Origin of the sequence: Sphingomonas desiccabilis (genome assembly GCF_004135605.1) — a bacterium.
Classification (GTDB): Bacteria; Pseudomonadota; Alphaproteobacteria; order Sphingomonadales; family Sphingomonadaceae; genus Sphingomonas; species Sphingomonas desiccabilis.
The window spans coordinates 338,576-514,163 of sequence record NZ_SDPT01000003.1; the positions used below are offsets into that span (position 1 = coordinate 338,576).

General features: G+C 68.5%; 148 protein-coding genes, 4 tRNA genes and 1 pseudogene (1 of these 153 only partly in view). 74 read left to right on the forward strand and 79 right to left on the reverse strand.

Annotated elements, in window-relative coordinates; all coding sequences use genetic code 11:
• Window positions 1-1,093 carry the 5' portion of a dipeptidase gene (locus EO081_RS15160; protein WP_129343069.1) on the reverse strand. The gene continues 137 nt to the left of window position 1, outside the view, so only the first 1,093 of its 1,230 coding nucleotides appear in the window; its start codon is at window positions 1,091-1,093; the stop codon falls past the left edge of the window.
• Entirely contained in the window at window positions 1,090-1,797 is a 708-nt protein-coding gene (locus tag EO081_RS15165; protein WP_129343071.1) for a helix-turn-helix domain-containing protein, read from the reverse strand. Before EO081_RS15165 ends, EO081_RS15160 begins: the two co-directional genes overlap by 4 nt.
• A gap of 116 nt (window positions 1,798-1,913) precedes the next feature.
• On the opposite strand from EO081_RS15165, the gene EO081_RS15170 reads away from it, so the two are divergent.
• The 8 genes from EO081_RS15170 to EO081_RS15205 all read left to right on the forward strand — a co-directional run bounded on the left by EO081_RS15170 (window position 1,914) and on the right by EO081_RS15205 (window position 14,266).
• Complete coding sequence (locus EO081_RS15170) at window positions 1,914-3,926, forward strand: serine hydrolase domain-containing protein (RefSeq protein WP_129343073.1); 2,013 nt, start codon at window positions 1,914-1,916, stop codon at window positions 3,924-3,926.
• The gene (locus EO081_RS15175) at window positions 3,926-4,939 is read left to right on the forward strand and encodes a dipeptide epimerase (protein ID WP_129343075.1); all 1,014 of its coding nucleotides are present in this window, start codon (window positions 3,926-3,928) and stop codon (window positions 4,937-4,939) included. The genes EO081_RS15170 and EO081_RS15175 overlap by 1 nt, the downstream gene beginning before the upstream one ends.
• The gene (locus tag EO081_RS15180) at window positions 4,936-6,186 is read left to right on the forward strand and encodes a peptide MFS transporter (protein WP_129343077.1); all 1,251 of its coding nucleotides are present in this window, start codon (window positions 4,936-4,938) and stop codon (window positions 6,184-6,186) included. Before EO081_RS15175 ends, EO081_RS15180 begins: the two co-directional genes overlap by 4 nt.
• 84 nt (window positions 6,187-6,270) lie before the next feature.
• Window positions 6,271-8,544 (forward strand): TonB-dependent receptor, encoded by a 2,274-nt coding sequence (locus tag EO081_RS15185; RefSeq protein ID WP_129343078.1) that lies wholly within the window; start codon window positions 6,271-6,273, stop codon window positions 8,542-8,544.
• A gap of 4 nt (window positions 8,545-8,548) precedes the next feature.
• Window positions 8,549-9,601: an N-acetyltransferase DgcN family protein gene (locus tag EO081_RS15190; RefSeq protein ID WP_183947987.1), complete on the forward strand. Its 1,053-nt coding sequence runs from the start codon at window positions 8,549-8,551 to the stop codon at window positions 9,599-9,601.
• Window positions 9,589-10,713, forward strand: coding sequence for a YkvI family membrane protein (locus EO081_RS15195; RefSeq protein WP_129343080.1), 1,125 nt, complete (start codon window positions 9,589-9,591; stop codon window positions 10,711-10,713). The genes EO081_RS15190 and EO081_RS15195 overlap by 13 nt, the downstream gene beginning before the upstream one ends.
• A complete protein-coding gene (locus EO081_RS15200; protein WP_311721261.1) occupies window positions 10,710-12,287 on the forward strand; it encodes a serine hydrolase in 1,578 nt (525 codons plus the stop codon). Before EO081_RS15195 ends, EO081_RS15200 begins: the two co-directional genes overlap by 4 nt.
• Window positions 12,284-14,266, forward strand: a complete 1,983-nt coding sequence (locus tag EO081_RS15205; protein ID WP_129343084.1) for a serine hydrolase domain-containing protein — start codon at window positions 12,284-12,286, stop codon at window positions 14,264-14,266. Before EO081_RS15200 ends, EO081_RS15205 begins: the two co-directional genes overlap by 4 nt.
• Window positions 14,267-14,270: 4 nt before the next feature.
• Here the strand turns inward: EO081_RS15205 and EO081_RS15210 are convergent, their stop codons facing one another.
• Entirely contained in the window at window positions 14,271-14,759 is a 489-nt protein-coding gene (locus tag EO081_RS15210; protein ID WP_240697710.1) for an Lrp/AsnC family transcriptional regulator, read from the reverse strand.
• 103 nt (window positions 14,760-14,862) lie between these two features.
• Here EO081_RS15210 and EO081_RS15215 point away from each other — a divergent pair, with 103 nt between their 5' ends.
• The 4 genes from EO081_RS15215 (at window position 14,863) to EO081_RS15230 (ending at window position 19,564) form a co-directional block, all read left to right on the forward strand.
• Window positions 14,863-15,918 (forward strand): Glu/Leu/Phe/Val family dehydrogenase, encoded by a 1,056-nt coding sequence (locus EO081_RS15215; RefSeq protein ID WP_129343088.1) that lies wholly within the window; start codon window positions 14,863-14,865, stop codon window positions 15,916-15,918.
• Between the two features lie 12 nt (window positions 15,919-15,930).
• Complete coding sequence (locus EO081_RS15220) at window positions 15,931-16,164, forward strand: hypothetical protein (protein WP_129343090.1); 234 nt, start codon at window positions 15,931-15,933, stop codon at window positions 16,162-16,164.
• Between the two features lie 464 nt (window positions 16,165-16,628).
• Window positions 16,629-18,902, forward strand: a complete 2,274-nt coding sequence (locus EO081_RS15225; protein WP_129343092.1) for a TonB-dependent siderophore receptor — start codon at window positions 16,629-16,631, stop codon at window positions 18,900-18,902.
• A 32-nt stretch (window positions 18,903-18,934) separates the two neighbouring features.
• Entirely contained in the window at window positions 18,935-19,564 is a 630-nt protein-coding gene (locus tag EO081_RS15230; RefSeq protein WP_129343094.1) for a DUF4198 domain-containing protein, read from the forward strand.
• Window positions 19,565-19,643: 79 nt separating this feature from the next.
• On the opposite strand, the gene EO081_RS15235 is transcribed toward EO081_RS15230, so the two are convergent.
• Both EO081_RS15235 and EO081_RS15240 read right to left on the reverse strand, forming a co-directional pair.
• The gene (locus EO081_RS15235; RefSeq protein ID WP_375781671.1) at window positions 19,644-22,667 is read right to left on the reverse strand and encodes a TonB-dependent receptor plug domain-containing protein; all 3,024 of its coding nucleotides are present in this window, start codon (window positions 22,665-22,667) and stop codon (window positions 19,644-19,646) included.
• A gap of 119 nt (window positions 22,668-22,786) precedes the next feature.
• Window positions 22,787-25,825: a glycosyl hydrolase family 28-related protein gene (locus EO081_RS15240; RefSeq protein WP_129343096.1), complete on the reverse strand. Its 3,039-nt coding sequence runs from the start codon at window positions 25,823-25,825 to the stop codon at window positions 22,787-22,789.
• Between the two features lie 158 nt (window positions 25,826-25,983).
• Between EO081_RS15240 and EO081_RS15245 the strand changes: the two genes are divergently transcribed.
• Window positions 25,984-26,529, forward strand: a complete 546-nt coding sequence (locus EO081_RS15245; RefSeq protein WP_375781672.1) for a gluconokinase — start codon at window positions 25,984-25,986, stop codon at window positions 26,527-26,529.
• 13 nt (window positions 26,530-26,542) lie between these two features.
• On the opposite strand, the gene EO081_RS15250 is transcribed toward EO081_RS15245, so the two are convergent.
• Together EO081_RS15250 and EO081_RS15255 are read right to left on the reverse strand one after the other, a co-directional pair.
• On the reverse strand, window positions 26,543-27,220 hold the full coding sequence (locus EO081_RS15250; protein WP_129343098.1) for a FadR/GntR family transcriptional regulator: 678 nt from the start codon (window positions 27,218-27,220) through the stop codon (window positions 26,543-26,545).
• A gap of 39 nt (window positions 27,221-27,259) precedes the next feature.
• Complete coding sequence (locus EO081_RS15255; RefSeq protein ID WP_129343100.1) at window positions 27,260-28,606, reverse strand: GntT/GntP/DsdX family permease; 1,347 nt, start codon at window positions 28,604-28,606, stop codon at window positions 27,260-27,262.
• Between the two features lie 273 nt (window positions 28,607-28,879).
• On the opposite strand from EO081_RS15255, the gene EO081_RS15260 reads away from it, so the two are divergent.
• Entirely contained in the window at window positions 28,880-29,146 is a 267-nt protein-coding gene (locus tag EO081_RS15260; RefSeq protein ID WP_240697711.1) for a helix-turn-helix domain-containing protein, read from the forward strand.
• Window positions 29,147-29,238: 92 nt separating this feature from the next.
• Window positions 29,239-32,238, forward strand: a complete 3,000-nt coding sequence (locus EO081_RS15265) for a glycosyl hydrolase family 28-related protein (protein ID WP_129343102.1) — start codon at window positions 29,239-29,241, stop codon at window positions 32,236-32,238.
• 20 nt (window positions 32,239-32,258) lie between these two features.
• Here the strand turns inward: EO081_RS15265 and EO081_RS15270 are convergent, their stop codons facing one another.
• Complete coding sequence (locus EO081_RS15270) at window positions 32,259-33,161, reverse strand: LysR family transcriptional regulator (protein WP_129343104.1); 903 nt, start codon at window positions 33,159-33,161, stop codon at window positions 32,259-32,261.
• A 92-nt stretch (window positions 33,162-33,253) separates the two neighbouring features.
• On the opposite strand from EO081_RS15270, the gene EO081_RS15275 reads away from it, so the two are divergent.
• Complete coding sequence (locus tag EO081_RS15275) at window positions 33,254-34,201, forward strand: NAD(P)H-binding protein (protein WP_129343106.1); 948 nt, start codon at window positions 33,254-33,256, stop codon at window positions 34,199-34,201.
• A gap of 10 nt (window positions 34,202-34,211) precedes the next feature.
• Here EO081_RS15275 and EO081_RS15280 read toward each other — a convergent pair whose 3' ends face one another.
• Window positions 34,212-35,858 carry an alkaline phosphatase D family protein gene (locus EO081_RS15280; RefSeq protein ID WP_129343107.1) on the reverse strand — a complete coding sequence of 549 codons (1,647 nt, stop codon included), beginning with the start codon at window positions 35,856-35,858 and terminating at the stop codon, window positions 34,212-34,214.
• 171 nt (window positions 35,859-36,029) lie between these two features.
• Between EO081_RS15280 and EO081_RS15285 the strand changes: the two genes are divergently transcribed.
• Window positions 36,030-38,423 (forward strand): TonB-dependent receptor, encoded by a 2,394-nt coding sequence (locus tag EO081_RS15285; RefSeq protein WP_129343109.1) that lies wholly within the window; start codon window positions 36,030-36,032, stop codon window positions 38,421-38,423.
• 36 nt (window positions 38,424-38,459) lie between these two features.
• On the opposite strand, the gene EO081_RS15290 is transcribed toward EO081_RS15285, so the two are convergent.
• Window positions 38,460-40,025, reverse strand: coding sequence for a rhamnogalacturonidase (locus tag EO081_RS15290; RefSeq protein ID WP_129343111.1), 1,566 nt, complete (start codon window positions 40,023-40,025; stop codon window positions 38,460-38,462).
• 51 nt (window positions 40,026-40,076) lie between these two features.
• A complete protein-coding gene (locus EO081_RS15295; protein ID WP_129343113.1) occupies window positions 40,077-43,226 on the reverse strand; it encodes a TonB-dependent receptor plug domain-containing protein in 3,150 nt (1,049 codons plus the stop codon).
• A gap of 255 nt (window positions 43,227-43,481) precedes the next feature.
• Between EO081_RS15295 and EO081_RS15300 the strand changes: the two genes are divergently transcribed.
• Genes EO081_RS15300 through EO081_RS15310 form a run of 3 tightly spaced genes read left to right on the forward strand, consistent with a single transcriptional unit; the run spans window position 43,482 to window position 47,850 of the window.
• A complete protein-coding gene (locus tag EO081_RS15300) occupies window positions 43,482-45,119 on the forward strand; it encodes a glycoside hydrolase family 43 protein (protein ID WP_240697712.1) in 1,638 nt (545 codons plus the stop codon).
• 56 nt (window positions 45,120-45,175) lie between these two features.
• Complete coding sequence (locus EO081_RS15305; RefSeq protein ID WP_206364395.1) at window positions 45,176-46,708, forward strand: MGH1-like glycoside hydrolase domain-containing protein; 1,533 nt, start codon at window positions 45,176-45,178, stop codon at window positions 46,706-46,708.
• A gap of 23 nt (window positions 46,709-46,731) precedes the next feature.
• Complete coding sequence (locus EO081_RS15310; RefSeq protein WP_129343115.1) at window positions 46,732-47,850, forward strand: endo-1,4-beta-xylanase; 1,119 nt, start codon at window positions 46,732-46,734, stop codon at window positions 47,848-47,850.
• Here EO081_RS15310 and EO081_RS15315 read toward each other — a convergent pair.
• Entirely contained in the window at window positions 47,847-50,177 is a 2,331-nt protein-coding gene (locus tag EO081_RS15315) for a TonB-dependent receptor (RefSeq protein WP_129343117.1), read from the reverse strand. The two genes, EO081_RS15310 and EO081_RS15315, sit on opposite strands and share 4 nt — an antisense overlap.
• Window positions 50,178-50,443: 266 nt before the next feature.
• On the opposite strand from EO081_RS15315, the gene EO081_RS15320 reads away from it, so the two are divergent.
• Window positions 50,444-52,624: a putative bifunctional diguanylate cyclase/phosphodiesterase gene (locus tag EO081_RS15320; RefSeq protein ID WP_240697713.1), complete on the forward strand. Its 2,181-nt coding sequence runs from the start codon at window positions 50,444-50,446 to the stop codon at window positions 52,622-52,624.
• 57 nt (window positions 52,625-52,681) lie between these two features.
• Here EO081_RS15320 and EO081_RS15325 read toward each other — a convergent pair whose 3' ends face one another.
• Both EO081_RS15325 and EO081_RS15330 read right to left on the reverse strand, forming a co-directional pair.
• Window positions 52,682-53,662, reverse strand: coding sequence for a L,D-transpeptidase (locus tag EO081_RS15325; protein ID WP_240697714.1), 981 nt, complete (start codon window positions 53,660-53,662; stop codon window positions 52,682-52,684).
• Between the two features lie 9 nt (window positions 53,663-53,671).
• Complete coding sequence (locus EO081_RS15330) at window positions 53,672-55,330, reverse strand: ArnT family glycosyltransferase (RefSeq protein ID WP_165284656.1); 1,659 nt, start codon at window positions 55,328-55,330, stop codon at window positions 53,672-53,674.
• A 47-nt stretch (window positions 55,331-55,377) separates the two neighbouring features.
• Here EO081_RS15330 and rfbF point away from each other — a divergent pair, with 47 nt between their 5' ends.
• Together rfbF and rfbG are read left to right on the forward strand one after the other, a co-directional pair.
• Window positions 55,378-56,154 (forward strand): glucose-1-phosphate cytidylyltransferase, encoded by a 777-nt coding sequence (rfbF, locus tag EO081_RS15335; RefSeq protein ID WP_129343123.1) that lies wholly within the window; start codon window positions 55,378-55,380, stop codon window positions 56,152-56,154.
• Entirely contained in the window at window positions 56,139-57,233 is a 1,095-nt protein-coding gene (rfbG, locus tag EO081_RS15340) for a CDP-glucose 4,6-dehydratase (RefSeq protein ID WP_240697715.1), read from the forward strand. The genes rfbF and rfbG overlap by 16 nt, the downstream gene beginning before the upstream one ends.
• 61 nt (window positions 57,234-57,294) lie before the next feature.
• On the opposite strand, the gene EO081_RS15345 is transcribed toward rfbG, so the two are convergent.
• Genes EO081_RS15345 through EO081_RS15385 form a run of 9 tightly spaced genes read right to left on the reverse strand, consistent with a single transcriptional unit; the run spans window position 57,295 to window position 67,344 of the window.
• Complete coding sequence (locus EO081_RS15345) at window positions 57,295-57,708, reverse strand: GtrA family protein (RefSeq protein WP_129343125.1); 414 nt, start codon at window positions 57,706-57,708, stop codon at window positions 57,295-57,297.
• Window positions 57,705-59,525, reverse strand: a complete 1,821-nt coding sequence (locus EO081_RS15350) for a thiamine pyrophosphate-binding protein (protein ID WP_240697716.1) — start codon at window positions 59,523-59,525, stop codon at window positions 57,705-57,707. The genes EO081_RS15345 and EO081_RS15350 overlap by 4 nt, the downstream gene beginning before the upstream one ends.
• Entirely contained in the window at window positions 59,513-60,532 is a 1,020-nt protein-coding gene (locus EO081_RS15355; RefSeq protein ID WP_129343129.1) for an NAD-dependent epimerase/dehydratase family protein, read from the reverse strand. Before EO081_RS15355 ends, EO081_RS15350 begins: the two co-directional genes overlap by 13 nt.
• Entirely contained in the window at window positions 60,529-61,821 is a 1,293-nt protein-coding gene (locus tag EO081_RS15360; RefSeq protein WP_240697717.1) for a hypothetical protein, read from the reverse strand. The genes EO081_RS15355 and EO081_RS15360 overlap by 4 nt, the downstream gene beginning before the upstream one ends.
• Complete coding sequence (locus EO081_RS15365; RefSeq protein ID WP_129343131.1) at window positions 61,818-62,753, reverse strand: glycosyltransferase family 2 protein; 936 nt, start codon at window positions 62,751-62,753, stop codon at window positions 61,818-61,820. Before EO081_RS15365 ends, EO081_RS15360 begins: the two co-directional genes overlap by 4 nt.
• Window positions 62,750-63,841, reverse strand: a complete 1,092-nt coding sequence (locus EO081_RS15370; protein WP_129343133.1) for a capsule biosynthesis protein — start codon at window positions 63,839-63,841, stop codon at window positions 62,750-62,752. The genes EO081_RS15365 and EO081_RS15370 overlap by 4 nt, the downstream gene beginning before the upstream one ends.
• Window positions 63,841-65,706: an SLBB domain-containing protein gene (locus EO081_RS15375; RefSeq protein ID WP_129343135.1), complete on the reverse strand. Its 1,866-nt coding sequence runs from the start codon at window positions 65,704-65,706 to the stop codon at window positions 63,841-63,843. Before EO081_RS15375 ends, EO081_RS15370 begins: the two co-directional genes overlap by 1 nt.
• A complete protein-coding gene (locus EO081_RS15380; protein ID WP_129343137.1) occupies window positions 65,703-66,533 on the reverse strand; it encodes an inositol monophosphatase family protein in 831 nt (276 codons plus the stop codon). Before EO081_RS15380 ends, EO081_RS15375 begins: the two co-directional genes overlap by 4 nt.
• Window positions 66,534-66,537: 4 nt before the next feature.
• Window positions 66,538-67,344, reverse strand: coding sequence for an aldolase/citrate lyase family protein (locus tag EO081_RS15385; RefSeq protein WP_240697718.1), 807 nt, complete (start codon window positions 67,342-67,344; stop codon window positions 66,538-66,540).
• 107 nt (window positions 67,345-67,451) lie between these two features.
• Here EO081_RS15385 and EO081_RS15390 point away from each other — a divergent pair, with 107 nt between their 5' ends.
• From EO081_RS15390 to EO081_RS15425, 8 genes and pseudogenes are all read left to right on the forward strand, one after another.
• On the forward strand, window positions 67,452-68,039 hold the full coding sequence (locus EO081_RS15390) for a M23 family metallopeptidase (protein WP_129343139.1): 588 nt from the start codon (window positions 67,452-67,454) through the stop codon (window positions 68,037-68,039).
• Between the two features lie 104 nt (window positions 68,040-68,143).
• Window positions 68,144-68,659 carry an RNA polymerase sigma factor gene (locus EO081_RS15395; protein WP_129343141.1) on the forward strand — a complete coding sequence of 172 codons (516 nt, stop codon included), beginning with the start codon at window positions 68,144-68,146 and terminating at the stop codon, window positions 68,657-68,659.
• Window positions 68,660-68,692: 33 nt separating this feature from the next.
• Window positions 68,693-69,667, forward strand: a complete 975-nt coding sequence (locus EO081_RS15400; protein WP_129343143.1) for a FecR family protein — start codon at window positions 68,693-68,695, stop codon at window positions 69,665-69,667.
• Window positions 69,651-72,050, forward strand: a complete 2,400-nt coding sequence (locus EO081_RS15405) for a TonB-dependent receptor (protein ID WP_129343145.1) — start codon at window positions 69,651-69,653, stop codon at window positions 72,048-72,050. The genes EO081_RS15400 and EO081_RS15405 overlap by 17 nt, the downstream gene beginning before the upstream one ends.
• A gap of 196 nt (window positions 72,051-72,246) precedes the next feature.
• Window positions 72,247-73,956, forward strand: a complete 1,710-nt coding sequence (locus EO081_RS15410) for a catalase (RefSeq protein WP_375781673.1) — start codon at window positions 72,247-72,249, stop codon at window positions 73,954-73,956.
• A gap of 72 nt (window positions 73,957-74,028) precedes the next feature.
• The gene (locus EO081_RS15415; RefSeq protein WP_129343147.1) at window positions 74,029-74,601 is read left to right on the forward strand and encodes an ankyrin repeat domain-containing protein; all 573 of its coding nucleotides are present in this window, start codon (window positions 74,029-74,031) and stop codon (window positions 74,599-74,601) included.
• 146 nt (window positions 74,602-74,747) lie between these two features.
• Window positions 74,748-75,071, forward strand: a pseudogene (locus tag EO081_RS17340) (ferrochelatase); the annotation flags it as partial.
• A gap of 105 nt (window positions 75,072-75,176) precedes the next feature.
• Window positions 75,177-77,312 (forward strand): TonB-dependent siderophore receptor, encoded by a 2,136-nt coding sequence (locus tag EO081_RS15425; RefSeq protein WP_129343149.1) that lies wholly within the window; start codon window positions 75,177-75,179, stop codon window positions 77,310-77,312.
• Between the two features lie 40 nt (window positions 77,313-77,352).
• Here EO081_RS15425 and EO081_RS15430 read toward each other — a convergent pair whose 3' ends face one another.
• Window positions 77,353-78,732 carry a cryptochrome/photolyase family protein gene (locus EO081_RS15430; protein WP_129343151.1) on the reverse strand — a complete coding sequence of 460 codons (1,380 nt, stop codon included), beginning with the start codon at window positions 78,730-78,732 and terminating at the stop codon, window positions 77,353-77,355.
• Window positions 78,733-78,793: 61 nt separating this feature from the next.
• Window positions 78,794-79,528 carry a TetR/AcrR family transcriptional regulator gene (locus EO081_RS15435; protein ID WP_311721262.1) on the reverse strand — a complete coding sequence of 245 codons (735 nt, stop codon included), beginning with the start codon at window positions 79,526-79,528 and terminating at the stop codon, window positions 78,794-78,796.
• Here EO081_RS15435 and EO081_RS15440 point away from each other — a divergent pair.
• The 3 genes from EO081_RS15440 to EO081_RS15450 are packed head-to-tail and all read left to right on the forward strand — an operon-like array spanning window position 79,527 to window position 83,671.
• On the forward strand, window positions 79,527-80,996 hold the full coding sequence (locus tag EO081_RS15440) for an efflux transporter outer membrane subunit (protein ID WP_129343153.1): 1,470 nt from the start codon (window positions 79,527-79,529) through the stop codon (window positions 80,994-80,996). The two genes, EO081_RS15435 and EO081_RS15440, sit on opposite strands and share 2 nt — an antisense overlap.
• Complete coding sequence (locus EO081_RS15445; RefSeq protein ID WP_129343155.1) at window positions 80,989-82,131, forward strand: HlyD family secretion protein; 1,143 nt, start codon at window positions 80,989-80,991, stop codon at window positions 82,129-82,131. Before EO081_RS15440 ends, EO081_RS15445 begins: the two co-directional genes overlap by 8 nt.
• 10 nt (window positions 82,132-82,141) lie before the next feature.
• The gene (locus EO081_RS15450) at window positions 82,142-83,671 is read left to right on the forward strand and encodes a DHA2 family efflux MFS transporter permease subunit (RefSeq protein ID WP_129343157.1); all 1,530 of its coding nucleotides are present in this window, start codon (window positions 82,142-82,144) and stop codon (window positions 83,669-83,671) included.
• 143 nt (window positions 83,672-83,814) lie between these two features.
• Here EO081_RS15450 and EO081_RS15455 read toward each other — a convergent pair.
• Window positions 83,815-83,889 (reverse strand) — tRNA-Thr (locus EO081_RS15455).
• Between the two features lie 88 nt (window positions 83,890-83,977).
• Here EO081_RS15455 and EO081_RS16920 point away from each other — a divergent pair.
• Window positions 83,978-84,133: a hypothetical protein gene (locus EO081_RS16920; protein WP_165284657.1), complete on the forward strand. Its 156-nt coding sequence runs from the start codon at window positions 83,978-83,980 to the stop codon at window positions 84,131-84,133.
• Window positions 84,134-84,196: 63 nt separating this feature from the next.
• Here the strand turns inward: EO081_RS16920 and EO081_RS15460 are convergent, their stop codons facing one another.
• Window positions 84,197-85,993, reverse strand: coding sequence for an aminopeptidase P family protein (locus EO081_RS15460; protein ID WP_129343159.1), 1,797 nt, complete (start codon window positions 85,991-85,993; stop codon window positions 84,197-84,199).
• 200 nt (window positions 85,994-86,193) lie between these two features.
• On the opposite strand from EO081_RS15460, the gene EO081_RS15465 reads away from it, so the two are divergent.
• Together EO081_RS15465 and EO081_RS15470 are read left to right on the forward strand one after the other, a co-directional pair.
• Window positions 86,194-86,751: a septal ring lytic transglycosylase RlpA family protein gene (locus EO081_RS15465; RefSeq protein WP_129343373.1), complete on the forward strand. Its 558-nt coding sequence runs from the start codon at window positions 86,194-86,196 to the stop codon at window positions 86,749-86,751.
• A gap of 242 nt (window positions 86,752-86,993) precedes the next feature.
• Entirely contained in the window at window positions 86,994-89,051 is a 2,058-nt protein-coding gene (locus EO081_RS15470; RefSeq protein ID WP_129343161.1) for a S9 family peptidase, read from the forward strand.
• A gap of 63 nt (window positions 89,052-89,114) precedes the next feature.
• On the opposite strand, the gene EO081_RS17205 is transcribed toward EO081_RS15470, so the two are convergent.
• The 6 genes from EO081_RS17205 to EO081_RS15495 form a co-directional block, all read right to left on the reverse strand.
• Window positions 89,115-89,243, reverse strand: a complete 129-nt coding sequence (locus EO081_RS17205; protein WP_260154151.1) for a hypothetical protein — start codon at window positions 89,241-89,243, stop codon at window positions 89,115-89,117.
• Window positions 89,244-89,492: 249 nt separating this feature from the next.
• Window positions 89,493-90,560: a 5-(carboxyamino)imidazole ribonucleotide synthase gene (locus EO081_RS15475; protein WP_129343163.1), complete on the reverse strand. Its 1,068-nt coding sequence runs from the start codon at window positions 90,558-90,560 to the stop codon at window positions 89,493-89,495.
• The gene (gene purE, locus EO081_RS15480) at window positions 90,557-91,042 is read right to left on the reverse strand and encodes a 5-(carboxyamino)imidazole ribonucleotide mutase (protein WP_129343165.1); all 486 of its coding nucleotides are present in this window, start codon (window positions 91,040-91,042) and stop codon (window positions 90,557-90,559) included. Before purE ends, EO081_RS15475 begins: the two co-directional genes overlap by 4 nt.
• 97 nt (window positions 91,043-91,139) lie before the next feature.
• A complete protein-coding gene (gene gpmA / locus EO081_RS15485; RefSeq protein ID WP_129343167.1) occupies window positions 91,140-91,826 on the reverse strand; it encodes a 2,3-diphosphoglycerate-dependent phosphoglycerate mutase in 687 nt (228 codons plus the stop codon).
• Window positions 91,827-91,866: 40 nt separating this feature from the next.
• Entirely contained in the window at window positions 91,867-92,988 is a 1,122-nt protein-coding gene (locus tag EO081_RS15490; RefSeq protein WP_129343169.1) for a M14 family metallopeptidase, read from the reverse strand.
• Window positions 92,985-93,602: a DUF4136 domain-containing protein gene (locus EO081_RS15495; RefSeq protein WP_129343171.1), complete on the reverse strand. Its 618-nt coding sequence runs from the start codon at window positions 93,600-93,602 to the stop codon at window positions 92,985-92,987. The genes EO081_RS15490 and EO081_RS15495 overlap by 4 nt, the downstream gene beginning before the upstream one ends.
• Window positions 93,603-93,756: 154 nt before the next feature.
• Here EO081_RS15495 and ykgO point away from each other — a divergent pair, with 154 nt between their 5' ends.
• Complete coding sequence (gene ykgO / locus EO081_RS15500) at window positions 93,757-93,882, forward strand: type B 50S ribosomal protein L36 (protein ID WP_055755695.1); 126 nt, start codon at window positions 93,757-93,759, stop codon at window positions 93,880-93,882.
• Between the two features lie 25 nt (window positions 93,883-93,907).
• Window positions 93,908-94,531, forward strand: coding sequence for an HAD-IA family hydrolase (locus EO081_RS15505; protein ID WP_183947989.1), 624 nt, complete (start codon window positions 93,908-93,910; stop codon window positions 94,529-94,531).
• Between the two features lie 92 nt (window positions 94,532-94,623).
• On the opposite strand, the gene pyk is transcribed toward EO081_RS15505, so the two are convergent.
• Complete coding sequence (gene pyk / locus EO081_RS15510) at window positions 94,624-96,090, reverse strand: pyruvate kinase (RefSeq protein ID WP_129343175.1); 1,467 nt, start codon at window positions 96,088-96,090, stop codon at window positions 94,624-94,626.
• 71 nt (window positions 96,091-96,161) lie between these two features.
• Here pyk and EO081_RS15515 point away from each other — a divergent pair, with 71 nt between their 5' ends.
• From EO081_RS15515 to ruvA, 5 genes are all read left to right on the forward strand, one after another.
• A complete protein-coding gene (locus EO081_RS15515) occupies window positions 96,162-96,542 on the forward strand; it encodes a DUF1244 domain-containing protein (protein WP_129343177.1) in 381 nt (126 codons plus the stop codon).
• Between the two features lie 103 nt (window positions 96,543-96,645).
• Window positions 96,646-96,882, forward strand: coding sequence for a DUF2312 domain-containing protein (locus tag EO081_RS15520; RefSeq protein WP_129343179.1), 237 nt, complete (start codon window positions 96,646-96,648; stop codon window positions 96,880-96,882).
• Window positions 96,883-97,034: 152 nt separating this feature from the next.
• Window positions 97,035-97,778, forward strand: a complete 744-nt coding sequence (locus tag EO081_RS15525; RefSeq protein ID WP_125959345.1) for a YebC/PmpR family DNA-binding transcriptional regulator — start codon at window positions 97,035-97,037, stop codon at window positions 97,776-97,778.
• Window positions 97,775-98,281, forward strand: a complete 507-nt coding sequence (ruvC, locus tag EO081_RS15530) for a crossover junction endodeoxyribonuclease RuvC (protein WP_129343375.1) — start codon at window positions 97,775-97,777, stop codon at window positions 98,279-98,281. Before EO081_RS15525 ends, ruvC begins: the two co-directional genes overlap by 4 nt.
• Complete coding sequence (ruvA, locus tag EO081_RS15535) at window positions 98,278-98,880, forward strand: Holliday junction branch migration protein RuvA (RefSeq protein ID WP_129343181.1); 603 nt, start codon at window positions 98,278-98,280, stop codon at window positions 98,878-98,880. The genes ruvC and ruvA overlap by 4 nt, the downstream gene beginning before the upstream one ends.
• Window positions 98,881-99,047: 167 nt before the next feature.
• Here the strand turns inward: ruvA and EO081_RS15540 are convergent, their stop codons facing one another.
• On the reverse strand, window positions 99,048-101,114 hold the full coding sequence (locus EO081_RS15540; RefSeq protein WP_240697720.1) for an MGH1-like glycoside hydrolase domain-containing protein: 2,067 nt from the start codon (window positions 101,112-101,114) through the stop codon (window positions 99,048-99,050).
• A gap of 48 nt (window positions 101,115-101,162) precedes the next feature.
• Window positions 101,163-102,065 carry a 2-hydroxyacid dehydrogenase gene (locus tag EO081_RS15545; protein WP_129343183.1) on the reverse strand — a complete coding sequence of 301 codons (903 nt, stop codon included), beginning with the start codon at window positions 102,063-102,065 and terminating at the stop codon, window positions 101,163-101,165.
• 122 nt (window positions 102,066-102,187) lie between these two features.
• On the opposite strand from EO081_RS15545, the gene ruvB reads away from it, so the two are divergent.
• The 3 genes from ruvB to EO081_RS15560 all read left to right on the forward strand — a co-directional run bounded on the left by ruvB (window position 102,188) and on the right by EO081_RS15560 (window position 107,156).
• Window positions 102,188-103,210: a Holliday junction branch migration DNA helicase RuvB gene (ruvB, locus tag EO081_RS15550; protein ID WP_129343185.1), complete on the forward strand. Its 1,023-nt coding sequence runs from the start codon at window positions 102,188-102,190 to the stop codon at window positions 103,208-103,210.
• Window positions 103,211-103,328: 118 nt separating this feature from the next.
• Window positions 103,329-103,916, forward strand: a complete 588-nt coding sequence (locus EO081_RS15555) for a cysteine hydrolase family protein (RefSeq protein ID WP_129343187.1) — start codon at window positions 103,329-103,331, stop codon at window positions 103,914-103,916.
• Window positions 103,917-104,021: 105 nt separating this feature from the next.
• Complete coding sequence (locus tag EO081_RS15560) at window positions 104,022-107,156, forward strand: helicase-related protein (RefSeq protein WP_240697721.1); 3,135 nt, start codon at window positions 104,022-104,024, stop codon at window positions 107,154-107,156.
• A gap of 135 nt (window positions 107,157-107,291) precedes the next feature.
• Here EO081_RS15560 and EO081_RS15565 read toward each other — a convergent pair whose 3' ends face one another.
• Genes EO081_RS15565 through EO081_RS15575 form a run of 3 tightly spaced genes read right to left on the reverse strand, consistent with a single transcriptional unit; the run spans window position 107,292 to window position 109,249 of the window.
• Window positions 107,292-107,732, reverse strand: coding sequence for a DUF4126 domain-containing protein (locus EO081_RS15565; protein WP_129343189.1), 441 nt, complete (start codon window positions 107,730-107,732; stop codon window positions 107,292-107,294).
• A gap of 60 nt (window positions 107,733-107,792) precedes the next feature.
• Window positions 107,793-108,926 carry a UV DNA damage repair endonuclease UvsE gene (gene uvsE / locus EO081_RS15570; protein WP_240697722.1) on the reverse strand — a complete coding sequence of 378 codons (1,134 nt, stop codon included), beginning with the start codon at window positions 108,924-108,926 and terminating at the stop codon, window positions 107,793-107,795.
• 35 nt (window positions 108,927-108,961) lie between these two features.
• The gene (locus tag EO081_RS15575; RefSeq protein WP_125959337.1) at window positions 108,962-109,249 is read right to left on the reverse strand and encodes a 4a-hydroxytetrahydrobiopterin dehydratase; all 288 of its coding nucleotides are present in this window, start codon (window positions 109,247-109,249) and stop codon (window positions 108,962-108,964) included.
• Between the two features lie 47 nt (window positions 109,250-109,296).
• Here EO081_RS15575 and EO081_RS15580 point away from each other — a divergent pair, with 47 nt between their 5' ends.
• From EO081_RS15580 to EO081_RS15590, 3 genes are read left to right on the forward strand one after another with little or no spacing between them, the layout of a single operon-like run.
• Window positions 109,297-109,707, forward strand: a complete 411-nt coding sequence (locus tag EO081_RS15580; RefSeq protein ID WP_129343191.1) for a metallopeptidase family protein — start codon at window positions 109,297-109,299, stop codon at window positions 109,705-109,707.
• Entirely contained in the window at window positions 109,704-110,288 is a 585-nt protein-coding gene (ccmA, locus tag EO081_RS15585; protein ID WP_129343192.1) for a heme ABC exporter ATP-binding protein CcmA, read from the forward strand. The genes EO081_RS15580 and ccmA overlap by 4 nt, the downstream gene beginning before the upstream one ends.
• Complete coding sequence (locus EO081_RS15590) at window positions 110,285-110,920, forward strand: heme exporter protein CcmB (protein WP_129343194.1); 636 nt, start codon at window positions 110,285-110,287, stop codon at window positions 110,918-110,920. Before ccmA ends, EO081_RS15590 begins: the two co-directional genes overlap by 4 nt.
• A 3-nt stretch (window positions 110,921-110,923) precedes the next feature.
• On the opposite strand, the gene EO081_RS15595 is transcribed toward EO081_RS15590, so the two are convergent.
• Genes EO081_RS15595 through EO081_RS15630 form a run of 9 tightly spaced genes read right to left on the reverse strand, consistent with a single transcriptional unit; the run spans window position 110,924 to window position 118,226 of the window.
• Window positions 110,924-112,363 carry an ArnT family glycosyltransferase gene (locus tag EO081_RS15595; RefSeq protein ID WP_165284658.1) on the reverse strand — a complete coding sequence of 480 codons (1,440 nt, stop codon included), beginning with the start codon at window positions 112,361-112,363 and terminating at the stop codon, window positions 110,924-110,926.
• Window positions 112,364-112,409: 46 nt separating this feature from the next.
• A complete protein-coding gene (locus EO081_RS15600; RefSeq protein ID WP_129343198.1) occupies window positions 112,410-113,279 on the reverse strand; it encodes a class I SAM-dependent methyltransferase in 870 nt (289 codons plus the stop codon).
• A complete protein-coding gene (gene thrC / locus EO081_RS15605) occupies window positions 113,276-114,679 on the reverse strand; it encodes a threonine synthase (RefSeq protein WP_129343200.1) in 1,404 nt (467 codons plus the stop codon). The genes EO081_RS15600 and thrC overlap by 4 nt, the downstream gene beginning before the upstream one ends.
• Window positions 114,680-114,719: 40 nt before the next feature.
• Window positions 114,720-115,334, reverse strand: a complete 615-nt coding sequence (locus EO081_RS15610) for an SURF1 family protein (RefSeq protein ID WP_129343202.1) — start codon at window positions 115,332-115,334, stop codon at window positions 114,720-114,722.
• The gene (locus EO081_RS15615; RefSeq protein WP_129343204.1) at window positions 115,331-115,714 is read right to left on the reverse strand and encodes a DUF983 domain-containing protein; all 384 of its coding nucleotides are present in this window, start codon (window positions 115,712-115,714) and stop codon (window positions 115,331-115,333) included. The genes EO081_RS15610 and EO081_RS15615 overlap by 4 nt, the downstream gene beginning before the upstream one ends.
• Before the next feature lies 1 nt (window position 115,715).
• The gene (locus EO081_RS15620; protein WP_129343206.1) at window positions 115,716-116,627 is read right to left on the reverse strand and encodes a cytochrome c oxidase subunit 3; all 912 of its coding nucleotides are present in this window, start codon (window positions 116,625-116,627) and stop codon (window positions 115,716-115,718) included.
• A gap of 32 nt (window positions 116,628-116,659) precedes the next feature.
• Window positions 116,660-117,193 (reverse strand): cytochrome c oxidase assembly protein, encoded by a 534-nt coding sequence (locus EO081_RS15625; protein WP_129343208.1) that lies wholly within the window; start codon window positions 117,191-117,193, stop codon window positions 116,660-116,662.
• Window positions 117,190-117,324 (reverse strand): hypothetical protein, encoded by a 135-nt coding sequence (locus EO081_RS17210; protein WP_260154170.1) that lies wholly within the window; start codon window positions 117,322-117,324, stop codon window positions 117,190-117,192. Before EO081_RS17210 ends, EO081_RS15625 begins: the two co-directional genes overlap by 4 nt.
• Complete coding sequence (locus tag EO081_RS15630) at window positions 117,321-118,226, reverse strand: heme o synthase (protein ID WP_129343210.1); 906 nt, start codon at window positions 118,224-118,226, stop codon at window positions 117,321-117,323. Before EO081_RS15630 ends, EO081_RS17210 begins: the two co-directional genes overlap by 4 nt.
• 79 nt (window positions 118,227-118,305) lie before the next feature.
• Here EO081_RS15630 and EO081_RS15635 point away from each other — a divergent pair, with 79 nt between their 5' ends.
• Window positions 118,306-118,989: a DUF2490 domain-containing protein gene (locus tag EO081_RS15635; protein ID WP_129343212.1), complete on the forward strand. Its 684-nt coding sequence runs from the start codon at window positions 118,306-118,308 to the stop codon at window positions 118,987-118,989.
• A 77-nt stretch (window positions 118,990-119,066) separates the two neighbouring features.
• On the opposite strand, the gene ctaD is transcribed toward EO081_RS15635, so the two are convergent.
• Both ctaD and coxB read right to left on the reverse strand, forming a co-directional pair.
• The gene (ctaD, locus tag EO081_RS15640; RefSeq protein ID WP_129343214.1) at window positions 119,067-120,731 is read right to left on the reverse strand and encodes a cytochrome c oxidase subunit I; all 1,665 of its coding nucleotides are present in this window, start codon (window positions 120,729-120,731) and stop codon (window positions 119,067-119,069) included.
• 3 nt (window positions 120,732-120,734) lie between these two features.
• Window positions 120,735-121,937, reverse strand: coding sequence for a cytochrome c oxidase subunit II (gene coxB, locus EO081_RS15645; protein ID WP_129343216.1), 1,203 nt, complete (start codon window positions 121,935-121,937; stop codon window positions 120,735-120,737).
• A 171-nt stretch (window positions 121,938-122,108) separates the two neighbouring features.
• On the opposite strand from coxB, the gene pyrE reads away from it, so the two are divergent.
• The 5 genes from pyrE to EO081_RS15670 are packed head-to-tail and all read left to right on the forward strand — an operon-like array spanning window position 122,109 to window position 125,800.
• A complete protein-coding gene (gene pyrE, locus EO081_RS15650) occupies window positions 122,109-122,693 on the forward strand; it encodes an orotate phosphoribosyltransferase (RefSeq protein WP_129343218.1) in 585 nt (194 codons plus the stop codon).
• Entirely contained in the window at window positions 122,690-123,418 is a 729-nt protein-coding gene (locus EO081_RS15655) for a pyridoxine 5'-phosphate synthase (protein ID WP_129343220.1), read from the forward strand. Before pyrE ends, EO081_RS15655 begins: the two co-directional genes overlap by 4 nt.
• Window positions 123,415-123,834, forward strand: coding sequence for a holo-ACP synthase (gene acpS, locus EO081_RS15660; protein ID WP_129343222.1), 420 nt, complete (start codon window positions 123,415-123,417; stop codon window positions 123,832-123,834). Before EO081_RS15655 ends, acpS begins: the two co-directional genes overlap by 4 nt.
• Entirely contained in the window at window positions 123,831-124,700 is an 870-nt protein-coding gene (lepB, locus tag EO081_RS15665; RefSeq protein ID WP_129343228.1) for a signal peptidase I, read from the forward strand. Before acpS ends, lepB begins: the two co-directional genes overlap by 4 nt.
• The gene (locus tag EO081_RS15670; RefSeq protein ID WP_129343230.1) at window positions 124,697-125,800 is read left to right on the forward strand and encodes an AI-2E family transporter; all 1,104 of its coding nucleotides are present in this window, start codon (window positions 124,697-124,699) and stop codon (window positions 125,798-125,800) included. The genes lepB and EO081_RS15670 overlap by 4 nt, the downstream gene beginning before the upstream one ends.
• A 41-nt stretch (window positions 125,801-125,841) precedes the next feature.
• Here EO081_RS15670 and EO081_RS15675 read toward each other — a convergent pair whose 3' ends face one another.
• Both EO081_RS15675 and pepN read right to left on the reverse strand, forming a co-directional pair.
• Window positions 125,842-127,533, reverse strand: coding sequence for a dipeptidyl-peptidase 3 family protein (locus tag EO081_RS15675; protein WP_129343232.1), 1,692 nt, complete (start codon window positions 127,531-127,533; stop codon window positions 125,842-125,844).
• Between the two features lie 32 nt (window positions 127,534-127,565).
• Window positions 127,566-130,172: an aminopeptidase N gene (pepN, locus tag EO081_RS15680; RefSeq protein ID WP_129343234.1), complete on the reverse strand. Its 2,607-nt coding sequence runs from the start codon at window positions 130,170-130,172 to the stop codon at window positions 127,566-127,568.
• A 105-nt stretch (window positions 130,173-130,277) separates the two neighbouring features.
• On the opposite strand from pepN, the gene EO081_RS15685 reads away from it, so the two are divergent.
• The 5 genes from EO081_RS15685 to EO081_RS15705 all read left to right on the forward strand — a co-directional run bounded on the left by EO081_RS15685 (window position 130,278) and on the right by EO081_RS15705 (window position 138,509).
• Window positions 130,278-132,032, forward strand: coding sequence for a M28 family metallopeptidase (locus EO081_RS15685; protein ID WP_129343236.1), 1,755 nt, complete (start codon window positions 130,278-130,280; stop codon window positions 132,030-132,032).
• A gap of 189 nt (window positions 132,033-132,221) precedes the next feature.
• The gene (locus tag EO081_RS15690) at window positions 132,222-133,448 is read left to right on the forward strand and encodes an efflux RND transporter periplasmic adaptor subunit (RefSeq protein WP_129343238.1); all 1,227 of its coding nucleotides are present in this window, start codon (window positions 132,222-132,224) and stop codon (window positions 133,446-133,448) included.
• Window positions 133,449-133,454: 6 nt separating this feature from the next.
• Window positions 133,455-136,676: an efflux RND transporter permease subunit gene (locus EO081_RS15695; RefSeq protein WP_129343240.1), complete on the forward strand. Its 3,222-nt coding sequence runs from the start codon at window positions 133,455-133,457 to the stop codon at window positions 136,674-136,676.
• Window positions 136,673-138,175, forward strand: coding sequence for an efflux transporter outer membrane subunit (locus EO081_RS15700; RefSeq protein WP_129343242.1), 1,503 nt, complete (start codon window positions 136,673-136,675; stop codon window positions 138,173-138,175). The genes EO081_RS15695 and EO081_RS15700 overlap by 4 nt, the downstream gene beginning before the upstream one ends.
• Window positions 138,176-138,233: 58 nt before the next feature.
• Entirely contained in the window at window positions 138,234-138,509 is a 276-nt protein-coding gene (locus EO081_RS15705) for a hypothetical protein (protein ID WP_240697723.1), read from the forward strand.
• A gap of 176 nt (window positions 138,510-138,685) precedes the next feature.
• Here EO081_RS15705 and EO081_RS15710 read toward each other — a convergent pair whose 3' ends face one another.
• The 3 genes from EO081_RS15710 to EO081_RS17115 are packed head-to-tail and all read right to left on the reverse strand — an operon-like array spanning window position 138,686 to window position 140,021.
• Window positions 138,686-138,913 carry a hypothetical protein gene (locus EO081_RS15710; protein WP_129343244.1) on the reverse strand — a complete coding sequence of 76 codons (228 nt, stop codon included), beginning with the start codon at window positions 138,911-138,913 and terminating at the stop codon, window positions 138,686-138,688.
• Window positions 138,910-139,602, reverse strand: a complete 693-nt coding sequence (trmB, locus tag EO081_RS15715) for a tRNA (guanosine(46)-N7)-methyltransferase TrmB (RefSeq protein ID WP_129343246.1) — start codon at window positions 139,600-139,602, stop codon at window positions 138,910-138,912. Before trmB ends, EO081_RS15710 begins: the two co-directional genes overlap by 4 nt.
• Window positions 139,599-140,021, reverse strand: coding sequence for a hypothetical protein (locus tag EO081_RS17115; RefSeq protein WP_240697724.1), 423 nt, complete (start codon window positions 140,019-140,021; stop codon window positions 139,599-139,601). The genes trmB and EO081_RS17115 overlap by 4 nt, the downstream gene beginning before the upstream one ends.
• On the opposite strand from EO081_RS17115, the gene EO081_RS17300 reads away from it, so the two are divergent.
• Window positions 139,923-140,363, forward strand: coding sequence for a phosphatase PAP2 family protein (locus tag EO081_RS17300; RefSeq protein ID WP_375781674.1), 441 nt, complete (start codon window positions 139,923-139,925; stop codon window positions 140,361-140,363). The two genes, EO081_RS17115 and EO081_RS17300, sit on opposite strands and share 99 nt — an antisense overlap.
• Here EO081_RS17300 and EO081_RS15725 read toward each other — a convergent pair.
• The 4 genes from EO081_RS15725 to lnt all read right to left on the reverse strand — a co-directional run bounded on the left by EO081_RS15725 (window position 140,319) and on the right by lnt (window position 144,627).
• Window positions 140,319-140,395, reverse strand: a tRNA-Arg gene (locus EO081_RS15725). The genes EO081_RS17300 and EO081_RS15725 overlap by 45 nt on opposite strands.
• Window positions 140,396-140,626: 231 nt before the next feature.
• Complete coding sequence (locus tag EO081_RS15730) at window positions 140,627-141,733, reverse strand: hypothetical protein (protein WP_129343248.1); 1,107 nt, start codon at window positions 141,731-141,733, stop codon at window positions 140,627-140,629.
• Between the two features lie 99 nt (window positions 141,734-141,832).
• Complete coding sequence (metK, locus tag EO081_RS15735) at window positions 141,833-143,017, reverse strand: methionine adenosyltransferase (protein ID WP_129343250.1); 1,185 nt, start codon at window positions 143,015-143,017, stop codon at window positions 141,833-141,835.
• Window positions 143,018-143,088: 71 nt separating this feature from the next.
• On the reverse strand, window positions 143,089-144,627 hold the full coding sequence (lnt, locus tag EO081_RS15740; protein ID WP_129343252.1) for an apolipoprotein N-acyltransferase: 1,539 nt from the start codon (window positions 144,625-144,627) through the stop codon (window positions 143,089-143,091).
• Window positions 144,628-144,708: 81 nt separating this feature from the next.
• Here lnt and EO081_RS15745 point away from each other — a divergent pair, with 81 nt between their 5' ends.
• The 3 genes from EO081_RS15745 (at window position 144,709) to EO081_RS15755 (ending at window position 145,966) form a co-directional block, all read left to right on the forward strand.
• Window positions 144,709-145,131: a VOC family protein gene (locus EO081_RS15745; protein ID WP_129343254.1), complete on the forward strand. Its 423-nt coding sequence runs from the start codon at window positions 144,709-144,711 to the stop codon at window positions 145,129-145,131.
• A gap of 12 nt (window positions 145,132-145,143) precedes the next feature.
• Complete coding sequence (locus EO081_RS15750) at window positions 145,144-145,446, forward strand: polyhydroxyalkanoic acid system family protein (RefSeq protein ID WP_129343256.1); 303 nt, start codon at window positions 145,144-145,146, stop codon at window positions 145,444-145,446.
• 64 nt (window positions 145,447-145,510) lie between these two features.
• Window positions 145,511-145,966, forward strand: a complete 456-nt coding sequence (locus tag EO081_RS15755) for a hypothetical protein (protein ID WP_129343258.1) — start codon at window positions 145,511-145,513, stop codon at window positions 145,964-145,966.
• A gap of 32 nt (window positions 145,967-145,998) precedes the next feature.
• Here the strand turns inward: EO081_RS15755 and EO081_RS15760 are convergent, their stop codons facing one another.
• The 14 genes from EO081_RS15760 to EO081_RS15825 all read right to left on the reverse strand — a co-directional run bounded on the left by EO081_RS15760 (window position 145,999) and on the right by EO081_RS15825 (window position 158,275).
• Window positions 145,999-147,333 (reverse strand): PQQ-dependent sugar dehydrogenase, encoded by a 1,335-nt coding sequence (locus tag EO081_RS15760; RefSeq protein ID WP_129343260.1) that lies wholly within the window; start codon window positions 147,331-147,333, stop codon window positions 145,999-146,001.
• Between the two features lie 169 nt (window positions 147,334-147,502).
• Window positions 147,503-149,035 carry a catalase gene (locus EO081_RS15765; protein ID WP_129343262.1) on the reverse strand — a complete coding sequence of 511 codons (1,533 nt, stop codon included), beginning with the start codon at window positions 149,033-149,035 and terminating at the stop codon, window positions 147,503-147,505.
• 201 nt (window positions 149,036-149,236) lie between these two features.
• Window positions 149,237-150,160, reverse strand: coding sequence for a hemolysin family protein (locus EO081_RS15770; protein ID WP_129343264.1), 924 nt, complete (start codon window positions 150,158-150,160; stop codon window positions 149,237-149,239).
• A gap of 10 nt (window positions 150,161-150,170) precedes the next feature.
• Window positions 150,171-150,683, reverse strand: a complete 513-nt coding sequence (gene ybeY / locus EO081_RS15775; RefSeq protein WP_129343266.1) for an rRNA maturation RNase YbeY — start codon at window positions 150,681-150,683, stop codon at window positions 150,171-150,173.
• 54 nt (window positions 150,684-150,737) lie between these two features.
• On the reverse strand, window positions 150,738-151,739 hold the full coding sequence (locus tag EO081_RS15780) for a PhoH family protein (protein ID WP_129343268.1): 1,002 nt from the start codon (window positions 151,737-151,739) through the stop codon (window positions 150,738-150,740).
• A 253-nt stretch (window positions 151,740-151,992) separates the two neighbouring features.
• Complete coding sequence (miaB, locus tag EO081_RS15785; RefSeq protein WP_129343270.1) at window positions 151,993-153,318, reverse strand: tRNA (N6-isopentenyl adenosine(37)-C2)-methylthiotransferase MiaB; 1,326 nt, start codon at window positions 153,316-153,318, stop codon at window positions 151,993-151,995.
• Between the two features lie 10 nt (window positions 153,319-153,328).
• Window positions 153,329-154,078 carry a lysophospholipid acyltransferase family protein gene (locus EO081_RS15790; protein WP_240697725.1) on the reverse strand — a complete coding sequence of 250 codons (750 nt, stop codon included), beginning with the start codon at window positions 154,076-154,078 and terminating at the stop codon, window positions 153,329-153,331.
• 4 nt (window positions 154,079-154,082) lie between these two features.
• Window positions 154,083-154,505, reverse strand: a complete 423-nt coding sequence (locus EO081_RS15795; RefSeq protein ID WP_129343272.1) for a Fur family transcriptional regulator — start codon at window positions 154,503-154,505, stop codon at window positions 154,083-154,085.
• A gap of 124 nt (window positions 154,506-154,629) precedes the next feature.
• Window positions 154,630-155,040: a Ros/MucR family transcriptional regulator gene (locus tag EO081_RS15800; protein ID WP_125959299.1), complete on the reverse strand. Its 411-nt coding sequence runs from the start codon at window positions 155,038-155,040 to the stop codon at window positions 154,630-154,632.
• Window positions 155,041-155,164: 124 nt separating this feature from the next.
• Entirely contained in the window at window positions 155,165-155,641 is a 477-nt protein-coding gene (gene rimI / locus EO081_RS15805) for a ribosomal protein S18-alanine N-acetyltransferase (protein ID WP_240697726.1), read from the reverse strand.
• Entirely contained in the window at window positions 155,638-156,258 is a 621-nt protein-coding gene (gene tsaB, locus EO081_RS15810; protein ID WP_129343274.1) for a tRNA (adenosine(37)-N6)-threonylcarbamoyltransferase complex dimerization subunit type 1 TsaB, read from the reverse strand. The genes rimI and tsaB overlap by 4 nt, the downstream gene beginning before the upstream one ends.
• A 4-nt stretch (window positions 156,259-156,262) precedes the next feature.
• Entirely contained in the window at window positions 156,263-156,853 is a 591-nt protein-coding gene (locus tag EO081_RS15815; protein ID WP_183947995.1) for a malonic semialdehyde reductase, read from the reverse strand.
• Complete coding sequence (locus EO081_RS15820) at window positions 156,853-157,425, reverse strand: NifU family protein (RefSeq protein WP_129343387.1); 573 nt, start codon at window positions 157,423-157,425, stop codon at window positions 156,853-156,855. Before EO081_RS15820 ends, EO081_RS15815 begins: the two co-directional genes overlap by 1 nt.
• 31 nt (window positions 157,426-157,456) lie before the next feature.
• On the reverse strand, window positions 157,457-158,275 hold the full coding sequence (locus EO081_RS15825) for an aspartyl/asparaginyl beta-hydroxylase domain-containing protein (protein WP_129343276.1): 819 nt from the start codon (window positions 158,273-158,275) through the stop codon (window positions 157,457-157,459).
• Between the two features lie 151 nt (window positions 158,276-158,426).
• Between EO081_RS15825 and EO081_RS15830 the strand changes: the two genes are divergently transcribed.
• Window positions 158,427-161,333, forward strand: coding sequence for a M16 family metallopeptidase (locus tag EO081_RS15830; RefSeq protein ID WP_129343278.1), 2,907 nt, complete (start codon window positions 158,427-158,429; stop codon window positions 161,331-161,333).
• A 222-nt stretch (window positions 161,334-161,555) separates the two neighbouring features.
• On the opposite strand, the gene EO081_RS15835 is transcribed toward EO081_RS15830, so the two are convergent.
• The 4 genes from EO081_RS15835 to EO081_RS15850 form a co-directional block, all read right to left on the reverse strand.
• Window positions 161,556-163,346 carry an AMP-dependent synthetase/ligase gene (locus tag EO081_RS15835; RefSeq protein ID WP_129343280.1) on the reverse strand — a complete coding sequence of 597 codons (1,791 nt, stop codon included), beginning with the start codon at window positions 163,344-163,346 and terminating at the stop codon, window positions 161,556-161,558.
• Between the two features lie 49 nt (window positions 163,347-163,395).
• On the reverse strand, window positions 163,396-165,156 hold the full coding sequence (gene ggt, locus EO081_RS15840) for a gamma-glutamyltransferase (RefSeq protein ID WP_129343282.1): 1,761 nt from the start codon (window positions 165,154-165,156) through the stop codon (window positions 163,396-163,398).
• Window positions 165,157-165,228: 72 nt separating this feature from the next.
• A complete protein-coding gene (gene rlmB / locus EO081_RS15845) occupies window positions 165,229-165,978 on the reverse strand; it encodes a 23S rRNA (guanosine(2251)-2'-O)-methyltransferase RlmB (RefSeq protein WP_129343284.1) in 750 nt (249 codons plus the stop codon).
• A gap of 2 nt (window positions 165,979-165,980) precedes the next feature.
• A complete protein-coding gene (locus EO081_RS15850; RefSeq protein WP_129343286.1) occupies window positions 165,981-167,600 on the reverse strand; it encodes a M20/M25/M40 family metallo-hydrolase in 1,620 nt (539 codons plus the stop codon).
• A 133-nt stretch (window positions 167,601-167,733) separates the two neighbouring features.
• Between EO081_RS15850 and EO081_RS15855 the strand changes: the two genes are divergently transcribed.
• From EO081_RS15855 to EO081_RS15885, 7 genes are all read left to right on the forward strand, one after another.
• Window positions 167,734-167,819 (forward strand) — tRNA-Tyr (locus EO081_RS15855).
• Between the two features lie 50 nt (window positions 167,820-167,869).
• On the forward strand, window positions 167,870-168,190 hold the full coding sequence (locus EO081_RS15860) for a YnfA family protein (protein WP_129343389.1): 321 nt from the start codon (window positions 167,870-167,872) through the stop codon (window positions 168,188-168,190).
• A gap of 282 nt (window positions 168,191-168,472) precedes the next feature.
• Window positions 168,473-168,546, forward strand: a tRNA-Gly gene (locus tag EO081_RS15865).
• Window positions 168,547-168,626: 80 nt separating this feature from the next.
• Window positions 168,627-169,850, forward strand: coding sequence for a histidine--tRNA ligase (gene hisS, locus EO081_RS15870; protein ID WP_129343288.1), 1,224 nt, complete (start codon window positions 168,627-168,629; stop codon window positions 169,848-169,850).
• Window positions 169,847-170,923 (forward strand): peptide chain release factor 1, encoded by a 1,077-nt coding sequence (gene prfA / locus EO081_RS15875; RefSeq protein ID WP_129343290.1) that lies wholly within the window; start codon window positions 169,847-169,849, stop codon window positions 170,921-170,923. Before hisS ends, prfA begins: the two co-directional genes overlap by 4 nt.
• Window positions 170,924-170,945: 22 nt before the next feature.
• Window positions 170,946-171,764 (forward strand): peptide chain release factor N(5)-glutamine methyltransferase, encoded by an 819-nt coding sequence (gene prmC, locus EO081_RS15880; protein ID WP_129343292.1) that lies wholly within the window; start codon window positions 170,946-170,948, stop codon window positions 171,762-171,764.
• A 244-nt stretch (window positions 171,765-172,008) separates the two neighbouring features.
• Entirely contained in the window at window positions 172,009-172,779 is a 771-nt protein-coding gene (locus EO081_RS15885) for a DUF4167 domain-containing protein (protein ID WP_129343294.1), read from the forward strand.
• A gap of 60 nt (window positions 172,780-172,839) precedes the next feature.
• Here the strand turns inward: EO081_RS15885 and EO081_RS15890 are convergent, their stop codons facing one another.
• Complete coding sequence (locus EO081_RS15890) at window positions 172,840-173,160, reverse strand: hypothetical protein (RefSeq protein WP_129343296.1); 321 nt, start codon at window positions 173,158-173,160, stop codon at window positions 172,840-172,842.
• 71 nt (window positions 173,161-173,231) lie between these two features.
• On the opposite strand from EO081_RS15890, the gene EO081_RS15895 reads away from it, so the two are divergent.
• Window positions 173,232-173,657 (forward strand): CBS domain-containing protein, encoded by a 426-nt coding sequence (locus EO081_RS15895; RefSeq protein WP_129343298.1) that lies wholly within the window; start codon window positions 173,232-173,234, stop codon window positions 173,655-173,657.
• Window positions 173,658-173,666: 9 nt separating this feature from the next.
• Here EO081_RS15895 and EO081_RS15900 read toward each other — a convergent pair whose 3' ends face one another.
• Complete coding sequence (locus EO081_RS15900) at window positions 173,667-175,142, reverse strand: lipopolysaccharide biosynthesis protein (RefSeq protein ID WP_129343300.1); 1,476 nt, start codon at window positions 175,140-175,142, stop codon at window positions 173,667-173,669.
• Between the last annotated feature and the right edge of the window lie 446 nt (window positions 175,143-175,588).

Here is a 175,588-nt window from a genome sequence, read left to right on the forward strand (position 1 = left end):
CGTCTTCCAGTCCATCGGGCAGCGTGTCGCCGACCCCGTCGAAGTCGGAGCCGAGGCCGACATGGTCCGTCCCGGCCACGCGCGCGACATGCTCGATATGATCGGCGACCTGCGCCAGCGTGACGCGGGGAGCGGGGTGGGCGGCAAGCCATGCCGCATATGCCGCGGCAGCTTTCTCCGGCTGCCCGATCGCAAGCCCGCCGTAGGGCGGTGCGTTGAGCCGCGTCTTCTCGGCTGCCGCGTCCGCCGACCAGCGGCGGTAGGCATCCGAGACATAGGGTGGCGCATAGTCCACCATGACGACGCCGCCGTTGGCGCGAACCAGCGCGAGCACCGCGTCGGAGACGTTGCGCGGATGGTCGTTGAGCGCCCGCGCGCCGGAGTGGGAGAAGATCACCGGGGCCTTGGTGACGGCCAGCGCGTCCCGCATCGTGCCCTCGCTGACGTGGCTGAGATCGACCAGCATGCCCAGCCGATTGAGCTCGGCCACGATCCGCCGGCCGAAGTCCGTGAGCCCGTCGTGGCTGGGATTGTCGGTCGCGGAGTCCGCCCATTCGATCGTCCGCGAATGGGTGAGGGTGAGGTATCCCGCTCCCAGTTCGGCATAGCTGCGCAGGACCGACAGGCTGCCGTCGATCTGGCCACCGCCCTCGACTCCGATCAGGCAGCCGATCCGGCCCGCGCGGTGGGCGCGGCGCACCTCCTCGGCCGTGCGCACCATGGCGAAGGTCTGCGGATAGCGGGTGCAGATCGACTTCACGAGATCGATCTGCTCCAGGGTCTGTTCCACCTGCTCCTTGCCGGACAGGTCGGGCGACACCCAGACGGACCAGAACTGCGCGCCCACCTTGCCGCGGCGCAGCCGGGCGATATCGGTGTTGTAGCGTTCTGGGCGGCTCGAAAGGTCGTTGAGGTCCATCGTCCAGCGCGCTTCGCCCTCGCGTTCCCGCAGCGCCTCCGGCCAGTCGTTGTGGCCGTCGATCAGGGGCGTCGACTTCAGCACCCGCGCGACACGCGCATCATAATCCTGTGCGTGCGCGGCCGAGAGCGGCATCGCTAGCATCGCAGCAAGCAGCGGGAGCGCGCGCTTCATCGGCCGGCCTTGCCGCGGCGGGGCTTGGCGTCCGCAGGGCCGTTCTCGTTCACCGCGCCCGTGCCCAGGCGCTGTTCCTCGTGAATGGACAGAAGCGACTGCATCAATTCCTCCTCCGCACTCGACATGACGGCCAGTACCTCCGCTTTCTCGCAATCCCCGGCGGCAAGGTAGGCGTGGCCCATGCTCGAATCGATGTAGAGCGCCTGCCCGGGCTCGAGCGTGACCGGATCGTAGAATTCGGTGTGCACCACCACCCTGCCACTCAGGACGTAGAGGAACTCCTCTCCGCTGTGGCGCACCAGTTCGCCGAATTGTTCGGAGGAATGCGCGCGGATGGTGGTGAGGACGGGCACCATCCGCTTCCGGCGGAGCTCCGTGCAGAGATAGTGGTAGTCGTAATTGGGCGTCTCGACCCGCACGGAACGGGTTATATCGCCCAGGCTGCGCCGCGCCGTGACCGGCTGGGCGGTGTCCTCCTCCCCTTCGGCGAACAGCTCCGACATGCGCATGCCCAGCCGCTGGCCCAGCTGCTGGAGCTTGTCATAGGTGAGCGTCAGCCGGTCGTGCTCGATCTTGGAAAGGGTGGAGACCGGGATGCCGATCCTCGCGCTCATCTCCTTCAACGTCCAGCCTTCGCGGGAGCGAAGCCCGCGCAGCAGGGCGCCGAGCGTGGGTGGGGATTGGGCGGGCGGTACCGACACGCATTTCTCCTGGGGTGCAAACCCATTGACAATTCTCCGATCAGGACATCACTATCCTGAACCGACATGCCGGCAGCTTATCGGCACCGGCGGGGCGCGGCAACGGGGAGGCGGCGATGCGCATCAACAGACTGGTGGCGATGGTTGCGGCGGTGGCCGCGCTGGTCGGAGGTGTTTCGCTTGCCCAGGCGCCGGATGCGCCGCCGCTCACCCCCGCGCCGGCGATCGCCGCGCCCGAATTGCCGACCCTGGCGCCCGGAAGCATCGGAGCCCGTGCGTTGACCGCCGCCGACCTCGACGGCTGGCTCGACGGCTACCTGCCCTACGCCCTGCACAGCGGCGATATCGCCGGCGCGGTGGTGACGGTGGTCAAGGACGGGCAGGTGATCGCGGCGCGGGGCTATGGCTATGCCGATATCGCGAAGCGCCAGCCGGTGGACCCCGCGCGCACGCTGTTCCGTCCGGGATCGGTGTCGAAGCTGGTGACCTGGACGGCGGTGATGCAGCAGGTGGAGGCGGGCAGGCTCGACCTCGACCGGGACGTCAACGCCTATCTCGATTTCCGCATCCCGCCTCGTCGCGGCCAGCCGGTGACGCTGCGCCAGATCATGACCCACACCGCCGGCTTCGAAGAGGCGATGAAGGACCTGATCCTCGACGATCCCCAGGACGTGCAGCCGCTGGGCGGTTATCTCAAGCGTTGGACGCCGCGCCGCATCTTCGACGCGGGTACGACGCCTGCCTATTCCAACTGGGCGACGGCGCTGGCCGGCTACATCGTCGAGCGGGTGTCGGGCGTGCCGTTCGACACCTATGTCGAGGAGCGTATCTTCGCGCCGCTCGACATGCGCACCGCGACCTTTCGCCAGCCGCTCCCGGGCCGGCTCGCGCCGCTGATGGCCGTCGGCTATCCGCGCGCGTCGGAGCCTGCACAGCCGTTCGAGATCGTGGTGCCGGGCCCTGCGGGATCGCTGTCCGCTTCCGGCCTGGACATGGCCAAGTTCATGATCGCCCATCTGGAAAGCGGGCGCGGTATCCTGAGCCCCGCAACCGCGGCGACGATGCACGACAGTCCGCTCGACCACGTGGATCCGGCCTCGCTGATCCCGCCGCTCAACCGCATGGAGCTCGGTTTCTTCGAGACCAACATCAACGGGCGCGACGTGATCGCGCACCTTGGCGACACCAACAACTTCCACACGTCGCTGCACCTGTTCCGGGCGGAGCATGTCGGCTTCTACGTCTCGTTCAACAGCGCCGGACGCGAGGGAGCCGCGCACGTCCTTCGCGGGCAGTTGTTCCAGGATTTCGCCGACCGCTACTTCCCGGCGACCGGCCGCGACGGGCGGGTGGATGCCCGGACTGCGGCCGAGCATGCGCGGATGATGGTCGGCCATTGGCAGAACAGCCGCCATTCGGAGTCCGCTTTCCCCGCGATCCTGAACCTGTTCGGCCAGAGCGAGGTGACCGTCGACGGTGAGGGGCGGCTGGTGGTTCCTGCCCTCACCGGGCCCGGCGGCGCGGTGCAGCGCTGGGAGGAGATCGCATCCTTCGTCTGGCGCGACGTCAACGGGCATGACCGGCTCGCCGCCAAGGTGGTGGACGGCAAGGTCGTGCGGTGGAGCTTCGACCTCGTCGCGCCCTTCATGGTGTTCGACCGTGTGCCGGCGTCGCTGTCGGCGGCGTGGCTGAAGCCGGCGCTCTATGCGAGCCTCGTCATCCTGCTGCTGACCGCGCTCTACTGGCCGGCGGGCTGGCTCCTGCGGCGCCGCTACAAGACGCCGATCGGGGTGCATGGCGCGGCGCTCAGGGCCTATCGCGCGACCCGGATCATGGCGCTGGCCGAGCTGCTGGTCCTTGCTGGCTGGGCGATCTTCGTGATCCAGGCGTTCAGCAGCATCTCGCTTCTCTCCGACCGCACGAACGGCGTGCTGTGGCTGCTGCAGATCGCCGGTGCGATCGTGTTCGTCGGCGCCGTCGGCATTGCCGGCTGGAATGCCTGGCTCACCTGGCGTGACGGGCGCGGCTGGACACGCAAGCTCTGGAGCCTGCTGGTGCTGCTCGCGACCGTCGTGGTGCTCTATGTCGCCTGGGCGTTCGGGCTGCTGGCGATGACGGTGAACTACTGATGGGCGCGCTCCGCCTCTCGGTGGTGACCGACACGCTGCGGCTGGCCCGGCCCTTCCGGATCGCCGGCTATGTGTTCGACACCGCCGACGTGCTGGTGGTGATGCTCGACGACGGTATCCACCAGGGGCGCGGAGAGGCAGCGGGCGTCTACTACCTCGGCGACGACCTCGCGCACATGCGCGCGGCGATCGAGGAAGCACGCACGGCAATCGAGGCGGGGCCGACGCGCGAGGAACTGCGCGCGATCCTGCCGCCGGGGGGCGCGCGCAATGCGATTGACGCGGCCCTTTGGGAGCTGGAGGCGCAGCGCACCGGCCGGCCGGTATGGGCGCTCGCGGGGCTCGAGTCGGAGCCCAGGCCGATCGTCACCACCTTTACGGTCAGTGCCGACACGCCCGAGACGATGGCAGCGGTCGCGCGCGGCTATGCCGAGGCCGTTTCGATCAAGGTCAAGCTGACGGGCGACCTCGACCTCGACCTCACCCGCGTCGCGGCCGTCCGGGCGGCGCGACCGGACGTGTGGCTGGGCGTGGACGGCAACCAGGGGTTCGTCGCGGCCGATCTCGAAGCGCTGGTCGCGGGTCTGGGCGCCTACCGCGTCTCGCTGCTCGAACAGCCGCTCGCGCGGGGGCGGGAGGCAGAGCTGGAGGGGTTTCGCTCGCCGATCCCGATCGCGGGCGACGAGAGCCTGTTGTCGCTTGCCGACGTGGCGCCGGCCAAGGGCCGGTTCGACGTGGTCAACATCAAGCTCGACAAATGCGGGGGCCTTACCGAGGGGCTGCTGATGGCGGCCGAGGCACGCCGGCTGGGGCTGGGCGTGATGGTGGGCACCATGATCGGCACCAGCCTGGCGACGGCGCCGGGCTTCGTGCTGGGGCAGATTGCGGACCTGGTCGACCTGGATGGCCCCACTTTCCTGGCGGCGGATCGCACGCCGGCGGTCACCTACCGCGACGGCACCCTCCATGCAGGGCCCGAGGTTTGGGGCGCCCCCCGGAAGGCAGGGGCATGAGCGAGCCCCGCGCCTGGTTCGGCCAGCCGCGCGGGCTGACGATCCTGTTCCTGACGAACATGTGGGAGCAATTTTCCTACTACGGCATGCGCGCGCTGCTCGTCTATTACATGACCAAGCAGCTGATGATGGCGCAGGGAACCGCGTCGATCGTCTACGGCACCTACACCGCCTGCGCCTATTTCACGCCGATCTTGGGCGGGGTGATCGCCGACCGGCTGCTGGGCAAGCGGCGGGCGATCATCCTGGGCGGCTCGATCATGGCCGCCGGGCACTTCATGATGGCATTCGAGTCGCTGTTCTACCCGGCGCTCGCCACCATCGCGATCGGCAACGGGCTGTTCCTGCCGAGCCTGCCGAGCCAGATCGACGACCTGTATGCGCCCGGCGATCCGCGCGTCGGCTGGGCGTACAACGTCTACTACGTGGGGGTGAACATCGGCGGCTTCCTGGCGCCGCTGGTCTGCGGGACGCTGGGCGAGCTCTACGGATGGCACTGGGGGTTCGGTGCGGCCGGGATCGGCATGGTAGGAGGCCTCGCCATCTATTTGTGGGGCCAACGCTATCTGCGGGAGCAGGCGCGCCGTCCCGTTGTCGAGCGGGGCGCGGCCCCGCAGGTACGATTCCCGCGGGAGACTGCGGTGCTGCTGCTGGCGATCGGCCTGTCGGTGACGGTGTTCCGCAGCGCCTATGAGCAGGTCGGCAACACCGTCGCGCTATGGGCCGACGTGGGCGTGGATCGCCGTGCAGGCGGCAGCGTCATCCCGATGACCTGGTTCCAGGCGCTCAACCCGCTGCTGGTGATGGTGATGACGCCGCCGCTGCTCGTCTTCTGGCGGCACCGTGCAGAACGCGGCCGCGTGGCGCGGCCGGCGCACAAGATGGCGGCCGGGGCACTGGTGGTGGGCGGCGCCTATCTGCTGCTCGCCGCACTGGAGGGGATCGGCGGACCAAGCCATTGGGCTTGGCTGGTGCTGTTCTTCGTCCTGCTGACGCTCGGCGAACTCTACATCCTGCCGACCGGCCTCGGGCTGTTCGCGCGGCTGGCACCGGCCGGCCTCGGCGCGACGACGGTGGCGGCCTGGTACCTGGCCACCTTCGCGGGAAGCCTCACGGCCGGCCTGGTGGGTACGCTGTGGAGCCGGACCGGCCACGCCACCTTCTTCCTCATGCTGGCAGGGCTCGCCGTGCTCGCGGCGGTGATGCTGCGCGCGCTCGATCCCGTGGAGCAGCGGCTCGAGCGTTAAGAGGAACACATATAATCAGGTTGACTATTCTCCGATTAGGACAATAGTTTCTGAAAAAGCACTTGATGCTTCGCGGGGGTGGCGATGAAGAAGACGGTCCTGGCCTGCTCGATCTCCGGCGCATTGGCCGCGCTGTTCCTCGCAGGCGGCGCATCGGCCCAGTCGATGGCGCCCAGTCCGGACTCTACGGCGGCGGAGCAATCCGGCGCCGCCTCCCGCGCCCAGGACACTGTCCCCACCGAGGATGTCGTCGTGACTGCGCAGAAGCGCCGGCAGGTGCTGATCGACGTACCGCAGTCGGTGTCGGTGGTCGGCGGTGAGGCGCTGGAGCGGCAGCAGGCGTTTAGCTTCCAAGACTATGCGAAGCTGGTGGCGGGCCTGCAACTCGCTCAGAGCAACCCCGGCGAGGCGCGGATCGTGCTGCGCGGCATCAACACCGGCGGCGTCGCCGCGACGGTCGCCACCTATGTCGACGAAACGCCGTTCGGATCGTCGAGCGGCCAGGTCAACGCCGCCATCCTGGCGGGTGAGTTCGACACCTTTGACGTCGAACGGGTGGAGGTGCTGCGGGGACCGCAGGGAACGCTGTACGGGGCGAGCTCGCTGGGCGGCGTTCTGAAGTTCGTCACCACCCCGCCGCACCTGGATGCCGTGGAAGCGCGGGGCCGCGCTTCCGTCGAGACGGTGGAGGGCGGCGATCTCTCCTACATGGGATCCGCGGTGGTCAACGTGCCGCTTTCGGACAAGATGGCGGTGCGCGCCTCCGGCTTCTACCGGGACTATGGCGGCTATGTGGATTCGATCGGTACCGGCGGGTCCGACGTCCAGAAGAACATCAATGATTCCAAAAGCTACGGCGGGCGCGTGTCCGCGCTGTTCAAGCCGAGCGAGAGCTTCCAGATCCGCCTGACCGCGATCCTCCAGAACCTGAACACCGATGCCGGCAATCTGGTGGAGAGCGATCCGGCGACCCTCCGCACCCTCTATGGCCGCCAGAGCCAGTCGCAATATGTGCCGGAGTACACCGACATCGCCTACCGGCTCTACAATGGCGCCTTCGATGTCGACCTGGGCTTCGCAACGCTCACATCGTCCACCAGCTACAGCACGCTCAAGCAGTCGCTGCGCGACGACCTCACCGTCTCCTACGGCAGCCAACTGGGCCTGTACGACGATGCCACGGGGCCGCTCGCGGACATCGGCCTGGTTCAGCAGACGAACACCGAACGCTTCACCCAGGAAGTGCGCTTGTCCTCGCCCGCGAGCGACACCTTCGAATGGCTGGTCGGCGGGTACTACAACCACGAAAAGGGCGAGATCCTGCAACGGATCGACGTGTACGAGCCCGGCACCTTCACGATCTTCGACGGCGTGCCGCAGCTGTTCGATGGCGGGACCCGGTCGCGCTATGAGGAGTTCGCCGGCTTTGCGAACGGCACGATCCATTTCGGGCCCCGTTTCGACCTGACGCTGGGCGGCCGGTACAGCCACAACGACCAGGACGCGGACCAGGGCGGGACCGGGCAGCTCGCGCCGCCGGCCCTGGAATCGGCGTCGAAGGAGGACGTGTTCACCTGGTCGGTCGCACCCAAGTTCAAGCTCGGTCAGAGCGTCGCGCTCTACGCTCGGGCGGCCAAGGGATTCCGGCCGGGCGGCCCGAACATCGTACCGCCCAACGCGCCGACCGGAATCTCCACCTATGATTCCGATTCGCTCATCAGCTACGAGATCGGGTTCAAGGCGGAGACGGCCGACCGCAGCTTCAGCATCGATGTCGCGGCATTCCACATCGATTGGAAGGACATCCAGCTGTTTGCGCAGGTGGAGGACTTCGGCATCAACGCCAACGGCGGCAAGGCCAAGAGCGAGGGGGTCGAGTTCACCGCGATCCTGCGTCCGACCCGCGGCTTCGTGGTATCGCTGAACGGCGCCTACACCGATGCCAAGCTGCGGGAGGACACGGATCTCGCGATCGTGGGCGGGCGCAAGGGCGACCAACTGCCCTACACGCCGAAGGTCGCGGTATCCGCCAACGCCGATTACGACTGGGACATGGGGAACGGCACCAAGCCGTACGTCGGCGCTTCGCTGCGCTTCCTGGGCGACCAGTCCGGCCCCTACAGCCCCGCGTTCGTGGCGGCCACCGGCCGGCAGTTCCGCATCCCGTCCTATGCCGTCGTCGACCTGCGCGCCGGCATCGAGTTCGACCGGTTCTCGATCGAGGCCTATGCGAAGAACCTGACCAACTCGGAGGGCAAGACCAGCGTGGTCGGGGAGGGCAACTATCCCTTCGGCGCGGTGGGTACCGGCGTAATCCGGCCTCGAAGCGTGGGCGTGACGCTCGGCGCGGGGTTCTGAGGTCGTGACCGGCCTCGGCCTTGCCGCTTCCGCAGCCCTCGGCGGGGTGCATGCGCTGCCCGCGCCCTATCTGCTGTTCCTGGGGGATGTCACCGAGCCGGGCTTTGCCAAGACCGCCTTCGGCCTGCGGGACTGGGCGGGCGACCGCTGCATCGGCGAGCATGCGCTGCCGAATGCCAGCGTCACGACCGGGCTGGAGCGGCTGACGCCGGCGGAGGCGGCCGCACGCGGTGCCCGGGCGATGGTGATCGGCGTCGCCAACCAGGGCGGGGTGATCCCGCCCGGCTGGATGCCAGAGCTGCTCGCCGCGATCGAGGCCGGGCTCGACCTGGTGGCCGGCATGCACCGCCGGCTGGGCGAGATCGATGCCTTGCGCGAAGCGGCCGCCAGGCACGGCGTGCGCCTGCATGACCTGCGCGTGCCACCGGCCGACCTGCCGATCGCGACCGGGCGCAAGCGTTCGGGGCGGCGGCTGCTGACGGTCGGCACCGACTGCGCGCTGGGCAAGAAATACACCGCGCTGGCGATCGCGCGCGGCCTCGCGGCGCGCGGCGTGGATGCCATGTTTCGCGCGAGCGGCCAGACCGGGATCATGATCGCGGGGCAGGGGATCGCCATCGACGCGGTGATCGCCGACTTCGCCGCAGGGGCTGCCGAGTTGCTGAGTCCCGATGCCGCACCCGAGCATCTCGACGTGATCGAGGGGCAGGGATCGCTGTTCCATCCGGCCTATGCGGCGGTGTCGCTGGCGCTGCTCCACGGAAGCCAGCCCGATGCGTTCGTGGTCTGCCATCAGCCCGGCCGGCAGGGAATCCTGGGGACGCCGGGCTATCCGGTGCCGCCGATCGAGGCGGTGATCGAACAGACGGTGCTGGTGGGGCGGCTGACCAACCCCGCGATCCGCTGCGTGGGGATCAGCCTCAACACCGGCGGCATGACCGAGCAGGAGGCCGCTCGGGTCATCGCCGATACCGGCGCGCAGCTGGGCCTGCCCGCCGCCGACCCGATCCGGGGCGGCGAAGCCTTCGAACGGCTGCTCGACGCATGCCAGGGCTGAGCCCGGTCGCGGCCGACCGGTTTCGCCGGTTCGTGCTGCCGGGGCTCGCGTTCAAGGCGGTGGTGATCGGCGGCGGCTATGCGACCGGCCGCGAGATCGCCGAGTTCTTCCTGCCCGCGGGCCCCTGGGGCGGGCTCGCGGCGATGCTGCTGGCGACGCTGATCTGGGCGGTCGTGGCGGCCGCGACCTTTCACCTCGCTCACAGGATCGGCGCCCGCGACTATCGGACCTTCTTCAAGGCGCTGCTCGGGCGGGCATGGGTAGCGTTCGAGGCGGCGTACCTAGTGTTCATCGTCCTGATCCTGGCCGTGTTCGGAGCGGCCGCCGGCGCCATTGCGCAGGCAACGCTGGGCGTGCCGGCAGCGGTGGGAACGGTCGCGCTGATGGTCGGGATCATCGCCTGCGTCGCCTGGGGCAATGCCGGAGTCGAGCGGGTGTTCGTCTGGGTCTCGGTGCTGCTCTATGCGACCTATGCAGCCTTTCTGTTGCTGGCGCTGACCGGGGTCGGCGATCGCATCGCCGCGGCCTTCGCGAGCGCATCCCCGCCATCGGGCGACTGGGCGCTCGGGGGCATCACCTATGCCGGCTATAATGTCGTCGGTGCGGTGATCGTACTGCCGGTGACGCGACATTTTCGGTCGGGCCGCGACGCGGTGGTCGCCGGGATGGTCGCGGCACCGCTGGCGATGGTTCCCGCGCTGCTGTTCTTCGTCAGCATGACCGCGTTCCTGCCGGAAATCGCGACCGCGGTCCTGCCGTCGGACCATATCCTCGTCCGGCTCGGGCACCCCGGCTTTCACCTCCTCTTCCAGGCGATGATCTTCGCGGCGCTGCTGGAGAGCGGCAGCGGCGCGGTGCACGCGGTCAACGAGCGGATCGCCCATGCAAGCGCGGGGCGGATCGTGCTGCGGCCGGTATCGCGCGCGCTCGCCGCCCTGGCGTTGCTGGTGCCGTGCATGCTGATCGCCGAGCGCATCGGGCTGGTGGCGCTGATCGCCTCTGGGTATCGCGCGCTCGCCTGGATCCTGATCCTCCTCTACGTCCTGCCGCTGCTCGGGATGGTGGCGCTCCGCCGCATCGCAGCCCCGGCGATCCAGCCGGAGACGCCATGATGAAGCGCTGCCTCTTCGCCCTGCCGCTGCTGCTGGCCGGAGGGCCCGCGTTGGCCGATCCGCCCGCCGGGTTCGACGCACGGGTGGAGTCGATCCGCACTGCCACCGAGACGCCGGGCATGTCGATCGCCATCGTCGAGGACGGCAAGGTGGTGCTCGCCAAGGGGTATGGCGTGCGCAGGCAAGGGGCGGCGGCAAAGGTCGACGCCGACACGCTGTTCATGATCGGATCGACCGGCAAGGCGTTTACGGTCGCCGCGCTCGCGACCCTGGTCGATGCCGGCAAGATCGGTTGGGACGACAAGGTCATCGACCACCTGCCCGGCTTCCAGATGTACGATCCCTGGGTCACGCGCGAAATGACGGTGCGCGACCTGCTGGTCCATCGCAGCGGCCTGGGCCTCGGCGCGGGCGACCTGTTGCTGGTCCCGCGGGGCAAGCTGTCGCGGGCCGAGGTGGTGCGGCGGCTGCGCTACCTGAAGCCGGCGACCAGTTTCCGCTCCGGCTACGCCTATGACAACATCCTCTACATCGTCGCGGGTGCGGTGATCGAGGCGGTCAGCGGGCAGAGCTGGGAGGAATACATGCGCGACCATGTGTTCCAGCCCGGCGGCTTTCCCAACGCCACCGCCGAGATGGCGCGGCAACTGTCCGTGCCCGACCGGGCGCAGCCGCATGCGCGCTATGGGGGACCCGTGCGCGGCGTCGGACCCGTCCGGGTCCTCGACGAGCGCGACCGGCTGGGACAGGCAGGCGCGCCTGCCGGGCTGATGGCGGCGAGCGCCAACGACATGGCGCGCTGGCTGCAGATCCAGGTGGCGGGCGGCGCGCTGCCCGGGGGCAACGGGCGGCTGTTCAGCGAGTCGGCGGCCAAGGAGATGTGGACGCCCGTCACGCCGATGCCGATCGAGCCCTATCCGGAGCCGGTCGCCGGCATCACCCCCAGCTACCAATCCTATGCGCTGGGATGGGACGTTCGCGACTACCATGGCGCCAAGGTGATCTGGCACGCGGGCGGCCTCTTCGGCTTCACGACGGTGGTCGTCTTGATCCCGGAGAAGAAGGTCGGCTTCGCCATCGCCATCAACAGCGAGGAAATCGAGCCGCGCTATGGCCTCATGTACGAGCTGCTCGACCATTATCTGGGGCTGCCGAAGCAGGATTGGCCCGCCCGGTTCGCGGCGTTCAAGCGCAACCGGATCGCAGGGGCCGAGGCGGCGGTGCGCCAGCAGGCGGCGATGCCCGCCAAGGTCGGCCCGTCGCTGCCGGTGGCGCGCTATGCCGGGCGCTATGTCGATCCCTGGTATGGGGCGCTGGCGGTCGGATCGGACGCAAAGGGGCTGACGGTCGACTTCACGACCACGCCGGGAATGGCGGGTCGGCTGGAGCATTACCAGTATGACAGCTTCGTCGCGCGTTTCGACGATCCGGCGATCGAGCCGGCCTACCTGACCTTTGCACTCGACGCGGACGGCAAGGTCGCGCGCGTGACCGCGAAGCCCGTGTCGCCGATCGCCGACTTCAGCTTCGACTACAAGGACCTGGACTTCGTGCCCGAGGGAGAGCGGCCATGATGCGACGTTGGTTGGCGGGCCTTGCCTGCGTGCTTGCCGCAACCGCGGCGGTTGCCCAGAACGAACTGGCCGTCACGCCGCAGCCGGCGGCGCCGGTGGCCCCGGCCGCCGCATCCGCCCCGGGCCAGCCGGACGCCGCCGCTGCCACGCCGGCGCTGACCGCGACCGACGTTGGCACATGGCTGGACGGCTTCATGCCCACCACGCTGGAGGGGGGCAAGATCGCCGGCGCGCAGGTGGTGGTGGTCAAGGATGGCCAGGTGCTCTTCAAGAAGGGCTACGGCTATGCCGACGTGGCGGCGAAGAAGCCGATGGACGTCGACCGCACGCTGATGCGGATCGGCTCCACCTCCAAACTGTTCACCTGGACCGCGGTGATGCAGCTGGTGGAGGCGGGCAAGCTCGACCTTGATGCCGACGTCAACCGCTACCTGGATTTCCGGATCGAGCCTAAGGGCGGCCGGGCGATCACCCTCGACGACCTGATGCGCCACCGCGGCGGGTTCGAGGAGGGGTTGAAAGACCTGATGGCGACCGATCCCGTCAAGTGGAAGACGACGGAGCGCTACCTGAAGGAAAACCTGCGCCCGCAGCTGTTCGTCGCGGGCGAGGCACCGGCCTATTCCAACTATGGCACCGCGCTTGCCGGCTACATCGTCCAGCGCGTGTCGGGCCAATCCTATGACACCTATATCGAGCAGCACATCCTGGCGCCGCTGCGCATGGGCCACACGACCTTCCGCCAGCCGCTGCCGCCCGCGTTCGCGCCGCTGCTGTCCAAGGGCTATCCTCAAAGCGACATGCCGCCGGTGCCGTTCGAGCTGGTCGGAACCGCGCCGGCGGGTGCCGCCAGCACCACGGGCGGGGACATGGCCAACTTCATGATCGCGCATCTGCAAGGCGGGCGCTTCGGCGGCACCCGGATCCTGCGGCCGGAGACGGCCCGGCTGATGCACACGCCAGCGGTTCCCCCGCAGCCCGGCTTCGACACGCTGGCGCATGGCTTCTTCTGGGGGCACCGCAACGGGCGCCAGGTGATCGGGCACGCGGGGGATACCATCGTGTTCCACACCGATATGAACCTGCTCCCGCAGGAAGGCGTCGGCTTCTACGCCAGCTTCAACAGCCGTGGCGAAAACGACGCGACCTATGGCGCGCGGGAGCGCCTGTTCCAGCTGTTCCTGGACCGCTATTTCCCGGCGCCCCCCGTCACCAATCCTCCGGCCATCGCTGGCGCGGCCGCCGATGCGGCGGCGCTTGCGGGCTATTACGAAGGCTCACGACGGGTCGAGAGCGGCTTCATCGGCCTGTTCTACCTGATCCAGCAGACCCAGGTGATCCCCAACGGCGACGGCACGATCAGCCTGGCGTCCGCGCCGGAGCAGAAGTTCCGGGAAATCGCGAAGGGCCTGTGGCGGGAGGTGGACGGCACCCGCATGCTGCAAGTGTCGGAGGTGAACGGGCGTCGCGCGATCCTCGACAGCCGCAACCCGGTCGAGATCTCGCAGGCGACCCCGCTTTCTCGCAACCCGGTGTTCAACATGGTGATCGCGGCGTTCGCGCTGCTAGTGCTGCTGGCGACGGTGGTCTCCTGGCCGGCAACGGCCTGGATCCGTCGCCGCTATGGTGCCTCGAACCCGCTGACGGGCCGGGCGAAGCTCGCCCACCGGCTGGTGCAGTTCGCGGCGCTGGCCGACCTCGTCTATCTGGTCGGCTGGTACATGGCGCTCGCGCCGATCCTGAAGTTGCAGGTCGAGGTCTACAACAACGGCATGGACGCGACCATTCGGGCGCTCCAGATCGCCGGGATCGTCCCCGTGCTGGGGGCCGTGCTGGGCGTGTGGAACGCGGTCGTGGCCTGGCAGCCGGGACGTGGCTGGGGCGAGCGGCTGCGCGCGATCCTGATCGCCGCTGCTCTGATCGGCGTGCTGTGGCTCGCCAGGGTGGGCAAGCTGATGAGCTACAACCTGAACTATTGAGCCATCAAACCGGCAGGACGGTCGTCGACTTGATCTCCGACAGGGCGACGGTGGAGACGACCTCCTGCACGCCGGGCACGCGCGACAGCTTGTCGAAGAAGAAGCGCTCATACGCCTCGATGTCCTCGGCGACGACGCGCATCAGGAAGTCGACCGGCCCCATCAGCACGTAGCATTCCAGCACCTCCGGAAAGGCGCGGATCGCCTCGGAGAACTCGTCCAGGTGGGCGCGGCCATGAGCGTTGAGCTTCACCTGCGCAAAGACATGCGCGTTGAGCCCGATGGCGCGCCGGTCGAGCAGCGCCACGCGCTTGCGGATGACGCCATCCCGCTCCAGCCGGTCGATCCGCCGCCAGCATGGGGAGGGGGAGAGACCCACACGTTCGGCAATGGCAGCGGTGGGCAGGCTCGCGTCCTCCTGAAGGACACGGAGGATGCGGCGTTCGGCGTCATCGAGCGGCTGGGTCAATCCATCCTCCAAACCTAGAAACACCGGTCAGTCCTTGTGAGTACAGCAAAGACCGCGGTCAACAAAGGTCAGTTCGCCCCAGCGGCCGAGGCTATTGCTTTGCTGCATTGAAGATGAGGATTCCGCCATGAACGAATTGCTGCCCCCCGAAGCCGTTGTCCGGCTTGACGATCCGCAGACGGGCTTGCGGGGCTTCATCGTTCTGCATTCCACCGTGCTGGGGCCTGCGGCGGGCGGCTGCCGGTTGTGGCACTATGCCGACGAGGCCGCCGCGAGCGAGGATGCACTGCGACTGGCCGCCGGCATGACGATGAAGAACGCGCTGGCCGGGTTGCCGCTGGGAGGCGGCAAGGCCGTGCTGATGCTCCCCGATGCGCCGTTCAGCCGCTCGCAGCTGTTCGAGGCGTTCGGGCGCGCGGTCGCAACGCTCGACGGGCGCTACGTGACGGCCGAGGATGCAGGCACCAGCGTCGAAGACATGGCGGTGGTGGCAGGGCGGACGCCCCATGTCGCCGGCCTTCCGCGGCAGGACGAGCGGCCCGGCGGCGATCCCTCCCCCTGGACCGCACGGGGCGTGTTCCGGGCGATGGAGGTGGCGGTCGCACGGCGGCTGGGCAAGTCGCTGGCGGAGGTGACCGTGGCGGTGCAGGGCGTCGGCCACGTAGGCATGGCGTTGTGCGAACTGCTCCATGCCGCCGGTGCGCGGCTGGTGATCGCGGAATCGCGATCGGAGTTGGCGGCGCGGGCGGCGACGCGCTTCGGAGCGGTCCTGGTATCCTCCCGCGCGATCGCGGGCGTTCGGGCGGATGTCTTCGCGCCCTGTGCCCTGGGCGGCGTGCTGAATGTGGCGAACGCCACCAGCCTGCAGGCGAAGGTCGTGTGCGGTGCTGCCAACAACCAGCTGGCGTCGGCGGAGGTGGGGGGGCTGCTGGCGAAGCGCGGCGTGCTCTACGCACCCGACTATGTCGTCAACGCCGGCGGCATCATCAACGTGGCTGCCGAATATCTCGGCTGGGGCGAAGAGGTGGTGCCATCCCGCGTCGACGGCGTCGCCGCCCGGCTGGGCGAGGTGCTGGACCTGGCGGAGGCGGAGGGGGTCTCCCCCGCGCGTGCGGCCGCATTGCTCGCGCGCGAGGTGATCGTCCAGGGGCGACCCTGCGACAAGGCGATGCTCGCGGCCTGAGGGGGGAGAGCGATGCGCGTGACGGTCACCGGCGCCGCCTCCACCTCGCTGCTGCTGCGCGTCGTCAATCTCGTCGCGCTGCATGAACTGGCGTTCGCGACCCTTGCAGCGGAGTTGGCGGACGGCGGCATGGTGATCCGTCTTGACCTGGCAGACGGGGCGCCGCCCGCAGAGGCGAGCCTGGAGAAGCTGCGCGCGCTCGTCGAGGTCGCCACGGTCGAGCTGACCGCTCAGACCGGTCGCTGACCCGCAAAGGCGCATCGCCTGCGAAGCCGTAGCCGAGCATGTTGGCCGAACAACAGGGGGCGACATGCGGGCAATCGGGACGCTGGCTTTGATGACGGCGCCGACGGCAGCGGACGGGATCCCGACCTGGTCGCCGACGGTGCCTGCGGGTGGGCAGGCGGAACTCCGCTACCGCTATTGACCAACGCACGCGACGCACGGCCACGTGGGGCTTTGGCGAACGTGCGGAAGGGACGGGCACCACGGGAGGGTGGATGAACGGGGATTTGAAGATCACGACGGCGGTGGCCGCAGCGCTGCTTGCGGGAGGCTGCGGGCGGCGCGAACCGAATGAACCGCCGATCGCAACACGGCCCGGTTCGTGCCGCATGGGGTGGAGAGATAGCGCCGCGTTCTGTTGATATTGCTAGTGACTCGCAACTTTGCTTCGGCTAGAGGGCCCCGCAACATCAAAGGGGGACCGAATGCGTTTGCCGATCAGCCTGTTGTCGAGTGTCGCTGCTGTCTGTCTGGGCGCCGTCGCCGCGCATGCCGCGCCAGGCGCCGAGGGCGAGCAGGTACGGTCGGAGGGCGATGGCGGCGACGAGGTGGTCGTGGTCGGCAAGAGCTACGGTCGCGAAGTAGGCAAGACGGTCACCCCGCTGAAGGACATGCCCAACACGGTCACGCTGATCGACCGTGCGCAGATCGAGGCGCAAAACCTGTTCACGCTGGAGGACGCGATGACCGCGACCAACGGCATCACCGTCACCGGCATCGGCAGCGAGGATCCGTCCTTCCTGTCGCGCGGCTTTGCGATCACCAACTATCTGGTGGACGGCGTACCGACGCTCTCGTTCGGCTTCCCGGGGGTCGTGCCCGACCTGTTCGCCTACGACCGGCTGGAAGTGCTGCGCGGCCCTGCCGGCCTGTTCAGCGGATCGGGCAATCCGGCGGGCAGCATCAACCTGGTGCGCAAGCGGCCGCTCGAGGCCTTCAAGGCCCAGGCGTCGGCGGGCTATGGCAGCTACGATAACCTGCGGCTGGAACTCGACGTTTCCGCCCCGGTCGGCGATCGCGCAGGGGTGCGCGTGGGCGGCATGCTGCAGGACCAGGATCAGTTCTTTGACGTCGCCCATCGCAACCGCCTCGGCTTCTATGGCGTCACCGCGATCGAGATCGGTGATCGCACGACCCTGACGGTCGGGGGCAGCTACGACCGGTTCAAGCCCGCGATCCAGTCCGGGCTTCCCGGCTATGCCGGTGGTGCCGACGGCAGCGAGGGTAGCCTGCTCGACGTCGACCGCTCGACCTATCTGGGTGCCGACTGGAACCGCTTCCGCTCGGAGACCTGGACCGCCTTCGCCGAACTGACGCACCGGGTGAGCGACCGCTGGACGCTGCGCGCGACGGGCCTGATGACCGATGTCGACCGGATCGACGTCTACAGTTACATCGGCAACCAGGCAGTGACGCCCGCGAACGGCGGCAACACCAGCCACATCGCCTATCGCGGCGACAATTTCGCCAAGACGCGGTCGTTCGACATGAACGGCGTCGGTAGTTTCCCCCTGTTCGGGCGCGAGCAGACGCTGATCCTGGGCGCCGACTATCAGGCGCAGGATTACGACAGCTATTTCACGCGGCTCTCGAACTACGCGCGCATCAACGTGTTCGATCCAGTGTCGCCGACCGAACCGCCGCTGAACCCCTATGGCCCGCTGCCCTATTATCCGGTGCAGGGCACCAATGCGACCTGCCCGGACACCAGCACGCCGATCACGCCCGCGCCGGTCAACTGCGTCCTGCAGTCCTATGGCGGCACCAATACGCTCGTCGAGCAGTACGGCCTCTACGGCCAGATGCGGTTGCAGCCGGTCCCGGGGCTGACGCTGGTCGGTGGCGGCCGCCTCACCTGGTGGGAGCAGACGACCGAGACCCTGCTGCCCACTCCGGCCGCGCCGCGCTCCACCGGCGTGGATGCGCAGCTCACGCCCTATGCGGGCATCGTGTGGGACCTCACCCCGAACCTCAACGTCTACGGCAGCTATGCGGACAGCTTTACGCCGCAGTCGGCACCGGCCGGCCGCACGCGTCCGGATCGCGAACGCGTCAAGCCGCTGATCGGCGACCAGTATGAGCTCGGCACCAAGCTGGCGCTGATGGACAATCGGCTGCTGCTTTCGGCGGCCGTTTATCAGCTCACGCAAAGCAACCGGCTGTTCAACCCGGCCGACGAGCCGACCATCGTGCTGCAGGTCGGAAAGGTGCGTGCACGCGGCATCGAGGCCGAGGCGACCGGCGAGATCCTGCCCGGCTGGCGGATCAACGGCGGTTACACCTATACCAAGACCGAGTATCTGGAGGACACCCAGCCGCAGTTCGAGGGGCTGTCGCTGACGCCGATCATCCCGAAGCACATGGCCAAACTGTTCACCAACTATGCTCCCCAGGACGGGGCGCTGGCGGGTGCAAGCCTGGGCGGTGGCCTGACGTGGTTCAGCGAAACTTCCGGCGGCACGCCGTCGATCATCGGCGCGAACGGCCAGCCGACGATCTCCACCGTCGTGCGTCAGGGCAGCTATGCGGTGCTCGACCTGCGCGCCGGCTACAAGGTCAACGACCGGCTGTCCTTCTCGGTCAATGCGAACAATGTGCTCGACCGCAGCTATTATTCGCGCATCTCCTCGACCGGGCGCGGCAACTACTACGGCAGCCCGCGCACGGTGTTCGCGACCATCCGGCTCACCTACCCGTGAGCGCCCTCGCTTTCTCAAAAGGACCCTCTGCCATGAAGAAGATGCTGTTCGCCGCCCTGCTGCTGGGCCTCTCGACGGCGGCTCGGGCGCATGAAGTCTGGATCGAGCGCGACGGCAACGGCCCGGCGCGCATCTACCTGGGAGAGCCCGCCGAGGCGATGCCCGAGGGCGGGGATCCCGAATTCGCCAAGCTCAAGGCGCCCAAGCTGCTGAAGGCGCCGAACGCCCGGCTGGAGCGCAAGGCCGGCTATCTGGAAGCCGCCCTTCCGGCAGGGGATGTGCGCGCCTGGGACGACACGGTATTTGCTCCCTGGGGCGAGCCCGGCAAGCAGGAGTCGGTGGTCTACTACGCCCGTGCGGGGCGGAGCGAAGCACGCGCGGCCCTTCCGTTCGAGTTCGTCCCTGCCAAGGCGGGCGCCGACCGCTTCCGCCTGGTGCGGGACGGCAAGCCCGTTGCCGGAACCGAAGTCACGCTGATCGCACCGGACAAGTCGACGCAGAAGCTGGTCACCGACGCCAACGGCGAAGTGACGGCGCCGGCGGGCGCGAAAGGCCGCTACCTGCTGACGGCGGCACTGAAGGACGAAGGGGCTCACACCACCCCGGCAGGCCCGGTCGCCGTGCTGCACCGGATCACCACGATCACCTATCTGGCGAACTGACAAAAACGGCAGCTTCAAGGGCCGAAGCGCTTGAGGCTGCCGTCTGCAGTGGCGGGGTCGGGGGAACCCCGGGGAAGGATTAGAAGCGCATCCGGACGCCCAGACGATAGATGCGGCCAAGCGTATCGTAGAGCGCGGGATTGACGTCGAGGCCGGTGTTGGTCTGCGGCGACGGCGCGGGATCATGGTCGAACACATTGTCGACCTTGAAGAAGGTCGTGACTTCCTTGGTCACGTTGTACGAGCCGCCGATATCCAGGTAGAAGGCGCCCTTCATCCGGTTGTAGTCGATGGTCGGGTTGTTTCCGGTCGAAATCGGGCAGCCCGTGGAGCACACGACATACTGGTTCCCGAACACGCCGTCGGAAAACCAGCGCTCCTGCAGCGTGAGGCTGAAGCGGTCATTCTCGTAGGTCTGAACCGCGAGCCATTTCCAGTCCGGCGTGGCACCGGTATTCGCGCCGGCCTGGTCGACCGTCGCGACCCCCGCAATGCCTGCGTTGACCAGGAACTCGCGCACATGGGTGCCCAGCGCCCGGACGGTAAAGCTGCCGGGCAGGCCCAGGGGCTGGGTCCATTGATAGCTCGCCTCGATGTCGAAGCCGCTCGTCTTCCAGGAGGCGAGATTGAACGGCTGGACGTTGACGAAGTTGCCGCCCTGAACGGGGCTGTTCAGTTCGAAGCCGCCGCAAAAGGCCTGGTTGCCTTCGAAACAGAAGCGGACGATCTGGTCCGGGCTGAGGGTCGAGACGACCCCGTCGAGCTTGATGTTGTAATAGTCGAAAGAGAGGCTGAGGCCCGGCAGCCACGAGGGGCGCGAGAGCACGATGCCCACTTCGGTGTTGCGGGCGATCTCCGGCTTCAGGTCCGGGTTGCCGATGGTGTTCTGGAACACCTGGACCGCGCGATTGCGAAACGGATCGTTGAAGTTCGGCAGCGTGGTGACCGTTGGTGCGGCGAACAGCTCCGAGAGGTTAGGGGCGCGAACGTCGCGCGACGTGACGGCGCGGAGCCGCACGCCTTCCAGCGGCGTGTCCCAGGTCCCGCCGACCTTCCACGCCCAGACGGTGCCGGACGTGCTGTAATGGGTGCCGCGGCCGGCGGCATTCAGGTTCGCACGCCCGATCGAGGGGCTGTCGAACAGGGGTAGGTTGACCTCCAGGAAGCCTTCATAGACGTCGTACTTGCCGCTGCCGTTCTTGTAGTTGCCGGCGGCCCAGTTGCTTCCCTGTTCCGCATTGAGCAGCGGGTCCGCGGGATATTCGGGGCTGTTCGGGCTCACGTCCATGACGCCGGCGCCATAGGGGTCGGCACGCACGCGATAATATTCGCGCCGGTACTCGGCGCCGAACGCCACCGACAGAGGGCCCGCCCAAAGCTCGACGGGCGCGCCGGAGAAGTTGAGGCTGGCTACGTCCTGGGTCAGCTTGGTGTGCTGGAACGGGCCGTTTTCCGGCGTGATATAGGCAAGCGCTGCATCGGACGGAGCGAAGCCGCCGAAGACGTTGATCGGCTGGCACCCGGCGGCCCGCGCCGCAGGGTTCGCGCAGACGATCGCGCCGTTCAGCGTGATGGCATTGGACGCAGCGACATAGCGGTTCTGCAGCACGATGTCGTCGACATCGATGTCCGACATGGTGATGCCGTGCTCGTAATAGGCGTCATAGGTCCAGTCGCTGCCGCCGATGTCGAACTTGCCCTTCAGGCCGCCGACGAAGCGGTACTGCCGACGATCCGTGCTGACCCGGGGATCGGGGAAGCTGCCGTTGCTGGTACCGAAGTTGAACTCGGTGATCCCGGCGGCCGCGCACCGGTCGCGCACCAGCTGCGGCAGGAATGCGTTGGCACACTGCACGGTCAGGTTCGGGCGGTTATAGCCGGGGCTCGGCTGGTTGGAGGTCTTTACCTGCGCAACGTTGACGGTGAGGTAGACCTCATTGTCCTCGGCGAAGTCGAAGCCGATCCGGCCGAAGCCGTTCAGGCGTTCGAGCTCTGACTTCAGCGACGCGCCCGAACCCGGTGCGCCGGAGAGATCCCCGCCGACGCAGAAGCTGTTGCCCGGATAGCAGTTGGTGACGCGGCCGGTACCCGTCGGGCTGCCGCCCGATCCGTAGTTGAAGTTGTAGGGGGTGCCGCTCTGGTCGAACGCGATCCCCTGCAGTGGCCCGTTGTTGATCAGGCCGTAGAGCGCATACTGATAAGGCTGCGCATAATCGCGATAGTTGAACTGCGGGAGCCCGTTGTCGGTCACGCCGGTGTTGAGCAGCGTGGTGGCTCGGTACCAGTTGCGTCCCCCCGCCAGGTCCGTGCCGAAGTTGCCGGCGCCGACTCCGCCCTCATGATCGAACTCGCCGCTGACGATCAGGTGCAGGCGGTCGTCGAGCAAGGCGGTGCCATAGGCGCCCTGCACGAGCACCTGTTCGTCATCGCCGTAGTTGGTGATGCCGCCCTGGACGTTCGCCTTGAACCCCTGGAAGCGCGTATCGGTGATGAAGTTGACCACGCCGCCGACCGCGTCCGAGCCGTAGGAGGCGGAGGCGCCGCCGGTCACGACATCCACCCGCTTCACCAGCAGCTGCGGGAACATGCTGATGTCGGGAACCCCCGTCACGTTGGCGCCGACGACCCGCTGCCCGTCGAGCAGGGTCAGCGTACGGATCGGGCCGAGCCCTCGCAGCGAGAAGGAGCTGAGGCCCTGGGTGCCGCTCGAGGTGCTGAACGTGCCCGTGGCGGCGCCGGTCGACCCCTGCAGCGACGGCAGCTGCGCGATCGCATTGAAGATGTTGGGCTGGGCGTTCTTCTGGAGCTGGTCCTCCCCGATCACCGTCGTCGGAGTCGGCGCGTTGAAGCCGGTCGTGATGCGGGTGCCGGTTACAACGACCTCCGACGGCGACGCATCCGGCTGGGCCGCGGTCGAGCCGGCGATGCCGGGTTCGGCCGGAGTCGCGGTGGTGTCGGTCTGGTCCTGTGGCTCGTTGGGAGGCGTCTGCTGCTGTGCCAGGGCAGGCGCGGACGCGAGCAACACCGCAAGCGCAGCGAGACTGGTAACGTTATCAAAAGTGCGCGTCTTCCATCGACGATCACGAAGGACCTTGCCCATCATCCATCCCCTCCTTGGTGCCGGCGCGTGCCGGTCGTCCGGCGTGGCGTCGTGTCAGTGTGCGCGCATTCTATCGGATGCCGGCGGGCGCAGCATCTACGACCAAAGTCGAGGGGGACCGGTCAGGGCCGCGCGGCAAACAGCGCATGATGGGTGAGGATGAACAGCGTGCCGCCATCCGGGCCGCCGAACAGCAGCTGGAGCGGGCGTTGCGGTACGTCGATGCGACCCTGCTCGCGTCCGTCGGCGTCGTAGACGAAGATCTCGCCGTTCGCGACATAGACGCGCCCATCCGGGCCGACGGCCACGCTTTCCCCGCCGCGCGGCGCAAAGGGCTTGAGGTCGGTCACCGCGCCGCCCGCGCCCAGGAGGCCGCTGTAGGTACGATCCTCAGAGCCGTTCGCGACATAGATGCGGGAGCCCACGGTGCCCTGGACGAATCCATAGGTGTCCAGCGTGTCGGAGAACCGCCAGCCGAGATGATCCGCCGGACCCTGTTGCCAGACGCGGTAGGCGGGAAGCGCGATGCTCCCGTCAGGGGAGCGATATTCCAGAGACTTCGGCAGCGCCATGTCACGCGCGAACATCTCTGCCAGCGTCGTGAAGCGATCGGTCGCGGGATCATATTGGTCGCGGAACTCGCCGTTGTTCCAGAAGCTCGCAGGCAGGGCGACCCGCGCGCCGGTTCCGGCGGAGGCGGGAGTCGGCGCGATGATCCGCGGCGCCTGAGGCGCCGCGGGATCGATGCTGTACACCGTCGCGGCCGCGCCGGCGGACGAAAGCACCATCAGCTTGCCCGAGCGGTCGACCGCGAGGTTGACGGAATCGAGCGGCGCGTCGGCGACGGTCGAGAGTCCCTCCTTCTCGGACCAGCCATGAATGCGCTGGAACTGCCGGTCGACGAAATAGAGCTTGCCGGCCGCGTCCACGGCGCCACCGCCCAGCGAGTAGAAGCCCTCGGCCAGCATACGGACCGGCGCGAGGGAGGGGTTGGCTGCCGGCGCCGGCGCGTCCGTCACATCGAGTACCGCGAACTCGCGCTCGCGCACCGCGGCGCGCCGGGTCACGTCGACGATCGCATTCTCGTACGGATATTTGCTGGCGCGCAGGTAGGTGCCGCACCCGTTGCCGTCGCAGGTGGCAAAGCCGCTCTCGGCATTCACGTGCACGTTGCGGAAGCGGATGCCGCTCGAGCCCTCCAGCGTCACGGCCGCGGGCGCGGGCTGGAGCGAGCGGGTGACGCGATAGGCGTGGAGGTTGGCGAAGAGGATGTCGCGCGAGTTGCGGACCTCCAGCGACACCGCGTCCCGGCTCTCGCCCGCCTCCTCTTCCGTCTGCGGCGCGAGGAACTGCCAGTTGCGAACGCGGTCGAGCACGATCTCGGCGCGGCGGTGGTGCTCGGCCGACATCTGGTAGACAATGCCCGGCGTGCTGGTGTCCGAGACGTAGAGGCCCGCCTGGGCATAGGTGTTGGGCGTCCACAGCCCGTTGAAGGTGCCGCCGCCGCCGTCGGTGACCCAAAGGCTGGCATATTGGCCGTCCCAGCGCTTCTTGGGGTCCGGGTCGGCCGTGTGGTTGGCGTTGTACGGATCGAAGCGGCTGCCGTCGGCAAGGAAGGTGCCGTGACCGCCCTGGAACTTGACGTCGTCCACCAGCGATCGTTCGCCCGCACGCCATAGCAGCGCCGTCGCGCGCGGATTGGTGCCGCCCGTGAACAGGCCGAGGCCGGAGACGATCGCGTCCCCGCCCTTCGCGCTTTCGATCAGCGCGCGCGGGCTGCCGACGCCGCGGAAGGGCGCGCTGTCCTCGGCAAGGACGATCTGCGTCAGGCTAGGGTGGAGACCGATCAGCACGCTGTCGGGGCGCAGCTTCAGCGTGTCGGAGACCCGATAGAATCCTGCGGGGAAATAGAGCACCCGGCGGCTGTCGATCGCGCGCTGGATCGCGGCCGTGTCGTCGGTCGCATTGTCCCCGCGCACGCCCAGATCCCGCACGTTCACCCAGGCGGAGACCGGCGGCAGCGGGCGGATCGCGCGATCACGGCGCCGCGGGGTTCCCGAGAGCGGCGCGGCATCCATGCGCGTGGCGTAGCTGCCGGTGGCGCCCAGCGCCGGTACGGTCAGCCCATGGGTGAACTCGCGGACGCGGTAGCGGCTTCCCGTGCCGCCTACCGTCTGGCCGCTGTCGCGCAAGCGCGCGAAGATGGGCGTGCCCGTCGCTACCGCATTGTCGAAGCCGACCTGCGTGTACGCATTGCCTTCGTTGCTGATGATGACGCCGGCTTGCGAGACATTCTCGAACCGGACGTCCTTGCCCCACAGCCAGTCGCCGTAGCCGCGGTCGATCTCGATCCCCACGGGCACGTTGCGGAAGCTGGTGTTGACAAGGGTGAGGCCCGCCTCGTGCTCGCGGATCGCGGCGTCCCGCTGTCCCTCGAAGGTCGAGTCCAGCAACGTGTACTGCCAGGCCGGCGACGGCTTTTCGGTGAGGATGCCGTAGCGGCCGCCGAAGAAGCGCAGGTTCTGGCCGAGATTTCCGACCTGATAGATGCCGGCGAGGGCGGAGCCGAGATGGAAGTCGATGTGGCTGAGATAGGCGTGCTGGGCGGTGTGGAAACGGACCGCGGTTGCCGCCGTATTGCCGCTGCCGATCTCGAAGTCGACGTTAGCCATGGCCGAGTAAAAGGTCCCGGAATTGGCGTCGGCGATGCCCGGATTGAACGGAACGCTGGTGGGCGGCGGCACGGGTACGCGCGGGCCCGCCCCGTCCGGCGCAGGACGGTTCCCGGTGAAGAAGATCATGTTGGCGACGCCGCTCTGGAAGCCGGGAGTGTTGGCAGCCAGCACGAAGACCGGGCGCTTCTTCCCGACGCCGAACAGGCGCACGCCCGGCCATACATACAGTGTGCGGGTGATCCGGTACCGGCCGGATGGAAGAAAGACGAGACCGCCGCCGCCCTGGCCCGCGGCCGCATCGATCGCCTGCTGGATCGCCGCGGTATCATCGGTGGTGCCGTCGCCCTGCGCCGACACGGTGACGGCGCGTGGGTCGTTCGGCGCGGTGGCGTAGACCGAAGTCGAGCCGGGCGCCGCCAGTGCCGGCAGGGCGGTGCCGGCGAGCAGCAGCGCCGGGAGCAGACGGAGGGCGGTGCGGGCTGTCATGGCGATGCGTCCCTTGATCGCTGCGCGAGTGTGCCCGCCTGGATAGTTCGGCCTCCCAGGGGTGGCGACCTCGACCAAGGTCGCAATGGCCAAGCAGCTCGCCAGACCCAATACCGCCCAGGCAACACGGCCGGCCGGCCAAAGCTGAGGGCACAGGCGTGCAGGCACAACGGCAAGGGATCGACCGACCGCGCGCGATCGTCGTGATGGGGGTAAGCGGAACGGGCAAGACGACGCTGTCCGTCCGGCTTGGGGCCGAGCTCGGCTGCCCCGTCCTGGAGGGGGATGCCTTTCATTCGATCGCCAGCGTCGCCAAGATGCGGGCCGGCCAACCTCTAGCGGATGCGGATCGCTGGCCCTGGCTCGACCGGCTGGGGGCCGCGATCGGCGAGGCAAGCTCGACGCAGGGCACCGCCGTCGCGGCCTGCTCCGCCCTCAAACGTGCCTATCGCGAGAGGCTGGCCGCTGCATCGGCCGTGCCGATGTACTTCGTTCTGCTCGACACTGCGCGCGAGGAGATCGCGCGGCGCATGGCGAGCCGGGACGGCCATTACATGCCGCCCAGCCTCCTCGACAGCCAGTTGGCGACGCTGGAGCGTCCCATGCCGGATGAGCGCGCCTTGGCACTGGATGCGGCGCGGACGCCCGAACGGCTGTGCGCCGAGGTCTGTGCCTGGCTCGATCTGGTGCCCGCGCCCCGCTGAGCGGGAGCGGCGATCACGGCATCAGTCGCTTGCGGCCCTGCGACAGATGCCAGCGCATCGCCAGCGCCGCACCATCGGCATCGCGGGCGCGGATCGCGTCGACGATCGCGTCATGTTCGTCCATCATCGCGCCGATCACCTCGGGCGGGCGCGCGCGCGAGATCTCGACGCCTGCGCGCAGGATCTGCATCACCGCGTCCTGGAGATGATCGAAGACCGGCAGGAACGCCGCGTTGCCGGTGGCCTCGGCGATGCTGCGGTGGAGGATCCAGTCCTCGTCATGCGCGGGCGCGTTCGAGAGGAGCGCGGCGCGCAGCGCGCTGAGCGCCCGCTCGATCTCCTCCAGTTGCTGATGCGAACGTCGCTGCGCCGCCAGCCGCGCCGCCTCCGCCTCCAGCACGAAGCGCACCTCGTAGGTGCCCAGCGTCGTCGCCAGCGCGTCCATCGGCATGTGCGACCCGAGCCGCTCCGACGGGCGCCGCTTCACGTAGGAGCCGGCGCCCCGGCGTGCCTCGGTGATGCCGTCGGAGGCGAGACGGGCGAGCGCCTCGCGCACGATGGTGCGTGACATGCCGAACCGGTCGGCCAGCCGGGCTTCGGAGGGAAGGCGATCCCCGCTCGCCATCCCCTGATCGTTGATGATCCGGACGATCTCCGTATAGGCGCGATCCGCCAGGCGTCCTTCACTCACGGGAAATCTCCCCGGTGCGCAGCCCGGCATCGCCGGCGATCAGACGACATAGCTCAGCGCCAGGACCAGCAGGAGGCCGACGACCGAGATCGCCGTTTCCAGCAACGACCAGGTGCGGAATGTGTCGGCGGTGCTGGTGCCGACATAGCTTTTGACCAGCCAGAAGCCCGGATCGTTCACATGGCTGAAGAACACCGATCCGGCGCCCACCGCCAGCACGACGAGCTCGGGGGAGACGCCCGATCCCGCCACCACCCCCGGCATGATGCCGACGGCCGTGATCGTCGCCACCGTCGCGGAGCCGGCGGCGAGCCGGATGCCGACCGCGACCAGCCACCCGAGCAGCAGCGGCGAGATGGCGTACATCAGCACGATCCGCGCGAGCAGGTCCGAGAGACCGGCGGTCACCAGCACCTGCTTGAGCGCACCACCCGCACCAATCGCGAGCAGGATCGCACCGGCAGCACCCATGGTCTCGTACCACACCGCGTCCTGGATCGCCGCCTCGCGCAGGCGCCGTCCGAACAGCAGCGGCAGCGCGAGCAGGTTGGCGATGAGCAATGCCACGACCGGGTTGCTCGCGGCGGCAAGCGCCGTGTTGCCGCGCAGCCCCGGCAGCATCTGCCCGATCTCGCCCGCGGCGATCAGAAGGACGGGAAGGAGCACGATGAGCAGCGCGCTTCCGCGGCCGGGTGTCGCGATGTCCAGCTTGTGATCGGTGAGGACCGGCGCCTCCAGCCGCACGCCGCGTGCGGTGACCTTCGCCAGCAGCGGTCCTGCCACGATCGCGGTGGGGATCGCGATCAGGATGCCGTAGAGCATCGTGCGGCCGAGATCGGCGCCCAGCGCCTCGACGGCCAGCAGCGGACCGGGATGCGGGGGCACCAGCGCGTGCACGACGCCCAGGCCCGCGAGTGCCGGCATGATCAGGCGCAGCTTGGCCGTATCCCGTTCGGCAGGATCGTCACCCGCCATCGATTCGGCTGCCGCGACGACGATCGGCAGCAACAGAACGAGACCCGTCTCGAAGAACAACGGCAGGCCGATGACGATCGCGATGCCCAGAGTAGCCCAGGGTGCGGCCCGCGCCCCGGTCAGCTGTAGCGCGCCTTTCGCGAGCGTGGCAGCGCCGCCCGACAGGTGCAGCATCGCGCCCAGCGACAGGCCGAGTGCCACGACCAGGCCGGTGCCGCCGATGATGTCGCCAACGCCCTTCTGCACTGCCTTGGCGGTCTCCGGCAGGGGGAGGCCTGCGAGCAGTCCGACGGCGAATGCGCCGCAGAGCAGGCCGATGAAGGGATGGAGGCGCCCGCGGACGATCATCAGCACCGCGAGCAGGATCCCGCCGAGCGCCGCGCCGATCAGACGAAGGTCTTCGCCTGTCATTCTGCGAGCCCGCGGACATACGCGCGGGAAACCAGCGCCTGGATCATCGACATCCCTCCCAAGGGTCCGGCGGCATTTTGCCTTCCACCTGCAGCTGTAGGACAGGTTTTTGAGGATCAGCAATGAAAAAGGCTTGATCGGCCCCAAATTGCGGGATCATACTCGAAACCTGTCCAACCGAATCCACAAGGGTGGAGCGCTGCGACAAGAGGTCGCCTGGAGCGAACGTCCAGGCGGACGAGGCCGAAGAAGCCAACCAGGAGGAGGATGTCGATGGGAGGGACCGCCCAACAGACTCGCCGATCCGAACCGCTCGCGATCCACGCGGGCGAGACGGGTCTGGCGCAATTGACGCCCACGCAGATCAAGGTCTTGCGCGGCGTGCACTCAGGACTGCTCAACAAGCAGATCGCCTTTGATCTCGGCATCGCCGAGGCGACCGTGAAGGCGCACATGACCGCGCTCATGCGCAAGCTGAACGTGCGCAACCGTACACAGGTGGCGATCGCCGCACAGGCGCTGACCCACCACCTTTCCTGACACCGCCGGCTGCAACAGGCCCGAACACGGCTGGAACTGCCGCTTCATCCGTGCATAAATGGTAACGATACCAAAACAGAGGGAGATGATGGATGAAGGCGACCTGGCTGCTTGGCGCGGCTGCATTGATGCTGCCCGTCCCGGTTGTGGCGAAGTCCTCGTCGGTCTACCTCCAGGCTCCCGAAGACCCGCGCGCGATCACCGTGAGGGGCGTGGGCGACGGACGTGCGGACGATAGCGCCGCGATCCAGCAGGCGATCGATGCTGCGGCCGAAAGCCGCCATGGGGGCGTGGTGTTCCTGCCCTCCGGTCGATACCGGATCAGCCGCACCATCTTCGTGAAGTCCGCCGTGCGGGTGTTCGGCGTCGGCCCCACCCGTCCGGAGATCATCCTGGGCGACAATACCGCCGGCTTCGGCTCGGGCGTCGCGGCGATGGTGGCCTTCACGGGGGAGGATCAATATCGTGTCGGCAAGGCGCCGGTGCCGCCGCGCACCAGCGTTCCGTTCGATCCCAGCATCTTCGACGCGACGTCCAGCACCTTCTACTCGGCGCTTTCCAACGTCGATTTCCGGATCGGCGCGGGCAACGCAGGCGCGGTCGCCGTGCGCTTCCGCGTCGCGCAGCACGGCTATCTGCGCCACGTCGACTTCCACATCGGCTCCGGGCTCGCGGGCGTGTACCAGGCGGGCAACGAGTTCGAGAACCTCCGCTTCTATGGCGGCCGCTATGGCATCATGTCGGAGAAGACCTCGCCTGCCTGGCAGTTCACGCTGATCGACTCCGAGTTCCAGGGCCAGCGCGATGCCGCGATCCGCGAGCACGAGGTCGACCTGACGCTGGTGAACGTCGCCATCCGCGACACGCCCGTCGGCATCGAGATCGACCGCGGCTATTCGGATTCGCTGTTCGGCAAGCAGGTGCGGTTCGAGAATGTCTCGAATGCGGGCGTGCTGATCTCCGAAGAGAACAACGTCTTCACCCAGGTAGGCTTCGCCGATGCGGTGGCGGTCAACACCCCCACGTTCGCCCGCTTCCGCGACAGCGGGAAGACGGTGGCCGGGTCGGGGGCCCGCTACCAGGTCAAGGACTTCTCCTACGGGCTCAAGCTCTTCGGGCTGGGCACGATCGGCGACTATGCGACCGACGTCGAGATGGCGCCGCTCAGCCGCACGCCGGCGCGGCCGGCGGCGAAGATCCGCGCGCTGCCACCCGTGTCGCAATGGACCAACGTCCGCGATCTCGGCGTGAAGGGCGACGACACGACCGACGATACGGCGGCGCTGCAGCGCGCCATCGACACCCACCGCGTGCTCTACCTGCCGCTGGGACGGTACCGCGTCACCGACACGCTCAAGCTGCGTCCGGACACCGTGCTGATCGCGCTCCACCCCAGCCTCACCCACCTCTATCTGCCGGACCAGACTCCGGCGTTCATGGGCGTCGGCGGGCCCAAGGCACTGATCCAGAGCGCGAAGGGGGGCAATGCCATCGTCCACGGCCTGGGACTGTGGACCGGTGGCGTCAATCCGCGTGCGACGGCGCTGCTGTGGCGCGCGGGCGAAACGTCGGAGGTCAACGATGTCAAGATCCAGGGCGGCGGCGGCACCGTGCTGACCAAGGGCAGCCCGATCGGCTTCGGCGATCCGCGCGCGCGCTTCGACGGGCAGTATCCGAGCATCTGGGTGACCGACGGGGGCGGCGGAACCTTTGCCGCGCTGTGGTCGCCCAACACGCTTGCATCCGCCGGCTTCTACGTCTCCGACACCAAGACGCCGGGTCATGTGTACCAGCTGTCGGCCGAGCATCATTACCGTGCCGAGATCGTGCTCAAGAACGTCGAGAACTGGGAATTCCTCGCGCCCCAGACCGAGCAGGAGGTGCAGGACGGCGTTAACGCGGTCTCGACCGAATTCCACAACTCGCGCAACATCCTGTTCGCCAACTATCACGGCTACCGCGTGACGCGGTCGATCAAGCCGATGGATGCGGCGGTGAAGCTCTACAACTCGGGCGACATCCGCTTCCGCAACGTCCATGTGAACGCCGAGAGCGGCTTTGCGAGCTGCGACGCGAAGGGCTGCGGCACCTTCACCCGCGCGAGCAAATTCCCGTTCGAAAACGCGATCAAGGACATGACCCGGCAACAGGAGGTCCGCGAGCGGGAGTTCGCGCGCCTCGACCTGCCCTCCGCGCCCACCGCCGCCGCAACCCAGTCCGGGGTGCCCGTCTCGCCGGGGGTGGAGAAGCTCGCGGACGGCTTCTACTCGATCGCCGGCGGCGCGGTGGATGCCAACGGCAAGCTCTTCTTCATCGACCGCTTTTTTCAGCGCATCCACGGCTGGTCCAAGCCCGAGGGGCTGACGATCGTCGCCGACGCGCCGCTCGACGCCGTCAATCTGGCGGTCGACCGTTCCGGCGACCTGCTGGTGCTCTCCTCGGCAGGTCGGGACGGCACGGTGTTCAGCATCGATCCGGAAAAGCCGGCCGATGTCCGCGTGATCGCCCCCACGCCGGTTCGCGCGCACAACGGTGCCTCGACCCTGCTTCCGGTCAACGTCTGGGCGAATGGCGAGTTCGCCGACCGCATCGATCCCGCGACCTACACCTATCCGCCGCTGTCCCATTTCTTCACCGACAAGATGGGGGAGGCGAAGGCGCAGGAATATGTCTCGCCGGACGGATCGCTGGTGCTGCCGGCCTTCCGCGTGTGGAATCAGGGGCCGGACGATCATCGCGGGTGGCGCTGGTCGGACACCCTCGACGCCTATGGGCTGGTCGCGGCCGATGCCGAGGGCCGGGTCGTCGTCACCAACGCATCGGAGAACCGGACCTACAGCGGCCGGGTGGCCGAGGGCGGCCGGGTGACCGACCTCAAGATCGTGGCGGATCGCGGCGGCGAGAGCGTGGCGCGGGATGCTGCCGGCAACCTCTATGTCGCGAACGGGCAGGTGTTCGTCTACGGCCCGGACTCGCGCCTGCAGCGGCGGATCGACGTGCCGGAGCGGCCGCTGCAGCTGCTGCTGGGCGGACCCGACCGGCGGACGCTCTACATCCTGACCCATCACAGCCTGTACGCGACCGGCATCTGATCGCGGCGTGCCGGCGGCGGCTAGCCCCCGCCGCCGGCACGCACATGCGCCGTCATGCCCGCCACCAGGGCGTCGAAGGCGATGCGCATGCGCCGGGTGCTGCGCAGGTCCTCGTGCATGACGATCCAGACGTCGAGATGGGCGACAAAGGCATCGCGGAGCACCGGCACCAGCGCCGGGTCGCGCCGGGCGATCGGATCCTGGACGATCCCCACCCCGAAGCCGGCACGCACCGCCGCCACCTGCGCCAGCTGGTTGTCGGTGCGCAGCGTGAAATCCGGAAGCGCCGCCAGTTCGGCATGGATCGAGCGAAGCGCCGCCGCGTCCCGATCGAAGCCGATCAGCGCGTGGCCGGCGAGATCCTCCATGGTCTCGAGCGGGCCTGAGCGCGCCAGATAATCGCCATGCGCATAGAGGCCGAGCCGGATGCGCCCGACCGCCTTCGCCAACAGCGCCTGTTGTCGCGGCGGGGTCATCCGCACCGCGAGATCCGCATCGCGACGGAGCAGGTCGGACGACGCGTTGGTGAGGAGCAGCTCGAAGGTGAGGCGCGGATGCTCCGCGTTCAGCCTGGCGAGGATCGGCGGCAGCACCTCGGCGCCGACCACTTCACTGGCGCTGATGCGGACGACGCCCGCCTCGGCCCCGCTGGGAGCGGAGGCGGTGCGCACCAGCGCGGCGGCGGCGAGCGCCATCGCGCGGGCATGGGGAGCGAGGGCGTGGGCTTCCTCCGTCGGCTGGAGCCCGCGGCCCGAGCGCGTGAACAGCGCCCCTGCACCGAGCGCGGCCTGAAGCTCTGCGATGTGGCGGCCTGCGGTCGGCTGGGTGAGGCCAAGCGTGCGGGCAGCACCGGACAGCGTTCCCTCCCGCATCACGGCGTCGAAGGTGCGCCAAAGCTCCCAGCCAGGCTGCGGATGATCCATGCATTTCTGCATAGCAGAGCTGCGAGCTTCGGCAATTTCCGTTCGCACGCGACCGGGCGATGTCTGCGGCGACAGGCAAGGAGGCGGACAGGATGGAGCAGAAGAAGACGGCGCTGGTGATCGGGGCCACAGGCGGGATTGGCGGCGAGGTCGCACGGGCGCTGCAGGCGGGCGGCTGGGCAGTGCGGGCGCTGCATCGGGAGCCGGGGCGAGCGCGGGCAAGCAACCCGGCACTGGAGTGGGTGGCCGGCGACGCCCTGGATGCCGCCTCGGTCGTACGCGCGGCAGCCGGGGTGGAGGTCGTGGTGCACGGCGCCAATCCGCCCGGCTATCGCAACTGGAAGGGGCTTGCCCTGCCGATGCTGGAGAGCAGCATCGCGGCGGCTGCGGCCGGGGGCGCAAGGCTGCTGCTTCCCGGCACCGTCTATAACTACGGACCCGACGTGGGGGCGGTGGTGGACGAGGCGGCTCCGCAGCGACCGACCACGCGCAAGGGCGCGATCCGGGTCGCCATGGAAGACCGGTTGCGCGAGGCCGGCGTGAAGACCCTGATCGTGCGGGCCGGGGACTTCTTCGGGCCGCGCACGGGCAACAGCTGGCTGGCGCAGGGAATGCTGCCTACGCCCGGTCCCGTGAAGCGGGTGTTCAATCCCGCGCGGGCGGGGGTCGGCCATGCATGGGCCTATCTTCCCGATCTGGCCGCCACCATGGTGCGCCTGCTCGCCCGCGAAGGCGCGCTGGACAGAGTCGAGGTCTTTCACTTCGGCGGCCACTGGGTGGACGACAACCGCGCGTTCGCAGAGGCAATCCGCCGGGCGGCGGGGCGGCCGCGCGCGCCCATCTACCCGTTCCCCTGGCCGGTCGTGCACGCGCTGGCGCCGTTCAACGAGACGCTGCGCGAGATGCGGGAGATGATCTATCTGTGGCGACGCCCGCTGCGCCTGGCGGATACCAAGCTGCGCGGGTTCCTCGGCACCGTGCCCGAGACACCGCTCGACCAAGCCCTCCGCGCAACCCTGGAGGGACTTGGTCGCCGGTGAGCCTTCCCGCTCAGGCCAGACGCTGGAGCGGCCCGCTGGAGGTCGCTCGGAAGCGGGCGGCCACCGCGGTCGTATAGGGCTTGGCGACGATAGTGGAGACGGTCGCGAACTCCGCGACCGCCGCCTCGCGGGTGAGCGTCAGGCGAAGGAACCCCTTGTTGTCCTGATCGCAGAACTGCACTTCCTCGTTCGTGTCCGCGATCAGCCGGCCGATGCCCGGCAGCAGCGAGCCGTAGGAAGGGCTGCTGATCGCCGTCGTGCCGAACTCGACCGCGGCAAGCGTGCCCTTCTGGTCGTGGAGGTCGTTGGCCCAGGCAGCGTGGCTGTCGCCCGACAGCACGATCGGCCGCGATCCTGCCCGGCGGAAGCTGGCGTACAGCCGCTCGCGCGCGGCCGGATAGCCGTCCCAGCTGTCGAAGTTGAACGGCAGGCCGGCGCGATAGGAGGCGAGCGCCGCGGCCATCCGCTCGCGATAGGCGGCGGGCATCTTCGCCATCATCGCCGCGTGGCGTTCCGCGCCGAGCTGGCGCTCGACGTCGGGGCCGGCGACGCGCGCCATCACCACCTGATTGCCTAGGACCTGCCACGGCTTGCCCGCCTTCACCGAGGCCGCAAGCGTTCCTTCGAGCCAGCGCTGCTGACGGGGGCCCAGCAGCTCCCGATCGGCGCGCGCACGCTCCGCCATCATCGGCGCATAATCGGCTTGGGTCGGAGCGGCGCCCTTGGCCGCGACCTGGCGCGCGCGGGCGAGAAGGCGGGTCTCGACCATCGCCAGTGTCGCCAGGTCGCCGAATTCGAAGCTGCGGTTGATCGCGTCCCACGGCTGGCCCGGGCGCGGATCGCGGATCGGCATCCACTCGAAATAGGCCTGCATCGCTGCCGCCTTGCGCTTCTCCCAGTCGCCTTCCGTGGCAGCATCGTGGTTCTCGGCGCCGTGCATCCAGCTGTCGTTGGCGACCTCATGATCGTCCCACACGCAGATAAAGGCGGCGCGGGCATGCGCTGCCTGCATGTCGGGATCGCGCTTCACCTGCGCGTGGCGGAGGCGGTAATCGGCGAGCGTCAGGATCTCGTGCCGCGGCTCGGGCAGGCGACCGAGCCTGGCACCCATCTCCGCGCCATATCCTTCCGCACCATATTCGTAGATATAGTCGCCCAGGTGGAGCACTGCGTCGAGCCGGTCGCTGCGCGCGATCGCGTCATAGGCATTGTAGAGCCCGCCCGGGTAGAGTTGGCAGGAGACCACCGCGAACACCAGTTCCGTCGTTGCACCGGTCGGGAGCGTGCGGAATCGGCCGGCCGGCGAGCGCGTGCCGTCCTCGCTCGTGAACCAAAACCAATATTCGGTGCCGGCGGAGAGGCCGCTTGCCGCGACCTTGGCCGTGAAGTCGCGTGCTGCCCGGGCGGCCACTTCACCGGAAGCGATCGGCGGCGCGCCCTCCGCCGGGGCCACGTGCCAGCGCAGCGGAATGTCGGCGGTGGCTCCGGCGGGCGGGGTCGCGCGAGTCCACAGGATCGCACCGTCCGCCGAGGGATCGCCGCTTGCGACACCATGGTCGAAGTGGACCGCGCCCGGTGCCGCGCCGGCGCCTGCGGGCAATGTCAGGGCAAGGCCCGTTCCCAGCAGGGACAAGGCGCCGCGGCGGTTGATCGTCATCGAAAATGCTCCCCAAATCTGCCGCGGCCACTAAGCAGCGCGCGCGACACTTCGGTTGCGGAGGCGTGACATTTTGGGGAAGCGCGCGTCACTGCCGCGTCACGCGGCTGCCGCCGCTTTGTCACCTGTCCTCCCTAGTCGGGCGGCGTCGCCGTTTGGGGGAAACAGAAGATGCGGAAGTTTGGATTGGGGTTCGTTCTGGCGACGCTCGGCGCCGGGGTATCGTCGGGCGCGCTGGCGCAGGCGAGTGCCCAGCCGGAGGGCGAGGGACCGGCCTTCGAAGCGGGCGAGGTCATCGTCACGGCACAGAAGCGCGCGCAGCGGATCGAGGACGTGCCGGTCACGGTCACCGCGCTGTCGGGCGAGCACATGGCCGACATCGGCGTGTCCGAACTCGACGAGGTGGCGGCGTTCATCCCGGGCCTTCAGGTGCAGGAGCAGAGCGCCAACAACCCCGGCTTCGTGATCCGCGGCATCACCTCGGACTCGGGCTCCGCACAGCAGGGCGCGCGCGTCACGCTCTACTATAACGGCGTCGACATCAGCCGTTCGCGTGGCGCCTATCAGGACTTGTACGACCTGGCCCGCATCGAGGTGGTGAAGGGTCCGCAGGCGACGCTGTTCGGCACCGCGGCTGCAGTCGGCGCGATCAGCATCGTGCCCGCCGCACCCGAGCCGGGTTTCTCGGGAGAGGTCGCCGGCTCCTACGGCAACTTCGATCGCACCCAGGTCTCCGGCTTCCTGAACGCGGGGGACGAGGTGCTCGCGGGGCGTATCGCTTTCGCCTACAAATACCGCCGCGGCTATGTCCGCAACATCGCCGGCGATCCCGACGTTCCGAACCAGAACCAGGGCCGGGTCGACCAGGACGACCTCAATGGTCAGGACCAGCGCGGCATCCGCGGATCGCTTCGCTGGCAGCCGAGCGATGCGGTGACCGCGGACCTGGTCCTCACCTATGATGGGCAGCGCAATCCCGGCACCGCGTTCAAGTCGCGCGCGCATGCCCCCACTGGCGGGCAGACCGGCGACTATGGCTATGCCGAGCTGTCGGGCTCTCCCTACAGCGAAGAGGTGCTCGGCGCACGCAAGCTCGGGCTCGACCGCAACGTCTATGACGCCAACCTGACGGTGAACGTCGATCTGGCGGACGGTATCCGCTTCACGACCGTCAACGGCTTCCGCCATTTCGACGCGCTGGAGGTGTTCGACGCCGATGGCGGCCCGGCCTGGTACCTCGAGTTCGCAGAGGATGCGAAGGGGGAGCAGTGGAGTCACGAGGGCCGCTTCTCGTTCGAAGGTGCGGAGTATCGCGCGGCCTTCGGCTGGAACGCCTTTTTCGAAAACGGCTATCAGCGCGTGCCCTTCTCGACGGAGGAGGGGACGTATCTCGCCTGCTCGGTGGCGGCAGCCTATGCGCCGATCCGCGCCCAGCTCCAGGCGGCCGGGATTCCCACCGGAACGGGCTGTGTTCTGCCGAACGGCACCATCCCGGCGACGCAGGTGACGTCGATCGTCACCGGCGGTGCGCTCCGTGAGCTTCCCTACGCGTCGGAGTTCAGCAACTACGGCAACAACGACACCTATTCGGTGTTCGCCGACGCCACCTGGATCCCGACGCCGCGCCTGGAACTGACCGCGGGCGCCCGCGTGCTGATCGAGGACCGCAAGTCCGGCTACAGCTCGATCCAGCCCAACTCCGTGATTCTGGCCGCACTCGGCATTCGCACCAGCCTGATCGGCACCGCGAACACCCAGGGCGCGAAGCTGACGGCGCAGCGCAGCTTTGCGGCGCTGCTGCCGCGGTTCAACGCGCTGTTCCGGCTGAACGACAGCCTCAACCTCTATGGCACCGTCAGCAAGGGCCGGCGCTCGCCGGTCGTGCAGCTGAGCGCCGCCAACAGCGCCGCCGGCGTGGTGCCGAACCTTCAGTTGGTGCCCGAGGAAACGGTCTGGAACTACGAAGGCGGCATCAAGGGGCGGGTCGGCCCGTTCACCGGCGCGGCGTCCGTCTTCTACCAGCGGTACAAGGGGTTCCAGGTCTCCGTCACCGGCGAGGACGGCGTCACCCGCACGCAAAGCGCCGGATCGGCCGACAATCTGGGCGTCGAGCTGGAGGCGAGCCTTGCCATTTCGCCGGTGCTGACCCTGTTCGGCAGCTTCTCTTACCTCGATGGCGGGATCGCGGATGATGCGGCGAACGGCGTCTATGCCGGCAACCGCTTCCGCCTGCAGCCCGACACGACGGCGTCGGGCGGCGCATCGCTGCGCGTGCCGGTCGGCAACTGGACGCTCTATGCGACGCCGACCGTCACCTACCGATCGAAGGTGTACTTCGAGGTGCCGAACAACGAGGCGATCAGCCAGGACGGCTATGCGCTGGTCAACCTTCGCGCCGGAATCGAAACCGCGGACGGCCGCTACCGGATCGGGGGCTTTGCGCGGAACCTGACGGACGAGCAGTATCTGATCGATGCCGGCAACACCGGCGGCGGCTTCGGCATCCCGACCTACATCGCAGGCGAGCCGCGCTTCTATGGCGTGGAACTCGGCGCCCGCTTCTGAACCCTATCGCCGCCGCCCGCATCGGGCGGCGGCGCGCTAGAAGCGGTCGGTGATGCGGCCGTCGACCTGCCGGTCCTTCAGCCAGCGCGCGCCGGTGCTGCGAAATCCGGTGACGTCGGTGAGCGCGAAGGTTTCGCCCCGCGGGGCGCGAAGGTTGGTGATGTCCGCATCGGCCACGTCCTCCAGCCAGATCGCGGGTCGCGGATCGGGCGCCGCGGTCGCGATCTCGACATGGTGCATTTCCAGGTTGCGGAGGTGGCGCGCGAACAGTCCCGTCGCGGGAAGGTCTCCGAACATGGTGGCCTCGGGATAGCCGAGCTCGTTCTCGGGTGGGCGCACCTGCGCCATCGCCGCCCCCCCGACATGGTGGAGGTAGATGTCGGACAGGGACACGTCCTCGATCGGATGCCCGGCAAGTCCGGCGAAGACCGAGGGCAGGGGCGTCGCGTTGCTGCTGGTCACGTTCTGGATCATCACGCGCTTGAGCGTCCCGATCGGCCGTCCGGCGGGACCGCGCATGCGCTTGCCCAGGCGCAGGAACAGCGGCGCGTCGACGATCCCGCGCATGGTGATGTTGCTGATCGCGAAATCCTCGATCACGCCGCCGTCGACCGTCTCGATCGCCAGGCCGCGGCTGTCCTCGAACACGCAGTTGCTGATCGCCACATTGCGGAAGCCGCCGTTGGTCTCGGTCCCGAACTTGATGCGCCCGTGGATCTGCGGGGCGAAGTCGGCCGGCATCTTGCGGAAGCTTCCGTCGATGACGGAGCCGACCTGGTAATTGCCGGTCACGAAGCAGTTGGCGATCGTCAGGTTCTCGGTGATGCGCGGCTCGCCCAGCGCATAGCTCGACTTGGGGCAGATGCCGTCGTCCCAGGGCGAGTTCACCGTGCAGTTGGTGACGCGCACGTTGCGGCAGCAGTCGATGTCGAAGCCGTCGCGGTTGGTGTCGACGACGACATTGTCGATCGTCATGTTGTCGACGCCGGTCGCGAGCAGCGCGAACCAGCCGCCTTCCAGCACCTTGAAGTCGCGCAGCAGGACGTTGCGGCAGTTCTTGAGGGCGATCGCCTTGTTGCCGGTGCCGGGTCCCGAGGGGTCCTTCAGCCAATTGTCCTTGCCGTCGCCGCGGCCGAGCCCCTTGCCCCAGATGAGGCCGGGGCCGAGGATCGCGATGTCGTGCAGTCCCTCGCCCCAGATCAGGCTGTTGCGCCAATGGCTGTGGCCGAAATCCTGGAAGCCGACCGCGCCCGGGTCCTGCGGCTCGGCGACATCATAGCCAGCGCTCGCGGTGGGGGCGGCGGCAAGGATCGTCGCGCCCTGGTCCAGGTAGAGCGACACCCGGCTCTTCAGCCGGATGGTATGGGAAGCATAGGTGCCGGCGGGGAACACGACGGTGCCGCCGCCTCGCGCTGCGGCATGATCGATCGCACGGTTGATCGCGGACGTGTCGAGGGAACGGCCGTCACCCCTCGCCCCGAAGCGGCGGACGCTGACCCAGCCTTCACCGGCGGCCTGTCCGGCGGCCCATGCGGGGGACAGGACCAGGCCGCCGGCGGCAACGGCCCCGCCCAGCAGCGCGGAACGACGATCGATCAACATCCTGTCTCTTTCTCCGCAACCCAAGGGGTGGGGGAGCCCACCCCTCACAGATCAGAACTTCGCGGTGGCGCCCAGGAAGAACTCCGGCCCGAGCACGTCGTAGGTGGCCGAGAAGGTGTTGGCGCTCGGCCCCTGGGTGGTGATCGGGGGCTTGTTGTTGAGCACGTTGTTGACGCCCCCGAAGAACTCGACCTTGTCCGTCACGCCCAGGCTGAACGAGACATCGACATAGTTCTGCGCAGCTAGGCGCGGATAGGCGAAGTTGGTGATCGGCGGAGCGGTCTCAGCATTCTGGCGCAGCGGCACGATGTAGCGATCCGTGGTCACCGGGCCGATGTAGCGATGGCGGACGCTTGCCGAGAACTCGCCCATGTGGAGCGTCGCCCGCGTGGTGCCGCGCCATTCCGGCAGCGGCTGCCCGCAGGTGGGACCGAACGCGCCGACGCACTTGTTCTTGATGTCCGGGAATGCGGCGACCGGCGTCAACGTGAAGTCGAGCAGGTAGGTGAAGGTGGAGCTAAGCTCGACCGAGGTGTCGCCCGATCCGATGTCGAAGCGGTAGCGGCCGGCGAAGTCGATGCCCTCGGTCTGCATCGAGCCGGTGTTCGCGTTCAGGATGCGGGCGACATAGGGATCGTTGAGTTCGCCCGTGCGGGGATCCCGGGTAAGCGCGCGGCAATATTCGCTGCTCGCATCCTGCAACGTCAGGTAGCAGAGGTTGAAAGTGTTCTGCAGCCCGCCGCCGAGCGCGGCAACCGCCCCCTTCAGGTCGATGTTGAAGTAATCGACGCTCAGGTAGAGCCCTGGTGCGAAGCGCGGCGTGAGAACGGCACCCGCGGTATAGGTGTTCGACTTCTCGGCATCGAGGTTGGGGTTGCCGCCGAAGTCCGCCGGGATGATCGAATTGGGCTGCACGTCGGGCGAGAAGACCGCCGCCGCCGGCACGCCCGTCGCGATGCACACCGCGCGCACCGCCTCGGTCTGCTGCGAAGCCGGCGCACGGCCCGAGCAGGGGTCGGTCGCAGCGCCGACGACGCGATTGATGCCGCCGTAGAGCTCCCCGACGTTGGGGGCGCGGATCGCGCGCTGGTACTGGCCGCGCAACGTGAGGTCGCGCGACACGCGCCAGTCGAGGCCGGCCGAATAGGTCCATTGGCCGCCCACGCCATCCAAGCTGTAGTCGGAGAAGCGGAACGCACCGTTGAAGGCGAGGCTTTCGATGAACGGCGTGTTGTGGATCAGCGGGATCCGGACTTCGCCGAACCCTTCCTTCACCGAAACCGAGCCCTGGGTCGGCAGGCCCGGGTTGAAGCCGGCGACGTCGCCCGATGCCAGGAAGGAGTCCGGTGAGAAGGTCGCACTGACCTTGCGCCACTCGAAGCCGCCCGAGAAGCCGAGCGCGCCGGCCGGCAGGTTGACGAGGTTGCCGGTCAGGCTGGCTTGCGCGACCTGTTGCGTGGCGACGGTGGTGTTGGTGGCGTTGATGCGGATTGCGGCTGCGCATTCTGCGCTGACGTTCGCGCCGAAGATGTTGCACAAGGGGGCTGCGCCACCGTTCGAAAGCAGCGATTCCTGAAGTCGGCTGCGCGACAGGGCGTTGCGCAGCTGCAGCGTGTTCTCGCTGCGCGAGTAGGTGTAATAGGCGTCCCACTTCAGGTCGGTCAGAAAGTTCTCGGACGCGCTGCCGAGATCGCCGCGAAGGCCCCAGGCGCCGCGATAGACGTTACGCCGCTCCGTCGCGGCACGCGCGCCCACCTCGACATAGCGGCGGCCGGCGGTGACCAGCGCCAGGCCGTCGCCGGGGTTGTTGATCCGCGTCGCCGTGCCGCTGGTGACGGTCGTCGGCCCCGTCTCGGCAAGATCGAGCTGCCGGAACACCTCCTGCAGTGCGGGCGTTAGATAGGGATTGTTGACGTTGAACAGCGTCGGTGCGCCGACGTTGGTCGGTGCCAGCCGCGCATCCACCTCGTTGTGCGAGTAGTGGAGCTCCATGTAGCCGGTAATCGAGTCGGTGAAGTCGTAATGCGCGAAGCTGTTGATCATCCAGCGCTTTTGCGGCTGGATGAGATAGTTGTCGGGGCCCAGGTTGAAGTCGTCCTGAGGCGTGATCGCGGGGCGTGCGGCGGAGCCCTCGTCGTTGAAGGTGAAGCCGCGACCGCCCAGGCTTCCAAGACCCGCTGCGGCATAGGCTGCGTTCAGCGCGGCGTTCGTGCCGCCGAAGGCGGGGATGCCCGAGAAGCGCCCGTTGGGAATGTCGCCTGAGCCGCTGGCCAGGAAGCCGAGTTCGCCGCCGCCCGCGACGCAGCCCTGGCCTGCCGGCGGGGTGAAGGGGGTGCCGGGGCCGGATGCGCTTCCCGAGCCTGGCACGACGCAGCCGTCGGAGAGAGAAAGATAGGCGAAGCTGCCGCGCTGCCCGCGGGTGATGGAGCCGCGGTCGAGATAGTTCATCGAGACGACGGCGTTGCCGCGCCCGTCGGCGAAATTGCCTCCGACGGTCAGGTCGTAGTTGTAGGTGGGCGTGCTGGTCGGCCCCGCCAGGTTCAGCTGGGCGCGCGCCTCGACGCCCTCGAAATCGGTGCGCATGATGAAGTTGACGACGCCGGTGATCGCGTCCGAGCCATAGACGGCCGAGGAGCCGCCGGTGACGATCTCGGTGCGGGCGATCAGGGTGGAGGGAATGGTGTTGAGGTCGACGACCTGCTCCGGCCCGAAGATCGCGAAGCGACGGCCGTTCACCAGCACCAGGTTGCGGGTCGAGCCGAAGCCGCGGAGGTTCACGTCGGCATAGCCGCCGGGGACGGTGTTGGACGTCGCGCCGCCGAGCTGCGAGGCGACGGTCTGCGGGATCTGTTGCAGCGTGCGTTCGATGTTGAGGTTGCCCGAGAGCTTCACCTCCTGCGCATCCACGACGTTGACGGGGGTCGGCGCGTCGAAGCCGTTGCGGGCGATGCGCGACCCCGTGACGATGACCTCGGCTCCGGGCTGGCCGTCCGCAGTGACCTGGCTGCCGGCCTGGCCGTTCGGATCGTCGACGGTGCTGGTTTGGGCAGTCCCGGTGGGCCCGATGGGCGTGGGTGCCGCCTGCTCGGTCGCCTGGACGGGCACCGCCTGCGCAAAGGCCGGGCCTGTGAGCAGCACGGCTGCCGTCAATATCGCCGAGCCGCCCAGCAGGTGCGCGCGAACTAGAGCCCGAGTCCCCATCAAACATCCTCCCTTTGCTGCCGACCCATTGGTCGGCCTGTCGCCCCGCGGCGCGACGGTTGGTCCGCCTGCTGCCAATTCGTGCGCGATAGCGCTAACGTTCGCGAGACATATTGAAACGTAGTTCCACTTGTTGAACACGTCAATACTGTGGTCTAAGTTGGGGACACCCAAAATCTGCCGTGATTTGAACAACGCAGATGCAACAATTCGAAGCGTGGTAACGCTCTCGCGGTTTGGGATCAGGAGGGGGCGATGGTTCAAGGCTTGGGACAGCGGCGGCCTGTCCGCATCGCGCTGGCAATGCTGGCGCTGACCGTGTGTGGCGGTGCGAAAGCGGTTTGGACGCAACAGCCGTCGCGCCCGCCGGACACGTTCCGCAACCCGATCCTGTTCGCCGACTATTCGGATCCGGACGTCATCCGCGTGGGCAACGCCTATTATATGGTGTCGTCGAGCTTCCACTTCTCGCCCGGCATCCCGGTCCTGCGGTCCTATGATCTGGTGCATTGGACGATCATCGGCAGCGTGTTGCCGCGCCTGCCGTTCGCACCGGAATACGACATGCCGGGCCCGCACACCCTCACCGACAAGATCTCGAAGCCCGTGGGAGGCACGCGCTACGCAGGCGGCGTGTGGGCCCCGTCGATCCGGCATCACAACGGCCGGTTCTACGTCTATTGGGCGACGATCGATGAAGGCGTGTTCATGGCGACCGCGAGCGACCCTGCCGGGCCGTGGAGCAAGCCGGTCAAGGTCATCGACGAGCGGATGCTGGAAGACCCGTGCCCCTTCTGGGACGATGACGGCACCGCCTGGCTGGTCCATTCCCGCCATGGCGCCGGCCCGCTGATCCTCCACCGCATGAGTGCGGACGGGACTCGCGTGCTCGACAAGGGCGAGGTGATCGTCGAGGACAAGGCGAACCTGCCGGTCCTGGAAGGGCCGAAGTTCTACAAGCGCAACGGCTGGTACTATATCTTCGCGCCGATCGGCGGGGTGGAGAAGGGGCAGCAGGTCGCGCTGCGCGCGCGCACCATTCGCGGGCCCTATGAATGGCGGGTCGTGCTGGAACAGGGCTCGACCCGGTTGGAAGGGCCGCATCAGGGCGGCTGGATCGAGACGCCATCGGGCGAGGGATGGTTCGCCCATTTCAACAGCACCGGCGCGTTCGGCCGCATCGTCCACCTCCAGCCCGTGCGCTGGGTAGACGACTGGCCGATCATGGGCCGCCCGCTGCCTGGCAAGACCTCGGGCGAGCCGATCATGACGCCGCCCTGGCCCAAGACCGGCCATGCGCCCACGCGGGATCGGCTGCAGGACTCCGACGAGTTCGGCGCCCCGAAACTGGGCCTGCAATGGGCGTGGAACCACAATCCCGACGACAGGCGCTGGAGCCTGTCGGCGCGCCCGGGCTGGCTGCGGCTGGAGGCAGGCGAGGCGCAGCATCTGGTGACGGCGCGCAACACGCTGACCCAGGTGTTGCAGGGGCCGGAGAGCGGCATCACCGCGCGGATCGACCTGTCCCACATGGCGGATGGCCAGCGTGCCGGCCTCACCCTGTTCGGGGTACGCCCGAGTTGGATCGGCGCGGTGCGCGAGCGGGGTGAGACGCACCTGACCCTGGCCCGCGAAGGCGAGGAACAGGCCGGGCCGCGGCTGACCGCCGACACCATCGAGCTGCGCGCGGAGGTCGGCAGCGATCAGACCGTGCGCTACAGCTACCGCCTCGGCACGGGCGGCTTCACGCCGTTCGGCGATGCCATCCCGCTCGCCCGATTCTCCTGGTGGAAGGGATCGCGCCCGGCGCTGTTCACCTTCAACAAGCGGGGCCCGAGCGGCCATATCGACGTCGACTGGTTCCACGTCGACCATCCGGAGCTCAACCCATGAGGTCGTCCTTGGATCGCAGGTCATTCCTTGCCGCAAGCGCCGCCGCGACGCTGGCCATGCCTATTTTTGCTCGCGCCCAGCAGGGTGGGGCAGCAGGGGTTCCGCACTTCTCGACCACGAACGCGCGCTGGCAGGCGGCCTATGACGCTGCCCTCGACGTGCTCGCCGGCAATGTGAAGGTCATGCCGTACGTCAGCAAGCCGGTGCTGATCGAGGGATCGGTCTACCAGGGCATCTGGCAGGAGTGCGGCCCCCACGAGGCGCTGCTCTATCGCAAGTTCCGCCCGGATGTGGCGCGCAACAGCCACCTGACCTTTTTCGAATTGCAGCGCGCTGACGGACAGCTGCCGGCGAACAACAAGGTCGTCGAGACCGGCTTTGGCCAGATCCAGATGGTGGTGCCGATCGCCGCCACCGCCTGGGACCTAGCACGCGGGACCGGCGACGGCGAACTGCTGGAGGCAGCCTATCGCGGCTGGGGCGCGTGGGACGGCTGGCTGATGCGCCATCGCAATACGCGCGGCACGGGGCTGGTCGAGGGCTTCTGCACCTACGACACCGGCCACGACAATTCGCCGCGATGGAAGGGCATGCCGAACCAGTGTCCGAACAAGGACGCACGTACCCATCACCCGATCGCCTCGCTGCCGCGGCTGTGCCCGGACTTGTCCGCGACGGTCTACGGCGGCCGCCGCGCACTGGCGGCAATGGCCGAGGCGCTCGGCAAGCGGAACGAGGCCGCACGCTGGGCCGAGCAGGCGGAGGCCATCCGGCGGCGGATCCTGGACACGCTCTATGTCGCCGAGGATGCCGCCTTCTACGACCTGGATGCCCAGAACCAGTTCGTTCGCGTGCGCTCCGACATCCTCAGCCGCGTGTGCGGGGAGCATGTCGTCGACCAGAAGCTGTTCGATACCCTGTGGGAACGCCAGCTGGGCAACCGGCAGGCGTTCTGGACGCGCTATCCCATGGCCTCGATCGCGATGGACGATCCCAGCTTCGTGCGCCCGATCCCGGCGAACAGCTGGGGCGGGGCGTCGCAGGCGCTGACCGCCATGCGCGCACCACGCTGGATCGAGCATTATGGCCGCACGGCCGAGTTCACCGAGATGATGAACGCCTGGTGCGAGGCAATCCAGGCGGACCCGAGCTTCCGCCAGCAGATCGATCCCGAGACCGGCACCTTCACCCATGGCGAGGACGAGCCGCACTACTCGCCCTGCGCGCTGGTGATGGTGGACTATAGCTGGCGACTGGTCGGCGTGGTCGAGGAGCCGGACGCACTCCACTGGAACGTGCGCCCCCGGCACCCGGCCGCCGCCGGCGCGCAGCTGTCGCTGCCGACGGACAAGGGGGGCACGGCCGCGATGGTCTATGACGCCAAGGGCGCGACCCTCACCCTGTCGGGCAAGCCGATCGGCCGGGTCGAGGGCGGTGCGGCGCGGCTGATCACGGCGGCCGACGGTACGCCGCAAGCGCTGCTCGGGATCGAGCCCAAGCCGCAGCGGGTCACGCTTCGGCTCGCGGGCCGGTCTCCCCGCACCCTGACGCTCCACCCCAACCGCCGCGAACCCCTCGATCGGGGCTGAGCGGCGACCTTCGGAGAACGCCCATGATCGACCGTCGCCTGTTTCTTGCCGGTGCCGCCGGCGCGCTGGCGCTGCCGCTCGCCGGGCGTGCCGCCCCGCGTGCGGACAGCCTGGGTGCGATCGCGGCCGCCAGCGGCATTCGGTTCGGAAGCACCATCGGCAAGGGCAATTTCGCCGATGCTGCCTATCGCGCACTCAATGCCCGAGAATGTGCGCTGATCGTGCCGGAGAACGAGCTCAAGTGGAGCATCACCCGGCCCAACGCCACGACGTTCGACTTCGGCCCTGCGGACGCGCTGATCGGCTGGGCAACCAGCAACGGCATGGGCGTGCGCGGCCATACGCTGCTGTGGCATTCGGAGCGCTGGACGCCGAAGTGGGTCACCGAGCACGACTATGGCGCCCAGCCGGCACGGGGAGCCGAGCGGCTGCTCCAGGAGCATGTGACCAGGGTCGCCGGGCGCTATGCTCGCGTCATCGACAGCTTCGACGTGGTCAACGAGGCGATCGACTCCGACACCGGCGTGTTGCGCGAAACGGCCTTGTCGAAGGCGATGGGCGGCGCCCAGCCGACCCTCCACCTCGCCTTCCATAGCGCGCGGGCGGCGGCGCCCTCGGCGGAGCTCGTCTACAACGACTATATGGGCTGGCGTGCGGACGAGGCCGTGCACCGGACGGCGGTGCTCAAGCTGCTGGAGGGGTTCCGCAAGCGCAACGTGCCCGTGGACGCGCTCGGCGTGCAGAGCCACCTGGGCAGCAAATATTCCGACTCACCCACGGGCCTGGGCGCGTTGGACGAAACGGCATGGCGCAAGTTCCTCGACGAGGTCACAGCCATGGGCTTCCGGCTGCTGATCACCGAGATGGACGTGCACGACAATCCGCTTCCCAGCGACATCACCAGGCGGGATGTCGAGGTCGCGGCGCATACGCGCGCGTACCTGGACCTCATGCTCTCCTACCCGCAGTGCCGGACGGTCATGTGCTGGGGACTGTCGGACCGCTACAGCTGGCTCAACGACTTCCGTCCGCGTCCCGACAAGCTACCCAAGCGCCCGCTTCCATTCGACGCCGACTTCCGCCCGAAGCCGATGCGCGATGCACTGGCCGCGGCGTTTTCGGCCCATCGCCGGCCGGCCTAGTCGCCGAACCGCCACCGGAGGTTCACACCGACGTTGCGCGGCTGCGCTACGCCCCACACCGTTGCGGGGGTCAGGTCGCCGCCGTTCTCCGCGCCGTGATAGTAGAGCGCGTCGAACAGGTTCTCGACATAGGCGACGGCTTCCCACCCGGCGTCCGAGCGATAGCCGAGGCGGAGATTCACCGTGGTATAGCCGTGGCGGCGGGTGATGCCGCGCCAGTCGAAGCTTTCGCGCCCGCGCCCTTCGTAGACCCATTCGCCCGCGAGATAGGCTTCACCGGAGGCGAGGGGATAATGGAAGGTGCCGACGCCACTCGACGCCCAGGTGGGGTTCGGCAGCCCGCCGCAGTCCTTCAGCGTGCAATCGCGGTCGCCGCGCTTGCGCGTGTGGGTGTAGGTGAGCGTCCCCGTCAGATCGAAGAAGCGGCTGGGGCGCAGGGTCGTCGCGAACTCGGCGCCATATCCCTGCACCCGTCCGACGTTCAGGACCCGCTGCGTGCGTGTCTCTGTGTCGAAATAGACGCTCTGCAGATTGCGATAATTGTAGAGGAAGCCGGTGAGGTCGAAGCGCAGTCGGCCGCCGAGAAGATCGCCCTTCACCCCCAGCTCCTCGCTCCAGATCGTCTCGGGCGCAAAGGCGTCGGGCTTGGTGCCGTCCGGAACCAGGCCAAACTCCTCGATCGGTCCCGGTGCTGCCACCGTGAAGGAGCCGAACCCGCCCGACTTATAGCCCCGCGTGACGCTGGCGTAGACGTTCAAGCGGGGCTGGATCTCATAACGCACGTAGAGCCGCGGCGTCGTACCCTGCCAGGACCTGCCATCGGTCACGAAGCCATCGGTGTAGTAGGCGAACGTCCAGAGGTTGCCGAGCGTAGTGTCGCTCGGGAGGATGTTCAGCCCGAACTTCTTGTGGTCCCAGGTGTAGCGCAGTCCCAGGCCGACGTTCAGCTTGGGGAGGACGCGAAAATTGACGTCGCCATAGGCGGAGAAGCCGGTGTTCACCGTCCGCGCCTCGTTCACGTCGACTAGGATACCGTCCGGCGCGGCAACATAGGGCGTGCCATAGAGGTCCTGGGTCAGTTCCTCGCAACTGGAGTAGCCGTAGCCGGCCAGGCAGACGGCCGTTTCGTCCGCCTGCTCGGTAAAGCGGGCCCGCACCGTTTCGCGATAGCCGGACAGCCCGGTCGACCAGGTGAACCGACCCGTACCTGGGGAAACCAGGCGGACCTCCTGGCTCGCATAGGTGCCGCGCTGGCGCTGGCTGTAGTTGCCGATCCGGAGCGGCGTTCCGTCATAGTCCTCCGAATAGAAGAAGCGGTGGCGGCGATAGGCGGTGATCGAACTCAGCGTGGCGAAGTCCAGATCCAGGTCGGCCTGCAGCGTGCCCCCATAAATTTCACCGTCGTCGCGGGGATCCGTCAGGTCCGTATCCACATCGCGAGGACCACCGCCGACCACGAGATCGATGCCAAGCGCGTCGTCGATCGCGTCCAGCACCTCGCGGTCGTCGTTGGAAGCGCGATAGGGCGTGCCATCCAGCCGCCGCCGCTCATACTCGCCCATGGCGATCACGCGCAGCGGACCCGCCGTATAGAGCAGCGAGGCGCGCGCCGCAGTGCGGTTCTCACCCATCAGCCGATCGTCGCGATCGGGCGTGAACACATTGTCCACCCATCCGTCGGAGGCGGTGTGATATCCGGCCACGCGCAGCGCCCAGTGCTCGCTCAGCGGCAGGTTGAGCGCAGCCTCCGCCTCCACGCGATCCACCTCCCCATAGCCGAGATAGACGTGCCCCCGGACTCGCTCCGTGTCGGGCTTGTTGGTGACGATGTTGATCGCGCCGGAAATGGCGTTGCGCCCGAACAGGAAGCCCTGGGGACCGCGCAGGGCCTCTGCGCGCTCGATATCGAACAGGGAGGTGACCGCGCTTCCGGTCCTCCCCTGATAGACTCCGTCCTTGAAGATGCCGATCGAGGGATCGCCGCCGATGCCATAGTCGTTGGAGACGATGCCGCGAATCGCCAGCGTGTCGATGTAACTGTCTTCGGAGTTCCCGGAGAAGCCGGGCGTGTAGGTCACGATGTCCTTGACGTCGTTGAGCTTGCGCTGGACGATCGCCTGCTCGTCGAACGCGCTGATGGCGACAGGCGTGTTCTGGATGCGCTCGGGACGGCGCTGTGCGGTGACGATGACGTCTTGCGCCTCTAGCTGCGGTTCGGCGGAAGGGCTGGGTTCGTCCCTGGGAGTTGCCGCCGCGGGCACCGCCAGGAAAGCGAGGGCCGAGGCGGTCCAGAGCGCGGATGGCTGGCGGCAAGGGAACGAGATCATGCTCGCGCCTATCCGGCAGATTCATGATTTCAGCGTTAATTTCCGAATGATGCGGATGGCTGTGCACAGCTTCCCGGGTGCCGATCGAGGGACAGGGTGCTAAAAGCGCGCAAGCCCTTGCCAGGCGGATGATTTCTTCGCCGGTTCCCCGACAGAGGCGCCCGTCGGCAGCAACACCTCCTTAACCGGCGCTCCCTACCCCTTGAGCCATGGAGCCGGGACAGCATTCAACCGGGGGCGCCGGCCGCAGGCGGTTCGTCGCTCAAGTGGTCGCACCTGCCCTCGCCACGGTCGCGGCGATGGCAGTGCTGATCGCTGCGCTGGTTCTGTTCTCGGCGCGGCAGGCCGACCGGCTCGCCTTCCAGCGCGAGCATGGCGTGATCTCGACGGTGCTGGCGCAGAGCATCGCGCGGATCGCGCACGACCAGGAGGGCGTGACCGTCTGGGACGACGCGGTTCGGCACGTGCGGGCCTTTGATCAAGATCCGGTGTGGCTGGATACCAATCTCGGCGTGTGGATGCGCACCTACTATGGACATGACGAGGCCTTTCTTCTGAACCCGAAGAACGAGCCGATCTATGCAATGCGGGGGGGGCGCCGCATCTCCGCTTCCGCCTATCAACGCGGTGTCGAGGACATCGCCGCGCCGCTCGTCGCGGAGTTGCGCCGCAAGCTGCGCCACCCCTCACCTGGAGACGTGGGGCCCTCGGCGCTGACACCGGGAACTATCGACCTCGCCATCGTCAGCGGCCATCCAGCCATCGTCAGCGTGAAGCCGATCACCTCCGACACCGGCACCATCCCGCAGGCTGCCGGCACCGAGTTCCTGCACATCGCGGTGCGGTACCTCGACACGGATTTCACGCGGGAGCTCTCCGAACGATACCAGCTGGAAGGCGCAGCGTTTGCGAAGCAACCGCTCGCCGGGCGGACGGAGGGGGCAGTGCCGCTGCTCTCCTCTTCCAAGCAGCTGATCGGCTACGTCGTCTGGCAACCGTTCCAGCCGGGCTCGCTGCTGGTGAAGCGGGTGGCACCGGTGATGGGCGCATCGCTTCTCCTCATCTTCGCGATCGTGACCATTCTGCTGCGCCATGTGCGACAGGGCACGCTGCGGCTGGAGGCGAGCGAGGCGCAGGCGCAGCATCTCGCCTTCCATGATCCTCTGACGGGGCTCGCGAACCGCGCGCTGTTCGACGATCGCCTCGCCCATCAGCTTGCCCATGCGCGCGCCGCCTCCAGCTCGCTCGCGCTCCTGTACCTCGACCTGGACGGGTTCAAGAGCGTCAACGACACGCTTGGGCACCCAGCTGGCGACGAACTCATCCGGCAGGTGGGGACGCGGCTCGCCTCGCTGGTCCGCTCGACGGACCTGGTCGCCCGCGTGGGCGGCGACGAATTCGCCATCATCCAGTGCGACATCGAAGGGCCGGCCGAGGCGGAAATCCTGTGCATGCGGATCGTCGAGGAGATCAGCCGCCCGATCGACATCGCCGGCACCCAGGCACGGGTGGGCGTCAGCATCGGCATCGCCATGGGTCCGGCCGACGCGAGCGAACGGATCGATCTTGCGCGCAAGGCGGACATCGCCCTCTATGAGGCGAAGAGTGCGGGCAAGGGGCGCTACACCTTCTTCGCCGAGGGGATGGACGCCAGTCTGAGGCGGCGCAAGGAGATCGAGACCGCCCTTCGCGCCGCGCTGGAAACCCGTACCGGCCTGGAGGTGTTTTACCAGCCGCTCTATTCGGCTCAGAGCGGGGCCATCACGGGCGCGGAGGCGCTTGTCCGATGGCGCCGCCCGCAACAGGGGTTCATCTCGCCGACCATCTTCGTGCCGATCGCCGAGGAGGCGGGGCTCATCGAGCAGCTCGGAGAATGGGTGCTGGAGCAGGCCTGTCGCGCGGCGGTGAAATGGCCGATCGGGACGATTTCGGTGAACGTGTCGGCCGTCCAGCTGCGCAACGCGCACTTTGCCGAGCGGGTGACGGAGATCCTGAAGCAGTCTGGCCTGGAGCCCGCGCGGCTGGAGGTGGAGATCACCGAGACCAGCTTCATCGAGAACGCGGCCAACTGCCAGCCGAACCTGACCGCACTGCGCGCACGCGGGGTGAAGATCGCCCTCGACGATTTCGGGACGGGATATTCTTCCTTCACGCACCTGCGCAATTTCGACGTCGACCGCATCAAGATCGACCGGTCGTTCGTGAGCGGCATCGGCAGCACCGAGGATGGCAGCCCGATCATCCAGGCGATCATCGACCTGGCCAAGGCGAGCGGCCTGAAGGTGACGGCGGAAGGGGTCGAGACGGCCGAGCAGCGCTTCTTCCTGTCGCAGATCGGCTGCAATTCCCTCCAGGGCTATCTGCTCAGCCGGCCCATGCCCGCGAAAGCCATGGACGCGGTGTTTCGGGTCGGCGGGCATTCGTCCGCGCTCGCGGACACCAATTGAGCGGCGCCCCGTCGCCGATGCCATCCGTGCGCCTGCCCTTGTAGCACCCCGAGGTGGTCAGGGCTCGGCGGTGTCCGTCAGAAGCGTGATCGGTGCGCCCGTGCTGCCGCTGCTGAGGCTGTCGGGCGTGACCACGACGGTGGTGCCCGCGACGAGCAGCGGCAGCAGGCGATCCCGGAAGCCCGGGTCGACCGTGATGCGATCCTTGTCCTCCGCCATGGGAGAGCTCGCGGTCTTGCCGTCCCAGGGGAGTGCGACCTTCGTCCAGTGCGCGCCGGCGCCATCGACGCTGCTGGCGACATAGGCGGCAGGGCGAGGAATGGCGCCGCGCAGCGTGACCGGGGCTGCCCCGATCTCGACGCCGTTGCGCAGCACCACCACGCGACGGTCTGCCGCGCTGACGATGATCGAGACCGGGCCGGAGGGCGCCCGCTCGGGCTGCCAGAAGCCGGAGTCGCCCGCGGGGGAACGAGCGGTCTTGCCCGCCTTCAGCAGCTGCGGGACTGGAGCCACGCGGGGTACCGGCGCATCCTGGGTGATCACCACCGTCATTCCCTTGCTGGTGGCGCCGTAGAGCAGCCGCGCGAAGGCCAGCGGCAGCCGGATGCAGCCGTGCGAGGCTGGGTAGCCGGGCAGGTTTCCGGCGTGCATGGCGATCCCGTCCCAGGTCAGCCGCTGCATGAACGGCATCGGCGCGCCGTTATAGAGGTTCGACTTGTGGTCGACGTCCTTCTGAAGGACGGTGAAGACGCCGGTCGGCGTCTCGTGCCCCTTTGCGCCAGAAGAGATGGTGGAAACCCCGATCATCACCCCGTTGCGATACACATAGGCGCGCTGCAGGCGCAGGCTCACCACGATCATCATCGGCCCGTCGGGCGCGACCTGCGGCGCCCAGAGATAGCCGCCGGGCTTCAGCTTCTGCACCGCCTCGACAACGCTCAAGCTGGGCCGGTCCGCCTGCTGTGCTGCGACCGGGCTATCGGCGAGCACCGCGAACATGCAGAGCAGCGCGGCGGGCGGAGCGAGAAAGCGGTTCATGGCCGTTCCCTATCGCCGAATTGCCGGCGTCGGGCCAGCCGGAGTGACGCGGGCTGCGGCGGGCCGTGGTCGCGGCACGCTTCGGATGCACACCTGGGCACCCCTGTCCGACTGACGCGGGCCGCTGGTGAAGGTCGCGACGCAGCGATGATGGCGCAGCAACCGGTGGTACACGGCCAGCGGGCGAGCGAAGCGGCCCGGTTCCTGCGCGTAGCGGGCGTAGTTCGACAGGATGGCGACGTCCGCGTCGCAGGTCGCAAGCTGCGCCACATCGACGTGGCCGAGATCGACGATCGCGCTGCCCTGCCGAAGACCGTTCACGCGGCGGTAGCTCGGCCGCTTGTTCAGCGCGGTCCGCACATCGACGCAGCCGGCGCTCCCGAGCGGGAAGAGCAGGCGGCCGCGATACGGGAGCAAGTCGAAGGCGGCGTGCTCGACCAGGATGGTGCGGCCGGGCGGCACATGCGCGCGAACCCAGGCGGTGGCGGCCTGGCGCGGATCCTCCGCATGGCGGGCGAGCCGTTCGATCGTGACGCTCGCCATCCAGGTCGCCAGGGCAAGCAGGAGGATGCCGCCACACCAGGTGCGCCACGCACTGGGGAAGACGTCGGCCACCTTGGTGAGGCCGATCGCCGCGAGAATGGCGGCGATCGGCAGCACCGGTACGATCCAGCGCTCCCAGACGAGCGCTTGCGCCGCCAGCGCGATCAGGATCGCGGCGGCGGTAGGAAGCAGCACGATCGCTGCCGCTGGACGCCGGCGAATGCCGAATGCACCGGTGGCGATGAGTGCCAGCCCCGGCCAGCCGAAACTCTGCGCCAGGGGATGGCGGATGTACCAGCCGAGATTCCCGAGAAACCCGTACCCGGTGGCGCCAAGGTGCACCGGCCGTGCTTCTGCGGTGAGGTCGCGCAGCACGGCAGGATAGTCGAGCAGCAGATAGGGCGAAACCAGCAGCAGCGTTCCCAATGCGACCACGGGTGCGACCGGCAGCAAGCGGAGTGCACGGGTGTCACAGCGCGCGCGCCACAGGCCCGCCGCGAGCGGCGCCACCAGAACCAGAACCGCCGGCCATTTGGCAGCACAGGCGAGGCCCGCGGCGATCCCTGCCCAGACGGGGTGGCGGCGTCTCGAATCCTCTGTTGCCGAAAGGGCGTGGAGCATGCTCCAGCACATCAGCAGGGTTGCCAGCATGTCGGTGCGGATCAGCTGCGACAATTCGACATGCACGGTGTTGCACGCCAGCAGCAGCGCCGCGGCCAGCCCGGTGCGGGGGCCTGCCACTCGTCGGCCGAGCCGCCAGGTCAGCCACACGCTGACGACGCCGAACGCCACGCTCAGTCCGCGCATCGGCAGGACGAGGATGCCCGGATCGGCGAACACCGCGGCCACGAAGGCGTCGCTGCCGCTCCAGCGGCCGAGCAGTTCGCCCAGCCCAGCCACGGCGACGATGACCAGCGCCAGCAGGTAGAAGAGCAGCGTCGCCGGATGACCGAACCAGCCGGGGTTGAGGCGTCCTTCCCGCAGCATGTCGAGCGTGGTCATGATGAAGACCGGCTCGTCAGGATCGTTGAGCGCGGGCAGCCCGAAATCGAGGTGCCACAGCCGCAACGCGGCCGCGAGCAACAGGATCGCGACCAGCAACAGCCTTTCGGATTTACGGGCCATGGCGCGCGGTTCCGTCCTCTTCGCAAACGTCATGTGCGGGAGAATCCATGCGAACTGTGATACTGGCAGGCGGCCTCGGCAGCCGCCTGGGCGAAGAGACCGCCGTCCGCCCCAAGCCGATGGTGGAGATCGGCGGGATGCCGATCCTGTGGCACATCATGAAGATCTACGCTTCGGCCGGTTTCAACGACTTCGTGATCTGCCTTGGCTACAAGGGCTATCTGATCAAGGAGTATTTCGCGAACTACTTCCTGCACACCGCCGATGTCACGATCGACCTCAGGGCTGGCAGCAACGGCATGGAAGTGCATCGCGCGCGCAGCGAGCCGTGGCGCATCACCCTGGTCGAGACCGGGGAGACGGCGATGACCGGCGGTCGGCTGGCAGCGATCCGGCCCTATCTCGATCCGGACGAGCCCTTCTGCTTCACCTATGGCGACGGCGTCGCCGACATCGACATCGCCGACCTGGTGCGCTTCCACAAGGCGCATGGTGCCCGCGCGACGATCACCTCGGTCACGCCGCCGGGCCGCTTCGGATCGCTGGAGTTCGACGGCGAGCGCGTCACCGCCTTCCGCGAGAAGCCGGCCGGGGACGGCGGGCAGATCAACGGCGGCTTCTTTGTCGCGCACCCCAGCGTCCTCGATCTGGTCGACGGACCAGACAGCGTCTGGGAATCCGGGCCGCTGGAGCAACTGGCTGCGCAGGGCGAGCTTCGGGGCTACCGGCATGATGGGTTCTGGCACCCGATGGATACGCTTCGCGACAAGAATCACCTGGAAACGCTTTGGCAGAATGGGAGCGCGCCGTGGAAGCGCTGGTAAACCGCAACTGGGCCGGCCGGCGCGTGCTCGTCACCGGCCATACCGGCTTCAAGGGCAGCTGGCTTTCGCTGTGGCTGTCCGCGATGGGAGCGGAAGTGACCGGACTGGCGCTGCCGGCTCCCACCAGCCCGAGCCTGTTCGAGGCCGCGCACCTCGCGCGCGGCGTCCGGCACATCGAGGGCGACATCCGCGACCTGGAGACGGTTCGCGCGGCCGTGGGGCAGGCGCGACCGGACATGATCTTCCACCTCGCCGCTCAGCCGCTGGTGCGCCTGTCGTATCAGGAGCCGGTGGAGACCTATGCCACCAACGTCATGGGCACGATCCATGTGCTGGAGGCGGCCCGGGCGGTCGGCGGGGTGCGCGGGATCGTCTGCGTCACCAGCGACAAATGCTACGCGAACCGCGAGTGGGAATGGCCCTATCGCGAGAGCGATCCGATGGGCGGGCACGATCCCTACAGCAGCTCCAAGGGATGCGCGGAGCTGGTGGCGGCGGCATGGCGTAGCTCGTTCTTCGAGCAGAGCGGGCCCTTGCTGGCGACGGTGCGTGCCGGCAACGTCATCGGCGGCGGCGACTGGGCGCAGGACCGTCTGGTGCCGGACTTGGTCCGCGCGTTTGAGGCCGGCGTGGCCCCCTTGATCCGCGCGCCCGACGCGGTGCGGCCATGGCAGCATGTGCTGGAGGCGCTGGGTGGGTATCTGATGATTGGCGAGCGGCTGCTGGATGGCGAACGGCGCTTCGCCGACGCCTGGAACTTCGGCCCGGGCGACGAGGATGCCCAGCCGGTCCGCTGGATCGTCGATCGCATGCGCGCGGTCTGGCGCGACGATGCCGCAGCGCCAAGTTTCGACACCGGCCCTCGCCCGCACGAAGCGGGGCTGCTGCGCCTCGACAGCTCGCGCGCGCGGACCGCGCTCGGCTGGCGCCCGGCGCTGACGCTGGCCGACGCGATCGACTGGATCGTCGACTGGCACAAGAGCGTGGGCGCCGGTGCGGACGCACGCGCCGTGACGCTGGGACAGATCGCCCATTACGAAGCGCTTTCGGGCAGGGGCCGGGTGCGCGCCGCCGCCTGACCGCACAGGGGATCCGCCGGAGCGCGGATCCCCTGCTCCCGCAAACAGCATTCCGGATCGGTCACGGCTGTTCCGGGCTCCCGCGGAACGTGACCCGGCTGTGCCAGAACCAGCTGCCTGCGATCAGCGCGACGGTGAAGCCCAGCTGCGCGATCACCGGAGGTACCTGCGCGATCTCCACCAGCAGGGGCAGCGCCACCCAGTTGGCGACATAGTTGAACAGGTAGAAGCTCGCGAAGGTCGCGAACTCGCGCAGGATGTTGCCGCGGGTGCGAAACACACCCAGCTTGTACGTTGTGAAGGCAAAGCACAGGCTCACCGCCTGGGCGATGCCGAGCGCCACGAGGTAGTGGGTGCGGAACGCGGGCACGCTCCACAGCAGCGCCGGGTAGATGGCGAGCCCGAACGCCGTGTTGGCAGCGCCCGCCATCAGGAAGCGGAGCGGCCGCCGCCCGGTGACGGCGGCGATGCTCACTGTTCCTCGACCAACGGGATCGCCATGTTGGCGGCGAGCACGTCGCGGGGGAGGAAGGGCGACAGGTCCTCGAGCGGGGGCGAGGTGATGCGTCCGTCGGCGTGGACCTTGGCGCCGAGCTTGGGTGCGAAGGCGACATGTTCGTCGATCATGATCTCGCACAGCGCCGGCCCCGGCGCATCGAGAGTCGTCTGGATCGCGCCGGGCAGGTCGTTGTGGCCGTCGGCGCGCGCATAGGCGAAGCCGAACGCATGGGCGACCTTCTCGAAGCTCGGGAAGGTCACGTTGCTCTTGGGGCCGCCGCCGACCTCGACCCCGTTGAAGAAATTGCGATGGGTCTGGAAGATCGACACATAGCCTGAATTGTTGAGAAGGAAGACCTTCACCGGCAGGTCGTAACCGGCGATCGTCTGCAACTCCTGCAGGTTCATCATGATGCTGCCATCCCCTGCGATGCAGAGGACGCGGCGGGTACCACCGGTCGCCGCGCACACGCCGATCGCGGCGGGCAGGTCATAGCCCATCGTGGCGCAGCCGGAGTTGGTCCACAGCCGCTGCCCTTGTTGCAGCCGCCCCGCCTGGAAGCTCACGACGCAGGCGGAGCCATTCCCGGTCACGACCACGTCGTCGGGGTCGAGGGCCTCGAACAGCGCCTCCATCGCGACATAAGGGTGGTTCATCGGGCCATGGTCGCGATAATCCGGAAGGACCACCGGAAAGGCAGCGACGCGCTGCTTCGACCAGGCGAGCCATTCGCGGTGCGCGGCCGTCGGGCCGGCATAGGGCGCATCCAGCATGGCGGGAAGCAGGTCGGCCAGGTCAGCGACTACCGGCAGGTCCGGCTTTACCGTGGGCTTCTGGAGCTCCAGCGGGTCGATATCGACCCAGATCTTGTAGGCGGCGCGCGCGAAGCTGTCCCAGTTGTAGCTCACCTGGCGGATGTTGAGCCGGCTCCCGAGCACCAGCAGCAGGTCCGCGCTTTGCGTCACCAGGTTGCCGCCGCGGTCGCCCACGGTGCCGGGCCGGCCGGCGTAGAGCGGGTGGTCGTTCCACAGTGTGTCATGCGCGTTCCAACCGGTCACGACCGGCACGCCAAGCCGCTCGATCAGCGCCAGGAACTCGCGGTGCGCACCGCTCAGCCGGACGCCGGCGCCCGCCAGCACGACCGGCCGCTCGGCAGCCGCGATCCGGTCGAGGATGGTACGCGCAGTGGCGGGGAGGTCCGTGTCGCGCCATGGCTCGTCGAGTTCAGCAGGGTCGAAACCGGACAGCATCTGCGGGTCGATCTTGGCTGCCTGCACATCGAGCGGAATGTCGAGCCACACCGGGCCGGGGCGGCCACGTGTCGCCAGGTACAGCGCCTTTTCGGCGTGGTAGCGGATGCTGGCCGGCTCGGTCACCATGGTTGCATATTTGGTGATCGGGCGGACCAGTTCCTCGATGTCGAGCTCCTGGTCGCCGAGCTGGCGCAGCTTGAGCCCGGTGGCGCGCACCGTCGTCTCGCGCTTCACCTGTCCGGAGATCACCAGCATCGGGATCGAGTCGACAAAGGCGCCATAGACGCCAGTGATCGCGTTGGTGCCGCCGGGGCCGGAGGTGACGTTCACCACCGCCGGGCGGTTGGTGAAGCGGGCATAGGCCTCCGCCGCCATCGCCAGCGCCTGCTCATGATGGGTGAAGACCGTCTTCAGCCGGGGATGGGTGCCCATCGAGTGATTGAGGTGCATGGCCCCGCCGCCGGTCAGCATGAACACCTGTTCGATGCCATGGTCGGCGAGCCATTGGGCGAGCCAGTCGGAGAGCTTCATTTCGGGCATTGGGTCCATCCATTGGCGAGCGCGGTGCGCCGGATCGCTTCGTTGAGGTCGATGGTCGGGGCGACGCCGAGGTCGCGGCGGATCGCCTGGGTCGAGGGGACGTAGCGGCCGGGGTTCCAGCCGGGATCGGGCTGCCCCAGGATCTCGACGCCGGGGGCACCCAGCACGTCCGCGGTGCGCCGGGCGAGATCGGCGATCGACACCGCCTCCTCCGAGCCGATGTTGTAGGTCGCACCCGGTGCGGCCGTGAGGTGCAGCATCCACATCCAGACCGCGAGATCGGCGGCGTAGAGATAGGAGCGCACCGCCTGGCCGGAGCCGGTCACGCGGACGGGCTTTCCCGCGATCGCATCGCGGATGAAGTTTCCGGCCGCGAAATGCGTGTCCAGCGAAAGGCCCGGCCCCAGCAGCGCGAAGATGCGCGCCGTGACGGTGTGAAGCCCGAACTGATGGTGGTGGATCGCGGTCAGCGTCTCCGCCGCGCGCTTGCCCTCCGCATAGGAGGACTTCGGGTCGCGCGGGTCGGGACCGCCCATCCAGTTTTCGTCGACGTGGAGCTGGTCCCAGGGCTGGGTGCCATAGACGGCACCGGAACTCATCAGCAGGAAGCGGGCGTCCTGTGCGCGGGCCAAGGCGAGCGCGGCGCGCGTGCCGTCCACGATGGTGTCGAACATGCGCTGCGGGTCGTTCGCCGTGAGCGCCGCGCTGGCGTCCGTGGCACCGTGGATCACGTCGGTGAAGGCGCCCGCCGGCGACTCGAAGCGCAGCACGTCGCCCGCGACCGTTTGAAAACGAGCCGCCAGATGCGGCGCACGGCTGGCGAAGGCGGCCGGGTCGCGGGTGAGCAACGTTACCTCGACGTCGATGGGCGCGCGCGCCAGCGCCTCCAGCATCCATCGGCCGATGAAGCCGGTGCCGCCCGTCATGAAGATGCGGGCGCCGTCCAACCGCGGCCAATAGGGGGCAAGCGCAAGGTCGATCGCGCGCAGATCGTGTTCGGGAATCATGCGGTGGCCAAGCCCAGGGTGGGACGGTGCTCGCGATGGGCGAGCGCCACGCGCACCAGCGCGTCCAGCGACAGCGACCAGACGATCAGGATGACGAGGCCGGGGCGTACGAAATGACCAAGCGTCAGCCCGAACTCCGGCAGTACCGGCCGGCCGCTGAGCCAGCTCTGCGTGTCGAGACGCAGCACGGTCGCGAGCGGGAGGTCGCCCACCAGGCAGAGCAGATAGGCCGAGACAAGAGCGGGCACCGCGCCGCCGCGCCACGGCTCCAGCAGCACCAGGAACAGCAGGAAGACCTGGGTATAGCCGCCGGGCGACTGGGTCACGAGATAGGCGCCCAGCAGGATCGCGGCGACGCGCGCATGGGTGAGCGCACGCGGCTGGAGCCAGGCGGCGGCAAGCGTCGCCAGCGCCAGCAGCTGGGTCGAGCGGATCGCAAGCGGCACCGCCGCCTCGATCGCCTCGATCGTGCGAGAGGGTACGAAGTCGAGCAGCGGCAGCTGGCTCTCGCGCATCAGCAGCAGCGGCGCATAGCTGGTGGAATAATTGACCTCGTTCCAGATCTGCCCGGCGACGAAGCTGACCCAGTTCACCGTGTTGGAGGCGAGTTCCATCGGCGAGCCCGATCCGACCAGCGCGAGCGTGACGAGATAGAGGAGGATGGTGGTGATGCCGGCGAGTTCCAGCGGCCGCCACTCGCGCCGCACCGCGTGGGCAAAGGCAGGCAGCACCAGATAGGGCTTGAAGTTGATCGTAACCGCGGTGCCGACCGCCCGCCAGGCGCGGGATCGGGTGACGGGTCCATGCGCGACTACGAAAGCCGGCAGCGCGACCAGGATGAGGTTGCCCCGCTCCAGCGTGAACAGCAGCGGCAAGCCCAGTGCCATTGCCCCCGTGCGGGGGACCGCCGTGCGCGAATCGGCGCGTCGGAACGCGATCCATAGGATAGCCACATCCGCCACATAGGCCGCCAGGATCGTCGCGCGCGCGAGCCAGTCGCAATCGCGCGCCTGGAACGGCGACCCGACGTAGCAGCCCGGCAGGCTGGTCCAGTCGAGGAACACGAACGACAGCGGCGGATAGATGCTGCGCCACACGTCGTATGCCCCGGGCCGGTTCGCCCAATAGGCGGTGTTGAACCAGTCCATGAAGGTGTCGTTGGTGTCGAACACGAACGGCTGCGGCAGATAACCGTTGATAGAGAACCACCACAGCATGTGCGCAAAGCTCGCGACTACGGCGAGCATCAGCGCCCATTCGACGACCGGCGGGCGCGGCCGCGCGGTCACGGTGCGTCCGGAAAGTTCAGCCGCGCTTCCTCGATCACCAGCGGCACGTTGCGCGTCCGCTCGGCGATCAGCCGCAACTGGTCGCCGATCAGGCCCAGGAAGAGCAGAAGGGTGGCGAACATCGCGGTTCCTGCCGCCCAGCCGAGCCATGCTCCCGCGGGGCCGCCCGCGATCAGCGCGACGACGCCGACGACCGCAAGCAGCAGCGCCAACGATCCCGCCGATACCGCCAGCAGGATCGGCGCACGCAGCAGGGTCTTGGCCGATCCGGCGAGGCCGGACAGCGCGAAGCCCAACAGGCTGGCGAAGCCGTTCTTGGTCTCGCCGCCCGCGCGTTCCGGCCGGTCGAACGGCACCAGCGCGATCGGATAGCCGCTCTCCACCAGCATGCCGCGGAAGAAGGGTTCGGGCTCCTTCCACCGGCGCAGCGTGTCCACCACCTTGCGGTCGAACAGCCCGAAGCCGGTGACGTTGGGGATCACGGGATAGTCGGCGATGCGGCCGAGCAGCGCATAGCCCGCGCGGCGCACCAGCCCCAGCAGCAGGCCCGTGCGTTCGCTGCGGCGCTGGCCCAGCACGATCGCAGCACCGCCGCGCCACAGCGCGACCAGTTCGCCGATCATCGCGGGCGGGTCCTGGAAATCGGCGCACATCCCGATCACCGCAGCGCCGCGCGCTTGGTAGATGCCATGCGTCGGGGAACGCATCTGGCCATAGTTGCGGTTGTTGAGGATGCCGCGCACGCGCGGGTCGGCCGCGCAGAGCGCGCGGATCGCGTCGCGCGTCCCGTCGGTCGAGCCATTGTCGATCAGGATGATCTCATGGCTTGCCGCGTGGCGCTCTGCCTCGCGCGTCACTGCCGCGGTGATCGCCGCGACATTCTCGATCTCGTTGAAGCACGGGATCACGATCGAGAGCTCGGGTGCGCTCACGGCCTAGGCTTTCCGATGACGGGCAGGCGGATGCCGGTCGCCGGCGCATAGAGCTCGGTGAAGAACGCCAGCGCGATCACCAGCGCGAGCAGCGCCACCGCGGGAACGTTGTACTTGCGGTCCACGTCCAGTCGCGGTGCCTCGATCACCTCGGCGTCGGACGCGGTCTCGGCCGCGAGCGATTCCACCGCGATCTCTTCGGACGAGCGCGCATAGACCTCGTACAGCGCCTGGGCGAAGCGATAATCGCGGTAGAGGTCGAGGTATTCGCCCGATACTTCGGTCAGGCCCGCGACGTTCGGCCCGGCGGCGCCCGACGCAGGGTCGGCGGTGCGGGCGATCTGCGCGCGCAACGTGCCGACCTCCGACTCCGCTGCACGCAGCTGCGGGTTCTCGTCGCCCTGGAACTGTCGGAGCGTTTGCACCTCCACCTGTTTTGCCTGGAGCTGGGCCTGCAATCCCGCGCGCAGCGACAGCTCGGCACCCAGCTGCGCCTCGGGTTCCGCCAGCCGGTTGCGGCGGCGGAAGGCGTTGAGCGCCGCCTCGGCCTTCACCACCCGCTCGCCCGCTTCGCCGAAGCGAGCGCGCACCACTTCCTGCTTGCGGCGGACGCGGCCACGGCTGAGCGCGTTCAGCCGTTGGCTGATCGCGGCGACATAGGCGCGGGTCAGCGTTTCCGCCTCCGGCGCGTCGTGAGTGCGCGCCTCGACCTCGATCACGCCGCCGGTGAGCGAATGGATGTCCACCTTCTTCGCAAGCGCCAGCTGCGCCTTTCGGGCCGAGCCATACCGCTCGACCAGCTTCAGCCGGGCGATGACCGCGTCGCTGACCTCCCGGCCACGGGCGACCGACAGATAGAGGTCGATCGGCTGCTTGCCGCCGCCCAGTAGCGCGGCAAAACCGCCGAGTTGGCCCATGCCGCTCACCGTGGAACTCAGGCCGAGGCTGCCGGGCTCCTGCGGCACGAGCTTGGCGCGCGCCTCATAGGGCTGCGGCACGACCGAGAGCAGCGCCAGCACCAGCGCCGCTCCCCCATAGGCGCGCAGACGCCAGCGCGGGTCGCGCACCCATTGCGTCACCCGTGCCATCAGTTCACCGCATTCACGACGGTGGCTGCGCCGATGACGCCGCCGAACAGGCTGCCCGTGATGTCGCGCAGCCGCGCCCAGAACTCGCCGCGATTCGCATCGACCGGCACGAACACCAGGTCGCCCGGGAGCGCCGGCGCCTTGAGCGTCCGGCCTCCGCGTGCCAGCACGGTGCCGTTGGCGCGCACGACGAAGATCTCCTTCTTGTCGCCCAGCGACTGGATGCCGCCCGCGCTCTCGACGGCGTCGCCGATCGTCTGCCCCTCGCGGTAGGCAAAGGAGGCAGGGCTCGCGACCGCGCCGAACACGCCAACCGTCACCGGGCGGGTGGGGACATAGATCGCGTCGTTGTTCTCGACGATCAGGTCGGCGGGAAGCGTAGCGGCGTTAACGGGCAGGTCGAACACCAGCCGGCCGCTCGGCTCGCGTGCCCGCATCTTGGCGATCACCTGATCGATCAGTTGGAGATTGGCGGCCGACGACAACTGCGCCCGATTGACCGACACCAGCGGCTGGGTGCTGAGCAGCAGCTCCATGTCATCGACGGCCCGCGCGAAGCTCTCGCGCTGCTGCGCCTTTACGCTCTCCCGCGTGATGACGCTCGCATAGGGAAAGGCCTCGCGGGTGAGACCGCCGGCCTGCTGGACGACGTCGGCGAGGCGCGATCCCGGCTGGACATAGTAGCGGCCCGGCTTTGCCACTTCGCCGCTCAACGTGACCAGCACCGGCTGCTGCGCGACCGGGCGGGCGATGCCGACGTTGGTGAGCACGCGCACCACGTCGCCACGGCGCACGGCGCGGGTGCGCGCTTCGGCCGCGCTCAGCTGCTGCCAGCCGCCGTTGCCGCTGCCGAGCGTGTCGAGCACCAGCAGGCGGGTGTCGTCTGCGACGGTGCTGACGCCACCGGCATAGGCGACCGCATCGGCCAGGGTCTCGCCCGGCCCGACTTCGAAGATCGCCTCGCGATTGACGCTGCCGGTGACGGCGACCTGCTCGCCCGCCGGGGCGATGTGGATGACGTCGCCGTTGCGGAGCACCGCGTCGCCGGTCTTGTCGCCCCGGAGCAGCAGGTCATAGAGGTCGAAATCGGAGACCAGCGTGCCGCCCCGGCGCAGCTGGATCGAGCGGAAGCTGCCGCCCTCGGAAGGCCCACCCGCGGCCAGCACGGCGTTCACCAGGGTCGAGACGCTGTTGACGGTGTAGGCGCCGGGCTGACGCGCGAAGCCGGTGACATAGACGGTCAGGCCGCGCAGTCGCGCCATGCCGACCTCGAGCTGGAAGTTGCGATACTGGCGCGAAACCTGGGACGCGACGACGCTGCGCACGTCGCCATAGCGTACGCCACCCACCTGGACTGCGCCTACGCGCGGCACGAAGATCCGGCCTTCGCTGTCAACGGTCAGGCGCAGGTTGGATCCCTGGACCGAGCCCGACAAGTCGAGCCGCAACTGGTCGCCCGGGCTGATGAGATAATCGGCTGGGATCGCCGTGGTGGCGGGAGTAGTGAAGTCGCGCGCTTCCGGCACGAGCAGCTCGGACCCGAACCGGCGCAGCGGCTTGCCGGCAACCTGGGAGACATAGGCCTCGAATTCGCTCGGCGGCGGTGCCGGGTCCGGACCCTGCGGCGTCGCACCGATAGGGGATTGAGACGCAACCGGCTCGCTTTCGGCCAGAGGCGGGTCGATGCGGGCGGGAGAGAAAGGAGCAGGGCTCGCCTCCGGCACCGCCACGCCCGGCGCTGCCGAAGGCGCACCCGTGGCCGGACGTGCCGTGCCGCCGACCGGCGAGAGCAACTGGGCGGCGGCGGGAAGGGGCGTGAGCGCGAGGGCAGCACTCGCAAGCAGGGAGGCGCGGGCAAGCATCATGCAGCCAGCGCTCCGAGCGAGCCTACTTCGGCAAGCGGAGTACGCAGCACCTCCGCTGCCACTTCCCACAGGCGCCCGTCCGCCGCGGCGAGCAGGCCGGCGCGGTCCGAGCCGACCCGATAGGCGCTGCCGTCCCAATGGGTGGCGTGACCGCCGGCTTCGGTCAGGAACAGCACGCCTGCGGCATGATCCCAGGGCAGGATGCGCTGGAACAGCGCCACGTCGTTGCGGCCGTTCACCAGCCGCGGATAGCTCTCCGCCGCGCATCGCGGAATCGGCTCCAGCGCAAATCGCCGCTCGGCCGCGCGATGCGCCCGTACGCGCTCGGCGGGCGCCATGAACTGGGTCGCCAGCGCCGCCACCGGCCGCAGGCGTCCGCTGTTCCGCGTGCGAACCGGCCGTTCGTCGATCCAGGCACCCAGGCCGCGCTCGGCATGGCACATGCGCCCGGTCCCGGGGTCGAGCATCCAGGATGCGACCGGCTCGCCCTCGGAGACGAGCGCGACCATGATCCCGAACGCGCCGGACCCGCTGGCGAAGTTGGCGGTGCCGTCGAGGGGATCGACCAGCCACACGGCGCCGCTGCCGATGCCGTCGAGCAGCGCGGGGTTCTCGGCGCACGCCTCCTCCCCGACGACCCGCGCGCCGATGCCGAGCCGGTCGAGTCCCTCCCGCAGCCGCGCCTCCGCCTCCCGGTCGACGCAGGTCACCACCTCGCCCGGGCTCTTTTCCGCGATTTCATGCGCTGCGAGCGCCTGATGGCGCGGCATCACCACGCGATCTGCGACATCGCGCATCAGCGCGGCGACGTGTCCGGCCAGCGACATGGGATCAGGCGGCGACCAGATCGGGCGTGTTGGCCCGGGTGGTGCGTTCGCGCATCATGGCGATGCGGCTGGCGTCTTCCTCCGCCATTGCGCGGTAGAGATCGCGCTTGTTCTCCAGCCAGGCGAGCTCGAACGCGGTCGCAAGCGCGATGCCGCCATCGAACCCGTCCCCCTCGACCGCCGCGCCGTCGAACACCACCTTGCGCGTCTCGAACCGGTCGAGCCGTACCTGGCGGATTTCCCGCAAGGCGGGCGCTGCCTCGACCGCGACCGAGCCGCCGACGACGAGCTCCAGATCGTGGCGGCGGCAGGCCTCGGCCGTGACCAGCACCGCATCGGTGATCGCCCGCTCGTTGATCGCGCCGCGCGGGAGCCCCTTGGACAGGGTGAAGTCGACGCGGCCGAAGACGACGCCGTCGAGACGCTCGGCCGCGATCGGCAGCATCTCCTCAAGCACCTTCAGCGTCGCTTCGGTCTCGAGGTTGAACAGGAACTCGGTCCCGCCGCTGTTGGCGCCATAGACCTTGTCGCGCGCGTCGGCGAATTTGGAGAGCGCATAGGGCGTCTCGACCATCGGGGCGATGATATAGTCGGTGCCGTAAAGCTTCGACGCGTGCAGGTCCGACACCGCCTCGCACCCGCCGATCTTGAGTGCGACCTTCAGGTCGGCGCGGCGGGCGAGTTCAAGCAGGCGAAGGAACTCGTCCGGTCGCGTGCCTTCGGCCTCGAACTCCGCCTTCACGGCGACGAAGCCATAGTGGTCGCGACCCTTTTTCAGCAAATCGAGCATATGTGCTTCGGTGGGGCTCATCATGTCCTCCCGGGGATGGTTTTCGGGGGAGAAACGGAGCCGCGCAGCCAATCCCGTAAAGGTTCCGGCCGGATGCGGAATTGTGTCTGCGACTCCGTTTGGCGGTCATGCGGCTGCTGCTTGCCCTGCTGGTGCTGTCCCCCGCCGTCGCGACCGCGCAGGATTCGTCGACGCTGCGCGTCTCGTCCCGCTTCGGCCTTCGCACCGATCCTTTCCACGGCCGAGCCACCGACCATCGCGGCGTCGACCTGCCCGGGGCGCCGGGCACCCCGGTGCTCGCCGCAGCGACGGGGGTGGTGCGGGTCGCAGGACGGCGCGGCGGGTACGGCGAGTTGATCGAGCTCGCCCATGCGGACGGCAGCGCCACGCGCTACGCCCATCTTTCCCGCATCCTCGTGCAGCCAGGCGAGATGGTCGAGCAGGGGCAGGTGATCGGCCGGATGGGTTCGACCGGGCGCTCGACGGGCAGTCATCTTCATTTCGAATATCGGGTCGGCGGCGTCCCCGTGGATCCGCTCCGCTACCTGGGAACGACACCTGCCGCGCCCGAGCGCCCGCGGGCGGATGCGCCGGATCGAACCGTGCCGGCGCCGCCCCATCGCTCGCGCTTCGCACAACGCCGGGTCCCGCACCCGAGCGTCGATCAGGACACCTTGCCGAGTGGTAGCACCGCGTTGCGATCCCCCGGGCCGTAGCCGCAGAGTTCGAGCCAACTGCACCGCATCTGGAGGGATCGTCCCGGCGCAGCCCGAGCAAGTGGGGCTTGGCAACGGGCGCAGGGAGTGCTTTCCCGTGCGCGATGGAACCGGATTCGAAGTCCGACGGCCTTACGCGTGTCCTTGTCGACGAGCGGGCGCGTCTGCTGCGCTTCCTCGCGGCGCGTGGCGCAGGCGACGAGGCGGAGGACGTGTTCCAGGATCTTTGGCAGCGGCTGGTGGCGGCCCCTGCGCAGCCGATCGCAGATCCCATCGCCTATCTGTTTCGCGCGGCCGAGAACGTGCTGCGCGACCGACGGCGCAGCGCGATCAGCCGTGAGCGGAGGCAGCAGGATTGGCACGAGGCGAGCGTCGGCGAGCGCGACGAGGCGGTGGGGGAGCGCGTGCTGATCGCCCGGCAGCGCCTCGGCGAAGCGGAGGCGGTGCTTGCCGCCCAGGGGCCAAGGGTCAGTCAGGTGTTCCGGCGCTACCGGCTGGACGGCGTCGGCCAGGCTGCGATCGCGCGGGAGATGGGGGTGAGCCTCAGTTCGATCGAGAAGGACCTGCAGAAGGCCTATCGTGCGTTGTCGCAGCTGAGAGAGAAATTCGATGCGGAATAGCCGGAAAGGCTCCGTCTCAAAGAAAGTATGGGCATGAACGCTGCACCCCACGATATGCTTCGGGACGACGCGCGCCTCTGGGCGATCCGCGTCGGCGATCCGGCATTCGCGGATTGGGACGGCTTCAACACTTGGCTGGAGGCGGATCCGGCACACAATGCCGCCTATGAAGCGGCGCTCGACGATCTGGACGCTGCCGACGCCTTGTTCGACGTGCCTCCGGCGCGCGCTCCGGTCCTGCCACGGCCGGCGGCAGCGACGGTCCGATCCGGTAGCGGGCCGCGGCGCTGGCGTGCACCCGCGATGGCCGCCTGCGTCGCCGTGCTGGCGGTCGGCGGCGGCTGGCTCGCGCTCGATCGCGGATCGATGCAGGAATATGCGACCGCGCCTGGACAGCGCCGCGCGATCGAGCTGGTCGACGGATCGCGCATCGTTCTCAACGGCGGCACCCGGCTGGCGCTGGACAGCGCGAATCCGCGTGCGGTGACGATGGCGGACGGCGAGGCGCTGTTCCAGATCCGCCACGACTCCGAAGCCCCGTTCGTGGTGACCACGGGGGACGGAACTCGCCTGATCGACGTCGGCACGACGTTCAACGTCGTCGGCGAAAAAGGCGCGCTGTCGGTAAAAGTCGCCGAAGGGGCGGTGGTCTATCGCGGCGGGGGAGCCGAGATGCGGCTGGATGCCGGAGAGATGCTGACTCGTGCAACCACGGGTGCGGCGCCGCGCAAGCAGGCGGTCGATCCATCCACGGTCGGTGCCTGGAGGACGGGCTATCTCCAGTTCAGCGATACACCGTTGGATGAACTCGCTGCCGATCTCTCGCGCAATCTGGGCGTGCCCGTCGCGATCGATGATCGGCTGGCGACCCGCCGCTTTTCGGGGACGGTCATGGCGGATGGCGGCGCGGATGCGGTGATGGCACGCGTCGGGCCGCTGCTCGACGTGCAGCTGGAACGCCGTGGCGACGGCTGGATGATGACACCGAACGATGGTGCGCGCCGCTAGCCTCGCGCCACTCGCCCTGTTGGTCGCGGCCGCTCCTGCCTTTGGGCAGGAGCGCGCGGCCGAGGTCAACGTGCCCGCCGCGGACGCGGAAGCCGCGGTCCGCCTGCTGGGCCGCCAAGCCCGGATCAGCATCGGCTTTCGCGACCCGCGCCTGACCCGGATCCGCGTGAATGCGGTGCGGGGGCGCTACACGCCGGCGCAGGCGCTCGAACGGCTGCTCGCCGGTACGTCGGCACGTGCAGTGCGGGTGGCACCGGCGAGTTTCGTCATCGACCGCGCACCGCCGAGATTGAAGCCGGTGATTGCAGCACCGCGGACGCCTGCGCCCGCTGCGCCAGAGCCTGCCCCCGAGGAGATCGTCGTCACCGCAACCAAGCGGGACGTGCCGCTCGTCGCCTATGCCGGTGGCGCGCAGATCATCGAGGGCGAGGCGCTGTCCCTCGCCGAAGCGGCACGCGGCACCGGATTGATCGAGACCAGTGCCGCCAGCGTCACCTCCACCCACCTCGGCACCGGCCGCAACAAGCTGTTCATCCGCGGCATCGCCGACTCCAGCTTCGTCGGGCCGACTCAGGCGACCGTGGGACAATATTGGGGCAACAGCCGCATCACCTACAGCGCGCCCGACCCGAGCCTTCGGCTTTACGACGTCCGCAGCGTCGAAGTGCTGGAGGGGCCGCAGGGTACGCTGTACGGCGCGGGGTCGTTGGGCGGCGTCGTCCGCGTGGTCCCCAATGCTCCCGACCTGCGGACCATCGGCGGAGCCGTCTGGGGTGGCGCGCAGGCTACCGAGCATGGCGATCCCGGGGTGGACGGCGGCGCGGTTCTGAACCTACCCGTCGTCGAGGATCGGCTGGCGCTGCGGGTGCTGGCATTCGGCGGCATCGAGGGGGGCTATATCGACGACCGTCAGCGCGGGCTGGAGGACGTCAACCGCGTGAGCTCCTGGGGCGGGCGAGCCGCCCTGCGGTATCTGCCGGGGGACGACTGGACGATCGACATCACCGCGCTCGGCCAGCGGATCGATGGCGACGATAGTCAGTACGCCGATCGCGCGGGCGACCGGCTTTCGCGGGCGAGCGCGACGGCGCAGCCCTATCGCAACGACTTTTGGCTGGGTGAAGCGCTCGTCCGCAAGACCTGGGGTTCGCTCGAATGGACCTCCTCTATCGGCTATGCGCGCCAATATGTCTTCGAGCAGTTCGAGGGGCCCAGACTCGACCTGGCACGCCTCGACCAGGCGCCCGCCGCCGACGCGACGCCGACCGTGTTCACCCAGCGCAACGCCATCGACATGATCACGGCCGAGACACGCCTGGCACGGCGCGGCAAGGACGGCGCCGGATGGCTGGTCGCGGCGAGCCTGTTGCACAATCGGGCGCGCGTCCGCCGCAGCATGGGCGAATCCGGGGATCGCGCGACATTGACGGGGGTTCGCAATCAGGTCGACGAGGTCACGCTCTACGGCGAATATGCCATGCTGCCCGTCCAGGACGTGACGGTGACGCTGGGAGGGCGCATCACACGCTCCCGTCTGGCGGGGCAATCGGAAGACGTGGCACCCGTGATCGCACTGCGCATGGACCCCTCGGCGGGAGACTCGCGCTCCGAAACGCGCGGACTGCCCTCCGCGTCGGTTTCATGGCGTGCCGGGGACCAGCTGACGTTGTTCGCGCGCTATCAGGAGGGCTTTCGCCCCGGCGGCATTGCTGTGCGGCAGGACTTCATCCAGCGCTTCCAGGGCGATCGCGTCGCGACGCTGGAAGGCGGCGCCCGGTTCGGCAGCGACCGGGTCGATTCGAGCGTCACCCTTTCCTACACGCGGTGGCGCAACATCCAGGCCGATATCGTCGACGGCTTCGGCTTTCCCACCACTGCCAACATCGGTGATGGGCGCGTCGTGTCGATCGGCTGGTCCGGGCGCTGGCGGCCGATCGCCGGGCTCGAACTGGATGCCGCGCTTTATCTCAACGACAGCCGGATCACCGATCCTGCCTTCACGATCCTGCCGTACGACACCGTCGCCATCGATCAGGGACGGCTACCCAATGTCGCGGATCGCAGTGGCCGGCTGGGCGCCCGCTATTCCCGCGACCTCGGGTCCGGCCATCACCTCGATGTAAGCGGCTATGCCCGCTACATCGGCCAGTCGACGCTGGGCATCGGATCGATCCTCGGGCGCCTTCAGGGCAATTACGTCGACACGGGCTTCGATATGCGCGTGGGGGATGATCGTCGTGGTTTGAGCCTCACCGTCACCAACCTGCTCGATGCGCGTGGCAACCGGTTTGCGCTGGGATCGCCGTTCCTGATCCGCGACCAGGACCAGATCACGCCGTTGAAGCCGCGCAGCATCCGGATCGGCCTCGACTTCGCGTTCTGATCGTCGGCGGTCGCCACGGAACGCTGCCCTCTCGTTTAGAAGGCTCGATCTTCCCGCTGCGTCGAAGTGATCCGCAATTCTCGTTCACAGTGATCGGCATTGCTCGTTGGCGGCGGGGCGCTCGCCGGGGCCAAGGGGTGGCACCGCAGTGATGCCGGCGACCGCCGACATCGCGTCACCTGACAACATGGACGACATGATGGCTTTCACTACCTCGCGCGCCGGGCTCTTGGCTGCGTGCATCAATCTCTCGCTCGTCGGGTCCGTGCTCGCACAGGATGCCGCGCGCCAAGCCGCGGATCCTGCCTCAACTCAGGCCGCCAGCCGCATGCAGACGGCCGCGGCGCCCACCATTCCCGAGCGGCCTGTGCTGTCGCAGCCGGGCGTCCCCGGCACCGTTCAGGCCGGTGGAACCGGCGCTGCGATCGACGCGCCCCAGTTCACCCGCGACAATGGCGCCCCCATCGGCGAGAACCGCCATTCCAAGGCGGTGGGCGACATGGGTCCGGTGCTGCTCGAGGATGCGCACCTGATCGAGAAGCTCGCCCGTTTCGACCGGGAGCGCGTGCCGGAGCGCGTCGTCCATGCCCGCGGCACCGGGGCTCAGGGCGTGTTCCGCGCCACGGCCGACATCTCCGACATCACCAAGGCGTCGCTGTTCGTGCCGGGCAAGGAAACGCCGGTGTTCGTCCGCTTCTCGACCGTGATCCACGGCGCGGGCAGCCCGGAGACGATGCGCGATCCCCACGGCTTCGCGACCAAGTTCTACACCGACCAGGGCAACTGGGACCTCGTCGGCAACAACCTGCCGATCTTCTTCATCCGGGACGCGATCCAGTTCCCGGACATGATCCACTCGCTTAAGCCCTCGCCGGTCACCAACAAGCAGGATCCGAGCCGCCTCTTCGACTTCTTCTCGAAGACGCCCGAGGCCACCAACATGATCACCCAGGTATGGACGAACCTGGGCACGCCCGCCTCCTATCGCACGATGGACGGCAGCGGCGTCCATGCGTTCAAGCTGGTGAATGCCCAGGGCAAGACGATCTTCGCGAAGTTCCGCTGGATCAGCCATCAAGGCGTCAAGAACCTGAACGGCGAACAGGTCGCGAAGGCCAATTTCAACTTCCTGACCGACGACCTCTACGGCCAGATCTCCGCGGGCAATCACCCAAGCTGGGACCTGATGGTGCAGACCATGTCGGGCGACCAGTTCGCGGCGCTGGACTACAACCCCTTCGACGACACCAAGGAGTGGCTGGGGGTGCCGTTCAGGAAGATCGGCGAGATGACGCTCAACAAGGTCCCCGACAACTTCTTCGAATGGACCGAGCAGTCGGCGTTCGCCCCGTCGAACATGGTGCCGGGCATCGAACCGTCGCCTGACCGCATGCTCCAGGGCCGGCTGTTCTCCTATGCCGATACCCAGCGTTATCGCGTGGGCGCCAACGTCATGACGCTCCCGGTGAACCGGCCGCGTGTGGCCGTGGTGAACAACAACCAGGACGGGCAGCTGAACGCCACCCAGCGTTCGTCGGACGTGAACTATTTCCCGGCCGACACGGCGCCCAAGACGACTGCGGCCGAGTTCCGCAACTCGACCTATGAAGTCTCCGGCGTCGTGGACTCCAAGCCGATCGAGAAGACCAGCAATTTCGAGCAGGCCGGCATCTTCTACCGGTCGTTGAAGCCGCAGGACAAGGCGGACCTGGTCAAGAACCTGGCCGCCGACCTGGGGCAGGTCACCTCGATGCGGGTGAAGACCATGATGCTCAGCTACTTCTACCAGGCCGACAAGGACTATGGGACGCGCGTCGCCAAGGCGGTCGACGTGCCCCTGTCCGAGGTCGTGAAGGCGGCGAACGAATACCGCGCCGCCTATCCTGAGCAGTTCGGGGCGAACTGATCGCCCCGAAGGCCCCGGCGCTCGTCCCCCCCTCCCGTGCCGGGGCCCACCCCATCCCAGGAAGGATTTCCCATGTTCGTCGTGCTGACCGCCGCCCTGCTCGCGGCGGCGACTCCCCAGCAGGCGCCCGTCGCCTCGGGGTCGCAGGCATCCGCTCTTCCGTCTGCCGAGCGCCGGCAGGAACTGCTCTTCGACGCGGCGCGCCTCGGCCGCGTCGACATGATCGAGACGCTGGTGAAGGCCGGTGCCGACGTCGACGGCTATGACAAGCGCGGTTTCACGCCGCTGATCCTGGCCGCGTACAACGGCCAGAAGGAGGCGGTGGAGGCGCTGCTCGAGCGCGGTGCGGACCCGTGCAGGCCGGATGCCGGACAGGGCAACACCGCGCAGATGGGAGTCGCGTTCAAGGGTGACGACGCAATCGCCGCCCGCCTGCTCAAGACCCCCTGCAACGTCGATGCGCGCAACAACGCCGGGCAGACCGCGCTGATGATGGCTGCGCTGTTCGGCCGCACCGTGCAGGTCGAGCTGCTGCTGGCCGCGGGCGCCGACACCGGCATCGCGGACGCGACCGGCCGGACCGCCGCCTCGGTCGCTGCGGCGCAGGGGAACGCGGCGCTGGCTGCGGCGCTCTCGGCCAAGTGAGCGGGACCGCCGGGTCATCGAGCTTCCGCGTGTCCTGTGGCAGCCGATCCTGCACGGCGCGGTCCTCACCACTCGTCCCAGCAAGTCGGCGCACGCCTATGCACAGGTATGGACCGAGGCCGGATCCCCCCTTCCGGCCGTCACCCGGGGCGGCGCTGGGCCGGGATCTGACCGTCAGCTTCCAGTCGCGGTTCGGCCCGGCCAAGTGGCTGGGCCCCGCGACCGATACGGTACTCGCCGGCCTGCCCGCCAAAGGCGTGGAGCGGGTGGCGATCTTCGCGCCCGGTTTTTCGGCCGATTGCGTGGAGACGCTGGAGGAACTCGCGATCCGCGGACGCGAGACCTTCCTCGATTGGGGTGGCGCCGAGTTCGCCTATTTCCCGTGCCTGAACTCCAGCGCCGAGGGCGTGGCGATGCTCCAAGCCATTCTGGCGCGGGAACTCGCAGGCTGGGTCGCGGCAGCCGCATAGGGGCGCCGAAGCGCCGAAACAAGAAACTCACGACTGCTATTGCGAATGATGCGCAACTATCCTAGCGGAGCCATGCCGTGGGCAATGAGCGTTGTGGGGAAAGTCATGAGAACGAAGATCGCGTTTCTGCTGGGCGGAGCATCCATGCTCGTCGCGGTTCCGGCCGCCGCGCAGGAAGCCGAGGCAAGCGCTCCGGACGAGGAGATCGTGGTCGTCGGTTCCTACACGCTTCCCGACGCGATCGATACGGCGACCGGTCTGGGTCTTACGGTCCGCGAGACGCCGCAGTCGGTCAGCATCATGACCGCACAGCGCATCCTCGACCAGAATCTGATCACCGTGAAGGACGTCATCACCAACGCGGTCGGCGTGTCCGCGAACGAGTTCGACGATGTCCGCAACACCTTCTTCGCGCGCGGCTTTGAAATCCGGAACACGCAGGTGGACGGTGTGCCGGCAGCCTGGACGCTGGCGGGCGGCAATGGCGAAACCAGCATCGACGTGTCCATCTATGAACGAGTGGAGATCGTGCGCGGGGCGACCGGACTCCTGTCCGGCGCAGGTGACCCCTCGGCTTCGGTCAATCTGGTCCGCAAGCATGCGGATGCGACCGAGCTGACCGGCTATGTCAGCGTAGGCATCGGCAGCTGGGACACGTGGCGCGTGTCGGCGGATGTCGGCGGCGCTCTCACGGCGGACGGCCGGGTGCGCGCACGCGTCGTCGGCCGGTACGAGGAAGGCGAGAGCTACATCGACATCCAGAACAAGAAGAAGTGGGTGCTCTATGGTGTGGTCGACGCCGACGTGACCGACACCACGCTCGTGCGGGCGGGCATGAGCCATCAGGACACCAAGCCGAGGGGCGCGACCTGGGGCGCGCTGCCGACCTTCTACAGCGACGGCACGCTGACCGATCTCCCGCGCTCGCAAACGACGGCGGCGGACTGGACCTATTGGAACAGCAGCAACCAGAACATCTTCGCCACGGTCCGGCAGGAACTGGGCGACCGCTGGAACCTGACCGTCAACTACAATCGCCTCAAGAACACCGGCGATACCCAGCTGCTCTATCTCTACGGCACCGTCGACAAGGAGACGGGGACGATGGACGGCACCAATCCGTACAAGTCGGCAGGCGTGAGCTATCAGAACAGCTTCGATGCGCAGCTGAAGGGCGCGGTCTCCCTGTTCGGCCGCGAGCATGAAGTGGTGGTCGGGGCGCTGCACAGCATCCTCAAGCGCCACACCGACAATTACGAGGCGCCGCTGCCTTGGCTCACCGACATCCCGGTGATCGGCCAGGAGGGCATCCCCTATCCCGAGCCGATCTGGGGCACCGAGCCCAAGCGCAACGAGCAGGAAAAGATCAAGCAGACCGGCTATTATGGCGCCGTTCGCCTGAACGTGGCGGATCCGTTCAAGGTCATCCTGGGTGGGCGCCTCGCCAGCTGGCGCCAGACCGGCTTCGCCTGGAGCGGGCCGAGCGACTATGGCGACGACGACGTGTTCATCCCCTATGTCGGCGCGCTCTACGACATCACGCCCAACCACCGCCTCTACGCCAGCTACACCAAGATCTTCCAGCCGCAGAACCTGTTCGACCGCGATCTCAACCTGCTCGATCCGCTCGACGGCGTCGCCTATGAGGTCGGTCTGAAGAGCAGCTTCTTCGGCGACGCGCTCCAGACCTCGGTCGCGCTGTTCCGCATCGAACAGGACAATGTCGGCCAGATCGACGGCGAGCCCATCGTGGTGAACGGCCAGCAGATTCAGCCCTATCGCTCGGCGCAGGGCGTGGTCAGCCAGGGCTTCGAACTGGAGGCGACCGGCCAGCCGCTCCCGGGCTGGAACGTCAACGCCAGCTACAGCCAGTTCAAGGCCGAAGATGCCGACGACGTGCCCGCCAACACCGACCAGCCCCGCAAGCTGCTCAAGATCTTCACCACCTACGACCTGCAGGGCCCGCTGGCGGGCCTCACCATCGGCGGGGGCGTGAACTATCGCAGCAAGGCCTATTCAGAAGGCACGATCCCAACCCTGAACACGCCGTTCCGCTTTCAACAGGACGGCTATACGCTGGTCAGCCTGATGGCGCGCTATGCGGTGACGGAGCAGCTGCAGCTGCAGGCCAACATCGACAACCTCTTCGACAAGACCTTCTACAGCAACATGGGCTCGTTCAGCCAATATCGCTACGGCGCCCCGCGCAATGCGACGGTGACCGCCAGCTACCGCTTCTAAGCGAGGAGCAGGCGTCGGCGCACCCGCGCCGACACCTGCCTCAGGCGCGCGCCGAGGCGGCTGCCGCCAGTGCCCGCTCGCGGGCTGCACGGTGCTCGACCAGCGGGGCGGGGTAGTCCGCGGGCGCGGCGCCGACGGCGTGCGGATCGTGGATCGCCGCATCGCCCATGTCGGCAAGTTCCGGCACCCATTGGCGGATATAGCTGGCCGCATCGAACTTGGGCGACTGGACCAGCGGCGCCATGATGCGGCCGAAGGGGCTCGAGTCGACGCCGGTGCCGGCGATCCACTGCCAGTTGACGGCGTTGTTGCCATAGTCGGCATCGACCAGGCAGTCCCAGAACCAGTGCTGGCCGCGCCGCCAGTCGATCAGCAGATGCTTCACCAGGAAGCTCGCTGCGATCATGCGCACCCGATTGTGCATCCAACCGATGTGCCAGAGCTGGCGCATCCCTGCGTCGACGATCGGGTAGCCGGTGCGCCCCCGTGTCCAGGCACGGAAATCCGCATCGGCCTCCCGGCCGGTGCGCCAGCGCAAACCGTCCATCTTCGCGCGTCCGTGGGCGGCACCATAGTCCGGCTGCTCGAGGATCAGATTGGCCGCGAAGTCGCGCCAGCCGATCTCCCGCAGATAGCTCTCTGCGCCCGCCTTCCCATCGAGCGCATGCCATACGGCGGCGGGGGAGATCTCGCCGAAGTGCAGGTGCGGCGACAGGCTGGAGGTGCCGTCGGTCGACGGCAGGTTGCGCGCCTGCTCATAATCGCCGACCTCGTCTGCGAACGCCTCCAGCCGCGCCTCCGCCCCCGCCTCGCCGGGCGTCCAGTGCGCGAAGCCTTCCGCCCAGTCCGGCGCGGTGGGAAGTAGGTGCCAGTCCTCCAGCCGCTCGCTGTGGGGCGGGTGGGCCATGCCTCGCGCGGTGGCGGACGCCGGTTCGGGCGAGGGCGGGGGCATGTGGAGCTGAAGCGCGCGCCAGAAGGGAGTGAAGATGCGGAAGCGCCCGCCGGTGCCGGTGCGCACCATGCCGTCGTCGGCCAGCAGGCGGCCGGGATGACGGACCAGATCGAGCGAGCGGGCGAGCGTGTCCTCCGCCTCGCGCCACCAGGGTTCCTGATGGGCGAGACAATGGACGCGGGCGGCGCCGGCCTCCTGCGCGACCCTGGCGACCTGCTCGGCCGCACGGCCACGCCGCAGCACCAGCGGAACGCCGCGACCGGCAAGCGACTTCGCCAGTGCCGCAAGCGTATGATGCAGCCACCAGCGCTGCGCCCCGCCGATCCGCCATTCGCCGGGCGTCTCGTCGTCGAGCACATAGACGGCGAGTACCGACCCTTCCGCCGCGCCGGCGGCAAACGCGGCTTGGTCGGAGAGGCGCAGGTCCTGGCGGAACCAGACGATGCTGGGGGGTGGGGAAACGGTCACCCGGGCAGAATGCGCGAGGCCGCGAACGGATGCATGGCCGGTGCGCGGCCGAGGCGAAACGTCAGGCGGTGCCGGTTCCGCTCGGCGCGTAGGCGCGCAGGAACACCTCGGTCGCGGTCTGCGCCCCGGCCTCGATCTCCGCCGCGGAGGGCGCCGCGCCGCCCCACAACATGCGCTGTTGCAGCCCCATGCACAGATAGGTGACCACATTCGCTGCATCTGCGGGGTCCGCCTGGCGAAGCTGCCCTGCGGCCATGGCAGCGGCGAAGAACTCGGCCAGCAGCTGGCGGGTGCGCTGGGGCACGCGCGAGAAGATCCTGCCCACCTCGGGCGAGCGCGCCGCTTCCGTCGCGACCAGGCGATGGAGCTGCACCGCTTCCAGAGAGGTGATCTTCGTAATGAAGCTGCGGGTAAAGGCCAGCACCGTTGCCGCCAGATCGGGCGTGGGTTGCAACAGATCGGTCAGCTGCCGGCGATAGACGGCGGTTGCGTCGTCGAGAACCGCGTCGAACAGCTCCTCCTTCGAAGGGAAGTAGTTCCACAGCGTCGCCTTCGAGCCACCCAATTCGGCGGCGATCGCCGACATCGAGGTTGTGGCATAGCCGTTCTCCAGGAACATCCGCCGTGCCGTCGCCATGATCGTCAGGCGCCGGTCCTGCTTGCGTGCCTCGCGCCTGCCGCAGCTCCTTTTCGCATCCTGTTCCATAACCGTACTATAGAGTACAGTTTCTAGTTGACAAGGCTGCGGCGCAGGGCCATCTGCCGCACCGTACCAATCAGTACGGTTTTGCTTCATGATCCGATCATCCTTCCGGCCGTTGCTGCTTGCCGCCGCGGCCGGCGTCGTCCCGCTGGCCGCCTGTGCGCCAGTGCCGAACCTGGGTGCCCGCCCGGAGGTGCGCACCGCCCAGAGCTTTGCCGCCGAGCAGAGCCTGGCGACCACGTCCGCCATCTCTGCCTGGCCCGCAACCGACTGGTGGTCGGGCTTCGGCGATCCTCAGCTGAGCGCGCTGATCGAGGAGGGGCTGGCCGGTTCCCCCGACATTGCGGCGGCGGCCGCCCGGCTCCGCGCAGCCCGCGCGATCGTCGAGCAGCGCGGTGCCGCACGGCTGCCCTCGGTAGGGATCGAGGGGAGCGCCAGCGAGACCAAGCAGAGCTACAACAACGGCATTCCGGCCGAGTTCGTGCCGCACGGCTGGAACGACACGGGCTCGGTCGCGGCGACCCTGGGCTTCGACCTGGACCTGTGGGGTCGCAACCGCGCCGCGCTCGCCGCCGCGACGTCCGAGGCGGAGGCGTCCCGGATCGACGTCGAGCAGGCGCGGCTGGTGCTGTCGACCAACATCGCGGCGGCCTATGCCGACCTGGCACAACTGGCCGCCGAACGGGCGGTGCAGGTGCGATCGCTGGAGGTGCGCAGCCAGACCGAGCGTCTGGTCGCACAGCGCGTCTCCAACGGGCTCGACACGCGCGCCGAGGTGAAGCAGGCGCAGGCCGCCATTCCGGCGATCCGCGCGCAGATCGCCGCGATCGACGAGAACATCGGGCTGACCCGCAACCGGTTGGCCGCGCTGCTGGGCAAGGGGCCGGACCGTGGGCTCAGCATCGCGCTGCCGCCGCTTCCCGCCGGTGCGCGGGCGCTGCCGGCCGGCGTCACCACCGACCTGATCGGCCGCCGCCCCGACATCGCCGCGGCGCGCGCGCGGGTCGAGGCGCGGGCGAGCGAGATCAAGGTGGCGCGTGCCGACTTCTACCCCGCGATCAACATCAACGCGCTGGTGGGCTTCCAGTCGCTGGGCTTGAGCAATCTGTTCAAGGGCGGGTCGACCTATGGCCAGGTCGGGCCGGCGCTCAGCCTGCCGATCTTTCGTGGTGGGCAGTTGTCCGGCCAGTATCGCGGCGCCCGCGCGAGCTATGACGAGGCAGTCGCGAGCTATGACGGCACCGTCGCCAACGCCTATCGCGAGGTCGCCGATGCGGTGACCAGCCAGCGCGCGCTGGTCGACCGGCTCGCCCAGACTCGCGAGGCGCTGGCCGCGTCCGAAGAGGCGTGGTCGCTCGCACGCCAACGCTACGAGGGCGGGTTGTCGACCTTCCTCGACGTTCTCACCGCTGAAGACCGGGTGCTGCAGAACCGCACCGCGGTCGCCGACCTGGAGGCGCGAGCGTTCGCGCTCGACGTCCAGCTCGTCCGCGCGCTCGGCGGCGGCTTTTCCACCAACACCGCGGCCGTGACCGCACGCAAGGACCCGACCCATGGCTGACGCAGCCCTTCCCAACCAGGCCGCCGCAGGCGAGGGCAGCAAGCCCAACGGCCGGCGCAAGAAGCTGCTGGGGATCATCGCCGTACTGGTGCTGATCGCAGCGGTAATCTTCGGCGCCTATTACCTGCTGGTCTCCCGCCACTATGTCAGCACTGACAACGCCTATGTCGGTGCGGATACCGCGAGCGTCACGCCGATGATCGCCGCGCAGGTGAAGAGCGTCGAGGTGGCGGACACCCAGACCGTCCGCAACGGCACCGTGCTGGTGCGGCTGGACGACAGCGACGCGCGCATCGCAGTGGCGCAGGCGGAAGCCGATCTTGCCCGTGCGCAGCGCCAGTACGGCCAGACTTCTGCCACCAGTTCCGCGCTTGCCGCGCAGGTGCAGGCACGCGACGCCGACATTGCGCGTGCCCGTGCACAGCTGAGCGCCGCCCAGGCCGATTACGAGCGCGCGCGCGTCGATCTCGCCCGTCGCCAGAAGCTGGCGCCGAACGGCGCCGTCTCGGGCGAGGAACTGAGCAGCGCGACCAACGCCTTCGCCACCGCCAGGGCGAACCTGGAACTGGCGCGCGCGGGCGTCGCCCAGGCGAGCTCGACCCGCGGCGCCGCCACCGGCGAATTGGCCGCCAACAACGCGCTGATCCGCGGCACCACGGCCTCGACCGCGCCCGAAGTGCTCGCCGCCCAGGCGAAGCTCGCGCAGGCGAAGCTCGACCTGGAGCGCACCGTGATCCGCGCGCCGATCGACGGCGTCATCACGCGCCGCAACGTCCAGGTCGGCCAGCGGGTCGCGCCGGGCACCGCGCTGATGTTGATCGTGCCGCTCAACCAGCTGTACGTCGATGCCAACTTCAAGGAAGGCCAGCTCGATCGGGTGAAGGTCGGCCAGCCGGTGACGCTCACCTCCGACCTCTATGGTGGCGACGTCGAATATCACGGCCGCGTCGTCGGCTTCTCGGGCGGCACCGGATCGTCGTTCGCGCTGATCCCGGCGCAGAATGCGACCGGCAACTGGATCAAGGTGGTCCAGCGCCTGCCGGTGCGCGTGGCGCTCGATCCCAAGGAGCTGCAGGCGCATCCGCTTCGCGTCGGCCTGTCGATGGACGCCGAGATCGACCTGCGCTCGCACTAAGGACAAGCCCATGAACGGCAAGGCCGAGGCACCCACGCCGCTTACGGGCGTGCGGCTGCTGCTTGCGGGCGCGGTCCTCGCGCTCACCAACTTCATGGTGGTGCTCGACACCACCATCGCCAATGTGTCCGTGCCGCACATCTCGGGTAGCCTCGCCATTTCGGGCAGCCAGGGAACGTGGATCATCACCTCCTATGCGGTGGCGGAGGCGGTGTGCGTCCCGCTCACCGGCTGGCTCTCCGGCCGGTTCGGCGCGGTGCGGGTCTTCACGATCGGCATGATCGGCTTTGGCGTCTTCTCCGTGCTGTGCGGGCTTTCGACGACGCTTGGCATGCTGATCGCGTGCCGCATCGGGCAGGGGCTGTGCGGCGGGCCGCTGATGCCGCTGTCGCAGACGCTGCTGATGCGCATCTTCCGCCCCGACCAGCGCGCGCAGGCGATGGGCGCCTGGTCGATGACGACCGTCGTCGCCCCGATCCTGGGGCCGATCCTGGGCGGCACGATCAGCGACAGCTGGTCGTGGCACTGGATCTTCTTCATCAACATTCCCGTGGCGGCACTGTGCGCGTTCGGCGCCATGCGGCTGCTGCGCCATGCCGAGACGCCGACCCAGCCGCTGCGCGTCGACAAGATCGGCCTGATGCTGATGCTGCTGTGGATCGGCGCCTTGCAGATCATGCTGGACCTGGGGCGTGAGCATGACTGGTTCGCGGACCCGACGATCGTCGCGCTGGCGGTGATCGCGGGCGTCGGCTTCCTCGTGTTCCTGGCCTGGGAGGCGACCGAGGACCAGCCGATCGTGGACCTGCGCGTGTTCCGGCACCGCGGCTATACGGTGGCGGTGACGTCGCTGTTCTTCGCGTTCGGCACCTTCTTCGCCTCGGCCGTCATCATCCCGCAGTGGTTGCAGGTGAGCCTGGGCTATACCGCGACCTATGCGGGCTATGCGACCGCGTTCAACGGGGTGGCGGCAGTGGTGATGTCGCCGATCGTCGCCAAGCTGTCGACCAAGGTCGATCCGCGCGGGCTGGTGTGCTTCGGCATCGTGTGGCTCGGCATGACGACGCTGCTTCGGACCCAGTGGAACAGCGGGGCGGACTTCTGGACGCTCGCCTTTCCGCAGCTGCTCCAGGGCTTCGGCATGCCGTTCTTCTTCGTGCCGCTGATGACGCTGGCGCTGGGATCGGTGGATCCCAAGGAGACGGCGGCCGCCGCCGGCCTGATGAGCTTCCTGCGCACCATGGCGGGCGCGATCGGCACCTCGGTGGTGACGACCATGTGGGACGACAGCTCCCGCGTGGCCCGCAGCGAGGTGACCGGCCGGCTGAACGACGGCCACACCATCGACGCGCTGACGGCGCAGGGCATGCCGCTCGACCAGGTGCGCGCGATCGTGGCGCAGCTGGTCGACAAGGAGGCGATGGCGCTCGCCACCACCCACATCTTCCTCTTGTCCGCCCTCGCCTTCTTCGGGGCGGCGACGATCATCTGGCTGGCCCCCAGGCCACGCCGCGCGGCGGACACCAGCGCCGCGCACTGATCCTCTCGGGCGGCGGTGCAGCAGGTCTGCGCCGCCGCTGTTCCTTCACCCCAGGGTCTGAACGTGGCGCGCGAAAGCGCGCCGCGCGTCAGGATGCGCCGCGCGGGTCCCCGAAGGGAGTGTCTGACCTTTTTGGGAGAAAATGGTGCTGCCGGTGAGGATTGAACTCACGACCTCAGCCTTACCAAGGATGCGCTCTACCACTGAGCTACGGCAGCACACGCCGGCAGTTGCCAGCGGAGGGGCGCCTATGTGCGGGGCGCGGATGATTGTCAACCCGGCATCGCGCGGTTTATGCGAAGCGCGATGAGCGACCCCGAAAAACAGGCCCGGCTGGCGCAGGCGCTGCGCGACAATCTGCGGCGGCGCAAGGCACAGGCGCGGGCGGCGGAGGGGGAAGCGACTCCCGCGCCGGCGCCCGGCGAGGAGGCGCCGCACCCGGACACGCCTCCGTTCCCCTGACACCCCGCCAGTCCTCCTGCCCCCGTCATCCTGACTTTCGTCGGGACGACAGGACGGGGAAGATCACCCGAACGGGGCGCACTTCTCCTCCAGCCAGGCGCGGGTGTCCGCGTCCAGCAGCGGCCCGGCCCGGCGCAGGGTTTCCGCGTGATAGGCGTCGAGCCACGCGCGCTCCTGTGAGGTGAGCAGCGCGGGCTCGATCAGCCGCCGCTCGATCGGCACGAAGCTGGTCGTCTCGAACGCGAGCATGGTCGCGTCGCCGCCCGCGGGCGTGTGCTCCACCACCAGCATCAGGTTTTCGATGCGGATGCCGTATTCGCCGGCCTTGTAATAGCCGGGCTCGTTGGAGAGCAGCATGCCGGCGCGCAGCGGCTCCAGCGGGCCCCCGCCCGGATAGGTCGGCTGGGCGATGCGCTGCGGCCCTTCGTGCACCGACAGATAGGCGCCGATGCCGTGGCCGGTACCGTGCGCGAAGTCGAGCCCGGCCTCCCATAGCGGGCGGCGGGCGAAGGCGTCGATCTGCGCGCCGGTCGTGCCGTCCGCGAAGATCGCGGTCGCGACCGCAATGTGCCCTTTGAGCACGCGGGTGAAGCGATCGCGCATCTCGGACGTCGGCTCGGTAACCGGCATCACGCGGGTGATGTCGGTGGTGCCATCGGCGTACTGGCCGCCCGAATCGATCAGGAACAGCTGGCCCGGCAGGATCGGCGCGTTCGACTCGTCCGTGACATTGTAGTGCGGACTGGCGGCGTGCGCGCCGGTGGCGGAGATCGTCTCGAACGACAGGTCCTTCAGCACCCCGGTCTCCGCGCGGAAGGCGTGGAGCCGCTCGGCGACGTCCAGTTCCGTCAGCTTGCCCGCCGGCGCGGTCTCTTCGAACCATTTGAGGAAGCGCACCAGTGCGGCGCCGTCGCGGGCTTGCGCCGCCTGGTGGCCGGCGATCTCGGCCGGGTTCTTGATCGCCTTGGCGAGCACCACCGGGTCGCGCACCGTCAGCAGCGTGGCGCCGCCCGAATCGAGCGCGTCGAAGATCGCGGCGACCGCGCGCTCGGGATCGACGGCGACGCGCTTGCCGGCCAGGCTGCGCAAGGCGGATGCGAACTCCGCCTTGTCGCGGATGCGCACGGCGTTGCCGAGATGGCGGCGGACGTCGTCGCCGACCTTGTCGGGTGCCACGAACAGTTCGGCAGTGCCGTCCTCGGCGACCAGCGCATAGGAGAGGGCGACCGGCGTGTGGGTCACGTCAGTGCCGCGCACGTTGAATGCCCAGGCGATCGAATCGAGCGCGGAGAGCACCAGCGCATCGGCGCCCTCGGCACGCAGCCAGTCGGCGATCTCCGCCCGCTTGTCGGCGGCGCTGCGGCCGGCGAGGGTGTCGGGCTGCACGGCGAGCCGCGCGTCCGACGGCTGCGGCCGGTCGGCCCAGAGCGCGTCGATCGGGTTGCTTGCCACCGGCACCAGCGCGCCGCCGCGGGGCGCCAGCGCGGCGGCAGTCTGCTCGACCCAGGTGCGGGTGTGCAGCCATGGATCATAACCGATCCGTCCGCCCTGCGGCGCATGGCCGGCGAGCCACCTGGCGATGCTTTCCTGCGGCACCTGGCAGAAGCTCCAGTCGGCGCCGTCGACCTGCTCGCGCACCTGCAGCGTGTAGCGCCCGTCCGTGAACATCGCCGCCTCGCCAGCCAGCACTACCGCCGTGCCGGCCGAGCCCTGGAAGCCGGTGAGCCACGCCAGCCGCTGTGCGTAGCCGCCGACATATTCGCTCATATGTTCGTCGGTGAGCGGCACGACGAAGCCGTCGAACCCCTCCTGAGCGAGGCGGGTGCGAAGGGCGGCGAGGCGGTCGGAATAAGAAGGCATCGGCAATCCATCTGGCGGTCGAGTGTGCACCGCGGGAGGGCCCGTGATGGCGGAAGAAGTCGGGATGTGCCAGACTCGACCGCCGGGCGACAGAGCCGCGCCCGGACTCGGCTCGCCGCTTCTGGGTTCATTCGTCGCGTCGGCTGCGATACCCCGCCGCCATGCCCGATGCGATGAAGATGCCGTCTGCCGCCCCGTCCATGCGCAGGGGGGTGTGGCTGGCGCTGCTCGCCGTGCCGCTGCTGGCGGCGTGCGGCGGCAAGCATTTTCGACCGGTCAGCGACACGCCGGTCAAGATCGGCAAGCCCTATACGGTGCGCGGCATCCGCTACACGCCGGCCGAGGACCCGGATTATGACGCGGTCGGCTATGCCAGCTGGTACGGTAACGAGTCCGGCAACCAGACGGCGAATGGCGAGCGCTTCCGGCCCAAGGGGATCACCGCCGCGCACACCACCCTGCCGCTGCCGAGCTATGTCGAGGTGACGGCGCTCGACACCGGCCGGACCATCCTGTTGCGGATCAACGATCGCGGGCCGTTCGCGCGCGGGCGCATCCTGGACCTGAGCCGGGGTGCGGCCGAGCAGCTGGGCATCCGCACCCAGGGCTATGCCGCGGTGCGCGTGCGTCGGGTGGAGCCGCCGGAGAAAGACCGCGCCCGGCTGCGCGACGGCAAGCCGGCGCCGGAGCGGCCCCGTGCTTCGGCGGTGGAGCTGGCGAACCTGCGCGAGCGGCTGGCACTGGAGAGCGGGCGCTAGGGGGGCTGTATTCCACCGGCCGTGTACCCCGGCGCAGGCGCCGGGGTCCCGTGGGGAAAGCCTCACCGTTTGCGCGCCCACGCCAAGCCACCGCAACTGGACCTCGGCCTGCGCCGGGGTACGAGGGTTTGCTGGGAAGCGGGCGTCCCCGTGCTCCTGCCTTCGCAGGAGCACGGTGGCTGTGGTGGAGATCGCGACTGCTCCCCTCGACTTCGCGCTCGTCGCAGCCCACATGGGCGCGCATGAACCATCCGACCCCCCCGATCGCAGAGCAGCGCCCCCACAGCTTCGAACGCCATGGCATCACCGTCGAGGACCCCTGGGCCTGGCTGCGCGACGCCGGCTACCCGGAGGTCACCGACCCGGACGTGCTCGCGTATCTGGAGGCGGAGAACGCCTATTTCGAAACCGTGATGGCGCCGCACCAGCCGCTGACCGACCGGCTGTTCGAAGAGATGCGCGGGCGGATCAAGGAGGACGATGCCACTGTGCCGCAGAAGGACGGCGACTGGCTTTACTGGTCCGACTTCGAGACCGGCGGCGAGTACCGCCGCTGGTGGCGCAAGCCCGTGTCCGGCGGCGCGGACGAGCTGATCCTCGACGAGCCGGCGCTGGCCGCGGGCAAGGAATATTTCCGTCTGGGTGCGCTGTCGATCAGCCCCGACGGCCGCTACCTCGCATACGCGATCGACGACAATGGCTCCGAACGATTCGAGGCGCGGGTCAAGGACCTGACCACCGGCGCGCTGCTCGACGATGTCATTCCCGGTACGCTGTCCGAGCTGGTGTGGGTCGCCGACTCTTCGGGCTTCCTCTACGGACTTGCCAACGACCAGTGGCGGACCGACAATGCCCGGCTGCACCGCCTCGGCACGCCGATCGACCAGGACGTCGAGTTGTACCACGAGGCGGACGAGGGCTGGCGCGTGTCGGTGGGCGAGACCCAGTCGCGCCGCTTCCTGGTGATCTCCGCCGGCGACCACGTCACCAGCGAGGTCCGGCTGGTCCCCGCCGACGATCCGCTCGCCGATCCGATCCTGGTGCGCGCCCGCCAGCCGCACGTCGAATACGACGTGGAGGAGCATGACGGCACGCTGTTCATCCACACCAACGACACCGATCCCAACTTCCGGCTGGTGACCGCACCGCTGGAGCGCCCGTCCGAGTGGACCGAGCGCCTGCCGGCGAGCGGCCATTTCTACATGACCGGCGTCACCACCTTCGCCGACTTCTTCGTGGTCGAAGGGCGAGAGGACGGGCTCGATCAGGTCTTCCTCCACCGCTACGAAGGCGGCGAGGGGACGGCCATCGCCTTTCCGGAGGCGAGCTATGTCGTGGGGCTGGGCGACAACCCCGAATATGCCGTCGACAAGCTGCGGCTCGGCTATGAATCGATGGTCACGCCGGGCACCGTCATCGAATATGACGTCGCCACCGCCGAGCAGCGCGTGCTCAAGGTCCAGGCCATCCCCAGCGGCTATGATCCGTCGAAGTACGCGACCGAGCGGCTGAAGATCACCGCCCGCGACGGGACGCAGGTGCCGGTGTCGGTGGTCTACCCCAACGGCTTTCCGCGCGACGGCACGGGCAAGCTCTACCTCTACGCCTATGGCGCCTATGGCTATGCGGTGCCGCCGGGCTTCTCGACCAGCCGCATGTCGTTCCTTGATCGCGGCGTCGCGTTCGCGATCGCGCACATCCGCGGCGGCGACGATCTGGGCCAGCAATGGTATCTCGACGGCAAGCTGGAAAAGCGCACCAACACCTTCAACGACTTCGTCGACGTGGCGCGCGGGCTGATCGACCACGGCTTCACCCATGAGGGCGGCATCGCCATCGCCGGCGGGTCGGCGGGCGGCGAGCTGATGGGCGCGGTGGTGAACTCCGATCCCGAGCTATGGGGTGCGGTGGTCGCGAGCGTGCCGTTCGTCGACGTGCTCAACACGATGCTGGACGAGACCCTGCCGCTGACCCCGGGCGAATGGCCGGAATGGGGCAATCCGATCGAGGACCAGGCAGCGTTCGAGTTGATCCGTTCGTACAGCCCCTACGACAACGTGGCGCCGCAGGCCTATCCGCCGATCTTCATCTCGGGCGGGCTGAACGACCCCCGGGTGACCTATTGGGAGCCGGCCAAATGGGCCGCGAAGCTGCGCTTCACCAAGACGGATGACAACGTGCTGCTGCTCAAGACCAACATGGGCGCAGGGCACGGCGGCAAGTCGGGTCGCTGGGAGAGCCTGAAGGAAGCCGCCGAGGAGATGGCGTTCGTGCTCTGGCAGCTCGGGATGGAGGGATGAGCCCTCGCGGGCGGAGCCGCGGCTCCGCCCGTCGGGATTGCGCCGCGCGCTTGCGGCGCGGCGTCAGGCCGCCTTCGCGAACTCGGCCACGACGGCGCGGTCGTTGGCAGCCGGGGCCTGGGCGATCGGGGCGATGTGCGCGCCCACGGTCTGGTTGCGATAGGAGAAATACAGCGCGATCAGGCTGAACATGGGAAACCTCTTGGATGTTTGCTGCGGTGCAGCATCTGTCTCCATCCATGTGGCGTCTCGGCGTGATTGCAGCAAATGCAATGAACTTGCCGGCAGTTGCGCGACGTGCATGTGCAATCGGCGGCGATGCTCAAGGCTCCACATCGCCGAGGAGGGATCAGAGCTCAGCGGAGCAATGGGGTTCGCTCGTGCAACCCTGGGCTCCTGCTTTCGCAGGAGCCCGACCGGGGGGGGGCAGCGCCCCGACGCTCAGTCCCGCACGACTCGGGTGACGTGGCCCATCTTGCGGCCGGCACGGACCTCGCGCTTGCCGTAGAGGTGGAGGTGGGCGCCGGGTTCCGCCATCAGTTCCGGCCAGGCATCGGCATCCTCGCCGATCAGGTTGGTCATCACCGCCTCGCGCCCGGTCAGCCGCACGGGTCCTAGCGGCAGGCCGCAGATGGCGCGGACGTGGTTCTCGAACTGCGAGGTTTCCGCGCCCTCGATCGTCCAGTGGCCGGAATTGTGGACGCGCGGCGCCATCTCGTTGAACACCGGGCCTTCCGGGCCGCAGAAGAATTCGAGGGTGAGCACGCCGACATGGCCGAGCGCCTCGGCGACGCGGCCGGCGAGCGCCGCCGCCTCGGTCCATTGGGCAGCGACTTCCGCCGGCGCCGGCACGGTGGAGGTGTCGAGGATGCCGTCCTTGTGGACGTTGCAGGCCGGCGGATAGCTGACGACCGTGCCATCCGGGCTGCGCGCCAGGATGATCGAGAATTCGTGGCTGAAGGGAACGAACGCTTCGAGGATCGCAGGCCCGTCGCCGATCGCCGCCCAGGCGGCGTCCGCGTCGTCGGGCGAGGCGAGCCGTGCCTGGCCCTTGCCGTCATAGCCGAAGCGCGTGGTCTTGAGCACCGCGGGGCAGCCGATGGCGGCGATCGCCGCGTCCAGTTCCGCGCGGCTGCCGACCGGCGCCCAGCGGGCAGGCCGGCCACCGAGATCCTCGACGAACCGCTTTTCCGCGATGCGGTCCTGCGCCACGCGCAGCGACGTGGAGGAGGGGTGGACCGGCACCTGCTCCTCGAGTGCCGCGATCGGCTCGGCCGCGATGTTCTCGAACTCGTAGGTGACGAGGTCGACCTCTGCCGCGAACTGGGCCAGTGCTGCGCCGTCGTCATAGGCGCCGCGAGTGTGCGCGGCCGCCACGTCATTCGCCGGACCGGAATCCGGCGCATAGACATGGATTCGATAGCCCAGCTGGGCGGCGGCCACGCCGATCATCCGGCCGAGCTGGCCCGATCCGATGATGCCGATGGTGGCGCCGGGCGCGTGCGTCATTGCGGGTCGATCGCCACGCTGTCGGTCTGCGCCGCGCGCCAGGTGTCGAGACGGGCGGCAAGCGCATCATCCGAGACGGCCAGGATCGCCGCTGCCATCAGCCCTGCGTTGACCGCGCCGGCGCGGCCGATGGCGAGCGTACCGACCGGAATGCCGGCGGGCATCTGGACGATGGAGAGCAGGCTATCCATGCCGCTCAACGCCTTGGATTCCACCGGCACGCCGAGCACCGGCAGCCGCGTCATCGAAGCGGCCATGCCCGGCAGGTGCGCAGCCCCGCCAGCGCCGGCGATCACCACCTTCAGGCCGCGTCCGGCCGCACTCTCGGCATAGTCGACCAGGCGTCGCGGCGTCCGGTGCGCGGACACCACCTTGGTCTCGTGCAGGACGCCCAATGCGTCGAGCACGTCTGCTGCATGGCGCATCGTCTCCCAATCCGAGGTGCTGCCCATGATGATGCCGACGAGAGGTTGGTCTGCCATCGCTGTCCCGAATGCGTGGAAGCCGGTTTCCTAGAGAGCGGCACGGCACCGGGCAAGGCCGGAAGCCCTGCCCGGAGTGCCGCGCTGCAAGACGGCCTTACCGGTCGCGCAGATAGTAGCGGTCGGTCGCGTTCAGCGCCTCGTCGAGGTCATAGACCAGCGGCTGCCCGGTCGGAATCTCCAGGCTGGCGATGTCTGCGTCCGAGATGCCGGACAGGTGCTTCACCAGCGCGCGCAGCGAATTGCCGTGCGCGGAGATCAGCACGCGCTTGCCGGCCTTCAGCTCGGGTACGATGCGCGCCTCCCAATAGGGCAGCACGCGCGCGATCGTGTCCTTCAGGCTCTCGGTCGCGGGCACGGCGATGCCGGCATAGCGACGATCGTTGCCGAGGTCATAGGGGCTTCCCGCCTCCGGCAGGGGCGGCGGGATGTCGAAGCTGCGCCGCCAGATCTTGACCTGGTCGTCGCCGTGCTTGGCTGCGGTCTCCGCCTTGTCGAGCCCGGTCAGCCCGCCATAGTGCCGCTCGTTGAGCCGCCAGTCCTTCTCGACCGGCAGCCACAGGCGGCCCATCGATTCCAATGCCAGGTTGAGCGTCTTGATCGCCCGCGTCTGGAAGCTGGTGAAGCACTGGTCAAAATCGAGACCCTTGGCCGCCATCAGCTCGCCGGCCGCCGTCGCCTCCGCGATGCCCTGCTCGGTCAGGTTGACGTCCCACCAGCCGGTGAAGCGGTTCTCCAGGTTCCAGGCGGACTGGCCATGACGGATGAGGACGAGGGTGGGCATCGGGTCTCCTTGGGAAAATGGGTACGGCAGGAAGGACGAATCAGAGCTCGTCGATCATCCCGGCAAGTGTGTCGAGGCAGGAATGCGCGAGCTTCTTGGAGCGCTCGGGCGACCAGCCGAACTCGGGATCAGGGTTCGCGTCATGGTCCTTGAACGGCATCTCCAGCGTCATCGACACCGCGCCGAAGCGCTCCGCGAGCTGGTTGGTCGACATCGACAGGTTGGCGGTGCCGGGCGCCGACTTCACATAGCCGAGCTCCAGCTGGAAATCGGGCGTCGCCGCGGCCAGGCGCCGGCCGTATTCGTAGAACTTCTCGCCATGCGGGTCGGTCCAGGCGGGAATGCCCTCGTATCCTGCCAGGAAATTGGCCGGAATCGCCTCGTCGCCATGGACGTCCATCGCAAAGACGACGCCGGTCGCGTCCATCGCGTTGCGCACGCACAGCACTTCCGGGCTGCGCTCCGGGGTCGGCGTGTGCCATTCGCGGTTGAGGTTCACGCCGGCCGCATTGGTGCGCAGGTGCCCGCGAAACGACCCGTCCGGGTTCATGTTCGGGACCATGTGCAGCGTCGCCTTCTCGCGCAATGCCTGCGCGGTCGCGTCGCTCACGTCGACCAGCTTCTCCAGCGCCCCTTCCATGAACCATTCGGTCATCGATTCGCCGGGATGCTGGCGCGCGTAGAACCAGACCTGCTTCGGGCCGGTGCCGATCGTCAGGCAGTCGATCGCACGACCGTCGAGCGTCTGGCCCAGCTCGCGCACGGTGACGCCTGGCTGCCCGCCGATTCGCGCCACCAGCGCGTCGTGCTGCTCCATAGTGTAGGGCGCGAAATAGGCGAACCAGACGAGGTCGCTGTCGACCTCCACGGTCCAGCGCAGCACGCCATCGACATAGTCGGTGTCGACAACCTGCCGCCACGCCTGCCGATCCGTGCTCATCCGGGTGCGATAGCCGGGCCAGCCAAACGGATAGGCAGAGCCGGCGGCGTTGGTGATCCGGAAGGTCAGCCGGCGCCCCTTGGCGCCGGCCACGCGGAAGTGGAACCACTGGTAGAAGTCCGACTGGTGATCGCGCACGATCTCCAGGTTCAGCGTGTCGCCTTCGGTTCCGGTCAGGCGGATGTTGCCGCTGTCGAAGGCGGCATTGACGGTGATGCTCATTTGACCGTGGTAGTGATCCCCGACTCTCCGGGGAAGCCCCGGAACAACGCACCGGCGAGCTTGTCGGCGACGGTGATCGGCTGGCTCGACGCCTTGCCCTCGAGCGACTCGGTCACGGCGCGGCCTTCCCAGACGACCGTGTTGTCGGCGCGGCGGCGGATCTGCGCCGAAAGTTCCGATCCGATCACCGCCTGCTGGCGATCGCCGCCGATGGGCAAGGTCACGCCGCCACCCAGCCCCACGCCCGAGCGCCGGCCGAAGCTGCCGCCGCCGGCACCCAGGCCAACGGAAAAGGGCGCAGGCTTGGCGACATAGCCGCGCGTGGCGCGCAGGAACGCGACCGAGACGATGTAGCGCGAATCGCTGCTGACGGTGGTGCGGGTGGGGGTGAAGCCCAGCCGATTCAACTCGCGCGATACCGCGTCGGCATAGGTCTGGTACTCTGGGCTGATCGTGGCATTGGTGCGAAGCGGTTCGATCGTGAAGCTGCCCGGTTCCACCGGCGAGCCCAGGTGAAAGCGGGTCACATCGATCGGCGCCGCGCGCTGGGTGGTCGCACAGCCGGCGGTGAGGCTTGCGATTCCTGCGGTAAGCGCCAGTACAAGCTTGTTCATGCCTTGGCTCCTGTGCGGCCTTGAGTCGTTATGCCGTGTTCAACGCGCGGCTTGCCGCATCCGCTCCGCCGCCGCCATCCTTGACTTGGCAGCCATCAGCTTCTAGGCGGGCGCCTCTTTTTGTCAGCCCAAATTTCGAGAAGCGAACCCGGTCATGAAGATCGTCAACTCCCTGAAGTCGCTCAAGGATCGTCACCGGGACAACCGCGTGATCCGCCGTCGCGGCCGCATCTACGTCATCAACAAGACGAATCGCCGTTTCAAGGCACGCCAGGGCTGATCTTGTCGGTTCGGTACCGCTGAACGTGCCGAACCCGATCAAGGCCGTCGTCTTCGACGTCGGCAACGTCCTCTATCATTGGGACCCCCGGTTCCTCTACGAGCGCCTGATCGACGACGATCAGGCGCTCGCGGCGTTTCTGCGTGATGTCGTCACCCATGAGTGGCATTTCCAGCACGATGCCGGCCGCGCGTTCGCCGAGACTTCGGCCGAGCTGATCGCGCTCTATCCCGAGCACGAGTCGCTGATCGCCGCCTGGGGGCCGCGCTTCAACGAAAGCATCGGTGGTCCGGTGCCGGGCATGGCCGAGATCGTCCGCGAACTCGATTCGGCCGGCGTGCCGCTCTACGCGATCACCAATTTCTCCGGCGAGTTCTGGCCGCCGTTCCGCGCGACGGCGCCGGAGTTGTTCGACCGGTTTCGCGACGTGGTGGTCTCCGGCGACGAGAAGCTGGTGAAGCCGGATCCCGCGATCTACGCGCTGGCGCTCCGCCGATTTGGGCTCGGCGCGCGCGAGGCGGTGTTCGTGGACGACAATGCCGCCAATGTCGCCGCCGCGGATGTCGCGGGCTTCCGCGCGGTGCATTTCTCCGATGCGGCGGCCTTCCGCGCCGAGCTGGTGCGGTTGGGGTTGCTGGCCAGCGCATAGGAAGCACAGGTTCCTGCCCAGGCAGGAGCCCATCGTTGCCGGCCGGCGGCCGTGGCCTGGGCTCCCGCTGTCGCGGAAGCCCAGCTTTGGCTTCAGCCCTTGTTCTTCTCGTAGTTCTTGAGCTCGTCGCCCAAGAGGCGAACCACGTGCAGCACGTTGGTGGAGCCCGGCGTGCCGAACGGCACGCCGGCACAGACCACCACGCGATCGGAAGCGCTCGCCATCTGGTGGCGCAGCATCATCCGCTTGGCCTTGGCGATCATCTCCTCGAACGAGCCCACGTCGCGGGTGTGGACCGCGTGCACGCCCCACAACAGCCCCAGTCGCCGGGCGGTCTCCAGCTTCGGCGTCAGCACCATGATCGGCACGCCCGGACGCTCGCGCGCGATTCGCCGGGCAGTCGAGCCGGAGATGGTGAAGCACAGGATCGCTTTGGCATCGACCGTGCGGGCGATGTTCTTGGCGGCTTCCGCCAGCGCGTCGGCGGTCGTCGGGTCGGGGCGGGTGATGGTGAAGTGGACGCGGTCGCCGTGGCCGGGGTCGCGCTCCACCGAATTCGCGATCGCATCCATCATCGCGACCGATTCGACCGGCCAGTCGCCCGCCGCGCTTTCGGCCGACAGCATGATCGCGTCGGCACCGTCGTAGACCGCCGTCGCGACGTCCGACACTTCCGCGCGGGTCGGCGACGGCGAGGTGATCATCGATTCGAGCATCTGGGTCGCGACGACCACCGGTCGGCCGAGGCGGCGAGCGGTTTCGACGATCCGCTTCTGGAGCGGCGGCACCGACTGCGGCGGGAGTTCCACGCCCAGATCGCCGCGTGCGACCATGACGCCGTCGCACTGCTCGACGATCTCCTCCAGCCGCACTACGGCCGATGGCTTCTCGATCTTGGCGAGCAGCGCCGCGCGTCCCTGGATGAGCCTGCGCGCGTCCGCCAGATCCTCCGGCCGCTGCACGAAGGAGAGCGCGATCCAGTCGACGCCTGCGTCCACCGCGAAGTGCAGGTCGCTGATGTCCTTGGGCGTCAGCGCCGCCATCGGCAGCACCACGTCCGGGACGTTCAGCCCCTTGTTGTTGGACAGCATGCCGCCGACTTCGACCCGGGTCACGATGCGGGTTTCGTCATGCTCCACCACGCGCAGCACGAGCTTGCCGTCGTCCAGCAGCAGCCGAGCCTCCGGCGTGATCGCGGCAAAGATCTCGCGGTGGGGAAGCTCGACGCGGGTGGCGTCGCCCGGCGCGTCGGAGCGGTCGAGGATGAACTGGCTGCCGGTCTCCAGCATCACCTTGCCCTCGGCAAAGCGACCGACACGCAGCTTGGGGCCCTGGAGATCGGCGAGGATCGTGGTGGGGCGGTTGTACGCTTTCTCCAGCGCGCGAATCGCGGCGATCACCGGAAGCTTCGACTGCTGGTCGCCGTGGCTCATGTTGATGCGGAACGCGTCTGCGCCCGCCTCGAACAGCCGGCCGATCATCTCCGCGGAGTTGCTGGCGGGACCCAGCGTCGCGAGCACGCGAACCTTGCGCGAGCGGGGCGTGAAGGCCTTTGTCATCCTCGATCCTTGGTTTTCAAGCCACCGGCTCTACCTGTTCTTCGATCCGGATCAACCTTTGGAGGGCGTAAATGGCAGACATCGATCATCTTGATGACAGGATCGCTGCGGCGGCGTTCCGGCGGCTGGTGCGTCATCTGCGCCATCGCTCGGACGCGCAGAACATCGATCTGATGGGCCTGGCGGGGTTCTGCCGGAACTGCCTGTCGGAGTGGGTGGAGGACGCGAGCGTCCGTGCCGGACAGCCGATCGACCGCGAAAGCGCCCGTGCGCTGATCTACGGCATGCCCTATGCCGAGTGGAAGGCGAGCCACCAGCCGCCCGCAACCGAGGCCCAGCTCGCACGCATGCAGGAAAGCCTGGCGCGCAATCCGACCGAGGCGGCGCTCGACGAGGCGCTGGACGAGAGCTTCCCGGCAAGCGATCCGCCCGCGATGACGGAGCCGCGCTGAGCCGGTTTCCCCCACATGCCGCCGGCGATCCCCACGCACCGGTTGAGCGCCGGCGGGGGATCGCCTAGACGCGCGCGTTCACACCTCATTCCACGGGACCATCATGAGCGACAATATCTCCGCCGAGCAGCTGCGCCTTCTGATCGAGCGCATCGAGCGGCTGGAAGAGGAGAAGAAGGGCATCTCCGACGATATCAAGGACGTCTACGCCGAGGCGAAGTCGACCGGATTCGACACCAAGACGATGCGCACCATCATCCGCCTGCGCCGGATGGAGAAGCATCACCGTGACGAGGCGGACATGCTGCTCGAGACCTACAAGCAGGCGCTCGGCATCTGACGGCCGGCGCCTCCGGGCGCCGTTCCCCGCCTTTTCGGTCGCGCGGCGAACCGGCACTGCGCTTGTCTAGGGGCGGGTGTTTCTTCTACCCGTGCACGCATTGACGGCCTGCTTCCCGGGGAAGCCGGCTGCCCCTGGATTCGAGAGAGCACATGGCAGGCCATTCCAAGTTCAAGAACATCATGCACCGCAAGGGCGCGCAGGATAAGAAGCGCTCGGGCATGTTCTCCAAGCTTTCCCGCGAAATCACCGTCGCGGCCAAGATGGGTCTGCCCGACCCGGACATGAACCCGCGCCTGCGCGCGGCGGTCAACGCCGCCAAGGCGCAGTCGATGCCCAAGGACAATATCCAGCGCGCGATCGACAAGGCGTCGAAGGGCGACATGGAGAATTACGAGGAGATCCGCTACGAGGGCTTCGGTCCCGGCGGCGTGTCCCTCATCATCGAGGCTCTAACCGACAACCGCAACCGCACCGCCACCAACGTGCGCACCGCGGTGTCCAAGAACGGCGGCAACCTGGGCGCGAGCGGATCGGTGAGCCACGGCTTCGACCGCGTGGGCCTCATCAACTATCCGGCAAGCGCGGGCGACGCCGAAAAGGTGTTCGAGGCCGCGCTGGAAGCCGGAGCCGAGGACGTCACCTCCAGCGAGGACGGCCATGAGATCTGGACCGCGCAGGGCGACCTGCACGAGGTCGCCAAGGCGCTGGAGCCGGTGCTCGGCGAGGCCGAGGGCGCCAAGCTCGCGTGGAAGCCGCAGACCATGGTCGAGGTGACCGAGGACGACGCCGCCACGCTGTTCAAGCTGATCGACGCGCTCGACGACGACGACGACGTGCAGACCGTGTGGGGCAACTACGAAGTGTCCGACGCGGTGATGGAGAAGCTCGGCTGATCATTCTCGGTCTCGACCCGGGTCTCGGCACCACCGGCTGGGGCGTGATCCGGGCCGACGGCAATCGCCTCAGCCACGTCGCCAACGGGCAGATCCGCACCGATCCGTCGATGCAGCTGCCCCGGCGGTTGTCGCACCTGTTCGGCGCCCTGGGCGAGGTGATCCGCACCGAGCGGCCCGACAGTGCCGCGGCCGAGGAAGTGCTGGGCAACACCAACGCCCAGTCGACGCTCAAGCTGGGGCAGGCGCGCGGCGTGGTGCTGCTCTCTGCCGCCACCGCAGGGCTCGCGATCGGCGAATATCACCCGAGCGTGGTCAAGAAGGCGGTGGTCGGCACCGGCGGCGCCGACAAGCGCCAGATCCAGGCGATGGTCGGGCACCTGCTGCCGGGCGTGAAGCTCGCCGGGCCCGATGCCGCCGACGCGCTGGCGGTGGCGATCACCCATGCGCATCACCTGGCGAGCGCCCATGCGCGCGCCCGACGGACGGGAGTGGGGGCATGATCGCGCATCTCAAAGGCCGGCTCGAGTCTGCAGGGATCGACAACGCGGTGATCGACGTCGGCGGCGTCGGCTATCTCGTCGGCGCATCGTCACGCACGCTGCAGGCGCTGGGCGGGGTGGGCGAGCATGTCACCATCCACACCGAGATGCTGGTGGCGGAGGATTTCATCCGGCTGGTCGGCTTCGCCACCGCCGACGAGCGCGACTGGTTCCGGCTGCTGACCGGCGTGCAGGGCGTGGGCGCGCGGGTGGCGCTGGCGATCTTATCGGTGCTCGCTCCCGACGAGCTGCGCACCGCGATCGCCAAGGGCGACAAGGCGAGCATCGGCCGTGCCAACGGTGTCGGCCCCAAGCTCGCCCAGCGCATTGCGATGGAACTGAAGGACAAGGTCGGCGGCATCGCGCCTGGGCTCGCGGGCGTCGCCGGTGCCACCATCCCGGCGGGCGGCGCGAGCGCCGACGCGGTCTCGGCTCTGCTCAACCTGGGGTTCAAGCCCGCCGAAGCCGCGCGCGCGGTGGAGGCGGCGGCCGAGGAACTCGACGCCGGCGCGAGCCTGGATGCGCTGGTCCGTCTGGCGCTCCGCAAGGCGGCGCGGTAGCGGCACACGAGCCGCTTGCAATTCCACCGGCCGCTTTTTGTATCACCGCGAGGGCGGGGATCCAGGGCCAAGCACAACAACGCCTGACGGCGCGTGAAACCCTGGGCTCCTGCCTGCGCAGGAGCACGGTCGCGCCCCCGGCGATTCCTTGTACCTGGCTACAGAAGTCAGAACAGCTTCAGTTCGACCACGCGCACCGGCTTTCCCGCTTGCGGCCGCATCCGCACCCGAACCGCGGTCGCGCGCAACGGCGTCCAGCGAACGTTGGTGATGCCGTTGGCCAGCGGCGCGTCCTGCTCAGCCGTGATCTTCTGCCAGCGGCCGTTGACCTGCGCCTCGATCGTGTAGCCGGTCGGAGCGGCGTGCCGGGCATCGGCGAAGAAGGCGAGCTCCGCGGAGGAAAGCGCGGTCGGCGTGCCGAAGTCGACCTGCAACCAGGGCGCGCGCTCGCCGACCTGGCTGCTCCAGCCGTGGTCGTTCTCGGGAAAGAACACCACGCGCCCATCCACGGCGTCGTGGATGCGCTCGGGCGTGCCACTCGACGCGCTCGGCTTAGGGAACTGCCCGCGGACCAGTTCGACCGCGCGGTCGATGCGGGTCGCGCGTGCAGGCGCGGCGCGGCGCGCGATGGGCACCTTGACGCGCTCGGCCCTGGCGCTGCAGGCTACCTCCTGGCCGTCGACCAGCACGGTGAGGCCCGCGCCCCGCCGATAGTGGCTGCCGTCCGCGTCGTAGCGGATCGTCACCAGACGGCCGTGATAGGGTACATCCTGCAGCTGGAACCACTGGAGCGTGTCGGGCCCGGTGCCGGCGGGGACCAGCGGATCCACCTCCAGCACATCGTCCTCGCGCGGGCGCAGGCCGACCAGGCCGGCGATCACCAGGTCGTTGAAGCCGGAGTGGAAATAATGGTGGCTGCGCGCCAGGCCGACGATCGGCTTGCCGGTGTCGGGGTGATAGTCTTCCTCCAGGTCGAGCCGGTCGCCCTGATAGTGGAGCTGCGCATATTGGCGCAGCAGGCGCAGATAGTCGGCGCGGGTGACGACCTCCTGGCGATAGTCGCGCAGCAGATTGGCCATGGCGGTCAGCGTCTGGGTCGTCTGGAACGGCCAGATAGGGCCGTTCCACTGGCATTCGGGCGCCGTGCCTTCGTAGCGATACTGCTGCATGTAATGCGGGTAGCTCGGCTCCACCGTGCGCATGCCGAACGGGCCGCCCAGTCCCTGCGGCGACAGCAGATGCTTCCAGGCGTTGGCGAAGCGCGGGTCGTTGCTAGGCAGGCCGAAGGTCCAGGGCACATAGCCGGCGAGCTCGCGCCCGCGGATCGGCTCCCAGTATTTCACATGCTCGTTGTTGACCTTGAAGCGATCGATGAAGTGGCCGAGCTTCGGGCTCCAAAGCGCGTCCTCGACGCGGGTGCGGAGTCGGTCGGCGCGCGCGTCATAGTCGGCAGCGGTCTTTGCATCGCCCGTCAGCGCCGACAGCCGCGCGATCGCGCGGGCATTGGCGAACATATAGGCGTTGATCGACGGCCGGAACGAGTCGCCACCGCGAAACCCGTCTTTGCCGCCCGAGGCGTCGATCGACGAGATGGTGTATTCGGTCGCATCGAGCAGCGGCTCGATGAAGTAGAGCCCCTTGGTGAAGTCGAACTTGTCGTCCCACAGGCCATAGATGTGGCGCATGGCAGAGAGGTGGCGGGTCGCATCGGCGCGATCGCCGTCGACCAGGAAGCGCGCGTAGGTGGCATCCGCGATCGCTTCGCTGAAGTGCCGGTCGTTGCCGCCATCCTGGTAGAGGAAGTCGATGTAATCGCCCGCATAGCGGCGGTCGCGCAGCCAGCGGCCCTCGTAGAGGTGGAAGCCGGTCGCGTCGTTCAGGCTGGCATAGGGTTCGCGCTGCCAGCTCACGTCGTCCATGAACTCGGTGCTGATATAGCCCTTCTCGCCCAGGTCGCGCTGATGGGCGCGGAACAGCTGCCAGCGATAATAATAGACCGCGTCCAGCTTCGGATCGGACGACTCGAACAGGGGCACGTTGTCGCGATACCAGGGCGCGTCATTGCCGAACCGGGCGCGCAGCACCGTGTCCGCGTCGATCCGGGACGCGGTCGCGGCCGGCTGCTGCGGCGGCTCCGCCGTCGCACCGGCACCCAGCAGGGCGGTCGCGCCCAGCAGCGCCAGCATCCGCGCCGTGCGTCCGATGCGCGTTCCCCTGGTTGGGTCGATCGCCAAGCTTCCCTCTCCTTTTGTCTGAGCAAAGCTTAGGCGAAGGTGGACCGGTTAGACCAGCGGCGTCGGCAACGGCTTCCTCGCGAAATGGGCGTCCAGATTGGCGAGCACCAGCTTGGCCATGGCCGCGCGGCCGGCGGTGGTGGCGCTCCCCTGGTGCGGGGCCAGCACGACATGGTCCATGTGGCGAAGCGCGCGCGGCACGTCGGGCTCGTTTTCGAACACGTCCAGGCCGGCGCCGGCGATATGCCCCTCGGCGAGCGCCGTGATCAGCGCCGCCTCGTCCACCAGGCTTCCGCGCGCGACATTGACGAGCACGCCGTCCGGGCCAAGCTCCGCCAGCACCTCGGCCCCGACGATGTGCTGCGTTTCCTCGCCGCCCGGGGCAGACAGGATCAGCACGTCCGAAGCGGCTGCCAGAGCACGGATGTCGGGCAGGAACCGCCAGGGCAGGTCCGGCTTGGCATGGCGGGCGGTGTAGAGGAGCTCGGCCGCAAACGGCTCGGCACGGCGTGCGATCGCGCGACCGATGCGGCCGAGGCCGAAGATGCCGATGCGGCAGCCGCTCGCCTGGCGGCCGGGAGGAACCATCCAGCCGCCGTCCCGCACGATCCGGTCGTTGGCCGCGATCCGCCGCTGCACCGCCAGCATGAGCGCGATCGCCTGGTCCGCGACGTCGTCGGTCAGCACGTCCGGCGTCGTCGTGACGCGGATCCCGCGGGCGCGGGCCGCCTCCAGGTCGATGCCGTCATAGCCGACGCCGTTGATCGCGATGATCTCCAGCTGGGGCAGGGCCTCGATCATCGCGCCGTCGATGACGCTGGCGCCACCGGCGACGATGGCGCGGGTGTCCTCCGGACCTCCGCCGCGGTGGACGGTAAAGCGCTGCTCCAGCTGCTCGATCGTCTCGGATGCGAGCGGCGTCATGACGAACAGGGGCGGACGATCGGTCATCACGTCAGCCTAGCGGCGTGCGATGTGCCTCGACAGGGGGCGGGGTGCATCGGTACGGAACGAACCATGGACATCTTCGATCCGAAGGCCGCACTTCCGCGCTTCGCGGGGCCGGCAACCCGATGAGCGATGCCGATCGCATCCTGACGCCCGCCCGGCGCGGCGAGGACGTCGACGCCGCGCTTCGCCCGCGTTCGCTGGACGAGTTCGTCGGCCAGAAAGCCGCGCGCGAAAATCTGCGCGTGTTCATCGACGCGGCCCGCTCGCGGGGCGACGCGCTCGACCATGTGCTGTTCTTCGGCCCCCCCGGGCTTGGCAAGACGACGCTGGCGCAGATCGTCGCGCGCGAGATGGGCGTGGGCTTCCGCGCCACCTCCGGACCCGTGATCGCCAAGTCGGGTGATCTGGCGGCGCTGCTCACCAACCTAGAGGACGGCGACGTGCTGTTCATCGACGAGATCCACCGCCTCAATCCGGCGGTTGAGGAAGTGCTCTATCCGGCGATGGAGGACCGCGCGCTCGACCTGATGATCGGCGAGGGGCCCTCGGCGCGGTCGGTGCGGATCGATCTGCCGCGCTTCACGCTGGTGGGGGCGACCACGCGCCAGGGATTGCTGACGACGCCGTTGCGCGATCGCTTCGGCATCCCGGTGCGGCTGCAATTCTATACGGTCGACGAGTTGGAGCGGGTGGTCACGCGTGCGGCCGGGTTGCTCGACCTGCACGTCGCCTCCGATGGCGCGCGCGAGATCGCCCGGCGCGCGCGCGGCACGCCGCGCATCGCCGGGCGGCTGCTGCGCCGCGTGCGCGACTTCGCCAATGTCGCGGGCGCCGAGACGGTGGACGCGCGCACCGCCGATGCCGCGCTGAACCGGCTGGAGGTCGACAACCAGGGGTTGGACGCGATGGATCGCCGCTACCTGACCATGATCGCCGACGTGTATCGCGGCGGCCCGGTCGGCGTGGAGACGCTGGCTGCGGGGCTTTCCGAGCCCCGCGACACGATCGAGGAAGTGATCGAGCCCTATCTGATCCAGATCGGCATGGTGGCGCGCACCGCACGCGGGCGCTGCCTGAACTCGGCCGGGTGGAAGCACCTCGGCATCGAGCCGCCGGTGAACACGCAAGACGGCCTCTTCGACTAGGCGCCAGGCGGCTGCGGCGATCGCGTTCGCCAGGACCGGCGCGAGCGGAACCAGGAGCCTCCCCCGCGCGCTGGAACGGTCCACCGGCTCGCAAGCGCCGGCGGCGAGGAGAGAGGCGATGGCGGACAGGGAACAGGCGCCCGGCAAGACCGCGCTGCTGATCATCGACATGATCAACGCGCTCGACTTCGAGGACGCGGCGCCGTTGCAGGAGGCGGCGGAGGCGGCTGCGGAGCCGATCCTGTCGCTGCGCGCCGCGGCAGACGCGGCGGGCGTGCCCGTCATCTACGTCAACGACAACAATGGCGAATGGCATTCCGAACGCTCGCGCCTGGTCGAAAACGTGACGGAGAGCGATGCGCCGGGGCGTGAACTCACCCGCAAGCTGGCGCCTCGCAAGGACGATTACTTCATCATCAAGCCGCAGTTCTCCGGCTTCTATTCGACCAACCTGCCGGTGCTGCTGCCCAAACTGGGGGTCAGCCGGCTGATCCTGACCGGGGTCGCTGCCGACATCTGCGTGCTGTTCACCGCCGCGGATGCGCATATGCGGGCGTACGACCTGTGGGTGCCCGAGGATGCCGTCGCCAGCAGCGATCCCCAGCGAACCAGATGGGCGCTGGAGATCATGCGCAACAGTATGGAGGCGGAGATCGGCTCCACCCGTGAGTGCTCGCTCGCCGACTGGATCGCCAAGGCGGAGTGACCAAGGAACGCGGCTGGGCTGCGCTCGTTTGAACCCGCACGCGCCGTCCGGCGTGCTGGAGTTCCCGATGCACCCATTGCCCGTGCGCGCCGGTGGCGCCGCCTGATGCCGACCGCCGATCCCATGCCCTATGGGGCGCTTGCCGCGGCCCTGGCGGACGCAATCGCGAGCCAGGATCTGCTGTTCATCGCCGCCGACGAGCAGCGCGCCGAACGCATCGCCGCAGCCCTGACCGCCCTCGCTCCCGACGCGAAGGTGGTGCACCTGCCGTCCAGCGACGCGATCCCGGGCGACGATGCGCCGCCCTCCGCCGCCAATGTGGGGCGCCGGGTCGGGGCGCTGCGCCGGCTGCGGCTGCTGGCCACCGACCGTAACCGCCCGCGGCTGGCCTGCATCACCACGGCGGAGGCGACGGTGCCTTTGCTGCCGCCGGTCGAGAGCTTCGATGCGGCGCCGCCGGCGCTGGCGGTCGGCGACGAACTGGACCCGGAGGCCTTCCGGGCCGAGGCGGAGGCGATCGGCTATTTCACCGACGACCGGGTGGACGAACCCGGCGAGGTCGCGGTGCGCGGCGGCGTGGTCGACATCTTCCCCGCCGATTCGCCCCGCCCGGTCCGCATCGAGGTGGTGGAAGGCCGGATTGCCGCGATCCGCTGCTATGACCCCGCCACGCAGCGTTCCGAAGAGACGCTGGAGCGCATCGAGATCGGTCGCGCGATGGAGCCGGGTCTCGGCGAGGGCGCGACGGGCGTGTCGCTGTTCGCGCATCTGCCGCCGGTCGCCATTGCGAGCGATCCCGGGGCGGGCAAGCGCCGCGCGCGCTTCCTGGCGCTGGCCGAGGACGGCGCCAGGCGCCGGCGATCGAGCGCCGGCATCGTGCCCGAGGAGGACTGGAAGGCCGAACTCGCCAAGGCCGACACGCTGGCGCTGCCGGAGGTCGGGGATGTGCCGCCGCGCTTCGTGGAGCAGCGCCAGCCGTCGCGCGGGTTCGCGCGGTTTGGGCGCGCCGCTCTGGAGGGCGGCGCGCTGCTGCTGGTCGGCTCGCGGCGCGACCTGCGCTTCCTGGGCACGCGAGTGAAGAAACTGCTGAAGACCGAGACCGGGGAGGTCGCCAGCTGGCAGGCGGCGCGCAAGCTCGGTGCGGGCAAGGTCGCGACGCTCGTCGCGCCGATCGAGCGCGGGTTCCGTGTCGAGGGGCTGGCGGTGGTCGCCGCCTCCGACCTGCTCGGCGGGCGCGCACTGGCCGAGGACAGCGCGGTCGCCGCGATCGATCCGCTGTTCGCAGGTGCCGGCGAACTGCGCATCGGCGACGTGGTAGTGCACGAGGACTTCGGCATCGGCGCGGTGCTAGGGCTGGAGACGCTGCCCGGCGACGCGGGGGACGCGATCGTGCTCGGCTATGCGCGCGAAGGACGGCGGCTGGTGCCCGTCGCCGAGGCGGACCGCATCTGGCGCTATGGTGCCGACGCCGACTCGGTGACGCTCGATTCGCTCGACGGATCGAGCTGGGAGAAGCGGCGCGGCGCGATCGATGCGGCGGTGGCGGAGAGCGCCAAGGGCCTTGCCGCCCTGGCCGCCGAGCGCGACGCCCGCACTACCGATCCGATCGAACCCGACCCGTCCGCCTATGAGCGTTTCGCCGCCGGCTTCGCCTTTACCGAGACGCCGGACCAGGCGCGCGCGATCGCGGCGGTGCGCGACGATCTCGGCTCGGGCAAGCCGATGGACCGGCTGGTGATCGGCGACGTCGGCTATGGCAAGACCGAGGTCGCGCTGCGCGCGGCGGCGATGGTCGCACTCGCCGGCCGACAGGTGGCGATCGCCGCCCCCACCACCGTGCTGGTGCGCCAGCATCTGGAGACGTTCCAGCGGCGCTTCGAAGGAACCGGCATTGCCGTCGCCGGCCTCTCCCGCCTGTCGAGCGAGGCGGAGAAGAAGCAGGTCAAGGCCGGGCTCGCCGACGGATCGGTGCGGGTGGTGATCGGTACCGGCGCCGTAGCGGGCGCGGGCGTCGACTATGACGACCTCGCTCTGGTGGTGATCGACGAGGAACAGCGCTTCGGCGCGGCCGACAAGGCGAAGCTGCGCGATCTGGGCGCGGGGCATGTGATGGCGCTGTCGGCGACGCCGATCCCGCGCACGCTGCAGACCGCGTTGGTGGGGCTCCAGCAGCTCTCGATCCTCGCCACGCCGCCCGCCCGTCGCCAGCCGATCCGCACGGCCATCGCCAGCTTCGATCCCGTCACGGTGCGCAGCGCGCTGCTGCGTGAAAAGGGACGCGGCGGGCAAAGCTTCGTGGTGGTGCCACGGATCGAGGGCATGGCGCCGCTGGAGGCCGAGCTGAAGAAGCTGGTGCCGGAACTGCGGCTGGTGACCGCCCACGGCAAGATGCCGGCGGCCGAGATCGACGAGGCGATGGTCGCCTTTGCCAATGGCGCGGGCGACGTGCTGCTGGCGACCAACATCATCGAGGCGGGGCTGGACGTGCCGCGCGCCAACACGATGATCGTCCACCACGCCGATCGCTTCGGCTTGAGCCAGCTTCACCAGCTGCGCGGCCGGGTAGGACGGGGTGGCCGGCGCGGGCAGGTGCTGTTGATGACCGAAGCGGGCGCCGAGATCGCCGAGTCCACGCTCAAGCGGCTGCGAACCTTGCAGGCCTTCGATCGGCTGGGCGCGGGCTTTGCGATCTCCGCACGCGACCTCGACATGCGCGGCGCCGGCGACCTGATGGGCGAGGCGCAGGCCGGGCACATGAAGCTGATCGGCGTCGACCTGTACCAGCATCTGCTGGGCCTGGCGCTGCGGTCGGCGCGCGGAGAGGAAGTGGCCGTGTGGACGCCCGAGCTGAACCTGGGGATCGAAGGGCGCCTGCCGGAAGACTGGATCCCGGAGGCCGAGGTGCGGCTGACCCTCTACGCCCGGCTCGCGCGGCTGACGGACGAAGCGGCGCTCGACGGATTCGAGGAAGAGCTGGAGGATCGCTTCGGCGAACTGCCGGAGGATGCGCAGCGGCTGATGACGGTGGCGCGCATCCGGCAGTTGGCACGGGTCGCGGAGGTCGCGCGCGTCGATGCAGGGCCGGGGGGGATCGCGCTCACGCCCTATGGCAAGGCCAAGCTTAAGGCCGAGGGGCTGGAGGCGAAGGGCGACCGCTACGTGCTGGCCGAGCGCATCGAGGATGCCGCCGAGCGCGCGGTGCGGGTGCAGGCGCTGCTGAGCGAGGTGGGGGACTGCTGAGCGGCGGTTCGCCACGGCGATACCGCACCCCGGCGGAGGCCGGGGGCCAGGGGGGCGACGTTGGAAACCAGCCCAAGGTTACCAAACGCAGCGCTTCTGGCCCCAGGCTCCTGCCTGCGCAGGAGCACGACCGGCTCAGCGCGTGATGGTCAGTCCGCTGCCGAGGACCAGCGCGTCCTCGACGAAACCGCTCTTGGTCTGGCCGTAGCGCCGCAGCGCCCGCATTCGGAGCGACAAGCCGACATAGGACGCCGCGATCGCGGTCGCTGCGGCTAGCACCGCGGCGGCCTTGCGCTGTTCGGCCGGGGCCAAGGCCGCGCCGGCGAAGGCTGCGGTCGTCGTGCGCGCGATCAGACCCGGCAGGACGGTGCGATCGGGTGCGGTTCGCATCTTGTCTCCCGCCATCTCCGCAGCAGCGAGTGCCACCGCACCGCCCGCGACCAGCGGATGGGCGAGCAGCTCGCGCGCCGGCGCATCCGTGGGCAGGCGGCCGCGCCGGGCGGCGCTCGCGACGAGCGCGAGCGGGGTCATGGCGCGCTGACCCGCGACGAGGCCGATGAGGAGGGAGCGAAGCATGCGGGTCTCCTGAAATGGTCTTGGAAGGCAACGAGCGGCGGGCGCCGGGTATCCCGGGGATCAGGCGGCGCCCTCGTCCACGTCGGGCGCATCCTCCGCATCGACGCCGTTCTCCAGCGCCGCATCGTCGGCGGCGAGTGCGGCGGCATCCTCGGCATGGATGCCGAACCGTGCCGCCACATCGGGAGCGTAGCGCAGCAGGTCACCGCGCAGCTTGATGAGGGCGAGGTCCTTGGACTTGCCCTCCAGCATCACGTCGAACGTGAGTCCCTCTGCGGTCCGCATGAAGGTCGAGAATTCGAACGGGTTGGTGAAATCGGCATGGCCGGTCCACACCGGCGGGCGCAGCACCGTCTTCACGCGCGCGTTCGGCTTCACCGGCGCCTTGGTGACCTCGTCCTTGGCCGCGTTGCCACGCTTGGCGGGGGTGATCTTCTGCTTCACTTCGCGCATCTCGGTGCGCGGCGAGGAGAAGTGGATCTTGGGCCGCACGCCCTCGGGCCAACTGGCAAGGAAGCGCTCCAGCGTGTCGCGCAGGTCCAGCCCCTCCGGGTTCAGGCACCAGAAGTGCTGATAATCGAAGATCAGCCGGACGCCGGTCCGCTCATGGATCCACAGCACGTCGGCGGCCGAGAACCGGATGTCGTCGTTCTCCAGCACCAGCCGGCGGCGGACATGCTCCGGGCATTGCTCCCAGCCTTCGATCCAGCGGGCACGCGCCGCCTCGCGATCATCATAGACGCCGCCGACATGGGTGATCACCACCGCCTCGTCGTCTAGCCCCATGCGGTCGAGCATCTCCGCTTGGCTGGCGAGGTCCAGGATGCTCTTGGCGGTCAGTTCCGGGTTCGGGCTGTTGAGCAGCACATATTGCGAGGGGTGGAACGACAGCCGCATGTCGAGCGATCGCGCCTTGGCGCCGAAGGCGGCGAGCTCCGCGTCGCTCTCGGCCACCATGCCGTGGAACTGCGGCATGTCCGGATGGGTGGCATAGGGCGCCAGGTCCGAAGACAGCCGGTACATGGAAATTCCCTTCGCCGCGCAATAGTCGAGCACGCGGTCGACATGCTCGAGCGAGCATTTCAGGTGCGGACCCGCCTGCCAGCGGCGGGTGTCGTTGCTCTTGAGCTCGGGCCTGCCCATCACCTTGACGGGGAAGCCCAGCCGCATCGGGCGGTCGGATCGGTTCGGCATCGCCCCTCCAACGGGCGGCGGCGCCAGAGGGTCCGTTACTCCACCAGGGCGTCGATCGCCTGGGCCATGTCGATGTCGCGGTACGACAGCCCGCCCGCGTCATGCGTCGTCAGGAGAATGTCCACGCGATTCCAGACGTTCGACCATTCCGGGTGGTGATTGGCCTTTTCCGCAAGCAGTGCCACCTGGGTCATGAAGGCAAAGGCCTGGCTAAAATTGTCGAAGGTGAAGCTGCGGGTGATCGCGTCGCGCGCGTCGTCATGGTCCCAGTCCGGCAACCCGTCGAGCGCATCCGCGCGCTCCGCCTCGTTCAACAGCTCCATTCGACCCTCCTTGTGCGGCCTCGCCGGCAAGGCCTATGGACGAAGCCATGTCCGAGCAAGCGCCTTTGCAGTTCGCCCCCGACGCCGCCCGCATCGAGGCGCTGGCCCGTGCTGCGCTCGCCCGTATCCCGGAGCCCTTCGCCGAGCATCTGAAGGAGGTGGTGCTGCTAGTCGAGGAGTTCGCGGACGACGAGACGCTGGACGCGATGGGCATCGAGGATCCGTTCGCGCTGACCGGCCTCTATCACGGGCTGCCGGTGGGCGAGAAATCGGCCTGGACCGGCGTCTCCATGCCCGACCGGATCCACCTCTATCGCCGCGCGCTGCTGGACGAATGGGTGGAGACCGGCGTCGGGTTGGACGCGCTCATCACCCATGTCGTGGTGCATGAGGTCGGGCATCACTTCGGCCTGTCGGACGCCGACATGCACGCGCTGGAGGAAGCCGCGGGCGCGTGAGCACGGCGCGGCTTGTGCTGGACGGGGTCGCCTGCCGGCGTGGCGGGCGGCTGTTGTTCGATGAGTTCGGCCTTGCGCTTGCCGCCGGCGAGGCGGCGCTGGTGACCGGCCCCAACGGCGTCGGCAAGTCCAGCCTGATCCGCATCGCCGCCGGCCTGCTCGCCCCTGCCGCGGGTCGGGTCGAGGCGACCGGCGCGCGCGCGCTGCTGGCGGAGGCCGCCGCACTCGATACGGAACGCACGCTCGCCGACGCCGTCGGTTTCTGGGCCGCGCTCGATGGCGCGCGCGGGCGGGTGCCGGAGGCGCTGGACGCGGTCGGGCTCGGTGTGCTCGCCGAAGTGCCGGTTCGGATGCTGTCTACGGGCCAGCGGCGGCGCGCGGCACTGGCGCGGGTGGTCGCGGGCGGTGCCGCCATCTGGCTGCTGGACGAGCCGGTCAACGGCCTCGACGCAGCCTCGACCACGCTGCTCGAGGGATTGGTGGCACGGCACCGCGCGGGCGGCGGCATCGTGCTGGTCGCGAGCCATGTGCCGGTCGCGCTGCCGGGCGCACGCGTGCTGCCGCTGGAGCCGGCGGCATGATCGCGATCGTCCTTCGCGAGCTGCGCCGCGCCTGGAGCGGCGGCGGGCTGATGTTGACGCTCGCCTTTTTCCTGCTGGTGGCGACGCTGTTCCCCTTTGCGATCGGCCCGGACGCGCGGTTGCTCGCACGGATCGGTGGCGGTGTAGTTTGGGCGACGGCGCTGCTCGCCGCGCTGCTGCCGGTCGAGCGGCTGGTGCTGCCGGACCTGGAGGCGGGGGTAATCGACCAGTTCGCCGTGCGCGGGCTGCCGGACGCCGGCATCGCCGTGGCCAAGGTCGTCGGCCACTGGATCGGCTTCGGCCCCGCAGTGATGCTCGCCGCTGCGCTCAGCGCCGCGTTGCTGGAGATGCCGGCCGACGTGCTGCTGCGGCTGGAGCTCGGCCTGTTGCTCGGCACCCCCGGCTTGGCGGCGCTGGCGGTCGCGACCGCGGCGCTGGTCGCCGGCATGCGCGGCGCGGGCGCGGTCGCGGGCATGGTGATGCTCCCCTTCGCGCTCCCCCTGCTGGTGTTCGGCGCGGGCGCACTGGAGGGGGGCGGCTCAGGGCTCAAGCTGGTCGCCGCGACCAGCCTGCTGCTGCTGGCAGGCGCGCCGTTTGTCGCGGGCGCAGCGCTCCGCTTCGCCCGGGAGTAGGGTTTAGCGGTAGAGGCATAGGCTGAGGCGCTCGCGGCGTGTGAGGAAGAAGCCGGTCTTGCAAATGCCGGCGACCCAGGCGCGGTCCGGCGCACGAACGTCGCGGCTTTCGCCTGCCGCTGCATTACAGGCGCCGACCTCGAGCACCATTCGCGGCACGCCGTCACCTACCGCGAGGACGCGCGCCTCTGGAACAAGAGCGAAATGGCTCTTGGTGTTGGCGTCTGTCGTCAACGCGGGCCGCGACGTGGTGATCCAGCGGGCCGCGACTTGTTCCGCCATTAGGATGTTCGGCTGGTCGGCGACGACAGCGACGCCTTTAACCGCGATCAGAACGAGTAGGACCATGGGGAGGAGGCGCTGGTGCGCACAAAGTCGCTCTGCGCAGTCGATGCCGACGATTGCCGCAGCCGCGGCAATTACAACCAGGAACATTCTCGGCTTCGGGTCGATCGCCAGCACGAAGATCAGCAGCAGCGCAATTGCCGCCGAACCGAGCGCGAGAAGTTTGACGAGCGCGTACGATTCTCGGCCACGGATCGTGACGAGGCCAAGCGCGGCCACGAGCACGATACCGCAGAGCGGACTTGCGAGTAGGTTGAGCAGCGGGTCGAGCAGCCAGTGAACGTGGATGTCGGTTGCGGGACGCCAGTGACGAACCAGTTCCATGTTGAACAGGGGGACGCGGTGGTCGACACCCGTCGCCAGTTCGGACGACGGGATGCCGGTATGTCCCAGCGCAAGCCGAACCCGTAGCAGTGCGTCTCCCGCAGTCGCCGCATGAACGAGCCCTTCGACCAAAAGGGGAAGCGCCAGCCCGACCATGCCGACGGGGAGACGGGCAGGCCTAGGGCGCCACAATAGCCAAGCCATCGGTAACGTCACCAGCGCGACCGCAGCGGTTTCGCGGGTCGCAATCGCCAGACCGAACAGCAGACCAGAGAGCAGCGGACGTCGCTGTTGCGCCGCCAGCCAGCCGCCGAGCAGGAAGGTCAGTTCAGGCAGATCGGCGGAGGGAGACAGGCTGCGGAGCGTGAACACTGGTGTTAGCACCAGCACTCCGCCGGCCAAAAGGGCAGCGAGCCTACCCTTCCATCGGTAAACGAGCGTTGTCAGCAGCAGGATCGCGGCGATCGCCCACGGCGCGCTTGCGAGCCCGACGGCGAGGCGAGTCTCGCCCAACAGCGCGATTGCTCCAGCAAGTGGCAAAACCACCGGCCAGCGCGCCGCCCAATGCGTCTCAGGGACGCACCAGCCGGCATGATCGACCACGCACTGCGCCGCTTCCAGGTAGCGGCCGTCGTCGCTTCCCCCGCCGATATAGCCGACAGGGTTGAGCAGCAGGAGCAGTGTCCACAGCAGGAGAACTGGGCCCCAGGCGAGGACGAGCGGCGGCAGCCGATACTGGTTCGGCTGGGGTGAGTCAGTCTGAGTGGTGGTCACGGGGCGGTCGTGCTTGCTTAGCACGCGTTAGCCGCTCGCAAAGCCCCTAACGCCGCCACCGCGCGAAGATCGCGGTGGGCAGGGTCAGGCCGCGGGCTTCCTCGCGGACGCCGAGTTCGCCGCACTCCACGGTGCCGCCCAGATCCGCCAGCGTCTGGCGCAGCAGCTCTCCGATCGCGAGCGCCGACATGCGCACGGCATAGACGGTCAGGAACAGGAAGCGCGAGTTGTCGTCCAGCAGCTGGCGGCAGTCCGCGATCAGGCCGGGGAGGTGATCCTCCAGCTTCCACACCTCGCCATTGGGGCCGCGGCCCCATTTCGGCGGATCGAGCAGGATGCCGTCGTAGCGGCGGTTACGGCGCACCTCGCGTGCGACGAACTTGCTGGCGTCCTCCACCAGCCAGCGCACCGGCAGGTCGGTCATGCCCGAGAGCACGGCGTTACCGCGCGCGGCTTCGACCGACTTCTTGGACGCATCCACGTGCACCATCCGGGCGCCGGCCGACGCCAGCGCAAGGGTGCCGACGCCGGTGTAGCCGAACAGGTTCAGGCATTCCGGGTCCGATGCGTCCCCCAGCTGCTCGCGCATCCAGCTCCACACCGGCGCCATGTCCGGAAAGAAGCCGAGGTGGCGGAACGGCGTGTTCTGCGCGGTGAAGCGAACCTGGTCCCAGGCGAGCGGCCAGCCTTCGCGCGGCACCGGCTTGTCGAACTGCCAGCGGCCGCCGCCTTCCTCGTCGGAGCCGGGCACGAACTCGCCATGCGCATCCCAGTCCGACGAGGCCGGCGCCCACATCGCCTGGGGTTCCGGGCGGATGAAGCGATAGGGGCCGTAGCGCTCGAGCTTGCGGCCGTGGCCGCAGTCCACCAGGCCATAGTCGGGCCACGGCTCGCCGATCAGGCTGACGAGATTCACGCGCGCGCCACCGCACGCTCGGCGATGTAGCCGGTCACCGCCTCGAAGGTGGCGGGAAGGCGGTCGCAGCGTTCCTCGCGCTCGAACAGATCGCCGACGCGAGCCGGGAGCGGCGGGCGCTGGCCGGTCGCACGCTCAACCGCGTCGGGGAACTTGGCCGGGTGTGCGGTCGCCAGCGTGACAACCGGCACGTCGGCGGCGATGTCGAGCGCGCGCGCGGCGGCGAGGCCGATGGCGGTGTGCGGGTCGATCAGCTCGCCCGAACGCTCGCACGCCCAGCGCATCGCACCCATCATGCCCTCGGCATCGATGCGCGCGCTGGCGAAGAGGGCGGCGGCGCCGTCGCGATGCGCGTTGGTCAGCTGCATCGCGCGGCTGGTTTCAAAGCCCTGCATCTGCAGCGCCAGCGCGGCGCCGTCGCGGCCGCCGAGATCGTGCAGCAGGCGTTCGAAGTTGGAGCTGACCTGGATGTCCATCGACGGCGTGTCGGTCGCGGTGACGCTGCCGGTCGAATAATCGCCCGCCGACAGCGCACGGTGGAGGATGTCGTTGACGTTGGTCGCGACCACCAGGCGGGCCACCGGCAGGCCCATGCGCTGGGCGACATAGCCGGCGAACACGTCGCCGAAGTTGCCGGTCGGGACGGAGAAGGCGACCGGCCGCTCGGGTGCGCCCAGGCGGACGGCGGTGTAGAAGTAGTAGACCACCTGCGCCATCAGCCGGGCCCAGTTGATCGAGTTCACCGCCGACAGGTGGAAGCGGCCGGCGAAATCGGGCGCGTTGAACATCGCCTTCACCAGCGCCTGGGCGTCGTCGAAGCTGCCGTCGATCGCGATGTTGTGGACGTTGGGCGCAAGCACCGTCGTCATCTGCCGCCGCTGCACGTCGGAGACGCGGCCATGCGGGTGGAGCATGAAGATGTCGACGCCGGTGCGGCCGGCGAGCGCGTCGATCGCGGCGGAGCCGGTGTCCCCCGACGTAGCACCGATCACCGTCACATGCTCGGACCGGCCGGTCAGGAAGCGTTCGAACAACAGGCCGAGCAGCTGGAGCGCGACGTCCTTGAATGCGAGCGTAGGGCCGTGGAACAGTTCCAGGAGCCAGTGGCGATGGTCGAGCTGGACGAGCGGGGTGACCGCGGCATGCGCGAAGCGGGTGCCATAGGCGCGCTCGCACAGATCGCGAAGCGCGTCTTCGCTCAGGCTGTCGCCGACGAAGGGGAGCATCACGCGCACCGCCGTCTCGGCATAGGAGAGGCCGGCGAGGGCCGTAATCTGGTCGCGCGAGAGCGTCGGCCACGCCTCCGGTACATAGAGTCCGCCGTCGGCGGCCAGCCCTGCCAGCGTCGCGCCCTCAAAATCGAGGACCGGCGCATTCCCCCTGGTGCTCACATAGCGCATGCGGAGGCGTTAGCCCTCCCGCCGGGAGGGCACAAGCGCGTCAGCCCTTCCGGCGATGGCGAAGTGCCAGTGCATAGATGGCGACCGCGATGGCGGCGAAGGCGAACCACTGCACCGCATAGGCGAGATGGTTGTTCGGCACATCCGCGGGATCGGGTTGGTGGCTGGGTTCAAGGCCGGGTGCGGGCGCTTCGGCCACGATCATCCACACCTTTGCCGCCCGGGCGCCGAAGGCTGCCGCGATGGCGGGCGTGCCGCTCGGCGCTTGTGTCAGCAGGCCCGTGACACGCCCCCCCTGCCAGCTGGGGCGCAGCTTGGGATCGTTGCCCACCCCCATGTCGGCGCGGAACGTCGCCGTGTGCGGACCGGTCCTGCAATGGGCGATGTGACGCCAGCCGGGCGTGCCGTCTCCGGTTCGACCGGCGCTGGCGCTCCAGCCTGTCACTGCCACGCAACGCGCGGCCACGCGGCGGAACAGCAGATCGTCGGTGGGGGCGCGGGGAAGGGGAATGACCTCCTTTCCGGCGTTGGCGGTGAAGCGGGCGATCATCGCCTCCTTCTGGTCCCGCCGGTGGAGTTGCCAAAAGCCGAGGGCGAGCATCGCGGCCACCGCCAGCAGCACCGCTGCGGTGGCGACCGCGGGGAGGCGCCTCATGGCTCGTCGCTCGTCAGCCGGGCCTCACGCGCGGCGTTGCGATATTCCAGCGCGAGCAGCAGCGCCTTGGTGAACCGCAGCGACACCGCGACGCCGCCTAGGGTGAGCGGCAGCCACAGCACCACGTGCAGCCATGTCGGCGGCGAGAAGAGCAGCTCGACCACCACGGCCAGGACCGTCACGAGCGTGCCGATCCCCATCGTCAGGAACACCGTGGGGCCGTCGCCCACGTTGAAGCGAAGGAAGTCGAGCCCGCATCGGGTGCAGCTGGGGGCAAAGGCGATGAAGCCGGCGAACAGCGTCTTCGCCCCGCAGCGCGGGCACAGCCCGCCCGTCGCGGCCGCCAGAGGTTCCGGCGGCGCGCCGGCGAGGCCGGTCACGTCAGCCCGCGTGGACCGGCGCGCCCCAGCCGCCCCAGACGTAGACGGTGACGAACAGGAACAGCCAGACCACGTCGACGAAGTGCCAGTACCAGGCCGCCGCCTCGAAGCCGAAATGCTGGCGGGGCGTGAAGTCGCCCTTGTACACGCGCACCAGGTTCACGATCAGGAAGATGGTGCCGACAAGGACGTGGAAGCCGTGGAAGCCCGTCGCCATGTAGAAGGCGGAGGTGTAGTTGATCGTCCCGAACGGGAACGGCGCATGGGCGTATTCATAGGCCTGGATGCACGAAAACAGCACCCCGAGCACGATCGTCAGCCACAGGCCCTTCTTGACGCCATCGTCTTCGCCGACGCCGAGTAGACCCCATAGCCCGACCCGACGGCCACCGCGCTGACCATGGATCAGCGCATGATGCGCCCAGGTAATGGTCGTGCCCGAGAGCAGCAGGAGGAAGGTGTTGAGGAGCGGAAGCTGGAAGGCGTCGAGGACCTCGATCCCGGCCGGCGGCCACTGGGCGGCGAGCTGCGATGCGGAATCGATCAGCGAGACCCCGTCCTCATGGTTGAACTGGACGGCTGCCGGGAACAGCGCGAAGTCGAACCATGCCCAGAACCAGCCGAGGAAGAACATCACTTCGGAGGCGATGAAGAGCACCATGCCGTAGCGCAGGTGGAGCTGCACGACGGGGGTATGGTCGCCCGCGCGTGCCTCGCGGATCACGTCGGCCCACCACAGGCCCATGCAGCTCAGAACCGCAATCAGGCCGGCGCCGAACACCAGGCCGCCATAGGCCGCATCGCGCATGTACATGATGCCGCCCGCAGCCAGCACCAGTGCGGCGAAGCTGCTCAGCAACGGCCACGGGCTCGGTGGCAGGATATGATAATCGTGGTTCTTGGTTCCGGCCATCGTCGTCCCCATCCTCTCTTGTCCGCAAAGGTCTAGCTTGGCGTTCGAGGGGAATCCACCGGGTAAAACGTATAGGACAGGGTGATGACACGCACGTCGCTGGTGTCGGGATCGCTCGCGAGCTTGGGATCGACGTAGAAGATCACCGGCATGCGCACCTCCTCGCCGGGCTGGAGCGTCTGCTCGGTGAAGCAGAAGCACTGGATCTTCGTGAAATACTTGCCCGCCTGGGCCGGGGTCACGTTGAAGGTGGCGGTGCCGGTGATCGGGCGGTCGGTCAGGTTCTTGGCGGTGAAGAACGCCATGTCGCGCGCGCCGATGTCGATCGTCTCGGCCGTTCGCTCGGGTCGAAAGCGCCACTTGAGGTCGGGTGCCACGTTGCTGTCGAAGCGCACGGTGACCTTGTCGCCGATGCCACCGGGCGCCGCTTCGCCGCGCTGCGTGGTGCCGTTCAGTCCCGTCACCTGGCAGAAGACGCGATAGAGCGGCACGCTCGCCCAGCCGAGCCCGGTCATCGAAACGGCGGCGAGGCCGGCGAGCAGCGCGGTGCGGGCGTTGCGGGTCACATCATCCCCGCCTGAATCTTGACGATGGTGATCGCGAACACGAGCAGCACCAGTGCGCCGAGCAGCCACGCCATCACCTTGGCACGCGATTGCTGGCGGGCACGGACCAGCGCTTCCTCCTCCGGGGTCATGGCAGCAGCCACCGATCGGCGACCAGCGCGCCGAACACGACGAAGAGGTAGAGGATCGAATAGCCGAATAGGCGCTTTTCCGGCTGCATCGTGTCGCCCTCGGGCGCTGTCGTGCGCAGCGCCACGCCTAGCGCGAACCAGCCGAACACCGCGGTCATCGCAACCGACACCACGCCATAGATCGCGCCGGCGAGGCCGAGCGGCCAGGGGGCGATCGCAGCCAGCGCCATCGGGATGGTGTAGAGGCCGATCTGGGTACGGGTCGTGCGTTCGCCGGCCACCACCGGCAGCATCGGCACGCCGGCCGCCGCATAGTCCATGCGGACGAACAGCGCGAGCGCCCAGAAGTGCGGCGGCGTCCACAGGAACACCAGGCTGAACAGCAGCAGCGGAAGGAGCGCGATCTCCCCCGTCGCCGCTGCCCAGCCGATCAGCGGCGGGAAGGCACCGGCCGCACCGCCGATCACGATGTTCTGCGGCGTCCGACGCTTCAGCCAGACGGTGTAGATGAGCACATAGAAGAGGATCGAGACGGTCAGGATTGCGGCGGCCGCCAGGTTGATCGCCAGCCCCATTAGCGCGACCGAGAACACCGCGAGTCCCACCCCGAAATGGAGCGCCGACTGCCGGTCCATGCGGCCGGCGGGAAGCGGACGACCGCGGGTGCGCTTCATGTGCGCGTCCAGGTCCGCTTCATACCACTGGTTGAGCGCACCGGCCGCGCCGGCGCCGAGCGCGATGCACAGGATCGCGGTGAAGCCCAGCACGGGATGAATGCCGACGGGCGCGGCAAGCATGCCGCACAGGCCGGTGAAGACCACCAGGGTCATCACGCGCGGCTTGGTGAGAGCGAGGAAGTCCCGCCAATCAGCGGGCATCGTCAGGGAAACTGCAGTGGTCATGGCCTGCATCCACGTATAGTCCGGCGGACGCCGTGGCGAAAGGGTTGCCGCCACTTCCCGCTGCGATACAGGTGCAGGCATGCGAACTCTTCTAGCCTGCGCGACGGCCGTCGCCGCCATCTCCTCGACTCCGGCGCTCGCCCAGACGACGCAGGACGAGCAGCTCTGGATCAACGTCACGCTGACCGGATCCGCGAAGGACGACCTCCTCTACTTCGTCGAGGCGCAGCCGCGGCTGATGGAGGGATTGTCGGAGATGCGGCAGGCCCTCCTGCGGGGGGCGATCGGCTGGCGGGTGAGCGACCGCGTCAGCATCTACCAGGGCTATGCCTATGTCGCGCAGCCGGTGGAGGGCCCCGCCCCCGATCGCGACGAGCACCGCAGCTTCCAGCAGCTGTCGTGGACGCTGGTGCCAGGCGCGACCGAAGTCTCGGCGCGTACCCGCTTCGAACAGCGCTGGGTGGACGGCTTCAGCGACGCCGGGCTGCGCGTCCGCCAGATGGCCCGCCTGGAGACGCCGATCGCGGGCGGGAAGAAGCCGCTCAAGGCGCTGCTTTCCGCGGAAGCCATGTTTGCGCTCAACGACACCGACTGGGGCGCCCGGGGCGGCTTCGACCAGCTGCGCAGCTTCGTGGGCGTCGAGGTGCCGCTGAAGGGCAAGTCCACCGTAGAGGCGGGGTATCTCAACCAGCTGGTGAACCGCACCGGAGGGGCGACGGCGGTCAACCACGTCGCCTCGGTGAGCCTGTTCGTCCGCCCCTGACCTCGGGCCAGCGGTAAAAGAAAACGCCCCGGGGAGGATGCTCCCCGGGGGCGTTCTTGTTGGCAACGGCCGGCCGGTCAGTCGACCTTGGGCAGCGTCTCGAACTGGTGGTAGGGCGGCGGGGAGGACAGCGTCCACTCCAGCGTCGTCGCGCCTTCACCCCAGGGATTGTCGCCGGCGCGGCGGCCGCTTGCCAGCGACACGACCAGGTTGATCAGGAAAATCACGATACCGGCTGCCATGATCACATAGCCGATCGAGGCGATGTGGTTCCAATAGGCAAAGGCGTCCGGATAGTCCGGGATGCGGCGCGGCATGCCGTTGGCGCCCAGGAAGTGCATCGGGAAGAACAGCACGTTCACGCCGACGAAGAACACCCAGAAGTGCAGCTTGCCGAGCAGCTCGTTGTACATCTTCCCCGACATCTTGGGGAACCAATAGTAGAAGCCGGCGAACAGGGCGAACACCGCGCCCAGCGACAGCACGTAGTGGAAGTGCGCCACGACGTAATAGGTGTCGTGCATATAGTCGTCGACGCCGCCGTTCGCGAGGATCACGCCGGTCACACCGCCCACGGTGAACATGAAGATGAAGCCCAGCGCCCACAGCATCGGGGTGGGGAAGCGCAAGCTGCCGTCCCACATGGTCGCGATCCACGAAAAGATCTTGATGCCGGTCGGCACCGCGATGATCATGGTCGCGGCGGTGAAGTACATCTTGGTGTTCACGCTTAGTCCCGTCGTGAACATGTGGTGCGCCCACACGATGAAGCCGACGGCGCCGATCGCGACCATGGCATAGGCCATGCCGAGATAGCCGAACACCGGCTTGCGGCTGAAGGTCGCGACCACATGGCTGATCATGCCGAAGCCCGGCAGGATCATGATGTAGACCTCCGGATGGCCGAAGAACCAGAACAGGTGCTGGTAGAGCACCGGATCGCCGCCGCCGGCCGGATCGAAGAAGGTGGTGCTGAAATGGCGATCGGTCAGCAGCATGGTGATCGCCGCGGCCAGAACCGGCAGCGACAGCAGCAGCAGGAACGCGGTGACCAGCACCGACCAGGCGAACAGCGGCATCTTGTGCAGCGTCATGCCCGGCGCGCGCATGTTGAAGATGGTGGTGATGAAGTTGATCGCGCCCAGGATCGAGCTGGCGCCCGACAGGTGCAGCGCCAGGATCGCCATGTCGACCGAGGCCGAGGGCTCGCCATAGGTGGAGAGCGGCGCATAGACCGTCCAGCCGGTGCCCGCGCCGCCGAAGAAGGGCGAGGCGAGCAGCAGGATGCCCGAGGGCACCAGCAGCCAGAAGGACACGTTGTTCATGCGCGGGAACGCCATGTCGGGCGCCCCGATCATGATCGGCACGAACCAGTTGCCGAATCCGCCGATCATCGCCGGCATCACCATGAAGAACACCATGATCAGCCCGTGGGCGGTGATCATCACGTTCCAGAGGTGGAGCGATTCGTCGAGACTCTGTTCCGACCCGGCGAGCCAGGTGGCCCAGCTGCCCAGATGTTGGATGCCGGGCTCCGCCAGCTCCCAGCGCATCAGGCCGGAGATCGCGCCGCCGACCACGCCCATGAAGATCGCGAAGATCAGGTAGAGCGTGCCGATGTCCTTGTGGTTGGTGGACAGGAACCAGCGGGCGAAGAAGCCGGGGCGGTGGTCCGCATGATGCTCGTGCGAATGCGGATGGTGCGCCTCGAACGCGGACGGCTGCAGGGCGGTGTCGGTCATGGCTTACTGGTCCACGTTGCCGGCGCCGGCCGGGTTGCCGGTTGCGCCCTGGGTGACGGGAGTGGCGGTTTCGGTCGCGTTGACGGTCGGACCGTCACCGCCCGTGGGCGGCGTCGCCGTGTCGTCGACGCGGTCGGACGACGGCTGCGCCGGGGCCGCTGCGGACGGCTGGGCAGCGCCCGGCATGGTGCCGCCCTTGGCGCGGATCCAGGCCGCGAACTCGGCCGGGGGCACCGCATCGATGGCGATGGGCATATAGGCGTGGCGCGCGCCGCACAGTTCGGAGCATTGGCCGAAATAGACGCCCGGCTCCTTGATGGTGAAGCTGGTCTCGTTCAACCGGCCGGGGATGGCATCGAGCTTCACCCAGAAGGACGGAATGGCCCAGCTGTGGATCACGTCGTTGGCGGTGGTGATCAGGCGGATCGGCACGCCGACCGGCAGCACGATGCGGTTGTCGGTGGCGAGCAGGCGCGGGCCGTCGGCATCGGTGCGATAGCGCTGGCCGGGGGCCACCTGGTCGCGCTCCTTGAGCATGTTGGCCGTGACCGACACGCCGCCGTTGTCCGGATATTCGTAGGTCCAGAACCACTGGTTGCCGATCGCCTTCAGCGTCACGGCGTTGTCGGGCGCAGGCTTGAACTGGTGGGCGAGCAGCCGGATCGAGGGCACGGCGAACACCGCCAGGATCAGCACCGGAACCGCGGTCCACAGGATCTCGATCGTGGTGTTGTGCGAGGTGCGCGACGGATTGGGGTGGGCGGCCGCGCGATAGCGGATCACCACCCACACCAGCAGCGCGAGCACCAACAGCACGATCAGGGTGATGACCGGCATCAGCAGGTTGTTGTGGAAGCGCGCGGCCTCCTCGCCATTTGGCGTGACCTGGTTCTGGATGCCGAGCACGCGCGGGCTCGGCTGGCCCTTGTTTTCGGTCGGGCGAAGCTTCGGGCTGCCGTCCGGGTTGAGCGTGGGGTCGGCGACGGCTCCGGCCGGCTGCGCGGCACCTGCAGTTGCAGGCGGCGTGACGCTGCCGTCGGGCTGAGCTTCTGCGGATCCGGGCGGCGGCGCGCCCACCTGCGGTGCCGCTGCCTGCGTGCCCGCACTCGGCGGCACGGCGGGCGCCGCCGCATGACCGATCCCCGCCAGTGCCAAGCCGGCACCCAGCAAGACCAGCTTCAGTCCGGAAAGCCCCAGTCCAGCCATTCGCATCCCCATCCACCCGTTTTGTCGCGCGGGCTTGCGCATCCGGAGCCCCCGGAAAAAGGCCCAGTTGAGGGGTATAGGCAGCGTTTTGCCGTGCCTCAAGCGCGTACCGGCTCTTTTTGCCGCCCCGATTGCCGCGCCGCACGGCTGCGCCTAGAGAGGGCTCCGACCATGACAGACGACGACATCCTGGCGGAATTCCGCGCGGCCGAGGCCCTGCTGGAAGGGCATTTCATTCTCTCCTCCGGGCGCCACAGCGCACGCTATCTCCAGTGCGCGCGCGTGCTGATGGACCCCCGGCGCGGCGCCCGATTGGCGGACGAACTCGCCGCCCGCCTGCCGAGCGACGTGCGCAGCGCGATCGACGCGGTCGTGTCGCCCGCGATGGGCGGCGTCATCGCGGGCCACGAGATGGGCCGGTCGCTGGGGCGCCCGGCGATGTTCCTGGAGCGGCCGACCGGCACGTTCGAGCTGCGCCGCGGCTTCCGCCTCGATCCGGGCACGCGCGTGCTGATGATGGAGGACGTGGTCACCACCGGCCTTTCCTCACGTGAGGCGATCGCGGCGATTCGCGCCGCGGGCGGCCAGGTTGTTGCTGCTGCGGCACTGGTGGACCGCTCCAACGGTCAGGCGGATCTTGGCGTACCCTTCTATCCGCTCATCCGGCTGGAGGTCCCGAGCTACGAGGCCGATGCCCTGCCGCCGGAACTGGCCGCGATCCCTGCGATCAAGCCGGGGAGCAGGGCTGCGGCGTGACGGGGTCGATCCGCCTCGGCGTCAACATCGACCATGTCGCGACCGTCCGGAACGCGCGCGGCAGCGGCTATCCCGATCCGGTGCGCGCCGCGCTTCTGGCGGCAGAAGCCGGCGCCCAGGGCATCACCGCGCATCTGCGCGAGGATCGCCGCCACATCACCGACGCCGACATCGCGCGCCTCTCCGCCGAGCTGCCGGTGCCGCTGAACCTGGAAATGGCCGCGACCGAAGAGATGCTCGGCATCGCGCTGCGCCATCGTCCCCATGCCGCATGCATCGTCCCCGAGAAGCGCGAGGAACGCACCACCGAAGGCGGGTTGGACGCCGCGGGCCAGTTCGATCTCCTGGCGCCCATGGTCGCGACGCTGCGGGATGCCGGGATCCGCGTGTCGCTGTTCATCGAGCCCGAGGCGGCGCAGATCGACGCCGCGGTCCGGCTGGGTGCACCGGTCGTCGAGCTTCACACCGGCCGCTACGCCGAGCTGGACGAGGCCGCCCGCGAAGCGGAGCTCAAGCGGCTCGCCGACGCCGCGGCGCTGGCCGCCAAGAACGGCATCGAGGTGCATGCCGGCCACGGGCTGACCTTCGACAATGTCGTCCCGATCGCCGCGATCCCCCAGCTACGCGAACTCAACATCGGGCATTTCCTGATCGGCGAGGCGATCTTCGACGGTCTTGCGCCGGTGGTCGCGCGGATGCGCGCGCTGATGGACGCCGCGCGGTGATCGTCGGGCTCGGCTCCGACCTCTGCAACATCGAGCGCATCCAGAATTCGCTCGACCGGTTCGGCGAGCGGTTCATCCAGCGCGTCTTCACCAACGTGGAGCAGGCCAAGGCCGCACGCCGGCCCTTCACCCGCGCGGGCACCTTCGCCAAGCGCTTCGCCGCCAAGGAGGCGTTCTCCAAGGCGGTCGGCACCGGCTTCAACCGCGGCGTGTTCATGCGCGACATCGGCGTGGTCAACGCGCCTTCGGGCGCACCGACGCTGGCGCTTTCGGGTGGAGCCAAGGCGGCGCTCGATGCGTTGATCCCGCCGGGGCACGTCCCCAAGATTCACCTGACGCTCACCGACGACCATCCCTGGGCGCAGGCGTTCGTTATCATCGAGGCGCTGCCCGGCGCCCAGCAGGAAGTCCGATGACCGGAGAGGACCTGGCGCTGCCGTCCGAAACCCACCAGCCGTCCCGAACGACGCGCCGACCCACCGACTGGGGAGCGGAGATCCGCAACCTGCTAGTGCTGATCCTGGCGGTGCTCGGCTTTCACAGCCTGATCGCCAAGCCTTTCTACATCCCGTCGGAATCGATGATGCCGGGGCTGCTGGTCGGCGATCGCCTAGTGGTGACCAAATACCCCTATGGCTATTCGTTCGTCACCCCCGCCTTCCACCTGCTGCCCTTTTTCCACGGCCGGCTGTTCGGCAGCCTGCCCGAGCGCGGCGACGTCGTGATCGTGACGCCGCCGGGCACCAAGACCGACTATATCAAGCGGGTGATCGGCCTGCCGGGGGACCGGGTGCAGGTGTCGGGCGGCATGCTCTACCTCAACGGCAAGCCGGTCGAGCGGCGTGCGGTCGGCGACCGGATGATCCCGATCGACGCCAACACCCATTGCCCGGCCTGGCAATATCCGGGAGCACAGGTGCGGGGTGCTGCGGGGGAAGCATTCTGCCGTCTGCCGATCTATCGCGAGACGCTGCCTAACGGGCGCTCCTATGACACGATCGACGCGGTACAGGGCTCCATCGGCGACAATTTCGGGCCGATCACCGTACCTGCCGACCATGTCTTCCTGATGGGGGACAATCGCGACAACAGCGCCGACAGCCGCTTCCCGCTGGCTGAGCAGGGGCTGGGCGGCCCGGTACCCTGGGAGAATATCGGCGGTCGCGCCGAGTTCATCACCTTCTCGCTCGACGGGACGACGAGCCTGAACCCCTTGACCTGGTGGTCGTCGCTGCGCGGTGGCCGTGCAGGGACCTCGCTGCATCCGGAACGCGCCCAATGAGCAAGTACGAGCGGGTGGAGGTCGAGCGCGCGCCCGGCCCGAACGAACTGCGCGATCCGCTGGTGCGGGCGGAGCTGCGCCGCGCCTCCGTCTGGTTCGGCCTGGCGATCGCCGCCGGCCTGGTGGTGCTGCTGATCCAGCCGCTGCTCATCATCTTCGGCGGGCTGGTGTTCGCCGCAATGCTGGACGGCGGCGTGCGGCTGCTCGGGCGGGTGCTGCCGATCGGGCGCGGGCTGCGGCTGATGATCGTCGTGCTGCTGGCCCTCGCCTTCATTCTCGGCACCTTCTATCTCACCGGCGTGCAGATCGCTGCCCAGGCGGAGCAGTTGCGCTCCACGCTGGAGGTTCAGGGTAATCGCCTGATCGCCTGGGCCAACGGCATGGGGCTGATGCCCGGGCGCGCGGACCTGAGCGGACTCGCGCAACAGGCGATGGGATCCGTCGGACGGCTCACCTCCGCGGTGGGCACGGTGTTCGGCGCGTTCACCAGCCTGTTCATGATCATGGTCATCGGGCTGTTCGTGGCGATGGAGCCGCGCATCTACGACCGCGGCCTTCAGTGGATGGTGCCGGTCGGCAATCGTGCCGAGTTCGCCGTCACCATCAATCGCATGGCCACGACCATGCGCCGGCTGCTGGCGGGCCGGCTGGCCGGAATGCTGTTCGAAGGCGCGCTCACCTGGTTGCTGCTGTGGATCGCGGGCGTGCCGATGGCGCTGCTGCTGGGCATCATCACGGGCTTGCTCGCCTTCATCCCCAACATCGGCGCGTTCATCAGCGGTGTGCTGATGGTTGCGGTGGGTTTCAGCGCCGGGGTCGACACCGGGCTGTGGGCGATCGTGATCTATTTCGTGGTGCAGACCTTTGACGGCTATGTGCTGCTGCCGATCGTGGCCCGCCGCACGGTAGACCTGCCCCCGGCGCTCACGCTGTCGTCCCAGATCCTGGCATCGACGCTGTTCGGCATCCTGGGTCTGGCACTAGCCGATCCGATGGTGGCGATGATCAAGGTTGCGCTGGAGCGCGAGTCGGAGCGCGCCGCCAACGCGGGCGTCCGGATGAACGACGAGGACGAAGACGAAGCGCCAGCACGGGCTTGAGGCTAAAAAAGGGGAGGCGACGGATGCGCCTCCCCATCCGGTCAGATCCTGGTCGGGTAGATCGGCTGGATGTCGACCGGGATCGCATCCATGGTGCCGACGACCTTCTGCGCATCGGCATCGAGTTGCTGCCAGCGCGACAGCATCGCCTTGGCACCGGCATAGTCGCCATTGCCCTGCACCACGATCATGTCGCGCAGCAGGTCGCGCACCCCGGCCTCCATCTTTGCGTGGTCGATCCGGAAGCGGCCGGCACTCGCGTCCCAGGCGAAGGCGCCCTTGTCGCGCAGGTAGCCGTACTGCATCGCGGCCCCACGGCCATGCGCCTCGGCCGTGCCGAAGCGCATCGCGCGGAACACGCCCGCCAGATAGGTCGAGAACAGCTGCGGCTTCTCCGCGACCGGCAGCTCGCCCTTGTTCATCATGAACAGGATGTTCCAGACCCCCATGACGTCGGCCTTGGCCTCTTCCAGCGCGGAGGCCTGTTCCTTCAGCTCCTCGTTCACGCTGGTCTTGCGGCCGTTCAGCGTGATGTTGCCCGGCCCCAGGCTGTGCGACAGCTCGTGGAACAGGGTCTCCAGCTGCATGTACTTCTTGGCGACCAGCCCCGCCTGATCCGGCACCAGCACCAGCGGCGCCATCGGCGCCAGGATCCGGTCGTACTTGGCGCCCAGCACGTTGGAGAGGATCACCTTCTTCGCGCCCTTCGCCTCGCGCACACGCTCGTCGTTGGGCAGGTTGAAGGCGATGGTGCGGCCGCCATGTTCGTTGTCGCCGCCACCGCGCACCTGCTCGGCCACGGCGATCGGCGATTCAAAGCCGCGGGTGAAATTCTTGTAGCGTGCGTCGACCGGCAGGTTTGCTTCCATGTCGCGCAGGTAGTGCTTGTACTTGTCGAGCGCGGCGGACTCCGCCGGGTCCTTGATCGTCACGAAGCTCTCGAACGCTGCCTTGGCGCCATAGAGCCGGTCGGTGTAGACCTCGTACGGCCCAATCGCGACTTCGATCGGCGTGTCCTTCAGGTCCATCCAGGCGAGCTCCGACTCGAAATAGTCGTCGGTGCGGAATGCCTTCGCACGCAGTGTCAGGAAACGCTTGAGGCTTGGGTTCGTGGTGACAGCGGCCGCTTGCTCGAGCAGCTTGGCCGCCGGCTGCAACCATTCGGCATACTCCACCGAGTAGGGCACCGCCTTCAGCTTGGTACCGTCACGGCGGACCACCGTGTAGAGGCTGGTGAGCGCCGCCTTCTCCGTTGGGTGACCGGCGACATAGGCGTCGAACTCCTCGCGGGTGAGGTCCTCGGGATAGAAACCGGCACCCTCCGGCATCGGCTGGTCCCCCCAAAAGGGGCGCAACTCGGCGAAGTCGTCCCAGGGACCCAGGTTGGCGTCGAACCAGTCGAGGATCAGCGGCTGATCCGCCCGGCGCATGCGCGAAATCACGAGCCGCGTCTCCGGGTTGTGGACCGAGCGCTGGCGCAGATAGATCGGCGTCATGAGGTCGGATGCCTGGATCAGCAGGTTCACCACCTGGCGCTCCTCGGCAGAGAGAAAGCCGGTGTCGGGCGCAATGTCGACCCGCGCGATCTTGGCGCGCTGGGCCTCCACCGAATAGCCGTCGTCCTCGGTCGTGGACGGGATGGGCTTCAACGCTGTCGCGGACTGCGGGGAAACGCTCTGGGCCTGCGTGCAGGCGGTGGTGGCAAGCAGGGCAACGAGAAGCGGAAGACGCATAACAAACAACCTTGGTGGTGGAGTCCAGGAGATCAGGCGGCGAGGCTCTTGCTCACCTGCTCGAGCATGTCCTTGGACAAACCCGGCGAGGCGAGGATTTGCTCCAGCGCGGCGCGCATCGCCTGCTGCCGGGCAGGATCGAAGCGGCGCCAGCGGCCGAGCGGCGGCATCATCTTGGCCGCGGTCTGCGGGTTCAGCCGATCGAGCGCGATCAGCTGCTGCACGAAGAAGCGGTAGCCGCGGCCGTCGGCTGCATGGAAGGCGCGCTGGTTGACCCCGAACGCGCCGACCAGCGCGCGCGCCCGGTTCGGGTTGGCCAGGGTGAAGTCGCGGTGGCCGGCAAGCTCCACCACCCGTTCGGGCGTATCGTCGCGGGTCGACAGCGCCTGGGTCGAGAACCACTTGTCCAGCACCAGCGGATTGTCCCGGTAGCGATTGTAGAAGATGTCGAGCGCGGCGACCCGCTGGTCCCAGGGACCGTTCACCAGCGTCATCAGCGCGCCCTGGCGGTCGGTCATGTTGTCGGCATGCTCGAACTGGGCGAAGGCGAGCTCGCCGATGTCGGGGGCACCCGAGGCGGCGAGATAGCCGAGCGCGACCGTCTTCAGGCGGCGCTTTCCCTTGGCCTCCGGCGAATATTCGAACGCACCGCCGCGCGTATCCTCATAAGCTTGGCGCCAGTCGCGTTCGAGGGCGCGGCCGATGTCGCGGCGCAGGGCTTCCCGCGCGCGGAAGATTGCGTCCGGGTCCACGATCGGGAGCTGGTCGCCGATGAAGTTGTCGGAAGGGAGCAGCACCGCCTCTGCGACGAAGGCGCGGTCGAGCTCCGGGTTGCGCAGCGTCTCGCGCACGGCATCCACCACCGCGCCGTGGTCGCCGCGCCCGCTCGCCACCGACGCGACCAGCGTGTCCAGCATCAGCTGCTGCATCGCCTCATAGCGGGCGAAGGGATCGTCGTCGTGGGCGGAAAGGAAGGCGAGGTCTGCAGGCGTTCGGTTGGTATCGACGATCACCGGCGCGGAAAAGCCGCGGTTGATCGACAGCACCGGCCGCTCGGTGACCGCCTCGAAGCGCAGCGTCGCCTCCGCGTCGGACAGCAACACCAGCTGTTCGTCGCCCAGCGGCCGGCCGGTGTTGCCGCCGAACAGCCGCAGCTTGAGCGGCAGCACCATCGGCTGCTTGTCCGGCTGGCCGGGGGTGGGTGGAACCATCTGCGCGAGGTGCAGCGTCGCGGTGCCGCCGCCCGGCTCGTGTTCCAGCGTGGCGGTGACCCGCGGCGTCCCGGCCTGCGCATACCAGAGGCGGAATTGCGCGAGGTCCACCCCGTTCGCCTCCTCCATGGAGGCGACGAAGTCCTCGCAGGTGGCGGCCGTGCCGTCGAAGCGGTCGAAATAGAGATCGGTGCCGGCGCGGAACCGCTGCGGCCCCAGCATGGTGTGGAGCATCCGCACCACTTCCGCGCCCTTGTTGTAGATGGTGGCGGTGTAGAAGTTGGAAATCTCCAGATAGCTGTCCGGGCGGATCGGGTGCGCGAGCGGCCCTGCGTCCTCCGGGAACTGGGCGGCGCGCAAGCTCCGCACGTCCTCGATCCGCTTTACCGCGGCCGAGCCCTGGTCCGCCGAGAAGCCCTGGTCGCGAAACACGGTGAAGCCTTCCTTCAAGGAAAGCTGGAACCAGTCGCGGCAGGTGACGCGGTTGCCCGACCAATTGTGGAAATACTCGTGCGCCACGACGGCGGCGACCGCGTCATAGTCGTGGTCGGTCGCGGTGTCCGGATCGGCCAGGATGTAGCGCGAGTTGAAGATGTTGAGGCCTTTGTTCTCCATCGCGCCGAAATTGAAGTCGTCGACGGCGACGATGTTGAACACGTCCAGGTCGTATTCGCGGCCATAGACGCGCTCATCCCAGGCCATCGACGTCTTGAGCGCGTCAAGCGCGTGATCGGTCTTCGCGAGGTCCTTTTCCCGCACCCAGATGGCGAGCTGCACCTCCCGTCCGCTGCCGGTCACGAAGGTGGCGCGGTTGGCGACCAGGTCGCCCGCGACCAGCGCGAAGAGGTAGGAGGGCTTGGGGAAGGGATCGTGCCACTCGGCCCAGTGGCGGCCGTCTTCCAGGTCACCGTGCGCGATCGGATCGCCGTTCGCGAGCAGCACGGGAAAGCGCGCCTTGTCCGCGGTCATCCGCACCGAATAGCGCGCGAGCACGTCGGGCCGGTCGGGGAAGAAGGTGATGCGGCGGAAGCCCTCCGCCTCGCACTGGGTGCACAGGTTCCCGCCCGAGGCATAGAGCCCCATCAGCTGGGTGTTGCGTTCCGGCGCGATCGCCACTTCGGTGTCGACGACATGGGCGTCGCCGTCGAGGTCGATCACGAGCGCGTCGCCGTCCATGCGCCAGCGGTCGTTGCTGCTGGCCACCCCGTCGATCCCCACCGACAGCGGCTGGAGCCCGTCGCCGTCGAGGCGCAGCGGCCGGCCGTGGCCGCCGTTGCGCGTCACGTGCAGCTTCGCGCGCACCACGGTGCGGGCCGGATCGAGGTCGAAGCCGAGCGCGATCTCCGACACCCGCCAATCCGGCGCGCGATAGTCGCTGCGCAGGATCGGCGCTGGAGGCTGGTCGGGGGAACGGAGTGCGTCGGCCATCGGAAAACCCTTGCGGAGCGGTCGGGGCCTGGGTGCGCGCGTGATTGCGTCGCACCGCGGCCCGCTGCATAGCCGACCCATATGCCCTCGACGCCAAGGATTCCAATGCTGCGTACCGTCCTGCCGCTCGTCGCCCTCGTCGCCACCGCTCCGATCGCATCCCCGGTCCTGGCCCAGAAGGCCAAGCCTGCGCCGGCCGCGCAGCCCGTCGCCGACGTCGCCCAGCGCAATGCGGCGGCGAACGCGCCGCTGCCCGCGGACCAGGCGGCGATGAAGGCGCATGTGCTGTTCCTCGCCTCCGACGCGATGCGCGGGCGCGAGGCGGGCTCCCCGGAATATGACATCGCCGCCAACTACGTGGCCTCGCAATTCTATGCGGCCGGGCTGCGGCCGGCGGGGGACCAGGGCAGCTACCTGCAGAAGGTGCCGCTGCTGAGCTACAAGCCGGCCGATAAGGGCGGGGTGGCGATCGGCGGCGAGCCGCTGGTCTTCGGGGAGGACTATATTCCTGCCGGCAATCCCGCGACGCCGCAGCTGGTAGTGGACGCACCGGTGGTGTTCGTCGGCTACGGCCTGGTCGCGCCGAGCATCGGTCGCGACGATTATTCGGGCGTGGACGTGAAGGGCAAGATCGTGGCCATCGTGCCGGGAACGCCCGATGGCCTGAACGGAGAGGAGCGCGCTCACTTCGGCAGCCCTGCCACCAAGGCCGCGATCGCCATGTCCAAGGGCGCGGTGGGGATCGTCACGCTGGAGACGCCGGAGGCGGCCAAGCAGCGGCCCTTCGCCAAGCTGGCCGAAAGCTGGAACCAGCCTCGCGTCACCTGGGTGAACCGCAACGGGATCGCCAACGTTCCCGCGCCTTCCACGCCGACGCTGGGCATGCTCAGCCAGGCCGCGACCGCCAAGCTGTTCGCGGGCGCCTCGACCAATTGGGAACAGGCCGCGGCTGCGCTGAAGGGTCCGGAGCGGTTCGAGCCCGTCGCGTTGCACAAGAACCTGTCCGTGCGGATGAGCACCACCAGCACGCCCTTCACCAGCTACAATGTCGCGGGCCTGCTGGTCGGGAGCGATCCGCAGGTCGGGGGCGAAGTGGTGGTGCTGACCGCGCACCTCGACCATGTCGGCGTCGGCACCGCGGTGAAGGGCGACAGCATCTATAACGGCGCGATGGACAATGCCGTCGGCGTGGCCTCGCTGATCGAGGAGGCGAAGCGGTTCCAGACCTCCGGGCAGCCGCCGCGTCGCAGCGTGCTGTTCCTCGCCGTCACCGCGGAGGAGAAGGGGCTGGTCGGTTCCGATTATTTCGCGAACAATCCGACCCTCGCGAAGTCCGCGCTGGTGGCCAACGTCAACCTCGACATGCCGATCATCACCTACAAGTTCACCGACGTGATCGCGTTCGGGGCGGATCGTTCGACGCTTGGCCCGATCGTGCGGCGGGCGGCGGCGCAGGCGGGGGCGAGCTTCTCACCAGATCCCATGCCGGAGCAGGGCCTGTTCGTGCGCTCCGACCATTATCGCTTCGTGCAGCAGGGCATCCCCTCGGTCTTCCTGTGGCCGGGCGAGGCCGGCGCGGGCAAGGCTGCGGTCGAGAAGTTCTTTGCCGAGCATTACCACCAGCCCTCCGACGAAGTGGTGCAGGATCCCGCGATCGACTGGGAATCCGGCGCCCGGTTCATCAAGGTGAACTACCAGATCGCCCGCGACATCGCCGATGCGCCCGAACGGCCGGTCTGGAACCGGGGCGACTTCTTCGGGACGCTTTACGGCGGCATCGGCGCGGTGGAGCCCGTCGAGGCGCCCAAGGAAGATGCTCCCAAAGGACGCACTAACCTGCGACAATCGGTTACAAAGTAGCGATTGCCAGCCCGCCGAGGCGGGGGCTAACAAGGCGCCCGTCCCTGCCCAGCGCCTCGGCGGACGGCCAGCGATGCCCAGAGCGCTAGCTCCGGGTTTGCGTCCGGCTGCTCCGTGCGGGGCCGCCCGTATCCCCGGCGCGTAGCCGCGGCCCTGGCCGTGGTGGCGTGCAACGACCAGGCTTTCGCTATGCACCCGGCTTTTCCTCGCGCGACCCTCTCCATGCTTGCGGCGGCTCTGCTGCTTGCCGGCTGCTCGCATGAGGAAGCGCAGGAAAAGGGTGGCGGGCGCGGCGGCGCGCGCGGGCCGGCCCAGGTCGGCTTCGTCGTGGTTCAGCCGACCAGCGTCGCCCAGACGGTGGAGCTGAACGCACGCGTCACCGCCTATGAGCAATCCGAGGTGCGGCCCCAGGTCGCGGGCGTGATCCGCCGCCGGTTCTTCACCGAAGGCTCGATCGTGCGGCGGGGGCAGACGCTCTACGAGATCGACCCCCGCATCTACAGCGCCGCGGTTTCGGAAGCGCAGGCGAACCTTCAGAGCGCCCGTGCCAATGCCGAGGCGACGCGCGTCAATGCCGAGCGGCTGCGCCCGCTGGCGCAGATGGAAGCGGTGTCGCAGCAGGAATATACCAATGCGGCCGCGGCGTCCCGGCAGGCCCAGGCCTCGGTCGCGCAGACGCAGGCGCAGCTGGAGACGGCGCGGATCAACCTGCGCTTCACCAGTGTGCCGGCGCCGATCACTGGCCGCATCGGCCGGTCGCTTGCCACCGTCGGCGCGCTGGTGACGGCGAACCAGACCGAACCGCTGGCCGTGATCCAGCGGCTCGACCCCATCTATGTCGACATCCAGCAGTCGAGCGCCGACCTGCTGGCGCTGCGCCGCGCCCTGTCGCGCGACGGCGTCGCTCCGGGTCGCGCTGCGGTTCGGCTGAAGCTGGAGGACGGCAGCGACTATGGGCTGACCGGCACCGTCGAGTTCGCCGAGTCGATCGTCGATCCCAGCACCGGCACGGTGACGCTGCGCGCGCGCTTCGCCAATCCCAACGGCCTGCTGCTGCCGGGCATGTTCGCGCGGGCGGTGTTCGCGCAGTCGATCAACAGCCGCGCCTTCCTGGTGCCGCAGCCGGCGATCAGCCGCAGCCCCGCGGGCGAGGCGACGCTGTTCGTCGTCTGCCCCGGCAACAAGGCGGTGCAGCGCAAGGTGGTCGCAAACCTGACCCAGGGCACCAACTGGGTCGTGACCCAGGGCCTCCAGCCCGGCGACAAGGTGATCGTCCAGGGTACCGGCAACCTGCGCCCGAACGCGCCGATCCAGCCGGTGCCCGCCAACTCGCCCCAGCGCGTGGCGCCGCCGCAAGGCGGGCAGGGCGGGCAGGGCGGCCAGTCCGGTGCGGCTTCCCCCGCCAAGGGGGGCTGAGCCGCCATGTCCAAGATCTTCATCGATCGCCCGATCTTTGCATGGGTGATCGCGATCATCATCATGCTGGCCGGCGTGGGCGCGATCTTCAGCCTGCCGATCGCGCAATATCCGGACGTGGCGCCGCCGCAGGTCAACATCCGCGCGACCTATCCGGGCGCCAATGCGCAGACGATCCAGAACAGCGTCACCCAGATCATCGAGCAGCAGCTGACCGGCATCGACGGGCTGCTCTACTTCAGCTCGCAGTCCAGTTCGCGCGGGCAGGTGACGATCAGCGCGACGTTCGCCAAGGGCATCGACCCCGATATCGCCCAGGTGCAGGTCCAGAACCAGGTGCAGCAGGCGCTCTCGCGGCTGCCGCAGCAGGTGCAGCAGCAGGGCTTGCGGGTCACCAAGTCGAACCCCGACTTCCTGATGATCGTCGGCGTCTATGACGAGACCGACCGCAGCACCAACGGGGACGTTTCCGACTATCTGGAATCCAACCTCGTCGAGCCGCTCGGCCGCGTCGAGGGCGTGGGCGAAACCAACGTGTTCGGATCGCAATATGCGATGCGCATCTGGCTCGATCCCGCCAAGCTCGCCAGCTTCAACCTGGTCCCGAGCGACGTCATCACCGCCATCCAGAACCAGAACACCGAAGTCGCGGCCGGCGAGCTGGGCGGCCAGCCGCAGCCCAACACGCAGTTGCTGAACGCCACGGTGACGGCGCAGGCGCGCCTCCAGACGCCCGAGCAGTTCCGTGCCATCGTCCTCAAGAGCCAGAGCAGCGGCGCGACCGTCCGGCTGGGCGACGTGGCACGCGTGGAGCTGGGGCAGGAGAACTACAGCGCACTCAGCCGCGTGAACGGTCACCCGGGCGCGGGCGTGGCGATCTCGCTGGCGCCGGGAGCCGATGCGCTCAAGACGGCGCGGCTGGTAAAGGCAGAGGTGGCGCGGTTCGCCAAGGGCTTCCCGCCCGGATACGCCTACGACTATGCCAACGACACGACCGCCTTCATCCAGCTGTCGATCGAGGAAGTCGTCAAGACGCTGATCGAGGCGGTGATCCTGGTCGTCATCGTCATGTTCGTGTTCCTGCAGAGCTGGCGCGCGACGCTGATCCCGACCATCGCCGTTCCGGTCGTGCTGCTGGGGACGTTCGCGGTCTTCTATCTCGCCGGCTTCTCGATCAACACGCTGACGCTGTTCGGGCTGGTGCTGGCGATCGGCCTCCTGGTCGACGACGCGATCGTGGTGGTGGAAAACGTCGAGCGCCTGCTCGAGGAAAATCCCGACATGACGCCGTACGAGGCGACCATCGAGTCGATGAAGGAGATCCAGGTCGCGCTGATCGCGATCGGCATCGTCCTGTCGGCGGTGTTCCTGCCGATGGCGTTCTTCGGCGGCTCGACGGGCGTGATCTATCGCCAGTTCTCGGTGACCATCGTCGCAGCCATGGTGCTGTCGGTGCTGGTGGCGCTGATCCTGTCGCCGGCGCTCACCGCCACGTTGCTCAAGCAGAAGCCCCGCGACGCGGACGGCGCGCATATCCGCGAGGGCTGGTTTGCGAACCGTTTCCCTGGCGTGGTCCGCTTCGGCGACCGTGCCCGCGATGGCTTCAACACGCGCTTCGACCGGATGATCGACCGCTACGAGGGCGGGGTGAAGCGGGTCATCAACCGCAAATGGCTGTTCCTCTTGATCTACGCCGGCGTGCTCGCGCTGCTGGTGCTGCTGTTCGTGCGCCTGCCGACCAGCTTCCTGCCGACCGAGGACCAGGGCGCGGCGCTGGTCCGCTACCAGCTGCCCGCGGGCGCCACGCGCGGCCGTACCGAGGCGGTGCAGCGCGCGGTCGAGGACTATCTGCTCAAGCATGAGGGCAAGAACGTCCGCACGCTGCTGACCGTCAGCGGCGGCGGCAGCGGTGCCGCCGGCCAGAACACCGGCCAGGGCTTCATGAACTTCGTCGACTGGTCGGAGCGGGAGGGCAAGGAGAACAGCGCTGACGCGATCGTCGCGCGGGCGGCTGCCGCCTTCCGCGGCCTGCGCGACGCGCAGGTCTATGCGCTGATCCCTCCCGCGATCCGCGGTCTCGGCCAGTCGAGCGGCTTCACCATGGAGCTCCAGAACACCAGCGGCATGACGGCGGAGAAGTTCGCCGAGGCGCGTGACAAGCTGCTCGCCGCGGCCAATGCCGACGACAAGCTGACCGGCGTTCGCCTCACGGAGCTTCCCGACGTGGCGACGTTGCAGGTCGACCTCGATCAGCAGAAGCTCTCGGCGCTCGGCCTGTCCCAGAGCGACGTCAACACGACGCTGTCCACCGCCTGGGGCGGCCGCTACGTCAACGACTTCATTGACCGTGGCCGGGTGAAGCGCGTCTATGTCCAGGGCGATGCCCCCTACCGGGCGGCGCCCTCCGACTTGAGCCAGTGGTTCGTGCGGACGTCCGACGGCACCATGGCGCCCTTCTCGTCGTTCGCGCGGACTTCCTGGAGCACGGCGCCAACGACATTGTCGCGGTTCCAGGGCGTGCCCTCCTATGAGTTCCAGGGCGATGCGGCGCCGGGCACCAGCTCCGGCGAGGCGATGGAGCGGATCGCGGCGCTCGCGGCCGAGATCCCGGGCGTCGGCGTCGCCTGGGCCGGCCTATCGTTCCAGGAGCGGCTGTCGTCCGGCCAGGCGCCGCTGCTCTATGGGCTGTCGCTGCTGGTAGTGTTCCTGTGCCTGGCCGCGCTCTACGAGAGCTGGTCGATCCCGATCGCGGTGCTGCTGGTGATCCCGCTCGGCCTGATCGGCGCCGTGTTCTTCGTGACGCTGCGCGGGCTGGAGAACGACGTGTATCTTCAGATCGGCCTGCTCACGACCATGGGGCTGGCGGCCAAGAACGCGATCCTGATGATCGAGTTCGCCGAACAGGCGGAGCGCAAGGGCGCGCGCGTGATCGACGCCGCGCTGGAGGCGGCCCGCATCCGTCTGCGCCCGATCCTGATGACCAGCCTTGCCTTCATCTTCGGCGTGCTGCCGCTGGCGCTCTCCACGGGCGCCGGTGCCAACAGCCGCATCGCGATCGGCACCTCGGTGATCGGCGGCATGCTGACGGCCACGATCCTCGCCATCTTCTACATCCCGCTGTTCTTCGTGCTGGTGCGCCGCGGCGTCCGCGACGGTCTTGCCAAGCTCCGCGGCAGGCCGACCGGTCATCAGCCCAAGGATCTGCCCAAGGAGGAGCCCGCGGCATGAACGCCCGGCTGACCGCCCTGCTGCCGCTGCTGCTGGCAGGCTGTTCGATGGCGCCCGAGGACGTCCGCCCGCCGTCGCCGGTGCCGGCGTCCTGGCCGGTAGGCGATGCCTATCTGCGCCAGACCGAGGCGAGCTTGCCGGTGGTGAGCTATCGCGACGTGTTCGTGGATCCGCGTCTCCAGACGTTGATAGATCAGGCGCTGGTCAACAATCGCGACCTGCGCGTCGCTGCCGCAAACATTGTGGCGGCACGCGCGCAGTACCGTATCCAGCGTTCGGAGCTGTTCCCGCAGATCGACGCGTCTGCAAGCTACACCCGGTCCCGCAGCGGCGGACGGTCGTTCACTGGGGGCAACGGTGCTGTTCCCGGCGACGGCACCGACGGTGGCAACGCGGGCGGCAACCAGGGCGGCAGCGGCGCGACGACGATCGACCGCTTCGGCGCGGATCTGGGGGTCACCTCGTTCGAGATCGACCTGTTCGGACGCATCCGCTCGCTGACTCGCGCGCAGCAGAACCAGTATTTCGCCACCGAGGCCGCCGCCCGTGCGACGCGGCTGACGCTCGTCGCCGACATCGCGGACGCCTGGCTCACCTATGCCGCGGACACGAGCCTGCTGCGCATCGCCGAGCAGACGGCGGCCAGTGCGGAGCGCAGCGTGACGCTCACCCGAGCACGGCTCCGGGGCGGGGTCGCGCCCCGCACCGATCTGCGCCAGGCCGAACAGATCCTCACCGCCGCCCAGGCGGACGTCGCGGAGCAGCGTACCCAGCTGGCGCAGGACGTGAATGCGCTACAGCTGCTGGTCGGTGCGCCGTTCGACCGCGCCCTGTTGCCGCAAAGCATCGAGCAGGCGGCGCCTGCCGTCCGGGCGCTTCCCGCAGGCGTCGACTCCGGCGTGCTGCTGCGCCGGCCTGACGTGGTGCAGGCGGAATACCAACTGCGCGCAGCCAATGCCGAAATCGGCGCGGCGCGCGCTGCGCTGTTCCCGCGCATCTCGCTGACGGCGGTGCTGGGGCTCGCCAGCAATGCGCTGGGTTCGTTGTTCGACAATGGCGCCTTCACCTATTCGGCGGGGCCCTCGGTCGCCTATCCGATCTTCCAGGCGGGGGCCGCCCGTGCGAACGTCCGGCTGACGGAGGCGCAGCGCGAGGGCTTGCTCGCGGAGTATGAGCGGACCATCCAGATCGCCTTCCGCGAAGTGTCCGACGCACTCGCCCGGCAAGGGACGATCGGTGAGCAGCTGCGCGCCACGGAGGCGCAAACCGCGGCCGCCGAGGACACCTTCACCCTGACCGAGGCGCGCTATCGCGGGGGAATCGACACCTTCCTCGCGAGCCTCGACGCGCAGCGATCGCTCTACCAGTCGCAGCGCACCCTGGTGCAGACCCGGCTGGTGGCGGCGAGCAACCGCGTCACCCTCTACCGTACGCTCGGCGGCGACACGCTGCTGGAGGCGACGGACCAGGGACCGATCCCGGCCACACCCGCCGACTGAACGGAACTCTCGCCGTCCGCACTGGTTCGGAAAAAGAGAGATTCCGAGGAGACGGACCATGAGCGACAAGCAGCCGATGCAGGCCGCCGGCAAGGGCGTGGCAGAGGGCCGGGACGGCGTCGATCAGGAGCGGGTCAACGGCCGCAATGCCGGAGGCGAGAGCGGCGGCGGCGCCTATCCCAATCCCCACACGGGCAAGGACGAGAAGCAGAGCGGCTTCATGGGCCATGGCGGCCAGACCGACATCGACTATCGCGGCACGGGACAGGGCAGCGAGGGCGAAGGCAAGACCGGCGCCAACCCCAATGCGGGAACCGGTTCGAACACCGACTGACAGGCGGGCCGAGACCAAAAGGCTCGACGTTGAACCCACCGTCTGCCCTGAGTGGCCGTTGCGCGAAATCGAAATGGCGTATCGAAGGAACGCCGCGTGTGCTTCGATCCGGGGCTTGGACAGGCTCGGCCCCTACTGAGCACGGGCCTTTCTGCTTGGTGGCGTCGCGATTCCGCCTATCCGCGCACGATCGGGTGCCGCTCGCGCAGGTCGTCCGCGACCCGCTCCACCGCCTCGACCGCGGCGGCGTTGCCGGACGGGTGGATCGACCAGTTGCAGTGCGCGTGCGTCTCGAGGCTGTGGACGGTGACCTGGCCGATCACCAGCCGCCAGTGCCGGCGCGTGCCACCCGCATCGCGCACCAAGGTCGTGACGAACAGGTCCAGCAGGTCGGCAGCGGTCATCCCTGCGTTCCCAGCCGCAGGTAGCGGAAGTACCAGACCTCATGCCCCTGGCGCCGTGCCTTGCGCTCGTAGCGCGTCTCGGGCCAGTCGGCGGGACGGGTGAGGAAGTCCTGCGCCGTCTCGGCAGCCCAAGCGAAGTCGCGGCGCCCGCGCATCACCATCATCGACCAGCGGCAATAGGTCGGATCGTCGGTGCCGAGGCGGAACTCGCCGCCGGGCTTGAGCTTGGCGGCGATCATGTCGAGCGGCCCGTCGTTGACCATGCGCCGCTTGGCATGGCGCGCCTTGCGCCACGGATCGGGGTGGAGGAGGTAGACGCGCTCCAGGCTGGCGTCCGGAAGCCGCTCCAGCGCCTCCAGCGCATCGCCCATGTGCAGGCGCACATTTTCCAGGCCGCCGTCGCGGATGTGGTTGAGCGCCCCGACGACGCCGTTCAGGAACGGTTCGCAGCCGATGAAGCCATGATCCGGGCGCATCGCCGCCTGCCCCGCGAGGTGCTCGCCGCCGCCGAAGCCGATCTCGAACTCCAGCGGACGTGAATCGCCGAACAGCGTCGGCGCGTCCAGCGGGCCTTCGTCTGGGATGCTGACGAGAGGGAGCAGGTCTTCCACCAGCGCGGCTTGGCCCTGGCGCAGCTTGTGTCCCTGGCGGCGGCCGTAGAGGCGGCGGATCGAGGTCGGATCGGTCATGGCGCGGGGCTGTAGCCGCCCGTTGCGCCGGCTCCAAGCGCCGATGGAGCCTGCCATCCTCCCGCGGGTTGTTCGTGCGCACCCATGGAAGGCGACGAATGAGCAAGGGCAGGACGGGCAAGGCGTTGGCGCACGAGTTGGAGCGCGTCGACATCAAGGCGGGCCATGCGGCAGCCGAATGGCACGACCATGTGGTCGTGCGCGCGTTGAAGCTGGTTCGCGAGCTTGCCGACCAGCCGCCGCTGATCGCGCTGTCGATCGGTACGGTGGTGGCCGGTGTGGTACGGCGTGACGGTCGCCTCGCACGCACGGGCGCGCGCATGCTGGCAAGCCATCTCGCGGCGACGGCGATCAAGGCAGCGATCAAGCGCAGGGTCGATCGAGCGCGGCCGCGGCTGTTCAGCAGCGACCATGATCACCGGCTCACGCGGGGCAACCGCAACGAGGGGCCGCACAACTCCTTCCCCTCGGGCCACACGGCCGGCGCGATGGCGGTGAGCCGGGCGATCCTGCGGGAGTACCCTGGCGCGAGCGGTCCCGCCTATGCGGCGGCGGTGGCGACCGGCGCGCTGCAGCTGCCGACCGGTTCGCATTTCCCGATCGACATCATCGCCGGGGCAGCGATCGGGGTGGGCTCGGAAGCGCTGGTCGCACGCATCTTCCCCGATGCGGCGCCGGAGCGGGCGCGATCGGGTGACGACACGGATGTGGAGAAATGGCGCGCCCGGAACGATTCGAACGTCCGACCCTCAGATTCGTAGTCTGATGCTCTATCCAGCTGAGCTACGGGCGCTTGGGAGGTGGTCCCCTATCCGCCCGTGGATTCGAGCGCAAGTCCTTCCGCATGGAACGGGCACATTTTTCGCGATCGTCGCTGTGAGCGGCGCAGCATGGTGGCTTTCGCAAGGCTCATCCCGTGTGCCGGCGAAAGCGGTGGCCCAGGGCTCTACGCGCCACCCGCGATGTTTCTGCCGGGGCCCCGGGGGGCGACGCGGTAGGGCGGCGATGAACGGGCTGAAGCCCGCTACTCCGCCTTGCCCGCGCTTTCGCTAAATGCGCGAGGGCTGATGTCGATGCTCCGGTTCTCGCCCCAGGTGCTGACGCGCGAGTTGACCGGGCCGCGGACGATGTCTTCCACCACCTGCGCGGGCGGTGGAAGCCGGTCCTGCGCCACGTAATTGGTGATGACGTCCAGATCGATGTAGGCGACGGACCAACTGGGCTCGGCGGGCTTGCTCTTTGCCAGCAGCGCGTTCGCGGCATCGGGTTGGACGAAAATGCCGCGGCCCGCATCCGACAGAGCGATGAGATAGCGATCGGTGGCGGCATCCGGCCGATAGACGCCGCCGCCCTTCAGGGTCGTGGCGTCGCGACACCAGGTAACCGCAGGCTGCGGCGCCGGTACGTCCTGCTTCTTTGTATCGGCACGCATCGCGAGCCCCATGAAGGCGGCCATCAATGCGGCGGCGCCGTTGGCCGGCGCGGGCTTCGCTTCGCCGGAAAGGACCAGCGGCGTGGGACAATCCGCGACCGGGCTGGCCGCAGGCGCGGGCGCGACCTCCCGCGGCCATTCGAGCTCGGCCAGTGCCTTGCGCATTGCGGTGGCGAGGCTCGCCGACTCCAGCGTCTTGGAGGAATAGCGCAGCTTCACGAGCCATTGGCCGAACGGGAGGATGGCGACGCCGGTGCTCCGATACGGAGTCTTGTTGAGGGTGTAGGCGGCGATCAGGCCGCTTGCCGTCTGCTGGCCGGGCGGCACGAAGCTGGGGGCTCCGACGGCGGCGACGGGCTGGCCGTAGACGTCGGGCCGGTTCTCGATTGCCCAGCGGGCACGATCGAACCACACCGGTACCGCGCCGCTTGCCTGGCGATAGACGTAAAGGCTCAGCAACTCGGCGCGGTCGGGGCTTTCGTAGCTGGCCGAGACGTCCAGCAGATGCTCGCCGATCTTGAGGGTCTTGATGCGGGGCGCGCCTGCGAGGGTGGTCGGCAGGCGGAGCCCGCTCTGCTTGTGCGTATACGGCTTGCGGGCGGAGACCCTGAGCTCCTCCGCCTGCTGGGCTGCGGCAGGCGTGGCCAAACCGATTGCGCCCGCGGCGAGCGCCAGCGTGACAGGCACAAAGCGCTTCATCATCCCTCTACCCCTGATGCCGGCGAAGCTGCCACCGGTTGGGGGAAGGGACAAGCGCAAAGGCGGGGCGACTTCGCGCCACCCCGCCTTTGCGTGAACTCAGGCCAGTTCGGCCTTGAGCGCGTCGGCCAGGTCGGTCTTTTCCCAGGTGAAGAGGTCACCCTCCGCCTTGCGGCCGAAGTGGCCATAGGCGGCGGTCGGCAGGTAGATCGCCTTGTTCATGCCAAGGTGGGTGCGGATGCCCTTGGGGGTCAGGCGGACCAGCTTGGGCAGCACCGCCTCGATCTTCGACTCCTCGACGGTACCGGTGCCGTGGGTGTCGACATAGAGCGACAGCGGTTCGGCAACGCCGATCGCGTAGGACAGCTGGATCGTGCAGCGCTTGGCCAGGCCCGCCGCGACGATGTTCTTGGCGAGATAGCGGCTGATATAGGCTGCCGAACGGTCGACCTTGGTGGGATCCTTGCCCGAGAAGGCGCCGCCGCCGTGCGGGGCCGCACCGCCATAGGTGTCGACGATGATCTTGCGGCCGGTGAGCCCTGCGTCGCCATCGGGTCCGCCGATCTCGAACAGGCCGGTCGGGTTGACGTAGATCTGCGATTGGTCTGCCGGCATCCAGCCCTGCGGCAGGACGCCCTCGAACACGGTCATGACATAGTCGCGCAGCTGCTTCTGGCCGGCGTCGCTGGACAGCGCCTTGCTGTGCTGGGTCGACACCACCAGTGCGGTCGCGCCGGTCGGGCGGCCGTTCTCATACTTGAGCGTCACCTGGCTCTTGGCGTCCGGCTCCAGGAAGTCGACCACGTTGGCGTGGCGGTCCTGCGCCAGCTTTTCCAGGATGCGGTGCGAGTAATAGAGCGTCGCCGGCATCAGCTCGGGCGTCTCGTCGCAGGCGAAGCCGAACATGATGCCCTGGTCGCCGGCACCCTCGTCCTTGTTGCCGCTCTCGTCCACGCCCTGCGCGATATGCGCGGACTGACCGTGAAGGTGGCAGGCGAACTCGGCGGTCTGCCAGTGGAAGCCGTGCTGTTCGTAGCCGATCTTCTTCACCGTATCGCGCGCGGCCTTCTCGATCTCGTCGAGGGTCGGGAACACGTCCTGGTTGCAGCGCACCTCGCCGGCCAGCACGATCCGCTGAGTCGTGACCATGGTCTCGCAAGCGACGCGGGCGACGGGGTCGCGCGACAGGAACAGGTCGACGACGGCGTCGGAAATCTGGTCCGCGACCTTGTCGGGATGGCCTTCGGAGACCGACTCGGAGGTGAAGAGATAGTTGGAACGCATGGATTTCCCTTTTCTATGGGAAAGCGCGGCCGTTGCCATGCCGATATAAAGCTTTCCTTATATACCGCGCCCTAGCGGCTGCGCCGGCGGAGTGCAACGGCTGCGAGGGCAAGGAAAAGACCCACAATCGCGGCGATCCCGTTGCCGAAGCGGGCGAACAGCGTCGGCGGATGCGCGGGCGGCAACGGCAGCTCGATCGCACCGGCGCGGCCCTGCGGGATCGTCGCCAGCAGCCGGCCGTCGGCGTCGATGATCGCCGAGATGCCGGTGGGCGTGGAGCGCAGGATGGGCAGCCCCTCCTCGATCGCCCGCATGCGAGCCTGCGCCAGATGCTGGGGCGGACCCCAGGCGCCGAACCAGGCGTCGTTGGACGGGTTGAACAGCAGCCGGGGACGGTGCGCGCGGTCCACCACCTGGCCGGAAAAGATGATCTCGTAGCAGATCTGCATGCCGACAGGCCCAAAGCCGGGCACGGCAACGGACCGCGGACCCGGGCCCGGAGCAAAGTCGATGTCGCCCATCACCAGGCGCGAAAGGCCAAGCGGCTGGAGGAGGGGCCGCATCGGCAGATACTCGCCATAGGGAACCAGATGCGCCTTGTCGTAGCGGCCGCCCAGGCGTCCGTCCGGCAGCACCGCGAACACCGAGTTCCCGGCCGAGGCGACCTGTCCGCGCGGATCGAAGAACAGCGCGGTCCCGCCGACCAGGGCGGCATCGCGGGGCCCGAGCAGGCGGGCGATCTGCGCGCGGACGAGCGCCGGATTGGCGTCGTACCAATAGGGCGGATATCCATCCTCGACATAATAGTTGAGCGTCCCCTCCGGCCAAACGACCAGCCGGGGGGCGGCCCCTGGGCGTCCGCTCAGCCGCAGCAGTCGATCGAACACCTCGGCGGCATAGCCGTCGTCGGCGACATGCTCCTGGCCGATGTTGGGCTGAACGACGCGGACGCGCGGGGCATCGTCCGGGAGGGCCGGATCGGCGGCATGCAGCAGCGGCCATCCGATCGCCAGCGCAAGTCCCGCAACGGCGATCCCCGCCGGGAAATGCCAGCGGCGGTGCCATGCCAACAGCAGTGCGCCGGCTGCCACCACGGTAAGGCCCGACAGGGCATAGGTCCCGACCCAGGCTGCCAGATGCGCCAGTCCCGGCACCGGCAGCCAGATCACGCCGACGGGGTTCCAGGCATAGCCGGTGAACATCACCGCGCGCAGCCATTCGGTCGCGATCCAGGCGGCGCCCGCACTCAGCGCGAAGGCGGCGTCCGGCCGTGTCTCGCGACGCCCCAGCCGCCAGGCAAGGCCGCCGGCGAGCATCGGATACACCGCAAGATAGAGCGCGAGCCCGACCACGGCGAAATAGCCGAGCGCCGGCGGCATCCGATCCTGATAGTCGAAGGCGTGCTGGATCCAGTTGTTGCCGATGGTGAAGTGCGCGACCCCGAACAGCCAGGAGCGCCACAGGGCGGACTTCAGACTGGGGGCGCCATGGACGCAGTGCAGCCACAGCGCGAAGGCGGCGAGCGTCAGCGGCCACCATTGCAGGGGCGCGAAGCCGAGTGCGGAGACGGCACCGGCGAGGAGGACGAGCAGGGCAGGGGGGAAACGCACGGCGCGGATATCGTGCGCTTTGGCGGCGCGGGCAAGCAGTTCGCACGTGTACGCCCGCGCGCGATGGGCTACGCTCGTGCCATGGCCGAGCTCCGTCCCTTTCATCTCGCCTTTCCGGTTCACGACCTGGAGGCGGCGCGCACCTTCTATCGTGACGTGCTGGGCTGCGGCGAAGGACGCAGCAGCGATCACTGGATCGACTTTGACCTCGGCGGGCACCAGATCGTCGCGCACCTCGACCCCGATGCCCGGCCGCAGGCGACCAGCAATGCAGTCGACGGGCATCAGGTGCCGGTGCCGCACTTCGGCGTCGTGCTGTGCATATCCGACTGGGAAGCGCTGGCCGCCCGGCTGGAGGCGGCGGGTGTCGAGTTCGGCATCGCGCCCCACATCCGCTTCAAGGGGCAGCCCGGGGAGCAGGCAACGATGTTCTTCCGCGACCCGTCGGGAAACGCTTTGGAGTTCAAGGCGTTCGCCGATGATTCGATGCTGTTCGCAAGTTAAGAGGATTTCCGCGTGGCTGACCCCGTTACCGTCGACATTCCCCACAAGCTCGGCCGCGAGGGTGCGCGCACCCGTATCGAGGCGGGGATCGGGAAGCTCGCCGGCATGTTTCCTGGCGGCACGGTGACGGAACAGCATTGGGAGGGCGACGCCCTCTCCTTCACGGTGCAGGCGATGGGACAGCGCGTGGCCAGCCGGCTGGAGCTGTTCGAGGATCGGGTCCGCGCCGAACTCGACCTGCCGCCTTTCCTGCGGCTGTTCGCCGACAAGATCCGGGCCAAGCTCCAGAAGGATGGACCGGCCCTGCTGAAGTAGCGGCCTGCGCGTGCATGGGAACCGCGGGCGTTCGTTTCGGTTGAGGAAGGGTTAGGAGAGGCTCATGAAGGCACCGCTTTTCATGCTGGTCGCAGCTTCGGCGCTGGTGGGCTGTTCGGAAAAGGATTCGAACGCGAACCAGGTCGCGCTCCCGGTGGGGACCCAGATCGCCGACAACGGCGTCGTCGAGGCGCCGCCTACCGGCAGTGCACCGACCATTCCGACAGCGAGCGGCGCCGGGACCGCCTTTGGCATGACGACGAAGCAGCTGGAGGATGCGGACCTGCTCGGCGCCGGCAATGCCAAGCTCGGGGAGGTGGAGCGGGTGACCACCGACGCGCAGGGCAGCGTCAATGGTCTGGTGGTAGAGGTCGACTCCGAGCCGGAAGACCGCGAGGTGCTGTTGCCGCTCAAGGGGATCGAGCCGGTGGCGGTGGGCAACGAGTGGCACCTGCGCGCCAGTGCGATGACGCGCGAGCAGTTGCTGACCCTTCCGGAGGTGAAGCCCGCCGGCCGGTGAGGCTGCCAAGCGCGGGAACTCGGCCGACGGGTTCAGCGCCCCGCGGCCGCGCTCACGCGCCAGATCACGTTGCCGACGTCATCGGCGACCAGCAACCCGCCGCTGCGATCGGTGATCACACCCACCGGACGGCCGCGCGCCTTGCCGTCCTGATCCAGGAAGCCGCTCAGGACATCGACGGGCTTGGCGCCCTTCACCGGGAAGCCATTGGCTGCGAACGGTACGAACACGACCTTGTAGCCTGATGGCGGCACGCGGTTCCACGACCCGTGCTGGCCGATGAAGGCGCCGCTTGCGAACCGCGGCCCCAGCTTCGCGTCCCCGGCGAAAGCGAGGCCGAGCGAGGCGGTATGGGCGCCCAGCGCATAGTCGGGCCGCGCGGTGTATTCCCGCAGGTCCGGCCGCTGCGGCTGGACGCGATCGTCGACATAGCCGCCCCAGTAGTGCCACGGCCAGCCATAGAAGCCGCCGAACTCCACCCGCGTCATATAGTCGGGCGGCATGTCCGAACCGATCATGTCGCGTTCGTTGACGACGGTCCACAGCGCCCGGCTGTTGGGCTCGAACGCCATGCCGTTGGGGTTCCGCAGCCCGCTGGCATAGATGCGGAACTTCTTCACCAGCGGATCGACCTCGAGGATCGCCGCCCGGTTCTTCTCGACCTCCAGTCCGTCCTCGGCGATGTTGGACGCCGAGCCGACGGTCACGAACAGCGTCTTGCCCTCAGGGTTCGCCACGACGTTGCGCGTCCAGTGGTTGCCGCCGCCCGGCAGGTCGACGACCTTCTCCGCGTTCGCGGTGATGCGCGTCTGGCCCACCTGGAAGGGGAAGCGCACCAGCGCGTCGGTGTTGGCGACGTAGAGCCAGTCGCCCACCACCGCCATGCCGAAAGGTGAGTTGAGCCCGGTCAGCAGCGCCGAGCGCTGTTCCGCGACGCCGTCGCCGTCCGCGTCGCGCAGCAGCGTGATCCGGTTGGCGGAGGGGACGCCTGCGCCCGCCCGGCCCATGAAGAGCTTCATCACCCAGCCCTTGAGCCCGCCGCCCTCGCGTGGGGGCGAGTTGCTCTCCGCCACCAGCACGTCGCCGTTCGCCAGGCGATAGAGCCAGCGCGGATGGTCGAGCCCGCGTGCGAACGGCTGGACGCGCAGCCCCTGCGCCGGGGTCGGCATCGCGTCGCCGGTCCAGCCGATCGGCTTGGCGATCCGGACGGTGGGGATGGTCTGTTCGCGTGCGCGGCTCAATTGCGGCTGGGCACCGGTCACCGCGTCTTCGGGCAGTTTCGCGCGATCGGGGCTGAACAGCCACCACCCCAGTGCGAGCAGCAGAACGAGAAAGACGGCGGCAAGGCGGAGCAGGTGTTTGCGCATGGCCGAAGGATTAGGGGCTGCGGACCTGCACGCAACATGAAAAGCGCCGCCGCTGACGGATGGGAGAGTTCCGTCGGCGGCGGCGCCTCACGCTGTCACATGGGATCGGTGCGACAGCGCATCCGGGGCGGCAGGAATGGGGGAGAGCCGCCCCGGGATCCGGTGTGTGTTAGCGCGGCCCTGCGTCGGACAGGGCCATGCGGTCCATGTCCTTCTGCGTCTCGCGATCTTCCTCCGACTTGCCCATCGTCGCGAGGCGCTCGCGCACCCGCTCGGCAAGGTTCGGATCGACCGCTTCGAAATGACCCATCTGGCGATCGATGATGAACTGCGGGATGCCGTGCATCGCCTCGGCGATGTTGCTGGCGGTCCGCGCCTTCTGATCCTCGTCGAACAGGTTCCACAGGTCGCGCGGCTGGCGGAAGTCGTCGTTGCCCTCGCTGTGGTCCCAGTGCCACGCAGTGCCCTCCACCTTCAGCGGCGGCTCCTTGTAGCGCGGGTCCTCGACCGGGCCGCCGAACGAGTTGGGCTCGTAATAGGCGTCCGGATAGTCCTGGTTGGTGTCCTCCATGAAGCGGAGCAGACCGTCCTTGTGATAGGTGTGAACCGGGGAGTGCGGCCGGTTGACCGGCAGCGCCTCGTAATGCGTGCCCAGCCGGTGGCGGTGGGCGTCGGCATAGGAGAAGATGCGCGCCTGCAGCATCTTGTCCGGCGAGAAGCTGATCCCGCGTACGACGTTGGACGGGCTGAACGCCGCCTGCTCGATCTGCGCGAAATAATTGTCCGGGTTCCGGTTCAGCTCGACCTCGCCGACCTCGATCAGCGGATAGTCGCTGTGCGGCCAGACCTTGGTCAGGTCGAACGGATTGTACCAGTGCTTGCCCACGTCCTCCTCGGGCATGATCTGCACGAACAGCGTCCACTTCGGGAACTCGCCGCGGTGGATGGTGCCGTAGATCTCCTCCTGGAAGCTCTCACGGCTCTTTGCGATGACCTCCGCCGCTTCGGCGTTGGTGTAGAACTTGTGGCCCTGCTGGGTCTTGAAGTGGAACTTCACCCAATAGCGCTCGCCGGCGTCGTTCCAGAAGGAATAGGTGTGGCTGCCATAGCCGTTCATGTACTGCGGGCCCTGCGGCAGGCCGCGGTCCGACATCAGGATCAGCAACTGGTGCATCGACTGGGGCTCGAGGCTCCAGAAATCCCACATCGCCGTCGGCGAGCGCATGTTGGTGCGCGGGTGGCGCTTCTGCGTGCGGATGAAGTCCGGGAACTTGCGCGGATCGCGCACGAAGAACACCGGCGTGTTGTTGCCGACGAGGTCCCAGTTGCCCTCCTCGGTGTAGAACTTGAAGCTGAAGCCGCGGACGTCGCGCTCGGCATCGGCGGCACCCTGCTCGCCGGCGACGGTCGAGAAGCGCAGCAGCATCTCGGTCTGCTTGCCGACCTCCGAGAAGATCTTGGCATTGGTGTACTTGCTGATGTCGTGGGTCACCGTGAAGGTGCCGAACGCGCCCCAGCCCTTGGCATGCACCACCCGCTCGGGGATGCGCTCGCGGTTCTGGTGGCTCAGCTTCTCGATCAGCTGATAATCCTGCAGCAGCAACGGACCGAACCGCCCCACGGTGAGAGAATGCTGGTTGTCGCCGACCGGGGCACCCGCGGAAGTGGTGAGCGTCGGTCGCTTCTTTTCGGCATCTGCCATGGCATGTCTCCTGATCGTCCGGGCACGTTGGTGCCGCAGCCGATGGAATGACTCAAACGCATAGAAGTGCCCAGCGTGATCGAAAACATCGATGGCGGTGGGAATTGCGGCGGCAGGCGGAGTTTCCCGCGGGACCGACGGATCGTGCCCCGGCGGGGTCAGTGCCGCGCGCCGCCAACGCCCGGCGGCGCGCGTCCTCTATTACTCCTCGACCGGCGCTTCCGCGACCGGCGGATGGAGGCGCAGGCGGGTGACGCGTCGATCGTCGCCGTCGACGATTTCCAGCGTCCAGCCGCTCGCGTGCTTCAGGCACTCGCCGGGCTTGGGCACGTGCCCGGCCAGCACGAAGGCGAGTCCGCCGAGCGTCTCGACGTCCTCCTCCACCTCGCCCAGCCGCGGATCGATCAACTCGGCAGCATCCTCCAGTTCGGCGCGCGCGTCCGCGTCCCAGCCGCCGCCGTCGATCGGCACCAGCAACGCCGCCGGCGCCTCGTCGTGCTCGTCCTCGATCTCGCCTACGATCTCCTCGATCAGATCCTCGATCGTGATGAGCCCGTCGGTTCCGGAGTATTCGTCCAGCACCACCGCCAGGTGAGTGCGGCTGGCGCGCATCTGCGCGAGCAGGTCGAGCGTTCCCATCGACTGGGGCACATAGAGCGGCTGGCGCATCAGATCGGTGATGCTGTCGGGCGGAGCGCCCTCGCGCGCGAGGATCGCGAACACGTCCTTCACATGGATCATGCCGATCACATGGTCGAGCCGCTCGCGATAGACCGGAAGGCGGCTGTGTCCGGCCTCTGCGAAGATCTGGACCAGTTCCGAAAAGGGCGTCGACTCCTCCACCGCAACGATGTCCGCGCGCGGCACGCCCATGTCGCCTGCGTCACGCTCGCCGAAATGGAGGATGTTGCGGACCATCTGCCGCTCGATCGGGGAAAGGTCGCCGGCGACCGGCCGGGCCTCTTCCTCCTCATGCTCCGTGATGACTTCCTCGATCCGCCCGCGCAGCGTCTCATTGTGTTCCTCGCCGAACAGCAGGGCGCGGATGCCCCGCCATACGCCGCCCTCTCCGGCGGCCTGGCTACTGTCGCCCCCCGGGGCGGCGCTACTGGAACCTTCTGGCATGGAAGTCTCGTCAATCCTCGCGTATCTGATAGGGATCGTGCAGGCCGAGCTGGCGAAGCGTGGTGCGCTCGATCTCTTCCATCGCCTCCGCCTCGGCGTCGTCCTGATGGTCGTAGCCTAGCAGGTGCAGGCAACCATGGACAATCAAGTGGGTTGCGTGGTCGGCGACCGAAATCCCGCGCTCCGCGGCTTCCGCCACGCACACGCCATGCGCGAGGACGATGTCGCCCAGCAGCACCTCGCCATCGTCCGAGTTCTGGGTGACCGTGTCGAGCAGGTCCGGCTGCACCATTGGGAAGGACAGCACGTTGGTCGGCTTGTCCTTGCCGCGATACTGGTGGTTGAGGCCGTGCACCTCCTCGTCGGACGTGAGGCGGATCGCGACCTCGATCACCGCCGGATCGCTGGACCAGCCGGCGTAGGGCGTGCCCGCGAACGCCGCCTCGGCCGCGCGCGTGGCGAGTGCGTCCCAGTCCAGGTCGGCGGGCCACTCGCCCTCGCGCTGTACGGCTATGTCAAGCATCGGTCGTCTTCTCGTTGTCGCAAGGGCGCACGGGTAGCCTGAGGCAAGCTCCCGTCAAGCGTCCTTCCCTTCATAGGCCTCGACGATCCGCCCGACGATCGGATGGCGGACGACGTCGGCCGCACCAAAGCGGGCGAAGGCGATTCCCTCGACCCCGTCCAGTCGCGCGGTCGCATCCGCCAGGCCCGATGCCGCCACGCCGCCGGGAAGATCGGTCTGGTTCGGATCGCCGCACACCACCATCCGGCTGTTCTGGCCGAAGCGGGTCAGGAACATCTTCATCTGCGCCGGCGTGGTGTTCTGCGCCTCGTCCAGGATCACGAACGCGTCCGCAAGCGTACGGCCGCGCATGAAGGCGATCGGGGCGATCTCGATCTCTCCGCTCGCGATCCGCCGCTCGACCTGCTCGGCGGGCAGGCAGTCGTGTAGCGCGTCGTACAGCGGGCGGAGATAGGGATCGACCTTCTCCTTCATGTCGCCGGGCAGGAAGCCGAGCTTCTCGCCGGCTTCCACCGCCGGGCGGGACAGGATGAGGCGCTGGACCGAACCGGTGATGAGCTGCGCGACTGCCTGTGCGACCGCCAGATAGGTCTTGCCGGTACCCGCCGGCCCGAGCGCGAAGATGATGTCGTGGCCGACGAGCTGGCGCATGTAGGAGGCCTGCGCTGCGGTGCGCGGCACGATCGTCTTCTTGCGCGTCCGGATCATGATCGACGATCCTGCGCCACCGCCGTCCGCGCGGACGATGCCTTCCAGCGTCGGCTGCTCGGTCATGGCGATCACCGCGTCGATCAGGCCAGGGTCGATCTCCTCGCCGCGCAGGATCCGATGGTGCAGCTCCTGCAGCACTTCGCGCGCGCGGGCGACCGAATCGGCCGATCCCTCGATCCCCACCCGGTCGCCGCGCGCGGTGATGTAGACGCCCAGCCGCTCTTCGAGCGCGAGCAGGTTGCTGTCGAACTCGCCGAACAGGCGGGGCAACAACTGGGGCTTGTCGAAGCTGACCTCGACCCGGCTGCGATCGCCGGAGCGGGCGGGAACGGGCTTGCGACTCATGCGATCCTTTCGTGGCGGATGCGGCAGGGGGCGGGCACTGCCCCCGGAACGAACATGCGAGCGTCAGCCGCCACGAACGTGCGCGGCCGGTGGTTGGTTGCGTCGAAGCGGAACGGTCGGGGTGCCAGGCTGCATGCCCCAAAGATTGTGGCAGAGCGCGGCGTCGGCGGACAGGGGGAATATGGGGACTCTGCACACGGCGCCAAGACCGGCGCTGCGTGAAAATCTGCGAGGGGCTCCCGGCCGCTGCCGATCAGGCGGCGGCTGCCACGCGTTCCCTGCCGGACAGCGATACCGGGCCTGCAGCGACCAGATCGACCTCCACGAGGTCGCCGATGCGGGCGTCGGTGATCAGGTGGACGGACTGGAGCCAGGGCGACTTGCCGAGCATCTGGCCCGGCAGCTTGCCTCGGCGCTCGATCAGCACCTGCGTGGCGCGACCGACTGCCGCCGCGTTGAACGCCTGCTGGTCGCGCAGCAGAGCCGCCTGCAGCTGCTGCAGCCGGTCGTCCATGACGTCGGCAGGCACGGGACCCGCATAGTCTGCCGCGGGGGTGCCGGGCCGCGGGCTGTATTTGAAGCTGAACGCCTGCGCATAGCCGACCGCGTCGACGAGGCGCAGCGTGTCGGCGAACTCCGCGTCCGTCTCGCCCGGGAAGCCGACGATGAAGTCGCCCGACAGCGCGATGTCCGGCCGCACCGCACGGACCCGATCGAGCAGGCGCAGATAGCCGTCGCGCGTGTGGCTGCGGTTCATGGCCTTCAGCACGCGGTCGCTGCCCGACTGCACCGGCAGGTGGAGGTAGGGCATCAGCTTCTCGACATCGCCGTGCGCGTCGATCAGCCCCTGGGTCATGTCGTTGGGATGGCTGGTGGTGTAGCGGATCCGCGCCAGGCCGGGCAGCCGATCGAGCGCGCGGATGAGGCCGTCCAGACCTTGGGTGCGGCCGGCCTCGTCCTCGCCCGTCCAGGCGTTGACGTTCTGCCCGAGCAGCGTGATCTCGCGCGCGCCCGCATCCACCAGCGCCCGCGCCTCGTCCATGAGCGCAGCCCAGGGGCGGCTGACTTCGGCACCGCGGGTGTAGGGCACGACGCAGTAGGTGCAGAATTTGTCGCAACCCTCCTGCACGGTCAGGAAGGCGGTGGGTCCGGAGCGCCGGCGAGGAGCGAGCGCGCCGAACTTCGACTCGGGCGGCATGTCCGTGTCGATTGCCAGCTGCCCGCTGCCTGCCTCGGCAACCAGCGACGGCAGGTTGTGATAGGCCTGCGGGCCCACCACCACGTCCACCTTTGCCCGGCGCGCGATTTCGGCCCCCTCGGCCTGGGCGACGCAGCCCGCGACCGCGATCATCGGGCGGGATCCGTCCTCGCGGCGCAGCCGGCCGATGTCCGAATAGACCTTCTCGGTCGCCCGCTCCCGGATGTGGCAGGTGTTGAGCACGACCAGGTCGGCCTCCGCCGCATCCGTTGCCACGGTCATGCCCTGCGCGGTCATCAATTCGGCCATGCGCTCGCCGTCATAGACGTTCATCTGGCAGCCGAAGGATTTGACGTGAAAGCTTTTCGGGGGCGTGCTCATGGGGGCGGGCCTATACCCGGCTTTGGTCCCCGCTGCCAGCTTGCGCCGCCTCCATCCGCCGCCGCGCCTCGGCCGCGATCCCCTTGCGACCGAGCCCGGCGGGATCGAAGGGTTCGAGGAAGCGGATCGTGAGCGGGATGGTGCCGGCGCGCGAAACCAGCCGGACCGCATTGTGGATCCCGGATTCGCCGCCGATCCAGCCCACCTCGGGAGTCGCGCTTCCATAGTCGAGCACGGCCGGCTGGATGCGAAGTCCCGGCGGGGGAGGGTCGGCGACCGCCAGCAGCGAGGCCTTGAAGGGCAGCATCGCCGTGCCGTCCCCGGTGGTGCCTTCGGGAAAGATGGTGACCGGGCGGCCGCCCAGTGCGCGGCGAAGCGAGTCCACCTGCGCGGCCACCCCCAGGCGGTCGCCCCGCTCCACGAAGAGCGTGTCGTTGAGGCGGCACAGCCAGCCGACGAGCGGTGCCGACTGGAGCTCACCCTTGGCGACGAAGGTGCTGCCGGACGCGCCCGCGATGGCGAGGATGTCGAGCCAGCTCTGGTGGTTCGCGAGCAGCAGGACGTTCTGCTGCAGCGGGCGGCCGAGGACGCGCACGCGCGCACCTGCAAGCCAGGCGACGCAGCCGAGGAAACGGGGCGGCCATGGGGAAGGCCGGCGGAAAAGCCGCCACAGCCCGTGCAGCGCCAGCGCGCCAAGGAGGCAGGCGAGGATCGCCGCCAGGCGTCCGGCGAAGCGAACGTGCCCGGCCAGGCCGGGCACCGGGTCAGCCCTTGCGTTCGAGGCTGACGCCATAGAGCTCCATGCGGTGATCGACGAGGCGGAAGCCCAGCCGTTCGGCGATCTGCTTCTGGAGGAGTTCGAGTTCCGGATCGACGAATTCGATGACCTTGCCGGTCTCGACGTCGATCAGGTGGTCGTGGTGGGATTCGGGGGAGGGCTCATACCGAGCCCGTCCATCGCCGAAGTCGTGGCGGTCGAGAATCCCGGCCTCCTCGAACAGCCGCACCGTCCGATAGACGGTGGCGATCGAGATGCCGGGGTCGATGGCAGAGGCCCGCTCGTAGACCTTCTCGACGTCCGGATGGTCTTCCGCTTCCGACAGCACGCGCGCGATCACGCGGCGCTGCTCGGTGATGCGCAGCCCCTTTTCCTGACACAGCGCCTCGAGGTCGATCCTGCGCGGCATTCCTTCTCCGTCTTTCAGTGCAGCCCGACATCTAGCGGATGGTGGCCGCTTCGGGAAGCGGGCTTGGCCGCCCGTCCGCCCTCAGGGCGAAGGAGCGGCACGAAGCCCGTGCGAGGGCCAGGGATCAGCGCTTCCGGTTGGTGCCCAGGCCGATCGCCTTGGCGAGGCTGCGACGCTGTTCGGCATAGTTGGGGGCGACCATCGGATAGTCGGCCGGCAGGCCCCACTTGGCGCGATACTGGTCCGGAGTCATCTGGTAGTGCGTCATCAGGTGACGCTTCAGCATCTTGAGCTTCTTGCCGTCCTCGAGGCAGACGATGAAGTCGGGCTTCACCGATGCGCGGATCGGCACCGCCGGCTCCTGCTTCGCCTCGGGTGCGGTGTTCGCGCCACCCAGCGTGGTGAGCGCGCCATGAACATTCTGGATCAGCGACGGCAGGTCGGCGAGCGACACGCTGTTGTTGCTGACATGGGCTGCCACGATATCGGCCGTGTACGCGATCAGCGCGTCGGCCGGCGGCTGCTGGACTTCCATTCTACTACCCTTTCAACAAGAACGGCAAAACACCGCCGTCCCCGTTCGGACCTATTCACCTCGTGCGACTGAATCGCAACAGCGGTGAGGATGATATTTTTGCAACGAATTGTTTCGTTACAGTTCAGGGGATGGTGCGCGCATAGCTGTGCGCATCAAAAGCCTCTCCGGCCCGGCCCCGATAGTATCGCGGCCGCTCGCCTACTTTGGCGAAACCTTCGCGCTTGTAGAGCTCTACGGCGGCATTGCCCGCGCGGACCTCAAGATGCAAGCGCGACAGCGTCCGGCGTCGCGCTTCGTCGATCACGGAGCGCAGCAGCATGCCGCCCACGCCCCGTCCTCGCGCGGCCGGGCGGGTCGCGATCAGCAGGAGTTCGCCCTCGTCCATCACCGACCGGGACAGCGCAAAGCCGGCGAGGCCCTCGTCGTGCTCCGCCAGGGTCAGCCAGACGCCCGGCAGCGACAACATGCCCAGGCACTGGGCCGGGGTCCATGCCTCTCCGAAGCGGGCGTCGAACGCCTCGCGCATCACGATCGAGACCGCATCGAGATCGGCGACCGAGCCGGCGCGTAGCGTGACGGGATCGGGTTTCCGGCTCACGGCTGGGGCAGCTTCGCGTCCGGCGCACGACCGTAGAGGGGGCGGGGCGCCAGGGTGGCGAGCGCCGCCGGCAGCAGACGCGCATCGCGCGCGTCGGGGAGCGCTTCCGCGGCGGCGATCCCGGCGTCGAGCGCCAGGAGCCGATGCACGCCGTTGCCCACTGCCAGTCGCCCGGCCAGTCGCTCCAGCGCAGCCTCGGGACGCAGCGATGCGAACGGCGCCGCCTGGTTCAGCGGATCGGCGGTGAATTCCTGCACGAACACCTCGCCATGCCCGCCCTCCAGAACCACCGCCAGCGTGTCGGCCGAAAGCCGACGGTCGAACGCACCCGCCGCGACCAGCGCCAGCGAAGAGAAGCCGAAAACCTGCGCGCCCCATCCGATCGCCAGGCCTCGTGCCGCGGCCAACCCCACCCGGACTCCGGTGAAGCTGCCGGGGCCGCAGTCGACCAGGATCCGCTCGGCGCGTCCGGCGCCGGGAAGTTCGGCGATCATCGGCACCAGCCGTTCGGCATGGCCGCGGCCGACCACGACATGCCGGAAGTCCAGGATGCGATCGTCTTCCATCACCGCGACCGAGCAGGCGGCGGTCGCGGTCTCGATTACGAGCGTACGCAAGGGGTCAGGCGATCGTGTTGAACCGGTCGAACGCCGGTCGCGGCAGGCGCTCGTGCAGCCGCGACGGGTCGCCATGGCCGAGCACTGCGATGAAGTTGGAGCGGACGGCCGGCGTTCCGCTGAAGAAAGCCTTGTCCACCGCGCCATTGTCGAAGCCGGACATGGGGCCCACGTCCAGGCCGAGCGCGCGGGCGGCGATGATCAGATAGGCACCCTGCAGCGTCGAGTTCCGCATGGCCGACACCTGGCGCAGCTCCGCATTGCCGTCGAACCACGCCTTGGCATTCGCATGCGGAAACAGCTCGGGCAGATGCTCGTGGAACTCGGTGTCCATGCCGACGATCACCGCGACGGGCGCCTGGCGCACCTTGTCGGCATTGCTGTCGCTGCAGCAGGCGGCGAGCCGCTCCCGCGCCTCCGGCGACACGCACCAGACCAGCCGCGCCGGCAGCTGGTTGGCCGAGGTCGGCCCCATCTTCATCAGGTCCCAGATCGCCTCCAGCTCCGCCTCGGTGACAGGCTGTTCGGTGAAATGGGTGTGGCTGCGGGCGGTGCGGAAGATCGTGTTGAGCGCGGCGTCGTCCAGCTTCGCCATCAGACGGCCCGCACTTCGGTGACTTCGGGGACGTAGTATTTGAGCAGCTGCTCGATGCCGTTCTTCAGCGTCGCGCTGGACGACGGGCAACCGGAGCAGGCGCCCTGCATCTGGAGGTAGACCTTGCCCTTGTCGAATCCGCGATAGACGATGTCACCGCCGTCGTTGGCGACTGCCGGCCGCACGCGCGTCTCGATCAGCTCGCGGATCTGCGCGACGATGTCGGCATCTTCCGGATTGTCGACGATGTCGCTTTCGGCCGGCGGCACCGCAAAACCGGCGCTGCCCTGACGGAACAGCGGCATCGCGGCCGAGAAATGGTCGAGCAGGATCGCGACCACGTCCGGCTTCAGGCTCGGCCACTCCACGCCTGGTGCGGCGGTGACCGAGACGAAGTCGCGCCCGAAGAACACGCCGGTCACGTCCCCCAGGGCGAAGATCGCTTCGGCAAGCGGCGATACCTCCGCTTCTTCCGGCGTCGCGAAGTCGCGGGTGCCGGTTTCCATCACGACCCGGCCCGGAAGGAACTTCAGGGTCGCGGGATTGGGCGTCGGTTCGGTCTCGATCAACATGACCGTCATTTGGCGTGCCGATGGGGCAGGATCAAGCGGACGCCGGAAACGATCCGTTCGGAGCGGGCGACGAGCCGGCGTGCGGGGACCGGTGCCAGGCGAGCAGGTTGCGCCGCGCCTCCTGGACGAAGGCCGAGCGACGGACCAGATCAAGCAGCAGGTCCGCGATCCAGCGGCCGGGCTGGCGCAGGGGACGCTTGAACTGGATCAGCAGCACCACGCGGGTGCTTTGGGTGTCGTTCCACACCTCATGCTCATAGGTGTCGTCGAACACCAGGGTCTCGCCCTCGGCCCAGCGCAGCACGCGATTGTCGAGGCGCATGCGCACGTCGCCGTCGCGCGGGACCACCAGCGCCAGGTGGCAGGTGATCAGCCCCTTGGTGACGCCGCGGTGCGCGGGGATGTGGCTGCCCGGTGCCAGGATCGAGAACATCGCGTTGGTGAGGCCGGGGATGCCGCGCAGCGCGCGGGCGGTGACGGGACAGCGCGCGAGGTTCGCGTCCATGGCATAGCCATAGCCGCACAGCACGAACGACCGCCACCGATCGACGGCCGCGAGCGTGCAGGGGTCTGGCGAAATGGCGGCGAGCGAAGGGGCGGCGCCTTCGGGCAGCGCAACCCGCTCCGCCTCTTCCCGAATGGCCTCCCACTGGCCGCGGAGCTCCCGGGTCCAGGGAAAGGCACGTACGTCCAGCACGGGCGCGTTGGAGACCAGCGAGGACGCGCGGATCAGGCGATCGAAGACGTGGCGCAGCCGCTTGCCGGCACGCAGGACGAGCGAATGCTGTGCCTGGCGGTTCGCCAGCGCATCGCCTGCCTCGTTCTCTGCCGGTTGTGCTGTGCGGTGCATCGTCCCTCCCTTCGGCTTGCAACGCTGCGCTGCAGAAAAGGCGAAAAGGTGGCGGTCGCGTGGAAGATCATGTCCCCCGCTTTTCCGGCGTTTCCGAGCACTTGCTCCTGCCGCGCTGGCGGTGCCGGGAAAAGCCCGCTACGCTTGGCGCATGGCATTCCCTGTACGCGTACGCCGGATCGCGCTGCCGCTTCTGGCCCTGATCGCCACCACGCCGCTCGTTGCGCAGACGGCGCCCCCGCCCGCACCGCAGCAGCAGAGCCCGAAGTTGCCGCCGTTGCAGCCGGTGGCCCAGGGACCGGATACCCCCTGGCTTTTCAAGGGCAGCGACATCCCGCCCGACCGGTCCTGGACCTATGGGGTGCTGCCGAACGGCCTGCGCTACGCCGTCCGCCACAATGGCGTGCCGCCGGGGCAGATCGCGATCCGCGTCGCGATCGACGCGGGCTCGCTGATGGAGACGGAGCAGGAGCGCGGCTTTGCCCACCTGCTGGAGCATCTCTCGTTCCGAGGCTCGATGCATGTGCCCGATGGCGAGTCGAAGCGCGTTTGGCAGCGGCTGGGCGTGACGTTCGGCTCGGACACCAACGCGGCGACCAGCTTCACCCAGACGGTCTACAAGCTCGACCTTCCGGGTGCCACCCAGGCGGGGCTGGACGAGAGCATGAAGATCCTGGCCGGCATGATGGCCGAGCCCACGATCACCCCGGTGTCGCTCAATGCCGAGCGCCCGGTGGTGCTCGCCGAGCAGCGCGAGCAGCCGGGGCCGCAGCTGCGGCTGGGCGACGCCACGCGCGCACTCTTCTTTGCCGGCCAGCCGCTCGCCGATCGTTCGCCCATCGGCAATGTTGAAACGCTGCAGGCGGCGACAGCCGACATGGTCCGCGCCTTCCACGACCGCTGGTACCGCCCCGACCGGGCGGTGGTGGTGATCGCCGGCGACGCCGATCCCAAGCTGCTCGAGGCGGCGGTGGTGAAGCATTTCTCCGGCTGGCAGGCGAAGGGGCCGGCGCCCCGGAACCCGGACCTCGGCAAGCCCAAGGCCGGCGGACCGTTGAGCGCCGTGGTGAACGAACCGGCGCTGCCGACTCTGGTGCAGATGGCGACGGTGCGGCCCTGGACCGTCGGCAACGACACCATTGTCTTCAACCAGGAGCGCATGGTCGACCAGATCGCCATCCGGATCATCAACCGCCGCCTGGAAAGCCGGGCGCGGGCCGGCGCCAGCTACATCAGCGCGGGTGCCGACCTGGAAGACGTGTCGCGTTCGGCCAACATCACGGCGATCTCGATCCTGCCGGTGGGGAACGACTGGGAAGCGGCCGTTCGCGACGTACGCGCCACCATTGCGAGTGCCCTCCGCAATCCGCCCTCGCAGCAGGAAATCGACCGCGAGGTGGGCGAGATCCGCGCCGCCATGGAGAACGCAGTCGCGACGTCGCGCGTCGATGCGGGCGCCAAGCTCGCGGACAATCTGGTGGAAGCGGTCGACATCCGCGAAACGGTCGCGGGACCCGAGATGTCGCTGCGCATCTTCGACGGCGCCGTAGCAGGCAAGTTCTTCACCCCCGCCAAGGTGCAGGCGGCGACCCGCAAGGTCTTCGAGGGCGTCGAGACCCGCGCGCTGGTGAACACGCCGACGCCGGATCCGGCAGCGGTGAACAAGCTCGCAGCCGCGATCCAGGCGGATGTGACGGCAGCCGCCGAGAAGCGCGGCCCGCAGCGGACCGTGAAGTTCGACGAGCTTCCCAAGCTCGGCGCACCGGGCAAGGTCACCGGCCGGAGCGTGGTGCTCACCGACCCGCAGATCGAGAAGGTGAGCTTCGCCAACGGCGTCAACCTGCTGATGTTCCCGAACAATTCGGAAACGGGCAAGGTCTATGTCCAGGTCCGCTTCGGCCGCGGGATGAGCGCGCTCCCCTCGGATCGCATGACCCCCGCCTTCGCCGGCGACCTCGCGCTGGTCGCAAGCGGCGTGGGCAAGTTCGGCCAGGAGGAACTCGATCGCCTGACCGGGGATCGCCAGATCGGCTTGTCGTTCGGCATGCAGGAAGACGCGTTCGTGCTGGGCGGCATCACCACGGCGGCCGACCTCAACGACCAGCTGCGGCTGATCGCGACCAAGCTCGCTGCCCCCGGCTGGGATCCCGCGCCCGTGGCGCGGGCCCGTGCGGTGATGCTGGCGAGCTATGAGAGCCAGTCCTCCTCGCCGGTTGGCGTGCTCCAGCGGGACCTGGAGGGATTGCTCCATGCGAACGATCCGCGCTGGGCCTCGCCGGACCGCAAGGACATCGAGGCGCTCGATGCAGCACGGTTCCGTGCCTTCTGGGAGCCGCTGCTCGCCAGCGGTCCCATCGAGGTGCAGGTCTTTGGCGACACCACGGCCGATGCCACCATCGCGGCGGTCGCCAGCACCTTTGGTGCGCTGAAGCCGCGGCCCGCGGCGCCGGCGGCCAACATCAACGTGCGGTTTCCGGATCATGTGGCGACCCCGGTCGTGCGCACCCATACCGGCCAGCCCAACCAGGCCGCGGCGGTGATCGCCTGGCCGACGGGGGGTGGCAGCGCGGGGCTGACGGAAAGCCGGAAGCTCGAATTGCTCGCCGCGGTCTTCCGCGATCGGTTGCTCGACAAGCTGCGCTCGGAAGCGGGGGTGAGCTATACGCCCAACGTCTCCACCGACTGGCCCGTGGGCCTGCCGAGCGGCGGCAAGATCCTGGCGATCGGTGCGGTGCCGCCCGACAAGACGGATTTCTTCTTTCAGCTCGCACGCGGGATCGCGGCGGACCTGGTGGCGAACCCGATCACCGAGGACGAACTGCGGCGGGCACAGGCGCCGGTGCTTCAATTCATCGCGCGGGTGTCGAGCGGCAACATGTTCTGGATGCAGCAGACCGCCGGCGGCACGCTCGATCCCAAGCGGATCGATGCGATCAACACCATCGCCTCGGACATCGGCACGACGACCGCCGCCGATATCCAGGCGCTGGCGGTGAAGTATCTCCGCCCGGAGAAGGACTGGTCGCTGGTGATCGTGCCGGAGAAGAAGGCGAACTAGGTTCGTCGTGGCCGGCGCAGGCAGGGGCAGGATACGCAGGCTAGGTGCTTGGGGTCCTCGCCTCGTGCCTGCGCAGGAGCACCGTGCGGAGGCCATCCCGACTTGCCCCGGCTGCCGCGGCGCCGGCGCTGTCCTGCCCACTTCCGGGCTCCTGCGAAGGCAGGAGCCCGGGGTCGCCAGGCTCGGTGCGGGCGGCTCTGCCAGGCCTTGGCAGGCGCCGGGCTACGCCTTGTAGAGCGCGTCCAGTTTCTCGCCATAGACCTGGCGCAGTATGTGGCGGCGGATCTTTAGGCTGGGGGTGAGCTGCTCGTTCTCGATGGTGAACGGCCGGTCCGCCACGATGAAGCGGCGAATTCGCTCCGTCACGGTCAGGTCTTGGTTCACCCGGTCCACTGCCGCGTTCAACGCCGCGCGATAGCCGCTGTCCTCCGCCAGCCGCTTGAAATCGCAGACCGCGCGGTTGGCCGCGCACCATTCCTGCGTCCACTCCGGATCGGGCACGATCACCGCGACCATGTAGGGGCGGCGATCGCCCGCGATCATCGCCTGGGAGATCTCGGGCTGGAGGGTGAGCATGCCCTCCACCTTCTGCGGGGCGACGTTCTCGCCCTTGTCGTTGACGATGATGTCCTTCTTGCGGTCAGTGATCTTGATGCGACCCGCCTCGTCGATCAGGCCGATGTCGCCGGTGTGCAGCCAGCCATCCTTGAGCACGCGCGCAGTTTCGTCCTCGTTGCGCCAATAGCCGTGCATCACCAGTTCGCCGCGCACCAGGATTTCGCCGTCCTCGGCGATGCGCACTTCGGTGTTGGCGAGCGGCGGGCCGACGCTGTCCATGCGGACGCCTGCCGACGGGCGGTTGCACGAGATCACCGGCGCAGCCTCGGTCTGGCCATAGCCCTGGAGGAAGGTGACCCCCAGCGCCTGGAAGAACAGCCCCACCTCCGGATTGAGCGGTGCGCCGCCAGAGACCATCGCCTTCATCCGCCCGCCGAAGCGCTTGGCGATCTTGGGCCGGAACAGGGTCCGCACCGCCAGCTGCGCCGGTCGATCGGTTAGGCGCAGGCGACCCTCGCTCTCCTTGTTGCCCAGTTCGATCGCCTTGCCGAGCAGATAGGCGGCCATGCCGCCCTGTTTCTCGACCGCCTTGGTGATCCGGGTGCGCAGCACTTCGAAAAGCCGCGGCACGACGAACATGATCGTCGGGCGCACCTCCTCGATATTGGCGGCGAGCTTGTCGAGCCCCTCGGCATAATAGATCTGCCCGCCCAAGCCGATCGCGAAATGCTGGCCGCCGGTATGCTCATAGGCGTGGCTCAGCGGCAGGAAGGACAGGAACACCTCGTCGTCCCACCCGAAATCCTCGGCGATCACCGCCGAGCAGCCGGCCACGTTGTGCAGGATCGCGCCGTGGTGCTGCATGACCCCGCGGGGCGCGCCGCCGGTGCCGCTGGTGTAGATGATGCAGGCGAGGTCCTCGCGCTGGAAGCTCGCCTCGCCCGCAGCCGCGTCGGGGCTTGCGGGATGGTCGGCGATCAGCTGATGCCAGCCGTGGAACTCGATGCTGCCGGGCTGGACCAGGCGAACGTCCTCGATCCCGATGATCTTCTGCGGGGTGGAGGCGTGGAGGGCGGCAGGGATCAGCTCGCGCGCGAGCTTGGCGGTGGAGACGATCGCGGCGCAGGCGCCCGAATTCTCCATGATGTGCTGGTGGTCGCGCTGGGTGTTGGTGACATAGGTCGGCACCGTGATGCAGCCAGCGGCCATGATGGCGAGGTCGGAGATGCACCATTCGGGGCGGTTCTCCGACACCAGCATCACCCGGTCTCCGCGCTTGAGCCCAAGCGCCTTCAGGCCCGCGGCGAGGCTGGCGACCTGGCGCGCGGCCTCCGCCCAGCTGGTCGGCTGCCATTCGCCCCCGGCCTTGTGCCACAGGAAGGGCTTGTCGCCGTTCTCGCGCGCACGCGCGAAGAACATCGTGACGAGATTCGGGAAATGCTCGAGGGTACGCATGGCCTCTCCTGCCGCCCCGGCGTCCGTGCGCCGGGGACTTGCCTGTTGGTTATTCCGGGGGACGGGTTCCGAAGCCGCCGACCCGCTTGATGTCGACGACCGTGCCGTCCTGCCGCATCGCGACGCCCTCGCTGCGCGGATCGGCACCGCCGACCCAGCGACCGCGCAGGCGCTCCACCGCATTCGCCTTCAAGCCGAGCGGCGCGATCCGGACCGGCTCGCCCAGCGCCTTCAGCGCCGGTGCCATGGCGTCCAGCTGCGTGCCCTGCTCGAGCGTCGCGATCTGACCCGGCGCATAGATCAGCCCCAGGCCGATCGCGTCCTGCGCCGTCATCCGCCAATCTATCACCGCGATCACCGCCTTGGCGACCTGCGCGATGATGGTGGATCCGCCCGCCGCACCGATCACCAGGCGGACCTTGCCGTCCGGGCCGTAGACGATGGTCGGCGACATGGAACTGCGCGGCCGCTTGCCGCCCTCCACGCGGTTGGCGACCAGATGGCCGTTCTTTTCCGGCACGATGTCGAAGTCGGTCAGCTCGTTGTTGAGCATGGTGCCGTTCACCGACAGGCCCGATCCGAAATAGCCCTCGATCGTCGACGTGACGGACACCGCGTTGCCGCGCGCGTCGGTTGCCGAGACGTGGGTCGTCCCCGGCACTTCGCTCTGCTGGACCCGAATGCGGGCAGGAGCGCCTGCGGGCATGCCGGGCGTCGCGCTCGCCATCGTGCGGTCGGGCGAAATCAGGGCCGACCGTGCGGCGATGTACTTGGGGTCGAGCAGGCCCTCGACCGGCACCGTCTCATGGTCGGGATCGGCCAGGTACATGTCTCGGTCGGCATAGGCGAGCCGCTGGCTCTCGGCGATCAGGTGCCAGGCGACCGGCGAGTCCTTGCCCAGCTTCGCCATGTCGAAGCGTTCGAGCTGCTTCAGGATCATCAGCACCGCGACTCCGCCCGACGAAGGAGGACCCATGCCGCAGATGCGATAGGCACGGTAGCTGCCGCACACCGGCGCGCGTTCCTTGGCATCGTAGCTGGCGAGGTCGCCCGCCGTCATCTTCGACGGGTTGCGCGCGGAGGTGTTGACCGCGGTGACGAGCTTCTGCGCGTCCGGTCCCACATAGAAGCTGTCCGGACCCAGTCGCGCCAGGCGCTCGAACAAGGCCGCCTGTTCGGGGTTCTTGATCAGCGTGCCCACCGGCAGCGCCTCGCCGTCCGGCGTGCGATATTTGGCCCGCGCCCAGGGGTCGATGTGGCTGCCGAACCGGTCGATGCCGGTGTTGAGCCGCTGGGTGATGCGAAAGCCGTCGCGGGCGAGGCGGATCGCCGGTTCGAACAGCTTAGCCCAAGGGAGCTTGCCGGCGCGGGCGTGCGCCATCGCCCATTCGCGAAGGTTGCCCGGGACACCGACGCTGCGCCCGCCCGGCACGGCCGCGGAATGGCTCAGTGGGTTGCCGTCGGGCGCGTAGAACCAGTGCGGATCGGCCGCGGCCGGAGCCGCCTCCCGCCCGTCGATGGTCAGGAGCTTGCCGGTCCGGGCATCATGCCCGACCCAGAAGCCGCCGCCGCCGACGCCGGAGTTCTGCGGTTCGACCACGTTGAGCGCGAGCAGCGTCGCGATCGCGGCGTCGGTGGCGCTGCCGCCGGCGCGCAGCATCTCGACACCCGCCGCCGCGGCGCGCGGGTCCGATGCGCTGACCATGCCTTGCACCGCCTGCTGGGCGATACGGGCGGGACGGGCGACCTGAGCATCCGCAACGACTGGGAGGGCGAGCAGCAATGCTGCACAGCTGAGAAAACGCTTCATGCGTGAAGGAGTAGCCGCGATTGTCCCGGGTGCAAAGGCGAGGGGGACACGGCCGAAGCCGTGCCCCCGTCCTCAGCCGCGTCGGGTCGCCGCCGCGTAGAGCGCGATCGCCGCGGCGTTGGAGACGTTCAGGCTCTCCACCTTGCTGCTGATCGGCAGCCTGGCGAGGACGTCGCAATGCGCCTCGGTGTTCTGGCGCATGCCTTCGCCCTCGGCGCCCAGCACCAGCGCGACCTTGGGGCTGCCGAGCGCCTGGTCGAGCGTGGTCTCGGTGTTGCCGGTCAGGCCGATGCGCCAGTAGCCGGCTTCCGAAATCTCCTCCAGCGCGCGGGCCAGGTTTACCACGCGCACCCAGGGCACCACTTCGAGCGCGCCGGACGCGGTGCGTGCGACGGTGCCGGATTCGGGTGGTGCATGCCGGTCCTGCGTCACGATGCCGAGTGCGTCGAACGCGGCGGCGGAACGCAGGATCGCGCCGACATTGTGCGGATCCGTCACCTGATCGAGCACCAGCAGCGGGCGGGTGTCATCGGCACCCTGCTGAAGCAGGTCGCCCAGCCAGATGTCCTCTAGCGGATCGACCTCGGCGACCATCCCCTGGTGCGGGGCGTCGCTGGGTACGAGCCGGCCCAGGTCGGCCGCTTCCGCATAGATCACGGTCAGCGTGGAGGGCAGGTCGAGCCGCGACAAGGCCTCATGGGTGCCCCACAGCTTGCGAACGGTGCGCTCGGGATTGGCGAGCGCGGCGAGCACCGCGTGGCGCCCCCAAAAACGGGGGCGCTGGGCGGAACCCTGGCTCGGTCGATGGCCGCGTCGTGCCATGCTCAGTCCTCCGCCTTCGGCCAGGCGTACGGGTCGGTGACCTTCGGCTGGCGGGGCAGCGGCGGCTTCGGCAGCGGCTTGTCCGCATTGGCGGCATTCAGGAGGAAGGATGCCATGATGATCGACGCTTGACGCAGATCCTCGCCCTTCAGATGGTCGAAGGTATCGGCATTGGTGTGGTGGATGCGGCTGCCATAGTCCAGCGGGTCCTGGATGAACTGGAAGCCCTGGAGCCCGATCGACTGGAAGAAATAGTGATCGGTGCTCGACGTACGGCGCATCGCGACGGTGCCCGCCCCCATCGCTTGGAACGGCGCGAACCATTCGCGGAAGATCGGCACGGCTGCCTGGTTGTTCTCGGCATAGATGCCGCGGATCTTGCCCGAGCCGTTGTCGAGGTTGAAATAGGCGGCGAGCTGGTCGTAGCCCGGCTTCTTCGTGATCGGCCAGCGCGAGGTCCAGCCATAGAAGCGGGCCAGGCCGGTCGTCGGTGCCGTCGCGGCGGGCGCGCGCGTGGCGATGTGCTGCTCAATATAGGCGAGCGAGCCGAGCAGCCCCTGTTCCTCACCGTTCCACAGCGCGAAGCGGATCGTCCGCTTCGGCCGCACCCCCATTTGCGAGAGGATGCGGGCGGCTTCCATCACCACGGCGGAACCCGCGGCATTGTCGGAAGCGCCATCGCCGGCCGCCCAGCTGTCGAGATGGGCGCCGGCCATCACATAGCCGGCCTTGGGATCGGTGCCCGGAATGTCGGCCAGGATGTTGTACGCCTGTACGTCGCTGTCGTCGAAGCGGACGTTGCTGGTCACTTCCAGCGTCGGCGCCTGGCCCACGCGGGCGAGGCGGGCGAGCCGGCGATAATCCTCGGCCGCGATCTCGATGCCCGGCGTCGCCGGGGTCTGGCCCCGTCCGAACAGATAGCCGCTGCCGTGCAGCAGCATGCCGTCGCGGCTGGACATGGTCGCCATCGCCACCGCGCCCTCGCTCTTGAGGAACGCGTCGAGCTTGAGCGAGAAGTCGAGCCGCTTGAGCCGGCGGTCCGCTGCATCCGGATCATTGACCGGCGCTTCGAAGAAGTCCTGGTCGTTGAGTTCCTGCTGGCTGAGGCGGCGGAAAGCGGGACGGTCCGGCTCCGAGCCGGTGTCCGGCTGGGTCACCAGCACGATCTTGCCCGCGAGCTGACCGCGGTAGCGGGCGAAATCCGCTTCTTTGGTCATCGGCGCGACGATCACCGGCGCGGTGATGGTGCCGTTGGTGCCGGGAGTCCAGGCGATCGGGATCGCGGTCAGCTCGATCGGGCGCGGGGTTACCATGCGCACGCTCGAGCTGACGATCGACCAGCCGCGGCCGAACTCGAACCCTTCCTTGTGGACGTTCCGCAGGCCCCATTCGCGGAACTTGGACTGGGTCCATTCCTCTGCCTGGCGCATGCCGGGCGAGTTGGTGAGGCGCGGGCCGATCACGTCGGTCAGGTGCTGCGCGATCGGCATCACTTCCGACTGGTTGGTCCCCTCCTCGATGATCCGGGTGACGGCGTCGCGATCGACCGACTGGGCGGCGAGGGGTGCGGCAAGAGGCGTGGCGGCAACAGTGGCGAACAAGGCAAGGGTAAGCGCGCGCATCGGGTTCCGTTCGTGGGAGGGAAGAGAAAAAGCGTCGCTGGGACGCTATGCGGGCCAGGAAAGGCGCGCAAGCCGTTGACAGCGGCCGGATCGGACGGCAATGGGCCACCTCGCTTCAGCGAAGCGGCCCCGTGGAAGGGTGGCCGAGTGGTTAAAGGCAGCAGACTGTAAATCTGCCCACGCAAGTGTACGCTGGTTCGAATCCAGCCCCTTCCACCATCCGCCCCCGGCGCGGCGGATCGGTTCTCCCGGACAAAGGGACACCTGCGCTGCCGACCCCCATCCTCTTCGTTTTTGCCGCGGCGCTCGAAATCGGCGGATGCTTTGCGTTCTGGAAATGGGCGCGGCTCGGCGCCTCGCCGCTGTGGCTGATCCCCGGCATGATTGCGCTGGCGGGGTTCGCCTGGATCCTCACCTTCGCCGACACTCCCGCGGCGGCGCGTGCGTATGCGGCCTATGGTGGCATTTACGTCGCAAGCTCGCTCGGCTGGATGTGGCTGGTCGAGGGGCTGCGCCCGGATCGCTTCGACCTGATCGGCGGCGGGTTGTGTCTGCTGGGATGCTTGGCGATCCTGTTCGGGCCGCGGTGACGGGATAACCTCCAGGCCTTCTTTGTCTTCGCTTCCGGTCCATCCACCCCGTTTGTCTTTTATTCTTCCGTTTGCCTCGAGTAGCCGTCGAGCCTGTCGAGACGGCGTACCGAGATGACGGTTGTGGTGGCTCTCTCGATACGGGCTCTCGACAAGCTCAATCCCTACTCGAGACAAACGGGATTGGTGGAAGGGGGAGGAGGCATTCTTCCCGACACTGGCTGAGCCGCCGTCGGGGCCTCTTGCGTCCACCGCGTGGCGCGGCTACCTCCGGCGCATCGGGCGGGTATAGCACAATGGTAGTGCAGCAGCCTTCCAAGCTGAATACACGGGTTCGATTCCCGTTACCCGCTCCACCTTCCTTCCGCCTCAGCCCGCCACGGCGTCCGCGCCGCGCGATTGCCGGAGCTGCGGACCAGCCCTAGAGAGCGCCGCCATGGCCCGCATCGAAACGCCCCACCCCATCCGCGGCACCCAGGACATCTTCGGCGAAGACCAGCGCCGCTTCGGCCGCGTGGTCGAAGCGTTCGAGCGCGTCCGCCGGCTCTATTGCTTCGGCCGCGTCGAGCTGCCGGTGTTCGAATCGACCGCCGTGTTCGCGCGCTCGCTGGGCGAAACCACCGACGTCGTCTCCAAGGAGATGTACAGCTTCGAGGACCGCGGCGGCGATTCGCTGACCCTGCGCCCGGAGTTCACCGCCGGCATCGCCCGCGCCTATCTGACCGACGGCTGGCAGCAATACGCGCCGCTCAAGATCGCGACCCATGGCCCGGTGTTCCGCTACGAGCGGCCGCAGAAGGGGCGCTACCGCCAGTTTCACCAGATCGATGCCGAGGTGATCGGCGCGGCCGAGCCCGGTGCCGACGTCGAGCTGCTCGCCTTCGCCGACCAGCTGCTGCGCGAGCTTGGCATCGAGGGCGTGACGCTGCAGCTCAACACGCTGGGCGACGCAGATACCCGCGACGCGTGGCGCGCCTCGCTGGTCGCGCATTTCGAGGCGCATCGCGACGTGCTGAGCGAGGACAGCCTCGCCCGGCTCGACAAGAATCCGTTGCGCATCCTCGATTCCAAGGACCCGCGCGATCGTCCGGTCGCGGACAGCGCGCCCGGGATCGATGACTATCTGACGCCGGAAGCGCGCGACTTCTTCGCGGCCGTCACCGCGGGGCTCGATGCCGCGGGCGTGGCGTGGACGCGCAACGACCGGCTGGTGCGCGGGCTCGACTACTACCGCCACACCGCGTTCGAGTTCGTCACCGACCGGCTGGGCGCACAAGGCACGGTGCTGGCGGGCGGCCGCTACGACGGGCTGATCGGCTCGCTCGGTGGCCCCGAGACGCCGGGCGTGGGCTGGGCGGCCGGGATCGAGCGGCTGGCGATGCTGCTCGACGGTGCTCCGGCGCCCCAACTGGACGTGGCGGTGGTGGTCGAGGACGAGCGCGCGTTTGGCGAGGGCATCGCCACGGTCGCACGGCTGCGCAAGGCGGGGCTGGTCGCCGACCTTGTCGCGACCGGATCGCCGCGCAAGCGCTACGACAAGGCGCTCAAGCTGGAGCCGGCCGAGACGGTCTCGCTGCGATTCGAGGGCGAGGCGTCTGCGGCCGCCTTCCGCACGCTGCGCGGGGAGCCGCGTGCCGAGCAGGCGCTGCGCCAGGCATGACCGCCATCTCCCCCGATCGCATCGCGCAGATCGAGGCACGGCGCGACGAGTTGCAGGCGCTGATGGCGACCGGCGAGCTGCCGGGCGACCGCTTCGTTCAGGTCTCGAAGGAATATGCCGAGCTGGAGCCGGTGGCCGAGGCCGCGGGCGCGGTGCGGCGGCTGCGTGCCGAGGCCGAATCGCTGGAGGAGATGAGCCAGGACGGCGACGAGGAACTGCGCCGCCTCGCGGCCGAGGAGCTGCACGAGAATCGCGAGCGGCTGGCCGCGGCCGAGCGTGCGCTGGCACTGGCGCTGCTGCCGCGCGATGCGGCCGATGAACGCCCGGCGATGCTCGAAATCCGCGCCGGTACCGGCGGCGACGAGGCGGCGCTGTTCGCGGGCGACCTGTTCCGCATGTACCAGCGCTACGCCGACACGCGCGGCTGGCGGGTGGAGATGATCTCGGCCAGCGCCTCCGATGCGGGCGGGTTCAAGGAAGTCGTCGCCTCGGTGACGGGGCAGGGCGTGTTCGCGCGCCTCAAGTTCGAGAGCGGCGTTCATCGGGTGCAGCGCGTGCCGGTGACCGAAAGCGGCGGGCGCATCCACACCTCCGCCGCGACCGTCGCGGTGTTGCCCGAGGCCGAGGAGGTCGACGTCCAGATCGACGACAAGGACCTGCGCATCGACGTCTATCGCTCGTCGGGGCCGGGCGGCCAGTCGGTCAACACTACCGACTCCGCCGTGCGCATCACCCACCTGCCGACCGGGCTGGTGGTGATCCAGCAGGACGAGAAGTCGCAGCACAAGAACAAGGCCAAGGCGCTCAAGGTGCTTCGTACCCGGCTGTACGAAGCGGAGCGGGAGCGGCTCGCCTCCGAACGCTCGGGCACGCGCAAGGCGATGGTCGGATCGGGCGACCGCTCCGAGCGCATCCGCACCTACAACTTCCCGCAGGGGCGGGTGACCGACCACCGCATCAACCTGACGCTGCATCGCCTGCCCGAAATCCTGGAGGGCGAAATGGACGAGCTGATCGGCGCGCTGATCGCCGAGGACGAGGCGGAGCGGCTGGCGACGCTCGACGCGGCGTGACCGCCGCCGGGCTCGACGCGGCGTGACGACCGCTGCGGACGCGGTGCGGGAGGCGGCGCAGCGCATCGCCGTCGTGTCCGACACGCCGCGGCTCGATGCCGAACTGCTGATGGCGCACGCGATGGGCGTCGAGCGCAACGCGCTGCTGCTCGGACGGCTCGCCGATGCCGTGCCGGCCGGCTTCGAGGCGCTGGTCGAAGCGCGGCTCGCGCACACGCCAGTCGCCTATCTGACCGGCACCCGCGCCTTCTGGACGATCGATCTGGAGGTGGGACCCGGCGCGCTGGTACCGCGCGCCGACAGCGAGACGCTGATCGAGGCTGCGGTGGCGCACTTCGTGGATCGCGCGCCGACGAGCGTGCTCGACCTGGGCACCGGGCCCGGCACGCTGCTGCTCGCCGCGTTGGACCACTGGCCGCAGGCGCAAGGGCTGGGCGTCGATCGCTCGCCCGAAGCGCTCGCCTTTGCCCGCCGCAATGCCGGGCGGCTCGGCATGGGCCGGCGGGCGCGCTTCATGCTGGGAGACTGGGCGGCGGCGCTGGACGCGCGGTTCGACCTGGTTCTCACCAACCCGCCTTATATCGGCACCGACGAGCGGCTGCCGCAGGAGGTGGTGGGGCATGAGCCGGCCGGCGCCTTGTTCGCCGGGGCGGACGGGTTGGACGCCTATCGCCTGCTCGCGCCCCAGCTCGCGCGGTTGATCGCCCCAGGCGGGGTCGCCGTGGTGGAGATCGGCTTCACCCAGGCGGAGCCGGTATCGGCGCTGCTGCGTGCCCAGGGGCTCTCGACACGCGTTGCGCAGGATCTGGGTGGGCGACCTCGCGCGATCGTTGCCGGTTGAATCCGGCGGTGGCACCCCCATATTTCCCCTTGGAGATCGCCCATGCAGCCGCTAAGACCGGGGCGGGGCAAGCCACCTTCGACCAGTCACAGGTGAGTTCGGGGCACTGCCCCCTCCAGCGTCATGCGCGCCACTGCGGTCCGGTGGCCATGGCAGACGGGGTCGCGCAAGGGCGCGCCTCCGCGACAGGCAGCATCCGGGATCGACAGGATCGACGGACAGTTTTGAACGGGACACACACACGTTGATAAACAACCGGCAAGCCGGCCGCCGTCGCGGCCGTGGTGGGCAGCGTCCTCAAGGCGGGGGCAACCCCGGCCGTTCCGATAACGGCAATCGCATCGACAGTCGTGCACGCGGCAATGCCGCGCAGCTGCTGGAAAAGTACAAGAACCTGGCTCGCGACGCGCAGATGCAGGGCGATCGGGTGAACTCGGAATATTATTTCCAGTTCGCCGATCATTACTTCCGCGTGCTCAACGACAATCGCGCCCGGGTCGAAGAGAACCAGCGCCAGCGCGGCGATTTCGCCTCCGATGACGAGGGCGAGGAGTTCGAGTTCGAGGGCGAGAACGGCGGCAACGATCGTCCGCAGCGCGAGGAGCGGGGCCAGCGCGAGGAACGTCCCCGCCGCGAAGACCGAGCCCAGCGCGAGGATCGTCCGCAGCGGGACGCACGTCCGCGGGCCGAACGCGCGCCGCGCGGCGAGCGTCCGTCGGTAGCGCAGACCGAGGTGGATGGTGCTCCCGTGGAGCAGCTCCAGCTGGTGACCGCCGAAGCCGCCAACGATGTCGACGTGCAGCCGGTGGAGACGGAGGCGCGCGCGCCCCGTGCCCGCCCGCGTGCCCGTCGCCGGGACGCCGAGCAGCCGGTCGAGGCTGCGGCCGAGGCCCACGGGATCGATGCGGACCGGCTGCCGCCGGCGCTCGGTGCTGTGGAAGGCGAGGGCGAAGAGCGTCCCCGCCGCCGCCGCCGTCTCCGGGCCGACGACGAGGTGATGCCGCCGGCCGCCTGAAGCCGAGCGCACGCGTGAGACAAGGGGCCGGTACCGCAGCCAGCGGTGCCGGCCCTTTTGCTATTCGGTGTCGGGGACGTTGGACTCTGGCTGGTCCTTCCGCGCGAACCGGTCGACTGCAGCATCGTGGCCCGTGCCCGAGCTCAGGAAGATCAGCCCCATCAGCACTGCCGCCATCAGCACCGACAGGCCGACGCCCAGCGCGGTCGCGATCGCCATGTGGATCGGCAGCGGACCGACGAGGTGCCACAGCAATGCCACGGCGACGGCCGCGGCGAGTGCCGCGACGGCGGCCATCCACTTCAGCAGCCGCCGAAACCGGCTCCAGGCGAAGCGCGCATAGGTCGGATCGTCCAGCGGATCGCGGTCATCGTGCAGCATCGTCTTGCAATCCCATCCAAACATGGGATGCTCAACCCTCGTCGATGCACGCGGCGGCAGAGGAGGGTGCGATGACCATCGCGGTGATCCTGAGCGGCAAGGGCCATGACGTGGTCTCGATCGATGCCGGAAGAACCGTGGGCGACGCCGTCCACCTGCTCGCGGAACGCCGGATCGGCGCCGTACCGGTGGTCCAGGGAGACTCGATCCTCGGCGTCTTTTCGGAACGCGACGTGATCGGCTGCCTCCACCACGGCGGCGCGGCGACGCTCGATCGTCCGGTGACCGCGGCCATGACGGCGCCCGCCGTCACCGTCTCGCCGCAGGAGCCTGTGCTCGCGGCTCTGTCGTTGATGACGCACCGGCGCATCCGCCATCTTCCCGTGGTCGAATCGGGGCGTCTCGTCGGCATCGTCTCGATCGGCGACCTCGTGAAGCACCGGATCGAGGGGATCGAAGCCGAGGCGCAGGCGATGCGCGCCTATATCGGCAGCTGAGCGAGGGCCTCAGCCGCGCCGCGATCGGGCCAGCGCCAGTGCCTCGGCCAGCAACCCGCGTCCAAAGGTGAGCATCCAGCCGGCGTAGATCAGCGCACCGGCCGGGACCAGGATGGCCAGCCGCAGCAAGGGCGCGAGCGGCGGCAGCAACCGGTCAACCAGCAGCACCGCCAGCGCCATGCCGACGCTTCCCAGCAAGGGCTGCGAGACGGCCGAAGCGAGTGCCCCTGCACGCACGCCGATCACCGGCAGCGTCCGCCACGCGCAAAGGGCGAGGTACAGGGGGGCGGTCGCCAACCAGGCGGCGGCGAGACCCATGACGCCATGGCGCACGCCGACGAGGAAGGCGATCGGCAGCAGGATCGCCCCGATCGCTCCGTTGCCCGCGCTGATGCCGGGCCGCCCGCAAGCATCGCATGCCGGCGCGAACAGGATCTGAAGCGTCAGGAACGGCATGGCGAGCGCGAGCAGCCCCACGACGGGGCCGGTCTCCAGCCACTTCTCGCCCAGCATCACCGAGACCAGCGGCTCGGCCACGACTGCCAGCCCGAGGTAGAAGGGCATCGCCAGCAGCAGCACCATGCGGACCCCCATCAGGAATGCGGCGGCGACCGAGCTGCGATCGTGCTGGATGCGGGCATAGGCGGAAAAGGCGACGTCGTTGATCGGCGGCACGAACTTCGCGACCAGGATCTGCGCCAGGAACAGGCTCGTCGTGTAGATGCCCAGCGCATGGGCGTCGAGGTGGCGGCCGGCAACGAAGACATCGGCCTGGCTCTGGATGACCCAGAACAGCTGGCCCGTCGCCATCAGGACCCCATAGCGCGCGATCCCGCCGGCACCTCGAAAGTCGAAGCTCGGGCGTACCCATGCACGCGCCGCGACCATCATGCCGACGGCACGCGTCCCGAACAGCACCATCGGCGCCAGCACCAAGGTCCAGACGCCGAGGCCCCCAAGCGCACCGCCGAGAGCCGCAAGCGCACCGAGCACGGCCGAGAGCAGGTTCACCGCCGCCTGGCGCCGGAAGTCCATGGCGCGGCTCAGCAGCGCATAGGGAAAGGCGATGAACGGCGTGGCGAGGTAGAGCAGCGCCTGCACGCGCAGCAGTTCGGCGACCTGGGGATGGCGGAAATAGGCGGCCGCGAGCGGGGCTCCCGCCACCTGGAGGATGGCGAGCGTCCCGTTCAGCACCAGCAGCATTCCGAACAGCTGCCGGATCGCGCAATCATCGACCTCGGGCTTCTGGATCAAGGCGCTCGCAAGGCCGTAGCCGTTCAGCATGTTGAGCACGACCAGCACGACCTGGGTCATGGCGAACAGGCCGTAGTCCTGGGGGCTCAGGATGCGGATCACGAGGAAGGTAGACGCCCATGCGATCAGCTGGCCGGCGATCTGCGTGCCCGAACGCCACAGAATCGCAGAGCGAACCTGGTGCCGCAGCGATTCGGCGGGGCGATTCGTCTCCTGAAGGGGCGCATCCATGGTTCTGGCCTATGCCGAGCCGGAGCCGCGCGCCACAAAAACCGCGGGAATCCGCCGTTTCTCGACCGCAGTGCAACATTTTTGAAAAATGGGTTTGACGGGTGTGGGGAGTGCGTCTAGAGACCCGTTCACCGCAGCGGCGCACCGAACGGAGCGCTTGCTGGGTCGCGAAAAACCTGGTGCTGAGCGCCTCTTGAAAGAGGGGTTTGCTGGAGCGCCGGCGTTTTGTTCTTTGACATTGTTGGTTAAGATGAAGGGACATGTGGGCGGCGGCTCCGGTATGCCACGTTTTCAAGGCGTGGTGTGGTCGGTTAAAGCTTAAGCCAGTTCATGTGTCCTATTACATATCCACAGTATATGTGATGTGCAGGAATTGGCTCCTTGAAGTGAGCTGCTTGATCCTCGTTATTCCGCGGGGATTGGGTGGAACATCAAACTTGAGAGTT

Excerpts from the sequence above, each read along its gene's own strand:
- EO081_RS15170 (WP_129343073.1), top strand. The coding sequence starts at position 1,914 with ATGCGCATCAACAGACTGGTGGCGATGGTTGCGGCGGTGGCCGCGCTG.
- EO081_RS15175 (WP_129343075.1), top strand. The coding sequence starts at position 3,926 with ATGGGCGCGCTCCGCCTCTCGGTGGTGACCGACACGCTGCGGCTGGCC.
- EO081_RS15180 (WP_129343077.1), top strand. The coding sequence starts at position 4,936 with ATGAGCGAGCCCCGCGCCTGGTTCGGCCAGCCGCGCGGGCTGACGATC.
- EO081_RS15185 (WP_129343078.1), top strand. The coding sequence starts at position 6,271 with ATGAAGAAGACGGTCCTGGCCTGCTCGATCTCCGGCGCATTGGCCGCG.
- EO081_RS15195 (WP_129343080.1), top strand. The coding sequence starts at position 9,589 with ATGCCAGGGCTGAGCCCGGTCGCGGCCGACCGGTTTCGCCGGTTCGTG.
- EO081_RS15200 (WP_311721261.1), top strand. The coding sequence starts at position 10,710 with ATGATGAAGCGCTGCCTCTTCGCCCTGCCGCTGCTGCTGGCCGGAGGG.
- EO081_RS15205 (WP_129343084.1), top strand. The coding sequence starts at position 12,284 with ATGATGCGACGTTGGTTGGCGGGCCTTGCCTGCGTGCTTGCCGCAACC.
- EO081_RS15215 (WP_129343088.1), top strand. The coding sequence starts at position 14,863 with ATGAACGAATTGCTGCCCCCCGAAGCCGTTGTCCGGCTTGACGATCCG.
- EO081_RS15220 (WP_129343090.1), top strand. The coding sequence starts at position 15,931 with ATGCGCGTGACGGTCACCGGCGCCGCCTCCACCTCGCTGCTGCTGCGC.
- EO081_RS15225 (WP_129343092.1), top strand. The coding sequence starts at position 16,629 with ATGCGTTTGCCGATCAGCCTGTTGTCGAGTGTCGCTGCTGTCTGTCTG.
- EO081_RS15230 (WP_129343094.1), top strand. The coding sequence starts at position 18,935 with ATGAAGAAGATGCTGTTCGCCGCCCTGCTGCTGGGCCTCTCGACGGCG.
- EO081_RS15235 (WP_375781671.1), bottom strand. The coding sequence starts at position 22,667 with ATGATGGGCAAGGTCCTTCGTGATCGTCGATGGAAGACGCGCACTTTT.
- EO081_RS15240 (WP_129343096.1), bottom strand. The coding sequence starts at position 25,825 with ATGACAGCCCGCACCGCCCTCCGTCTGCTCCCGGCGCTGCTGCTCGCC.
- EO081_RS15255 (WP_129343100.1), bottom strand. The coding sequence starts at position 28,606 with ATGACAGGCGAAGACCTTCGTCTGATCGGCGCGGCGCTCGGCGGGATC.
- EO081_RS15260 (WP_240697711.1), top strand. The coding sequence starts at position 28,880 with ATGGGAGGGACCGCCCAACAGACTCGCCGATCCGAACCGCTCGCGATC.
- EO081_RS15265 (WP_129343102.1), top strand. The coding sequence starts at position 29,239 with ATGAAGGCGACCTGGCTGCTTGGCGCGGCTGCATTGATGCTGCCCGTC.
- EO081_RS15270 (WP_129343104.1), bottom strand. The coding sequence starts at position 33,161 with ATGGATCATCCGCAGCCTGGCTGGGAGCTTTGGCGCACCTTCGACGCC.
- EO081_RS15275 (WP_129343106.1), top strand. The coding sequence starts at position 33,254 with ATGGAGCAGAAGAAGACGGCGCTGGTGATCGGGGCCACAGGCGGGATT.
- EO081_RS15280 (WP_129343107.1), bottom strand. The coding sequence starts at position 35,858 with ATGACGATCAACCGCCGCGGCGCCTTGTCCCTGCTGGGAACGGGCCTT.
- EO081_RS15285 (WP_129343109.1), top strand. The coding sequence starts at position 36,030 with ATGCGGAAGTTTGGATTGGGGTTCGTTCTGGCGACGCTCGGCGCCGGG.
- EO081_RS15290 (WP_129343111.1), bottom strand. The coding sequence starts at position 40,025 with ATGTTGATCGATCGTCGTTCCGCGCTGCTGGGCGGGGCCGTTGCCGCC.
- EO081_RS15295 (WP_129343113.1), bottom strand. The coding sequence starts at position 43,226 with ATGGGGACTCGGGCTCTAGTTCGCGCGCACCTGCTGGGCGGCTCGGCG.
- EO081_RS15300 (WP_240697712.1), top strand. The coding sequence starts at position 43,482 with ATGGTTCAAGGCTTGGGACAGCGGCGGCCTGTCCGCATCGCGCTGGCA.
- EO081_RS15305 (WP_206364395.1), top strand. The coding sequence starts at position 45,176 with ATGCCTATTTTTGCTCGCGCCCAGCAGGGTGGGGCAGCAGGGGTTCCG.
- EO081_RS15310 (WP_129343115.1), top strand. The coding sequence starts at position 46,732 with ATGATCGACCGTCGCCTGTTTCTTGCCGGTGCCGCCGGCGCGCTGGCG.
- EO081_RS15315 (WP_129343117.1), bottom strand. The coding sequence starts at position 50,177 with ATGATCTCGTTCCCTTGCCGCCAGCCATCCGCGCTCTGGACCGCCTCG.
- EO081_RS15325 (WP_240697714.1), bottom strand. The coding sequence starts at position 53,662 with ATGAACCGCTTTCTCGCTCCGCCCGCCGCGCTGCTCTGCATGTTCGCG.
- EO081_RS15330 (WP_165284656.1), bottom strand. The coding sequence starts at position 55,330 with ATGGCCCGTAAATCCGAAAGGCTGTTGCTGGTCGCGATCCTGTTGCTC.
- rfbF (WP_129343123.1), top strand. The coding sequence starts at position 55,378 with ATGCGAACTGTGATACTGGCAGGCGGCCTCGGCAGCCGCCTGGGCGAA.
- EO081_RS15350 (WP_240697716.1), bottom strand. The coding sequence starts at position 59,525 with ATGCCCGAAATGAAGCTCTCCGACTGGCTCGCCCAATGGCTCGCCGAC.
- EO081_RS15355 (WP_129343129.1), bottom strand. The coding sequence starts at position 60,532 with ATGATTCCCGAACACGATCTGCGCGCGATCGACCTTGCGCTTGCCCCC.
- EO081_RS15370 (WP_129343133.1), bottom strand. The coding sequence starts at position 63,841 with ATGGCACGGGTGACGCAATGGGTGCGCGACCCGCGCTGGCGTCTGCGC.
- EO081_RS15375 (WP_129343135.1), bottom strand. The coding sequence starts at position 65,706 with ATGATGCTTGCCCGCGCCTCCCTGCTTGCGAGTGCTGCCCTCGCGCTC.
- EO081_RS15380 (WP_129343137.1), bottom strand. The coding sequence starts at position 66,533 with ATGTCGCTGGCCGGACACGTCGCCGCGCTGATGCGCGATGTCGCAGAT.
- EO081_RS15385 (WP_240697718.1), bottom strand. The coding sequence starts at position 67,344 with ATGAGCCCCACCGAAGCACATATGCTCGATTTGCTGAAAAAGGGTCGC.
- EO081_RS15390 (WP_129343139.1), top strand. The coding sequence starts at position 67,452 with ATGCGGCTGCTGCTTGCCCTGCTGGTGCTGTCCCCCGCCGTCGCGACC.
- EO081_RS15395 (WP_129343141.1), top strand. The coding sequence starts at position 68,144 with ATGGAACCGGATTCGAAGTCCGACGGCCTTACGCGTGTCCTTGTCGAC.
- EO081_RS15400 (WP_129343143.1), top strand. The coding sequence starts at position 68,693 with ATGAACGCTGCACCCCACGATATGCTTCGGGACGACGCGCGCCTCTGG.
- EO081_RS15405 (WP_129343145.1), top strand. The coding sequence starts at position 69,651 with ATGGTGCGCGCCGCTAGCCTCGCGCCACTCGCCCTGTTGGTCGCGGCC.
- EO081_RS15410 (WP_375781673.1), top strand. The coding sequence starts at position 72,247 with ATGATGGCTTTCACTACCTCGCGCGCCGGGCTCTTGGCTGCGTGCATC.
- EO081_RS15415 (WP_129343147.1), top strand. The coding sequence starts at position 74,029 with ATGTTCGTCGTGCTGACCGCCGCCCTGCTCGCGGCGGCGACTCCCCAG.
- EO081_RS15425 (WP_129343149.1), top strand. The coding sequence starts at position 75,177 with ATGAGAACGAAGATCGCGTTTCTGCTGGGCGGAGCATCCATGCTCGTC.
- EO081_RS15440 (WP_129343153.1), top strand. The coding sequence starts at position 79,527 with ATGATCCGATCATCCTTCCGGCCGTTGCTGCTTGCCGCCGCGGCCGGC.
- EO081_RS15435 (WP_311721262.1), bottom strand. The coding sequence starts at position 79,528 with ATGAAGCAAAACCGTACTGATTGGTACGGTGCGGCAGATGGCCCTGCG.
- EO081_RS15445 (WP_129343155.1), top strand. The coding sequence starts at position 80,989 with ATGGCTGACGCAGCCCTTCCCAACCAGGCCGCCGCAGGCGAGGGCAGC.
- EO081_RS15450 (WP_129343157.1), top strand. The coding sequence starts at position 82,142 with ATGAACGGCAAGGCCGAGGCACCCACGCCGCTTACGGGCGTGCGGCTG.
- EO081_RS16920 (WP_165284657.1), top strand. The coding sequence starts at position 83,978 with ATGAGCGACCCCGAAAAACAGGCCCGGCTGGCGCAGGCGCTGCGCGAC.
- EO081_RS15460 (WP_129343159.1), bottom strand. The coding sequence starts at position 85,993 with ATGCCTTCTTATTCCGACCGCCTCGCCGCCCTTCGCACCCGCCTCGCT.
- EO081_RS15465 (WP_129343373.1), top strand. The coding sequence starts at position 86,194 with ATGCGCAGGGGGGTGTGGCTGGCGCTGCTCGCCGTGCCGCTGCTGGCG.
- EO081_RS15470 (WP_129343161.1), top strand. The coding sequence starts at position 86,994 with ATGAACCATCCGACCCCCCCGATCGCAGAGCAGCGCCCCCACAGCTTC.
- EO081_RS17205 (WP_260154151.1), bottom strand. The coding sequence starts at position 89,243 with ATGTTCAGCCTGATCGCGCTGTATTTCTCCTATCGCAACCAGACCGTG.
- EO081_RS15475 (WP_129343163.1), bottom strand. The coding sequence starts at position 90,560 with ATGACGCACGCGCCCGGCGCCACCATCGGCATCATCGGATCGGGCCAG.
- purE (WP_129343165.1), bottom strand. The coding sequence starts at position 91,042 with ATGGCAGACCAACCTCTCGTCGGCATCATCATGGGCAGCACCTCGGAT.
- gpmA (WP_129343167.1), bottom strand. The coding sequence starts at position 91,826 with ATGCCCACCCTCGTCCTCATCCGTCATGGCCAGTCCGCCTGGAACCTG.
- EO081_RS15490 (WP_129343169.1), bottom strand. The coding sequence starts at position 92,988 with ATGAGCATCACCGTCAATGCCGCCTTCGACAGCGGCAACATCCGCCTG.
- EO081_RS15495 (WP_129343171.1), bottom strand. The coding sequence starts at position 93,602 with ATGAACAAGCTTGTACTGGCGCTTACCGCAGGAATCGCAAGCCTCACC.
- ykgO (WP_055755695.1), top strand. The coding sequence starts at position 93,757 with ATGAAGATCGTCAACTCCCTGAAGTCGCTCAAGGATCGTCACCGGGAC.
- pyk (WP_129343175.1), bottom strand. The coding sequence starts at position 96,090 with ATGACAAAGGCCTTCACGCCCCGCTCGCGCAAGGTTCGCGTGCTCGCG.
- EO081_RS15515 (WP_129343177.1), top strand. The coding sequence starts at position 96,162 with ATGGCAGACATCGATCATCTTGATGACAGGATCGCTGCGGCGGCGTTC.
- EO081_RS15520 (WP_129343179.1), top strand. The coding sequence starts at position 96,646 with ATGAGCGACAATATCTCCGCCGAGCAGCTGCGCCTTCTGATCGAGCGC.
- EO081_RS15525 (WP_125959345.1), top strand. The coding sequence starts at position 97,035 with ATGGCAGGCCATTCCAAGTTCAAGAACATCATGCACCGCAAGGGCGCG.
- ruvA (WP_129343181.1), top strand. The coding sequence starts at position 98,278 with ATGATCGCGCATCTCAAAGGCCGGCTCGAGTCTGCAGGGATCGACAAC.
- EO081_RS15545 (WP_129343183.1), bottom strand. The coding sequence starts at position 102,065 with ATGACCGATCGTCCGCCCCTGTTCGTCATGACGCCGCTCGCATCCGAG.
- ruvB (WP_129343185.1), top strand. The coding sequence starts at position 102,188 with ATGAGCGATGCCGATCGCATCCTGACGCCCGCCCGGCGCGGCGAGGAC.
- EO081_RS15555 (WP_129343187.1), top strand. The coding sequence starts at position 103,329 with ATGGCGGACAGGGAACAGGCGCCCGGCAAGACCGCGCTGCTGATCATC.
- EO081_RS15560 (WP_240697721.1), top strand. The coding sequence starts at position 104,022 with ATGCCGACCGCCGATCCCATGCCCTATGGGGCGCTTGCCGCGGCCCTG.
- EO081_RS15565 (WP_129343189.1), bottom strand. The coding sequence starts at position 107,732 with ATGCTTCGCTCCCTCCTCATCGGCCTCGTCGCGGGTCAGCGCGCCATG.
- uvsE (WP_240697722.1), bottom strand. The coding sequence starts at position 108,926 with ATGCCGAACCGATCCGACCGCCCGATGCGGCTGGGCTTCCCCGTCAAG.
- EO081_RS15575 (WP_125959337.1), bottom strand. The coding sequence starts at position 109,249 with ATGGAGCTGTTGAACGAGGCGGAGCGCGCGGATGCGCTCGACGGGTTG.
- EO081_RS15580 (WP_129343191.1), top strand. The coding sequence starts at position 109,297 with ATGTCCGAGCAAGCGCCTTTGCAGTTCGCCCCCGACGCCGCCCGCATC.
- EO081_RS15590 (WP_129343194.1), top strand. The coding sequence starts at position 110,285 with ATGATCGCGATCGTCCTTCGCGAGCTGCGCCGCGCCTGGAGCGGCGGC.
- thrC (WP_129343200.1), bottom strand. The coding sequence starts at position 114,679 with ATGCGCTATGTGAGCACCAGGGGGAATGCGCCGGTCCTCGATTTTGAG.
- EO081_RS15610 (WP_129343202.1), bottom strand. The coding sequence starts at position 115,334 with ATGAGGCGCCTCCCCGCGGTCGCCACCGCAGCGGTGCTGCTGGCGGTG.
- EO081_RS15620 (WP_129343206.1), bottom strand. The coding sequence starts at position 116,627 with ATGGCCGGAACCAAGAACCACGATTATCATATCCTGCCACCGAGCCCG.
- EO081_RS17210 (WP_260154170.1), bottom strand. The coding sequence starts at position 117,324 with ATGACCCCGGAGGAGGAAGCGCTGGTCCGTGCCCGCCAGCAATCGCGT.
- EO081_RS15630 (WP_129343210.1), bottom strand. The coding sequence starts at position 118,226 with ATGACCACTGCAGTTTCCCTGACGATGCCCGCTGATTGGCGGGACTTC.
- EO081_RS15635 (WP_129343212.1), top strand. The coding sequence starts at position 118,306 with ATGCGAACTCTTCTAGCCTGCGCGACGGCCGTCGCCGCCATCTCCTCG.
- ctaD (WP_129343214.1), bottom strand. The coding sequence starts at position 120,731 with ATGACCGACACCGCCCTGCAGCCGTCCGCGTTCGAGGCGCACCATCCG.
- coxB (WP_129343216.1), bottom strand. The coding sequence starts at position 121,937 with ATGGCTGGACTGGGGCTTTCCGGACTGAAGCTGGTCTTGCTGGGTGCC.
- pyrE (WP_129343218.1), top strand. The coding sequence starts at position 122,109 with ATGACAGACGACGACATCCTGGCGGAATTCCGCGCGGCCGAGGCCCTG.
- lepB (WP_129343228.1), top strand. The coding sequence starts at position 123,831 with ATGACCGGAGAGGACCTGGCGCTGCCGTCCGAAACCCACCAGCCGTCC.
- EO081_RS15670 (WP_129343230.1), top strand. The coding sequence starts at position 124,697 with ATGAGCAAGTACGAGCGGGTGGAGGTCGAGCGCGCGCCCGGCCCGAAC.
- EO081_RS15675 (WP_129343232.1), bottom strand. The coding sequence starts at position 127,533 with ATGCGTCTTCCGCTTCTCGTTGCCCTGCTTGCCACCACCGCCTGCACG.
- pepN (WP_129343234.1), bottom strand. The coding sequence starts at position 130,172 with ATGGCCGACGCACTCCGTTCCCCCGACCAGCCTCCAGCGCCGATCCTG.
- EO081_RS15685 (WP_129343236.1), top strand. The coding sequence starts at position 130,278 with ATGCTGCGTACCGTCCTGCCGCTCGTCGCCCTCGTCGCCACCGCTCCG.
- EO081_RS15690 (WP_129343238.1), top strand. The coding sequence starts at position 132,222 with ATGCACCCGGCTTTTCCTCGCGCGACCCTCTCCATGCTTGCGGCGGCT.
- EO081_RS15695 (WP_129343240.1), top strand. The coding sequence starts at position 133,455 with ATGTCCAAGATCTTCATCGATCGCCCGATCTTTGCATGGGTGATCGCG.
- EO081_RS15700 (WP_129343242.1), top strand. The coding sequence starts at position 136,673 with ATGAACGCCCGGCTGACCGCCCTGCTGCCGCTGCTGCTGGCAGGCTGT.
- EO081_RS15705 (WP_240697723.1), top strand. The coding sequence starts at position 138,234 with ATGAGCGACAAGCAGCCGATGCAGGCCGCCGGCAAGGGCGTGGCAGAG.
- EO081_RS15710 (WP_129343244.1), bottom strand. The coding sequence starts at position 138,913 with ATGACCGCTGCCGACCTGCTGGACCTGTTCGTCACGACCTTGGTGCGC.
- trmB (WP_129343246.1), bottom strand. The coding sequence starts at position 139,602 with ATGACCGATCCGACCTCGATCCGCCGCCTCTACGGCCGCCGCCAGGGA.
- EO081_RS17300 (WP_375781674.1), top strand. The coding sequence starts at position 139,923 with ATGCTGGCAAGCCATCTCGCGGCGACGGCGATCAAGGCAGCGATCAAG.
- EO081_RS15730 (WP_129343248.1), bottom strand. The coding sequence starts at position 141,733 with ATGAAGCGCTTTGTGCCTGTCACGCTGGCGCTCGCCGCGGGCGCAATC.
- metK (WP_129343250.1), bottom strand. The coding sequence starts at position 143,017 with ATGCGTTCCAACTATCTCTTCACCTCCGAGTCGGTCTCCGAAGGCCAT.
- EO081_RS15745 (WP_129343254.1), top strand. The coding sequence starts at position 144,709 with ATGGCCGAGCTCCGTCCCTTTCATCTCGCCTTTCCGGTTCACGACCTG.
- EO081_RS15755 (WP_129343258.1), top strand. The coding sequence starts at position 145,511 with ATGAAGGCACCGCTTTTCATGCTGGTCGCAGCTTCGGCGCTGGTGGGC.
- EO081_RS15760 (WP_129343260.1), bottom strand. The coding sequence starts at position 147,333 with ATGCGCAAACACCTGCTCCGCCTTGCCGCCGTCTTTCTCGTTCTGCTG.
- EO081_RS15765 (WP_129343262.1), bottom strand. The coding sequence starts at position 149,035 with ATGGCAGATGCCGAAAAGAAGCGACCGACGCTCACCACTTCCGCGGGT.
- EO081_RS15770 (WP_129343264.1), bottom strand. The coding sequence starts at position 150,160 with ATGCCAGAAGGTTCCAGTAGCGCCGCCCCGGGGGGCGACAGTAGCCAG.
- ybeY (WP_129343266.1), bottom strand. The coding sequence starts at position 150,683 with ATGCTTGACATAGCCGTACAGCGCGAGGGCGAGTGGCCCGCCGACCTG.
- EO081_RS15780 (WP_129343268.1), bottom strand. The coding sequence starts at position 151,739 with ATGAGTCGCAAGCCCGTTCCCGCCCGCTCCGGCGATCGCAGCCGGGTC.
- miaB (WP_129343270.1), bottom strand. The coding sequence starts at position 153,318 with ATGAGCACGCCCCCGAAAAGCTTTCACGTCAAATCCTTCGGCTGCCAG.
- EO081_RS15795 (WP_129343272.1), bottom strand. The coding sequence starts at position 154,505 with ATGCCGCGCAGGATCGACCTCGAGGCGCTGTGTCAGGAAAAGGGGCTG.
- EO081_RS15800 (WP_125959299.1), bottom strand. The coding sequence starts at position 155,040 with ATGGAAGTCCAGCAGCCGCCGGCCGACGCGCTGATCGCGTACACGGCC.
- EO081_RS15815 (WP_183947995.1), bottom strand. The coding sequence starts at position 156,853 with ATGGCGAAGCTGGACGACGCCGCGCTCAACACGATCTTCCGCACCGCC.
- EO081_RS15820 (WP_129343387.1), bottom strand. The coding sequence starts at position 157,425 with ATGTTGATCGAGACCGAACCGACGCCCAATCCCGCGACCCTGAAGTTC.
- EO081_RS15825 (WP_129343276.1), bottom strand. The coding sequence starts at position 158,275 with ATGCACCGCACAGCACAACCGGCAGAGAACGAGGCAGGCGATGCGCTG.
- EO081_RS15830 (WP_129343278.1), top strand. The coding sequence starts at position 158,427 with ATGGCATTCCCTGTACGCGTACGCCGGATCGCGCTGCCGCTTCTGGCC.
- EO081_RS15835 (WP_129343280.1), bottom strand. The coding sequence starts at position 163,346 with ATGCGTACCCTCGAGCATTTCCCGAATCTCGTCACGATGTTCTTCGCG.
- ggt (WP_129343282.1), bottom strand. The coding sequence starts at position 165,156 with ATGAAGCGTTTTCTCAGCTGTGCAGCATTGCTGCTCGCCCTCCCAGTC.
- rlmB (WP_129343284.1), bottom strand. The coding sequence starts at position 165,978 with ATGGCACGACGCGGCCATCGACCGAGCCAGGGTTCCGCCCAGCGCCCC.
- EO081_RS15850 (WP_129343286.1), bottom strand. The coding sequence starts at position 167,600 with ATGCGCGCGCTTACCCTTGCCTTGTTCGCCACTGTTGCCGCCACGCCT.
- hisS (WP_129343288.1), top strand. The coding sequence starts at position 168,627 with ATGGCCCGCATCGAAACGCCCCACCCCATCCGCGGCACCCAGGACATC.
- prfA (WP_129343290.1), top strand. The coding sequence starts at position 169,847 with ATGACCGCCATCTCCCCCGATCGCATCGCGCAGATCGAGGCACGGCGC.
- EO081_RS15890 (WP_129343296.1), bottom strand. The coding sequence starts at position 173,160 with ATGCTGCACGATGACCGCGATCCGCTGGACGATCCGACCTATGCGCGC.
- EO081_RS15895 (WP_129343298.1), top strand. The coding sequence starts at position 173,232 with ATGACCATCGCGGTGATCCTGAGCGGCAAGGGCCATGACGTGGTCTCG.
- EO081_RS15900 (WP_129343300.1), bottom strand. The coding sequence starts at position 175,142 with ATGGATGCGCCCCTTCAGGAGACGAATCGCCCCGCCGAATCGCTGCGG.